The organism is Marinobacter halophilus (assembly GCF_003007685.1).
Taxonomy (GTDB): Bacteria; Pseudomonadota; Gammaproteobacteria; order Pseudomonadales; family Oleiphilaceae; genus Marinobacter; species Marinobacter halophilus.
In genome coordinates this window covers 115344-346029 of record NZ_PXNN01000003.1, presented here as the reverse complement: position 1 = coordinate 346029, position 230686 = coordinate 115344, and the positions used below count along the sequence as shown (strand labels likewise).

Here is a 230686-nt window from a genome sequence, read left to right as displayed (position 1 = left end):
CAGCGGTCGCGGCCAGCGCCTTGATCTCCATAGCGCTGGTGCCCCTCGGCCACCACGTTCTGGCCAGAGGTATGGTGTTTGCCGATCTAGCCATTGCGCAATGGGCAGCACTGGGTATTTTGCTGGCGGGCAATGTGTTTCCCGACGCCGGCCAACTGGCCAGACTGGTGGGCAGCCTGCTTCTGGCACTGACCGCCGTGTCAGCCGTCAGTCTGGTGTTGCGGTCCATGGTCAGGCATCGAGAGGCGATGATTGGCTTGCTCTATGCAGTCGGTGCCAGCGCGGCCACCCTGCTCGTCAGTAATGACCCCCATGGCGCCCAGCGACTGACCACCACTCTGGATGGCGATCTTCTCTGGACCACAGCACTGAACCTTTGGCCCCTGGCCGCATTGGCCGTCAGTATGCTGTGGTGGCAATTTCGGCTGCCTGAACGCTGGGCCGACCGGTTGTTTTTACCGTTATTTGCGGTGGCGATCACCCTGACCGTAGAACTCGCCGGTATCTACGTGGTGTTCACCTCACTGATCGCGGCACCCTTGCTACTCACATACTTGTGTGGCACCGGCGTTGTGTTGGCGATTCTGGTTTGCCTGGCAGGACATGGTCTCGGATTGCTCGCGTCTGCCTGGCAGGATCTGCCAACGGGGCCTACCGTGGTGATAACTACCCTCATCGTCAGCGTCATCCTGGCGATTTTTAGTCAAAGACGGGTTATCCGGGACGCTTGGTTACCGCCATAGTCAGCCGTGAAATGCAGGTCAGTTTACCTTGCTCATTCTCCAAACGGATTTCCCAGACCTGGGTTGTGCCCCCGATATGTTGAGGCCTGGCAGTGGCGTAAACCCAGCCGCCGGTGACCGGACGAATGTGGTTGGCGTTGATGTCGAGCCCAACCGCTACAGTGCCTTTATCTTTCAGGCAGCAATTGGCGGCCATGCTGCCCAGAGTTTCTGCCAGCAACACTGAGGATCCGCCGTGCAGAATGCCGAAAGGCTGAACCGTGCGCGAATCAACTGGCATGCGGCCAGTTACGTAATCGTCACCGATTTCGAGATATTCAATACCCATGTGACTGACAGCGGTGTTCTTGCTGGCTTCAGTCATTTGCTCGAGGTTGGGGCTAACGGTCCAGATCGACATAGTGGAAAATCTCCGGGTTGAACTTTAGTCTGTGGTGACTGTCTGCAAAGAGTCTATACAGGTAGGATGCTCATAACCATGCCTTTATAGAGCATATTGGCAACAGAACCAATCCGACCAAACGAGAGGGACCTGAAATGAATAAAACCGGTTTATTGAGCGCTGCACTGCTGACAGCCGCTTTCGCGATGCCCGCCGCCGCGCAACTGAGCGTCGAAGACCAGATTGAAGCTCGCAAAGCAGCCTATCAGTTCATGTCGTGGAACATGGGCAAGATCAAAGCGCAGGCTGTTGATGGCGGCGTTGAGTTCAATGCGGACCAGATGAAAGCCGCAGCCAATGCCATTGCCGCTGTTGCCAATTCCGGTATGGGTGCGCTCTTCAGCCCGGACTCAACCATGGACAAAGCCGATGACACTCGTCTGAAGCCGGAGTTCTTCCAGCAGCCGGAAAAGGCCAGGGAAGTGGGCATGAACTTTGGCCGTGAGGCCAACAAACTGCAGGAAGTTGCTGCGTCTGGTGACCGGGCCGCGCTGGCACGACAGTTCAGTGCCGTCGGCGAAACCTGCAAGGCTTGCCACGACAGCTTCCGGGCTGACTGATCAGTGCGACGGCCCTACCACCCCAGATCCTGGGGTGCTGGCTCGGGTGCCGGCGGTGGTGAAATCAACTCACCGCTGGCAGCCCAGACTACCACCATCGCCAGTACCAGCGACATCACAAACGCCAGCGCACCGCCACCTTTTGCATCCCCCGCCTGACCTGTCCTCACATGCTTTTTACCGGTGATCATCGGCGTCACCAGCTCGTCTTTTTTGATCAGGATATAGAACAACACTGCCGCCACATGCAAAGCGACCAGGCCGTACAGGTACCATTCGGTCTGTCGATGCCATCCACTCAGAGTACCGCTCAGATCGGATGAAATCAGCGGATACAGCGGGCCATAGAAGGCGACTTCATCGTTGGCAAACAGGCCAGAGACCGCCTGAGCCCCGAACAAACCGATCAGCGCCAGCACCGACAGGGCGCCCAGCGGGTTATGGCCAACCCCCTGCCAGCGCCCTTTGAGGTAGTCAACAATAGCGCCGGGACCGCGCACAAACTGGCTGAATTTTGCGTAGCTGGACCCCAGAAAGCCCCAGACGATGCGAAAAGACAGCAGGCCGATCACCATCAGGCCAAAGCGCTCGTGCCAGGCCATCCAATCCCCGCCAACTTTGATCGTCACGAGGGATCCGGTCACCGCCAGCACCAGTAACCAGTGGAACAGTCTGACCGGCAAATCCCACAATCGAATGGTTGTCATATCAATCCTTTTACCTCACCAACAGACTGGTGCAATGACCATATCAAACTTGCCAAGTTCCTCTGCCAATCCTCACTCAACGCACACTAACGCCTGTTTCTGCCAACCCAATCGCCCGGTTGCAACCAGCTGGCGGCGGATACCCGGTATCGGCTTTACCATAAACAAATCACCGTTACGCCCCACCATGGCCCTGGGCACGCCGGTGGCTTTGGCCAGCTCCCCATGCACCCGCATATGCTCGGCTTCGCCGTGAACCGGAATCGAAATCCTGGGGCGAACCCACTGGTACATGGCCTTCAGTTCGTCCTGCGCCGGGTGCCCCGAGGCATGAATGGGCGCGCCAGCCTGCTCGGCGGTAATCACGATCACCCCGAGGTTACGTAACTGAGCGATCAGCGCATCAATAGACTCTTCGTTGCCGGGTATCGCCCGGGCACTGAAAATCACCGTGTCGCCGGCCTCCAGTTCAAAATCCGGATGGCTGCCCTGGGCCAGTCGGCGCAAGGCCGTTCTGGGCTCGCCCTGGCTGCCGGTGGCCACCGCCAGCACATCGTGGCGCGGCAGATAGCCAAGATGCGAGGGGCTGATCAGTTTGTCCGACCCGGGCCACAGCCCCGCAGCCTTGGCGGCCCCGCTCATATTGACCAGCGAACGGCCGAGCAGGCCCATATAACGGCCGGTCTCCCGGGCGATCATCGCCAGGGTATGCAAGCGGGCTATATTGCTGCCAAAGCAAGTCACCACCACCCGGCCCTTGGCCGAACCGATCAAATCCAGCAACCCTTGGTGCAAAGCGGCTTCCGACAACGAGTGGCCGGGCACGTTGGCGTTGGTGGAATCGCACACCATGGCATCCACACCTTCCTCCGCCAGATCAGTAAAGGTGGAGACCGAGTAACCATGCCCCACCAGAGGCTGGTCATCCAGCTTCCAGTCACCACTGTGAAAGATATGGCCGACCGGGGTGCGAATCATCAAGGCATTGGGGTCAGGAATGGAGTGGGTCAGGGCCAGCCACTGCACATTAAAAGACCCTATCTGCCGGCGCTCGCCGGTGTCTACCTCAATGATCGGCACCCGATGCAGCAGATCAAATTCCGCCAGTTTGCGGCGCAGGATTTCCGCGGTAAACCGGCTGGTATAGATGGGGCATTGCAGCAGCGGCCACAGGTAAGGCACGGCACCGACATGATCTTCATGAGCGTGAGTAATGATCATTCCGGCCAACTGGTCCCGTCGGTCGACAATAAAAGCGGGATCTGCCATCTGGACCGGCGGCTCGCCCCGATGATGCACCGTGCCATCGGCGGAAACCCGGCCCGGCTTTGGGAAGGTAACGCCACAATCCACCATCAACCATTGGCCATCATGGCCATACAGGTTGAGGTTCATCCCGATCTCACCGGTGCCGCCAAGCGGCAAAAACCATAAATCATTGTGTTCCGGGGTCATGTAGCTCGCATCTTATTAGCGGTCATATCAGCTCAAAGCCCTGTTTATTCGAATGGTTAGTCGGATCAGTATAAACATACCCGGCACCCATGACGCTGCACCAGCCGTAACTCCTGTTGAAATATAGCTCGATCGCCACAACATCTTTATATGAAGCGCTAAAAACATTCCCGATTCCCGACAGGAGGATCGACTGATATGAAAATTCTAATGGTACTCACTTCCCACGACCAGATGGGCGATACGGGCCACAAGACCGGCTTCTGGCTGGAGGAATTCACCGCGCCGTTTTTCGTCTTCAAAGATGCTGGTGCCGACATCACCATTGCGTCCCCGAAAGGCGGGCAACCACCGGTCGATCCGAACAGCGAAGTGGACGATGCACTGACCGACTCCACCCGTCGGTTCATGGCAGACGCTCACGCCAAAGAAATGCTGGCCAGCACCAAAAAGCTGGCGGATGTGGATATGAACCAGTTTGACGCCATTTTTTATCCGGGCGGCCACGGGCCACTGTGGGACCTGGTTAACGATGACAAGAGCATTGCACTGATCAAGACCGCCTATGAGCAGGACAAGATCATTGGTGCCGTGTGCCACGCCCCGGCGGTGTTCAAGAACGTGTTCGTCAAGCCAGACCAGAATATCGTTGGCGGTCGCAACGTGACCGGTTTTACCAACACCGAGGAAGAAGCGGTGCAGCTTACCAACATCGTGCCCTTCCTGCTGGAAGACATGCTTAAGGAAAATAACGGCCGCTACAGTTGCGGTGACGACTGGGCTCCGCACATTGTGGTGGATGGCAAGCTGATTACCGGCCAGAACCCGGCGTCTTCCGAGGGCGCGGCCAAAGCCGTGGTGCAGGCCCTGCAGTAAGGCTGATCGGTTGAGTCTGGGCCAGGAAGTTGGGGTCAGATGAAAATTTCATCTGACCCCAAATTTATCGTCTATCTGTGCTAACGTTTTGAGGACTATCTCAAAAGATTGGCCATCGCTATGAGCAACCCCAAACACACGCTTTTCTGGATGACGCTTTTCCTCGGCGTGGTCATTATTGTCGGCGCCCTGATCCACAAACCCCTGATCTCGGCCTTTATGGCCAACTGGGTCTTCAACCTCCTGATTCTCAGTGTTCTGATCATCGGCATTGGCCTGACCTACCGTCAGGTGTTTGTGTTGTTCCCGGAGCTGAAATGGATTGCCCAGTTCCGTACCGGTCATACCGGGCTGTCAGTCGTTCAGGAGCCACGTTTGCTGAAGCCGTTGGCACGGCAACTGGGCGAAGACACCAAGCGCGACCGGTTTACTCTTTCTACATTGTCCTTACGTACCGTGCTCGACGGTATTCACTCCCGAATGGATGAGCAGCGGGAAATCACCCGCTATTTCATCAGTCTGCTGGTTTTTCTCGGGCTATTGGGAACTTTCTGGGGCCTGCTGGGCACCATCAATTCGGTGGGCCAGGTAATTACCGGCCTGGACATGAGCCAGCAAGACTTCGGCACCGTGTTTGCAGAACTGCAGGAAGGCCTGCTCACACCTCTTGAAGGCATGGGCACCGCGTTCAGCTCCTCCCTGCTGGGCCTCGGCGGCTCGCTGATTCTCGGTTTCCTCGACATTCAGGCCGGTCATGCCCAGAACCGCTTCTACGACGGGCTGGAAGAGTGGCTGACCGGCGTGACCAATCTGGTTGACCGGGTTGATGGCGGGAAAGACCTGTCATGATCGGGTCCAGGCGTCGCAGCCGAAGCACCATCAATGTCTGGCCTGGCTATGTCGATGCCCTGTCGGCACTGTTGATGCTGGTTATTTTCATGCTCCTGGTGTACGTCGTGAGCCAGTTGTATCTGTCCCAGACCCTGTCTGACCGCGATAGCCAGCTGGCACGCCTGAACACACAGCTAAATGAGTTGTCGCAATTACTGGGTCTGGAGCAAAGCAAGACGGAGGCCCTGGAGAATAATATGGTCAGCCTCCAGGACGACTACAGCACCAGCCTGAACCAGAACGACGAACTGGTAAACCGGCTTGAAGCCACCCGTGAGCAACTGATGCAGCAAACCGCCACAGCCGAAGCTCGGGCCGAGCGGCTGGCCAGCATGGAACAAACCATCGACGATAACAATGAAATGTCCGCCAGCCAGCAGACCATGATCCTGCAGCTGTCCAACCAGATTGCCTCACTGCGCGAGCAGTTGAGACAGATTGCCTCGGCGCTGGAGCTGCAGGAACAGATGACGTCAGAGAAAGAAGAAGAGTTGGCCAACGTCAGCCAACGGCTGAACACCCTGCTGGCCGAACGAGTCAGCCAACTTCAGCAGTACCAGTCAGAATTCTTTGCCAGGCTCCGGAACATTCTGGCCAGTAACGAAAACATCCGGGTGGTGGGGGACCGTTTTCTGTTGCCCTCGGAGTTGCTGTTTGCATCCGGTTCGGCGCAGCTCGGTGAGGCTGGCCAAGGCGAACTGGATAAGCTCGCCGGCGTGCTGCTGGATGTGGTTGAGCGAATTCCGGACGATATTGACTGGATTCTGCGAATCGATGGCCACACCGACATCATCCCGATCAACACGCCGCAATTTCCGTCAAACTGGGAATTGTCCACCGCCCGGGCGGTGGCCGTGGTCCGCTACCTTGCCGTGCAGGGCGTGCCTGAACGGCGGATGGTGGCGGCCGGTTTTGGTGAGTTCTTCCCGGTGACGGAAGGCACCTCAGCCGAAGCGCTGAGCAGAAACCGGCGGATAGAGCTCAAGCTCACCGACCGCTGATCGGGCGCTACCGGCTCCGGCAGGCCCGACCAGCAACCCTCAGAAGTGAATAACCGTCCTGATGCTTTTGCCTTCATGCATCAGATCAAAGGCTTTGTTGATGTCCTCCAACGGCATTTCGTGGGTAATGAACACATCCAGCGGAATCTCGCCAGTTTTGGCTTTTTCCACGTAGGACGGCAGCTCGGTACGGCCCTTTACGCCGCCAAAGGCGGAACCGCGCCAGACCCGACCGGTCACCAGCTGGAACGGACGGGTGCTGATTTCTTCGCCGGCACCGGCCACGCCAATGATGACGGATTCGCCCCAACCCTTGTGACAGCACTCCAGAGCCGCGCGCATCACCTTGACGTTACCGATGCATTCAAACGAGTAGTCGACGCCGCCATCGGTCATCTCGACAATCACTTCCTGGATCGGTTTGTCGTAATCGTTAGGGTTAACCACATCGGTGGCGCCCAGTTGTCTGGCAATGTCGAACTTGCCCGGATTAATGTCGACGGCAATGATGCGGCTGGCCTTGGCCATGGTCGCGCCAATGATGGCGGCCAGACCAATACCGCCGAGCCCGAAAATAGCCACGGTGGCACCTTCTTCAACCTTTGCCGTATTCAGCACGGCACCGATACCGGTGGTAACGCCACAGCCCAGCAGGCAGACCTTGTCCAACGGAGCTTCCTTGGGGATCTTGGCCAGGGAGATTTCCGGCAGCACGGTGTATTCCGAGAAAGTGGAGCAGCCCATATAGTGGTAAATTGGCTCGCCCTTGTATGAGAACCGGGATGTGCCGTCTGGCATCACGCCCTTGCCCTGAGTAGCGCGCACGGCGCCGCACAGATTGGTCTTGCCGGAAGTGCAGAATTTGCACTTGCCGCATTCAGCGGTATATAGCGGAATCACGTGGTCGCCCACTTCCAGGTCCTTCACACCCGGGCCGACAGCTTCGACAATACCGCCGCCTTCATGGCCCAGGATGGTCGGGAACAGGCCTTCGGGATCGGCACCCGAGAGAGTGTAGGCGTCGGTGTGGCAGACACCGGTGGCAACGATACGCACCAGAACTTCACCGTCTTGTGGCGGGGCAACATCAACTTCAACGATTTCCAGCGGCTTGTTGGCTTCAAATGCCACCGCGGCACGGGATTTAATCACTGGCAGGCTCCTCGGGATCGATTGGTAATCTCGGCTATTGCGGATTCCGGTTGTTTGACGGGATCTAGACGACTGGTCTACTATAGCAAACATGACATCGAACGACACCCGCATTCATATTATTCGCACCGGCGCAGACCTGATCGGCCATAAAGGCTTTGGCGCGACAGGCATTAACGCCGTGCTGACGGCGGCCGGCGTACCCAAAGGGTCGTTCTATCACTACTTTAGCAGCAAGCACGATTTCGGTCTGGCCGTCATTGATACCTTCGCGGAGGAGTACGACGCCAAACTGGATCGGATTCTCAACGACACCAGCCGCCCTTGCGTCGACCGCCTGCGAGCTTACTTCGACACCGGTTTTGAAACCATCACCCGCTGCGAGTACACCAGGGGCTGCCTGATCGGCAACCTGGGCCAAGAGCTGTCGGGACAGAATGAGGCCTTCCGGCAACGCCTGAACACGGTGTTTGCCAGTTGGGAAAAACGTTTCGAGAAGTGCTTTCGTGACGCCCAGCAGGCCGGGGACGTCAGTATTGATATCGACCCGGCGGACGCCGCCAGTTTTCTGCTGTCCGGTTGGGAAGGCGCCATCCTTCGCTCCAAGGTTCTCAAGTCCACAGAGCCCATGGAACGGTTTGTGCGAATCTTTTTCAAACAGTGCCTGGATATCGGCTGAAATTTTTTTGGATCGGCAACTAGTAGACTGGTCTAATTAATTCATTTAATTCTTACTTTAAAAGGATCTCTTATGAGCAACCAGAACGATCCGCTGTTTCAACCCTGCAACCTGGGCAAACTGACCCTGCCCAATCGGGTGCTGATGTCGCCATTGACGCGATCCCGCTCAAGCCAGCCCGGGGATATCCCCAACGATATGAACGTCCGTTACTACCAGCAGCGGGCGAGCGCTGGCCTGATCCTCAGTGAAGCCACTCAGGTGTCGCCGCAGGGCAAGGGCTATGCCTTCACCCCGGGCATTCATTCGCCGGATCAGGTAGCAGGCTGGAAGAAGGTAACCGGTGCGGTGCACATTGCCGGCGGCAGGATTCATATGCAGTTGTGGCACGTGGGCCGAATTTCCCATCCGGAGCTGCAACCGAATGGTGACAAGCCCGTTGCGCCCTCTGCCATCAAGCCCGAAGGCGCCAAGACCTTTATCAGCGCCGATTCCGGCATGGTGGATATTCCGGAGCCCCGGGCCCTGGAAACCGCGGAAATGGCCGATATCGTCGAGCAATACCGCCAGGGCGCACTGAACGCCAAGCAAGCCGGCTTTGACGGCGTTGAAGTTCATGCCGCCAACGGCTATCTGCTGGACCAGTTCATCAAGAGCGGCAGCAACCAGCGCACCGACGAATACGGTGGCTCGGTGGAAAACCGCCTGCGCCTGCCGCTGATGGTAATCGAAGCGGTTATCGCCGTCTGGGGTAAGGACAGGGTCGGCGTCCGCGTCAGCCCCACCGGCAGCTTCAACGCCATGGACGACAACAACCCGATCGAGACCTTCGGCACCTTCGCCCGGCACTTGAACGACCTCGGCATTGGCTACCTCGAGGTGGTGGAGGATTCCTTCCAGGGCAACCACGCCAACGGCCGCCCGGAAGACGTCATCGACGCCATCCGGGCCGGCTTCAAGGGTACCTACATTGCCAACGGTGCCTACACCGCCGACGAGGCACGTCAGCGCATCCGTGAGGGCCGCTGCGACTTGGTAACCTTCGGCCGCCCGTTCATCGCCAACCCGGATCTGCCGGAGCGCTTCCGCCAGAACGCGCCCCTGAACGAGTGGGACGACAGCACTTTCTATGGCGGTGACGAACACGGTTACACCGACTATCCGACGCTGAAAGAACTCGAAAAAAGCGCCTGAACAGCGCTTTCATTGCCAAAGGAGATACACCATGAGCAACACTAACGACCCGATCAATAGCAAAGTCGTGATTATTACCGGCGCCAGCAGTGGTCTCGGTGAAGCCACTGCCCGCCGTCTGGCCAACCGGGGTGCTAAGCTGGTGCTTGCGGCCCGCCGGGAAGATCGTCTGAAAGCTCTGACTGAGGATCTGAAATCCAAAGGCGCTGAGGTAATCTGGCAGGTTACCGACGTGACTGACCGCGCCCAGGTGGAAGCCCTCGCGTCCGCAGCAAAAGACACGTTCGGCCGGATCGATGTCCTGATCAACAACGCCGGCCTGATGCCGCTGGCGCCGCTCGACGCCCTGAAGGTCGATGAGTGGGAACAGATGGTGGACGTCAACATCAAGGGCGTGATGTATGGCATCGCTGCCGTGTTGCCGACCATGCGCGAACAACACAGCGGGCACGTCATCAACTTATCGTCTGTCGCCGGCCACAAAGTCTTTCCAGGCGCCGCCGTTTACTGCGCCACCAAATACGCGGTCAAGGCTCTGTCAGAAGGACTGCGTATGGAAGCCGGTGACGAGATTCGTAGCACCAACATCTCGCCGGGTGCCGTAGCAACTGAGCTCACCAGCACCATCACCGATCCAGACGCCAAGAAGGCAGCGGAGGATCTCTACGAAGTGGCGATTGATGCCGATGCCGTGGCCCGGGCCATTGTCTATGCCATCGAACAGCCTGCGGACGTTGATATCAATGAGATCATTCTGCGGCCCACCGCCCAGGATTTGTAGGACCTCCGTAGTTGCTTCAATCTCCCGCAACGCCGCCTGAACGGGCGACGTTGCGGATCAGGATCAACGGCCAATTTCGTCGATTGCCCCCAGCACGTCACCTGCGCCGTCCTGAATCTCGGCCACGATGCTCTCTACCTCAGCCACCTGCCTCCGACCTTCAACCGCTTTCTCCAGCACCTTACCGATCTGATTCTCAACACCTCCGGACAACCCCAGAATCGCGTGAATAACGTCCGCTATCTCCTGAGTGGCCGCGCCAGTATTCGCCGCCAGCTTCCGAACCTCATCTGCCACCACCGCGAAGCCCCGGCCATGTTCTCCGGCACGAGCGGCCTCGATGGCGGCGTTCAGCGCCAGCAGATTGGTTTGATCAGCGACAGCAGCAATCGTATCCACCATTTTCTCAATGCTCTGAGAACGTTCGTTTAACTCGGCAATGATCGACTTCGCCTTGCCGACACCTTCCTCAATCTGTTCGGAGGTAGATCGGGAGTGCTGGAGAGCCTCGCGCGCGCGCCCGGCAATGGCTACGGTTTGAATTGCCGTCGTCGAGGCAACACCCGCAGCGTCCTGGGTCTGAATCGCTTTTTCCACCCGCGGGGTAATGTCACTGGCAAACTTGATAACCTTTTCAACCCGGCCCTGTTCATCAAAAACCGGGTTGTAGGTGGCCTCCAGCCAAAGATCCGTGCCATTTGATCTCCGGCGCTGGAATTGCCCATTCTTCAACTCGCCCCTGGATAGAGACTCCCAGAAGTCAGGGTATTCCCGGTAAAAGGAATCTTCACAGAAAATTCGGTGGTGCCTGCCCTGAATGTCTTCCAGCCTGTACCCCACGGCATCCAGAAAATTCTGGTTGGCTCTGATAATGGTGCCATCGGGTTTGAATTCGATCGTTGCCATGGAACGATTGATGGCTTCGAACGCAGCCTCATGATCACGCATGCGACCATGCTCTTGGGTCACATCCGTGCCAATTTTCATCACGCGCTCGACTTCGCCCTGACGATTTTTCACTGGAAAATAGGTCGCTTCAAGCCAGATTTTTTCACCCTTTTTACTACGCCGGGGAAAGGTTCCTGAGTGTGTGCGACCACTTCGCAGGACATCCCAGAAGGTTCTGTACTCCGGTGAGTTGGTGTATTCAAGGTCACAGAACAGGCTGTGGTGCTTGCCCACCACCTCATCCCGGTGGTAACCGATCACCTCAAGAAACAGATCATTGGCTTCAAGAATCAGGCCGTCGGGAGTGAACTCGATGGTTGCCATGGCACTTGTGATAGCGTCTTGAATGGCTTCGCACCGATCAGTGCGCTGCTGGCACTCAACCATCTCAGATTTTCTTTTATTGGTCAGGAACATGGACATTCTCTGCAACAGATTTTGTTAGATAGACCACTGACATCCTGTTCTATGGCTACAACTTTTCGAAACGCACTAACCTTCTATCACTTCGCTTAAAAACTTTTCTGGATCTGCAGCGTATGTAACAAGTGAACAAAAGTTCTGGGAGTATTTACGTTGCACACGCTTTACTGGTTTACACGGGATCTTCGCTTGCATGACAACGCAGCCCTGCTGGCCGCGTCGAAATCAGACATGTTGTTATGCGTGTATGTCGTTGACCCCCGCTGGTTTGCCCCGGGGCCGTTGCAGAGCAAGGCCATGGGGGATCATCGCTGGCGGTTCATGTGGCAGAGCCTGATGTCCCTGGAGCGTAGCTTGCGCCCCCTGGGGCAGCGATTGCACATTGCCTTTGGCAAGCCAGAAACGGTGATCCCGCAGCTAGTGCACGCTCATCGTGTTGCCCGGGTTGTTCGTTCCCGTCTGCCGGGAACCCAGGAATCCGGCCAGTGGCAGGCGATCAAGGACAAGCTGCCAAACACCCTTTTTCAGCAGATCGAAACCCTGAGCCTGTTTACCGAAGGCTCCCTGCCCATGGCCCTGGAGGATCTGCCGGACACCTTTTCGCAATTCCGTAAACAAGTCGAAAGGACCGGTGAACGCTGTTCCGAGCGGCTGAGAATTCGCACCCTTACCGCCTTGCCGCCGCCTCCGGGCTTTCCAGAAGACAACCGGGGCGAGTGCCCGCCTATCGTCAAGCCCATGCATCATTTACCCTTTATGGGTGGCGAAGCAGCCGGGCTGGAGCGCCTCAATGAGTTTCTGTATGGCAATCACGGCATTGACCGTTACAAGGATACCCGCAACGCCCTGGACAGCTGGGATGCCTCTTCGAAATTTTCACCCTGGCTGGCCAATGGCTGTCTGTCGGTGCGGGAAGCGGCAGAAACCATCAGCGAATACGAAGCCAGTGAGACCAAAAACGAGTCCACCTACTGGCTCTGGTTCGAGTTACTCTGGCGCGAGTACTTCTACTGGTACGCCCTGAAGCACGGCGCCCACCTGTTCCGACGGGATGGCGTTCAGCGCAAGCACCGTCACAGCACTTTCTACGCGCATCGGTTCAAGGCCTGGTGTCAGGGCAACACCGAATACCCGATTGTGAACGCGGCCATGAACCAGCTGCGGGAAACGGGATATATGAGCAACCGGGGCCGGCAACTGGTGGCCAGCTGCTTCATCAACGAACTGGGCCTGGACTGGCGTTATGGCGCCGCCTGGTTTGAGCAGCAACTGGTGGATTACGACGTCGCCAGCAACTACGGCAACTGGCAGTACCTGGCGGGCGTTGGCGCCGACCCCCGAGGGCTGCGACAATTCAATCTGGACAAGCAGGCGCAACAGTACGACCCTGAAGGTCTCTTTGTACAACGATGGCAGGGCAAGTCCGGGCAGCCGGTTGGCCTGCATACCGTAGACGCAGCAGACTGGCCCATTCTATGACCACACCCATTGACACCCCCGCCAGAGTTCTGGCCCGGATCATTGATACCAGCCAGCCGGCAACCCTGCTCTGTTGCGGCCAGACCGCAAAGCAGGTCGCCGCCGTCTGGCAACAGCAGGCGGGCCAGGGCCAGCAACTGATGACGCTGGATACCACCGATCCGAATGCCCACATGCCGCCGGACCAGGTGCCGGACCTTGTCCTGATCACCGACACCCTGGAACACCTGCCTTTTGGCGAGGGTGCCTTGTTGCTGGGCCAACTGCGCAACTATGGCGCCCGTCAGATCGCCGTGCTCGCGCCGCAAACACCCGCCTGGGGCTTTACGGATTTCCTTGGGTTGGGCTTTCAACGTCACGCAGAGCTTGAAAGCGAGAACGGCGCACTCACGCTGTATACCTATAATCTGGATACTTACAACCACAAACGGGCATGGAATAATCCCGACAACTGGGCCAATCCGCATATGTGGGGGAAAACGTGGTGGTAAAGGAAGCAACCGCAAGAGCACTGAAACCAAGCACCCTTCGAATCGGCACCCGCTACCGGGCTAACCGATTGAAAAGCCCTTACGATGCCATCGTGATCGGCTCCGGCATCGGCGGCCTGACGACGGCCGCCTGCCTGTCCAAAGCCGGCAAGAAGGTGCTGGTGCTGGAGCAGCACTATACCGCTGGTGGCTACACCCACAGTTACGCCCGCAACGGCTACGAATGGGATGTGGGTGTGCACTACATCGGCGACATGGGCGCGCGCCACACCCTCGGCCGTCGACTGTTCGATTACATCACCGACGGCAAGCTTGATTGGGCGCCGATGGATGAAAACTACGACCGTTTCTTCCTCGGCGACAAGGTCGTCAACTTGCGTGCCGGTAAAGAAGGCCTGCGGCATTCCCTGCTGGCCTCGTTCCCCGATGAGGGCGAGGCCATCGACCGTTATCTGGCCCTACTCGGCAAAGTGGCCGGCGGTATGCAGTGGTACACCCTGTCCAAACTGTCTCCGGCGCTGGTCAGCCCATTGATTGGCCGGGGCTTGAAATCGGTGTTGCCCGACTGCTTCAACCGCACCACCCTAGAGGTACTGAGCGAGCTGACGGACAATGAAGAGCTGATCGGCGCCATCACCGGCCAGTGGGGCGATTGTGGTGTCACCCCGAAACACTCCAGCTTTATGGTTCACGCCCTGATCGCCAAACATTACCTTTATGGCGGTTTTTACCCGGTGGGCGGGGCCTCCGAGATTGCCAAGACGATCATTCCGGTCATCCAGTCCGGCGGTGGCGAGGTCTTCACCTACGCCGACGTCACCGGCATCCTGATCGAGAAAGGCAAGGCCGTGGGTGTGCGCATGGCCGACGGCGAGGAAATTCGGGCGCCGAAAGTGATCAGTAATGCCGGGGTGATCAACACCTTCGAGCGATTACTGCCTACGGAAATCACCGATCAGATTGGCTACCCGCAAGAGCGCGAGCACATCCGCCCCTCGATGCCTCACATCGGCCTGTACCTGGGCCTGAAGGGCACCCCGGCTGAACTGGGCCTGCCCCGTACCAATTTCTGGATCTATCCAAGTGCGGACCACGACAACAACGTGGAAACCTTCCTGAAAGACCCGCACAACGCACCGTTCCCGGTGGTCTATATCTCTTTCCCGGCGGCCAAGGATCCGGACTACCAGAACCGCTGGCCCGGCACCTCGACCATTGAGGTTGTCGCACCCACCACCTGGGAGATGTTCGAGCCCTGGCAAGGCACCACCTGGGGCAAGCGCGGGGAGGACTACGAGGCACTGAAGGCCAGGATCACCGACCAGCTGATGGAAGTCGTTTACAGCAAGCTGCCCCAGCTGCGCGGTAAGGTAGACTATGTGGAAACCTCAACACCGCTGTCGACCGCCTGGTTTTGCCGGTATGAGCAGGGTGAACTGTACGGCCTGGACCATACCCCTGAACGTTTCGAGCAGCGCTGGCTGAGGCCGAAAACCGATATTCCTGGCCTGTACCTGACCGGCCAGGACATTCTGACCTGCGGTGTGGTGGGTGCCATGATCGGCGGACTGGTCACCGCCCTGGCTATTCAGGGGCTCAAAGGTGCCGGTCTGGCCAAACGAATTTTTGTTGGTTGAGGCTCTGACATGGCTGATGATCTCACCCCTGAAGACGTGTCCCGTATCATCGAGATGGCTTGGGAAGACCGCACCCCCTTTGAAGCTATCGAAACCGGTTACGGTCTCCGGGAAAAGGACGTGATCAGTCTGATGCGCCGGGAGCTGAAACCTGCCAGCTTCAGGCTCTGGCGCAAACGCGTGACCGGCCGAACCACCAAGCATGCCCGGTTAAGGCCCGAAGGGGTAATTCGGGCGTATTGCCCGACCCAGTACAAACACAGATGACTACGCCACCAAGTTTGATTACCTTCAAGACATCTACACGGCAAGGAATACCTATATGGCCATCTTTTCGGAAAAAGCTGCTGAAACACAACTGAGGCACGAAGCGGAAAACGTCCGCAAAGACGATTTGGAGGATCTACTGGAGCACCAGAAAGCGGTAGAAGCAAAGGTCAAAGGCAGCGGCCATTTACGGCGCTTTACCACAGACATCCGCTTGATGTTTTCTTTAATACGGGACTACTGGCGCGGCGACTACCGCGACATTCCGTGGAAATCCATTGCTGCCGTCGCCGGCGCCTTGCTCTACGTGCTGAACCCAATCGACCTGATCCCTGACTTCATTTTCATGTTCGGTTTTCTGGATGACGCCGGCGTAGTCGCACTCTGTCTGAAACTGGTGGAATCCGACCTGCACCGGTATGCCGCCTGGAAGGAACGTCAGCAAGCCGTCGTAACAATTGAGTCGTGACAATTGATTAAAGAATAATCAGCGGGTATTCTCTCGCACTTTGACTTCAACCCTGAGCAATTACCGGAGTTTTTGTGGATTTTGCCACTCTGATCGGCCTTGTCGGCGCCCTTATGCTCATCGCATCTGCCGTGATTCTGGGCACGTCGCCTGTTGTGTTCCTGAATTCGGCATCACTGCTGATCGTGGTCGGCGGGAGCCTGTTGGTGGTGCTGGCCAAGTTCAGTATCAGCCAATTTCTGGACGCGTTCAAAGTGGCCGCCAGAGCGTTCAAGTTCAAATTGCCCGAAACCCAGGCCAGCATTGAAGAACTGGTCGAAATCGCCCAGGTCGCACGAAAAGAGGGCGTACTGGGGCTGGAAAATCGAGAGCTCAGCTCTCCGTTTCTGGCCAAAGGCATCCAAATGCTGGTGGATGGCCAGACCGCCGACACCATCAAACAACTGCTGTCCAAAGAGCGCCTGATGACTCTGGACCACAACCGCTCCGGCGCCAAGGTATTCAACGCCCTGGCCGATGTCGCACCCGCCATGGGCATGATCGGCACCCTGATCGGCCTGGTACAGATGTTGTCCAACATGGAAGACCCAAAATCCATTGGCCCGGCCATGGCGGTTGCCCTGCTCACCACACTCTATGGCGCCATGATTGCCACCATGATTGCCACGCCGATTGCTGATAAGTTGTCGCTGCGGATGACCGAAGAGGCCCGCATGCAGTCGCTCTACATTGACGCCCTGGTGGCGATACAGGAGGGCACTAATCCGCGAATTATCGAACAACTGCTGTCCAGCTACCTGTCCCCGAAAGAGCGTGCCAAGAACGGAGAAGCGACCGCGGAAGCAGAGGCGGGATAATCATGGACGAGTTACCGGAAGAAGAAACACGTGCAATACCCGCGTGGGTGGTGACCTTCGCCGACCTGATGTCGCTGCTGATGTGCTTCTTCGTACTGCTGTTGTCCTTCTCTGAAATCGATGCCCAGAAGTTCAAGCAGATTGCCGGTGAACTGTCCCAGGCTTTCGGGGTGCAACGGGACGTACCTGCCCTGGAAATTCCCATGGGCACCAGCCCTATCTTTGATCAGTTCTCACCGGCACCGCCGGAGCCAACAGTGGTCAACGAAGTAAAACAAACCACCACAGATCAACAGCCGCAGCTGCAAACCCTGAAAAGCCCCACCGACGTCGCGGTGGAGTCCGCCATTCAGGACGAAATGCAGGAAACTCTCGATCAAATTCTGCAGGTGCTGGAACCGGCCATTGCCGACGGCCGCATCAACGTCAACCAGGACCAGCGGCGCATCGTGATTCGCGTCGAGGAAAAAGGCTCGTTCCCATCGGGCTCTGCCCAGCTGACCTGGGAGTTCGAAGGGCTGCTGCTGGAAATGGCGAAGGTCCTCGCCGAGATTCCGGGCCGGTTGACCGTCGAAGGCCATACCGACAACGTCCCCATCCGCACCGAACGGTTTTACAGCAACTGGGATTTGTCGGCAGCCAGGGCGGCGGCCGTTGCCAATGTTTTGTTGGCTCTCGACCACGTCGAGCCCACCCGGCTTTCGGTGACCGGGCTGGCAGACACTGAACCCCGAGTCCCGAATACCTCATCCGACAACCGGGCTAAAAACCGCCGGGTAGAAATCATCATTGATCTTTCCGAGCCCATGCAGGAGCAGGAAATTCGCCTGCGGGAACTGATTGAAACCCAGTCGGATAGCCAGGAAGCCATTATTGACATTGAGTCCGGCACGCCATCCTCGGGCGAACTCACCTGGTAAATGCACCAGCATTACCCACCACCAAACCTTCCGCTTTGTTTTGGTGCATAGCGCCAGCGCCATCAGCTCACCAGCCCAGCCCATAAACCTCAAAATCGCTGCCATGGCTGACCATGGCAGCTAATCCATCGCCTACATTGGCAGTAATGCCGGCCACGGCCCGTGTTTTGCAGTGACCTTGTTAATTTCGCGCCGTTCTGGACTGCGCGCCTCAAGGAGTTGAACCACAAAATGCTGATTCAGACACCGGCCGAGGGCCTGTATGACGAACTGTTTGATGAGAACAACCGAGTGCGGCCCCAGTGCCGGATGCTGGAGCACTGGCTGGTCAATTCCAACGAGGAGCTGATCGCTGAGAAACGTCGGGAGGCCAACGTGCTGTTCCAGCGGCTGGGCATCACCTTCAACGTCTATGGTGAAGACCAGGGCGCAGACCGGCTGATTCCGTTCGATCTGATTCCCCGGGTGATCTCCGCCAGCGACTGGCACACCCTGCAAACCGGTTTGCGCCAACGGATCCAGGCCCTGAACCGCTTCCTTTACGATATCTACCACGATTACGACATCGTCAAAGCTGGCGTGATCAGTGCCGAACAGGTGTTTGCCAATCCCCAGTACCAGCCGGGCATGCAGAACCTGAAGTTACCCCGCAATCTGTACTGCCATATCGCCGGGATTGACCTGATTCGCCACAGCGACGGCAATTTCTATGTTCTGGAGGACAACCTGCGCTGCCCGAGCGGGGTTTCCTACATGCTGGAAAACCGCCGGATGATGATGCGGCTGTTCCCCGAACTGTTTGCCCACTCCGCCGTGGCGCCGGTGGAACACTACCCCAACCTGCTGGGCGAGACCTTGCGGGCGGCGTCATTAAAACCCGACCCGACGGTGGTGGTACTGACCCCGGGCCGCTTTAACAGCGCCTACTTCGAACACGCCTTCCTGGCCCGGCAGATGGGCATTGAACTGGTCGAAGGTGCGGATCTGTTCGTCGCCCAGAACAAGGTGTACATGAAGACCACCACCGGCCCGCAGCAGGTGGACGTCATATACCGGCGGATTGACGACGACTTCCTCGACCCCCTGGCCGGCAATCCGGATTCCATGCTCGGCGTGGCAGGCCTCTACGCCGCCTACCGCACCGGCAACGTGGTACTGACCAACGCCGTCGGCAACGGCGTGGCCGACGACAAATCTATCTACCCCTATGTACCGGACATGATCCGGTTCTACCTGGATGAAGAACCCATCCTGAAAAACGTCCCGACCTGGCAATGCCGCAACCCCAAAGATCTCCAGTATGTGCTGGAGCATCTGCCGGAGCTGGTGGTCAAAGAGGCCCAGGGCGCCGGCGGCTACGGCATGCTGATTGGCCCCAAAGCCTGCAAGAAGGAACTCGACCTGTTCCGCAGCCTGCTCAAGGCCAGGCCCCAGGACTACATTGCCCAACCCACGCTAAGCCTGTCGACCTGCCCGACCTTTGTCGAGGAAGGCGTCGCGCCCCGACACCTGGATCTCCGGCCTTTTGTGCTGTCTGGCAAAAAAATCCAGATGGTGCCCGGCGGTCTGACCCGGGTCGCCCTCGAAAAAGGCTCGCTGGTGGTCAACTCGTCTCAGGGCGGCGGCACCAAAGACACCTGGGTACTGGAGGACGACCCATGCTAAGCAGCGCCGCGTCAAGTCTGTTCTGGATGGCCCGTTACCTGGAACGGGCCGAAAGCCAGGCCCGGCTCCTGGATGTCAGCCTGACCATGGCCCTGATCGATGTGCCGGAAGATCGCATCGAACAGCTCTCGGTGCCCCTGCTGGTATCCGGAACCCGGGAGATATTCTTCGATTACTACACCGAGATCACGCCCCAGAACCTGATCAATTTCCTGCTGCTGGACAGTCGGCATCCGACCAGTGTGTTCAACATCATCCAAAACGCCAGGGATAATGCCCTGCACGTACGGGGCAACCTGTCATCGGATGTCTGGGAAAGCATCAACCAGGCCTGGCTGGAAATGCGAGAACTGCAGCACCGGGGTGTGACCGAATCCAACGCCAGCTCTGTGTTCGACTGGGTGCGGGAGCGCTCTCACCTGTTCCGAGGGGCGGCTTACGGCACCCTGCTGCGGAACGATGCCTTCCATTTTCTGCGGCTGGGCACCTTTATCGAGCGTGCCGAAACCACCGCCCGGGTACTCGACATTCGCCACGTCATGGCCATGAAAGCCGAGCAGGAGCACGCCACCCAGGTGTTTTTCGAGTGGACCGCCGTACTGCACTCGCTGGCCGCGTTTGAAGCCTACCAGAACACCTACGGCCACAACCTGGACGCCATGAGCGTGGCCGAACTGCTGATTCTGGAGCCCGCGGTTCCGCGCTCGTTGCACGTTTGCCTGGGGGAAATTGCCAGTCTGCTGGAGCAGGTTGAGAGCGGCGAGGCCCAGGAATCACGGCGGCTGGCGTCCAGCCTGTACGCCAACATACGTTTCGGCAACCGTGACTACATTGCCGAGCGTGGCCTTCACATTTATCTGGTGGACTTTCTGGAGCGAATCCAGCACATCGCCGGCCAGATCCAGAAAGACTACATGGGGTGGCAGGGATGAGACTTCATATCCGGCACGAAACGCGTTACAGCTATGAAGCACCGGTCAGCGACAGTATCCAGTACATCCGGCTGACCCCTCGCAACACGCCACAGCAACGCATCCACGACTGGCACCTGCAATCACCCGGTGACACCAGCCAGATGGTCGACGGTTTTGGCAATCTGGTTACCGTGATGACGCTCGATAAAGCGGTGAACGAAATCGTGCTGACCGCCGAGGGCATTGTCGATCTGACCGGCAAGCCCCTGACCAAAGATGACTCACCGTTCCCGCCAGCGGTTTTCCTGCGCCAGACTCAGCTCACCGAAGCAGACAACGCCCTGAAAGCCCTGGCCGTGCAATACTCAGCCAACAAGCGCGGTCTTATCCGGCTGATGAAACACCTGCGTGAGCACGTCGAGTTCATGCCCGGCGCCACCACCGTCACCCACACCGCCAGCGAGGCGTTCAAACTAAAAGCGGGCGTGTGCCAGGATCACACCCATATGTTTTTGGCCTGTTGCCGGCACATCGGCGTGCCTGCCCGCTATGTCAGTGGTTACATACACTCGTCGAACGCCGCCCACGTGGCCACCCACGCCTGGGCTGAAGCCTGGATCGGGCAAAACTGGCAAACCTTCGACGTGGTCAACACCCTGAACGTGGCCGAAAGCCACATCAAACTGGCGGTGGGTCTCGATTACCGGGATGCCGCGCCGGTGCGGGGAGTTCGTGCCGGTGGTGGCATGGAGCAGATGGAAACCCGGGCCTGGGTAACCAATCCCGCCGGTGGCCAGTAACAAAAAGCCGGCAAACGCCACCATAAAGCACTCACACTTCATCGGGGATGTGATTAGACTACGCACGACATCAAAAGCCTTTCAGGAGGGCTTCATGACCTATTGCGTAGCCATGCGACTGGCCGATGGCCTGGTGTTCGCATCAGACTCCAGAACCAATGCCGGCTTTGATCAGATTTCCACGTTCCGCAAGATGCACGTGTTTGAAAAGCCGGGCGAGCGTGAACTGGTGCTGCTGTCGGCCGGCAACCTGGCCACCAGCCAGAGTGTGATCAGCCTCCTGGAGCGCCGGGCCGGCACCGATGTGCACAATGTTCTGAGCAGCGCCTGCATGTTCGAAACCGCGGAAATCGTCGGCCAAACCATGCGCGAAGTGATTAGGCGCGACAACCCGGACGGCAAGGTCGGCCATGTCGACTTCAGTTGTTCGCTGATTCTCGGTGGCCAGATTCGCGGCGAAGAACCCCGACTGTTCAACATCTACCCGGAAGGCAATTTCATTGAGGCTACCCAGGAGACGCCGTATTTTCAAATCGGCGAATCCAAGTACGGCAAACCGATCATGGACCGGGTCGTCCACTACAACACGCCCCTGGACCGTGCCTATCAATGCGCGCTGATCTCTTTCGACTCAACCATGAAAAGCAACCTGTCGGTGGGCATGCCGATCGACGTCGCGATCTACCAGCGGGATGCCCTGAAGCCCTGCTTTACCGAGCAAATTGAGGAAGACAGCCGTTACTTCCATGAGCTTCGGCTGCAGTGGCACGAAGGCATTCAGGTGCTGTTCAATCAACTGCAACCGCCGGTGCTTGGCGACCGCTAATCGCCGTAGCCGGTCAGCTCCATATAGCCGACACCCGAGTGACTGCCCAACACCGACACCGGACTTTCCCAGTAGGGGAACAAACCGTCGTTGGTGTAATCACCCTCCGGGGCCACCAATTCCAGATCCACACCCTGCGCGGGCACCTGCAAGCGCCAGCGTGTAGGCACGCCACCAGAACCGTCGCCCGGCTCCAGGCGTAACTGATCCGGCGCCAGCGCCACGGGCGCTCCAGATCGCGGAATCCAGGTGCCGGACTGGTAATGGCCGCCCTCCTCACGCAGCCGAAACACCATCAGCTTGTCGCCGCTGTCCAGGTGCAGGGCAAACCAATCCCAGCCCTGCTGACCGGCCTTGAGAAACTGACTGCTCCACTCCCGATCGAACCAGGCCTTGCCGTGTACCTTCAGTTGCTCTCCCGCCAGCGTCACTGTTCCGGTTACCTCGAGGTTGACCAGGCTGAAGTACATGGAGCCTTCGCCGCTGCCGGACTTGGCACTGAAGCCGTTGTCGCCGTGGGCCACCGGCTGGCCCTGATTATTCAACGCCAGATCAAAAGCCCAGTGATTGTCCTTGCCGGGCTGGCCCTGACTGACCGCTAGCTGCCAGTGGTCCGGACGATCACTGGCGTTCATCTGCCAGTGATCGAGCCAGACCTTGAACGGCTCTGCGACAGCACCTGCCTGGCCCAAGTCGCCCCGGGCCAGGCGCTCCTGAAACCAGTGTTGGCCCTGATAGCTGACGGCTGCGTGGGCCATCCAGGCGGCCTGCAAGGGCCAGGTTGAGGGCTCCGGCCGTTCTGCATCCAGTGCACGGGGCTCAATCGACTGGCGGAACTGAGTCCACTGCAGGCCCAGTGGCTCTCCCGCCTCGGTTTGCAGATTGGCGGTCAGATACCACCACTCTATGCGGTGTGCCGGGTGCGGGCCGAAGTCGTCCGGAAACACCAACAGGTCGCCCGGCGCCGGTTGTTCAAAGCCGTCCAGGGCCTGTACGTTATCGGCGAGCCCCGCAAATCCGGCCTCGTGTTCAGGCCCGGAGCAGCCTGCCGTCAGCCACACACACAACCACACAGCCAACCAACCCGGCCTCATCGCTCTTCTCCGGTTACGGTACCCGTCACCGATGGCCGAACCGCAGGCCGCCCCAGCTGTCGGCGCATCAACAAAGCTATACAGACCCCGATCACCAGAGCCAGAGCCAGCAATTCCAACCAGAAGCCGGGGTACAGTTCCATCGGCAACGACCAGCCGAACGCCAGGGGGTTAATCCGCTGCACCAGTACCCAGGTCAAGCCGACGCCCACCGGCAGGGCGAGTACCGCCGCCGACAGTGACACCGCCAGCGCCAGCGTCAGTAATCTCAGAAAAATTGCTGCACGCTCCAAGCCCCAGACTTCCAATAACCGGAAATACCAGAGCCGGGTGGCCAGGAACACCCAACCCATCAGCAGCAGGGCAACCGCCGCCAGCGCGAGGGTCAGCAGAGTCATGGCACGGGTGAGCATAAAGGTCTGATCGAACACCCGATTAGCGAGATCCCGGATCGAGCGGTTGTCCCGGAGGGTGAGTGCCGGCTGTTGCCAGATCCCCGCCAGGGCTTCGGTAATCGTCTCGATCCCGACGCTGCCCGGGGAAATCGAGAAACTTTCAAACGCCACTGAAAAATCATCGGGTAAGAGATCACCGGCCATCAGCACTTCGCCCGCTGGCCGGCCGTAATCGGGGTAGATTCCCAGCACCGGCACGCTCATTGACTGACCGGCCAGCTCCAGCTGGATCTGGTCACCGGCGGCCAGACCCTGACGGTAGGCGAGTTGCTCGTTCAGCATCACCCCATGCCCTGCGGCCAGTTGCTGCCAGGGCTGCTCCGTTTGCTCGATCAGGTCCCACTCCGTGACCAACGACCCGACTGGCGCCAACGCGAACACATCGACGGATCGGGATTGGCTGTCCAGCCCGATTCGGCCCTGTCCTCTGAGCACCCGATGCCAGCGGGCGCCGGACGTTGCCGGCAAATTCTGGGTCAGCCAGTGGGCCGCGATCTCGGCATCGGCGCCGGTAGGCACTTCCAGGTAATAGTCCGCCGACAAACGCTGGCCCAGCCAGTGATCAAAGGTGGCTTCAAAGGTGGTCACCAGCGCCTGCACCGCCAGCACCATGGCCAGGGCCAGTTGCAGCGCCACCAACGGCAGCGCCAGCCGGCGGCACAAGACACCAAACTCCGCCCACCACCAGCGCCGCAAGGGTTGATGACTGGCCCGCGACATCCGGGACGACAGCGCCGACAGACACCAGGGCATCAGTAACCCGGCACCGGCCAGCCCCAGCGCCACCGACACAAACAGCCATAACAGGTTGGGCGCCAGCCACACGCCTCCGGTACCCACCACGATAAACAGCAGCGCCAGCAGCCCGGACCGAATGACGAACACAGAGGCCTTGCGCAGTTTGTCTGGTATCAACCAGTCCGCCGCACACACCAGCAGCAACAGCGCCATCATCACCACCGTTGGCACCAGCCAGTTATTGCCTGAGGTGGCAAACTGGCGACTGTCGAACAGGCCCTCCATCACACTGGCAAAGCCACCGGCCAGCCCGTTCGCCAGCAGTTGTCCAAGCAGGATCCCCGGGATCAGAGTGAGCAGCGCCAGGCAGACCAGCTCCGCGACCAGATGCCAGCGCACCCGCCGGACCGGCACCCCAAACCGGTTCAGCAGGGCGAAGCTGTCGCGCCGCTGGGACAGCGATAACAGGTAGACACTGCGCAACAGCAGGCCAGTAATCAGCAGCACCAAAACACTCAGCGCATCCAGATTGAGCAGAAAGCTGTCGCCCAACTGCCCGGTGTCTGGCGCCAGCGAGAACGACGTTATCCGGTAGGCTTCGGGCAACACCCCGGTATTCGGAGCGACAATCAGAAACAACTGCGACTGCCGGGCCGGTAAAGCGGCAGCATCGGCAATGTCCAAAAAGGGGTCACCGCGCAGAGGCTGGCCGTCAAAACTGGCGACATCGCCCTGGCGCTGAAAACACAGGGCAGCCAGCGGATCAACACCGATCACCCGGCGCGACTCGCCCTCCGGCAACACTTCCAGCCAGGGCATCAGGCAAAGGCCCTGGCGCCTCAGACTGACGAAGTCCTCGACGGTCAGAACGGCACCGTCGATCCGCTGCACCTGATGCCGCGCCTCCACTGCGCGCTCGCTTTGCCCGAGGCTGGCACGGGCCTCGCTGGTGAGATGGTGAATGCCGGTCCAGAGCGTAGTTGCCAACAGCATCAGCAGCGCCAGCGCGGCACCCTGCCACGGGTGGCGCCGGTAGTGGCTGAGCAGGGCCGTAAAGGTGGTCATGGCAAGGGCGGACCGGCGTCCCGATCCACTGCCCGGTGCGCGAGATCCAGCGTGCGCTGGCAGCGGGACGCCAGTTCCGGATCATGAGTCGCCAAGATCAGGCCGCAGCCGGTTTCGGCCTGCAGCCGGAACAGGCTGTCAGCGACGTCATCGGCGGTAACCCGGTCCAGGCTGCCGGTGGGTTCGTCCGCCAGGATCAGCGCCGGCGCCATGGCGAACACCATGGCCAGGGCGGCACGCTGGCGCTGGCCACCGGACACCTGATCCGGAAAACGCTGCGCCAGTTCGCCAATGTCGAGAGTGTCCAGCCAGTGCTGCCCCCTGGATTGGGGCTGGCCGGCCAGCGCCGCCCTGAGCCGGACATTATCGAGCAACGACAGGGTGGGCATCAGATTGGCTTCCTGAAACACCACGCCAATGCGTTCACGACGCAACTGCTGCCAGTCTGCCCGTCGGTAATCCTGCCCGAACAGGATCAGCTCGCCGGCCTCCGGCCGCTCCAGGCCACACAGAATGTTCAACAGGGTCGATTTGCCAGAACCGGACCGACCCATCAGCGCCAGTGAGCCGCCGGCGGGCAGCTTAAACGCCAGCTCAGCCAGCACCGGCACGGCGCTTTCATCGGAACCAAAGCTCTTGCGTAAACCGCGGACCGTCAGCAGCATCTCCGTCATCGATTGCCCCCTCGCCTGATCAGCTCTACTGTGATTCCCGGGTTTCGCCCCGGCGCTGGGCCTGCCACTCCCGCAGGTGCTCAAGCCACGACAGCAACGCCGGTATCACCAGCAACACCAAGAACGTCGACAGTCCCAGGCCGAAGGCAATGGAGGTGGCCATCGGAATCAGGAACTGAGCCTGCAGTGAGGTTTCAAACAACAAGGGCAGCAAGCCACCAATGGTGGTAAGTGACGTCAACAGAACCGCCCTGAACCGTTGCACCACCGCCTCGTTCAGCGCATCGGTAATGCCCAGCCCTTTCTGGCGCTGCTGGTTGTAAAACGACACCAGAATAATGGCGTTGTTAACCACAATCCCGGACAGCCCGAACAGTCCGAACAGCGACAGAATGGTCAGCTGCAACCCCATCAACCAGTGTCCGATCAGGCCGCCCACCAGCGCAAACGGAATAATAGCCATGACGATCAGCGGCAGGCTCCAGGAGGCAAACACCCAGGCCAGCACCACGTACATCAGTGCCACCCCGATCATCAGCCCAGCTTTCATGTCATCCATGGTTTCGCGCTGATCGGCCGAGCGGCCTTCAAAACTGTAACGCACGCCGTAGCGACTGGCGATGTCGGGCAAAACTCCGGCCTGCAGGCTCTCCAACACCTGATCGGTGGTGGCTACCCGGGTATTGAGGGCGGAGGTTACCTCTACCGCCAGTTTGCCATCGGCATGGCGCAAGGCCTGGAAACCCTGACGATGATCCAGATTCATGACCTGCGACAGCGGCACAAAACGGCCATCCGGTACCCGCACTGTCATCTGTTCCAGCGTCGAATAGTGTTCGCGCTGATCCCGGGGCAACTGCACCCGTACTTCGATTTCATCACGACCATCCTGGTAGATCTGGGCAATCCGGCCGTCGAAGGCCGCCCGCAGCTGGCGGCCCAGATCCACCGTGGTCAGGCCAAGAGCTTCGCCGTAGGCGCTGACCTGATAGATCAGCTGCTCGCGCCCCCAGGGCATGTCGTCTTCTACGTTCAGGACACCGGGCAGGGTGGTCAGTGCCTGAGCCACCTCATCGGCCGCCCGCTTCAGGTTCTGTGCACTGTCTCCGGTAAGCCGAACGTTAACGTCACGCCCTGGGGGGCCAGCCTGGCGTTCGCTGATGTTCAGCGAATCCAGCCCCGCTGGCAGCGGCAACCGATCTCGCCACTGCCGGATGAATTCCGGATTGCGGACCGAGCGACGATCCGACGGCACCAACTCGACCAGTAGCGAACCCAGCTCATCATCATTGCGCGAGCTGCCCTCGGCGCCCTGCGTGGCACCTTGGGTGGTGACGGCATGCAGGATCAGATCGCCACCCAAAGCCTGCTCGGTCTCGTTCAGGGCACGCTGCAGCTCGCGCATGAAGGTTGCCACCGTGCGCTTGTCGGTGCCCGCCACAAACTGGGCATTGGCGTAGAACACTGACGGCTCCGGCGTTGGGAAAAAGTTGAAGCCCAGGCGCCCACCGGCCAGCAGGCCCACGGTGACAATGGCCAGTGCCAGCGCGCTGGCAACGGTGACACCACGATGCTTCAGACTGTAACCAGACAAGCGCCGGAACGGGCCTTCCCGGAAGCTATCAAAACGCCGCTCAAAGCCGTTGCGCCAGCGGACCACCGGGTTTGGCCGTTTTGGCGGTTGCGGCGATCCCTGGTTTTTCTCCGGCTTGCGCTTGAACGCGTGCCGCAGGTGCGCCGGCAGCACCACAAAACATTCCAGCAGTGAGGCGATCAACACACAGATCATCACCAGAGGAATGTCACCCAGGATGTTGCCGATCACGCCACCCACGACCAACAGCGGCATAAAGGCGGCCACCGTAGTCAGCGACGACGCCAGCACCGGCCACACCATCCGTTTGGCCGCGCCCTCCGAGGCATAGACAGACTCTTCCCCCATGCGGGCATGGGCATCGGCGTCTTCCCCCACCACAATGGCGTCATCAACAATTACCCCCAGGGCCATGATCAGGGCGAACAGAGAAATCATATTGATCGAACCGCCGATCAGCCAGAGCACCGCCAGCGCCGCCAGAAAGGCAGTGGGTATGCCGATGGCCACCCACAAGGCAACTCGGCCCGGCAGGAACAGGTACAACAGCCCTATAACCAGCACCAGACCGCCCAGGCCGTTAGTAACCAACAGCGAGATACGATCCTGCAGCAGTTGCCAGGTTTCGTCGTAGACTTCCATTTTGATGGACGCCGGCAACACCGGGCGGGTCTCATCCAGCCAGCTTTGCAGCACTTCCGCCGCCGCCAGCGAGTTACCGTTCTCCGCCCGTTGCAACTGCAGCTCCACCGCCGGCAAACCCTGGTTTTCCATCACCGTCTGATTGTCCCGGGCTTCCTGGCGAATCACCGCAATGTCGCCCAGCTGCAAGCGCACACGGTCACTGCTCAGTACCGGCAGGGTTTCGAACTCCTGGGGGCTGCGACGCTGTTCTACCGAGCGCAGTTCCCGGGTGGCATCCTGCTGAGCCATCATGCCGGCGGGCAAATCCCGCGACAGCGACGCCACCCGGTCGGCGATCTGCTCCAGCGACATACCCAGGGTTTCCAGTCGCTCCACCGGCACATTGATGCTGACCTGTTGCTCCGGCAAACCGCGAATGGCGATGCGGTCTATACCCCGATCCAGCAACTCATCCTCAAACCGGTACACCAGATTACGCAGCTCGCTGCGATCGACATCGCCGTAGATCAGTAGCCGGGCCACCGGCTCGTATCTTTCGATCCTGGCCACCTGGGGCTCTTCGGCATCGGCCGGCAGATTGTTGAACTCATCCACCTGCTGGCGCACATCGTCCACCGCCTGGATCGGGTCGGTGCCTTCATGAAATTCCAGGGTTATCGACGATATACTCTGGGCCGAAGTGGAGGTCATCCGTTTCAGGCCATCTAGGCTGCGCAAGCGCTGCTCAAGCGGATCGGTGATGCCGCGTTCAACATCTTCGGCGGAGGCACCGCTCCAGACCACCCGCACGCTGACCACGTCCAGGGCAAAAGTGGGGAAAAACTGGATGTTCATCCGGCTCAGCGCCAGCACACCACCCAGTATCATCACCAGCATCACCAGATTACCGGCGACCCGATGGTGAACAAAAAAGCCGATGATGCCCTTTTTGCGCCTCACGATGACGGCTCCGCATCATCGCCCGCCGGATCGACTTTCAGGCCGGTCATGGCGTTGGGCAGGTGGGTGATAATCAGTCGGGCGCCCGGGGGCAGCTCATCCCCGGCAATCAGTAACCGGCGCTCGCCGTTGCCGGCAATTGCCTCACCAATCCGTTCAACCTGAACCCGACGCATGCGCCGGTCATCGGTCATCAGATACACACTATCGGCGCCGTACAGAGCGCTGAACGGAACCTCAACGGCCTGCTCTCTGGCGGGCCGCTCCAGCACCAGGGGCAGCAGAGCGCCGGGGCGCAAACCGGCCGACTCGCCCTGCAACACCAACACCGCCTCCGTACCGGCGGGGTCAGACAACCCGGAAAAACGACGCAATTCAAAGCGGAGCTCACCGGTTCGGGCATGGGCCTGCAAGGTTTCACCGCGCTCCAACGCGACCATCAGTTCGTGCTGAAACACCTGCGGGACTCTGGCCCTGACTTCCAGACCCGTCACCGGATACAGTGACAACAGCGCCTGATTGCGGGACACCTGATCGCCCACCGCTACCTGAACCTGAGCAACCACGCCATCAAAGGGCGCTGTTACCCGGGCCCGGGCACTGTCTCTTTCAGTCGCCGCCAGATTGGCTTCGGCCTGCGACAATCTGGCTTGCAGGCTTTGCAGCCGGGCCGGGTGCTCTTCGATCGCCCGCTCACGGCTACTGACCGTCAATTCGGCGCGGGCACGGGCATCGGTCGCGGTTTCCAGGTTTTCCCGGGACGCCAGGTTGCGGGCCACCAGAGCCTCGATGCGCTCAAACTGTCGGTTGGCGTTGTCGACAATGGCCCGTTCACTGGCCAGCGCCCGCTGATCGTTGCGATGGCGCACCTGCTCGGAACGGATCTGTGCTTGCAGATCGGCAACCTGGGACCGTGCCTGGGCCAGCACCGGCGCAATATCGGCCTCATCCAGCGCCAGCAGCAGATCACCCTGTGCAACCCTGGCACCTTCTGCCGCCGGGCGCTCGGCAATGCGCCCGGCCAGGGTCGCGGTGATGTTCTGCAGATCCGGGGCCACCACTTCGCCATACAAGGGTAACACCGGCACTCGGCTGGCCGGCTCTATGCGCTGTATTTCGACCCGCCAGCTGCGCTCGGTCGCGGTCACTTCCGCCGGCTCCGGGCGAGTAGCTTTCAGGATCATGAAACCGGCGATGCCTGCCGCAATGATGATTAAGGGTATCAGTCGTTTAAACATAGCCAGGTTTCTTACTCAGGGTGACAGGGGCGCGCCAACGCATTAAAACTACTATACAATTTTCAGGGTCGTCCGGATTACTCATGGCCTGCGACAAATTCTCACAGGCAACTCTTTGCCAGCCAGGTTTCCGACGCTCAGGCCCGTGCACAGCCATTGCCTCACACCCATTTGCAGCGGGCCAGGGTGTAATAGAGCAAGGGCACCACGATCACCGTGAACAAGGTTGACATGGCCAGACCAAAAATCAGTGAAATCGCCAGCCCGTTGAAGATCGGATCGCTGAGTATAAAGTAAGCACCCACCACCGCAGATACCGCCGTCAGCGCAATCGGTTTGATCCGCACGGCGCCAGCCAGCACCACCGCTTTCTCCAGCACCATACCTTCATCCAGTAACTGCCGGATGAACACCACCAGCAGAATGGAATTGCGTACGATAATCCCGGCCAGCGCAATCATGCCGATCATGCTGGTGGCGGTGAATTCCTTACCCAGCAACGCATGGCCCGGCATGATGCCGATCAGGGTCAGCGGAATCGGCGCCATGATCACCAGCGGCAGGATATACGACCGGAACTGGGCCACCAGCAACACGAAGATCATGAACACACCGACACTGTAGGCGGCGCCCATATCCCGGAAGGTTTCATAGGTAATCTGCCACTCACCATCCCATTTCAGGGTACCTTTTTCCGGTAAGGGCGGCTGACGAATAAAAAACTGCTCGGGCGCATCGTCCCGCTGGTCAAGCAGGCTGACCATGCGAAACATACCGTACAGGGGCGAGTCGATAGTACCCGCCATATCGGCGGTGACATAGGTCACCGGCAGCAGGTTCTTGTGGTAGATCGCACCCATCCAGTCAGCTTCCCGCACCTCTGCGACACTGGCGAGGGGCACCAGTTCACCACTGCGGCTGCGCACATTGATGGACAGCAGGGCTGAGGGCTGGGCCTTGTCGGCTTCCGCCAGGATGACCCGAATGGGCACCGGGTATTTGGCCTGTTCATCGTGCAAATAACTGACATTCACATCACCCAGAGTGGTCTGCAGGGTAGCCACCACCTGCGCCTGGGATACCCCCAGACGAGCCGCCCGGGCCCGGTCAACCACCACTTCCCACTGGCGGGTCGGGGCTTCCAGGGTGGTGTCGATATCGACCAGGCCTTTTATTCCCGCCATTTCATCGGCAATCAGATTCGCCAGTTCGGCCCGGCGAAAAGCATCAGCGGCATACACTTCAGCCACCAAGGGCGACAACACCGGCGGTCCCGGCGGCACTTCCACCATTTTCACCTTGGCACCGTAGCGCCCGGCAATCTCGGTCAGCGGGTCGCGCATGGCCTGGGCGATATTGTGAGACGGCCGATTGCGCTCCCCAGCGCTGGCCAGATTGACCTGGATATCGCCCTGATAGGGATCGCTGCGCAAGTAATACTGGCGCACCAGGCCGTTGAAGTTGATGGGCGAGGCGGTGCCGGCATAGGCTTGCCAGTTATCAACTTCGTCCACGGTTTCCAGGTAATGACCCATCTCGGTCAGCACCCGCTGGGTTTGTTCCATCGGTGTGCGCTCTGGCATATCGACTACGATCTGCAGTTCCGACTTGTTGTCGAACGGCAGCATTTTCAGGATAACCGCCTGGAACACCGGCAACGATGCTGCAGCAACGGTCAGCAGCACCACAACCAGGGCCAGCAAACGCCGGCGCCAGACATGATCCCCCAGAAACGGGTTCAGGACACCGTTGAACACCTTCATCGACAACGGGCTGACACCGTCAGCGGAACTCCCGGCCTCACCGTTTTCCTCCAGCGCATCGCCTTGCTTGTGCTTGAGCAGACGAAACGCCAGCCAGGGCGCCACCACAAAAGCAACAACCTGAGATATCACCATGCCGGCGGACGCGTTGATCGGGATCGGGCTCATGTAAGGCCCCATCAGCCCGGTCACAAAGGCCATCGGCAGCAGCGCCGCCATGATGGTAAGGCTGGCCATGATGGTCGGCGTGCCCACCTCATCCACCGCCACCGGAATGATGTCCTTGATCGCCCGGCGACTGTTCTGGATGCGGCGATTGATGTTCTCGGTAATAACAATGCCATCGTCCACCAGAATCCCGATGGAAAAGATCAGCGCAAACAGCGAGACCCGGTTGAGCGTAAAGCCCCAGGCCCAGGAGAACACCAGCGTGAGCAACAGGGTGATGAACACCGAAACACCCACAATCAGTGCCTGCCGCCAGCCCATAAACGCCAGTACCAGCAACATGACCCCGAGGGTGGCGGAGATCAGATCTGAAATCAGTTTCTGGGCCTTATCGGAAGCCGTTGCCCCGTAATCCCGGGTCACCAGAACTTCCACATCCGCCGGCAGAGCCCGGTTGCGCAACTGTTCCAGGCGCTGCTCAATAGCGGTGGTAATATCGATGGCGTTTTCACCCGGCTTCTTGGCAATGGCCAGCGTCACCGCCGGATACACATCCCCGGCCTTACCGACCCGGCTCTCAGGATGTGCCGGGCCGAAACCCACCAGCACACTCTGGTCCGGTACCGTGCCACCCCGGCGCACTTCGGCTACATCATTCAGATAGACCGCCGCGCCCTGCTGCATACCCACCACCAGGCGTTTTACATCGGCGAGCGATTCCAGCAGGGTGCCGGCCTGTACCGGGATCGACACGTTATCCCGGGTTACCCGTGCCTCCTGGCTGGAGGTGTTGGCCGACTGCAGGGCACTTTCGATGTCTGCCGTGGTCAGGCCGAATCCCGCCAGCAGGGCGGGGTCAAAAATGATATCCACCCGGTCCGGCACTCCGCCCACGGTGTAAATATCGCGGGTACCCGGCACCCGCTTCAGCGCCACTTCCAGCATATGGGCCAGCCGGGTCAGCTCTTCGCCAGTGTGCGTGCCGCTCGGGTCATAAAGCGTGAGAGTCATCACCGGCACATCGTCGATACCCCGGGGTTTGATCACCGGCTGCGAAGCGCCCAGGTTCTGTGGCAGCCAGTCCTGGTTTGAATACACCTGATTATACAGCCGCACCAGCGCTTCCTGGCGGGCAATGCCCACTTCAAACTGCACGGTGATCACTGCCTGGCCCTGGCGGGAAACAGAATAAACATGTTCCACGCCCAGGATTTCACTCATCACCTGTTCAGCCGGTGTGGCGATGACGCTTTCCACCTCCCGGGTACTGGCGCCGGGTAGCGCAACCAGGATGTCGGCCATGGTGACGTCAATCTGCGGCTCTTCTTCTTTGGGTGTAACCACCACAGACAGAGCACCGAGAATGATGGCCAGAATTGCCAACAGCGGGGTCAGATGATTGTTCTGGAACACTCGTGCGATGGCACCGGAAGGGCCAACCGGAGGCAATTGATCGGTCACGGCAACTACTCCCCTTCAGCCATGGAGCGACGGGTCAGATTCAGGCGCTCGCTACCGACCAGAACGGCGGGGTTCGCCACCACCCGCTCACCCGCCGACAGTCCCGCCAGAATTTCCAGCCGGTCACCCTCGCGACTGCCCTCCCGTATCTGTCGCAAGCGGGGTTGGTCCTGGTCATCCAGCACAAACACAGCTCTCAATTCGCTGCGCTGTATCAACGCTGATTCGGGTACCCACAGTGCCTCCCGACTGGCAACCGGCACGCCTACTTTTACCAGCATGCCCGGGAACAGACTGCCATTGGGTTCATTCAAGCGCAGCCTTAAACGGAAAGTATGGGTTTCGGGGTTGGCATAGGGGTAGAAGGTCAGCTCGCCGGTTTCCAGTACTCGGCCATCCGCCAGGGTAACGGTGGCTTGGCGTTCGTCGCGGGCCAATGCGGCGTATTTCTGAGGCAGATCCACCACCACCCGCAGCTGTTCGAGCGACAAACCACTCAGCAGTGGCTGGCCAGGATTCACCGACTCACCCAGCTCGACATGACGCTCGGTCAGGATACCGCCGTAAGGGGCAATAATGCGGGTGTAGTCCAGTTGTTTCTGCGCTTCGGCCACTGAAGCTTCGGCCCGCTCCACTCGTGCGCTGGCTGCACTGAGATTGTTTCTGGCCTGGTCAAACTCCTGTCGCGACACTAGGCCACGCTCATGGATGGCCTCGATACGCTCGTACTGCTGCCTGGCGTTCTGCAGTCCTGATCGAGCTTCTTCCAGGCCGGCCTCTGCCTGTCGGAGTCTGGATTGCTGTTCGCTGTCTTCCAGACGAACGATCAAATCACCCGCGGTCACTGAGTCGTCCACATCAAACGGCAACTCCATGACCGTGCCGGAAGTCTGCGCCGACACCGTACTTTGCTGAACCGCCTCGATCAGTCCATCAAGATGGATTACTTCGGTTAATGGCGCCCGGGCAACCGTAGAAACGATCAACTCATCGGACTGACCCATGGCAGGAATCATTAGCAAAGAAGCCAGAAACCAGCCCAACCGCATATGCTTGATCATTCACTTATTCCTTTTAGGTCTTACCAGATAACCATAGTCTAGCACTTGAGGATCAAATGTTGATCAGGACTGACCACTCTTTTCCGGTTCTTCTGGCAACTCCATTCCAGCCACATTCGTTTGCCCTCCCGAGTGGCGCAACGGATCCACAAAAAAGCCCCGGGCAGATTCAGTATCTGACCGGGGCATAATGCTACCCGCCGGCTATGAGAAGCGGGCAACCGCCATAATCGTGACTTACCAGCGTGCAGTCAGAGCCGCGCGCACGGTGCGCCCGGGTTCGTTCACTTTGAAGAACTCCTCCCCCAGAGCATCAGCCTTGCTGACATGCGGCGCCCAGGTTTTGTCAAACACGTTGTCCAGAGCCCAAGTGATGCTCAGGTTTGCCATCAGAGGATGAGTACCAGAGAAATTGACCACGCCGTATCCCGGGGACGTACTCGGGTCCAGACCTGACTCTTCATCGATACGATCCTGTCGACGCGCTACTTGCCACTCGGCGGTCAACGTATGTCCCTGATAAGCCCACACCACTGCTTGAATGAATTGAATGGATGGAATGCGAGGAAGGGGCTTGTCGGCATCCAGATTGTCACCGCGCACAGAGGCCAGCCTACTTCTACTGCTCCAGGTGCCGTTGCTCCAGCCCAGCTCACCTTCAACCCCAAGAAGGCGGGCATCGATGTTGGTGTAACGATCCTGCGAGCGCAGCACATAGTCATCCACCTGATCCACCCAAACGGTCGGGCGCCAGTTCCAGTTGCCTTCACGGCCAGACAAACTGACTTCCAGTTTGTGGTGTTTCTCGGTATCCAGCCCCGGGTCACCCACCCAGCCAAGCATCTTGTTGACGTAGCGTTCCGTTACACCCGGGCTTCGAACACTGTGACTGGCGACAACATCCAGACTGCGATTCGGAGCATAGCGCCACTCGCTGCTGACAAACCCACTGAAATTATCATCCGTAACCTCAGTATTTGTGGTGCCGTAAACCTGTTCATACGCTTTGGCAGCGCTCATTGGCACCATGGCTCCATCCATCATTTTGAGCATGTAGGTGTCGTCAGCCTTGGTTGCATCCATTTCCACACGGTCGTATCGCAAACCAGCACCCAGCTGCAGGTCGGGCTGGATCCGGGTGAATTGTTCAAAGAACACACCCACGCGATCGCGCTCAACACCGGGCCACAGATAAGACGCCACAAGCTCTTTATCGACATTGTTAAGAGCCGCATCCCAATCGTTGGTTTCATAATCAATGCCAACGGCCCAATCGGTACGATCACCTGCCCGCTGATCCAGGCTCAGACGAACACCCTGGGTTCGAGTTTCAGAAGCCGTCAGCATTTTCATCGGTGCCGCCTGTTCACGCAGGCTGAAGTTGTCCATCACATGATCAACATCTGCCTGCCAGGTCATCAGATTCCAGGCACCATCGGCCACCGGCGCACCGACTTCCAGGCGGTACAGGTCGGTGTCAGTTTTCGGCGCGTCCATGCCTCGGCCCGGGAATTTCACATCACGTTCTTCCTGCCGACTGGCCATACCTTTGATAAAGAGGCCGTTGTCCGCCGTCCAGGCCGCATCTACCCGGCCTTCGGAGTTTTCATAGGCGCTGCGAACTTCGTTGCCATCACCGTCTTCATAATCGTCGGCTTCGTCGTAGCCGCCCGCCATGCGGATATAGGCGTCTTTGCTACCGACTGCCACGCTGCCATTCACCAGCTTTCCTTCGCCATTATCCGAGCCGCCCAAGGTCAGGTGGCCGGTGGTCAGGTTATCGTCGGCAAATACCGGCGCTGCGGTGGTCGCCACAATCTGGCCACCGGCAATCGGGCCCCAGCGCAGAGTGCGGTTATTTGTGCGCACGTCCAGCACCGGTGCCAGCGATGTGCTCAAACGACTGGTGGGCGGGTCCATGCGGCTCGGGCAGGCACCTTCAACCCGCATACCGTCCAGCAAAACATCAACCCGCTCCTCATTCTGGCCACGGATCACCGGATCCAACCCTCGCCCACCCATGCGCGATAGCGACACGGAGGCACTGGCAGCCAACCGCTCCACCGGTTCAGACTGAACGGCCGCCGCCGACAGCCGGGCCGCTTCTGCCGACTGGCCTTCTGTTACACGAATAAGCACAGCCTCATCTGCTTGCGCGTACACGGCGGGTGTCATGGCGCAACCAGCCAATGCCAGGCTGATACAACGCACCAGAGGTGTTTTTTTCATGGGGGGAGGGTCCTTGTAACTTTTGGATTAGCCTGATGGGTAAACAATAGAGGGAATTGTATGACGGTCCTTTAATGCTGGCCTGAGACACGATGCCGCACCCCCTCGGGAGTATTCCCCAAGTAGCATATTGAACCTATTACAGGGGTCTTACTTGCCAAAGGACGCTCGATTGTGGTGCAATCACTGCCCTTTTTTTGGGCATCCGCATTTTTGTGCGGCTTTCAATACGCGTATTCCGAGGGCTGACCTACCATGACCGTAAAACTCGACGAGAAGCTGGAACCGATCTACCAGGACGTTCTTCACCGCAACCCCGGCGAGAGCGAGTTCCACCAGGCTGTTCACGAAGTTCTGGAAACCCTTGGACCCGTTCTGGTGAAATATCCGGAATTCGCTGACAAGAAAATCATTCAGCGCATTTGTGAGCCTGAGCGCCAGATTATCTTTCGCGTGCCTTGGCAGGATGACAGTGGCGAGATCCACATCAACCGCGCCTTCCGGGTGGAGTTCAACAGCGCACTGGGGCCCTACAAAGGCGGCTTGCGTTTCCACCCCTCCGTTTACCTGGGCATCATCAAGTTCCTGGGCTTCGAGCAGATTTTCAAAAACGCCTTGACCGGCCTGCCCATCGGCGGCGGTAAAGGCGGTAGTGACTTCGACCCGAAGGGCAAGTCTGACGACGAGATCATGCGCTTCTGCCAAAGCATGATGACTGAGCTGTATCGCCATCTGGGTGAGTACACCGACGTTCCGGCCGGTGACATTGGCGTCGGTGGGCGTGAAATCGGTTACATGTTCGGCCAGTACAAGCGCATCACCAATCGTTACGAATCTGGCGTGTTCACCGGCAAAGGCCTCGACTGGGGCGGCAGCCGCGCCCGCACGGAAGCGACCGGCTATGGCACGGTATTCTTCACCCAGGAAATGCTGAAAGCCCGTGGCGACTCTCTGGAAGGCAAGAAGGTGGTGGTTTCCGGCTCTGGTAACGTCGCCATTTACGCTATCGACAAGGCCCACGAACTAGGTGCCAAGGTTGTCGCCTGTTCTGATTCTCAGGGCATGATCGTGCACGAGGCGGGCATTGACCTGCAGACGCTCAAGCGCATCAAGGAAGTGGAGCGTCGCCGCATCAGTGCCTACACTGAATACCATAAAGACGCCAAGTACGTGGAAGACGGCAACATCTGGAGCGTGCCGTGCGACATCGCGCTGCCGTGCGCCACCCAGAACGAACTGAATGGCAAAGACGCCAAGATTCTGGTCGAAAACGGCTGTATCGCGGTCGCCGAAGGCGCCAACATGCCGACCACGCCGGAAGGCATCATCCTGTTCCAGGATGCCAAGATTGCCTACGGCCCAGGTAAAGCCGCCAACGCCGGCGGTGTTGCCACCTCGGCACTGGAAATGCAGCAAAACGCCCGCCGCGACTCCTGGACCTTCGATCACACCCAGAGACGTCTTGAGGAAATCATGATCGATATCCACAAGAACTGTTACGAAACCGCCGCCGAGTTCGGCTCCGAAGGTAACTACGTAGTGGGCGCCAACATCACCGGCTTCCTCCGGGTTGCCCGTGCCATGAACGCCATGGGCGTTATCTGATCCAGCCATGAACGCCGAGGAGCCTCTTCAGTCTGCCGACCGGGTATCCACCGGGCTGAGCGGGCTGGACGAGGTTCTGGATGGTCTTCGAATCGGCGACAACGTAGTCTGGCGGGTGACCGACCTGGACGACTATCGCCGATTCGTCCTTCCTTTTGTTGACGCGGCCTCGGCCACTGGCCGACAGATTATCTATCTTCGTTTTGGCCAACACCCGCCGATCCTCCAGCAACACCCTGCCGTCCGCACCATCGAGATCGACGCCCTTGGCGGCTTCGAGAGTTTCACCAGCCGGGTCTGGCACCTGATCGAACAGCACGGCCGCGGCGCCTTCTACGTGTGCGACAGCCTGAGCGAACTGCTCAATGCCTGGGCCACCGATGCCATGGTGGGCAATTTTTTCCGGGTGGTGTGCCCGTTTCTGTTCGAGCTCGACACCGTGGCCTGGTTTGCCCTGCACCCGGAGCGCCATTCGCGGATGACTCTGGACCGTATCCGCCAGACTACCCAGGTGATGATTGATGTCCAGCGCCACGGCGATGAGGTGCAGATTCAACCCATCAAGGCCTGGCGTCGCCAGTCACCGACCATGTTCCTGCCCCACCGGGAGCAGGACGGACAGTTTCAACCGATCACCGACAGCAGCGACGCCACCCGCCTGCAAGCCAGCCTGGAGCTGGAGCATCCGCACCGCCAGCCACTGCTGGACTACTGGGACCGGCTGTTTCAGGAAGCTGGCCGGGCTTTGTCAGAGCAGGATGACGCCTGCATTGCAGAGCTGCAGGAGCAGGTGCTGCAGGTATTGATCAGTCGCGACCCCCGGATCCTGGAGCTGGCCCGTCGCTACCTGTCACTGGACGATCTGCTCGGCATTCGCAGCCGCCTGGTGGGCAGCGGCTACGTCGGGGGCAAAGCCACCGGGATGCTGATCGCCCGCAACATTCTGCTGAAAGACGCGCCGGATCTGTGGCAGCAGCAGCTGGAGCCCCATGATTCCAGCTATCTGGGCACCGATGCCTACTACGCCTTTCTGGTTCACAACGGGCTCTGGCCGGCCATCATGCGCCAGCGCTCGGAAGCCGGCTATCTGAGTGAAGCACCGGCGCTGCAGGGTCACATACTCGCCGGCGAGTTCCCCTATGAGATCCGCGCCGAGCTTGAGCGCCTGCTGGACCATTATGGTCAGTACCCCATTCTGGTGCGCTCCTCGAGCCTTCAGGAAGACGGTTTTGGCAACGCCTTTGCCGGCAAGTATGAAAGCGTGTTTCTGGTCAACCAGGGCTCACCGGAGCAGCGGCTGGCTGCGCTGGAGGCTGCCGTCCGCCAAGTGTACGCCTCGTCCATGAGCGAAGACGCCCTGGTGTACCGCAAACAACGCGGGCTGGACCAGCGGGAAGAACCCATGGCGCTGCTGATCCAGCGGGTCAACGGCCGCTTTCATGGCCGTTACTATTTGCCCGATGCCGCCGGCGTGGGGGTGTCCCGCAATACCTTTGCCTGGGACAGCAACATGGCCCCGGAAGCGGGCATGGTGCGGCTGGTCATGGGCCTTGGCACCCGGGCCGTAGACCGGATTGAGGGCGATCACGCCTGCGTGATGGCGCTGGACCATCCGATGCGGCAGCCGTTCCGCAATCAGGACGAAAACTACCGGTTTTCCCAGCATCTGGTGGACCTGCTGGATTTACAGGAAGGCAGCCTCGACACCCGCCCCCTGAGCCAGCTGCTGGAAACCACCAAAGATCTGCCGATGGCCCATCTGGCCGAAGTTGATCGCGCCGCCAGCACCCGGGCCGAGCAGATTGGTCTGCAAGGGCCGATCTGGCGACTGACGTTCCGGCCACTGGTGCAACAAAGCCCCTTTATTAACCGGCTGTCTCATCTGCTGAAAACCCTGGAGGCCGGTTATCGGCACCCGGTGGATGTGGAATTTACCCTGCACCTGAATGACCAGGGCGAGCCGTCCTTCAACCTGGTGCAATGCCGGCCGCTGGCCACCATTGGCGAAACCGGGCCGGTCGCGATTCCTGACCCGCTGCCGGAAAACCATCTGCTGTTCCGCACCCAGGGCCACTTCATGGGCGGCAACATCAACCTCGCCATCAAGCGGGTCATTCGCGTGGACGCCTCGGTCTATGCCGACCTCACCACCAGCGAACGCTACGACGTTGCCCGACGGATCGGTGAAGAGGTGCGCTCAACCGACACGCCCACCCTGCTGATCGGGCCTGGCCGCTGGGGCACCAGCAGTCCGGAGCTGGGCGTGCCGGTGCGGTTTTCCGATATTGCCGGGGTCGCGGCCCTGGTGGAAGTGTCGGAGAAGGCCGGCGAGATGGTTCCGGACCTGTCCTATGGCTCCCATTTCTTTCAGGATCTGGTGGAAACCGGCACCGCCTACGCGGCCCTGTTTCCAGAGAACAATCACTGCGACTATTTTCCGAATCGCCTACCCCTCGACACCGCCCCCGCACAGACCAGCGCGCATCCGGCTATCCGGGTTCACCATTTGAAACAACGCCATCTGCAACTGACTGGCGATGTGGTTGGTCAGCAACTGGTGTGTTACTTCACCGATTGATCCCCGGCAGGTAAACGCACGTTTATACCACCAGGCACCCGGCCATGCTGCTAGAATGCCGGCTATGGAATGGCTCACTCACTCTCAGACCGGTTTTCGCCAGGCGGCCCGCTACTTGCTGGGCATGCGGCTGGCCATCATCACCACCCAACTGGTCGCGGTGGCGGTTGCTGAAACCGCCGTCACCCTTGCCCACCGGGCCGAGGCCCTGATCCTCTGCCTGCTGTACGCCGTGCTGGCGACCCTGGGCTGGCTCTGGTTCAGCCGAAAGCCACCCCAAGCCTCAGCACCGGTGAGCCTGTCGCTGGCGACTGACCTGTTGCTGATCGGCTTGTGGCTGTTTTTTACCGGCGGTTACACCAACCCGCTGGTATCCCTGCTGCTGCTGCCGATCGCGGTGGCGATCATTCTGGTGCCCAGCCGCCAGAGCTTCTTGCTGACCCTGACCGGCATTGCCGTATACACTGCGTTGGTACTCTGGCACGCCCCTGTGATGCACGATCACCAGAGTGCCGACCTGGCCCAGCTGCACCTGGTCGGCATGTGGGTAACCTTCGCCCTGACTGCCGCCATTCTGCTGCTGGTGGTCGGCACACTGGCGCGTCGGCTCCGGCTGCAACAAAGCCAACTGTCCGAATTCCGGGAAAACCGGCTGAGGGATGAGCAGATTATTTCGCTGGGCTTGTCGGCAGCCGCGGTGGCCCACCGCCTGGGCACGCCGCTCAATACCATGACGCTGTTGCTGGACGAGATCCGAGCCCACAACGCGGACCACACCAGTCAGGAGCTTGACGAGGATCTGACCTTGATGGGCCAGCAGCTGACTCTGTGCAGCCAGCACCTGCAACAACTGACCAAGGCCGCGGTGGAAGCCAGAACCGCCACACTTGAAGAACTACCCGTGCAGGACTGGCTGGCCCGTCTGCGGGAATCTGCCACCTTGCTATGGCCATCGGGGCTGATCCAGTGGTCAAACACATACCCGAAGGTGGCCATAGCGGTCGACGCCACGCTGGACCAGGCCGTCCTGAACCTGCTGGCCAATGCCCTGACCGCCAGCCCTGACTGGGTCGCCGTCAGCAGTCGACTGACCGGATCCAACCGGATAGAAATCGTGGTGGAAGATCATGGTGATGGACTGGAGCTGGCCATGCAGGGTGCTCCCGGTGGCGACATTGTCGACTCCCGTAACGGCCTGGGTGTTGGCCTGTTCCTGTCCAATGCCACCATTCAGCGCCTGGGCGGCAACCTCAAGGCCAGGGCCAGCGAAACCGGCACCACCATGGTGATTGATCTGCCGGTCATTCAACACAGCCTTCGGAAGGACAACTCTGTATGACAGCACAGGAACACTGGCTGCTGATTGATGATGACCAGGCTTTTCTGCAGGTGCTTGGGCGATCTCTCGCGCGGCAGGGTATTGAAGCGGTTTGCGCCTACGACTATGGCAGTGCCCTTGAGGCCCTGACCACCCACCACTTTGACCGGTGCGTTCTTGACCTGAACCTGGCCGGCGAAAGCGGCCTGCAGCTACTGCCAGAACTGCTTGCCCGCAACCCGGACCTTAATGTGCTGGTACTGACCGGTTACGGCAGCATTGCCACCGTAGTCGAGGCCATGCGCCGGGGCGCTGTGAACTACCTTTGCAAGCCGGTTACCGTCAATCAGCTGGTAAACGGTTTCGAACCGCTGGAAGCACCCCCCTCACTCAGGCCGGAACCGCCGTCAGTTGAGGAAATGGAATGGGAACACATTCAGCGAGTGCTTAATGAAAACGACGGCAATATCTCCGCCACTGCCCGCGCCCTGAACATGCACCGGCGAACTCTGCAACGCAAACTGCAGAAACATTCCCGCTGGCGCGAATGAAAACCTGCTGTTGAAAGCCCGGATATATCGCTTAAAATTGACAATCGTCAATCAGAGCCGCCCTTTGTCCAATGTCACAAAGGATCAGATGCGTTAGCATCTCGCGCTGCCCCGTCATTGCAATAACCGGACACCACCGCCGTCATCACCCTGGAATCTACGCAGATCCGTGGCGACCGTTGACTGTTATGCTTACGCCGCAACCTCACAAGGAGGAGAGGTAAGGTTTCACTCATCGATAACCGGAATACCCGTTACATGCCGAAAGCACCGGAACAGATTCAGCCACCGCTTGGCATAGATCCCAATCGACTGGCGCTGATCGCCACCGCCACTCGCAATATGGTCATGATTCTGGACGCTGCAGGGTGCATTGAATGGGCGAACCTGGCTTTTGAAAACCACACCGGTTATTCGCTCGACACCATCGTCGGCCGGCAGCCGGGCGACTTTCTCCACGGTCCGGACACCGATACCGAGACGGTCCTGCGTATTTGCCAACACCTGCACCGCGGTGAAGTGTTTGAGGAAGACCTGCTTAACTATACGGCAGACGGCACCCCTTATTGGGTGCACACCTATTGCATGCCGATCGGAGCCGATGAAGGCGTAGAGCCGGGTTTTGTCGTTATCCAGACCAACATCTCGGACCGCAAACACAGCGAGCGCGGCCTGCGAATCGCCGCCAGCGTTTTTGATCGTAGCCACGAAGCCATCATCATTACCGACCCCTCCAACCGGATCATTGATGTCAACCCGTCATTCTCCAAAATCACTGGTTACGCTCGTCAGGAAGTTCTCGGTCTGAACCCGTCCATCCTGAGTTCAGGTCGCCATTCCCGCGATTACTACCGCTCCATGTGGACCTCCATCGAAAAAACCGACCACTGGCGCGGCGAAGTCTGGAACCGTCGCAAAAACGGTGAAGAATACGCCGAACTACTCTCGATCAGCCGGGTGCACCTGGACGAGCCTGGCAGTTACTTTCATGTCGCTGCCTTTACCGACATCACCGCCCTGAAAAATCACGCCAAAGAGCTGGACCGGGCCGCCAATTACGATGACCTGACGGGTTTGCCCAACCGGCAATTACTGGAAGAGCGGCTGCGATCAGCCCGGCAACATGCCACTCGCCAGAAAAGGCAGATTTCGATCTGCTATCTCGATCTGGACGGTTTTAAATCGATCAATGACGAACTCGGCCACGAAGTGGGCGATCAGGCCCTGCGTGCAACCGCGGAACGCCTGACCAAAGCTCTTCGCAGCGGCGATACCGTGGCCCGTATTGGTGGTGATGAATTTGTGCTGCTGTTGCAGGGCGATGAATCAGAATCGGTGTATCAACGCATCCTTACGACCGTCAGCGAACCCTTGGATGTTCACGATAAAACCCTCCGAATCACCGCCAGCCTGGGCGTGACCCTATACCCGGAGGACGACACCGATGCCGAAGGTCTGATTCGCCATGCTGACCAGGCCATGTACGCCGCCAAAGAAAAAGGCCGCAACCAGTTCCACATATTTGATCCGGGACTGGACGCCCACCGCAGGCAACGCCGGAATCAATTGGTGGAAATATCCAGGGCACTGGAGAACGAAGAGTTCTCATTGTACTTCCAGCCACAGGTTCGCATGGCCAACAGTGAAGTCGTCGGCTTTGAGGCACTGATTCGCTGGAATCACCCCCAAAAGGGCCTGCTATCACCTGCGGCCTTCCTGCCCGCAGTGGAAAACAGTCACCTGGAAATTCCCCTGGGACAATGGGTTCTGAAAGAAGCCATTCATCAGATGAACCGGTGGCGTGAAGCCGGCGAGGCGATGGCGGTGAGCATCAACATCAGCGCGCCCCATCTGATGGACCGAAGCTTTGCGGACTACCTGGAAAGCTACCTGCACAGCCACCGGGAAGTCAGTCCCAGCCTGATTACCCTGGAGGTACTGGAGTCGACCGCCCTGGAGGACACCAAACGTGCCAGCAATGTTCTGGCTCGCTGTCGGGCTCTGGGGTTACAGGTGGCATTGGACGATTTCGGCACCGGGTTTTCGTCACTGACCTACCTGCGTACACTGCCCGTAGACGTGATCAAGATCGACCAGAGTTTTGTCCGCAATATGCTGACGGACAGCAATGACCAGGCCATTGTCGAGAGCGTGATCTTCCTGGCCCAACGTTTTGACCACCCGGTGCTCGCCGAAGGCGTGGAAACCACTGCACACGCCAATGCTTTGAAAAGCATGGGCTGCAATCTGATCCAGGGTTATGGAATCGCGCGCCCGATGCCAGCCAGTTCGGTCCTGCCCTGGCTGGACAAGTGGCGCGACACAGTGAGTCGCAACAAGAGATTACCGGAGCTTTTGGACACAGCAGAACAAGGTGCTGCTACCTGAATAACCGACTTAACGATAGCGTCGTTGGTCGAGCGTGCTGAGCCGGTCCGGATGGAACACCATCAAGCCGGTCACAAGGGCGCCGTTGACGAAGCCTTCAGGAATCATGAACAGCGGCAGGTAACTCAGATAGTCGTAAACCAGCTCGTCAAAGCTGTAGATGCCATTGGTCCACAACAGCAGGCACATCACCAATCCGGCAATCGCTACCGAAAGGCCGGCGCCAAAAAAACCGCAAAAGAAGATGTAGGCAAAGAAACTCCGGAAGTCGCGCCTTCGCTCCCACAGCATGATGGCGTGAGTGACCAGTGCCGGCACCATCACCGTGACCAAACCATTGGCGGCAAACATGATTAACGGTTCCCGACCAGTGATCACGGTGATCACCAGCGCCAACAGTCCACTGAGCACCGCTAATGCCCAGCCCAGCATCAGCGTGATCACGGTGATACCAAAGATATGGATGGCAAGCCCCGGGGATATGCCTGCCCGGAGCTGCCAGACAAAGCCAAGAACGACCGCGGCCCCGAACACCGAGTGCTGCAGCGACTGATCCTTGCGGAAGGCACGCCAGTCAACCGTTCGCACTGCCGCAAGCAATACCAGCCCGAAGACAACGGCGGTCAACAGCCATTGACTGGTTGAAAGCAGGTTTTCGGTCATTCCCATCAGAGTCACCGGTTGACGATAGCCACAGCCCAAAAGGCAGTTTTTACACATACCCTTGTTCCGGTCAACGGGATCACATTGTCTGGATCACTCCAGCAAGGTTTTTCCGGTCAACGAACGCCAGGCCTCAAAGGTACTCAGGTACACCTCACCGCCAAGATGGTGCAGGAATTCGGTTCCTTTCAGCCGATCCATCACCGGGCCTTTGACTTCCGACAGATGCAATCGTACGCCTGCGTCCTGAAGGCGATCATTGATCGTTTCCAGGCTTTCCAGCGCCGAAGCATCCACCAGGTTCACCGCCGGGCACACCAGCACCAGATCGGTCAGCTCCGGCTCCCGGGTAATCAAATCCATCACCCTTTCTTCGAGAAAACGGGCATTGGCAAAGTACAGGCTCTCGTCCACCCGCAAAAACGTGACTTTCGGGCACAGCTCGACATCGTGCCGCAGCACGTTACGGAAATGCTCGGTGCCCGGCACACGTCCCACCACCGCGCTGTGAGGCCGGCTGGTGCGGTACAGGAACAAACCGATGGACAACAACACGCCGGCGATAATGCCCGCCTCAACACTGTGAATCAGGGTCAACACGATGGTCGCGAGCATGGCGCCGAAATCGGTGCGGGAATAGCGGAAGGTCCGGCCCAGCGCCGGGAAATCAATCAAGGTGGCGACCGCAACGATGATGGTGGCGGCCAGAGTAGCCTGGGGCAGCCAGGCAATGGCCGGCGTCAGGAAAAGCGTGGCCAAGGCAATACCGACCGCTGCGTAGGCACCGGCCGCCGGGGTTTCGGCACCGGCATCAAAATTTACCACCGAGCGTGAAAAGCCACCGGTGACCGGCATGCCGCCAGACAAACCGGAACTGAGGTTGGCAGTACCCAGACCAATCAGCTCCTGGTCCGGGTCAATACGCTGACGGCGCTTGGCGGCCAGGGTCTGACCGACCGACACCGATTCAACAAAGCCCACCACACTGATCAGCAACGCGCTGACCGCCAGCTGCGACCACAGTGACGGTTCCAGGCTGGGCATGGTGAACACTGGCAGACCCGAAGGCACTGCGCCGACCAGGCGCACACCCTGCTCATCCAACCGCAGCAGCCAGGCCAGCAGGGTGGTCAACAGCACGGCCAGAATAGGCGCGGTTTTGGTGAAAATGTCGGCACTGCGCTCCGCCAGTCCCAGTCTTTTCAGCAGCGGCTTGAGAAAACGCCGGGACCACAACAGGAACAACAGCGCGCCCAACCCCACAAACAGCGTCGGCACGTTGGTGCTGGGTAAAGACGTGAGAAACGAAGCCCCGATGTCCAGCAGGTTGTGCCCGGAAGACTGGACCCCGAACAGATGCTTGAGCTGACTGGCCGCGATCACAATGCCCGAGGCGGTAATAAAGCCCGAGATCACCGGGTGGCTGAGAAAGTTGGCCATGAAACCGAGTTTCAGAAGCCCCATGACCGTCAGCATCAGACCCGACATCACCGCAATCAGAATGGCGCCGGCAATATATTCGGCGGTACCTACTTCCGCCAACGGCGCCAGAGCCGCCGCTGTCATCAGGGACACAACCGCCACCGGGCCCACCGAGAGGGTACGGCTGGTGCCAAACACCGCATAGACTACCAACGGCAAGATACTGGCATAGAGCCCCACTTGCGCCGGCAAGCCCGCCAGCAACGCATAGGCCAGCGATTGCGGAATCAGCATCACGGTGACAATCACCGCCGCGATCAGATCACTGGTCACCTGACCGCGATGGTATTGCGGTGCCCACTGAAGAATAGGCAAATAACGTTTCAGGTTCATACCCGGCTCAGAACAGGTCGATCGGAACTTTCAGGTACACCTGGCCGTTATCCTCTGCGGGCGGCATATGGCCGGCGCGCATATTGACCTGAACCGAGGGCAGAATCAGCCGGGGCATATCAAGCGTGGCATCCCGTTCGGTGCGCATCTTGACGAACTCGTCCTCGGAAATGCCTTCATGCACATGCACATTGGCCTCACGCTGCTCGGCTACCGTGGTCATGTGATGATACTCATCCCGGCCCGGTGCCTTGTAGTCGTGGCACAGGAAAATACGGGTGTCTGCGGGCAGCGCCAGCACTTTCTGGATCGAACGGTACAGCACCCGGGCATCGCCACCGGGAAAATCACAGCGAGCGGTGCCGTAATCCGGCATGAACAGGGTGTCGCCGACAAACGCCGCATCATCGATCACGTAAGTCAGGCACGCCGGGGTGTGGCCAGGAGTATGCAGCACCCGGCCCTCCAGGTTGCCGATGGTGAAGGTGTTGCCTTCCTCAAAAAGCTGGTCGAACTGGCTGCCATCCCGGGCAAACTCGGTGCCGGCGTTGAAAGCTTTACCGAAAATCTCCTGGACGTCGGTAATGCGGGCGCCGATGCCGGTTTTGCCGCCCAGTTTTTCATGCAGGTAGGGCGCGGCTGACAAGTGATCCGCATGTACGTGCGTTTCCAGAATCCACTCGACGTTCAGGTTATTATCCTGAACGTACTGAATGATCTCATCAGCCGAACGGACATCGGTGCTGCCGGCAGCGTAATCAAAATCCAGAACCGAATCCAGAATCGCACAGGCCTGACTGTTCGGGTCACGAACAACGTAACTGAACGTGTTGGTGGGTTCGTCGAAGAAATGTTGAACGATGGGCTGGGTCACAGTAATCACCTCTGATGTCGCCAATTCCTTGAATTTAATTCTAAGGATATACTAGATCGTAATATGAGGTGAAATGCTGTTTTCTTATATGCGCGATAACCCCGATGCATAGACGTAAGCCCGGTCAACGTCAAAGAAGTTGCTGATTGAAGAGAGTAGTTCATCGAGACATTCATCAATGGTGCCGAAGGCAAGATTGATGAACTCGGTCGGCAATCGGGCTATCAGCCGCTGGAAGCCGCCCTGAACCTGATCAATGCTAAACGGATAACAGTGGTGCTTTTGGTCTGCACACACCCCGTAGGTACACAGGACGCCGGGCTAGCCAGAGGCCAGTTTATGAAAAAACGAGACAGACAAATCACCCTGGGGCCTGCCATTGAACTTGCTTGCCATAAATGGCGTGTCTCCCTGCTGAAGCGTTCCGCTCTCTTTTTCAAAGTGTAGCTTACCGGGACGGGGACCTCATATATCTTATCAATCGACTTCCAACGATTCCCTGATGCCCGAGATCACATTCGTTACAATACGGTGTTCCACCCTGATGGAGTATTTCCAGGTGTTCCCAAAGCAAAAACTCAAACTTGAGTGGCAGGCATTCTGGTTGTCTGTCGGGTTTCTGACCCGCATTCCGATGCTGGTTCGAATCGATTACTCACAGCGTCTGATGAACCAGAGCAGCCTGTACTTTCCGTTGGTGGGGCTGTTACTTGGCGCTTTTTACGCACTGACCTATGGCCTGCTTGCGCTGGCCTTCAGCTCAGTTGTGGCCATCATTCTGGTGGTTATCCTGCACCTGTTCGTAACCGGCGCATTCCATGAGGACGGTCTCGCCGACAGTATCGATGCGCTTGGGGGTGGTTACACGGTAGAAAAACGGCTAGCCATCATGAAAGACAGCCGTATAGGGACTTACGGGGCAGCGGCCCTGACGATGGCCTTGTTGCTGAAAGTAACCTTACTCGCAGAAGCTGACACCATCTGGCTGGCCCTGCTGGTAGCGCCGTCCATCAGCAGGCTGACGCCACTATTACTGATGGCTACGCTGAACTATGTTACCGACGCTAGTAACAGCAAATCCAAGCCGGTCGCCGATGGTTTTTCACGGCAACGTTTGCTGGTGGCGGTAGGGTTCACTCTGATGGTTGCTGCGGCGATGTCGTTCTGGCACCCACTGTTATTCGCCGGGGCGTTATCTGCAGTCATCCTGACAGCCTTCTGCTGGGGTGCCTACCTGAGACAACAACTGGGCGGCTACACCGGCGATGCTTTGGGCGCCAGCGTGATACTCAGTGAATTGGTTCTGCTACTTTTTCTATGAACCCCGAGTCAGTTATCCACCGTAAATGACACGATGCGGGACAGATGACTGATCGGGAGCCCTGTTTCCCTATGCCAGCAGTTGAAAGCATCCTGGGCCTGATTCAACCCCTTTTTGCTCGCCGGGGAAGCATCCAGAATGCCGGCGCGCGTCAGTGCTGTGGCTACATCGTGCGACATGATGAAGCCATCCCAGCCCATTCGACGGAGAAAATACTGGGCGGAGTTGCCCCCCAGGCGGGCCCCGTTCCGTTTCAGGTACAACAACAGGCCAACCTGCTGCTCTGAAGGCCACTGCGCCAGGAATTTGCCAAAACTCCCGTGATCCTTCGCCACATCCATCAGCATTCTCGCGTTCTCGGGCACTGTCCGGATTTTCTGCATGTTGCGTACAATTCGTACGTCATTGGCGAGCTGCTCCAACACCTCCGGCGGCACCTGCTGCCAATACGCAGGCTCGAAGCCTTCAAAGGCCGCTTCAAATTCCGGCCACTTGTTCTCGATCACCCTCCAGACAAAACCCGCCTTGAAAATGCAGCGCGTCATCTCAGACAAGTAGCGATCATCGCTGATCTCAGCCAAGCGGTGCTTCTCCACCACCGATGGCAGCAGGGACCGCAGAGCCTGCTCACCACCTTTTCGGGATACGGCCTGGTCGTAAAACGCGGAGAACTTCATTTTACCTCCTGAACAAAAAAGCTCTGGATCGGGTCCCGGTGCTCCAAAGACAGCGCGCGTACACCGCACGTTTCAGTCTTCTTTAAAATACCTGTTGAGCGCCTGATGCTCCAACGGCAGGCCCCATCGATTACCGTGCACCAGCTCCGCCAGCGGAAGTCGTGAACGCCATCCTTTGGTCTGCAATTCCGGATGTTCCAGAAATTCGCTGACGTAGCCTAGGCAAAGATACGCCAACGGGTATACGTCGTCGGGCAGTTGCAAGATTTCGGACAGTTGGGTCTGGTCCAGAATACTGACCCACCCTACGCCAATACCTTCGGCCCGTGCCGCCAACCAGAGGTTCTGCACCGCCAGACAGGTGCTGAACAGGTCCATTTCCATCACGGAGTTTCGGCCCAGGACATGGGGACCGCCACGGGATCGGTCACAGGTGATGCAGAGATTGATCGGGCTTTCCAGAATGCCCTGTAATTTCAGATTTCGATATGCTTTCCGACGCTCACCAGTGTAGTTTTCGGAGGCTCTGTTGTTTTCTTCGTTGAAGCTGGCCAACACCTGTTCACGCACCACAGGGCTGTCGATCACGATAAAATCCCACGGCTGCATGAAACCCACTGAAGGCGCGTGATGGGCTGCCTTGAGAATGCGAGCCAGGACATCATTCGGGATGCCGTCCGACAAAAACTGGGAGCGCACGTCACGGCGCTCGAAGATGGCCCGATAAAGGCCTTCACGCTGGGCTTCGGTGAATGGGTCGTTGTGATTGTTCATAGCTGCAACAGCCTCCTTAACCGATCGGTATCCAAGCACTGCTCCACCTGATCGGCCAATCGATCAAGCTGTTGTTGCCGGTGGTTCTGGTAGTTCACTGCCTGCGCTCCCTGCACTCTGAGCCCGGCCCAGGCCAGAAGGGTATCGCAAGCGGCGGGCTCATCGAACAGCCCGTGCACATAAGTACCAGCCATTTGGCCGTCGGCACTGACCGCACCATCCGGACCGACCTCCAGCTCAGCGTAAGGGCGGGCCAGCGCTGGGCCTTCAGTGACGCCGTTATGCATCTCGTACCCTTTCATCACCACAGTTACGCCGGGTCCAGAAACATCGGATGTAAGCGTTCCCTGCACGTATCTGAGCTGTTTACCCGGCACCATGCGCGTACTCATCTCGAGCAGGCCTAGACCCTCGGTATTGCCAGCTTCACCTTCCAACCCCTCCGGGTCATCCACCCTCTGCCCAAGCATCTGGAAGCCGCCGCAGATGCCCAGTAACTTGCCGCCATAACGCAGGTGCTTGCGGATAGCCTCCGGCCAGCCCTGCTGTTTCAGCCACTGCACATCATGCCGGGTGCTTTTGCTACCGGGCAAGATAATCAGGTCTGCCGGTGGAATGGGCTCATCAGGGCCGACAAAGATCAGATCCACGCCCGGGTGCAACCGCAGGGGATCGAAATCATTGTGGTTGCTGATGCGGGGCAACACCGGAACCACCACCCGTAGCGCGCCCAGTTCATGGGTGCCGGTGGTGCCGACACTGTCTTCGGAGTCGATCACCAAACCGTGCAGATAGGGCAGTACGCCATACACCGGTTTGCCAGTATGTTTCGACAGCCAGTCCAGCCCCGGCTCCAGCAGCGCAATGTCGCCCCGGAAGCGATTGATGATAAAGCCCGCGGTTCGCGCCCGCTCACTGTCTGAAATCAACGCCAGGGTGCCGACCAATTGAGCGAAGACCCCGCCCTTGTCGATATCCCCCACCAGCAACACCGGGCAATCAGCGGCTTCGGCAAAGCCCATGTTGGCAATGTCGTTGGCACGAAGGTTGATCTCCGCCGGACTGCCCGCACCTTCGGCAATGATTACACCATAACGGGCACTCAGGGCTCGCCAGCTGGCCATGACCGAGGCCATGGCTTCCGCTTTGTAGGCATGGTAGTCCAGCGCACCCATGTTGCCATGGACCTTCCCCCGCAGGATCACCTGAGCGCCACAGTCACTCTGGGGTTTCAACAATACCGGGTTCATGTCGCTATGGGGTTCCAGGCCGCAGGCCAGTGCCTGCAGGGCGGTGGAGCGGCCAATTTCACCACCATCCACCGTCACCGCACTGTTCAAGGCCATGTTCTGCGGTTTGAATGGCGCTACCGACACACCCTGGCGCGCCAGCCACCGGCACAGGGCCGCCACCACTGTGGTTTTGCCGGCATCAGATGTCGTGCCCTGCACCATCAGTGTCGGCATTTAAAGTTCCACGCCCTTTTGGGCCTTTATGCCCTGATCCTTGAAGGCGTGTTTGATCACGCCCATCTCGGTCACGGTGTCAGCCAGGTCAATCAGCTCCTGGGGGGCACTCCGCCCGGTCACGACGACATGCTGCATTTCCGGGCGGGCTTGCAGGTCGTCCAGCACCCGGTCCAGATCGATGTAGTCGTACTTGAGCGCAATATTGAGTTCGTCCAGCAGGATCAAATCATAGCTGTCGTCTTTCAGCATGGCAGCGGTGATGTCCCAGGCTTTTGTCGCACTTTGTACATCTTGCTCGCGGTTCTGGGTCTCCCAGGTGTAGCCCTGCCCCATTACGTGATAGTCCACATTGGGCAGGTTCCGGAAGAACGCCTCCTCACCGGTACTGAAAGCCCCTTTGATGAACTGGACGATGCCCACCTTCATACCGTGACCCAACGCCCGGGCGACCATGCCAAAGCCGGAACTGCTCTTGCCCTTGCCAGGACCGGTCAGCACCAACAACACACCTTGCTCTTTCTGGGCACGGGCAATACGCTCCTGCATGATCTTATGCTTGGCGGCCATGCGCTTGGCATGGCGTTCAGGGTCTTTGGCGCGTTCACGCATTGTGAGTCTCCTTGGGTTCATGTCTCAGGATTATTCAGGAAAACCGGACTTGCTCTGCGCGAAAAATAGCGGCGACCAGTGCAGGAGCAGAGGGGAAGTAACCGTGAAAATAGCTGGCTACCAGGTTACGGTGATAATAAACCGCCTCACCCTCAGAACCCGCCTGCTTTCGTGCTCTGGCAGCAGGTTGCCAAGGCGTAGCGAGACTGGAGTGATGATATGTGTGGCCCCGAAGGCTACCCAGGCTGGTCTCCAGGCTTTGCAGCCCCAACCCGGACAGACGGTTGGCCATGGTCGCCCGGCCCGGGACCAAGCCCCACAACTGATGCACCTTTCCACTCTTATCCTCCAGCTCCTCCGCACAGGCCATCAACCCCCCACACTCGGCCAGGATGGGCATGCCGGCCTGGTGGCAGGCACGAATCGACGCCAGCAGGGTTCGGTTTTCAGCCAACGTCTGGGCGTGCAATTCGGGGTAACCACCTGGCAGCCAAAGCGCATCAGCCACCGGTACTTCCGAATCCTTCAGTGGCGAGAAGTACACCAGATCCGCTCCCATGGCTGTGAGCAGATCCAGGTTGGCCCGGTAGATAAAACTGAAGGCGGCATCCCGGGCGACAGCAATGCGGTGCCCGACCAAGCACTGCTCTGGTTTGGACGGTGTCTCGAAAGTAAAAGACACAGGCTTGGGCAGGGCGTCCAGACCCGCAGACATCAGAACTTCGGCAGCTTTATTCAGCCGATCACTGAGGTCGTCCATCTCGGCGGCCTGAAACAGCCCAAGATGCCGGTCTGGAATATTCATGGAGTCATTGCGCGGAATGGCACCCAACAGACGGATTCCCTCGGGCAGGCTCTCGCGAAGCAGTTCCCCGTGGTAAGAGCTACCAGTTTTGTTGGCAATCACCTGATGGACCGGAAGTTCGGGGTCAAAGCTCGCCAGACCAAGGGCAACCGCGCCGAAAGTCTGGGCCATGCCCTTGGCATCAATCACGGGCAAAGCCGGAATACCCGCCAGTTTGGCCAAGTCTCCGCTACTGGGGCTGCCATCGAACAGGCCCATGGACCCTTCCACCAGGATAAGGTCGGCGGTTTGGGCGGCCTCGGCCAGTCGCCATCGGCATTCGTATTCTCCGGTCATCCAGGGGTGCAACTGGTATACCGGATTGCCGGAAGCCACCTCCAATACCATGGGGTCCAGGTAATCCGGACCGTGTTTGAACACCCGAACGTTCCGGCCAGCATTCCGGTGCAGGCGGGCCAGGGCAGCAGTAACCATAGATTTGCCCTGGCCGGAGCCGGGGGCGGTGATCATTGCGGCTGGAACATTGGCGATTGGCATGTCTTAATAATCCCTGTCGTCCGAGTTTGGTGCAGAGGGGCTGGGTTAGCCTCGTTTTGGCACAAAGAACGGTGTGCCATCCACCTCTACTGTTTGCAGCTCCTGGTTATACAAACGCTCCAGAGCGCTCGGTACCAGCATCCGCTCTGCCAGGCCCCAGCAGGCTTCGCCATTGGGATACATCAGCAAAATATGATCACACCAGCGGGCGGCCAGGTTCAGATCATGCAGACACATGAAGATGGCGTTACCAGCTTTCGCCCGGCCGGTCAGAAGCTTCATCACCGCCACCTGGTGATGCAGATCGAGGTGATTCGTCGGTTCATCCAACAGCCAGGTGTGGGGAGACTGAGTCATCAGAGTAGCGATAGCCACACGTTGGCGTTCGCCGCCGGACAACGTGCTGACCAGGCGGTCTTTAAGGTGCAGAACATCCAGTGCTTCAAGTGCCCTTTCAGCCATGGCCAGATCGTCCGCGCCTTCCATCTGCCATGGTGACAGCCACGGGTGGCGGCCAATCAGCGCAGTTTCGAGCACCGTTGCCGGAAATCCGTCCTGTCTGTCCTGGAATACCAAGCCCAGCTGTTGGGATAGCACTCGTCGTTTTAACTCGTTCGCAGGTTTGTCATTGAGACAGAGACTGCCCGAACGCGGAGGCCTGAGCCCTGCCAGACTGTGCAACAGAGTGGTTTTACCTGCACCGTTGGGGCCGAGTACGCCCCATATCTGGCCCGATTCAATAGCCAAATTCAGGGGGTAGCCGCTGGCACGACCAGGAATATCGATGACCAGTTCGCGGGTCTTGAGGGTTTGCATAGCGGGGCGCTTAAGGCTTGCCATCAGCGGCTCCGGTACAGCAAGTACAAGAAGGTCGGCACACCCAACAACGCGGTAATCACACCGACCGGGAGCTGCTCCGGGGCAATAACTACCCTCGCCAGGGTATCCGCCAGCACCAGCAGAGTTCCGCCCGCTAAAGCGCAGGCGGGCAGGATCAGACGCTGATCGTTACCAAGCACCATTCGCAACATGTGGGGTATCACCAGGCCCACAAAACCAATGCTGCCGGCCATGGTGACCGCGGTGGCGGTAAGCAGGCTGGCCAAAACGTAAATCATCCATTCCAGCGGCCGTACCGAAATACCCAGTGCAGCTGCCTGCATCGGACCGCGGGCCAGCACATTCAGGCTACGCCCAAGAGGAACCACAATAAAACACACCACCAGCAATAACCCCAGGCCAGGCCACGGGGTTCTTGCGTAGGAGACATCGCCCATCAGCCAATACAACATGCCAGGCAATTCTCTGGCTGGACTGATTGCCAACATCAGCGTGATTACTGCGCCCCAGCCCGCGGCTACCACCACACCGGTAAGTAAAAGACGGGAGGGTGTCCAGCTACCAGTACCATGAGCAAGCCCGAATACCATCAGTGTGGCCAGCATGGCGCCGGCAAAAGCAGAACCGGAAACGACGACACCGCCAAGACCTGCCAACATCGCGAGCAAAGCTCCTACCGCTGCACCACCGGACAGTCCCAGAACATAGGGGTCTGCCAGCGGATTGCGTAGTAATACCTGCATCAGCGCCCCGGCCACAGCCAGCAAACCTCCGGTGGCAAACCCCGAGAGGGTTCTGGGCAGTCGGAGTTCAAGCACCAGGGTGCGCTGAAGGTCGGTGCCCTCTCCCAGAAACACAGACAAGACATCCATAGGATCAATGGCGACGCTACCGACGCCCAGAGAAATCACCGTAGCCAAAACACCAGCCAATGCCAGCAGAGCAAGTGGCAGGGCAATCGGCCGTATCACAGGTGAACTCCATCGGATCGACGGTCACGGGCCACCTCCAATTTGTCGCAAAACAGCCGCGTTCCCACCAGCATTCTGGGGGTTGGCCGTTGCACCAGTGACGGTGGAATAAAAAACAGGTTATCGCGAGCCGTAGCGGTCAGGCTCGGAAAGTTCTGCCAGCGGGCCAGCCAGTGGCGATTCTCTTCGCCCATACCACCCGCCAAAATAGCCTCAGGATCAGCAGCAACCACCGCTTCAGCACTGATTCTCGGCACCAGCCGGTCCAGGTGGCCGAACACATTGGCACCGCCGCAAAGCTGGATCATTTCACCGATCAGATGTTCGCCGTTTACCGTCATCAGGGGCTCATCCCATACCTGATAGAATACCGACACCGGGTCAGCATTTTCGAACTGCGTTCGCAATCCGGCAATGCCTTGACGAAAGTGCTCCGCCTCGGCAAAACCCTCGGTTTCAGTGCCGGCCAGCACTGAGAGACGCTCAATGGTATGAGAAACTGCCTCAAAGCTCCGGGGCTCTATAGAAAAAACCGGGATGCCCACTTTTTTGAGAGTCGCCAGTTGCTCGGAGGGATTACCGGTCACCCAGCCAATCACCAGGTCCGGGCGTAGCTGCAGCAACCTCTCCATATCCATACGAGTATGACTACCAACCGAAGTGACTTCCCGGGCAGCGGGCGGGTAATCGCTGTAGGCCACCACCGCCACAACCTGATCACCCGCACCCGCGGCCCAGGCCAGTTCGGTGGCTCCGGGTGAAAGTGCGGCGATGCGGGTTGCCGGGCGATCCAGGCAGACTTTTTCACCGAGGTCGTCCGTGGCGCAGACCCGAGACGCTGAAGCCGGTGCCACAATCAGCATCCAGCCCAGTATCGCAATCAAGCCCTTCAGCTTTACCACAGGCGCCTCCTCGGCAAGGTTTCGTAGCTGTTATCGGATATCGTAGCGAACCGTCAACATGACCGTGCGGCCGGCCGCTATATAATCCAGATCATTCTGGCTACTGTAGCGAGCCGTGCTGTATTCCTTATCCAGCACGTTAGCCAGCGTGAGCCTGGTTGACCAGTCCGAAGCAAAGCGCCAGCCTGCCCGCAAATCCAGGGTGGCAAAGCCCGGCAGCCGGTCGTTGTTGTTGCGGTCATCGTAACGATAGTCCTCGGCGACCACGGTACCACCGAAGTCCCAGGTGCCCACATGCTTGCTCAAGTCCAGCCGCAGGGTTTTACCACTTCGGCGCTGAAGCCGGTTTTCGGTTTCCCGGTCCTCAGTATCCAGCAGGGTTAGCGCCGCATCACCACGCCAGCCATCCCATTCGAACCCGGCACTCAGTTCCGCACCACGGATTCTGGCCTCGTTCACGTTCATCGGGGTCCAGAGGCCGCTGGGCGTTGGGCTCCAGGCAATCAGATTGTCCACATCAAGCTGGAACAACGCGCCATCCCAAAACCAGCTCTGGTAGTGGCCACTGGCACCGAGCTCAACGGTACCGGACTCCTCTGCCTCGAGGTCCGGGTTGGCGCCGGGGTAGTACAAGTCATTAAACGTGGGAGCACGGAAAGCTGTGCCATAACTGACACGAACCCGGTGTGAACGATCAAGGGCGTGGCCCAACGCGATGCCGCCAGTTTCATTTTTGCCGTAAGCTTCATTATCATCGCCACGCAGGCTCAGTTGCACATCTGTCGGGCCGAAATTCAGGCGGAGCTGACTGTAAAGGGCAGAGTTGGTTCGGCTACTTTCGACGTAATCCGTAGTTCCGCTGACCTCATCGGTCATCAGTTCGGTACCGACCACCAGTTCATGCACATTCCAGGTAAAGGTGTTATCCCAGCGTGCTGCCCGTGAGCGCGTGTTGAAAGTACTGCTGAAGGTAGGTGTAACGTTATCTGTTTCATCGCGCGACTCAGAGAACTGCAGCGAGTGCCGCCAATACTCGCTTACCGGGGTCTCGAGCCCGAAACCGATGGTCCGGATCATGAAATCAATATCGCCACCTTCGTATTCGGTACTGCCCTCGCTTTGCACCACCACAAGGCTGGCTTCTCCCCCGGATTCCAGTTCATGGACCACCCGGCCGATGCCAGCCGTGTTCCGGAACCCTCGGTCTTTGCCATCGGTAATAATTGCCGTGCCGTCTGTTTCCTTATGCAAACCACTCAGGCTGAAACGAGTGTTACCAGAACTGGCCGCGACACCGGCGCTGCTTTTTTGCGTATTAAAGTTGCCGGCACCGACTTCCACCCAGCCCGCAGGCGTCTCTTCCGGGTCCAGCGTGAACGCCTGAACCACGCCACCTACGGCATCGGCCCCATAAAGTGAGCTTCGCGCGCCCCGGACAATTTCAACCCGGTCAATCAGCTCTACCGGAAAATACTGCCACGAGGGACCACCGGAGGTTGCTGAACGCAAGCGCACCCCGTCGACCAACAGCAACGTTGAGTCGTTGGCTGTTCCACGGGTAAAGACACTGGTGGCTTTACCAAACGATCCGTTACCTACGACATTTATCCCCGCTTGACCTCTCAGCAGCTGGCTAAACTCGGAGGGACTCTGTTGCCGAATGGTTTCCTCGTCAATCACGGTCACTGAAGACAGGCTTTCACCAGCCGTCCGCGGGCCTAATGTGGCGGTGACCACTAGGGGCTCAAGCCTGCGATCTTCAGCTTGTTTGTCGGCCGCACCAGCAGGAAACGCCAGAGGCAATAGAATCAGGGCAGGTAGGGCCTTGGAATAGGTCATGTCTTCACTCGCTGTTCACCGCACGCACCCGTACGGTTGATTTTGGTTACTGCGGAGGAAGACTGCTGAAAATGACGGAGGGTGGAGGGGCGTTGTTCAATTGCGAAGGCCAGATTCACCCACCGCCGTTGCCCTCCGCAACGTCTGGTGTGTGGAGCCATTAAGCTCCGTGCATCAGGCCGGTCTCCGGGCTTGCAGGTGGAGCGCGTGCTCCGGAGCAATCACCTTCCCATGCCGTGGGCACAGTGGCGCGTTGGATTGCCTTTGACCTGCTTACCGTTGCGGGGGCAGCGCCGGTTTCTCACCGGCTTCCCGTTTCACTCCCGGTATCCACACGACTATCGCCAGTCAACGCGGACAGGGGAGCACCTGAAAGCGGGAGCAAGGCTATCAACCGGCCCCGGATTGGTCAATGAGATACGACAATTCCTCCAACAGGGTGGTCAGTTTCTGCCAGCCGGCTTCATCCGGTGGCAAACCAAAACGCAGCGCCGGGGGCGAATCAAACTGGCGTACCAGTATGCCGCGCCGGGCAAGACCCTCGTAGATCTCAGAAGCATTCGAGATGCGGACATAACGGAATAGCAGCGTGCCGGAAGGGTCAGGAAAACCAGATGCCTGAAGCAGAGTATTCAGCCTGAGGCTGTCCCCCTGCAGTTTCGCAACCGCGCCGGCCTGCCAGTAAACGTCCGCCAGCGCCCAGGCCATCAGATAACGGGCCGGTCCATTAACCGGCCAAGGGCCAAGCTGCCAGTCCAGCTGTTTGACCAGCGCCGACTCTGCCAGCACGGCGCCGGCCCGCGCACCGGCAAGTCCGAAGAACTTACCCAGTGAACGCAGCACGATCAGGCCGGGCACGCTGGCCCGAAAATCCAGGGCATGGTCGGAGTAGCCCTCGATAAACGCCTGATCCACCACCAGCCAGCCACCGCGCTGCTGCAGGCGCTCCCACCATGCCAGTATATGCTCCGGCGGCAGCAGTTGCCCTGTCGGGTTGTTCGGGTGAATCCAGACCACCACATCGAACCCGTCCAGCCAGGAAACCTCCTGTGCTGCAGCCCGCTCAGGGCTGATACCCAGCACCTCGAAACCGGCCCGAGCCCAAGCATGGCCGTGTTCACGATAGCCCGGAATCGGGACCGCTACCCGGCCTAACCCATGAAGTCGGGCTCGCACCATCGGCAAAGCCATAATCGCAGCCTGACTGCCAGCCACAGGCAGACAACCGGCACCGTCCGGCGCCCCCGCCCAGGCGCGAATAGTCTGTTCCAGCTTACCGTCCGACTCGGGCAGGCGTTGCCACACGTCCGGAGGGATTTCCGGAACTGGCCAGGGGACGGGATTGATGCCGGTGGAAAGATCCAGCCATTGCTCGCGCGGAATGCCCCAGCGCTGAACCGCGGCCTGCAGTCGCCCTCCGTGTTCCGGAGATTCGAGAGAACGGAACGTCATCATCCGGCACCTCCTGGCCAGAGCCCGTTCAAGCCAAGCGCCAGGGTTAGCAGTGCCACCAACCAAAGCATCACCCCACGCTGCACCAACGCAATGGCTTCTTCCACCGTGGTTGCTGTTGCGCCGGGTCCGCTGCCCAACACAGGCCGTTGTTTAATGCCGTTCGTATAAGGCGCCGGCCCACCCAGGGTAACTCCCAGCGCGCCGGCCCCGGCCGCCATCACCGGTCCGGCATTCGGGCTATCCCAGGTTTTTGCCTGCGCACGCCAGCAAGACAGCGCCAGGCGGGTATTGCCCAACAAGGCATAGGTCAGAGCAGTGAGCCGGGCAGGCAGCCAGTTCATGAGGTCATCGACTTTGGCGGCAAACCGCCCAAAATAAAGAAACCGCGCGTTCCTGTAGCCCCACATAGCGTCCAGAGTATTGACCAGGCGGTGCAGAACCACACCCGGCAGCCCCGCAACCAGATACCAGAACAGGCTGGAAAACACCGCATCGGCTCCGTTTTCCAGCATGGATTCCGAGGCGGCCGCAGCCACCCCTTCATCTGTCAGCGACCCGGCATCCCGGCTGACAATTTGCCCCACCGCCAGTCTGGCTTGCTTCCCCTGCCCCGAGTTCAGCGCTGTGGAAACCGCTCGACCATGTTCCGCGAGCCCCCGCAACGAGATTGCGAGCCATACGCCTGCGACTTGAGCGAGCAACCACCACCAGCCACTTAGCCAGAATTGCAGCGCGGTGGCCAACACCATTACCGGTGTAATGACTGCCAGGGTTCCAAATACGCCCAATATCAGGCTTTTTGCAGCGGCTTGCGGCTGGCCATTAACCTTCTCTTCTGTCGCCGAGGCCCACCGGCCGAAGCCCACCAGCGGGTGCCAGCGCTGGGGCTCGCCGAGCAGCCAGTCCAGCACAACCGCAGCGACACAAACCAACACTGCAACCAGAAACGCTTCCAAATCCGGGCTCCCTGAATCGATCGTCGGCAAGTTTAACCGACTGGCAGCTTAACTTGACACCTTTGCGCTCCAGTTAGACCATCCTCGGCTTTATGCCCACAAGGAACTCTAGCCATGGCCCTGCCCAACAGCTGGCTCACACCGCCCCCCAGACCCTCGACTGCACACGCAGCGCTTGCCACAGAACGCCAGAGGGTTCTGACCAAACCGCCCGGCTCTCTGGGGCAGCTGGAGCAGATTGCCATCACTCTGGCCGGCCTGACGGGCACCGACCAGCCCACCGTTGACCCAATTCACATCGTTGTGTTTGCCGGCGATCACGGGGTATGCGCCGAAGGTGTCTCCGCCTTTCCGCAGGAAGTCACCGCCCAGATGATTGCCAACTTTGCTAGCGGCGGCGCGGCTATCAGCGTAATGGCAGAAGAGCTGGGCGCAAGCCTGGAAGTCGTAAACCTGGGCACCGTTGGCGAAATCCCGGAGCTACCGGGAGTCCTCAATCAGATCATTGCCCCCAGCACCGCCAATCTGGCCGAAACACCCGCCATGACCTCAAGCCAGGTGGTCGCCGCGCTAACCAGCGGCGACCAGACAGCCGAGCGCGCTGCCCGAGCCAAATGCCGCCTGTTCATCGGCGGTGATATGGGGATTGGCAACACCACCAGTGCCGCCGCCCTCGCCTGCGCGCTGCTTGATCAAGCTCCGCATACGCTGGTTGGCCCAGGAACCGGCCTCAACACCGAAGGAGTAGCCCGCAAAACCCGGGTGGTTGAAAGAGCCCTGGCCCGGCATGGTAACGATCAAGATGTACTGTCTGTGCTGACTTCACTGGGTGGCTTCGAAATTGCCGCATTGACCGGCGCCATCCTGGGCTGTGCAGCCCGCAAAATCCCTGTTTTGGTCGATGGCTTTATCGTCTCGGTGGCCGCGCTAACTGCGGTTCACCGGCAACCCGGCGTGCGCGACTGGCTGATATTTGCGCACCGATCTGCGGAGCCCGGCCACCATGCGGTTCTGAAAGCACTCGATGCCTCACCCCTTTTGGATCTGGGGATGAGACTGGGCGAGGGCAGCGGTGCCGCCATAGCCTTACCATTGCTGCGCTCGGCCTGCGCCCTGCACAACAGGATGGCGAGCTTTTCCGATGCCGGCGTTAGCGGGAAATCCGAGGATTAGGACCATGACTACCACAGTGATCGACCTGATACGCCATGGCGAACCCGTGGGTGGGCAAATGTTCCGGGGCAGTAAAGACGACCCGCTGAGCATCACGGGATGGCAACAGATGGTAGCCGCCATCAACATGGATGACCGCTGGGATGTTATTGTCAGTTCACCGATGGCACGATGCCGTCGTTTTGCAGAACAGCTGGCAGAACAACGCGAGATTCCGTTGCATGTTGACGACGATCTACGGGAAATCGGCTTTGGCGAATGGGAAGGGTTAACCGCAGAGCAGGTTCAGCAACGCTACGGCGATCATCTCAACCGTTTTTGGCAGGACTCCATAAATTTCACCCCGCCCGGAGGCGAGGCGGTCACCGACTTTTACCAACGAGTAATCCTCGGGTTTGACCGCTGGCAGGATAGGCTTGCCGGCCAGCGTATCCTTGTGATCTGCCACGGAGGCGTCATCCGCATGGTGCTGGCCAATGTGTTGGGTATTGCCCTGGACAAATCCTTCACCGGTTTCGCCGTACCCTACGCCTGCCGAAGTCGGCTTCAAGTAGACCAGTCGGAATTCGGTGTGTTTCGGAGCCTGATCAGCCACCAGCCTTGAGGCTGAGTGGCAAACCCGCCACCGCCATCACCACCTCATCACACCGCTGGGCCAGAGCTTGATTAAGCCAGCCCAACTCATCGGCGAAGCGGCGGGTGAGCGGGTCCATACCGATAGTGCCCAGACCTACCTCGTTAGTGACAATTACCAGAGGCCCGGAATAGGCTTCCACGGCATACAGAAAAGCCTCTCGCTCGGGCTGAAACAACACACTATCGGCAAACAGCAAGTTGCTTAGCCACAGGCTCATACAGTCCACCAGCAACAGTGGCGCCGGACCTTGTAGGCTGCCAAAGTCTGTCAGCACCCGACCAAGACAAATGGGCTCTTCGACCAGCCGCCAATGGCCCGGGCGTTGATGTTGGTGGCGCTGAATGCGCAGCGCCATTTCGTCGTCACCGGCGGTGGCGGTGGCCACGTAGACCACGTCGGTGCCGGCACTCCGCGCTCGCTGTTCAGCCAACCCGGTCTTGCCCGACCGGATACCACCTGTGACCAGTAACTTTTTGACCATAAAACACTCTCTCGGACATGCAGACCGCAGCCAAGGTACACCAACTGAACAGACAACTGCTATAGTTTGGCCAGACTCACGGAAATCCGTTAATCCCGCTGGAGAAACCATGCAGGCCGAGCTGCTCGACATACGAAACCACATCGCCCAATACCCCCCGTTTGATGATCTGCCCGAAGAGCTGCTCGAGCGCATCGTGGCCGGCATCGAAGTGGTCTACTGCCGGGCCGGCACGCCGATTCTGGAGCTGGGCCAGGACAATCACTGGTTGCACTACATTCGCAGCGGTGCGGTAGAGATCTTCCGGCGCTCGGGCGAGCTTTATAACCGGGTCGGTGAAGGTGAAGTCTTCGGTCAGTTCGGCTTGATGATGAACAAAAAAGTTCGTTTTCCTGCCAAGGCCATTGAAGACTGCCTGATCTACAAAATTCCCGACGAAGTCTTCCAATACCTCTGGGAGCAGGACGAGAGCTTCGCCGATTTCGTGGAGATCGAAGACCGCAGCCGCCTGCGTTCAGCGGTGTCGCGCCGGGAGAAATCCAACGAGCTGATGACCGCCAAGGTTACACGCCTGATCTCCCGCGAACCCATCTCCGCGCCCACCACCGTCCGGCTGCAGGAAGCTGCCCGCATCATGACCGATAACGGCGTGTCGGCCCTGCTGTTGATGGATGAGACCGGCGACAAACCCAAGCTCACAGGCATCATTACCGATCGCGATTTGCGCACCCGCGCCGTCACCCATGCGCTGGCCTCTGAAACCCCGATCAGCGAGATCATGACCGAAGGGCTGATCACCATCAGTGCCCGCTCATTTATTTTTGAAGCCATGCTGACCATGTTGCACAACAACGTGCATCATCTGCCAGTAGTCGAAGGCGACGAGGTCCGGGGCGTGGTGGCGCTGTCCGACATCGTCAAATACGAAAGCCAGAGCAGCCTGTTCCTGGTCAGCAACATTTATCAGCAGAAGCACGTCAAAGGCCTGAAAAAGGTCAGCCTGGATGTACGCGACAGCTTTGTGCGCATGGTCAACGAAGACGCCAACTCGCACATGGTCGGCAGTGCCATGGCCGGCATTGGCCGCAGCTTCAGCCAGAAGCTGCTGGAGCTGGGCGAAGAAGAGCTCGGGCCACCGCCCGTGCCCTACTGCTTCATGGCGCTGGGCTCCATGGCCCGGGACGAACAGCTGGTGGTCACCGACCAGGACAACGCCATGATTCTGGACGACAGCTTTATCCCGGAAGAGCACGACGACTACTTCCTGGCGCTGGCCAAGTTCGTCAGCGATGGTCTGGCGGAGTGCGGCTACTCCTACTGCACAGGCGACATCATGGCCACCAACCCGAAATGGCGTCAGCCCCTGAAAGTCTGGAAACAGTACTTCACGCAATGGATCGACAGCCCGAACGCGGAAACCCTGCTGAACAGCAACATCTTCTTCGATCTGGACGGCATTCACGGCCAGACCGAGCTCGCGGAACAGCTGAAAACCCTGATCTCGGAGAAAGCCTCCAACAGCCAGCGCTTTCTGACCCTGCTCGCCCGCAACGCTCTGAATCGAACACCGCCCCTGGGGTTCTTCCGCACCTTCGTGCTGGAGGAAGACGGCAAGCACCAAAAAACTTTCAACCTCAAGCGCCGGGGCACCGCGCCGCTGTCTGACCTGATCCGCGTGCACGCCCTGGCCTGCGGCGCTCGTTCCCAGAACTCCTTCGAGCGCCTGCGCGACATCGCCAAAACCAAACTGCTGATGGAAGACGATGCCAGCAACTTGCGCGATGCGCTGGAGTTCATCTCCATCGTCCGCATTCGCCACCAGGCCCTCGCCATTGAAGAAGGCCGTGAACCCGACAACAACGTGCGCCCCAAAGACCTTTCTCCGTTCGAGCGCAGCCATCTGAAAGATGCTTTCCAGGTGGTCAGCAACGCCCAGAAATTCCTGCGCTTCCGCTACAACGCCGGGGGCGGCCGAAATGTCTAGCAGCATCAAGAGCCGTAACAGCAATCAGAACTGGCCGGAAAACTACCGGGCGCAATCGAAAAAAGCCGTAGACCCCAGAGTTCTCGGCTTCTATCAGGCTGGCTGCCCGAGCCCGGACACGCCCATCCGGGAAGTCCAGCTGCTGGCCCTGGATTTTGAAACCACCGGCCTGGAGGCTGAACAACACTCCATCGTCAGCATTGGCCTGGTGCCCTTCACCCTGGACGGCATTCAGCTTGGCAAAGCATGGCACCAGGTGGTTCGCCCCAAACTGCCCCTGCACCAGACCTCCATCACCATCCACGGCATCACCCACACCGACATCGACCAGGCGCCGGATCTCGAAGACGTGCTCGACCCACTGTTCCGGTACCTCACCGGCCGCATTCCCGTGGTCCACTACCGCAACATCGAGCGTCCGTTTCTCAGCGTCGCCCTGCAATGGCGCCTGAAAGAAGAACTGCGCTTCCCGGTCATCGACACCATGGCCATTGAAGCCCATCTGCACCCCGACCGACGCCCCAGCCGCTGGCAACAACTCATCGGCAAACAGCCCACCTCCATCCGCCTGGCCGACAGCCGAAAACGCTACAACTTACCCCACTACGCCGGCCACAACGCGCTGATCGACGCCATTGCCACCGCCGAACTGCTGCAGGCCCAGATTCTGCACCACTTCAGCCCGGACACCCCCATCGGCGACATCTGGGTATAAGGGCCCATAGCCCCAACCGCCCGCAACCGATAGAATGAGGTCAAATCAATCAAAGAGACTGCAGTGACCGCCCAAATCACCAAGACAAGCCCACTGGACGCCTTCAGACGCGCCCGTAGAATGTGGTTAAAAGGCGAAAAAATCAGCCTGGCCGCCCTTGCCGACGATCTCCACATCGGCCGCGCCACTCTGTTCCGCTGGGTCGGCAACCGCGACCTGCTTATTGGTGAAATCCTCTGGTCCCTGTACGAACCCCTTTACAAAGAAGCCCGTGCCACGACGCCCGGCCACGGGGTCGACTATGTCGTGGGCGTATTCCGCCACATCAACACCACCATCCTGCACTTTGCTCCGCTGCGGCGGTTTCTGCACCAGGACCCGGAATACGCCCTGAAAATGCTCACCTCCTCCCACTCCACTCTGCATGCCCGCACCGTTGAAGTGAACACCCGCTTACTCAAGGATGAAGTTCGCGCCGGCCACCTGAGCCCTCCGATGAACGTCCAGAGCTTGTCCTACTTTATGGTCCGCATCGCCGAATCCTGCCTGTACAGCGACATCATTGGCGGCCGGGAGCCACGAGACGACGAACTGGAAGACGCCTGCACCGCGGTGAGAATCCTGTTGGGTGGCAAGGTCTAGCCCCTGATCCCGATACTCTGGCAAACCCGGTTGTCCGGGACTAAGCTGTACAAAAAGTCCCCATACACAGCCTGTCTCGGCCCGCACCGATAATATCTGAGGGCCGGACCATCAAACGCAAAGGAGCGCGTTATGATTACCCAACCCATCCGAATGTTGTCTCCCGTTACCCTGCTGATCACAGCCCTGATGCTTGCCTGCGTATTGATTGCGCCAAAGGCCTTTGCCCAGAACCTGACTGAGGCCAACGTGCGCGCCTTTCTGGACAGCCTGCAGGCCGCCGAGCCTGTGCTCAGGGAGCATGAAGACGAGCTGGACGAGTTTGAAGATGGTGCAGAAACCACAGACCTTTCCGCCATTTTCTCCTCGGGCCTGGAACAAATGAAAGGCCATGCGATGCTCAAGGACATCGAAAAGGTCACCAAGCGCCACGGCTTTTCGGATATCGAGCAATGGGCCCAGACCGGTGATCAGGTGTTTCAGGCCTGGTTTGCGCTAGAGATGGAAGCGCAGGGCCCGGCCGCCCAGCAGGAAATGCAGCGAGCGCTGGCGGAAATTGACAACAACCCCCACATGACCGAAGAGCAGAAAGCCCAGATGCGCGCCATGATGGGCACCGCCATGAATACCATGAACGCCGCCAAGGACGTGCCAGACGACGCCAAACGCGCTGTTCGACCCTTCATGGACGAATTACGAGCCATGTCTGAAGATGAGGACAGCGGCTGGTAAGGACCTGATCACTTCGGTTAGATCTTTCCGGATTTGAAGCCGACACTCACAAAAAAACCCGGCAACTGTCGCCAGCGCCGGGTTTTTAATGCCTGAAATCAGGCGGGTATCAGCCAATCAGGCTGTAAACAAACACGATCGCGACCGCGACCGGCGTTACATATCGGATCAGGTTGTACCAGAGGGCAAAACTGCCCTCTTGCATGGTCAGATCACTGCGCAACGACTCTTTGGCCACAAACCAGCCCACAAACAGGGCGGTCAGCAAGCCGGACAGCGGCAGCATGATATTGGCGGTAAAGTAATCCAGCAAGTCGAAGATGGTCTTGCCTTCAAACGCCTCGAACATGCCCAGTGGCGCAAAGCCGGACCAAACATTCAGCGACAGGATCGAGGCAATACCCAGCGCCCAGCACAAACCACCCACCAGCACGGCGCTGCCAGTTCGGGCAAATTCGGTTTTTTCTTCAACCCACTCAACCACCGGCTCCAGCAGAGAAATCCCAGAAGTCCAGGCAGCGAACAGCAGCAGGATAAAGAACAACGTGCCGAACAGACCACCCATCGGCATGTTACCGAAGGCCAGCGGCAGGGTCACAAAGATCAGGCCCGGGCCTTCACTGGCCTGCAGGCCGTTGGCGAACACCAGCGGGAAAATCGCCAAGCCCGCCAGCAGCGCCACCACAGTATCCATGATGCCAACGGTAATGGCGGTGCGGCCGATAGACACATCACGGCTCAGGTAGGAGCCATAGGCCATCATAATTGCCATACCGAGGCTCAGGGTGAAGAAAGCGTGGCCCAGGGCAACCAGCACACCCTTCACACTCAGCGCACTGAAGTCTGGCGTGAACAGGAAGCTGACCGCCTCGCCGAAATGACCGGTCGTGGTCGCATAACCCACCAGAATAAGCAGCAGAACCAGCAATGCCGGCATCAGAATAGTCACCGCACGCTCCAGGCCACCTTTCAGGCCGCGAGACACGACAAACACCACCAATGCCATAAATATGGTGTGCCAGATCAGCAATTTGGCCGGGCTTGCCAGCAATCCACCGAAGAGCTCACCTACCGAGTCTGCAGTTCCGCCCGTGAAATCACCCATGGCGGCATGGCCGATATAGGATGCAGCCCAACCGCCGATCACCGAATAGAACGACAGGATGATGAACGCCGCCAGCATGCCGATAATGGCTGAAATCCGCCACGCCGGTGACGCCAGGTTACGCTCGGCCACCAGCTTGAAACTGGTGATCGGGTTGTGGCGGCCATTCCGGCCAATAAACACCTCGGCCATCATGATCGGAATACCGACGATAAAAATGCAGAGCAGATAAACCAGTACGAAAGCGCCGCCACCGTTTTCACCAGTGACGTAGGGGAACTTCCAGATGTTACCGAGACCAACAGCCGAACCGGTAGCTGCCAGAATAAACGCGAACTTGGACGACCAGAGTCCGCGAGCCCCGGTACCGCTGTCTGAAGCGGAGTTGGACTGTGTCATGAGTTTTCTTCCTGTGCTTTTGGCTGAGGAAACTACGGATTGAGAATGCACCGAACAAGTAGCTCGAGCAGTTGGGCGGGGATTCTGCCAGCACTGGCGCGCCGATGCCAGTGCTGGTGGGGTGTTCAGTTGTTGATTAAACCGTCAACCAGGCGCCCATCGGCCGCTAACTAGCCAGATTTACTGGCAAACCGGGCGATCAGGTCTTTCAAACCCCGGGCCATGCCACTGAGCGTGTTGCTGCTGTCTTTGGCCGCTTCCGCCTGCTCATCGCTCTGATCGGCCAGGCCGGCAATGTTGACGATCTGCCGGTTGATTTCATCCGATACCTGGCTCTGCTCCTCAAAGGCCGCAGACATGGTGATAAAGCTGTCAGAAATCGAATCCACAGAACCAACAATGGTGCGCAGCGAGTTCGCCGCACCCTGCACCCGGACCAGCCCCTCGCCCGCAATCTCTTCACCGGCCCGAACAGCCTGAATGGTTGCCTCCACCTGCGCTCGGAAGTCCTTGATCACGTCGTGAATCTTGACCGTGGATTGCCGGGTTCTCTGAGCCAACGATCGCACCTCGTCGGCCACCACCGCAAAGCCTCGACCCTGCTCGCCGGCGCGAGCCGCTTCAATGGCGGCGTTCAGAGCGAGCAAATTGGTCTGATCGGCAATGTCCGAGATCAGGTCTGCGGCCTCGCCAATGGTACGAGTTGACTCGCCCAGCCGGCCTACCGATTCGCCAATGCCGTTAACCCGGTCGACCAGCTGTTCGATGGCGACCAACGCCTCACCGCTGCGCTCACTGCCGTCGTGGGCAAGCCGGTTAGCCTGCTCTGCATCGCGGGCATTGATGGTGACGGCCTCTGCCACTTCCTGAATGGAGGCCGTCATTTCGTTAATGGCGGAAGCAATCTGGTCAGTCTCGGCCCGTTGCCTGGCAATGGCCGTCGCCCCTTCAGAAATATAGCCGTGGGAGGCGCGGGCCTGTTCAGAAAGGTGCTCAGCCTGATCATCAATCCGGGCCAGGGCGGTGCGAATGCGCGCTTCCTCGCTGACCAGCACCAGTGCCAGCCGGGACAACAGACCCCGTTCACTACTGTAGGTGCGAGCCACAATGGGATCCTGAAAAGCATCCGGACGCAATGCCAACAGCTCCTTGAGGCGCTTGGAAATAGAGCCGAACACCAGACTGAAGGCCAGGACATGGCCGGCCAGGATCACGGCAACCGCCAGCGCTGCAGAGTCCAGCTGCAGGGCGCCCAAGCTGAGCAACACCGACAACATAAACGGCCAGCCTGAGCGCAACATGGACGCCGCCCGGTTCCAGAACGATGAGGACTGCTTGCCGGCCGAGATTCCGGCATAGAGTTTTTCTGCGCGGGCAATCTGCTCACGCGTCGCGGCCACGCGAACCGATTCGTAGCCCACCACCTGGTCATTTTCGCGGATCGGCGTTGCGTAGGCGCTCACCCAGTAATGGTCACCGGACTTTGACCGGTTCTTTACGACACCCATCCAGGCTTTACCGGCTTTCAAGTAGTCCCACATGCCCTCGAAAACCGCTGGGGGCATATCCGGATGACGGACCAGGTTGTGCGGCTGGCCGATCAGTTCATCCCGGGAAAAACCGCTGATCGTTACAAAGTCATCATTGCAGTAAGTGATCACGCCTTTAATGCTGGTGGTGCTGATCAGCCGCATACCTTCCGGTACGGTGACTTCGCGCTGGGTAACAGGCAAATTTTTGCGCATGGTCTGTCTGAGTCCGTTAAACCGGGGAAAATAAAGTGGCGACAGGATACTTCTGGACAATTATCAAGGAAATACAGAATCCGTTACGCCATGTCACTCCATTGTAACGGCCATCTGAATGTTTTCTTTAGATCGTAAGCTATCGAGTTTCAGGTCGACAGTTAGCCAGTAGGCGCAAGCACTCTGGCCCGGGGATGGAATCGTGCGTTCAGCCACAGTGAAAATGCAATCACCGCACCACCCATCATCAATCGCAGCAAATCGGCATCGCGGTTCCAGATCAACAGGTTCACCAGTAGCCCGGCCGGCACCAGCGCATTGTTCATCACCGCCAGGGTGCCGGCATCGACCTCACAGGCACCGCGGTTCCAGAGGTACAGTCCCAGTCCAGACGCCGCCAGCCCCAGCCAACCCAGGATGCCCCATTGCAGGGTGGTGCTCGGCAGTTTGTCCGGATCTCCAAACACCAGGAATGACGGCAGTGCAATGATCAGAGCACCGAGGAAGAAGTACCCGAAAGTGCGATAACCCGGCATCGCCAGCGGGTAACGTTGCATCACGTGCTTGTAACCTACCTGACCAGCGGCAAAGGTAAAATTGGCCACCTGCAGCAGGAGGAAGCCGGTAATGAAGTCTTCGCTCAGGCCGTCGTAGCGGATAACGCCCGCGCCCAGGGTGGCAATGGCTGCCGCCAGAAGCGCCACGGGGGAAAACCGGCGTGATAACGCATCGTCTACCAGGGTCACGTACAGGGGTGTAAAGATAGTGAACAGAAGCACTTCCGGCACGGTGAGGTAACTGAAGGAACGGTACAGGCACAGATAGGTAATACCGAATTGCAGCATACCCGTAACCAGGATGCCCAGTTTCAATCCGCCTGGCACCCCGCGCCAGCGGGTAAAAGGCAAAAACACCAGGGCCGCCAGCAATACCCGGGTCAGCACTGCAAAATCGCTGTTCACCTGACCGGCCAGAAACTCGCCAATCAGGCTGAACGAAAACGCCCAAAGCACCGTCACCAGAACCAGTAAAGCCATGTCACCACACCTGAAAAAGTCCGGGGCGCTACTTTACTCGTTTTGCTCGTATTATCCAGTCCAGGAAGGCGTGCAAACCCCTATGAGCCCTGCCCGCGTGAATCGGGTAACATGGCCAATCTCAGCCTTTACCGTTTTACCATCCACAGAGTATTGAAGCCCGAAGCACCATGGACGAAAGCCATCAGCCGTTACCCGAAGTCCGACAGCCATTGGTGCAACGGACCCTGACCGAATGGAAAACCCTCGCTCTTCTCGGCGGCCCGATCCTGATCGCCCAGGTGGCACAGATGGCCAACGGCGTGATCGACACCGTGATGGCGGGCCACGCCAGCGCGGAAGACTTGGCGGCGGTGGGTATTGGCAGCAGTTTGTGGATGCCATTGTTCCTGTTTTTCATGGGCATGCTCGGCGCACTGCAGCCGATCATTTCCGGCTACAACGGCGCCCGCACCACCAGCAAAATCATGCCGGCGACCTGGCAGGGCCTCTACATTGCCGGCGTTGGCTCGGTAATCATGGCGTTGTTGCTGACCAATGTACATCCGGTGCTGTCCATGCTCAAAATGGACGCCGACACCGCCAGCATTACCCAGGGCTATCTGAATGCCTTTGCCTGGGGCATTCCGGCCATGCTGCTGATGAATGCCCTGCGTGGCCTGACCGACGGGCTCGGCCACACCCGGGTGATCATGGTGTTCTCGTTGCTGAGCACCCTGATCAACCTGCCGTTGAATTACATCTTTATTTACGGAAAATTCGGACTGCCTGCCATGGGCGGTGTCGGCTGCGGCTGGGCCACCTCCATCTCCAACGGCACCGCGGCCATCGCCTTGCTGATTTACCTGAACCGAAGCCGCACCTTTCGCCAGTTTCACCTGCTGGCAGACTGGGTCAAACCGAGCTGGCAGGGCATCCGCTACATACTGGGTATCGGCGTACCCATTGGTTTCACCATTTTTGTCGAAGCCAGCATGTTTTCGGTGATCGCACTGTTCCTGGCGCCCATGGGGCCGGTCGTGGTGGCCGGGCACCAAATTGCCCTGAACGTGGTGTCGCTACTGTTTATGCTGCCGCTGAGCATTGGTATGGCGCTCACCCTGAGGGTCAGTTTTCTGATCGGAGCGCGAGCACCGGATACCGCCCGCCTGATTTCCCGCAGCTCCCTGATTCTGGCCTCGGCTGTCGCCCTGGTTTTCGCCACCCTGCTGTTCGTGTTTTCCAGCCAGATTGCCGCCCTGTACACCGGTGATGCAGAGGTGCGGGCGGTGACTGTGCGCCTGCTCGCCTTTGCCGCACTGTTCCAGATTGCTGATGTCATTCAGGTTACCTGCATCAGTGCGCTGCGGGGCTACAAAGACACTCGCATCCCCATGTTCATCATGCTGTTTTCATTCTGGGTACTGGGGCTGCCACTGGGCTATGTGCTGGCATTTACCGACTGGCTGTTGCCCGGGTTGGGCGCGGCTGGATTCTGGGTGGGACTGACGGCGGGGCTGACGTCCGCCAGCCTGTTGCTGGCTTGGCGACTGTTCCGCTACCGACCCAATGACGACGGCAACGGTGAGACGAAAAGTGAACCCGCCACTCAGGCCGGCACCGCCAGCCGTTGATCTGATTCATCGGCAAAGATGATTGTGTCCCGGCCGGATTCTTTGGCCTTATAGAGCGCCTCATCCGCCCGGGACAGCCAGCTGTCAATGCTCTCTCCGTGACGCAACAAGGCCACCCCGAACGACGATGTGACCGGACCACCGGGGTACTTCAGGTGTTTTCGTAAGATCTGCTGCAAGTTGGTCATGACCGTCTGCAGACTGTTGCCATCCACGCCCGGCAACAGCAGCACAAACTCTTCGCCCCCGTAACGAAACAGCTGATCGGATTTGCGAGTGTTGTGCTCGATCAACGCCACCAGATCGGTCAGCACATCGTCGCCCACGCCGTGCCCGTAAACATCGTTGATCTGTTTGAAGTGATCAAGGTCCATCATCACCAGAGCATAGGGCAAACCGGTGCGTTCGGCGTTGGCTGCGGCCAGGTCCAGTTCTTCGTCCATAGAGCGGCGATTCTTCACCCCCGTCAGCGGGTCGATGGTGGCCAGATGCTCCAGCCGCTCGCGCTGATCCTGATTGCGGTAGGCAAACACGTAAGCGCAGGCGCTCACCGTGGCCGCCGTGGCTGCGAACGTCCACATCTGCACCGGCGAGCTGAAGGCGGTTTCAATGGACATCAACGCCAGCACTGAAACGATGTTCAGGCCAGCAGCGATCCGGCTCGACACCAGAAAGAAGGTGGTGACCAGGCAGGGAAACAGCCAGAACAGACCGGCCTCGCCCATGACCGCGCCCACCAGGACGGCACTCGCGCAGATTATAAACGCCAAGAACATACCACTGCGCCTGGTGTCGCCGGTCACCCAGGCGTAGGCCAGGCTGCCGACAATACCGGCGAGAATACCAAGGTCAACAACTCCCGCGACTACATTGCCCTGAATAAAGCGCATGATCGCAAACGGCGTAATACCAAGGATCGCACTGATGCCGAGCAACGTGATAATGGATAAACGAAAATCGTTTTTCAGGCGATGAAACATGCGGCGGTGCGTCCGACAGCGGCTTATTTAGCATTCGAGAATAGCGCAAGCTCATGGTCTGGTCGCCAAGGCGCTACGATTCTTAACAATTCTGCATGAAGGGATACGTTTTTGTGATCCATGTCAAAGAACGGATCAGTTACACTCAAAACATGTAATGCAGATGATTCTCAAAATTCCGCAGTCTGCCGGCGACAAACAAACAGCACATTTCACCAATAACACCGTCAGCATAGGCCGATTTCTCTATGGCACCCACTGCCCCGACCCAGTCCGATCAAGATGCCCTCAATGCCAGGCTTGAGCAGGCCAACCGCCAGTTGATCCAGTCAGAAAAACTGGCCGCGATCGGTCAACTGGCGGCCGGCGTTGCCCATGAGATCAACAATCCGGTCGGTTATGTCTATTCCAACCTACAGAGTCTCGAAGGCTACCTGAACGATCTATTCCGGCTGACTGAGGCAGTGGATTCTGCCAAATCCCTGGAAGATCTACGCCTGATCAAACAGAACATCGATTACGACTACCTTCGCGACGACCTGAAAGACCTGCTGGCAGAATCCCGGGAGGGCATCGAACGGGTCAAAACCATTATTTCAGCAATGAAAGACTTCTCCCATATTGAGGAGGAGTCTTTCAAGCTGGCAGACCTGCACCGCGGTATTGAAACCACCCTGAACGTGGTCAATAACGAACTCAAATACAAAGCCGACGTGGTCCGTGAGTTCGGTGAGTTACCGGACGTCGAATGCATCATCTCCCAGATCAACCAGGTGATCATGAACCTGCTGGTCAACGCCGCCCAGGCCATTGAAGAATTCGGCAGGATTGTCGTGCGCACCCGGCACAGTGGCGATGTTGTGGTCATTGAGGTCGAGGACACCGGCAAGGGCATTTCACAGGACCACCTGCACCGTATTTTCGAACCTTTTTTTACCACCAAACCGGTTGGTAAGGGCACCGGCCTTGGCCTGTCGCTCAGCTTCAACATCATTGAAAAACATAACGGTGATATCACGGCTGTCAGCACTCCAGACCAAGGCACCTGCTTTCGGATCACGTTGCCCATCGTACAACCGCAACAGGCAGATCATGACGGGCGCTGAGTCAAAATCCGCGACGTCTGCGGAACACATTCCGGAAAGCGCGAACGTACTGCTCGTTGATGACGAGGAGAACATCCTGCGCAGTCTGCAGCGGGTGCTGCGCCGCGAACCCTGGCAACTGACCACGGCGACCTCCGGCGAAGAGGCCCTGGCTATCTTGGCCAACGACAAGTTTGACCTGATCATATCCGACGCCCGCATGCCCGGCATGGACGGCCCCACACTGTTGTCGGAAATCCGCAGCAAGTACCCATGGACCATCCGCATATTGCTAACGGGATACGCTGATATTACTTCAACCGTCAAAGCCATCAACGACGGTCAGATCTACCGGTACATCAGCAAACCCTGGGATGATGACGAGCTGCGCCTGACCATTCGCCAGGCGCTGGCGTTCCAGTATTCAGAGCGGCGCCGGCTGGCGCTGGAAAAGCTGACCCGTAAACAGAACAAAGAGCTGCAGCAACTCAACGCCAGCCTGGAAGACAAGGTTCGTGAGCGCACCGAAGAACTGAAAGAAACTGCCGACATGCTGGACCTGGCCTACCAGGAACTACGGCAGAGCTATGTGACCACCACCGAGGTGTTTTCGTCGCTGATCAACAAGCGGCTGCCGGCTAACCGGCAGCCCAACGCCAAGGTCATTACCCTGGTCAAAGCATTTGCCGAGTTTATCAGCCTAGATGATGACCAGAGCCGCAACCTGGCCATGGCGGCCGCCCTTTACAATCTTGGCAAACTCAGTTGGCCGGATGATTTGTTCGTGGCACCCTCGGATTTGCTGATCAAAGACCAGAGGCTGACCTACCTGAAATACCCGGTGAATGGCGAACAGCTGCTGATGGCGCTGGAGCCGTTAAAAGACACCGCAAAGATCATCCGCCACCACCAGGAAAAATGGAACGGTTACGGCGTACCGGACCGACTGGAGGGCAAGCAAATTCCGCTTGAATCCCGCATCCTCAAACTCAGCGTCGACTTTGTGGAGCTGCAGTTTGGCCTGATTCTGGAGCGCAAGGTCAACCGTGAAAACGCCATCAAACTGCTCAAGCGCTATCAGGAACGACTGTACGACCCGGAACTGGCCGACCGATTTATTGAAATGTTGCTGGAGCTGGCGCCGGACGTTGAACACGAAGACCCGTCCATCCTGATTCTCGACACTCTGCGCCTGAAACCCGGCATGGTGCTGGCCAAAAATCTGTACGCGGCCTCAGGCATGCTATTACTCAATGAGGGTAAAGAACTGACCGCTCTGTTGATTGAAAAACTGGCCGCCTTCGAAAAAGGCGAACCCGATGGCCACCGCTACACGTTGTATGTGCACAAACCGGAACAAGACACGGAGACACCGCCATGATCAGAATTCAGCTGGTAGACGACGAACCCAACATTCTGAGCAGTTTGCGGCGGCTACTGAAACCTCAGGACTGGCAAATCGACACCTTTAACAACGTGGAGGACGCCCTTGGCAGCTTGCTGGAGCACGAATACGCGGTGATTGTGTCCGATTATCAGATGCCCACCGCTGACGGCGTCACCTATCTGCAGTTTGCCAAACAGAAGCAACCGAATGCTATCCGGCTGGTACTCAGTGCCTATGGCGATCGGGAATCCATGATCAAGGCTATCAACCAGGCGGAGGTCTATCGTTACCTGTCCAAGCCCTGGGACGACTATGAGCTGGTCGCCGCCATCAAGTCGGCGGTGGATCTGTACCAGTTGCACAAAGAAAACCAGCAGCTGCGGGAAGAAAACGACGCCCAGCGGGCGCTGATCGAAAACTGGCCCAGGTGAGCCCCGATGCCTGATTTCAGCCCTGACGACAACAAACTCGCCCTCAAGGTGGTGTTTTACGGCCCCGCTCTCAGCGGCAAGACCACCAACCTGATGCAGTTGCACACTCTGCTCAACCCTGAGCGCAAAGGCGAACTGATGGTGTTGGAAACCCGGGATGACCGGACCCTGTTCTTTGACATGCTGCCCATTGGCCTGCGCGGAAGCTCCGGCCTGGACCTGCGTCTGAAGCTTTACACGGTACCTGGTCAGGTGCAGCACGACAGTACCCGCAAGGCGGTATTGTCCAGGGCCGATGGCGTGGTGTTTGTGGCTGACTCCCAGCCCTCGCAACAAGACAACAACGCCATCGCCTTTGGCAACCTGGAAGAAAACCTGGAAAAAGTGGGGCTGGATATCGACACCCTGCCCATGGTGGTGCAATTCAACAAACGGGACATTCCCGGCGTGGTGCCGGAACCCGAGTTGCAGGAGCGTTGGGGCGAGACCCCCTGGTCGCCACTGGTGATGGCCTCAGCCCTGAACGGTGATGGCGTGATCGACACGTTTCAGGTACTCCTGAACCGACTGTACAGCGTGGTGGACGACGAATTCCGACTGGCCACCGACCATGGCATCAGCCGGGAACAGTTCGTCGAACGATTAAGTCGCAACAGCAATACAGAGGCCGCCGGTGCGTAACTTCGAAGACGACCCGACCCTCAACGACCTGCTCAGTAATGAGCAGCTGGCGCGCTTGAACCAGTGCCTTTCCGCCCTGTGTTCCGAGCCTGTGGTGCTGGCCCGAACGCGCCCGGGCCCGGACGCCGTGCCCGTCGAATTCAATCTGGAAACGGTCGGCTGGCTCAGCGGCGGCGGCAACGATGATGAGCGGGAAACGGCTGCCGGGCTGGTCGCTTTTCTGATGATGTTCGTCGCCAAATACCGACTGGCCGCCAACCTTCATCACGATGCCACAGAAGCGGGTTACGCCGAGCTGCAACGCCAGAACGAAGCCCTGAAAGCGTCTGAGGCTCGCTATCGGGAGTTGTCTGACCAGTTGCAGCAAAAGGTGGATGAGCAGGTAACGGTCATTAAACAGACCCAGCAGGAACTTTACGAAAGCGCCCGACTGCGTTCTGTAGGCCAGCTCGCCGCCGGCGTGGCCCATGAAATCAATAACCCGATCGGTTTTATCAGCAGCAACCTCAGGGTGGCCCGGGATTACGTGAAAGAACTCGGTGCCACCTTGCCGGAAACCCCGACCAAAAAGGATCTGCTGGCCGATTTTAACGACCTGCTGACCGAATCCATTGATGGTGCCAGCCGCATCGCGGGCATCGTGTCTGACCTGAAAACCTTTTCCAGTATTGATCAGGCCGATTTCACCCGCTGCAACATCACCAGCCTGATCACCAGTGCTATGCACCTGGTGCAGACCGAGTACAACCACGAGTTGCAGATTGTCGAGCGCCTGGCCGAGCTGCCAGACATCTCCGGGCATCCCTCACGGTTAGCCCAGACCTTTTTCAACCTTCTGGCCAACGCGGCTCAGGCTGTTCAGGACGCCCAATCGGACAAAGGACCCGGGCGCATCCTGGTGAAAACCCAGGTTGAAAGTGCCAGCATTCAGATCATCATTCAGGACAACGGCTGCGGCATACCGGAACATAACCAGCCGAAAATCTTCGATGCCTTTTTCACCAGCCGCCCGGTGGGTTCCGGCACCGGTCTTGGGTTGACCGTCGCCCGGGACACCGTGCGCGGCCATGGTGGCCAGCTGCAACTGGATAGCCGTGAAGGCATGGGCACCCGGGTGCGGCTGACATTACCAATTAATTAAGGACGCCGGATGGCCAAACGCTACGCCTCATTGTTCTACGGTAAAGACGCCGACACTGGCCAGACCGACAACGCTGAGCCGAAAAAAGTCCCCTACCGGCTGCTGCTGGTAGACGATGAGCCCAACATTCTGGCTTCGCTCCGGAGGGTGTTTCAGCGTGAGAACTACGAGCTGCTGTTCGCCGGCAACGGTAAAGAAGCCCTGGCGATTATGGAGAAACAACCGGTCGAGCTGATCATGACCGACTTCATGATGCCCGGCATGAACGGCAGTGATCTGTTGGTGGATGTGCGCGAGCGCTGGCCCCAGACCATCCGCATCATGCTCACCGGGCATGCCAACACCGATGCGGTGATGGGCTCGATCCGGGACGGCGCGGTGTACCGGTTCATTCTCAAGCCCTGGAACGATGACGACATCCGCCTGACCATCGCGCTGGCTCTGGAGCAATACGAACTGATCCAGCGCACCCGTACCCTGGAACAACAAACCCAAAAACAGAGCAAAGATCTGGAAACCATCAGCAAGCTGACCGCCACCAATCGCAGTCAGCTCGCGATCATGCTGCACAAGAAAGGGTGGCTGAACGCCCAGCAGATTCAAACCCTGCACCGGGAAATGCAAAGCAAAAAAAGCCCTGTCATCCGCACCCTGCTCAAGCATGACTGGATCGATTTCCACAAAGTGTTTGAGCTCCTGCGGGACGACATGTTGTTTGAAGAGGTGGATCTGCGCGAGTTTCAGCCAGATCCCAGCCTGCTTTCCCTGGTGCCCCAGAAAATCTGTACCCGCCAACTGGTGCTGCCTCTGAGAGCACAAGGCCAGCGACTGCGGCTGGCGATGGTCGACCCGATGGACGTCAACCTGATCGACGAGCTCGGGTTTATGACCGGCTACACCATCCATCCACTGCTCTGCGAAACCTCACAGATGCAGACGAAACTGGCGGAAATTTTTGGTGAGACCAGCGACCTGGACGACATGGCCACCCGGATTGGCACCGATGACCCCTACGAGGGCATCGAGATTGTGCTCGACGATGAAAGCGATCAGGAGTCGCTGGAGCAGCTACTGGGCAGCTCTGAAGAACCCCCGGCGATCCGGCTGGTGAATGCCATCATTCTGGAAGCTCTGCGCCTGGGCGCCAGTGACATACACGTGCATCCCCGCACCAAATCCCTGGTAGTACGCTACCGGATCGACGGCGTGCTGCAAGACAAGATCCAGATTCCCACCAACCTGTTGATGTCGGTGGTGTCCCGCATCAAGGTGATGGCGGAGCTGGACATCACCGAGCGTCGCCGGCCGCAAGATGGCCGCATTACCGTGAAAACCCCGATGCGGATTGTCGATTTGCGCATCTCCACTCTGCCCACCATCAACGGCGAAAAGGTGGTGATGCGGGTGCTGGAGCGGCAATCCTCGGCGCAGTCGCTGTCCGATCTCGGCTTGTCCGAACACAACCTGAACCGGCTGATGCACGTGGTGGCCAAACCCCAGGGCATCATCCTGGCCACCGGCCCCACCGGCAGCGGCAAGACCACCACCCTGTATGCCTTGCTGCAACACAATGCGTCGTCGGAGCGCAATTACGTCACGATTGAAGACCCGGTTGAATTTCACGTCGACATGGCCGGACAGGTGCCGGTGAAAGACCGAATCGGCCTGGATTTCGCCAGTGTACTGCGGGCTATTTTGCGGCAAGACCCGGACGTGATACTGCTCGGTGAAATCCGGGATGAGGAAACCGCCGATGTCGCTTTCCACGCCGCCATGACCGGTCACCTGGTGTATTCGACCCTGCACACCAGTTCGGCCTCCGCCACCGTGGCCCGGCTGCTGGATCTGGACCTGAAACCTTATGTAGTAGCCTCAGCGCTGGAAGCCATCATCGCCCAGCGTCTGGTGCGCCGCATCTGCAACCACTGCCGGGAACAGGTAACGCCACCGGTCGATACCCTGAAGCAACTAGGGCCGCAATTTCTCGACCCTGAGCTCACCTTCTACCGGGGCCGGGGCTGCGACAAATGTCACAAGGGCTATAAAGGCCGGCTCGCCATCCATGAAGTGCTGACCGTAGACGAGTCGATCCGTGCCGCCATCACCGAAGGCGCCAGCGCCACCCAGATCGAAAGCATGGCCCGGGAGCAGGGCATGCGGGTATTGCTGGACGACGGCCTGGAAAAACTCAAGAACGGGGTGACCACACCCGAGGAGATCCTGCGGTTGCTCGGGCCCCAGGTGTTGCATGGTTAACTCCCGCAACTTCACCATCTTCTGGCTGTGCGCCGTTCTGGCCCTGGCGATCGCGTTTGGGTCTATTGGTTCCGGCATCCTGTATGACGCCCTTACCGCCGGCGGTGCGCCGGGACGACTGAGCCTGAAACCCGGCGGCGGGCTGCTGGCAATCGTACTCAGTATCGGTTTTCTGGCCGTGGTGTGCAGAAAGCGATGGCTGGCCACCGGGTTGTCCATCACGGTGCTGGTGCTGGCGCTGGCCTTTGCCTCGCTGGCGACCTTGCCAGAGGCGCATGCCATCCGGGTGTTGGCCATCAATCCCTTGCTACTGCTGATCACCACACTGATCGCGGTGAGCGTACTAACCGCCATCTGGTGGCACCGGGGCTGGCGAATCGGCATGGCCTCAGCCGCAGTCAGTTTGACGATTGGCCTGCTATCCCTGTTATCGCAATGGTACCCGGCATTAGCCGGATTCAGCCTGGGCAGCATTGCCGAATCGACGGTAGTGATCAGCCCGCTGGTGATCCTATGCAGTTTTACCCTGCCGTTTCTGCATCAGGTTTTCCATCGCCAGGCCGACGTTGCCTATAGAGGCTTGCTAGTGGTCGGCGCCATTGGCATTGTCATCACCACCCTGAGCTGGCACTTTTTGCGACTCCAGCACAGCCAGCAGGTGCTGGAGCGCGCACAAGCGCTGGCCGACCAACTCGAGGCGTCCGGCACATCGGCCCACGCTGTCAACCTGGCGCTTATTCGTCGCCTGGCCGAGCGTTGGGAACTGCTCGAAGGATTGCCACCTCCCGCTTTTCTGGACCTCGAGATCGACAGTTATCTCAGAGACTTTCCGGAATTACGGCTTTTGACCGTACTGGATCCCAAGCAGCGCCCGGTGATGACCGAGGCTCGGGGCCTTGAGTACCGGTTCTGGCTGCATGAATTTCTGCAGCAACCGGAGTTTCCGGACTGGCTTGAACACGCCATTGAATCCCGGGCTCCGCACCTGAGCCGCGCTCAACAGCCCGAGAATGGCCGCGCCTATGCCGCCATCGCCATGCCCATCACGCCATTGCCGGGGCTGTCGTGGGCCATGATTGCGGTGGTTGATCTGACCCATGTTTTCGAAGGCCTGACCCAGCACCTGAACGACAACCTCAGTGTACGGGTGACCACAGACGGGCTGACTCTCTACGACCAGGCCGGACCGGAACAATCGCAGATTCTATTGCTGTCCCGTACCGTGAATGTCCACCACGACAACGAATGGACACTGCACATCAGTATGCCCCGAGGTACTTTGCCACCCGACGAACTGTACCTGCCGCCCCTGGTCCTGTTCAGTGGGCTGGTGCTCAGCTTTTTGTTGATGCTCAGCCATTTGTTCTGGCGCGAGTCAGTGCGACGCTCAGAGTCTTTACAACTGCTCAACAACACACTGAACTACCACCTGGATCAGGAACGGGCATTGCGTTCCACCAACGAGCGAATTCTGGAATTCTCCAAAGACATCCTATGTTCGATCAGTCGCGAGGGTATCTTTCTGCAGATCAGCCCGGCCTGCGAAGACATACTCGGCTTCACGCCGGAAGAACTGCAAGGGCAGCATTACGACCTGATCCTGGCGCAGGAAGATCGAGCCGCCACCGAACAAGAAGTCCGCCTGCTGGTTTCCGGTGATCACGACAAGGCGCAAGGATTCCGGACACGATTACGCCACCGGGATGGCAGCATTGTCACCATTTCCTGGACTGCCGAGTGGTCAAAAGCTGACAACGCCCTGTTCTGCGTCGGGCGCGACATCAGCGACGAGCTGATGGCTGAAACCCTGACCCGGGAGCGGGATCAGTTTTTCTCCCTGTCGCCGGACATGTTCTGCATTGTGGATCTCAACAGCTATTTCTTTGAAGTGAACAACACCTTTGTGAATACTCTTGGCTACTCACGGGAAGAGCTGCTGGGCACGTCCTACCTGCAGCTAATCCATAAAGAGGACCATGACGCCGTGGTGGCTGCCGTGAGTTCACTAACCGAGGGTTACGATGTCTCGGACCTACACATCCGCGCTCAGGACAATCATGGCAACGAACACTGGCTGAACATCAACGCCATTCTCAGCGCCGACGACCTGATCTACGTGGTGGCCCGGGATACTACCGAACAGCGCCGGATCGAGCAGAAACTTCGGGAAAACGAAGCACTGCTGAAAATGGCAGAGCGGGTGGCCATGATCGGCGGCTGGGTGGTGGATCTGGAAACCGGGCAATCGACCTGGTCGGATGCGGTCTGCGCCATTCACGATGTGCCTCCGGGGCAAGTACCGAATGTTGACGACGCCCTGCTGTACTACCTTCCGGAACACCGGCAACGAATCGCCAACGCCGTTCAGACCTGCATCGACACCGGCATCCCGTTTGATGAACAGCTGCAGATCAAAACCGCCAAGGGCCGGTTGCGCTGGGTCAGGGCCATCGGTCACGCGGTCAAGGGTAGCGACGGATCGATTGTCCGATTGCAGGGCGCGTTTCAGGACGTCACCGCGTCTCATCAGGCCATGGAGCAGATTCGGCGCTTTGCCGAACGCCAGGCCACCGTCTTTGAGAGCATCACCGACGCCTTTTTTACCGTCGATCGGAACTGGTGCTTTACCTACGTTAACCGTCGTTCAGAGGAATTGTTGCACAAATCCCGAGACGAATTGCTGGGGCACCGCCTGTGGGACATGTTCCCTGGGGCCATTGGTAGCGAGTTCGATGAAAATTACCGACATGCCATGGCAACTGGCGAATCGGTCTCTTTCGAGGGCTATTACGAGCCCCTAGATAACTGGCTGGAAATAAGCGCGTATCCGTCCGAAGAAGGCTTGGCGGTGTACTACCGCAGCATTCGCGAACGCAAGGAAGCGCAGTGGCAGCTGGAAGCCACCATGCAGGAACTCGAACGCAGCAACCGTGAACTTCAGGACTTCGCCTTCGTTGCCTCCCACGACCTGCAGGAGCCACTACGCAAGATTCAGGCATTTTCAGACCGGCTGATTTCACGTTCTGACACACTCAATGATCAGGACAAAGATTACCTACGGCGCATGCAGTCTGCTGCCGGACGCATGCAGAACCTGATCAATGATCTACTCAGTTATTCCCGGGTGACCACTCGGGCCGAGCCCATGGTGTCCTGCGATACCCGCGCTATTCTTGATGAAGTCATGCAGGATATGGAAACCAGTATCAGCCAGGAACAGGCCCGGATCGATATTGGGGAGTTACCCGCAACCTGGGGTGATGCCACCCAGTTGCGTCAGGTTCTGCAAAACCTGCTCAGCAACGCCGTCAAATTCCACGCTCCGGGCCAGGCTCCGGAGATTACGCTGACGGCGGAGGACCTGACCGAAAGCCACTGGACCCTGGTCGTCAGCGACAAGGGCATCGGCTTTGATGAACGCTACGCGGAGAAACTGTTTCACCCGTTCCAGCGTCTTCATCAGAAAGAGGGTTATACCGGCACCGGCATTGGCATGGCCATTGTCAAAAAGATTCTTGATCGACACGAGGCAACCGTCATCGCGAACAGCAATCCGGGCGAAGGCACCACCTTCAGAATCCGGTTCAAACGGAACTAACGAGGCCAGAGTATGAAGACGGACACTCGCAATCCGGTCATTCTGATTGCCGATGATGACCCTGATGATCAGCTACTGATTCAAGAAGCTTTCGCCGAGCGATGTGCCAATTGCCAACTGTGTTTTGTCGCTAATGGTGTCGAGCTGATGGGTTATCTGAGAGGTGCCGCGCCTGAGTCCGAGCTGTCGACGGACTGTCCGCTACCGGATCTGCTCCTGCTGGACCTCAACATGCCCCTGAAAGACGGCCGACAGGCGTTGCTGGAGATTCGCGCTGATCCGGCGCTCAGAGAGCTGCCAACCATCGTGCTGACAACTTCCGGAAACGATGAAGACAAAGCGTTTTGTCTGGCTCAGGGCGCCAATGACTATATCGTGAAACCATCCCGATACACGGAGTTACTGACCATCGTGACATCGCTGAAAATTTACTGTAATACCTCCGCCATGCAACAACCGGATAGTGATAACAATGCTTGACCCGATGCTCCGCGTCCTGCTGATTGAGGACGATGAAGACGATTACCTGATCACCCGGGATCTGCTGAACGAAGTCAGCCCGGTCAATACCCGGCTGATCTGGCGGGACGGCCTGGCCGATGGCCTGGCAACTCTGCATGAGAATGACGTGGATGTGGCCCTGGTGGATTTGCGGCTAGGGCCGGACTCTGGCCTGGACCTGATCAGGCAGGCCAAAGCCGAAGGCATCACCACCCCGTTTATCCTGCTTACTGGCCAGGGTGACGATGAACTGGACGCCCGGGCGGTGGAGCTGGGCGCGGCCGACTACCTGGTCAAATGCCGCCTTGATGGTCACACCCTGCTGCGCAGCATCCGCTACGCCATTGACCGGGCGGCGGCCACCGAGAACCTGGCCAGCAGCGAAGCCCAGTATCGCCTGTTGTTTGAAAACAACCCGACTCCCATGTGCCTGATGCGACCTGGCGGAACCCACATCAGTGCCCTGAACGCGGCCGCCAGAAACCTCTACGGATTTGCCCGACAGGACACGGGCGGCCTGAGTATGGCCGACGTTCGCGCACCGAACGGCCCGGCTGCGCCAGACGCTGAAGGCGTTGTGCTACAACCGGGTGCGCGGCTTGAGCAGCACCGGACCAGAGACGGCCAGCCGCTGATGGTGGAAGTCATGTCCGAGAACATTACCATTAACCAGGATCAGCTGGTTCTGATGACTTTCAACGACAAAACCGTCCAGATTGCCAACAACCGGCAACTGAAGTTGTTGCAACGCTGCATTGAATCCAGCTCCAACGGCATTGTTGTGGTAGACGCTGTAAACCAGGACATGCCCCTGGTGTATGTCAACCCCACCTTTGAACGCATCACCGGTTACCGAGCTGACGAAGCCCTTGGCCAAAACTGCCGTTTCTTACAGGGCGACGATTTTGATCTCAGTAACGAGCAGGCGCTGACCGAAATTCGTAAGGCCATTGCCAAAGGTACGGATGTATCGGTGGTGTTGAGAAACTATCGCAAAGACGGAACTGCTTTCTGGAATGATCTGTATCTGTCACCGATCCGCAACGATCGGGGCGAAATGACCCACTTTGTCGGCATTCAGAACGACATCTCAGAGCGCAAATCCATCGAGAATCAGCTGGCCTACAATACAAGCCACGACGTTCTGACAAAATTGCCCAACCGGGCTTTGCTGGAAGACCGGCTGGTGCAGGCCTGCCAGTTCGCCTGCCGATACAACCGCCATGTCGGTTTGTTGTTTATTGACCTGGACGGTTTCAAACTGATCAACGACTCACTGGGCCACCGCATCGGCGACCAGATTCTGATCGAGGTCGCCCGGCGCCTGAAAGAGCTGGTGCGCTCAGGTGACACCGTAGCACGGGTCAGCGGAGATGAGTTTGTGGTGACCCTGCCCGACCTCGCCGACAGCAGCGATGCCCAGCTGGTGGTCGAGCAGGTAATCAAGGCACTGGCCGTGCCCTACCGGATCGGTGATCAAACTCTGCACCTGACTGCCAGCATTGGCATCACCACGAGCGACGGCAGCATCCGGGAACCGTCGCAACTGATTCAGCAGGCTGACCTGGCCATGTATCAGGCGAAACAGCTGGGCCGTAACACCTGGCAGTGGTTCGCCCAGGAAATGAACACCCAGGCCAGTTACCGGGTAAATCTGCGTAATCAACTTCAGGATGCCATTGATAACGAGGCCCTGACCGTGTTTTACCAGCCGGTGATTGATTCCCGAACCGGACAGGCCCGCTCTGTGGAGGCCCTGGTTCGCTGGAAACACCCCGAGCAGGGGTTGGTGTCACCGGTCGACTTTATTCCCCTGGCCGAGGAGACCGGGCAAATAGTCGCGCTGGGCAAGTGGGTTCTTGGTCAGGCCTGCCGGGATATGGTGCGGCTGCACGCCGCCGGCTTCCGCGATTGCAGCATGGCGGTGAACGTGTCGCCGGTGCAGATTCGCAAAGCAGATTTTGTCGACGTGGTGAAACAGGCGCTGCAAGCCTCGGGCCTGGCCCCGGCATCATTGGAACTGGAGGTGGTTGAATCCGCAGTGCTGTACGACACTGACCTGGTGATCAGAACACTGCATGAACTGCGCGATCTGGGCGTGCGCATTGCCATTGACGACTTTGGCACCGGCTTTTCCAGCCTCAGTTACATCAAACTGATGCCCGCCAACAAAATCAAGATTGACCGTTCGTTCATCAAGGATGTGATCCAGAACCGCAGTGACGCAGCCATTACCCAGGGCGTTATCTCCATGGCTCATCACCTGTCGCTAGAAGTGGTGGCTGAAGGTGTGGAAACCGAGGCCCACGCCGCGTTTCTGCGCCGCAATCATTGCGATCTGTTGCAAGGCTTTGCTTTCGCCCGGCCCATGCCCTACGCCGACCTGATCAACTACATGAACGAGCACGGCAGCCGCCGCGGCCATTCAGCCCAAACCAATGAAAATACGCAAAAGACCTTACTGTTGCTGGACGACGAGGCCAACATCCTCAAAGCCCTGACTCGCACCCTGAGACGCGATGGCTATCATATCCTGTCCACCACCAGCATCAGTGAAGCCTTCTCACTGCTGGCAAAGAACGAGGTACAGGTGATCATCTCCGACCAACGCATGCCGGAAATGTCTGGCACCGAGTTTTTGAGCCAGGTTAAAGCGATCCATCCAGATACGGTGCGGATTGTGCTGTCCGGGTACACCGACCTGAAATCGGTCACCGACGCCATCAATCAGGGTGCCATCTACAAGTTCCTGACCAAGCCCTGGGATGACAACCAGATTCGTGAGCACATCCAGCAAGCCTTTCATTATCATGCAGCTATGCAGCAATAACTGGGCGTGTGGTGGCAATGACGACAGGTTCAGAGTTAGACTTCCAGGCCAAATCAGTATGCAGGAAACGGGATTTTGTCTGATCTGATACGCATCGCCCCCGGGGCACTGACCATTGGCCGACCGCTACCGTGGGACGTTTTCGACGCCGACGGCAACGTACTGCTGCGCCAGGGCTATGTGATTCAAACCAACACCCAGCTTGAGCAATTGTTCGAGCGGGGGCGGTTTCAGCCCCGGAAAATCGAGCGGCCTAAAGAAGAAGTGTTCGAGGACCTGCGCCCGCGCAATCCCTTTGCCGACTATGCCGACCTGCTGACGGCGCTGGAAGCCACTCTTAAAGCCATCACCTCAGCAGACCCATCCGCGCAAAAGCGGTTGCTGGGCCTGAGCCGGATGCTGGAGAAAACCTGCCAGGCCTCGCCCGATGCCAGCCTGGCGCTGGTTCACCTTTACTCTATCGGCCCAACCATTCATGAGCAGATTCTGTTCTACGCCATTTTGTGCCATTTCACCGCTCGCCAGTTCGGCCTGGATGACAAGCGCATCAGCGTACTGACCTCCGCCGCCCTTACCGCCAACCTGGCGCTGGTGCCGGTCGCCGACCAGCTCAATGCCTCCAACCGGGTGCTCACCGATGACCAGCGCGCAGTGATTCGCAAGCATCCCGAGCGCAGCATCCAGGCTCTGACATCGGCGGGCATCACCCACAAGTTGCTGCTGAAAATTATCGCCCAACATCACGAGCAGGGCGATGGTTCCGGTTACCCCGGTGGCTTGAGTGGTACCGACATTCTACCGGAGGCCGAAATACTGGCGCTATCGGAGCGCTACGTGGCCATGATCACCAAGCGCGCCTATCGGAACCGGATGAACATCAGTGAGGCCCGCAAACTGATTGCCACCCTGGGCGATGGCAAATTCCGGCCGGCTATTCCACGATCGTTACTGCAGGTGCTCGGGGATTACCCGCCCGGCATGCTGGTCAGGCTGGACAACAACGAAGTAGGCGTTGTCACTGGCAGGCCAGTCCGGGCCAGAGGGCCCTTTGTGAAAGCCATCTTTGGCCCCCGGGGCAATCGCTATAACGGCACCTTCGAGCGCGACACCAGCTTGCTGGAGTACAACATCCGGGGGCCGGAAGAGCCCGAAGAAATGCCATCCATGGACTTCAGCATGCTCTGGGGATTTCGCGCCTGAGCTCTCGGGCCTGAGCCTTGCCAGCCGGCCCTCAGGCCAGCCCCAGTGCCCGTGCATGATGGTTCAGATGATCGTCAATAAACGAGGCGATAAAGAAGTAGCTGTGATCATAACCCCGGTGCATGCGCAGAGTGATGTGGTGATGGAACTTCTCACAGACATCGGCCAACGCCTCCGGGTTCAACTGACTCTCCAGAAAATCATCCGCTGTGCCTTGGTCCACCAGCAGGGGTAAGCGCTCTTGCGCGGTGGGTATCAGTTGGGTGGCATCCCATTGTTGCCAGGCGCGCTCATCCTCTCCCAGGTATCCGGTGAATGCTTTCTGGCCCCAGGGGCAGGCCATCGGGTTAGCAATCGGCGCAAAGGCCGAAACCGACTTGTATAACCCGGGATTCTTCAAGGCGCAGATCAGTGCGCCATGGCCGCCCATGGAATGACCACTGATGGACCGTTCTCCGGTCAGTGGCAATTCACTTTCAACCAGTTGAGGCAGCTCCCTGGTCACGTAATCGTACATGCGGTAGTGGGGCGCCCAGGGCTGTTCGGTGGCATTCACGTAAAAGCCCGCACCAGTGCCGAAATCATAGCTGTCGTCTTCGCCGGGTAAATTGACGCCACGGGGGCTGGTGTCCGGGCAGACAATCGCCAACCCCAGTGTTGCTGCCAGCTTTTGAGCACCCGCTTTTTGCATGAAGTTTTGGTCAGTGCAGGTCAGGCCTGACAACCAGTACAGTACAGGAACCGATTTACCGTTTTCACCCAGCGCAACGGGCGGCAGGAAAACCGCAAACTCCATACCGCATTGCAAAGTGGCAGAGGTGTGGCGATACCGGCGATGTTCACCGTCGAAACAGACATTGGTGGCTAACAGTTCCATAGGGTTCCTGTCGATTGTGAGTGGGCGAATCAGTCCTCAGCGTTGGCAAATCGTTGCTTTTCAATGGTGTTACCGGCTTTTGCCAACTGGGACAGAATAGCAGTACGGGTCACAATACCCACCAGTTTTCCGTGGTCAACCACCGGGTACACTTTCGGCTTGCCCGCACCCAGGTTCTGCGCCAGATCGATCACCGACATGTCTGGAGTTACCGTTAACGGTTTGTGGAACATCACGTCGTCCACGATCGGCTCGCCTTCGCTGTGGTAATTGCTGACCAATAACGAGTGAATGCAATCCTGTTCAGACACAAACCCCAGCACCTGACGACGATCATCCACCACTGGCAGACCCGTCACGTGATTGTCCAGCAGAGCTTTCACCACTTTGGTCAGTGGCGTGCCGCAGCGGATTGGTTCGATATGATTCCACATCACTTCTGAGATTTTCAGTGAACGCATAGATCGGTCTCTTGCTCAAAGATGAAACGTGCCGAAAATGGCACCCTGAATACCCTAAACATAGGCAATGACGAACAAAATTGGAAACCGGAACCGACGAAACGGTTTACACGGAGCAATAGTCGACTAAACTCAACGAGTTATGCCCTATCGGGCTCACAAAAATCGACTCATCCGTGGTACACAGTGGGAGACCCCATGGAAGCCATTTCAAATTTTATTAGTCAAATCAACGGACTGGTGTGGGGCCCACCCATGCTGGTGATGATTCTCGGCGTCGGGCTTTTCTTGAGCATTGGCCTGAAATTGATGCCGATCATGAAACTGGGTGCCGGATTCCGCCTGATGTGGAGTGGTCGCGCCCGTGGTGACGACGATGACGGCGATATTCCACCGTTCCAGGCTTTGATGACCGCGCTGTCAGCCACGGTGGGTACCGGTAACATTGCCGGTGTGGCAACGGCGGTGTTCCTGGGCGGCCCGGGCGCCCTGTTCTGGATGTGGTTGACCGCCCTAGTCGGCATGGCCACCAAGTACGCAGAAGCGGTTCTGGCGGTGAAGTTCCGGGAGGTGGACGAGCGAGGTGCCCATGTTGGTGGCCCCATGTATTACATCCGCAATGGTCTGGGTAAAAAATGGGCCTGGCTGGGCGGTTTGTTCGCCGTATTCGCTTCCATTGCCGCCTTTGGCATCGGTAACACGGTGCAGGCCAACTCCGTGGCCGATGTGCTGGCGTCGAGCTTCGCCATGCCACACTGGCTGACCGGGGTGATTCTGATGGTGCTGGTGGGCCTGGTGCTGATCGGTGGAATCAAACGAATCGGTCAGGTAGCCAGTGCTCTGGTGCCGTTTATGGCGGTGTCTTATGTCTTGGTGGGCCTGATCGTGCTGGCCATCAACGCCAATGAAATCCCATCGGCGGTCAGCATGGTGTTCAGCTACGCCTTCAGCCCCGCCGCTGCAGAAGGTGGCTTTGCCGGTGCCGCAGTCTGGGCAGCCATCCGCTTTGGTGTGGCTCGTGGTATCTTCTCTAACGAGGCGGGCCTGGGCTCTGCGCCGATCGCCCATGCTGCCGCCCAGACGAAAAACCCGGTCAAACAGGGCATGGTGGCCATGCTGGGCACGTTCATTGATACCATTATTGTGTGCAGCATCACCGGCCTGGTCATCATAACCTCCGGAGCCTGGACTTCGGGCGAGACCGGTGCCGCGCTGACCTCGCTGGCCTTCGAAACCGGCCTGCCCGGTATTGGCAACTATGTGGTCGCCATCGCCCTCGCCATCTTCGCGTTTACCACCATCATTGGCTGGTCGTTTTACGGGGAGCGCTGTATCGAGTTCCTGTTCGGCGTGAAAGCGATTGCTCCCTACCGGGTGTTATGGATCATCGCCATTCCCATTGGCGCCACGGTAAACCTGGGCTTTATCTGGCTGCTGGCCGATACCCTGAATGCAATGATGGCGCTGCCAAACCTGATTGCACTACTGTTGCTCAGCCCGGTGGTATTCCGGCTCACCAAGGAGTATTTTGAGAATCAGAAGGCAGTCGGTATCAAGTAACTTGGCAACAACTACGTTAAAGGAGAGGGATTATGAGTTTACGTCTAGGAGACACCGCACCGGATTTCGAACAGGACTCCAGCGAGGGCACCATCCGTTTTTATGACTGGCTGGGCAACGGCTGGGGTGTGCTGTTCTCGCACCCGGCGGACTTTACGCCGGTTTGTACCACCGAGCTGGGCCTGACGGCCAGGCTGAAAGACGAGTTTGCCAAGCGCGGCGTCAAGGCCATCGCCCTGAGTGTTGATCCGGTTGAGTCCCACAAAGACTGGATCAGGGACATCAACGAGACCCAGGGTTGCACCGTCAACTTCCCGATCATTGCAGATCACGACAGCAAAGTTGCCAAGCTTTACGACATGATCCATCCGAACGCCGACAGCACCCTGACCGTGCGTTCGCTGTTCATCATTGATCCGAACAAGAAGGTGCGCCTGATCATCACCTACCCGGCCTCCACCGGCCGGAACTTCAACGAAGTGTTGCGGGTGATCGACTCCCTGCAACTGACCGATGAACACAAGGTGGCGACCCCGGGCAACTGGGAACGTGGCGACGATGTAGTTATCGTGCCGTCCCTGCAGGACGAGGACGAGATCAAACAGCGTTTCCCGAAGGGCTACAAGGCAGTGAAGTCCTATCTGCGGATGACGCCGGATCCCAAAGCCAACTGGAGTGGCGACTGATTACCCCAGCGGCTTCAGTCTGAACCACCAAAAAAAACCGGGCAGCTGCCCGGTTTTTTTTGGTCGAAGGCCGGCCGGAACCCTGATCCGGCCATGCTCGGGTACCGGAATCAGAACGCCGGAACTACCGCACCCTCGTATTTTTCTTTAATGAATTCGCGTACTTCGTCGGATTTCAGCGCGTTCGCCAGTTTCTGCATAGCGTCGCTGTCTTTGTTGTCCGGGCGGGCGACCAGAATGTTCACGTAGGGCGACTCGGCACCTTCGATCACCATGGCATCTTCGGTCGGGTTCAGGCCCGCTTCCAGTGCATAGTTGGTGTTGATCAGCGCCATGTCGACCTGGTTCAGGATGCGTGGCAAGGTTGCCGCTTCCAGCTCGCGGAAGCTCAGGTTCTTCGGGTTATCGGCAATATCACGGGGTGTCGCGGTGATTTTGCTTTCGTCCTTCAGGGTAATAAGGCCCGCATTCTGCAGCAGCAGCAACGCACGGCCACCGTTGGTAGGGTCGTTCGGAATAGCCACCACCGCACCGTTTTTCAGCTCGTCCAGGGAGCTGATCTTGCTGGAGTAGGCGCCAAACGGTTCAACGTGGATGCCGGCAACGGTCACCAGGGTGGTGCCACGACCGCTGTTGAACTCATCCAGGTACGGCTGGTGCTGAAAGAAGTTGGCGTCCATGCGCTTCTGGTCGACCTGAATATTTGGCTGAACGTAGTCGGTGAAGACTTTCACATCCAGTTCCACACCTTGCTCAGCCAGTGCCGGCTTCACAAATTCCAGCAATTCAGCATGGGGCACAGGGGTTGCGGCAATCGACAGTTTTTCTGCGACAGCAGCGGAAGAGAAGGTTGCTACGGCGGCGATGGCCACCAGTGTTTTTTTCAGATTCATTCTTTCGTTCTCCTGTGAAGCATAATGCTTGGATTTGGTGTACGGCTCTCTGTTGGGCTTTGTGTTGGCTTCCCGGCTTTATGGCAACAATTATTTTCTGCTGAAATAAAGCACCAGACGGTCGCCGACCATCTGCAGTACCTGTACGAAGATCACCAGCAAGGCGACGGTAATCACCATCACATCGGTCTGGAAACGCTGGTAGCCGAAACGGATGGCCAGGTCGCCCAGGCCGCCGCCACCGATGACGCCAGACATGGCCGCATAGGACACCAGGGTAATGGCGGTCACGGTAATACCAGCGATGATGCCCGGAAGCGCTTCCGGCAGCAAGGCACCGAGAATGATCTGGCGCACGTTGGCGCCCATGGCCTGGGTGGCTTCGATGATGCCACGGTCCACTTCCCGCAGAGAGGTTTCCACCAGCCGGGCAAAGAACGGCGCACCGCCGGCGACCAGTGGCGGGATGGCGCCGGCCACGCCCAGTGAGGTACCGATCAGCAAGACGGTGAACGGGATCATCACGATCAGCAGGATGATGAACGGCACCGAGCGCAGCACGTTTACCACGAACGACAGCACCGCATAAGCCACCGGCTGCTCCAGCAGCTGGCGCTTGCCGAACAGGAACAGCAGCACGCCCACGGGCAGGCCGATCAGGACACTGAACAGCAACGACAGGCCCACCATCACCAGGGTATCCCAACTGGCCCAGCCGATTTCCAGCCAGTCGACATTGCCCATCAGGTTTTCCATCAAGACTTCCATCAGCGCACAACCTCCACGTGAACGTCGGCGGCTTGCAGCGCCTGCATGGCAATGTCCAGATCACCGCCCACCAGAGACAGGGTGAGCTGACCGTAGGGAGTGTCCTTTATATGATCGATCCGCCCAGACAAGATGCTGAAATCAACACCGGACTCCCGGGCAACGCCGCCCAACAGCGGTTTGTAGGTGGCATCGCCCTTGAAGGTCAGGCGCAAGATACGGCCTTCGGCCTTCTGCAGATCTTGCTGGAGATCATCGCGGTCGACATTTTCGCTTTCAAACACGAAATCCCGGGTAGTGGGGTGCTGGGGGTGCAGGAACACGTCACTCACTGAGCCCATTTCCACTACCCGGCCAGCATCCATTACCGCCACCCGGTCACAGACCCGGCGCACCACGTCCATCTCGTGGGTGATCAGAACGATGGTCAGGCCCAATTCTTTGTTGATGTCTCCCAGCAACCGCAGCACCGATTGGGTGGTTTGCGGGTCCAGGGCACTGGTAGCTTCATCACACAACAGAATGGTCGGCCGGCAGGCGAGGGCGCGGGCAATGCCAACTCGCTGTTTCTGGCCGCCAGACAATTGCGACGGGTACTTGTTGGCGTGATCGCTCAGGCTGACCCGCGCCAGCAGTTCCTCAACCCGGCTGCGGATGTCGGCTTTGGAATAGATGCCGGCCAGCCTCATCGGAAACGCGACGTTGTCAGCCACGGTTTTCGAGGACAGCAGGTTGAAGTGCTGAAAGATCATGCCCACTTTGCGGCGAAAGGCGCGAAGCTCAGCTGCGCTGTAGCGGGTGATGTCTTCGTCATCAATCAGGATGCGACCACCGGTGGCAGGCTCCAGCAGGTTGATCAACCTGACCAGGGTGGATTTGCCTGCGCCCGAATGACCGACGATGCCGAACACCTCGCCGGTTTCTATGGTCATACTGGTGGGGTGCAGCGCGGGGATCGCCCGGCCGGCTACCTGGTAAGACTTCTGTACCTGGTCAAATACAATCACGGTCAATGCCTTGGTCAGTGCCTTGAGAGTGTCTGGAAAATGCTTGGAGAATGCCTGGATAGTGCTGCGTAAAACCGGCGATTATAGCCTATTCAGTGTCCAAACCCGAATTGCATCGGTGTGTAGTTGCCCTTACACCAAAAGGTACCTGACAGCGTCGCCCTGCCTCAGCTAAACTGCCATTCAAGAAGAACATTAATAATTTTCCAGCCATCCGAGGCGCGCCCGACCCGTGACCACATCGTCCGATAATACGCCTTCAAGGATGAACTCGACCCAGGCATGGGTTTCCTACCTGAGCAAAATAGAGTTGCCGGTACTGGCCAACACGCTTCGGCAAATCAATGAACTGACAGACAGCAGTAACAGCACAGTGAACGAGCTGGCCAATGTAATTCTGAACGATGCCCAGCTGACCTCCCAGGTGCTCAGACTGTCCAATACGGTGTTCTATAACCAGACCCGTACCCAGGTCAGCACCGTCAGCCGGGCAATTACCCTGATCGGCTTTGATTCTGTCAAATCCATGGCCATCTCATCGCTGATTGTCGACACCCTGCTCAAGCGCAACGACCGTCCGCACCTGCTGCGCTGCCTGGCCCGGGCCATTCACGCGGCGGTACAGGCCCGCTGCCTGATGCCAAAACGCACCGAGCATGCGCTGGAAGAAGTCTTTATTGGCGCCTTGCTGATGACCATCGGTGAACTGGCGTTCTGGTCCTGCGAAACCGATCAGGCCTCCGAGCTGGAAGATCGGCTCAGGCTGGACGAACCGCCAGTAGAGGCACAGAAGGCCGTGCTGCACACCACCTTTACCGAAATCACCCGAGGCCTGGTAGATGCCTGGTCGCTGGGGCCATTTATTCGTGAGGTGGTTGCACCCGGCAAAGCCAATTCCACGGCCAGTAGCCTGGTTCGCAACACCGTGGAAATGGCGACCCTGTCAGAAAAAGGCTGGCGCGGCGCCGAGATGGACAAGGTTCTGGAACATCTTGGCAAGGACACAGGCCAAACGCCCGCCGCGGTGCGGGATCAGCTCAAGGTGAATGCCCAGGAAGCGGCAAAGGTCGCGGTTTCCCTCGGCATTCCCCAAGTCACGGCGCTGATGCCAGGCAGCCAGAACGGGGCGGGAGGTCAGTCAGAGAGCGCACCGGATATAGACCCAAGCCTGCAGTTACAGATCCTGCGTGACATCACCGTCAGCCTCACCGAAAAGCCGGACCTGAACGAAGTGTGCCAACTGGTGATCGAAGGCATTCACCGCGCCGTCGGCATGCAGCGGGTGGCCTTACTGATGGGAGACAGAACCGGCCACAACCTGATTCCCCGCAAAGTCGGCGGCCGGGGCACGGAAACCTGGCGGGAGGACTTTATCCTCGCCAAGGACGGCACCGGCCCGCTGGGACGTCTGTTGCCCCACGCCAGCTGCGGTGTCTATCAGCCCCGGCCGACGGCAGAGGGCGTGCCTTACGACCGCTGGCTCGGCAAGGTACCGGCGTTGATCGGACCACTGACCGCCAAAGGGCGGCTGGTGGGCCTGTTCTACGCGGACAATGCAGCAGGAGATTACGTGCCCTCTGAGGAGCAACTGACGGCGTTCGGCCACTTTGTGCAGAACGCCCAGTTGTGCATCTCGCTGCTGGCGTCCAACTGACGCCCGCCTGGCTTACAGCTCGTAAAGCTTGGTGACGTGCAGAATCGGACCGGTCGGCGCCCCGGTGGGCGAGCCGCCCCGGGGCTCCAGGCTGATGGCCAGGGTGCGGCTCTGGCTCAGGGTTTCACGGGCTTCGTCCGTAAGCTTTACCTGATACACATCCCCGACCGGTATCACGCCCAGCGACAGCGGGTTGCCGTTATCCGGCACGATCCACAGTTCATAGTCCTTGCCCGCCTGGGCCGAGGTGGCCGCTACAGATCGCAATCGCAGGCGACTGTCGCGACTGGACTCGCTGACCAGCCATAACGGATCACTGACATCGGCCTGGACAATGGCACCCGAGAGCCGCAAGTCCGGCTCCAGCGTGGGCTGCTGGATCAGCATCGCCGCCAGCACCAAAGCGGCCGCCGTTGCAATCATGCTCCAGGCCGGCCATAGCCGCGTGGACCTCGGGTTCGCCTGCGCCCGCTCTTGCGGCCAGAGGCGTCGCTCAATGCCACGCCAGACCGACTCTGGCGGCTCCCGCCCGGGCACCCGCTCGCTTAGTTGACCCAGCTTCTCTTCCCAGTACCAGACTTCCTGACGTACCCGGCCCGACTCCATCATCCAGCGCTCAAAGCGGCGTCTTGCCTTGCCTTTCAGGGAGCCAAGCACGTATTCGGCAGCCAGACTTTCAATTCTTTCCGGCGTTTTTTTCATCGTTCCAGACACCTCTTTAACGCCATGAGCCCGCGACGAATCCAGCTCTTGACGGTTCCGACCGGGGAACTCAACGCCTGCGCCAGCTCGTCGTGAGTAAACCCCCGATAATAAGAAAGCAGGATACTGTCCCGTTGCACATCACTGAGCTCGTCAAGACAGCCGGTCAGCTGCCTGGCACCTGCGCTACGTAGCGACGCATCCAGTGGCCCGCCGCGCTGATCTTCCAGATGTTCCAGATGCTCGTCGCCACTGGTGCGGCGAACCGCCCTCGACCGCATCAGATCGAGTGTGCGGTAACGGGCAATAGTCAACATCCAGCTCAGGGGCGTACCCCGGTCACTGTGATATTCGCCAGCGTGATGCCAGATCTGGACGAACGCATCCTGCAGCGCTTCTTCGGCCAGCTCCTGCTGGCCCGCCAACTTGAAGCACAACCCGAACATCCGGGCGGAAATCATTTTGTACAGCAGCTGAAAGGCCTGTCGATCACTTCTGGCAACAGACACGAGCAGCGCCATCAGCTCCTCCTGGTCCGGGTCACGGGTTGTCATTGTTAACTCCGTTTTCTGCTTGTAATTCATCTGATAACACTACGTCCGGAGGATTAATCAGGATGCACGGACATGGTGAAACCGACAGTAAACTTTTTATTTTGAATCCTGCATCTTTTTGTAAAGTCGTACCGTTTCTCCAGAGGCAACACCAACAATAGATAAGGAAAACGGAATGAACACAGTGATAAAAAGCTCCAGTCTCGCGCTCGCGATTGCCGGCGTCTGTTTGACAGCAGGCGCAGCTTACGCCTCCAGCCACCGGGAGGCTCCGTTCATAACCGAAGCTCCCAAGGTTGATGGCACCGACTTCTACATGTTCCGCAGCTACGAAAGCGGCAGAGCTGATTTCGTTACTTTGGTCGCCAATTACTTGCCGCTTCAGGATGCGTACGGCGGTCCGAATTATTTCGACCTGGACGAAGACGCCGTCTATGAGATTCACATCGACAACTCCGGCAACGCCCGTGAAGACATCACTTTTCAGTTTGAGATGCAGGACATTTTCAAAGACATCCAACTGAATATCGGAGGCAAGATGGTCTCTGTGCCGCTCAAGAACATAGGCGATGCCAGCGACAACGCCAATGTCCAGATGCGTCAGGAGTACAGGGTGACGGTAATCCGCGGTGACCGCCGCACCGGCAGCCGCCAGACCGCCACCAACGTTACGACCGGCACAGACACCTTCGCCAAGCCGTTGGACAATATTGGCGCCAAATCATTCACCGATTATGGAGCTTATGCCAACCAGCACATCTTCGGTATCGCCATTCCGGGTTGCTCCACCGAAGGCCGGGTATTCGTGGGTCAACGCAAGGAAGCCTTTGCGGTGAACCTGGGTGAAATTTTTGACCTGGTCAACACCAACCCACTCGGGCCCCGAGATGGCGAGGGTGCCGGGGATCTCGCCGACAAGAACGTCACCTCCTTCGCGCTCGAAGTACCGACCACCTGTCTGACCGGCAGTGCCGAGACCACCTCCGGCGATCCGGTCATTGGTGGCTGGACCACTGCTAGCCTGCGCCAAGCGCGCGTACTGAACCCGGCACCTTCAGCCGCTGGTAAAGGCGCGAGCGTTGAAGGCGGCGCCTACACCCAGGTTTCGCGACTGGGTATGCCGCTGGTCAACGAAGTGGTTATCGGCCTGAAAGACAAGGATCGCTTCAACGCCAGCGAACCAAAAGACGATGGCCAGTTTGCTACTTATGTGACCAATCCGACCCTGCCGGCCCTGCTGGAAATTCTGTTCCCCGGTGTTGCGGTAGCACCAGCAACACCCAGAAACGATCTGGTGACCGCTTTCCTGACGGGCGTACCGGATTTAAACAGTCCAGTAGGCGTCACGGGTTCCGAGATGCTCAGACTCAACCCTAACATCCCGGCCACCATGGCGGGCGCCCAGAACGATCTGGGTGTACTGGGGGGTGACAACGCCGGCTTCCCCAACGGTCGCCGTCCGGTCGATGACACGATCGATATTGCCCTCAGAGTTGTCATGGGCGCCCTGACGAACGATGCCCCTAACAAGGATGCACCGCTGACCGACGGCGTCCAACTGGATCCGACGGAACTGCAGGTCGTTTTCCCTTACCTTGCGACACCTGTCGCCGGTTCACCCAACAGCTAAATAGGGAGGAGAACCATGACATTTCGCATAGGTATCACTCTGGTTACCGCACTGGTGTTGGTGGGCTGTTCCGACAACTCCAACCGCGGTGGGGTGCAAGAACTTAACCCGCGTATATCCGTTGATTTCACCACGTTTGTGAAAAACGAAATCAAGCAAACTGCGGATAACCGCGAGGCGGTCAACATTAACCGACTGGAGTTCAGCTTCAATGACCAGGACAACGAACAGGCGTTCAACAACCTGTTTTAAATCCTGCGGGCTCCGCCCTGCGCTTCAGCGCAGGGTTTTTTCTATTGCCGCACTGATGATCGCGCTGGCGATGGAAACCGCACTGGCTGCCCCCGCTGCGATTGAAACAGAATTTACCGACCAAGAAATACTGATCTCCCTACCGACTGAGGCATTGACACCCAGCACCCCACCAATGAACGCCACCGCTGCCGCAAACCGGATACAGGCCCACCTGACCCAGGCTCGCTCCCAGGGCGACCCCCGGTATCTGGGCTATGCCCAGGCAGTATTGGATGGCTGGCCCGAGGACCGGATGACTGATCGCCTGCACATCCTCAGCGCCACATTAAACCAAAGTCTTCACCGCTTTGACCCTGCCCGCCAGCAACTGAGGCAAGTTATCAGGCAGTCGTCCAATCAGGCTCAGATAACCCAAGCCCGACTGACGCTGGCGAACCTAGAGTTGGTGCAGGGCCGGTACATTCCAGCTCAGGAGCAATGCGAGCAGTTGGCGAACGTGCTTCCCGGCTTAATCGCCGTCAGCTGCCTGGCCCAGGTCGAAGCGCGTACCGGCAATCCGCAAACCGCCTACCAATCACTGCGGGCACAGGCAAAGCGCTCCGCCCGTGACACCACCAGTTTGATCTGGGCCGAAGGCACCCTCGCCGACATCGCGGCGCAGCTCGGCAAGCCCGAGGCTGAAATACACTGGCGCCGGGTCCTCACGCTTGCGCCAGACGAACTCTACACGAGAACTCAGCTCGCTGACTGGCTATTGGAGCAGGGTGATACCGAAGCCGTAATCGGATTGACCGATCAGTACGAAGCGGTGGATTCCCTCGCGGTTATTCGCGCCATCGCCATGAAACGGTTGGGCCATGGCGATGCCGACCGTCTCGCTGCCAGACTGGAAGAACGTTTCCGTGAGGCCCGTTGGCGCGGAGACCTGTTGCACCAGCGAGATTTCGCCCGTTATGCCCTGGATATCAGGGGCGATACCGATACTGCGCTCGACAACGCCAGGACCAACTGGCGAGACCAGCGGGAGCCGTTGGACACACGACTACTCCTGCGTGCCGCAAAAGCGGCGGGTGACGAGTCGGTGGTGACCGAGGTCCGAGCCTGGCTGGACAGCCATAACCAGAACGATGCCCGTTATCCGGAGGTTCGCTCATGATGCTGCTAACCCGTCGCCCTATAGGCGCCTGCCTCGGCCTGCTTATGCTCTTGGTGCTGCCCCTGGCGGCCTGGGCCCATAAAGCCAGTGACAGCTTTATCTATGTCGACCAGAGCCAGTCACAGGTACGCATCGATCTGGCTTTAAGGGACCTGGCGCTGGTGCTGCCTTTGGATAGCAATGGCGATCATCAGCTCAGCGGGGCCGAGGTGCGCCATGGCCGGAGCGCCATCACTGAGCTGGTGGGTCAGGGCCTTACCCTCAGCAACGCCCGCGGCCGCTGCCAACTGATCGGCCAGCAATGGGGGGTATCCCGCCACAGCGACGGTCTCTATGCAGCCGGGCGTTACCAGGTCGCCTGCCCGGACGACCAGCCTCCGGCTTCTCTGGAGTACAATCTGCTGTTCCAGCAGGACCCGCTGCATCGCAGCCTGGTGAGCATTACCGACAGCCACGGCGAACGCCTGGATGTGCTGGCACCGGGCGATCGGACCTTGGCGCTGGGCGACAGCGACAGCGCCTTCAGCAACACTCTGCAACTGTTTGGCACCTTTCTCTACGAAGGCGTCATTCACCTGCTGATCGGGCTTGATCACATCCTGTTCTTGCTGGTGCTTATATTGCCGGCGACGCTGCCACTGACACCCCGCCAGTCCCCGAACCAGGCCGGTCCGGGCAGTGATTTGCACAAACGTTTGCTGGAACTGGTCGGCATCGTCTCGGCGTTTACCATAGCGCATTCCATTACCCTGGCATTGGCAGCACTAAATGTCGTGACGCTGCCCATCGCCTGGGTGGAAACCGTCATTGCCCTGTCCATTGCCGTTGCCGCGCTAAACGTATACTGGCCTGTCCTGGGCCGCAAGACCTGGAAGCTGGCCTTCGGGTTCGGGCTGATTCACGGCTTCGGTTTCGCCAGCGTACTGGGCGACCTGACCTCCGGCGTGTCGCAACTGGCCATCGCTCTGGCGGGCTTCAACCTGGGAGTGGAGCTGGGGCAACTGGCTTTACTGGTGGTGCTGTTCCCGTTGCTGTATCGATGCGGCCGTTACCGGGTCTACGAACGCGCCGCCGTACCCGCCATACTGCTGATGGTGGGCGCCCTGAGCTTGTATTGGGTGGCGGAGCGGGCAGCCGACATCTAATAAGGCGCACAAAAAAGCCCGGGGCATCACCACCGGGCTTTTTTTTGTATCGCTCTTGTTCAGCTGAGATCAGTGCAAAAAGCGCATCTCACGCGGATACAGGGCGGCACTGACCTCCGGTTCTTCCAGTAAGTCGGCCAGTTCTCTGTCGATGTCGGTCTCTTCCCCTTCATCTGGCAGCGGTTCAAACAGGGTGCTTAACCAGGCCGCCACCGACGGTGCGCTGTCTCGGTCGTAATCGGTCGACAGTGCCTTGATCCGGCGAAAACCGATGATCCGCTGATGTTTGGGATCGCGAATCTGCTCGAAACCCCGCCAATAGATACGGTCCCGAGTGTGCAGCTGCACAAACAGGGTGTCGATGGGGCCACTGTCGTCGTGTTCACTGTCTTCGTCATCTGCCTGCGCCTGGGGCTCATCGGCGCCTGTTGATTTACGGCGGATGGTGGTCCACGCCGGATAGAGCACCGCCACGGCGTCCGCTTCCACATGTTCGCGGGCCGCACGCAAAATCAGACCCCAGCGGGCCTTGTCGGCATCGGTTTCCAGAGAGTTGATCGGCAGGTCGTAGCTCTGTTCACTGGACAGAACTATCGCCATCATCGGGGCGTCCAGCTCCCCCATAGCTTCGGCCTGTGCTACGGATACCAAATCGTCAATTGCCATCGATTGGTTCATAATATGCTCGCCTCCTCGATGCCATCAGGGTATTCAGGGAAACTGTCCCTGCTTTACAGCATAGCCTGTTCCGCCCGCAAAGATAAACGTGGAGTTTGCAGTTGCGGATCACAAGCCGCGCGGCTATCGCAAAAAGAATGTCAGAACGCATTCTCCAGGCGCTCGTAATTGGCGAACCACGGGCTGGCCTCCTCAAGCTGGGCCGCCAGCTGCAGCAGGCGGTCTTCACCGCCATGGGCGGCTCCGAACTGAACCCCCACCGGCAATCCGTCGCGGGTCCAGTAAAGAGGAACGGACATGGCCGGGGTGCCAGTCAGGTTGGCCAGCTGGGTGAACGGTGTTCGCGCCAGACTTTCAAGCGCCATCTGATCCACCTGGCCGCTGCGATGTAGCAACTTACCTGCCTTGAGAGTCAGCATCAGTTTGGCGACCAACTTAAGATGGGCCGGGGTCTCCATTGCCCCGATTTTAGCAGGCATTTGGCCGGTGGTCGGGCACAGGTACACATCGAAACACCCGAAAAATGCCCCCAGTGCCCGGGCAAAATCATTCCACTGCTGGCGGCGGCGAACGTAATCAGGCAAGGGCATGGTGCGGCCCAGCATGCCGAGCAGGCGGGTTTCCAGTTCAAAATCTTTATCGCTGGCACCGAACTGTTCGCGCGCCCTGTCCATCAACGATGACACTTCACCGAAATACAACGCCAGATAGCACCGGGCCAGCGCAATACCGTCGAATTCCGGGCGGGCGTACTCAACGTGGTGCCCAAGGCTTTCCAGCATTCGGGCAGTTTCTTCCACAGCGGCCACACATTCCGGTGCTACCTCGGTATCGTACGGGGAGGCGGTGAAGACACCGATTCGCAGCCGGCCCGGCGACTGCTGCATCAGGTCCAGCCAGGAAGCTTCAGCCCCGGGAATCCGGAACGGATCGCCGCTGGCGGCTCCGGCCAGCACATCCAGCATACCGGCACTGTCACGCACCGTACGGGTGACGACATGATCGGTCGACGCGCCAGTCCAGGCTTCGCCCAGGTGCGGCCCTGCGGAAATCCGGCCCCGGGACGGCTTCAGGCCGAACAGACCATTGTAAGCCGCCGGGATGCGAATCGAGCCACCACCATCGTTGGCACCGGCCATAGGCACAATACCGGCGGCCACTGCCGCGCCGGAGCCGCCACTGGAGCCACCCGGGGTCAGCTCGGTGTTCCAGGGATTTCGGCTGGGGCCCCACAACACCGATTCGGTGACCGCTTTCAGGCCAAATTCCGGCGTTGCCGTTCGCCCCAGGAAAACCAGACCGCCCTGGCGGGCGCACTCGACGAATTCTGAGTCCCGGCTCGGGATATTCCGGCGCAAGGCGCGACTGCCAAACGTGCAGGGTTGTCCGGCCTGTTCCTGAGCCAGATCTTTCAGCAGCAACGGCACACCGGCGAACGGCGCATCCGAAGGAACGACCTGGCTCACAGCCTCGGAGAACTGGGGCTGGCAAATGGCATTCAGCGAGCTGCTAACCTGGTTGGCGCGTTCAATCGCCGCATCCACGACTTGCCGCTGACTGACATCGCCCCGGCGGATCAGATCAGCCAGCGCAGTGGCGTCGTATCTCAAGTATTCGGACTGTTTCATCGGCAAACCTGTTTGTTGTTTTATGTCCAAACACCCCTGGACATTTGAGGTATAAACCGGAAACTCAATAGCTTACGCCAATCCCAAAGTGAGTTCCATGGACCTGATCCTGTTTCCAGATGCCCTCAGCCCGACCGTTGCGATTTTCCTGCTGCTGGCCTCTGCGGCCACTTCGATGTTGACCGCCATTCTCGGCGTCGGCGGTGGCGTTTTATTATTGGTGCTGATGGCCACCTGGATACCGCCAGCAGCGATCATACCAGTACATGGAATGATCCAGCTGGGTTCGAATACCGGGCGCGCGACACTGACCCGACATCACATTGACTGGAGGGTAATCGTCACTTTTGCTCCCGGGGTCATCGTCGGAGCTGGCTTAGGTGCCTGGTTATTGGTGGACCTGCCGGCACACCTCTGGCAGCTGTCGATCGCGCTGTTTGTGCTCTATCTGTGCTGGGGCCCAACGCTACCCAAAGCCTCATTCGGCCCAGTGGGTATCTTTGTGGCATCTGCCATCACCAGTTTTATCAGCCTGTTTGTAGGCGCAACCGGCCCGCTGGTGGCCGCCTTTATCAAGCAGATTCACCAGGATCGTTTCAGAACCGTCGCCACCTTTGCTGCCGCCATGACACTGCAGCACGCGCCCAAGGCTTTGGTGTTTGGCTTCGCCGGCTTTATGTTCTCGGACTGGCTACTGTTCATTCTGGCCATGATTACCTGTGGCTTTGCCGGTACCTGGTTTGGGCTGCACGTGCTGAAATCCATGACTAACCGCTGGTTCGGTAAGGCCTTCAATGTGGTGCTGACAATGCTGGCTTTGCGCCTTCTATGGCAGGCCGCGGCATCGGCGGGCTGGATGGGTTAGGTCTTGTCGCTGTCGGGAGTGGCCGGCGACAGGCAGTCAGTTGCTTCAGTGATCCCAATGGCAGCAAACCCTTTCAGCAACGTCAGATCCTGACTTGTAATCTCAGTGATAATCGTTATTATTTAGTTCTACTTTTATTCGCTGAGTAACTTTGCATGACCTCCACCACCGCCGTTTTCCCAGCCCTCACTGACCATGGCCCGCTCACTCAACTGGTTGATATGGGTGGCTCTGTAATGATTGTGCTGATTGTCATCGCGCTGATCGGGGTGGTGACCTTTATTTACCTGATGCTGTTCGGAACGTTTTATGCGCCCCGGTATACCCGGCCGCTGCAACAGCTTGTACAGCAATGGCAGCGCTCGCCGGCTGATGCTCCGGTTAAACAAATGCAAAACAACGCCGGGCTACTCCAGCGCAACAACCCCCTCATGCACTTGCTGACCAACACCATGTCGGCCTGCCAATCCAACCCCAACATCGCGGCTGCGCGTGAAACCGCGGTACGCGACGCACAAAGTTCACTGGAACCTTTTGAAGCGCCCCTGAAAATCATTGAAGTGATTGCTGCCCTGGCCCCGCTTCTGGGTCTTCTCGGCACCGTTATGGGCATGATGGAAGCCTTCAGCGCTATGGCTGCCACGGAAGGCCGAGCTAACGCCAGCCAGCTCAGTGGCGGCATCTATGAAGCCTTGACCACCACCGCAGCCGGCCTTGTTGTTGCCATTCCATTTGCCGCACTGGCGGCTTGGATCGAGTTCCGCCTGCGTCGGATTCACAAGACGATCAACAGCACCCTGGTCAGCGTGTTCAACGTCATGCCATTGTCAGAACCAGAACCCGCCATGGTGACCGACAGCGCGGAACGCCAAACGCCTGGTTCGTCTCGGGCAACGCATGACTTCGCCGTTGACGACAACCCGCGTTTTGCCCATGCAGCTGGTTGACCCCCGGCCCAATCGGCCCATGCCTATCCGGATCACCCCGCTCATAGACGTGGTGTTCATTCTGCTGGTGTTCTTTATGCTAACAACCCGACTGTTACCGGTGGATTATCTCGAGTTGGGCAATGACACCCGCGAACGACGCAGTACCACCGGTGAGCCATTACCCGCGCTTCAGGTCACGGCCAACGGCATTATCCATTGGCAGGACAACCGGTATTCGCTCGATGAGTTATTACCTGCGCTCGAGGCCGCCGGTGTGCACGCGGCCAATCTCACGACAACACCGAACACCAGCCTGGCCGACTTCACCCGTACGCTGAGCAGGCTCGATGGCGCCGGCATCAAGCCCCACTGGCAGCGCAACGCGCCCACCGGGTTATGACAGCGCTGGTCCCACCACCGCCCACCTCTGGCAAAGGCCTGCTGGAGCGCGTTGAAGATGCGCTGCTGCCGCTGATCAATCTGGTGTTCCTGTTGCTGATGTTCTTTATCGTGGCCGGACAACTGACCGAGCAGCCTTTGCCAGAGTTGCCCGGCAGTGCGAGACTGCAACAGGAACGTTCGACGGAAGCCGATCTGATGGTGCCAGCCAACGGCCAGTGGCAGGTTGCCGGGAACACCGTTGATGCCGGCGAATTGCTGGCCGCGCTGCCACGGCCGGATGAGCACCAGCCCCTGAAAATCGCCGCCGACCAGGCCCTGACCATGGCGGATCTGGACAGTCTGCTGCGGTTGCTGGAAGAGGGCGGTTATACCGACGTACTGTTGCTGACGGAGCCCGGAGCGTGAACCCGTCACGGAACGGCCCCAAAGCCGTGTTTCTGGTCATCGCCGTCTGCGCTACCGCAATCACTTTGGCGCTGGCGGCCCCGGACAAACCCTTGGAGCTACCCACATTCGGTGACAGTACCGTCAACTCGGCCCCGGCCATCAAGGTTAGCCTGGCCGGCCGCAAAGCCCCCGAACCGGTAGCACAGCCGGAACCCCCAGCCGAAGCGAAGCCACCGCCACCGCCAACACCCGAGCCAGAGCCAGAGCCAGAGCCAGAGCCAGAGCCAGAGCCAGAGCCAGAGCCAGAGCCAGAGCCAGAGCCAGAGCCAGAGCCAATAGCAGAGCCCGAACCTGAGCCCGTGCCAACCCCGGTTGAGCAACCGCGGTCGCAGCCCACTGAGCAGATCGTGGCCGAAGCGGTTGAGCCAACCGGTGACGAAGCCGACGCCCAGGAAAACCAGAATGCGGTGCCCCTGCAGACGGCCGGTGATTCCGCTGATGTGGACAACTACCTGAGCAAACTCAGCCGCCACCTGGCCCGCTTCTATGATTATCCGCGCCGGGCCCGGCGGCTGGGTCAGGAAGGTACACCGGTGATCGTGTTCGAGTTTGCCCGTGACGGCTCCTTGGTCCACCACACACTGCGGAACAGCTCGGGCCATCCGCTGCTCGATGACGCCGCCCGGCAGATGCTGGCACAAGCCGCGCCGCTGCCGGAAGTGCCCGACACCATGCGTGGCCAAACCTTTACTTACGCCTTGCCCGTCCGGTTCAAGCTGCGCTGACCCCCGCACCATACCAGCGCAAATCGCACCGGGTCGGTGCGGGCAATCGGTTCGACCGCAACTCCCTTAGATCGCCTCACCACATATTAGCCATTGAATAAAAACGTTTTTTTCCTAACAACTTCAAGACTGGCACGGCACCTGCTCTTATCTTTTAAGCAGATTGAATTTTCTGCCCACACTCAAGTTTTTCAGACGACGGCGTCTGCTCACACCTACCCATCAACGGTAGCCGGTGAGCGATGCCGTCTTTTTTTGGTCTGTCGGAAAGACAGCCAGGGAATGCTCAGGGGATCACGCTATGTCTTACATCATGCCTTCGGAGTTCGTCACCAAGATGGTGGACGCCGGTGAATCAAAAATCTACATGGCCACTCGGGATGTGCTCATTCGGTCCTTTATGGCCGGCGCCATCCTGTCGCTGGCGGCGGTGTTCGCGATTACCGTGGCGGTGCAGACCGGCAGCCCGCTGGTCGGTGCCATGCTGTTTCCAGTGGGCTTCTGCATGCTCTACCTGATGGGCTTTGACCTGCTCACCGGCGTGTTCATGCTCACGCCTCTCGCCCTGCTCGACAAACGGCCGGGGGTGGACACTCGCGGCATTTTGCGCAACTGGGGTTGGGTGTTCCTGGGCAACTTCGCCGGCGCCCTGACCGTGGCCCTGATCATGGCGTTTGTCTTCACCTACGGCTTCAACATCGAACCCGGCGCGGTCGGTGACCGCATTGCCGACATTGGCAAGGAGCGCACCCTGGGTTACGCCGAGCATGGCGCCGCCGGCTGGTTCACCATCTTTCTGCGCGGGGTGCTGTGCAACTGGATGGTGTCCATGGGGGTAGTGGGAGCAATGATTTCCACCACCGTGCCAGGCAAGGTACTGGCGATGTGGATGCCGATCATGTTGTTCTTCTACATGGGCTTTGAGCATTCCATCGTTAACATGTTCCTGTTTCCGTTTGCCCTGCTGATGGGCGGCGAGTTCGGAATCCTCGACTACTTCGTCTGGAACGAGATCCCGACGGTGCTGGGCAACCTGGTGGGCGGCCTGTCCTTTACCGGGCTTACCCTGTACGCCACGCACCTGCGCACAGCGCCCAAGCGCACCCTGCCAAACACCTATCACGATGGTGAACTGGCCCGTTCCAACTAAACGACTGCAGCAGGCACAGAGCCCGGTGGCCGCACCCATCGGGCTATGTGTCGTTGTCTGAGGCAAACCAATCCATGACCACCCAGCTTTCGGTAACCACGGGCCAGCACTCCGACAAGGGCCGCAAACCGGTTAACCAGGACTTTCATGGCCTGATGATTCCAGACAATCATCAGCTCCGGTCCAAGGGCATCGCCGTGGCCATCGCCGACGGCATCAGTTCCAGCAACGTCAGCCAGATTGCCAGCGAGTCTGCGGTGGCGGGGTTTTTGAGTGACTATTATTCGACGCCAGACAGCTGGTCGGTCAAACAATCCGCCCAGCGGGTGCTCCGGGCCAGCAACGCCTGGCTGCACGCCCAGACCCGGCAAAGCCAGTACCGGTACGATCAGGATCGTGGCTATGTCTGCACCTTCAGTGTGCTGATTCTAAAATCCGCCACCGCTCATCTATTTCATGTGGGCGACGCCCGGATCTACCGGATGCAGGGTAATGCTCTGGAGCAACTGACCACCGATCACCGGGTCTGGTTGTCCCGGGATGACAGCTGCCTGAACCGGGCCATGGGCCTGAGCCAGCAACTGGACATTGATTACCTGACCGTTCCGGTGTGGCCGGGGGACACCTTTGTACTGGTAACCGACGGCGTCTACGAACACCTGATGGCACGGGACATGGCCAGCATCATTCAGGATTCCGGCGACGATCTGGATGCCGCCGCCAGGCAGCTGATCGCCAGCGCACTCGCCGCGGGCAGCGACGACAACCTGAGCGCCCAGATTGTCCGGATCGACTCGGTGCCCGCCCGCAAAAGCAATGAGGAAGTCATCCGGGACGCACACCAGCTGCCGTTCGCGCCGGAGCTGGTGCCGGGGCAACGGCTGGACGGCTACCGGATTCTCCGGCCGATTCATGCCAGTAGTCGCAGCCATGTCTATCTGGCGGTCGACGAAGCCAGTAATCGTCAGATCGCCCTGAAAGTACCAGCCATGGAACTGCAGCAAGATCCCCAAGCGCTTGCACAGTTCAGCACCGAACACTGGGTGGCCCAGCGCCTCGACAGCCCTCACGTGGTGCCGTCCTTCGCCCCGGAACGACAACACAGCTGCCTGTACCTGGCCACCGAGTATGTGCCGGGCATCAGCCTTAAGCAGTGGTTGCTGGACAATCCCGGGCCGGACCTGGAAACCGTGCGCCAGCTGGCAGAACAGATTGCCCGCGGGCTTCGGGCCTTTCACCGGCTGGAAATGGTGCATCAGGATCTGAAACCGGAGAACATCCTGATCGACCGACAGGGCACGGTGGTGTTGATTGATTTCGGCGCCACCCGGATTGCCGGGCTACAGGAGCTGCGGGAGCACGATGAACCCAGCTGGCCCCGGGGCGCCGCGCTCTTCAGCGCTCCGGAAACCTTTCTGGGGGAACCCGCAGGCTGGCAGGCTGACCAGTTTTCGCTTGCCGTGATCATCTATCAGCTGCTGACCGGCCAACTTCCTTACGGCACCCGGATACCCGGCCTGCGCAACCGGAGCCAGTTACGCCGGCTGAACTATCAACCGGCCCGCCTGCACCGGGACGATCTGCCCGGTTGGGTCGACCTGGCGCTCGCCCGGGCGCTACACCCGGAGCCCCACAAACGCTATCCGGCATTGTCTGAATTTCTGTTCGATCTGCGTCAGCCCGGTCACAACTGGCAGCAACAGCACCGGCCGCCGCTGATCGAGCGTCACCCGGTGGGGTTCTGGCAGGGACTGTCCGCGCTGTTGCTGTTGGCCCTGATGCTGTCGTTCGCCTACCGGCCCTGATCCGGGCAAGTTATTGCCCGGCCAGCAAAAGCTCGCCCGTCCGGCAAGCAAGGCTTTGCTCACCGTTCTCTAGTCACCCTCGGAGAAATCTTTATTTCATTGTTTTTATTGTAGTTTTATTAGTTGGCACAGCCTTTGTAATAGGTGAAGGCGTCCAGGGAACAGCCCGGGGACGAACATTCACTCACGTCATGGAGCAGACTATGCCAACTCCTTGTTATATCAGCATCGAAGGTAAAACTCAGGGTAACATCACCGCAGGCGCATTCACGTCCGATTCCGTAGGCAACATCTACGTTGAAGGCCACGAAGACGAAGTGCTGGTTCAGGAATTCAGCCACGTTGTCACCGTACCGACGGATCCCCAGTCCGGCCAGCCTTCCGGCCAGCGCGTGCACAAGCCGTTCAAGTTCACTTCAGCCCTGAACAAAGCCACCCCGCTGATGTACAACGCCCTGGCTTCCGGCGAAATGCTGCCGAAGGTAGAGCTCAAGTGGTACCGCACTTCCGTTGAAGGTAAGCAGGAGCACTTCTTCTCTACCATCCTGGAAGATGCCACCATCATCGACATCAACTGCAACATGCCTCACTGCCAGGACGCCGCCAGCGCTGACTTCACTCAGCTGGTCACCGTGTCCCTGTCCTACCGCAAGGTAACCTGGGAGCATGCCGTTGCCGGCACTTCCGGTGCTGACGACTGGCGCACTCCGATCGAGGCGTAATCACCTAAAAAGGGCTCCTGCGGGGGCCCTTTTGCTTTTTCAAGGATGAAAATATGGATAGTCAATTGTCAGCGGAAGATATTGATAAAATCAGAGCCATCATGAAGGCGTTCTATGGCCAGTCCGTTGCTTCGGGGTTTACTGAGAGCAGCGTAACCGAAGAGACTGTGCGCGCTATCGCCCATATGCTCGTGGAAACGGTTGATTGCAGTAGATGGGTTGATGCAGTTCCCTCTCCGCAGGACCTGCTCAGGCCAACGCGCAGGATCACGGAATGGGCTTTACGCCTGATTCGCGAGGCAGGGAAGCCTTTTCTACAGAACGAAGTGACGGTAAACTGGCTGTGTCGGACTGTCCGTTCTGGCCAGTTCAGATCCTCTATCGAAACGACATTGAGATGAGACTCCCACCATGCCAAGGATAGGTCTAGCTTTAGCATTTGTACTTCTGCTCTCGGGCTGTGCATCCCATTCTTCACTGATCATTCAACCATACAGCGAATTATCTATAGAAGTGCCAAATGAGATGTTCTCCTCTGTTAAGGTGAGGGATGCAGAACTTCTTTTTCTGAGAAACGATCGGATCATAGGTTTCGTCAAATCAGATGAAATCCCGAGTACAGTAAGCACGGGCTCAGCAATCGACACATCAAGCACCCTCTTTGAAAGCGCCGAGCAGGGTTCTAACAAACCAGTTTGGATAGAGCGCATTCCTGAAGCTCGGGTTTTTGGGGTAGTTCAGGGAGAATTTAGAACCTTATTTATCGTACCCGACAACCACGCCCAGTCTCTCATTACCTTCCAGGGGCCAACTGAAAGCTCAACGTCGATCCGAATTAATGGTGAAAAGATTTCTTATTAGAAAAGCGGGCTGACGCAACTCTTACGTCAATTCCAATCGAACAATCCCAATAGCAGGCAGCGAAACGATTAGGCGCAGTAACATTAGCGTAGCTGATGAACTGTTCGACGATACACTCGTGGCTTCCCACGACTTCCATGATGGCGTTTGGATGTTATTCGATACCGTTTCGGGTGAACTCAAGCAACCCACTTCCGACTAAGAACAGGATTTGGAGCTGCGCCCCCGAGGATCGGGCGAACCCAGAGTCAGACAAACTGTCACCACTTATTGATATCTGGTGACAGATTGTCTGGTTACAATTGATGGTTCAAGTGGCAGCCTCGGCGGACCATAGTAATTTGTAAATTCTGTGGTTACCCTTGTCGGCTATGTTTCGTAATGAGCCTTCAAACATTTCGCCCAATTCGCGTGAAACCCATGCCCATCCCCAAGCAAACCACTCATAAACTCGGTGGCCTCATGTGCCAGGCCACCCGAAATGTCCTCTGGGACCCGGCGCAGGATTGGGTGCGTCAGCAGAACAGCAGTGCCAGTCTGGCGTTGCGGGTGGGCGCCGGGCAGGCCACCTATCATCGGTACGATCCGCGCCGGAAGCAGCATCTGATCAATTACGGGGCCCGGATGATTGCCGCCAAGCATCAACCGGAGACGGCTCAGGGCTGGCTATCCACGCGGGAAATTCGGGGCCGGGGCTATTTTGGCGGTGAGCTGAGCGTGCTGAATTTGCTGGCCCATACCTGCTGCCATGAATTTGCTCATCTGCTGCAGCACAGCGCCGGGCAGCGCCATTACGGCTCGGTGCACAACCGGCATTTCTATGAGGCACTGGATGAGTTGCACGGCAGCGGTGCGGCTGACGCTACCCGGCATTACCTGAGTGAGCAGGCCGACAGCGCGGGAATTGAGCTGCCCGGCACCGTTTTCGAGCTCCCCAATCCGGCCCACCAGCTCCGGCAATGGCAGGTCGGAGACCCGGTGTGCTTTGGTGAAGGCACTCACCAGAAGCAGGGCAAGGTGATCCGGGTCAACCGGAAAACCTGCACCGTTGCCGTCACCCGGCAGGCCCGGAATCTGCGTTACCGGGTGCCGTTAACACTGTTACGACACAGCGGCTAACCTTCTAACACCCCTGACAGCGCCACCAGAGCCCGCGCCACGTCTGGCAGGCGCTTGCCCTGGTCCATGGCCAGCTTACGCAACAATCGGTGGGCTTCGTCGTTGTCGATGTCCCGGTGTTTCATCAGCATCAGCACGGCTTTTTCCTGCGTTTTCCGGTCTTCCAGCGCCTCTTTGGCACTGCGCAGCTCGTCCGACATCTGCTGCAGACGATGGGTCTGCTCCTGCAGCAGGTCAAACACCGAGCGTCCAGACTGCTGGCTGATGCCACCGGCTTCCCAACCGGTGTTTGGATCGCTTACCTCGCCACTGTCACACAGAACCAGGCGCGGACTACCCGAACGAAGCTGAGCCAGCGAATCCATCAGCGTTTCCTGGTGAACCAGCGCATGGCGGGCCTCGGCGTATCGCGCCACGCAACAGGCATGAAAGGCCTGCTCCACCAGATCCTCAATCTGCTTGAGCTCATCCATTCGCTCCGTCAGCAAACCAAACCACTGATCCGCCAGCGACGGGTCCAGTTGCTTGTACCGGCCCACCGAGCTGGCCAACTGCCGTAGCTGCTCTATCTGCGCTTCCCGAGGGTGCACTCTGAGTTTCTGCCAACGGGCCACGCTATCGTCATTAGCAAAGGCCAGATACACCTCAAAACATCGTTCCTGTGCTTCAACCAGGTGCATCATGCGCCGTGACAGGGCGGTGTCGAAGTGGCCACTGGAAAACCCGGCTGACCCTGCAGCCCGCTCCTGACCGCAGTATTCCTTGCCGTTCATCAGGTGCACCATGGCCACCAGCAGCCCCGCAATAGAAGGATCCGCCACGGTGTCGGCGGCCTCGAACACCACGGTGATCAATTGGTGGATCAGTTCACTGAACGCCTCGGTCGCGTCAACAACCGGAATCCGCTGGTTGACGACAGCCTCTCTGAGCGCCGCCAGCCCGGCCAGACCGTGCAACGCGCTGGCAATGTGGTTGAGCAGCGGGCTGCTGACCGGATGATGGGTGAGATCGCCCCGGATATCCGCCAGCGACTGACTGAACTCCACCCTGTGTTCGTCAACGGCCCGCTTCATGGCGTCTCGTTCAACGGCAAACCGGGCTCCGCCCGAGCCCAGGAACACATTGGACGCGCCCCGTTCCCGCTGCAGTCCGTGCACCAGATTGCCAATACTCTGAACCAGCTTGCCCATCTGCAGAAAGTACTCCAGATGCCGTAATTCACACTGGCGTGAGGCAATCAGAAACTCGGTGGCGGTCGGCACTTCGGGGGTTTCACGTTTTCGGCTGACACTCATGTTCGCTCCCGGCACATCATTGTGCCCTGATAGTGCAATTGATCCTGTGCTATGCGCTGGCCGGCGCTCACGGTTCACCCTAACACTAGCAATTAGCGGGCCACCCTCAGGAAGCCTCAAGATCGGGCGCATTGCCCCACGAAAGTGCACAAAACCGTGAAATCCCCCTTCACGAACCAGCCAAAAACCCTCAACCCACTGATATAAATAGACTTACAAAACTGGCACGAAAGTCGCTTTAATTAAACCAAGGATGACTTTCCCGGCCAGGGAAGTGTGTTGAACTGCACACGCAGGCCGGACCATCAGATCATTGTTGTTGGCATTGGCGCCGGACCATCTGTTCTCCACGGGGAGCATGATGCTCCGGTTTTTTTCGTTGGAGAGAGGCAGCACCCATGAGTAAACAAACCCTGATCGTGATCGGCAACGGCATGGTAGGCCATCACTTCCTGGAGCAGTTCACCCAGACCGCAGCTGCCGAGACCTTCCGGATCATTGTCTTCGGTGAAGAAACCCAGCTGGCCTACGACCGGGTGCATCTGTCCGAGTATTTTACCGGCTCGACCCATGCCGATCTGGCCATGGGCACCGTCGACTGGTATGCCGAACAGAACATTGACCTGCACCTGAACGAGCCGGTGACCGCCATTGACCGGGATAACCGTGTCGTCACCACCCCGGATGGCGCTTACCCTTACGATCAGCTGGTGCTGGCCACCGGCTCTTACCCGTTCGTGCCACCCATTGCCGGCAAGGATCAGGATGGCTGTTTTGTTTACCGAACGCTGGCGGATCTGGATGCGATTCAGGCCAGCGCCAACGACGCCAGGACCGGCGTGGTGGTTGGCGGCGGTCTGCTCGGGCTGGAAGCCGCCAACGCCCTGAAAAGCCTGGGCTTGCAGGCCCATGTGGTGGAATTCGCCCCGCGCCTGATGCCGGTACAGCTGGATGACCAGGGCGGCGCGCTGTTGCGGCAGAAGATTGAGGAGCTGGGCGTGCAGGTGCACACCGAAAAGGCCACCACGGCCATCGTGCCCGGTCGCGAGGCCCGGCTGCGGATGAACTTCTCGGATGACAGACATCTGGAAACCGACCTGATTGTGTTCTCCGCCGGCATCCGGCCCCAGGACACCCTGGCCCGGGCCTGTGGCCTGGACGTGGGCGAGCGTGGTGGCATCGTCATCGACAACCACTGCACCACGTCTGACCCCCACATCCATGCCATTGGCGAATGCGCGTTGTGGAGTAACCGCATCTTCGGCCTGGTGGCCCCGGGCTACACCATGGCCCGCACGCTTTCGGCGGCGCTTAATGGCGAGACCGACGCCAGCTTCACCGGCGCCGATATGAGCACCAAGCTCAAATTGCTGGGGGTCGACGTCGGCTCTATTGGCGATGCCCACGCCCAGACTCCCGGTGCCCGCAATATCCGCTTTCACGATGAGCAGGCCGGCCATTACCGGCGCATGGTGGTGAGCCAGGATGGCAAAACCTTGCTCGGCGCCATTCTGGTGGGCGATAACAGCCATTACGACACGCTGCTGCAATACGCCCTCAACGGCATCACCCTGCCCAGCAATCCGGAGGCGCTGATTCTGCCGGAAAGCCAGGGCGGTGCACCGACCCTGGGCGCCGATGCCCTGCCCGACACCGCCTCCATCTGTTCCTGCCACAACGTCAGCAAGGGCGACATCTGCTGCGCCATTGATGCCGGCTGCAGTGACCTGGGCGGCGTGAAAGCACAGACCAAAGCCAGCACCGGCTGTGGTGGCTGCACCGCGCTGCTCAAGAAGGTGGTGGACAGCGAACTGGAGAAGCGCGGCGTGGAGGTGTGTACCGATTTGTGCGAGCACTTTCCCTACACCCGTCAGGAGCTGTTCCATCTGGTGAAGGTGAACGACATCCGCACCTTCCGGGGGCTGCTGAAGCAATACGGTACGGGCCAGGGCTGCGACATCTGCAAGCCCACGGTGGGCTCGATCCTGGCCACCTGCTGGAACGAGCACATTCTGGCCACGGATCACGTACCGCTGCAGGACACCAACGACACCTTCATGGCCAACATGCAGAAGAACGGTACCTACTCCATTGTGCCGCGCATTCCCGGGGGCGAGATTACCCCGGACAAGCTGATTGTGCTCGGCCAGGTGGCCAAGGACTACAACCTGTACACCAAGATCACCGGTGGCCAGCGGGTTGATCTGTTCGGCGCCACCCTGAGCCAGCTGCCGGAGATCTGGGAACGACTGATCGCCGCCGGCTTCGAGACCGGTCATGCCTACGGCAAGTCGCTGCGCACGGTGAAGTCCTGTGTCGGCAGCACCTGGTGCCGCTATGGCGTGCAGGACAGTGTGGGCATGGCGATCACGCTGGAGAATCGTTACAAGGGCCTGCGCGCGCCGCACAAGGTGAAGATGGGCGTGTCTGGCTGTACCCGGGAGTGCGCGGAGGCCCAGAGCAAGGACTTTGGTGTGATTGCCACCGACAAGGGCTGGAATCTGTATGTCTGCGGCAACGGCGGTATGCGTCCGCGCCATGCCGATTTGTTTGCCACCGATCTGTCGGATGAGGAGCTGATCCGGACCATTGATCGGGTGGTGATGTTTTATGTGCGCACGGCGGACCGGTTGCAGCGTACCAGTGTCTGGATGGAGAACCTGGAGGGTGGTCTGGACTATCTGAAGCAGGTGGTGCTGGAGGACAGTCTGGGCATCGGCGCGGAGCTGGAGCAGCACATGGAGGATCTGGTGGCCAGCTATCAGTGCGAGTGGAAGACGGCGGTGGAGGATCCGGAGAAGCGCAAGCGGTTCCGGGAGTTTGTGAATTCTCCGGAGCAGAAAGATCCGGTGCAGCGTTGGACCGTTGAGCGGGGGCAGCGCAGACCGGCACTGGAGTCTGCGTAGCCTTCAGGTTCGGGGGCGGAGCCAGGCGGCATGGGGGTGCTTTCCTTTCGGAAAAAACAACTCGCTTCGCTCAGACATCTTTTTTCCTGCAGGAAAGCACCCCCATACCACCTTGCTCTTTGGGCTCGGTGGGATCGTGGTTCGAAACTGACTGGATAACTGGAGAATCTATTATGAAAGCTCGTACTCGTTGGGATGTGGTTTGTACTGTTGAGGATCTGGTGGCGGATTCCGGGGTTGCGGTCTGGACCGAGGACGGGCCGGTGGCGGTGTTTTATCTGCCGCATCGGCTGCCGGCGTTGTTTGCGGTCAGTCACACCGATCCGTTTACCGGCACCAATGTGCTGGCCCGGGGCATTACCGGAGATCTGGACGGTGAGCCGGTGGTGGCGTCGCCGTTGTACAAGCAGCATTTCAGTTTGCGCAGCGGGCAGTGCCTGGAAGACGACGGGGCTCGGGTGAAGGTGTATCCGGTGTTGCTGGACGGCAACCGGATCCGGCTGGAGATACCGGTGACTCAGGCGGCGTCCGTGGCCGCCTGAGGTCGCAGGATGGCGGTGGTCAGCTCAGGAACTGGACGTTTTCGGCCATCGGCGCTCGCGGCGAGGTGAGCTGGTTGACCGGGCTGTCGGGGTTGGCGTGGCCGATGGCCATGCCGGCGAAGACTTTGCGGCCGTCAGGCAAGTTCAGGAACTCGCTGATGGTGTTCGGGTACAGGGCCCAGGATTCCTGGGCGCAGCTGTCGAGGCCCTCGCTGCGCAGCAGGAGCATGAGGGTTTGCAACACCATGCCCAGGTCGGACCACTGGGGCGGGCCCATGTTTTCATCCACCGTGCAGAACAGGCCGACCGGGGCGCCGAAGAATTCGAAGTTACGCTGGAACCATTTGAAACGGGCGGCTTTGTCTTCCCGGGCAATGCCGAGCTGGCGGTACATCAACTCGCCGATCTCGTACCGGCGCTCCCGGTACGGCGACTGCAGCTTGGGCGGGTAGATTTCGTATTCGGGCAATTCGTTGAAGCCTTTGCTGACTTTTTCCCGCATCAGGGTTTTCAGCCGGTCCAGCGCATCGCCGGTGACCACGTGCAGGTGCCAGGGTTGCAGGTTGCCGCCGGAGGGCGAGCGCAGGGCGGTTTCGATTACCTTACGCAGGGTGGCCTCGGGCACCGGGGTATCCAGAAAATCCCGCACGGAACGCCGGGTGGTTACGGCGGTTGTTATGTCCATCATTCTGATCTCCTGAATATCACCTGACGAACCGGCTTGATGGTTCGGAAAGTCAATAAAGTACCACGCAAAATACGTTAGTATCAGCTCAGAAACCAATAACAAGGAAGGCGCCGTGAAACCTCTGAGCCCCACCGATCAACTGTTTCTCTGGCTGGAAAAGCGCCAGCAACCCATGCACGTAGGCGGCCTGCAGCTGTTCTCGTTTCCGGAAGGCGCGCCAGACGATTATGTCGCCCAGCTCGCCGATCAGCTGAGAACGCAGCACGGCGTGACCAGGCCCTTCGATCAGCGACTGAGTTACAAGCTGGGGCAACCGATGTGGGTGGAAGACGAGCACCTGGACCTGGAACATCATTTCCGCTTCGAAGCGCTGCCGACGCCAGGCCGGATCCGCGAATTGCTGTCGTTTGTCTCAGCCGAGCATTCGCACCTGATGGACCGGGAGCGGCCGATGTGGGAGGTGCACCTGATTGAGGGCCTGAAAGACCGGCAGTTTGCTCTGTACACCAAAATCCACCATTCCCTGATGGATGGCGTGACGGGCATGCGCATGGTCACCCGGATGCTGAGTGAAGACCCCAACGAAATGGGTCTGCCACCAATCTGGGCCTTGCCACACAGGCAGCGGACCGGCAGAGACGAGAACGCACCCTCGCTCTGGCGCAGCGTTGCGCATTTGCTGGGCAGCTCCGGCAAACAGCTGGGTACCGTTCCCACCGTGGCCAAAGAGTTGCTGAAAACCATCAACCAGGCCCGCAAAGACCCGGCTTACGATTCGATTTTCCACGCACCGCGCAGCGTGCTGAACCAGAAAATCACCGGCTCCCGGCGTTTTGCCGCCCAGTCTTACTGCCTGACCCGAATCAAGGCCGTGTGTCAGGCCTACGGCACCACCGTGAACGATGTGGTCACCGCCATGTGTGCCACGGCCCTGCGCACTTACCTGATGAATCAGGATGCCTTACCGGAAAAACCCCTGATCGCGTTCGTACCCGTGTCGCTGCACCGGGATGGCAGCGCCGAAGGCAACCAGGTGGGCGTGATCCTGGCCAACCTGCACACCGATGAAAACGACCCCAGCCAACGCCTGATGAACATCCACCACGGTATGCAGGAAGCGAAAGACCGCTACAACCACATGTCGCCGGAAGAAATCCTCAACTACACCGCGCTGACCCTGGCCCCGGCCGCCTTCCACTTGCTGACCGGCATGGCGCCCAACTGGCAAACTTTCAACGTGGTGATCTCCAACGTGCCGGGGCCATCATCCCCCCGCTACTGGAACGGCGCAAAACTGGAAGGCATGTACCCGGTGTCTATCGTCCTCGACCGACTGGCCCTGAACATGACCCTGACCAGCTACAACGGCCAGGTAGAGTTCGGCCTAGTCGGCTGCCGCCGAACCTTGCCCAGCCTGCAGCGAATGCTGGACTACCTGGAAGACGCCCTGACCGAGCTGGAAGCCGCAGCCGGGCTGTAATCAACCCAGCTGGTCGGCCTGATTGCGCTCAGACACCTGGCTATTGAGGGTCCAGAAGTCGTACAGCACGCCAAACAGGAACAGGCCACCGGTGAGCAGGTAGATGACCCCGGTTATCCACTTGCCCATGTACATCCGGTGCACGCCGAACACGCCCAGGAAGGTGAGTAAAATCCAGCTGATGTTGTAGCTGATGTTGCCACCCCGAAAGCGTTTGTCGGCCTGCCGGTCCATGGACGGGATCAGAAACAGGTCGATGATCCAGCCGATCAGGAACAGCCCGAAGGTGAAGAACCAGATGGTGCCGGTGATCGGTTTGCCGTAGTAAAACCGGTGCGAACCGAGGAATCCGAAGATCCAGAGCAGGTAACCGATGATTTTGCTGTGGGTGTCTGGTTGTCCGTTCATGTTTGTTCAGATCCTGAGATGAGTTCAACTCTGACCCCAAACTGAAAGTGAGGGTGCCTGGCCGGGGGGTTGGAGTATTTTTCCCTTGGGAAAAACAACTCGCTGCGCTCAGACATCTTTTTCCTGGCGGGAAAAATACTCCAACCCCCCGTCCGTCATACTATCGGGGCAGAGTCTACTAAAGACAACTACAGGATTTCCGCATGGAAATTGGTACGCCAATTCCGCAGTCAGCAGGGCGTGGGGTGGTACCAGAATTTTTTCTCTGAAAAAGATGTCTGAGCGCAGCGAGTTGTTTTTCAGAGAAAAAATTCTGGTACCACCTTACGACCACGCTCCCAAACAAAAGGCGCAACAAACAAACTATCAAGGCCCCACCTCAGGCGCCGGATCCGGCCCACCCTCGCGAAATTCAGAAGCGGACTTGCCGGTCCATTTGCGAAATGCCCGACTGAAATTGGACAGATCGGCATAACCCAGCTCATAGGCAATCTCGCTGATCGACTGGGTGGTGTAACGCAGCAACTGGATGGCCCGGTCCTTCAGGACCGCCTCCACGATTTCCCGGTAGTTGGTGTCTTTGTCCGCCAGCCGGCGCTTGAGCGTTCGGGACGACACGCAGAAACGCTCGGCCATGGCCTCCAGCGACGGCAACGGGCCAGGGGTCATTCTCAGCATGTTGCGGATTGCCAGCACGATGTCGCCCTGATCTTTCAGAGCTTTCTGCAATTCAAACTCGCACTGCTCCCGCGCCATCCGTGACGCATCGGCGTCCGCCAGGCGCATGCGGACGTCCAGCAGCTCGCGCGGGAAGATCAGCATTTCCTCCGGCTGATCGTAATCGAAACGCACCGGCAGCTGGCTGGCAAAGCGCTGGTAATAAGCCGGCTCCGGAGTGGTCAGGCGCACCGAGACGCCCGGCAGCTTGCCGTCTTCCAGGGCAAAGCCCCTGGCCTCGGCGTCCGCCCGGTCAAGTAACTGTTCGGTGAGCAGAATCAGGGTGGCGCTGACCGTTTCCGCCAGAAACTCATACAGCCCCGGCGCTTCGAATTCGGTGCAGAGCTGCACCAGTACCTGCTCGCTGGCCAGAGACTGCTTCATGCTCAGAAACGGCGCCCGTAGCTGCAGGTAACGGCGAACCGAGTCCAGCGCCCCGCCGAAGGTCGGGCTGGTCAGGGCGGCAAAGCCCAGGGTGCCGTGGATGGTTACCCGCAGCTCTTTCGCCAGCATAAAACTCAAGCCATCACGACCGGCAAGCTGCAGGGCGCGCTGGGCCATCAGACCGGCATCGGTGACGAAAACGCGACTGTCGTTGGCTTTCAGATCCTCGGCAGTAAAGTCCAGGCCTTCATACAGCAGCCGGTCATTGTGGCCAAGCTGACGGACGGTGTCGCTCAGTACCCGCAAGTAAACACCTGGCACCAGAAACAGCCCCAACGTTTGCCGTTCATTGTCCGCACCGGTTGCTGCCATAGATTGTCCATGATTGATGATTATTGTAGTTCTGACTCTATCAGAAGCACCTGCTGACCACAGTGGGGCTGCTCGCCCTGATTCGACTGTCGCCCGGGCCAATTGTCCCATTGGGGACGATGGCCGTCCCATTCGCGCATTCAGTAATACCGTTGACTCCCACACACTGGCCTCATGACATCAGCCATAGCGTTCAGTCGCAAAGGAGTACAACCATGCTGGTAACATCACAAACCGACAAGCAGACCAAAGCCTCCCATACCCCGGACAACGTGTCCATCAAGGCCCAGCGCATGGGTTTCGAGTTTGGCGAGGCGGTTCCTCAGTACTGGCTCGACAACAGTTATCTGATCAGCCACACCATGAACGCGCTGTCGGTGCTGTTTCCCGAAGGCGAGCAGTTTTTCGTCGATTCGGTACGGGCCTTCCGGGACCAGATCAAAGACCCGAAGCTGAAAGAAGACGTGCGCGGATTTATTGGCCAGGAAGCCATGCATTCCCTGGAACACATCGCGATGAATCAACATGTGCGCGATCAGGGCATGCCGGTGGAGGAGATGGAAAAAGATCTGAAAGTCATTCTGGAGCTGACCCGCAAGCTTCCCAAACGGCACCAGTTGGCGATCACCTGCGCGCTGGAGCACATCACGGCGATGATGGCCGATATGCTGCTGGAACGGGACGACGTGCGCGAAGACATGCACGAATCCATGCGCCCACTTTGGGTATGGCACGCCATTGAGGAAACCGAGCACAAGGCGGTGGCCTATGATGTATTCCAGAGCGTTGGCGGCACCTACGCCGAGCGGGCGTTCTATCAGTTGTTTGCCACGAGCGCGTTGGGCGTGGTGGCGACCTGGTATACCGGCCGTATGATGATGAATGATCGTAAGAACTTTTCAGTGAAGGGTGCGGCCAAGGACGTGTGGCGCATGTGGGGCAAGAACGGCACATTCTCGAGCCTGATTCCGGCCTGGGCGGAGTACTTCAAGCCTGGATACCACCCTTGGGACAAGGACAACAGCGAGCTGATTGCTCGGTTCAAGAGCCAGATCGAGCAGTACATTGCTCCGCAGTATCAGAAAGGTAATCGTCGGACTCTTCAGTAACTCCTTCAGTTTGGAGTTACGCTGGCGAGCGGGTGGGGAGGCCTTTCTTCCGGGAAAAATAACTCGCTTCGCTCAGACATTTTTTTCCCTGCAGAAAGGCCTCCCCACTCACTTGCTTGTTCTAGCATTGTTTAACTGCCCGCTTTTGCAATTCCGGACTGGACAACCTCTCCTTTTTTCCATAACCGCCATTCTCCGGGCTGGTAGATGTCCCATTTTTCATCGGTAGTCAGCGGCTCGGTCACGATCACGCTGACGATGTCGTTGGGGGTGGTTTCGGCTTCGAAGTCCACGGTGACGTCGGTGTCTTTCAGCCTCGCCGGGCCGAAAGGGGCGCGGCGGGTGATGCTGGCCATTTTGGTGGTGCAGTAGGTGAACAGCCAGTCGCCGTTGCTTAATAACAGGTTGAACACGCCTTCGCGGGCGTAGGCCGTGGACAGGTTGACCAGGCGTTCGACGATCTGTTCGGTGGGGTGGTCGCGCTGGCAGTGGCTGCGCAGGTGATTGAGCAGGTCGCAGAACAGGGCTTCGCTGTCGGTGCTGCCAACCGGCTCGTAAAAACCGCCCGCAGCCCGGAACCCGGACAGCTGGCCGTTGTGAGCAAACACCCAGTAGCGGCCCCAGAGTTCGCGGATAAAGGGGTGGGTGTTGGCCAGGCAGATCTCGCCGACATTGGCCTGGCGAATATGGCAGATGGCCACTTCGCTTTTGATGGGGTGGGTTTGCACTACCTGAGCAAGGCGGGAGTTGGCGCTGGCGTCGGAATCGTGAAAACTGCGAACGCCTTTGCCTTCGTAGAAGGCGACACCCCAGCCATCTTTATGGGGCCCGGTTTCGCCACCCCGCCTGGTCAGGCCGGTGAAGCTGAAACACAGGTCCGTGGGGGTATTGGCGCTCATGGCCAGCAGTTCGCACATGGTCAGTTCGGTCCTTGGCGGTGGATTCTGTCAGCCTAAGGATACCCGATTCAGCCCGTACCTCCAGCCAGCCTTTCCACAGTCGCCTCGCCCTGAAGCTGGCCCGCCGGCAAAACCCGGTTGCGGCCGGCCCGTTTGCCGCTGTATAGGCAACGATCCGCCACGCAGAACAGGGTCTCTGCGGAGCGGCCGTGTTCCGGCCATTGAGCAATGCCGAAAGAGGCGGTTACCCGAATACCGGCTTCACCGTAACGCAACTCACGACCGGCAATGCGCCCCCGCAACTCGTCCATCAGCTCAAACGCATCGGCCGGCTTTACATTCCTCAGAATCAGTCCGAATTCTTCTCCTCCCAGACGGCCGACAAAATCCGAGGCGCGCAGGCGTTCAGTCAGGCTCTTGCCAATGTCATGCAGAACATGGTCACCGGCATCGTGACCGAGGGTGTCGTTGACCAGTTTGAAATGGTCAACGTCCATTATCACCAGGGCGAAGCCATCACCGCTGCGCTCGCATTCGGCAATGGTTCGGGCCAGGGTGCTCTGAAAAGTGGCACGATTGGCCAGGCCGGTGAGGGCATCAGTCTGGGCCATATCAACCAACCGTTGCTCGGCTTCTTCCCTGCGAGCTTCATACAGGTGCATGAAGATCTGCATCAGCACACCACAAAGCAACATATTCAGCAGATCGATCATGCTACCGGCCGTTCCCACTTCTTCGAGGAAGAAGTAATACGCTACGTAGCCCAGCACCATGAACGGGACACTCAAAATCATGCCTTCGTGCTTGCCCAGCAGCAGGTACGCCAGCACGGGCATCATCAATACCCAGACAAAGGCGGCGATCGAGGCTTCCGGTAACAGCATGATGACAATGAAAAACGAGAAGACAGCAACCAGGTAGGCGTAAATCCATTGCTGCAGGTGGGGCGTCGTTTTCAGCCGGATCGCACCATAAAACAGAAGGCCGCTGGCCATGAATTCCGCGAGGGTCACCCACGGGAAGCCGTTGATGAACTGAAGCACACCAAACACTACCAGGGCAGAACCGGTAGCGTGAAATAACAATCTGGCGAGAGAACGGCGGTGGTTATCCCGCAAACCTGAGCGACTTTGTTCCAGCGCCGTACCCAGATCAAGATGTTTTGAAGTATTCATGCTGACTCTTCCATGGATCAGCTTAGGAGTATAGTCCTTATACACTGGCTGTAAACCAGACAGCCAGTGTATAAGAAATAACCAGGTCTGGGTCAGCTATACAGATTCTTCCGTGAAAAGCGCTCAACCAGCGGTTGATAGGCCGATCCCAGCAGACGGTTGATGGCATCGATGCCCCAGGCGTCCGGGCCCACCAGAATCCGGGATTCGTTTTTCAGGATGCCTTTGACGATGATTTCAGCAGCTTTTTCCGGCGTGGTCATGGCCAGTTTGTCGAAGCCCTTGCGCTGAGCCACGGCATTTTCTGACTTACCCATGCGGGCAGAGTTGGCGATGTTGGTGCGGATGCCACCGGGGTGGACGCAGCTGATCTGCACCGGCTGGTTCTCCAGCTTCATTTCCTGACGCAGGGCCTCGGTAAAGCCGCGCACGGCGAACTTGGCGGCGTTGTAAGCGCTCTGCTTGGGCACGCCAATCAGGCCAAACACGCTGGAAATATTCACCACGTGGCCATCACCGGAGGCAATCAGGTGGGGCAGGAAGGCACGGGTACCGTGGGCAACGCCCCAGAAGTCGATGTCCATGACCCATTTGAAATCGTCATCGGTCATTTCGCGTACGGTTGCCGACAGCGCCACACCGGCATTGTTGATCACCAGATTGACAGCACCAAAGTCTGCCAGGACCTGCTCGGCATGGGCGTAGATCGCATCACGATCAGAAACGTCAAGCTTATAGGCTCGCACTTCAGTACCACCGCAGTCCGCAACCGTTTCTGCCAGCCCGGCTTCATTGACATCCGACAAGGCCAGGCGGCAACCTTTGGCGGCAAGCACACCGGCAAGGGCTCGGCCAATGCCGGAACCGGCACCGGTAATCACCGCCACTTTGTTGTTAAGATCTTTCATGATTGCTGAACCTCAGTGTTGTTGTTGCCATTAAAGCAGGTACGTTATTGATCTGATACTGTAACAGGTCGCCCGTTGTGCAAAATGGCATCAACCGCGTTCCGGGCCGGTCGCCCCGGTCAGTTCTGACCATACCGGACCAAACATACGCCAGTCAGTCAGCGACGCCGCCCAGCACATTGGTTACACTCCCGACTCATCTGCATTCATGCCTGAACTAACGGAGCTGACTATGGAATGGAGTCTTACCCACTTGTGGCTGATCCTGGCCCTGCTTCTGGGCCTGGCCGAGCTGACCTCCGGAGCACTGCTTATGCTGGCGCTCGGACTGGCGGCGGCGCTGACCGCACTGGCGGCAGTCCTGGGAGCATCCTTCGAGTGGCAGCTGGTGACCATGGGGGTGATGTCTGGCCTGCTGGTACCCGCTGCCATCTGGTGGATCCGGCCCCGGTTTTCACCCAAAGGCGTCGCTTACGGTACCACCGGCACCGGCGTCGAGCGCGGCAAACTCTATCAAACCCGGCTGCGTGACTTTGACGAGGCCACCGGTATTAAGGTCAACGGTGACTTTTACCGTCTGAAATTCGAGGATGGCAGCAGTCCGGCCCTGCCGGAGGGCACTCCGGTCGTTTTTGAAAAATTTGATGGCACTACCGCCATCGTGCATTTAGCACATCCCAACAAGGAGCAATAGGCATGGAATCACTGGTATCTCCGGGACTGGTCATCAGTCTTATCATTGTCGCCGTTGGCGTTTTCGTTATTGCCAAGGGGCTGGTAATCATTCGCCAATCCGAAGTAATGGTGATCGAGCGTCTGGGCTCGTTCAACCGCGTGCTGGAGAGCGGCATCAACATCATCATTCCGTTCATCGAGCGGCCACGCCCGATCAGCATGATCCGTTACATGCGCATGGGAGAGGAATATCACCCGGTCAGCACCGACGAGATCCGTATCGACCGCCGCGAAACCGTGATGGACTTTCCCGGTCAGCCGGTGGTCACCACCGACAACGTAACGGTTAATATCAACGGTGCGCTCTACTACCAGATCATCGACCCACGACGGGCCGTGTACGAAGTCGCCAACATGAGCCAGGCAGTCGAGGTGCTGGCCAAAACCACCCTGCGCTCGGTGGTGGGCAAGATGGAACTCGACAAATTGTTTGAATCCCGTGCTGAGGTCAACAGCGCCATCCAGGCCGAGATGGAAGAAGCCGCCTCGAAATGGGGCGTCAAACTGACCCGGGTGGAAGTGCAAGACATCAGCATGCCCGAAGAAGTAGAAGAGGCCATGCGCCTGCAGATGGCCGCCGAACGTAAGCGCCGGGCCACCGTCACCGAGGCCGAGGGTGAGAAGTCAGCCGCCATTGCCATGGCCCAGGGTCAGCGCGAATCCTCCATCCTGAACGCCCAGGGTGACAAGGAATCCGCCATTCTGCGTGCCCAGGGTGAACAGGAGTCGATCCGCCTGGTACTGAACGCCATTGGTGACTCAGAAGAGAACAAGCGCACGGTTGTCGGCTACCTGCTCGGCCAAAGCTACATCAAGGCCCTGCCCACCATGGCGAAAGATGGTGAACGAGTCTTCGTTCCTTATGAGTCATCCGCACTGCTGGGATCCATGGGTATGTTCCGGGAACTCGCCGGCAGCCCCGAAGACGCTGTCCGGGACGCTCTGAGCCGGGACGGCCTACGCGGCGGCATGGTTGCCTCCGCCGGCAACAGCTGAATCTGGTCATTTCCAGTTAATGGCGGCCGCTAGCCCAGCAAGTGATCCAGCGGCCGCTCGTAACTGGGCGCAAACACCTCAAGGAAGTACAGCACTTCTGGAAGGCTCTGTTCTTGCAAGCGGTGGAGAATCTGCTCCGCCGCCGGCTCGAATTCCTTGTTACCGGTCTGCATCTCGGCCCGGCACTTCAGTAACGCCGATAACCGGTCTGCCGCCTTGATCAGTTCTTTCTCTTCCTGCCGCCACTGCGATTCCCGCACATAGGGGTCGAAATCCGCCCTCAGATCATCCGGCAGCAACGCCAGCAATTCACCTTCGGCCTTGTGTTCGATATCAGCGAAGGCTTCCCGCATTACTTTTGAATGGTATTTCACAGGTGTCGGCATATCGCCCGTAATCACCTCAATGGCGTCGTGGTATAAGGCTGCAGCCGCAATACGGTCGGCATTGACCTGGCCGTTAAAGTGCCGGTTGCGAATCAGTGCCAGGGCGTGGGCAATGGTCGCCACTTCCCACGAGTGAGTCGCCACATTTTCTTCGATGGCGTTACGCATCAGCCCCCAGCGCTTGATCCAGCGCAAGCGCGACACATAGGCAAAGAAATGACTGGCAGTGCGCTGTTTCAGACTGACCATTGGGTTTCCTGTTGCGGCTTGATTAACGTATGTCGAGCGTGAACTTTACGGTGACATCGCCCCGCTCGTCGACACCGGCCTGCCGGGTCGGCTCCAGGGTATACAGCTGGTCGGCATCCACCCCGTGGGTATCCTGCAACAGCCGGCGAAGGGCCTGGCCCCGTTCGCTGGCCAACTGGCCCAGCTGCTCCGGCGGCAGCTGCCGTTCACCGTCTCGCCAGGCCTGCTCTGCCTGCGCCCAGGCGTCACCGGTGACCTCCTCACCCCGAGCCTCCATTCGGGCTTTTAACAACGCCAGGCCATCTGCTTCCGGGGAAACGCCGCCGCGGATGTTGAGCAGCAACTCGGGGCGCTCATTCATCGCCTTGGCCAACGCGGTAAGTTTGTCGGCTTCACTATCCGCCAACGAAACACTGCCGGGCGCAAAGCTAACCTGGCCCAGCTCCTCACTGCTAAAGCCCGCCAGATCCGCCAAGGACCCCAGCATACTGAAAGGTGAAGTGGCCGCGCCTACCAACAGGTTCACAAAGGCTCGCATCACAATCTGGCCAACCCGAAATTCAGGATCAGCGATGTCGCCCTGAATCGGTAAATCCACTTCGATAACCCCCCGGCGGTCGGTCAGTAATGCCAGGCCAAGTTTGACCGGTGCACCGGTCGCCTGCTCACTGGCCACGGCCTGGCCCAGAGACATCCTGTCCAGAACCACCTGATTGGAGGCTTTTATTCGAGTACCCGTAAACTCATAATCCAGATTCAGTGCCAGCTTGCCACTGTCGACGGTGTAACCAAGGTAGCGACCGAAGTAAGGCGACAGGGCCGGCAGCGCCAGATCGTCCATCGACAGTTTCAGATCACTGGTCTGATCGGTACCCAGAGCTCCCAGGGTGCCCTCTACAGTCACCGGGGCGCCGCCCGCCAGCTGGCCACGCAAACTGACCCGGCCTTGCTGGGGCGACACATTACTGATGCCGGTGATCGAGCCGTTCAGCACATCAAAGCGGGTGCTGAATGAAGGTTCCAGAGTACGATCGGCGTAGGCAATGGCACCACCCTCAACCTGCAGTTCGCCTATACGGAAGACAAAACCCGCCTCGGTCGGCTCAGAGGCATCCCCGGTCACTTCTGCCGCACTACCACGATCATCCGCGCCGGAATCGGAGCGAGCAATTTTCTCAACATTGTGCAGACCATCTGCCGCCCGCACCACAGTAAATGAGGGCTGCGACAGGATCACGGTGCCAATTTCCAGCCTGGGCGGGTACACATTGAATTCAATCGGCGCCAGGCGCAGGGTTTGCCAGCCCAGCATGGACGCCTCACTGCCTGGCAACTTCAGGTCCAGATCTGCAATTTCGGCGGTGCCACTGAAAGTACCGGTCATTGGGTCGTCCTGGCTGTCCAGGTCCAGGTTGCCGTCAAACCCCAGTCGGCCCTTGGTCACTGCCAGGTTAGCACCCTGTTGCAGATAGGGCTCGATCACCGCCAGCGCAATGTCTGAACCTGACAAGGACGACTCAAGGGTGAACGGGGCCGGTGTCAGCTGACCATTGGCCGAGACTCGCCCACCACTGGCCAACACGATGCCAAGACCGTAGCTGACCGGATCATCGAGCCGGTCAGACAACCGCCCGAGAGTAACGTCCAGATCGGTCAGTTCAATCTCGGCCGGAGTCTCGGGCACCTGATCGCGCCAGCGCAAACGACCTGCCACCACTTCAACTCCCTGCACCGACCACCGGAACGCCGGCGCATCCGGTGCCGGCGGCTCGCTTTGATCCTGTTCCGGGTCAGCCGGCGGCAGAGAAGCCAGCCAGTCGATTTCACCCTGACTGTTCCGGGTCGCAGCCACAAAGGGTTGATCAAGGCGGACATCCTCGACCCGTGCTTCCCCGGCGGTCAGATCAAAACCGATGCCGTCTACTTCAATGCGCTCAGCCGCCAGGGCAGGTTCCTCGTCCGATGCCGCTAATGCGAGCGCAAGATCCTGAATCGTCAGCTTGCCCTCAGAGGTAATCAACTCAAACGGTTCGCTACCGCCAAGCTGATAGCGGGATTCAAAAGTCACAAGGCCATTCCGCAACTGCCATGGCAGATGAGGCGCCAAAAAGTGCGCGAGTGTGTCATGGCGAAGATCAGAAATTTTCAGGCGGCCTTCGGAATACAGCGGCGTGACGCTCAGCGCACCATCCCATTCGATGGTCTGCTCGCCTAACGCAGCTATTATTGAGTAGTGACTACCATCCGCCTCTCGGGGCCAGGTGGCCAATTGATTGATGGACAGATCCAGCGGCGTAATACGGAATTGCGCGGGCTCGGGCTGGCTGAAATCCCTGAACAGCAGTTCGCCGCCATCAATAGCCAGTTGCTGAAACAGCAACCTGGGAGGCTTTCCAGTGTCGGCATCCTCGGCCGGAACATCCGTCTTGGGCTCATCTAGCTGGGCCAGCCGCCAGTCACGAGCAAAATTAACGCTGCCATCATCCAGCAGGTCAAACCGGACATAGGGCTCTTGCAGGCGGATTTCCTGAAAGCTGACGATACCTCTGAACAATGAAAAGAAACCCAGATTAACGAACAGCCGGTCGAAACCGACCACTTTCTCGCCGGCACCGTCATCAGCCGACAGCTCTGTTACTTCAATCGTCAAAGAGAAAGGATTAACGCGTAGCGTGGCTAAATCGGACTGCCAGCCCATTTGCGCCTCCAGTTGCTCCGGCACGGCTTGTTTGAGCCACCAGGGCAGCACCAAAAAGCCAGCAAGGGCATAGAACAGCAGCAGAATCAGGACCGCGACGGCCAGATTTCTCGGTAAACGACTGCGTTGACGGCGTTGAGCCACACAAACTCTCCTCGGTGAACGGCGAGAAATTGGGGCTGAATCAGCCCCTTGCCTGTCACAAGGATAGTCGGCCCGGTGTCTGTTTGTCAGCCTGCGGTGTGATGACCCGGCAAAATCGGATCAGAATTGACCGCCAACTTGTCGAAACGTCCAATCTGACCCAGATCCATCGGTATCATTGCCGCCAACAGCAATTTACGGCTGGAATTGCCGGTGGCGGGGAAAACCGACTGGCCGGCACGCCAGGTGACCGACTTGGCCGGCGTAGGAATACGCTCATCCAGCTCCCGCAAACGCTTGTACATGAAGCTGTACGAAAGGTCGGCATAATCCGGAACCATCAGGAAAAACGTGCTAGCTGAGTAACGGGCAAGATAAACCGATTCTGGCGCCAAATCGCGGATCGCTTTCGCGATGTTCTGGATAACCCTGTTCATGGCCGCCGGATCAAGCCCGGCCGACAGTTCCCGATAGTTAGCGATGTCCAGATAAATCAGAGCAAACGGGTGTTCACGAGCGTCTTCGAGTGCCAGGGTATTCAACAACCGCTGCTCCAGGGCCGAGCGATTTGGCAACCCGGTCATGGAATCGACAAAGGCCAGGCGCGCAACCCGAGCGTCTTCCTCAGCTTTTTCAGCGGCGAGCCGGCGCTGCAGGCGAATATCGAAGGCCGCTACAAACACCGTTACCGCCAATAACGCAGCGCAGAAGACCGCCAGTGGTATGCCCATCCAGTCGCCACGCAGGCCATTGCCGGCAGCCGGCACAGCGCCCTCAGGGAATGTCATGGCCAGCATGCCGGTGTAATGCATGCCACATATTGCCGTCGCCATGGCCAGCGCAGCCCCCAAGCGTGCAGCGGACGCACCAACGCCCCGCATGCTCCGGATGCTGCGGGACACCGCCAGGGCAGCGGCCGATGCCGCAACGGCAATGGCAACCGAAATGGTCAGCCACAGGGCATCGTATACCGGCGGCGCAGACATCTTCATCGCAAACATGCCCAGGTAATGCATGACCACGATACCGCCTGACATCATGAGTGTCGCGGCGGCAAACAAGGCCACTCCGGATTTCTCGCGACCGATGATGTGCAACGCTATGGCAGAGGAGATCACCGCAGCCAGCCAGGAAATGAAGGTCATACCGGTGTCGAATGTCATGGTCATATCCATCGGCATCGCCAACATGCCAACAAAGTGCATGGTCCAGACGCCAGTGCCCATGGCCAGCCCCCCGGTTACCAACCATGCCAGGCGATTGCCTTTGCGAACAGAACCCAGCCGAGCTCCGAAGAACAGCGCCGTGTAAGCCGCCAGGACGGCAACAATAAAAGAAGCTGTGACCAAGGGAAGATCATAATGGGACATCATTGTCATTACCCTGTGTTTGTTTCGGGTTTGGTGCAAATTGTAGGTTCGGAGATTTACGCTGATCCGAAGCAACGGTTCTGATTACTCTGTTGCGATATGTAACCGTCAATCACAGGTTTTCACTCGTCATGATCGCTGACACATGAAGGTGAACCCGCTATGCTCGGCAACCGTACCTGAACACAGCATTGCTACGAGATGAGGAGAGAGGAATGGACATCGGCGATATGCGTCGGGATTTTGAAAGCGAAGGGCTGGATCTCGAACACCTGAACGACGATCCGGTCTTCCAGTTTCAGAGCTGGTTTGAGGATGCCCGCACGGCCGGCATTCTGGAGCCGAATGCGATGTCTCTTGCTACCGCAGGCGCGGACCAGATGCCAGACCTGCGCACCGTGCTGCTGAAATACTTCGATAACGGCGGCTTTGTGTTCTACACCAACTACGGCAGTCGCAAAGCCCGGGAACTGGATGAAAACCCCAGAGCCGCTCTACTGTTCCCCTGGATTGATCTGAACCGGCAGGTGCGCATTCAGGGCAAAGTCGAGAAAGTCAGCAAAACCGAGTCCTTAAAATATTTTGCCTCCAGGCCCCGGGGCAGCCAGATTGGTGCCTGGGTGTCCGAACAGAGCAAAGTCATCACCTCTCGTGGTTTGCTGGAACAGAAAGTGGCGGAGATGAAACAGAAATTCAGTTCCGGTGAAATTCCGCTGCCCGGTTTCTGGGGCGGCTACCGGGTGGTGCCGGAACGGATCGAGTTTTGGCAAGGGCGGCCAAGCCGACTTCATGATCGCTTTGAATACGTGAGGGAAGCCAATGGCTGGACCATTCAACGACTCCAGCCCTGATCGGCCGGCCATCTGGCTCTGTCATCAAATCAATCGCGACGTGCCTGCAGCGCCGCCCTGGATGACGGAGTATGAAGCCCAGACCCTGGCACACCTGAACAACCCGAGGCGCGGCGAGTTTCTCACCAGCCGCTGGCTAATCCGGCAAAGCCTGGCCAACGCCAGTGGCGAGGCTCCAGAGCGCTGTCAGCCGGTTGATGGTCGACCTGTCACCTCGTCAACGCCGCCAGGATGGCACTTGTCACTGAGCCACAGCAAAGGCCTGACTGCCGTTGCCGCTGGCACTCAGCCGTTAGGCATCGATATTGAGCCCAGCCAACGTAAGCCGGACTGGACCGGTTTGGCTAAACGCTGGTTTTCGGCGGTTGAACAGGAATGGCTGTTCCGGGCCAACGATCCGTTCAGCTTCCTTAAGGTGTGGACTCTGAAAGAAGCCTGGCTCAAGGCCACCGGCCGAGGCATTGCCGGCAACTTGCAAACCCTGGAAGTGCGTAAGGATTTCGAGCTTTACGGTGATCAGCCCGAGCAGACCTGGTTGGCCAGTTGCTTTTACGTGGAGGGTTTTCTGGTAACGTTGGTGTATCAGGGCACGGAAGACGCCTCAGGCAGTTTGCCCGGCATCACCTTGCTGGAGCCACCTCCGGATGATTATGGTCTGATCCACGCCGGCAATCTTGACGCCAGCTGGGAGCCCATGTTCCACCGCACCATCCGGGCCAAACGCTAACTGGAACCGACCGCCATGACTCAATACCCTGAACGATGCAACTGGTGTGGCACCGACCCACTGTACGTGCATTACCACGACACCGTCTGGGGCCGCCCCGAGTACGACGACCTGGCATTGTTCGAGAAACTGTGCCTGGACGGCCAGCAGGCCGGGCTGAGCTGGATCACCATCCTGCGTAAGCAGCAAAATTATCGCGACGCCTACGCCGGTTTTGACCCCGAGAAGATTGCCCGCTTTACCGAACAGGACCAAACCCGTCTGCTGCAAGACCCGGGCATCGTCCGGAACAAGCTCAAAGTACAATCGGTGATTCACAACGCCCGCGGTTATCTGGCCCTGCAGGAGCGGGGCACCCCTCTGTCAACGTTTCTTTGGCAGTTTATGGACCACCAGCCCCGGCAGAATCACTGGCGCACCATGGCCGAGGTACCGGTCGTCACTCCTGAGTCTGAAGCCATGGCCAAAGCCCTGAAAAAGGCGGGCTTCACCTTTGTCGGCCCCACCATCGTTTACGCTTTCATGCAGGCCACCGGCATGGTCAACGATCACCTGGTGAACTGCCCGGCGTATCAGGCCTGCTTAAAGCTCTCACAATGATCTTACCCGTGTGCTTGCACGTAAGATCTCTGGTAACACCAACCTGGGAGCTTTACCGTGCGCATCACCCTCAAAGAACTCAAAGTTCATCAGCAGCCTGTTATCGAGTTGCTCGAGATCATTTCCCTGGAAGGCCAGCATTACATGGCCCGACTTCATGGGCCGGAAGGCCTCAAGCTGTTATCGGACAACGCCGGTAAAACCCTCTTGTTCCGGAGTGCCTGGGAGGTGCAAGACACCCTCAGTGAATTTGACGTTCGGGAAACCCAGATTGTGCATCCGTCTGCCTACCATGAAATGGTCGGCATGGCGCCGTCCGACATAGAACCCATGCGGATTCGGGTTCAGAGGCAACGGTCGTGATTGTAGTGGCTCGTCTTGCAATTCTGGTGGGTATTGCCGGGCTGATTCCGTTTATTGCCGGAACCGCAGGTTTGTTTGTAATGCCCGCTCGCAGCGTCACCATTCTGAGCTGGTTCTACCTGTACAGTGCCGGCATTCTGGCTTTTATGGGCGGCATCTACTGGACCATCGCGCTGCAACTGGAGAATCGCTCCTACCCCCAGTCGCCTTTGGTCTCGATGTTGCTGAGTCAGTTGTTTTTTCTCGCAGCGGGCCTGGGCCTGTTACTCCACACCCCCCACAAGATCCTGCTGTACACGATCGCCTTTCTGGCGCTGTACATCGTTGATGCTCGCTGGATGCGTCATTATTGGCCGGCCTGGTATCTGAAATTGCGCCTGGTACTCACCTTGGTGGTTCTCACTTGCCAGATTACGGTTGGTGTCTGGTTCTACCTGTTGCACGGTACCTGAAAATCAGGCACCGCTCGATTCAGTGGCAAAGCGCTGTTGCAATTTCTTCAGCGCCAGCTTCTCGATCTGACGCACCCGCTCCCGACTAATGCCCAACTGATCGGAAATGGTCTGCAGCGTTTCCGGCTCGGCCACGCCCAGGCCGTACCGGCGGGTCAGGATTTCCCGCTCCCGGTCCGAGAGTTCGCCCATCATGTTGTGCAAGGTGATGATCCGGTCCCGTTGACGCAACGGATGATCCGGAGTCATCGCATCGCTGCCATGAAGACTGTCGCCCAAGGTAATTGAGCCATCTTCAACCAGCGGCACATCGGTCGAGATTTCTCTGGAGGCCAGTGCCCGCAACTCTCCGATCCGTGACGGTGAGGCCTCCATCGCCGTCGCAAGTTCAGACTGGGACGGCGTCCGGCCTAAAGACTGATTCAGGCGCATGGACGTCTTCTGCAGCTGTCGGATCTCATCCACCACGTTTTCTGGCGTATGTACTACACCCACGCCCCGCTGCAGACAACGCCTGACCTCTTCACTGATCCACCAATAGGCGTAGGTCGAGAAGCGAAAGCCCTTGCCTGGGTCAAACCGCTCCGCGGCCTTGATCAGCCCAACGTTGGCGTCCTGAATCAGGTCTGTCATGGGTATGCCGTGGTGGCCATAGCGGCGGGCAATGTGCACTGCCAGTCGCAGATTGGACTGAATCAGTTTGCGACGACAAGCCATGGCCAGGTGATAGGCACGGCGACAGCGTTGGGAAAATGCACAGGCATCTCCCAGACTGCCGATCACCTCACGCAGGGTCTGTGGCGTATCGTCGGGCAGGCTCAGCTCTTTGCTGATCACCCGAAGACTGAGTATCAGTTGGCGGGCCAGACGGCGTTCGTCACTATCACTGAGAAGTTGATGCCGGGACGCATCCCTGAAATACAACCCTACCAGGGAATCCCTTTCGCCAGAGTTGGGAAGAGTCGGAGACGGACCCAGCCGATCCTGTGTTTGCATGGCTAAGGTACCTGTTGAAACTTTACCTAGGATACGATCAAACGAAAGGCTCGGATTGCAGAGAGGGCAACAGGAAGGGGGAGAAGGCCCACCAGTGAAACGGTCAGTTGCACTGGTGGGTAATGCTTCAGGTCGTAGACGCCGCCACAATGGCGTATTCGTGGTTGTGCGGCTCAATCAGCGCACCGTGCAGGGCCACGATGGCCTGGTCGTACAAATCCTCATCAATCACGAACTGGATATCCACTTGGCGCATGCACTGGTGGATGGCCAGCACGCTGATGTCTTTGTCAGCCAGTGATTTGACCGAACGAGCCAGAATGCCCGGCACTTTCATATCACTGCCAATTGCAGACACCAAAGCCACCTTGCGGGTGCTGATCTCGCCGTTAGGGAAGGCTTCCTCCAGTCCTTTCACCACACGTTTGATATGCTTGAGCGTGGTATCGACATAGTGAGTGATGGTGTTGGCGTTGGTGTCTTTGGCCATGAACCGAACTTTAAAGCGACTCAATACTTCCAGAATTTTGCGATCAGATCCCGGCTCACCCTGCATGTCCTGGTCGAATACCTCGATGGCGAATACTCCTCGGGCACCGGCCACAATTTCCACTTGAGGCTTCTCACTGACGTAATCGCTGGTGATCAGCGTACCGGTGTGTTCCGGCTCAAAGGTGTTCATCACCCGCAGCGGAATCTCATTCTGGCGTAAGCCTTTACCGGCACGAGGATGGATAGCTTCCATGCCCAGATTGGCCAGCTGATCGGCTACGTCATAATTGGTGCGCCCCAGAGGCACGACTTTTTCTGCGCCGACAATATTGGGATCGGCGGAGCTCAGATGGTATTCCTTGTGAATGATCGCTTCGCGAGCTTCGGTAATCACCGCCACCCGGCTGAAGGTCATCTCACTGTAGCCCCGGTCAAAGGTTCGCATCAGGCCTTCTTTGCACTGGGCATAACCGGTCACGATGGGCAGCTCACGGGACAGGTCAATGCTGTCAAACGCCTGCTTGAGCTTTTGGTCTAGCGGCAGCAACTCGCTGTCACGCCAGCCGGTCAGATCGACAAAGCGGGCATTGATGCCTTCCTGCTGCAGTTTGAGTGCGGTATTGAAGGCACTGTGAGCCTCACCGATACCGGCCAGCATTTCGCGCACCGTCAACAGATGTTCTTCCAGCTGGAACTGGCCGTAAGAGCACAGCCGCTGCAGATCAATCAAACAGCCACGCACCCCTTCGATACGATCGGTGATGAACTGGTCCGCCTGTTGTTTGAGCATAGGATCCAGAAACAGCTCACCGTTGATGTCGGTCAGAAACTTGATCAGCTTGGTGAGATCGTCGCCCCACGCCCAGTCCGATTCCGCATCGGCAAACAGCGCGTAAACACCCGGCTCGCCGGTTTTCTTGTGTTCCAGCAGCTCGTTGGTCACGCCAGCGTAGGCCGACACCACGAAAATCCGTTGATAAAGGTCGCTCTTTTCGCGCTTGCCAATAATGATATTGTCGCGAACGGCCTCGTAGTTACTCATTGATGTACCGCCAATCTTTTCGACGGTATGTTGTGCCGTAGTCATATCTTTGCCTTCGCTATCCTGAGGAATGAATATTCCGGGTGGAGGGCGTCTCAGGACGCCTCGCTGACACCTTCCTGCATGATTTCGTCAACACTTTCAGCCAGTAACCTGGCACCCAGGCGCAGGTCATCTTCGCTGGTGGTCAGCGGCATCAGGCACTTGATAACCTCATCGTTGGGGCCACTGGTCTCGATGATCAGACCCTTCTCAAACGCCCGCTGGGTAATCGCACCGGTCAAGTCAGCATGAGTGGCCTCGATACCGCGCATCAAGCCCCGGCCCTTGACCTTGAACTCACCCTTGTACTTGTCACAAATGCTCTGCAAGGCATCGCCCAGGACCTTGGACTTGGCTTTCACCTCATTGGCGAATGCATTGTCTTTCCAGTAGGTTTCAACCGCCAAACGGGCGGTAATAAAGGCCATGTTGTTGCCACGGAAGGTACCGTTGTGCTCGCCCGGATCCCAAACGTCAAGTTCCGGCTTGAACAATACCAGCGCCATGGGCAGGCCGTAACCACTCAGTGACTTGGAGACCGTCACGATATCCGGCTTGATGCCGGCAAATTCGAAACTGAAAAACTCTCCGGTACGGCCGTTACCGGCCTGGATGTCATCCAGAATCAACAGGATATCGTGCTTCTTGCACAGGTCAGAAAGCCCCTTCAACCACTCGGCACGAGCGGCGTTCAGACCACCTTCACCCTGAACGGCTTCAACAATCACGGCGGCGGGCAGTTCCACGCCAGACGAGCTGTCAGACAGCACTTTGTCCATGATCATCAAGGTGTCGACATCCTCACCCAGGTAGCCGTCATAGAACAGGAAGTCGACATTGCCCAACGGTGTGCCGACACCACCCCGATGATGCTTGTTACCGGTAGCCGCCACCGCACCGGTAGTGACACCGTGGAAGCCATTGGTGAAGGAAATAATGCCGGTACGGCCTTTCACCTTGCGGGCCAGCTTCATGGCCGCTTCCACACAGTTGGTGCCGGTCGGGCCGGTGAACTGCATTTTATAATCCAGGCCACGGGGGTCAAGAACGTACTTTTTATACGCCTCGATAAAATCATGCTTGGCGGTGGTAAACAGGTCCAGGCCCTGGCTGACACCATCGGCCTCGATGTACTCAAGCAGGCCTTTTTTTAGAATGTCGTTGTTATGACCGTAGTTCAGGGACCCTGCGCCGGCCAGAAAATCCAGATACTGCTTGCCGTCCTCGGTGTAAAGGTGCGCGTTCTTGGCACGGTTGAAAATCACCGGAAAGGCACGGGAATAAACACGTACTTCAGATTCAGTGGACTTGAAAAGTTCCATGGTCTTGCCTCTTAGCATATCAGGTTCGAGGTTAATGCTCAGGGGGCCTGTCAGTAATAAAGTACAGTCGCAACAGGCCCGCCGTGCGTTGGTTTCAGCCGTCGGGCAGACCCACCTCGTGTGGCCTGCCGGCTACTCCAAATCACAATTTGAGGTTCACGATCAAGAGTCGTGAGTCAGAATTCTCAGACAGGTTTCGTGAAAGGCCCGATGCGCAGCAGGAACTCGGGGTCGTGGTTGCCGCCAAAATGGGTCTCTTTCTCGAAGTGCTCGTGATAGGTGAGCTCTGCGCCCAGGTCACGGGCAAACGAACGGAACAGCGCCCAGGACGCCTCATTGTCCTCGGTAATCGTGGTTTCCAGGTGCGTGACGTGTTTGCACGCGTCTCGGCCAACGATTTCCTTCAGCATTCGCTTGGCGAGGCCCTGTCCACGACCTTTCTCGTGAACCGCCACTTGCCAGACAAACACGGTCTCGGGCTGCTGGGGAGGGATGTATCCGGAGATAAAGCCGACCAGATCGCCTTCCTTCTCCGCGGCCACGCCGGTTTCGGCAAAGTGGCTGCACTGCAACAGGTTGCAGTAAATCGAGTTGGGGTCCAGCGGCGGGCATTGCGCAACCAGCTGGTGGAGCCTGTAGCCATCATCTTTATTGGGTGCACGAAGACTGATGGCGGTGATATTCGATCCTTCTGATGTCATAACGTGATCAATTCGCTTCAAAAAGTTAGGGTTGAATTATATAGACCACAAAATATATTTCAAGTGAAGCTATGGCAGCGAGCACCACAGAGCCTTGCCTGTCCTTATCAGAATAGACCCAATTGAAGCATTCGCCAGTGACAGATTGGTTAAACTTCGGGGAAAAAACTGACCTGATCCGCGGCCAGGGAGGTACCGCCCAGAATGCGGGCTCGATAGGAAACGGCGGCATCGGACCCTGCCGGCCAAAGCGCATCAAAACGAGCCATCCAGGCAGCAAAATCGAATCTGACGGGCAGCAGAGAAACGTTGAGGCCGGCGCCACTGATGCCTGCAATCGGCACATGTGCCGGGCTTGAGCGCGCAACCCGGGTAATCAAGCCACAACGATCCCCCGTGAGGTTAGCCATACCGGCCGAACCGTTGTTGGCCACCACTCGAGAGCGGCCACCCACCGTGCCCGACCAAAGTACCGGAAGGCAGGTGTGGGTAGAAACAATCACATCCGCACCAGTGCGCTCAAACCAGCGGACAAGTCCGGAATCCTTTTTTGCGCCAAACGATTCGTGGGCCAGCCCCCACCCGGCCAACGACTCGGGATCCCCATGCAACACAAGAATCTTTAGGCCACCAAACATCAGGCATCGATACTTAGGCAACAGCGACAACCGCCGGCAAAGATCAGGGTGATTTTCTGCAACACTCTGAAGCCGAGTCATAATCCGGTTGGACCGTGCCACCACATGCTGGTCAACGAACGACGGATAGCCACAACCACACCCGGCGCCGTCACTCGGATTTGCCAATTCGTATTCCACATTGCCCAGGCTGACCGTGTGATCCAGCACCCGGCTGTTAATCTCACGAAACAATTCATCGCTGGCATTGAACCAGTTGAAATCACCGTTAAAGACCAGGCGCACCCGGTGGCCGTGCCGCTCTTCCACCAGCGCCATCTGTTCTATCTCGTCCAGCGCGTAAGGATTGCCGTACAGCCCACCAACGATGTAGAGCACGTCCTCGTTAACAGCCCTGGCGTCTTCGCAAAGGCGTTCCGGTTGATAGCGATACGCCAGCGGGCAACTGCGACCTTCTTCACTCACCGCGCGCCCCTCATGCTTCGCCCGCCGCCAGTGACCGGCCAGCAAGCCGGCGCAGCAGCAATGGCAGGAAGAAACCAGTGGTACAGATCAGAAAACCATAGGCGTTGACCCCCAGCAACAGGGCGTAAGCGCCGTCACCAATGGCCCAGCTGGCCGGAATCAGGCCCACGGCCAGCAACACGCCGAGGCTCAGACCGGTCCAGAAACTCAGGTGAAAACTCCAGGGCGACCAGCGGGTAAAACCATAAAACAGAAACACCGGCGCCAGGCCCATCACCATGGTGCCGGAGATGGTGGTGGCCTTGAGAATGTCGGTGCCGGCAAACATCGGCAGGTTGCCCAGCAAGGCAAACACAATCATCACCACCGCACCCAGCTGCATGCTCGGCAGCTTGTCTGTCGCCCGGCGGGCCAGCTTCGGCAGATCCACCGCCAGCGACTTCGCCAATGAACTGAATGTGGAGTCCAGCGTCGAGCCCGCCGAGGTCATCATGATCACACTCATAAAGAACAACGCCGCCAGCCCCAGTGACTGGCCGACCGCTGCCGGCGCATTACCCATGGCGTCAATACCGTTCAGGCGGGCATGCACACCCACCAGGCTGAAGATAAACACCGCGACAAAGCCCAGCAGCCCGGCCACCACGAAGCTCTTGAGCATGGTCTTTTCCTTGTTCACAAAGCCCCGGTCGGTCAGCACCGGATCGTGGAACGGGTAACTGAACAATTGCAGCAAGGCCACCAGCAGCAAGTCAACGCCGGCATCAAGCCGGAACTCGCCATTGCTCAGCAGGGCACTGGCGTCGTTGACGGGAATAATCAGAAACAGCACCGCACCCACGAAGAACACGAACACAAAGGTCTGGATGACATCGGTAAAAATCGACGACCGCAGCCCACCTTTCAGGCTGTAGGCCAGGGTAAACGCGGTAAACAGCATCGCCGCAGTGTAGTACTGCCAGTCACCGGGCAGCCCGAAATAACCACCGACCACCGCCGTGTTACTCCAGACCTCGTTATACAACCGAATCAGAATCGCCGCCGCAAACGCCAGACTGGCCAGCCGGCCAAAGCGGGACGTCAGAAACTCCTGCAAGCTACGAGCACCAGTCTGGGTGCGGATCAGGTAGATCACATACCCGGCCACCGGAATCGACAACCAGTAACTGGCATAGGCCAGGCCGCCCACCACACCGTAAGCCGCGCCAAGATTGGCGGCATTGGTGACCGATTTGGCGAAAATCCAGCTGATGAAGATACTGGCGGTCAGCGACCACTGCCCCACCGGATTGCCCTGATCGTCCGCGCCTTTGTAAAACGAATTCGCATTCTTGCTCTTCGGTGACAGCACGTACATGACCACGCCGTACACCAGCAGAAAACCCCAGAACAGGGAGGCCTCCGTCACGTTCATTCTTTGTTCCTGTTTTTTGGTTCCGGGGCTTACCCCGGGGTTTGCTGTTCGGGGGTGTAGGGGCTGGCCGGTAGGGGGTTCAAAAAAACGCCCGTGAATACATCCCTGTAGGGCTCGGTCGCGCCATCCCTGGCGCTCCACGTTTTTTGAGCCCCCTACCGACCATCCCCTTGTTCAATTTCAATCGTAGCCTCCCCGACGAAGAGACTGACTGCCAAAGAAACAGCATGGTCTTCGTAAGTACTCTTTTTGTTCTCTGTTCTCTTTCAACGAACAGCAAAGCAGCATCCGCGGTCCGGGGGGTGATGTTTTTTCCCGCCAGGAAAAAGATGTCTGAGCGAAGCGAGTTGTTTTTCCCAAGGGAAAAAACGTCACCCCCCAGGCCGCCAATTCCCAACCCGCAGTCTTGAAAGAATCCAACTCCCATAAATCAACCAGGCGCCGAACAACTCGCCCCAAACCGATAACAGGAAAAGCACCGGTGATGCCGCAACATGATGCGCTCCTCCATGCTCTCCGCCAGCGAACCGCCCAGGTCATATTGCGGATCGTCATCCACCAGCGTGCAGGCATACACCCGAACCTGATCGCCCTTCTTCACCAGCATCCGCGTATAGGTACACATAAAGTGCGACCGGGCCTCCTTGGTCGGATACTTCTCCATGCAGGTTTCGGTAATCTCCGGACTGCCGTCTTCCGACCCCGGCGTACCCAGGTCCGGAAACGCCGTAAACGCCAGGTTTTCCGGAATGCTCCGGTCCCGGAAAATGGTACGGAACGCCGCTTCCACGTCCGCCGGGATTTCATCAAGGTCGGTCTGGCGGGCAATGGACACCTTGAAACCCTGCTCGATGAGCCAGTGAATGCCCTCAAGCGCCTGCTCAAAACTGCCCTCGCCACGATCCTTGTCGTGCCGGGCACGGTCCGGAAAGTCCAGGCTGACCCGGAAGTGAATCGGGTAAGGATTGTCCAGCAACGGCAACACCTGGTGCCGGCGCTTCAGCAACGGCTCGGTGGCGTTGGTGAGCACAAAACAGGGCCGGTGCTGGCTGGCGTAATCCAGGATGTTGACGAAATCGCGGATCACAAACGGCTCACCACCGGTGAAAGAGAACTGCGCCACGCCCATATCGATGGCTTCGTGGATAAACGGCTTTACATCACTGAGTTTCATGCCCGGAATCCGGCCGTCACCGGGGTGTGACCCCTCCAGACAGAACGGGCAGGCCAGGTTGCAGGCGGTGCCGGTGTGGATCCACAGTTCTTTGAGCTGGTCCGCGTCGATGTAACCCCGGGGGTCACCGTTGCGAGTGTGGGTCCAGCTGTCGAAGGCTCTGGGCTCGAGGACGTCCACGGCCGCAATGCGTTTGCTGCGGGCCGGTCGGGTTTCAGTCAGGGGCATAACTGCTCCTTGGTGCTTTTGTATTTTTGCCGCGGCGCCAGCCGTGCAACTTCTCTAACAATTTCAGAGCGCCCTCGGGCGCATGGGCACGCTTCCATTCACCTGCCGCATACTTGGCAGACTCATTCCAGGTCGGGTACGGATGAATGGTACCCAGAATCTTGTTCAGGCCCAGACCATGCTTCATCGCCAGGGTGAATTCCGCCAGGATTTCAGCGGCGTGGGCGCTGACCACCACCACACCCAGTATCTTGTCCTTGCCCGGCGGTGTCAGGATCTTGATGAATCCGTAGTCTTCGCTGTCGGCAATGGCGCGATCCAGATCGTCCAGGCCGTAACGGGTGATTTCATAAGCGATACCCTGCGCTTTGGCCTCGGCCTCACTGAGGCCAACACGGGCCACCTCCGGCGAGGTAAAGGTGACCCAGGGCATTACCCGGTAATCCACCTTGAAGCGTTTGAACTGGCCAAACAGCCCGTTCACGGCCGCGTACCAGGCTTGATGCGCCGCCGCGTGGGTAAACTGATAAGGCCCGGCGACATCCCCGCAGGCAAAAACATTGGGGTAACGCAGGCTCATATCCTCCTCCACCGGCACCGTGCCATTGGGCAGCGTCTCGACGCCAATCCTGTCGAGGTTCAGGCCGGAGGTGTTGGCTGCGCGACCCACGGCCACCAGCACCTCGTCAAAGGGTATACGCACCCGCTCGCCATCGTGCTCACAGTAGGCAACCTTGTCACCGTCCTCGGTACGGAACTCCACGGCAGAATGTTGCAGGCGCACATCAATGCCGTCGGCCTGAAACTGCTTGAGCACTACGGCCGCCACATCGACATCTTCCTTCGAAAGCAGACGCTCACCACGCTCAACCTGTGTCACTTTGGTGCCGAGGCGCGCAAAGGCGTGGGCCAGTTCAGAGCCGATGGGGCCGCCGCCCAGCACCAGCAGGCGCTCTGGCTGCTCCTGCAGCGCCCACAAATTGTCCGAATTCAACGGCTCCATGTCTGCCAGACCCGGAATCGGCGGCATGGCCGGCTTGCCGCCGGTGGCAACAACGATACTGCGAGCGGTCAGGCGCTCGGTGCGGCCATCATTATGCTTTACCTCCAGCTCCCAAGGCGATACGAAGCTTGCCTCGCCGAAGAGGCAGTCGACACCCAGTTTGCGGTAACGCTCGGGGGAATCGTGGGGCTCCACCTTGGCGATCACCTCTTTAACGCGGTTCATGATGTTTTTGAACGAACCCTTCACCGGCACTGACTCAAGACCGTAGCGATTGGCGTGGCGCAAGGTGTCGGCTGCCTTGGCACTGCGGATAAGGGCCTTTGAAGGCACGCAGCCGGTATTCAGGCAGTCGCCGCCCAATTTATGCTTTTCGATCAATGCCACCTTGGCCTTCACGGCAGCGGCAATATAAGCCGACACCAGCCCGGCAGAGCCGCCGCCAATCACCAGCAGGTTGTAATCAAAGTGTGCCGGTTTCTGCCAGCCGGCATAGACCTTGCGACGGCGGATAAAGCCCACCACAAACTTGGCGATCAGCGGGAAAATACCCAGCAAGGCAAAAGACAACAGCAGTTCAGGTGAGACGATATCGCCAGTGGACTGGATCTGCCCGATTTGGGTGCCGGCATTCACATAAACAAAAGTGCCCGGCAACATGGCGATCCAGCTCACTAATGCGTAGGTGCGCAGCTTCATCGCGGTCAGGCCCATGGCCAGATTGATCAGGAAGAACGGAAATACCGGCACCAGGCGCAGGGTGGCGAGATAGAAGGCGCCGTCTTTCTTGATGCCCCGGTCCATCTTCGCCACCGTTTCGGCGTAGCGCTTACGCAAGGTATCCCGCATCAGAAACCGGGCCACCAGAAACGCCAGGCAAGCGCCCACCGTTGAAGCAATGGACACGGCAGCCAAGCCATAAATATTGCCGAAGAAGGCGCCACCGGCCAGCGTCATGATGGTGGCCCCCGGCAATGACAGTGCCGTCACCACCACATAAATGGCGGCATAGCCGACCACCGCCAGTAACAGGTTTTGCTCAATCCACTGCGCCATCGCAACCTGATTGGACTGCAAATTCTCCAGCGTGAGTAGCGTGTGCCCGTCAAACCCGAGAAACAAACCGATGACCGCGGCGATAATCAGAATAAGTAGTAACTTGCTTCGATTCATATCCATGCCTGTTGAAAGTGTATAAACCAATACGCTGTTGTCGCTAAGACACGATCACCAACTGGATGTTACATCGTTCCTGAACTATTTTTTTGAGTAATCGCTACAGAATTTCGGAACTTTTATTGGTTTCGAAACACTATACCGAGACAAATAGCCAACCAAGACTGACAAGGGACGGAAACCCATGGACAAAGCGGTGCACACGGAATCTGAAGCCGCACTGATCGACGACCTCAAGAGAGGCGATTCACTCGCCTACCGCAAGGCAGTGCGCGATTACTCCCCGGCCATGCTGAGCGTTGCCCGTTTCTACCTGGACCACTCCAGCGCCGAAGAAATTGTTCAGGATTGCTGGGTGACCGTGATTGACGCTATCCAGAAATTCGAAGGTCGATCCGGACTGAAAACCTGGCTACACCGCATTGTTGCCAACCGCTGCAAGAACACACTTCGCTCCAGCAACCGGGAAGTGGCTACCGACTTCTCCGAAAGCCTGGAACCAGAGCTGGCCAACCGTTTCAATTCCACCGGCCGCTGGGACCTGCCACCCAAGCTGAAGTTCCACGAATCCGCAGACACCCTGATGGAAAAAGGCGCCCTCAGTGACTGTTTGGACAAACATCTGTCCGCATTACCGGAAAGCCAACGCTCTGCCTTGATGCTATACGAAGCCCATCAGCACAAATCCGAGGATGTCTGTAATATTCTGGATATCAGTGCCTCTAATCTTCGTGTACTTTTACACCGGGCGAGGCAGAGAATTTTTTTGATGGTGGAAACCTTTCAGGAATCGGGCGAATGCTGATGTGCAGGGGTCTGGCCGAGATTGCCAGTGATTATATTGATGGCGAACTGAACGGCCGGCAGAACCTGTCCGTTAAGTTGCATCTGATGATGTGCCGGCATTGCCGAACGTTTGTTGGCAATCTCCGCACCAGCATTCATCTGATGAAAGCACACTCCTCAGCCCACCCCGACGCCGACGTTCTGCGTCGCATTGATGCGCGGGTCACGGAAGCACTGAGTGCCAAAAAATCCGGCAAGAGCAATGATGAATGACACTCAGACTCGCCATAATTGCGGTGGTCCTCATCGCTCTGGCTGCCTCTTGGTGGTTGTTACAAACACTTGGCATGCCCTCCGAGCTGTCACCCGACGCTCTGGCCGGTTGGTTACAAAGCCAGGGTGCGGCTGGACCACTCTTGCTGATGCTGCTGATGGTGATTGCCGTGGTGGTTGGCCCAATTCCTACGCTGCCGGTGAGTGCCACGGCCGGGCTGGCGTTCGGCGTTATCGGGGGCACCGCCATCGCGGCGACCGGGGCGCTGACTGGGGCTCTGATGGCCTTCTGGATTGCCCGTGGTCTCGGGCGCGAGGCGATCTGTAGGCGTTTCCCGGACAACCCGGTACTGGCCCGGAATGGCTCCCAGCGCTTCCTGACCCTGGCCATTCTGATCACCCGCCTGATACCGGTGTTCTCATTCGCGCTGATCAGTTACGCCGCGGGCGTTACCGCCATCCACACCTGGCGCTTTGCCGTGGCCACCCTGGTCGGCATGCTGCCGATGACCGTGGTTTTTGCCGGCCTCGGCACTACGTTCACACTCAACCCGGTCCTGACGGTGATTGCCGGCCTGGCCATTCTCGCGGTGATGGCATGGTTGCCCTGGTCACTCAGCCGCCACCCCGATTCCAGGCTGGCACGGTGGTTAAGGATTCGCTGAAACAGAAACCGCCAGGTGCAAAATTTATCACACGGCCTGGCGATTCTGGCACTGATCAAATCACTGAAAAACCAACGGCGTGGGGATCAGCGGCGCCCACGCAATTTGCTCAGCACACCCTGGACCCAATCCCTGGCATCATCCAGCGTCTGATTGTCTTCGAGAAGACCTCGAAGCGCCTGGAACTGCTGCTCGAACAATCCCGGCCTGCTCAGCTCCTCGGGCTTCTCACCCGGGCCAAGCGGCAGAATGTGTTCGAAGTAGGTGCCACCAAGAATGCGGCGCAGCAAGCCCTCGCCCAGAAACGCTTCGTCGCTGTTCAGGGTGCGGGTTGCCCGCAGCAATCGGCGGATATCGTACTGGCCCGGGTAGATATCCGGCACCTGTTTGTGGATTCCCAGCAGGCTGTAGACACCGATCCGGGCCGTGCGCACTGAGCTTTCAAGGGTAAACACCACATCGTTGTGGGTCTCCACAAACTGCCCCATCAAGGCCAGGTTGGTGCAGCCTTCCGGGACCGCCCAGGGCCGGTCTCCTTTGGCGCGGGGCATGAATTGCGCGGTGATGTAGGGCATCAAGGCAACGCGGGTTTTGGTGGCGGCAATCACCTCATCGATTTGATCAATCAGGCCCAGGTGATAACACATTTCCGTCAGCACTTCTCTGCCGGTACATTCGGGCATGGTTTTTTTCACGTAGTCACCGGGCTTATCCATCAACAATGCGTAGGTCCACAGCACAAGCACGTCATCAGGCTGGTCCGGGAAGTGGGGCTGCCGGTTACACGTGAAGCTCATCAGCCAGGCGGAATCGGTAAAAGTGATGATCCCACCCGTTGCCGTGAAACCGGAATACGGGTCGTTAACTGACAGCTCCTTGAGCTTATCCATCAGCGGGGAGGGCTTGCAGGTCAGGGTGACAGATTCCCAGGTTGACCCGGGTATGTTGCCGCAAAACTTCTCGGGCCGGCCAAACACCTCGGATTGTTGCGCCAGGTTTTTCCACAACTGCCAGCCTGAACCGAAGCCGGCCTGATCTTTTTCTTTCAGTTGCGGCGCCGTGTTGTCATCGCCGTAGGCGGTGTCTTCGGTCATCGAGCCGGTGGTGACGAACACCAGATCGCGGTCGCCGACGTTAAAAGTTTTGTCACCCTCGCTGCCATGGCACTGGATCGCCGTGACCGTTCTGGTGTTATCAGAGGTTTCCATTTCCAGGTTCTCGACAATGGTGTCGTACTGGATGTTAACGCCCTGGTCCTTTAGCCAACTCATCAGCGGGCGCACAAAACCATCGTATTGATTGTATCTCGGGAAAACGAGCGAGGTCATATCGTTTAACCCATCCATCAGGTGCAGGAAACGATGCATATAGAGCTTCATTTCAAGCACGGAATGCCAGTTCTGGAAGGCAAACATGGTGCGCCAGAAGGTGTAGAAATTGGTGTTCAGAAAACCTTCACTGAACCATTCCTCTACCGTAATGTCGTCCAGATCCTCCTTGCGCGCGAGCAGGAGCCGGACCAACTCCAGCTGCTGCCGTTTGCTCAGCTCCATCGTCGAAAAATCCTTGATCTGGCCCTGCTTCTCCAACAGCCGTGCTTTCGACCAGTTCTTGTCGGCGTCATTGACGATCCGGTATTCATCCAGCACGGTGAAGGGCTTGGGCATCTCCAGAGCCGGTATCTCCGAGAACACATCCCAGAAATTCTGGTAGGTCATTTCCATTTCCCGGCCACCCCGCACGATGTAGCCGTCTTCGGCGCTACCGGCGCCATCCAAGGAGCCACCCTCAATGCTCTGCTCTTCCAAAAAGGTGATATTGCCGGCCGGCATATGGCCGTCGCGAATCAGAAAAAACGCGGCGGACAGGCCGGCAATACCACTGCCGACAATCCAGGCATGGCGATCGGCAATGCCTTCAGTGGGAAGCGGGCGATTGTTGACATAGGCACCGTGCAGGTCCGCCGGTGGCAGTGGCGTATCGATGCCGTTGTGCAAATGCCGGGAGGAAGCGTCCGGGGTGACACCAACGCCCTGCGCTGCCAGCGCATCGATATGGGCTTGCAGTTTTGACGGTGCTGTTTTGGAACTTTTTGGATGAGCCATTCAGGGATCTCCTTTCCTGAGAGAGGGGGTATATCATTTTCAGTATGGCCCGATAAGACAAGGTTATGGGTGACATACGTCAAGTTGGGCGGCAAGAGACCGTATCCAGAGAAGCGCTTCAGCGCTCCAGCGTTTTCTTGAGCTGCTCCAGCAACGCGAGCCTGTCACCAGTTTGAATAGAGCGCCTTTCTGATCAGAGTGGCTGCTTGGTCGGCCGGATAATAATCTCGTTGACGTCGACATCCGCCGGCTGCTCGATGGCGTAGGTAATCGCCCGCGCAATCGCATCGGCGTCAATGGCCATCTCGTACATCTCATCCACACCCTTGGCGGTCTCAGGGTCACTGATTTTACTGGTCAGCTCAGTCGCTACAGCCCCCGGTGAGATATTGGTGGAGCGGATTTCCCCGTCTCCTTCCTGACGAATGCCTTCTGACAGCGCTTTCACGGCATACTTGGTTGCGGAATAGACGGCGGACGCAGGAAAGACCTTATGCCCGGCGACCGACGACAGATTGATGATGTGGCCGACATGCTGTTCGCGCATGGTCGGCAACACTGCGGCGATGCCGTAAAGCACACCCCGGATGTTAACGTCGATCATCTTGTCCCACTCATCAATCTTGAGTTCATCCAGCGGCGACAGCGGCATCAGGCCTGCGTTGTTAACCAGCACGTCGATGCGGCCATAGGCCTCTTTTGCTGCCTTGGCCAGCGACTCGACCTGATCTCTGTCAGTAACGTCGGTGACCTGGTAGATAGCTTCACCGCCCTGCTCCTTGATGGCGTCACGCAACTCCACAAGCCGTTCCTCGCGGCGGGCAGCAAGCACCAACTTGGCGCCACCCTTGGCCAGGCGGTGGGCGGTGGCTTTACCGAGACCACTGCTGGCGCCGGTAATGATAACGACCTTGCCATTGATCTCTGACATGGGTTCTACTCCTGGTTTGTGTGAGAGGTAGTTGAAGGATGGCGCGTGGTCACGGCAGGAAAATCGACTTTACGTTGACGAATTCCTTCATGCCAAAGCCGCCGTGCTCACGTCCGTATCCAGAATCCTTGACCCCGCCAAAGGGCATATTCGGATCAGCGGCCCCGAACGAGTTGATGCGGATCATCCCCGTGTCAAAGTGATCGCGGGCCAGCTTCACGGCACGTTCCTCATCTTTTGAAAAGATCCCTCCGCCCAGTCCATAGCGGCTTTCATTCGCCAGCCGCATGGCGTCCTCGTCATCCCTGGCGCGGATAATCGACGCCACCGGCCCGAAGATTTCATCGTCATAGGCGGGCATTCCGGGCGCAAGGTCTGCCAGCACCGTCGCCGGATAATAGGCACCCGTGCGGTCGGGTACTTCTCCGCCGCAGAGGATTTTTGCACCCTTGGCGACGCTGGCATCCACCTGTTTTTTGACCGTGTCAAACTGGTCCTGGCTTGAAAGCGGGCCAAGTTGGCTGTCCTTATTCGTGGGATCGCCCATAACGATGTCTTTCATTTGAGCCACGAAAGCCTCGACAAAAGCGTCATAGACCTTATCGGTCACGATAAAGCGCTTTGCGGAAACGCAGGTCTGTCCATTGTTGTACAGCCGCCCGATGACTGAAAACTTTACCGCCGTTTCAATATCGGCGTCTTCCAGTACCAGGTAGGCGTCGTTCGACCCCAGTTCCAGCACGGTCTTCTTCAACGCCTTGGCAGCTGTAGCTCCAACATGCCTACCGGCTCCATCACTGCCGGTCAGCGTGACACCACGAACCTTGGGATGGGCGATCAGCCTGTCACTGGTGTCGTGGTCGATCACGATGACCTGAAACAGGTCTTCGGGCAGGCCCGCTTCAATGCATAATTCGCGCAGCCGCAGGCCAGACCCGGTGCAGATGCTGGCGTGCTTCAGAACACAGCCGTTGCCTGCCATCAGATTTGCCGCCAGCACGCGCACCGGCTGGTAGATAGGGAAGTTCCAGGGCTGAATCGAATAGATGACACCAACGGGCTGATAGCTGACAACGCCGCGCTTGCCGTTGAGACCCTGCTTACGTTCTTCATCTGCCAACGCGTCGGGTCCGTTTTCGGCGGCGTAATCAAAGAGCGCCGCGCAGAGCTCGACCTCAACATGCCCGTCTTTTAATAGCTTGCCAGTTTCGTTGGTCATCAAGGCGGCCAGCTCATCGGCATTATCGCGCAATTTTTGACCGATCTTTTTTAGATAGGGGGCCCGATCCTGATGGCTTAGTTCTCGCCATTGTAGAAACGCCGCATGACAGGCTTCAAGCCGATCCGTCGCCTGCGCTTCAGTCATGATGTCATAGCTCTGAATTGCTTTTTCGGTCGCGGGATTAACGGTGGTGATTGTCGACATGATTACTCCTTCCAGATTTGATAGGGGAACGCCATTCAGCGCTGACCTTGATGGATCTTCGTGCCATTGGCGGGGGATGTCTGTTCGATAACGAACGCTTATGCCGCGCTGGGGCAATGGCTGAGCAACGACCGTCCGTTTGTTGTATTTGCCGTTTCAGGGCTACAGTTGGCACCAGACATGCGTTTTTGCATCTCGACTTCTGTACCCGACCTTTAAGGATTTCCAATGACCAGCAACCTTTCCAGCGACAGAAAACCCGCAATAATTGCAGCCCTCGCCGGTGGCTGGGTCGCAGACGCGGCCAGCCTGGGGCTGCACTGGCTGTATGACAGCCCGCGCATTCTGGAAGTAGGTGGCCAGTCACCGGAGTTCCTGATTCCGAAAGCCGAGTATTACCAAGGTGGCTTCGGGTACTTTGCGCACGAAGGCAAACAGCCGGGTGATATCAGCCACTACGGCGCAGCCACTGGCGTGCTGACCGACAGCCTGCTGGCCAGTGAAGGCACCCTGGATATCCGCGATTACCAACGCCGCTTTCGTGCTTTCTTTGGCCCTGGTGGTCATTGGCGGGGTTACATCGACAATCCCACCCGGGTGACCCTGAACAACCTCAGCACCATCGAACAGCAAGCCATTGAACAGGCGCAATCGACGACAACTGCCGAACTGACCGATAAACAGAAACGAATACTGGTGCAGAAGGTCTTGCCCTACACCCGGCGCCTGAGTGGCGACCAGCTGGCCCAGCCGGTCCGCAAGGCAATCAGCCTTACCTACCAGGAACCGGAGATACAGGAAGCAGGCGTTCACCTTGCTGAAACCATTGACCAAAACCTGCAGCCCGAAAGCGGTGCCAACGACATGCAGCTGCCGGCGGTTTCCAAGTTGCCACCATTAGTGGCCTGCTATTGCGGCAGCGACAAACTGATGGAAATCACAGAAGCCGCTGTCCGGGTAACCAATCACCATGACGAAGCGGTGGCCTGGGCAAAATGCGCTGCGCGACTGCTGGATCAGCTTTTCCGGGGCGAGCCCATCTCCATGGCTCTGGACGCAGCAACCCCCGAAGCGCCAGATTCGGAAAACCTCAACAAAGCTCGCTCCGGCTCCGCTCTGGAGGCCGCGAGCGCGGGCGACACCTTTGGCCGCACCTGCTATCTGCACGAAGCCATGCCGGTGATCTTTCATATCCTGAGCCATGCCAACAGCTATACCGAAGCCGTTCGCGCCAATATCGAATGCGGGGGTGATTCTTGCGGCAGGGCCTGGATCATCGGGCCGGCCATGGCCGCCATTCACGGCGTGGGTGGTGAACGCGGCATTCCCTTGAGCTGGCTGGCACGAGTCGTTGATGCTCCGGTTATTCTCAGAGACATTGAAGCGCTGGTTCGCCAAACCCGGACCGCGTAGGAACAAGATAATGAGCAATCCGGTTGCCCGGCGTATTGAAAACGCGCTATGGGGCGCTTTTATCACACAAGCGTCATTCTGAATGGTTGTTCAAAAGTCCCACAAAATGACACCTCAGGGTGAAACAACTGTGTTCGCGATGCCGTCGAGGGCTCCAGCAATATTCTTAACGACCTTGCAGTCAGCCACATCATGCCGGTCTGCCAGGTATTGAGGATCGTTGTAACTGAGCCATACCTGGCCCTCGGCATCTTCCCACACCAGCGCTTTCAGTGGCAGGTCGATGCCAACCGTCTGGGCGCATTGCATAAATGCGGTGCCGCCTTTCGGGTTGCCAAAAATTAGCAGTTCGGTCGGCCTCAGCGATGCGCCGACCTTACTCGCGCCGTCGGCGTGGTCGATACGGGCAAAGACCTTAAACCCCTTTTCCTTAACAATGACAGCCAGTTTATCCATAGTTGCCACAGCCGAGTGCGGGCTCTGTAAAGAGATCAGACCTTCTGCAGCACTGGCCATCAAGCTCATGACCATGAGGCAAAAGAAAACGCCAATTCGAGAGATCATAGGGGCTCCGTTTCAGATGTCCTGGTCTGTATTACGGTAGTTCACCCCTGGCCCGTTCTCCAGTAGTCACCGATGGGTTATCTGGCGGAACCGCCAAATTGCTCCAGAAAGGCAGCGGGCAGAGCGTCGATAACAGGCCGGGCATCGCCAGACAATTCGGGACTCGGCACCTCCGGCTCACAACTGAGGGTGACCGGCGATTCCGACCAGTGCAGCAACTCCAGACGTCCATCCGTCTGTTCAACCAGCGCCGTGCAATGCTCTACCCAGTCACCATCGTTGCAATACAGGCCGTCTTCGCTGCGCAGAAACCCGGCGGAGTGGATATGGCCGCAGATGAAACCATCATAATGACCTTTTTCCGCGGCTGTCAGCGCCGCCAGTTCAAACCGACGGATAAACGTCCGCGCTTTTCCTATCCGGCTCTTGACCCAGGCGGCGAGCGACCAATAAGGCTTTCCTTGCAGGCGGCGAACGGAATTGAACCAGCGGTTGAGGCGTAATAGAAAACCATGGGCACGATCGCCCACCAAGAGCATGAGCGGACTGCAGCGAACAACCTGATCAAACTGATCACCATGACAAACCATGAAACGTCGACCATCGGCGGTGGTATGTACCGCCTTGTGAAGCAATTCCACACCGTGGATGGTTTGGCCGCAGAACCGGCGAAAGAAGTCATCGTGATTTCCCGGCACGTAGACCACGCGCGTGCTACCCGCGGCAAGCTCAAGGAGTTTCTGTATGACCGCCTGGTGAGAAGCCGGGAAGCAGACACGCCTCTGCATGGCAATCAGGTCAACAATGTCTCCGACCAGATAGAGGGTTTCGCAGCGAACATTATTGAGAAAATCCAGCAGATAGTCTGCCTGGCAGTCCGCCGTACCCAAATGCACATCGGATATGAATACACTCCGGTAGTTCCGCATGTCGTCTCCCGCCATTTCGCTACTCCGGTTTGGTACACCGTCGCAAAGTGCGGTGACCGGAAGGTGACAGGCAGGAGACAGTTCTATGACCATGGATTAACCGTGGCCACCGACTCGCGAATTCGGCTTCTGCAGCTCAAGACCTGAGATTGGGATTGAGCGTGTAGATGCCGGTTACCCGCGCACTGGCCAGCACGTGCCCTGCCATCGCCTCGCGCACATCGTTGCCATCAAACTCGCCCTGCAAATCCAGGCTCTCTACATCCAGTGCATGCACCTCAAAGTGATAGTGATGCATGATTTCATCGTTCCAGGGCGGGCATGGGCCATCGTAGCCTGCGTAGGTACCGGCCATATCGGGATTGCCGGCCAGGAACTGAGTGTAGTTGTTCACGCCCCGGACACCGAGCGCAGCGGGGCCATAATCCTTACCCTTGGGGATAACACCATCGCTGTCTTCGCCTTCCGGAACGCGGCTGATGTTGGCGGGAATGTCCACCAGTAACCAGTGAAAGAAGTCCACCCGCGGCAGCTCTTTGGAGACCGTTTTGCCTTCCTGGTTCACATCGTCGGCAACACTGGGTACGTCAGGGTCAAACATCATCACCACAAAGCTTTTGGTGCCTTCCGGCACATCGTCCCAAACCATTTCAGGATTGCGGTTTGGACCAAAGCTCATGTGGTCCTGCTCACTGAACACACCAAACGCAAACTTATCGGGAATCGGCTGGCCTTCTTCTACACCTCGAACGTCTAGTTTCACGGTACTTTCTCCTGCTGAACGTTACTGTGGTCAAAGCATGCGCTTTGCGTCATACGCTGTCAGTTGTTTCTCCGGTTGTATCAATCACCTTAGGTATTTGTCCAGATTAGCAAACCCAGAAGTGTTTGAGGATATAATTGAACAACTCTTCAATTTTACTGATACCGGGATTTTACAATGGCCAGGCACCCCCAATACGATCGCGACACTGCCCTGAGCAAAGCCGTCGGCCTGTTCTGGAAAAAAGGCTACCACGGCAGCTCTATGAAGCAGATTGAACAAGCACTCGATATGCGCCCGGGCAGCATTTACGCCACCTTCGGCAGTAAAGACGGCCTGTTCTCCGAGGCCCTGGCCAAGTACGCACAACAAGGCGGTGCCGACCTGTCGGAGCACATGGCCGGTTATGACAGCATAATAGAAGGGCTGCAGGCGTATCTCAGGCAAATTGCCAGCGATTGCACCGACTGCGCCCCGGCCAGGGCCTGTCTGATCGTAAAAACTCTGCTGGGAGCCAGCAACACCAATCCGGCACTGCATTCCCTGGCCCAGAGTGCGCTGGCAGACATTGAAACCTCGTTTGCGGAACTGCTGGAAAGCGCCAGGAACCGGGGAGAAATTGCCGCGCAGACCGACTGCCAGCGACTGGCACGACTTCTGCAGAGCCAGATCATGGGGCTGCGCGCCATGGCCGAACGCAATCTGCCTGCCTCCGAGCTTGAACAGCTCGGCAACGACATGGCTGCAATTCTGGAAGTTTGTAAAGACACGGAATTAAACACTCACCATAAAGCAGTGGCTCAAATCATTGGGCCGGAATGAATTGCCATAGACATAAAGTATCTATTTTTGTTATTGAGATATTCTTCAGAACAAAACATTTGGGCGCCCGGAAACAAAGCTTACTGTAACGAGTTGTTTACGTTGAAAACCCATGAGTTCGGCGAAGAAACTCTCAAGGAAGTTGCAGCGATATAATTCAATGGGCGTTGAATATGTCATTTCAAAACCCTTCGACCCGATGGCTTTGGCCGACAAAACACGAGTAATCTGGGATGGGTTCACACTTGATCAAGGTGATTAAATGAAAAAACCCACAATCCCGGATAATGAAGCACAGCGCCAACAGGCACTCGATGACACAGACTTGTTGACCGGGAGTGCCGAAGAACGCTTTGATCGCATTACCCGTCTTGCTTGCCATACCTTTTCTGTGCCCATTGCTCTGGTGTCCTTGATCGACCGGGATCGGCAATGGTTCAAATCCCGGCAGGGGCTCGACGCAACGGAAACACCACGAAATATTTCTTTCTGCGGCCATGCCATTCTTCAAAGCGAGCCCCTGATCGTTGAGGATACGCTTGAGGACGAGCGTTTCTTTGACAACCCTCTGGTGACCAGTGACCCCAACATACGTTTCTACGCTGGCGCCCCCCTGCATACCGAGAGCGGCTATTGTCTTGGAACCTTGTGCCTGATCGACCGCAAGCCTCGCTCTTTTAATAGCGATCAGGTTTCTATGCTGAAGGAACTGGCGGGCATGGTCGAGGATCTGGTCCAGGCTGATGCCCGCCAACGCAGACAGGCCACCGAAATGGAGAAGCAACTGCGCGCAAGCCGGGATGAAATGGCGTCACTGCTCAACAATATGCCTGGTGTGACCTACCGCTGCTTGCCCGATGATAACTGGACAATGCTCTACATGAGCAGACAGGTTGACAACGTTAGCGGCTATTCAGCAGAAGACCTGATTAATAACAAAAACGTCAGCTATGCCGAACTCATTCACATCGACGACGCACCAACGTGTGACGAAGCCGTCAAAAAGGCGGTGGCGGAAGACCGAGAATGGCATATTGAGTACAGGATTCGGCACCGAACCAAAGGATGGCGCTGGGTGGAGGAGCGGGGCAGGTGCATGCGAGATGACTTACAACACCCGGTTGTACTTGAGGGTTTTATCGTTGATGTCACACACAAGCATGATGCCTTGCATCAATTGGAACAGCACCACACAGCACTCATGTTGCTCAACGATATTGCCTTTTCCAAACATGGCTCACTGGACGAAAAAATTGTCCACGCGCTCCAGTTGGCCAGAAACTATCTCAGGGCGGAGCTCGCCATCCTCAGCCAGATTGAAGGAGATGTTTATACCGTTGCCTGGGTTGATGCCCGGGAGAACATTCCGATTACTGCCGGTCAGCAGTTTGCGCTTGGCGACACCTGGTGCGACTTGCTGATATTCAACAAGGACAGTCCGGTCGACCATGAATGCCTGATCCAAGATGCCAACCAGGCTGAGTATAGCAATCACCCCTGTTACCGAACCAACCCCCTGGGCAGCTATGCGGGCATAGTTGTGGAAGTAGATGGCCATCCCTGGGGAACCCTGAACTTTTCCTCCTCCTACGTCCGACATGAGGACTACGGCCAAAGCGAAAAGCTATTCCTCCGTTTGCTGGCCAATTGGTTGTCTGAGGTATTGACCAACAGCCTCAGTCACGACCGCCTCACCAAGCTTATGGCACAGCTGCCAGGTGTCGTTTATCAGTTTCGCCGGTTCCCGGATGGGAAAATGATTTTTCCCTTCAGCTCTCCCCAGATTCAGGATTTATATGGAATAACCCCGGCGCAGGCCGCAGAGGACGCAACGCCGGCTTTTGCGCGCATTCATCCTGACGAACTGGAGGCCGTTGCCGCATCTATCGATCACTCGGCCCAGACCCTTGAAAACTGGGGGGCCACTTATCGCGTGCAATACCCGGGTGAAGGCTATCGGTGGGCCTCAGGTCACGCCAAGCCTGAGCGTCTTCCTGACGGTAGCATTATGTGGCATGGGTTTCTGCAGGATATTCATGAACAACAACAAGCACGACTTGCGCTTGAACAGAATGAAATGCGACTGCGCGGCTTGTTCGAATTCTCTCCCATTGGCATCGCCCTGAATGATTTTGAGACCGGTAAGTTCATTGACCTGAACCCTGCCCTGGTTGCTCCTACTGGATATACCGGAGAGGAATTTGTCCAACTGAGCTACTGGGAGGTCACACCCAAAAAGTACTTGCCGGAAGAAGAACAGGCACTGTCTGAACTCAAAGAAGCGGGTCGCTATGGCCCTTTTGAAAAAGAGTACATCAGAAAAGACGGCAGCCGTTACCCCGTTCGCCTGCAGGGCATGCTCAGCAAAGAACTGGACGGCCGACAGGTCATCTGGTCGCTCGTCGAAGATATCAGCGAGCGCAAAAAACTCGATAGAATGAAAGACCAGTTTATTGCGACCATCAGTCACGAACTTCGAACACCGCTGACATCCATTAAAGGTAGCCTGGGTCTCCTAATCGGCGGTGCAGTCGGTGAGTTTCCGGAGAAGGCACAGAAACTGTTAGCCACTGCCGAGCGCAATACCAGTCGTCTTATGCTTTTGATAAACGACCTGCTGGACATGGAAAAGCTGGTGGCGGGAAAAATGCCCATGGACCCGCAGCGGCAAGCTTTGGCGCCTATTCTGAATGACGCGATTGAGGCCGTTAGAGAATACCGCCATTCCTACGGTGTTGAGATTGAAACATCCGAAGAGTGGCCGGCTATTGAGGTCAGTGTTGATGCTTCACGTCTGATTCAGGCCCTGACGAACCTGCTATCCAACGCCATGAAGTTTTCACCGGAAGATCAGCCCGTGGACGTCACGGTCACCCAGCAAGGCGAAACCACTGAAATTCGTATTCGGGATTACGGCCCTGGGGTGTCGCCAGAGTTCCGGGATCGACTGTTTCAGCGATTCAGCCAGGCCGACGCAACCGATAGCCGCAAACTCCCGGGCACGGGGCTTGGTCTGGCCATCACCCGAGAGATCTGTCATCAGCTTGGCGGTCAGGTTGGCTATCGCGATGCAGAGGGTGGCGGTGCGGAGTTCTACATTCAGCTACAGGTAGCCAAAGCATGACCTTTTTAGCGAAAGCCTTAGCCACACTGGGCTTGGCCCTCCTCGCCGTTACCGGCAATATAATCAATCTGCCGCTGTTCTTTGGTGTGCATTTTATTTTTGGCTCTGTCGCCGTAATGTTGGCCGTAAGATTACTCGGCCTTTGGCCCGCGGCCTTGGTGGCGCTGGCAGGTGGCGCTTATACCTGGATCCTTTGGGGCCACCCCTATGCCATGCTGACATTCACGCTCGAGGCCATCGTTGTCAGCCTGTTGTATCAACGCGGCACGCGAAATCTGGTGCTGGCGGATCTCGCTTTCTGGCTTGTGGCAGGGGTCACTCTGCTCCCGATGTTTTATATGGGTGTGCTCGGCATGGATCTGTCGGCCGCCAGCATGATCGCACTGAAGCAGTCGCTGAACGGTCTGTTCAATACCTTGATGGCGGGGCTTCTCATTAAAGTCATGGTCTGGCGGTTCCAGAACGGCTCGGTCAGCTGGCTGCCAACCCACATCCGGCTGAACGAGCTACTCTTTCATATTCTCCTGACTCTGGCGCTGATTGCCGGCAGCGCCCCGATAATTATCGGCAGCTATGCCGCCAAGCTTGAGCGGGAAAAGGGGTTGGCCACTGCGTTGAATCGCGTGTTAAGTGCGACGGAAGAACGTCTTCAGGAGCAACCCTACGCCTCTCAAGTTCTTGAGACAGAGCTATTGCGTTATGCAAGCACCGATGGCATTGCTGGCATCGCACTGCTGAATACCCAGGGGCAACCTATCGCCCAGGCCGGCAAAGTAACCACGTCTTCAACGGAAAGTATCAACTCACTGACTAGCGTGAATAACCTGAAAATCTGGTTACCGGATTCCGGTGGGAGCCTGGTGAATCGCTGGAAAGCCGGACTTTATCAATACCGTCTACCCGTCACTGGCCTGCAGGATGGCGTCGAACTGATTGCGGACAAACCTGCAGCATCCCTGATTCAGGCCGTAGAAGAGCAACGGAACCAGAGCTTTGCTTTTTTGGCGGGGATGACATTATTGAGCATTCTCGTCAGCTTTTCGCTGAGTCGCGTGCTGACACGACCGTTGGCACAACTCGATAAAGCCAGCAAACACCTGCCTGAGAGAATTCGTCTTCAGAAGCGGCCAGAATTACCCGGGAGCCGAGTCCGTGAATATGACATTCTGTCTGCTTCACTCCAGACCATGGGTAACACGCTGGCCCATACGTTCGCCGAGCTGGACAAGGTTCAGACCAACCTGGAACGAGATGTCCTGGCCCGTACCCGGGAACTAGCCAACACATCCGCAATGCTGAGCAATGTTCTGGAAGCATCCACGGAATTAGCCATTATCGCAACCGATCCCGGTGGCACTATCACCCTGTTCAATATTGGTGCTGAAAACCTCCTCGGATATGACTCGAACGAAGTGGTTGGCACGCACAGTCCGGCATTATTTCACCTTTCCTCCGAGATTGAAGAACGATCCCAGGAGCTCTCTGAGGAAGTCGGTGAGTCTGTTTCGGGCTTTGATATATTCGTGAAACATTCTTTGTGTCGAGGCTCGGAGACCCGGGAGTGGACTTACGTCACCAAACTCGGAGCCACCACTCCGGTTGTATTGACGGTGACGCCTATCCGGGATGATTCTGGAAGGCTTACTGGCTTTCTGGGGATTGCTCAGGACGTCACCGAGCGCAAGCGCATTGAGCAAATAAAAAACGAATTCATTTCTACCGTCAGCCATGAGTTGCGAACGCCGCTTACCTCGGTAAGTGGCGCCCTCGGTCTGGTGCTGGCCGGGAAGCTGGGAAATATCCCCGAGAAGGCCCAAAAATTATTGGATACCGCTCATCGCAACAGTAAGCGACTGGCACATCTGATTAACGATCTACTGGACATCGAAAAGATTGCCGAGGGCAAGCTACATTTTAACATGCAGATCCAGCCGCTTCTGCCGATACTTGAGCAGGCAGTGGAAGACAACAGGACTTACGGCACTGAGCGGAATATCAAACTGGAACTAACCAGCGATCTTGCCGAGGGCAAAGTCAGGGTTGATGAACAGCGGCTGAAACAGGTGCTGGCTAACCTGCTCTCCAACGCCGTCAAGTATTCTCCCGACGGCGGTTCAGTCACTGTGGCAGCGGCCAGAACCGATACCGATATTACCGTCAGCGTGACAGACCAGGGCTCTGGTATTCCGGAGGATTTCCAGCACAAAATTTTTCAGAGATTTGCCCAGGCGGACAGCTCTGACACGCGAAAAAGGGGGGGCACAGGTCTGGGACTGGCGATAACCCAAGAGCTCATTACACGCATGGGTGGAACCATTCATTTCGAAACAACCGAAGGGAAAGGGACCCGTTTTTACTTCAAGCTTCCGGCGATAGACCCTGGCAAAACAGCACCCTCTGCCCCTCAATCTGACGCAGACGATTCGGTAATAAAATCACCCAAGATACTGGTCGTGGAGGATGACCCGGACGTTGCCAGACTTCTGAAAATCATGCTGGAAGATGCCGGGTATCGAGTGGTTGTCTGCCACACCGGCTCAGAGGCTCTTGAATCCGCAAAAACGGGGGAATACAACCTGATTAGTCTGGATCTGATGCTGCCTGATATCAGTGGGCTCGACATTATCCGGCGACTGAAAAAACAGACCGATACTGAAAACATACCCATCGTGGTCGTATCTGCCAAAGTGACCCAGGGTGAGCTTGAGCTGAATGGCGAAGTGGACAATATTGCATGGCTGGCAAAACCTATTGATTACCAGAAACTGATTGACTTGGTCCAACATCAGCTATCGGACGGTAGCCGCCCGAAGATATTACACATTGAGGATGATGTGGATTTGCACAACATTCTTTCCGCTATGGTCAGTGATCAGTTAATTCTGGAACCGGCAGGGACGATTGCCGACGCCAAGGCTTTGTTGAAGCAACACACATATGATGCAGTGTTGCTTGATATTGGCCTGCCTGACGGCTCAGGGTGGGACCTGATTCCGGATATTGAACATGAGCAGCCCGGTGTGGCAATCGTCATACTGTCGGGCGAAGATGTCAGCAAAGAAAGACATGCAACTGTTGAGGGTGTGCTACTGAAAAACCGCCTGACATCAGAGCAACTCGTCAGTGTGATCCGGGATCGCATTCATGGAATGCCAGCCACCCGCTTCAATTTGCTCTGACAACATCGGGCGGGCACTCAGAAAACCCTGATACTGATCGCAACCGAGCTCTTGCAGGAAGGCCAGCTCTTCCTTGCGTTCAACACCCTCGGCGATCACTGTCATCTTCATGCTTTGACCCAACTGCACCATGGTGCGCAACAAGCGGGCATCACCCGTTTGCGACCAGTGCTCTATAAAACTACGGTCAATTTTGAGCTTGTCGGCGTTGATGCGCTGGAGATAACTCAATGAACTATAGCCGGTGCCAAAATCATCCAATGCCAACTCAGCTCCAAGCGCCCTGAGCGCCTCTAGTACCTGGAAAGCTTTTAGCCAGTCTGCCAGCAGCAGGCTTTCGGTAATCTCCAGTACGATTTTTCCCGGTTGCACCTGGTATTTATGAATCAGTAACGCCAGGTTATCGATGAACAAAGGTTTCTGGATATCCCACGCTGAAAGATTCAGCGACATGAACAAATCAGGATGCAGAACCTGCCAATCGGCGAGCTTGGGTACAACACAGCTAATTATTTGGTCGGTTAAGCGGGATATCAGTCCTCGCTCTTCCATCAGCGGAATAAATTCACCGGGCCCCAGCAGGCCGCGCTCTGGATGCTGCCAGCGAGCCAATGCCTCGAACCCGACAATGCGCCCCTCCTTAACGGAAAATATCGGCTGGTAAGCCGCAACAAACTGCTTTTCATCCAAGCCCTGGATGATTGATTGTTCTAAATTAAACCTGTATCTCTGTTCACTCTTAAGACCTTCATCGAAGTAAATCAGTTCGGCGCCGCTAGCCGCTCTCGCTTTGAACAACGCCATATCTGCCTGATCTATAAGCTCATCCGCACTGATATTGTTTTCTTTGGCGATCGCAACCCCAACATCCGCAGAAAGTCCAACGGCACCCTGTTCGGAGGCCGGGTCCGTTTTATTCACCACCTGAATCAAACTCCTCACGTACTCATTTAGCGCTTCCGGGGAAGAATGATCTTTGGTGAAAATCAGAAATTCATCACCTGATTCCCGGCTCAGCACGCCATTGCTTCCGACATGCTGTCCCAACTCCCAAGCAACCCGTTGCAGCACCTGGTCACCGAAGAACTGGCCGTGGAGGTTATTGATGGTGTGAAAATCCCGAAGGTCCATTTTTATAACCGCCAGAATGCCCTGAATCGGTTGCTGTAAAACACTATTGATCGCACGCCGGATCCCTTCCAGCTTCGGCAACGCAGTCAACGGGTCTTGAGCGGCGTCTAACTCAGGCGCCATCAATGCTCTATCCAGGCTTCGCAATTGACGCCCCTTGACCACACGGGACTTCACCATCATCAACAATCGCCAAGGCTCTATAGGCTTGTTAATGAATTCGTCATTCGCCAATCGTGCGCAAGCCAACTTGATGTCCGTGTTAGCAGCAGCCGACATGAATAACAGGGGTATGGTAGAGAACTCTTCATGCTGGCGAATGATACGGCCCAGTTCAATTCCATTGCAGCCAGGCATGTTGACATCAATCAGCACCAGCTCAGGGTGAGATTGGTCTAAAAGAGCCAGTGCGTCCTGTGCATTCGTTGCCATTGTGACCGAATAGCCGGCACCACCGAGAATCGAATCGTACAAATCCAGCAAGTCTTTATCATCGTCAACAATCATGACCCGGTAGGGCTCAACTGGCGCCAGATTAAGTTCCGCGCGCAGCAGGGCTATTAACCGGGGAATATCCAATGGTTTGTGAAGAAAATGGTTACCTCCGGCTCTGACCGATGCCAGGCGGAGCTCAAAGGAATCATGCCGGGAAATGAAAATAACAGGGAGGGGCGCGCCATCCTTCTGGCGCCAAAGGCTGACCTGATTTGCGCCAGCGAAGCGGTGGCCAAAAAAATCCATATCGACTATCAACGCAAGCGGTTCGTAGTCGGTAACAGCCCGCTCTAAATGAGCAGCATCCTGTTCAACGTGTGCAATGTAACCATAAGATTCAAGGGTATCAACGAGCTTGAACGCAAAATTCTCATCATCGTCCACAAGCAGAATATTAACGCTATCCGGAAGATGATTTTGTTCTAGTTCAGCGCTTTCAGAACGACTGAAACCTGCCTTGTTCGCTCCATCATCCGAAGCCTGGCTCAATGCTACCAACAATGCATCAAGGGGACAGGCCACTGCCGATGCTCTCTCCTGAACCGACAGCGACTTTGTTTGTTCAAGTGCTTGCTCGAATTCTATTGCGACTTGCGACAGTTCCCTGAACCCATAGGCCTGACCCGAGCCGGCCAACCGATGGGCAATTGACTGAATTTCTGAAAACTTCCTCGAATCATAGATTGCAGCCGACCAAAGCGTTTCAAGTTGATGTCTGTAATCAGTCAGGTTGGCTCTGTATTTGGCGCGCAAGCCATCCAGTTTCCGGGAGCTGGTCGGGCACATACTCTCAATCCTTTGAAAACGGTTTTGCTTAAAGCGTAGTCTAATGAAATATAGTCATTCAAAGCCGTGCAATCCAGTATAAACAACCAACAAGGCGCGGGAGAACTGGCTGGGAAACGGACTCGTCGCTGCATGGTGATTAAGTCGACAACGCCGCAAACCAGATAGAACATCTGGCAGTGAATGTTGTTAAGAAAATCGAGTAAATAGCCGGGTTGGCCACCGGCCCGGGACCGCGAACCTTTCCCTTGGCCAGCAGGCCGTCGCTATCCTCACTTTCAGGTATGGCCCGAAGCACTTGTCAGGCAGCACTTCTGTCCAATTGTCATCCCGGACCTCCGACGTTAGTATATTGGGCGTTAGCAGCCTACCTTTTGTGTTAACGGGTCAGACTAATCAGAGCAGACAGCCAAGCGTTTTCCCGCGAGAGCGCTTGGCTCTCATCTTCTAAGGTCTGACTGTTATGGAAAACCTGCATCACATTGTTGTGGTCGGCGGCGGTGCCGGCGGTCTTGAGCTGGTTACCAGCCTGGGCAACAAACTCGGCAAGAAACACACAGCCAGGGTCTCGCTGGTGGATGCCAGCCTGACCCATGTCTGGAAGCCGCTGCTGCACGAAGTTGCCTCTGGCTCGCTGGACGCCAGCGCCAACGAAATCAATTATCGAGCCCACGCCCGCAAACATCATTACGAATTTCAGCTCGGCCGCATGAGCGATCTCGACCGCAGCAACAAAGAAATCGTGATTGCGCCATTCCTGGATGAGGATGGTCGGGAGGTCGTGCCCGAACGCCGCCTTCAATACGACACCCTGGTGATTGCCGTTGGCAGTACCGCCAATGACTTCGGAACGCCTGGCGCGCAGGTGCATTGCCTGTTTCTGGACAGTCTCAGGCAGGCCCGGCGTTTCCATAACCTGATGCTTAATGCCTTTTTACGCAAGAATCACGAGGCACACCAAGGCCTGGCCCATTCTCTGAACATCAGCATTATCGGCGCCGGCGCCACTGGCGTGGAGCTGGCGGCAGAGTTACGACTGGCCTCGCGGGAATTGCCGGTTTACGGCATGAATCACCTGCAATCGTCTGACGTCACCATCAGCGTGATTGAGGCCGCCGATCGCATATTGCCGGCCTTGCCGGGTCGACTCTCGGCCGCCGCCACCCGGGAACTGGAGCGGCACAAGGTCAAGGTGTTCACCGGCCAGCCGGTGAGCGAAGTGCGCCATGACAGTTTGGTGATGAAGGATGGCACCGAACTGCCTTCAGAAATGACGATCTGGGCCGCAGGCATCAAAGCGCCGCCGTTTCTGGCCGGACTGGCCGGCCTTGAGACCAACGGCAGCAACCAGCTGGTGGTGGAACAAACCCTCCAGACCACCCAGGACCCGGATATTTTTGCCTTTGGCGACTGCGCGGCTTGTCCGCAGCCTAGCTCAGATCGCCCGGTGCCACCTCGGGCCCAGGCCGCACACCAACAGGCGGACGCTCTGTTCAAAACCTTGTGTAACCGTCTGGATGGCAAAGAACCGGTCGCCTTTGTTTACAACGATCACGGCTCACTGATCAACTTCAGCCGCTATACCACGGTGGGCAATCTGATGGGCAACCTGTCCGGTCGCAGCATGTTCATAGAAGGGAAGGTCGCACGCCTGTTCTACCTGTCTTTGTACCGGATGCATCAGGTCGCCCTGCACGGCTTTCTGCGTACCGGGGTAATCTGGCTGATGGATAAAATCAGTCGCGCCATGCAGCCGCGCCTCAAGCTGCATTGATCGGCAAAACTTTGTCCTGAAAGGCTGGAGCGGGCGATGGGAATCGAACCCACGTCATCAGGTTGGGAACCTGAAGCTCTACCATTGAGCTACGCCCGCCTGCATAATGATGGCCACAGCAATATAAGCCCGGGGCCGTGTTCGGGCAAGTCCCTTTGGTCTGGAGTCTGATGGATCCCACCTTTACCCTGATTGGCGCCCTGATGCTGGTCTTCAGCATTGTTCTGAGCCCGCTATCCAGCCGTATCGGCATGCCGGTGCTGCTGATCTTTCTTGCCGTCGGCATGATGATGGGTGAGGACGGGCCAGGCGGCATCCAGTTCGACAACTTCGAGCTGGCCTTTTTGATCGCGAATCTGTCGCTGGCCGTCATCTTGCTGGACGGCGGCATGCGCACCCGGGTGGAAACCTTCCGGGTGGGTCTGCGACCGGCGTTGGTCTTGGCTACGGTGGGTGTGGCATTAACCGCGGGCGGCGCTGCCATCGTCGCCTGGTGGGTATTTGATCTGCACTGGATGATGGCACTGCTGATCGGGGCCATTATCTCCTCCACCGATGCCGCGGCGGTTTTTTCCTTACTTCAGGGCCGCGGCCTACACCTGAACGAGCGAGTCAGCGCGACTCTGGAGATCGAGTCGGGCAGTAACGACCCGATGGCGATCTTTCTCACCCTGATGCTGGTCACCCTGATCGGTCAACAGGACCAGGGATCTTTGTGGTCCGGACTGGTGATGCTGGTTCAGCAGTTTGGCATCGGGGCCGCTGCCGGTGTGCTGGGCGGTTTTGCCACGGTCGAGTTGGCCAACCGGATGCGGCTGACACCAGCGTTGTACCCCATTCTGGTCGGCGCCGCCGGGATCGCGGTTTTTTCTGCCACCAATGCTGTTGGTGGTAGCGGCTTCCTCGCGATCTATCTCAGTGGCGTTATCATCGGTAACCGTCATGTCCGGATGATGCCGATGATCCTTCAGGTTCATGACGGCCTGGCCTGGCTGGCCCAGCTTTGTTTGTTCCTGATGCTTGGTTTGCTGGTGAGCCCTTCTGACCTGATTCCTCTTGCCGGAGCCGGCCTCATCCTAGCGCTTGCGCTGATCTTTGTGATCCGTCCGTTAACCGTGCTGGCCACCCTCTGGCCCTTCGGCTTCAATCGGCGAGAGTTGGGTTTCATCAGCTGGGTCGGGTTGCGCGGCGCGGTGCCGATCGTGCTGGCGCTGTTCCCGATCATGGCCGGTTTGCCGGATGCCCAACTGGTGTTCCATGCGGCCTTCTTTATTGTTCTGGTATCGCTGATCGTTCAGGGCACCACCATGGCACCCCTGGCCCGCAAACTTCATCTTGAGGTTCCGGCCGGTGAAGACCCCTACCGACGCCTGCCACTGGACGCCCCGGCAGCCGGTGACCATGAACTGATGCTGTTTCCCCTGCGAGGCAAGAACTGGGACACTCCAAAGCCTCTTGGTCAGCTGCGACTGCCGGATAACACGGCCGTCGCCGGTGTGTTCCGGAATCGCCTATGCCTGCAACCCACCAAAGAACTCGAAGTGTCTTCGGGGGATATGGTGGCCATGTTTGCCACCCCGGCCCTGCTGCCAGACCTCGGCAAGGCTTTGAGCGGTCGGCAGGCACCCAAGCACCTGGCAGAACGCGCCTTCTTCGGGGATTTTGTACTTAATGGCGACGCCTTGTTAGGTGACGTGGAGCAGGTGTACGGTATCGAATTCGACGAATTACCCCCCGAGCTGTCTTTGGCGGAATGCTTTGCCAAGCGCACCAAAGGCCACCCGGTGGTTGGTGACAAGGTTATCCTGGGCCCGGTTACCTTGGTGGCCAGGGCCACTGAGGCCGACCGGGTGACCAAAGTTGGCCTGAAGATGGATGCGTGACACCCTCCCGATTGGTACAAAGAAATCCAACAACCGTAACAAAACCCCTTACCAATCCCCACGCCGGCTATGTTATAACCACTGTGAACAAAGTTTAACCATCGAATCTAAAGCGCTGGCACCATGATCCTGAAACTGTTTTTATCGTTTTTACTGACCGCTCTGCCGGCCCTGGCCCAAAGCACGGAGCTTTTGGCGCGGGCGGATACCCAAATGGTTATGCCATCAGCTGAACCAACCCTGGCTGAGCACCTGGAAATAACAAAGGTGCTGGTTCACAAGGGTGAGCGCCGGTTGTATCTGCTCAGTGGCGATAAAAAAGTACGGAGTTACCGGATTTCTCTGGGTGATAATCCGGTTGGGCACAAATTGTACGAAGGCGACAAACGCACGCCCGAAGGGGATTACCTGCTGGACTGGCGCAATGCCAACAGCGACTTCTACAAATCCATCCATATCTCTTATCCAAGCCCCAGCGACCGCGAGCAAGCTGAAGCCTGGGGGCTGAGCCCGGGTGGCAGCATCATGATTCATGGCCTGCCTAACGATGCTGGCGACCTGGCCTTTGCCTTCGCCGGGCTGGACTGGACTGAAGGCTGTATTGCCGTCACTAACGAAGAGATGGACGAAATCTGGGCGTTGGTCGACAACGGCACCCCCATTCGCATTCTTCCCTGACAGCCCGAACTTCCAACCGCATTAATTCCATGACCACAGAATTAAGTTGTTGTCATAAGCTAAGAAATTTTACGTATCCTTAGTTAACATTATGTCTCAGAGTGTTTTACACTGTTTGACGACTCCGGTAGTCAATGCCTATCGGGCTAGTTGACAGGAAGTCGTCTATACTGACTTTCGGATCACAGGAAATAAAACGACTAATAAGGGGAATGATAATGCGTAAACTGACGATCGCCGGGTTTGCAATGGCAGCTGTACTGACTGCTGGTTGTGCAACGACTGATCAAGGATCTGTTGACGAAGCGAATGCAACTGCAAGCTCCGCCGAGCAGACCGCTAACAACGCACTGAATACTGCCAACAGCGCTGCCAGCTCTGCACGTACTGCCCAGCAGACTGCAGAAGAAGCGCTGGCTGCCGCTCGCTCAGCTCAGAAGTCCGCTGACGAAGCGAACGAGCGTGCACGTCGCATGCTGGAGCGCTCCAGCCAGAAGTAAGGGCTGACGCTTAGCAGAAAAGGCCGGTTGAACCGGCCTTTTTTGTGGGCGTCTGAAAACCCCATCGTTACTGATCGAGCTTGTCTGGCTTCCTGGTTACCTGGCCATCCATAAAGGATTTGATCATGTCGACCGGCAACGGGAACACGATGGTGGAGCTATTGCTATTACTCATATCTGCCAGCGTCTGAAGGTACCGTAACTGCATGGCACCGGAGTTGGCCGACATCACTTGGGCCGCTTCCACCAGCTTTTTCGACGCCTGCAATTCACCCTCTGCATGAATAACCTTGGCACGACGTTCACGCTCGGCTTCCGCCTGACGGGCGATGGCACGAATCATATTTTCATTCAGATCCACGTGTTTGATTTCCACGTTGGCCACCTTGATACCCCAGTCCTCTGTCTGGGAATCAATGATTTCCTGGATGTCGGAATTCAACTTGTCGCGTTCTGACAACATTTCATCCAGGTCGTGCTTGCCCAGTACCGACCGCAGCGTGGTCTGTGCCAGTTGACTGGTGGCCACACCGAAGTCTTCCACCCGGATGATCGCTTTCTCGGGATCGACCACCCGAAAGTACAAAACTGCATTGACCCGAACCGTGACGTTGTCCTTGGAGATAACGTCCTGGCTGGGCACATCCAAAGTGATCACTCGCAGATCAACACGCACAATCTGCTGGATACCTGGAATAACAATGATCAGGCCCGGGCCTTTCACACCCTGAAACCGGCCCAGGAAGAACACCACGCCGCGCTCGTATTCCGGCAAAATCTTGATCGCGGAACCGAGTATCAGCAGTAACACCACAAGCGGTGCGATATAGGGGAGAATGTTGCCCAGGTTCATACGGCCTCCTTGATTTGCCGTTGGTTAATCCGAATGGATCATTAATGGGCCGATCCGGCCCCTGGTTTGACCTCAACCATCAGGGTTAGCCCGTCCATGGCTGTAACACAGACCTTGCTGCCCTTGGTTACCGCCTCCTGACTTCGGGCATTCCAGCGTTCCCCGCTGACCTGTACATGGCCACGGTAATCCTCGTACGCAGGTTCGAAATCGTCCAGCGCCACGCCTACTTCGTGCGTCATGTGCTCGCTGCCACTGACCGGCGGTTTTCGCCTGAGGCCAATAAAGCGCGTGACCGTCCACAGAATAAAACCGCCGGCAACTACCGCCGTGCCGCCGATCGTGGGCAAAGAAATGTCGCGATGACTGCCGTCCATCAGAATCACCGACCCGGTGACAAAAGCGACGATCCCCCCAACCCCGAGCATGCCGAAGCTGGGCATCAGCGCTTCCCCGACAATGAACGCCAGGCCCAGAAGAATCAAGGCCAGCCCGGCGTAATTGACCGACAATACCTGGAAGGCAAACAGCGCCAGAATCAGGCTGATAGCCCCAATTACTCCAGGCACCATGGCCCCAGGGTTGGACAGCTCAAAGATAATGCCGTAGAAACCGATGATCATCAGGAAGTAGGCCACGTTCGGATCAGTAATCACCGACAGCAGCCGGGTTCGCCAGTCCGGCTCCAAGCGCTCAAGTTCCAGCCCGGCAGTATCCAGCTCGATCTCGCCAGTGGCCATCTGCACGGAGCGGCCGTGAATGGCTTCCAGCAAAGCCCTCAGGTCCGGTGCCACCACGTCAATCACGTTCAATTCCAGGGCTTCTGTGGCCCCCAGGTTGACCGCCTCACGTACCGCCTCTTCGGCCCAGTCGGCGTTGCGACCATGGCGTTCAGCGAGGCCACGGATGTAGCTGACGGCATCTTCCAGCACTTTACGCTCCATCGCGGTATCGCCGCGGCGCTTTTCCGGTTCGACAGCCTCACGATCAGACCCATCGGCATCATTGCTTTGTTGAGGTTCCTGTTCGGGTTCGGGTGAGCCCGGCAGGCCGCCCATCTGCACCGGTGTCGCCGAGCCCAGGTTGGTGGCCGGCGCCATGGCCGCGATATGACTGCCGTACAGAATGTAGGTGCCGGCACTGGCAGCCCTGGCACCTTGGGGGGAAACATAAGTGGCAACAGGGATTTCGGAGGCAAGAATGGTTTTGATGATCTCCCGCATGGACTCCATCAAACCGCCCGGGGTGTCCATTTCCAGGATTACCAGGCTGGCATTTTCCTGTTCTGCCCGGCGGATGCCGCGGGTCACGTAATCCATGGTGGCCGGGCCTATGGCCCCGTCAACGGTAAGCACCAGCGCCTTACGGGGAGAATCCTGCTCGGCAATGACCTGCCAGGAAAGGCCGATCAGGCCCAACAGCGCGCCAGCCAGAAAGATCAGTGACCAGACGTTCAGCCGATTGCACTGGCGCTGGCGGTGGAGCGGGTATGACTTCATAGCGACCTCCCGAACAGGATGATCAGAACAGTTTTGCCAGAATGCTCTCCGGCAAACGCCTCAGAATAAATCCGATGGGCGTCCAGGGCCAGGCCGGCACAAAACGTTCGGCCTTGCCCGACTCAATCGCACGCACCATGGCCCGACACCCTCTCTGGGCATCCACAATGAACGGTGTATGCTTTACCTTCTCATTTATCTCGGTCCGAATATACCCGGGATAAAGCGTGGTTACGCGGATCGGCGAGCGGCGCTTTTTCAGTTCGATCCGCAAGCCTTCGCAAAGTGCTGCCAATGCAGCTTTTGTGGCCGCATAGGTGGTGATATTTCCCGGCATCCCGCGGATTGCTGTCACAGAAGATACGGCAACCAGGTGGCCATGGTTCTGCGCCCGGAAAATCGCCATGGCAGCTTCTATCTGGGCGAGGGCAGCCACAAAGTTGGTTTCTGCGGTCTGGCGGTTCGCATCAAAGCGACCGGTACCCAAGGGCTGGCCTTTGCCGATACCGGCATTGACGATGATGCGATCAAGCTGACCGAACTCCTCCCGGAACGCCTGAAAGACGTCAAACACCTGCTGATGGTCGTTCACATCGAGAGCGCGCACACTGATGGTAACGCCTGAATACTCCGCCTCCAGCTCCGACTTGAGCTGGTCAAGGCGCTCGGTGCGGCGGGCACAAAGTGCCAGGTGATTGCCCCTGGCGGCAAATTCCCGGGCCATGCCTTCGCCCAGTCCTGAACTGGCGCCAGTTATCAAAATGGTGCGACTCATAAACACTCCTGCTCTGCGGTTATTGTTGGTTATGCCAGAACCGTCAGACGTCAGCAGCCCAAATCCAACAACCAGAGCTCAGCAAACCTGCGAACCAGGGTCAAAAGTACAGTGTTTGCTCCGATTCCGCTGGCTTTTTCGGGTCACGATCATCACCGGTTTTATCCGCCGCCATTTGGGTCAGACGTTCTCCGATCATGGTTGGTATGCCGTCCGCCTGATCCACCGCCAATTCAATGGAATGCCGCTGCACTTCCACGTCCGGATGCTGCTGTCGGAATGTTTCCAGGCGGTCGAGCACCGCCCGCCAGAGCCGATCCCGGTCCTGGTTTGAATAATCTTCGTGGGGGCGGTGCACTTCCAGCCAGACTTCTCCGCCAGACAGGCCTATTTTCACCGGCTCACGGATCACCTGCACAGAGGTGCCTTTCTGCACCTGGTAAGCGAAGCGGGAGATATCGTCGTTATACATACGGAAGCAACCCGCGCTGACCGGCATACCGACGCCAAAGCGCTTGTTGGTGCCGTGGATCAGATAACCTTTTTCACTCAGCATCAGCGCATGGGTGCCCAGAGGATTGTCCGGGCCCGGAGGAATCATTCTGGGCAGGTATTCGCCAGAGGCTTCATAGGATGCGCGAATGCTGGCCGGCGGATACCAGGCCGGGGATTCCAGAGCCATGGTGACTTCGGCATCGGTCACTGGTGACGGGTTTTCCTCGCGGCCGACACCCACCGGATACACCTGAACACCCCCATCGGTGTAATAGTACAGACGGTACTCGGCAAGATTGATCACAATCCCTTCCCGGCGCGCGTCTGGCAGAACGTACATCCGGGGCAGTGTAATCACGCTGCCATCGCCCGGAAGCCAGGGATCCACGCCCGGATTGGCTTTAACCAACTCGAGATAGCCCAGGGCCAGATCGTTGCCCAAGCCCGCGAAAGTGTCTTCATAACGGGTGGTGTGCACCTGCAGCTCACCGGCAATATCCCCTTTGAGTGCAAACGTCGGCACCCGGGGCGTCCGGTCATTTTCCGCCGCCAACAAGGTTGGTGTCATTGCCACCACCGAACACATCAGAATGGCCGCACAGCCTTTTAACCACATATCAATTTGATCCCATCATCATTCTTCCCGAGCCTGCATGTCTCTCAGAGACCGCTTTGCGGCTCAGGAGTTCACCAGGGTGGTCCAGATCGTCACTACCGCCAACGCCCCGAACAACACACTGGCGGCGATCCTGGCGGTGGCCAGCGGCATTCTTTCCATCAACCAGCGGCCCGCCATGATAACCGGGATGTTGGCCAGCAACATCCCCACTGTCGTACCGATGATAACCCATAACGTTTCGGTATACCTTGCCGCCAGCACCACCGTGGCCACCTGGGTTTTGTCACCTATTTCGGCCAGAAAAAACATCACCGTCGTCGCGCCAAACGCGCCCATTCCCAAAAACCGGGATTCGCTGCTGTCATCCTTATCCGGGATCAATAGCCACAGCGCAATGGCGACAAAACTGACCGCAAGAATCCAGGGCAACCAGTTTTGCGGAATCCAGCTGGCCACCCAGGCACCCAGCCATGCCGAAAGTGCATGATTGAGCACGGTAGCAACAAGAATACCGAGAATGATTGGAGTACGCTGCGCGTAACGGGCGACCAGAAAAAGCGATAGTAGCTGGGTTTTATCGCCAATTTCAGCAATGGCTACCGCCAGGGTTGAAGCAAAAAAAGCATCCATCAAAAAGACCTTAAACTCTCATTTTCCAGACAGGCACCGCCGCAAGCGCCACAAAGACAGCCACCAGCCACCAGGCAGAGGCAAACGCGCCAAAGGTTGGCACGCCGGCCTGATGCTCACCGAATTCGATGGTCAAGGCCACCAGATTCACGCCCAGAGCCCCACCCAACTGGCGGGCAAAGCTGATGGTACTGGAACCAGCCCCGAGTTGTTCGGGGGCCAGCGGGTTAAGTGCTCCGGTAGACAATGCCGGCAACATAAAGCCGATACCAATCCGGCCCAGAACTGCCCACAACGCCAGCCACGCGAAACCGGCATACGCCCCCGTCATTGCGAACAGCGCCGCCGACAACGCAAACATCAGGATGCCGAACAGTACCAGGCTACGGGCACTGCGTTTGTCCGCCAGCCGGCCGGCAAGCGGGAAAACGATGCCGAGCACCACCCCGGCAGGCAGCATCAACAAGCCGGCTTCGGTGGCCGAAAAGCCGAGCGCTGTCTGCACGAACAATGGGATCAGGTAGGTCGATCCGAACAAGGCCAACCCCAACGCCATGGCGCCAAGGGTGGCACACAAAAAAACCGGTTGCCGCAACAGGTGAATATTCACCAGAGGATGCCTGGCTGAACGTTCGCGCAGCACAAACCCCACAAAAAAAACCAGGGCCAGCAAGCCCTGCAACAGAATACGTCCTTCCTGGCCGGCCCAGGACTGCATTCGGGTCAGTGTTTCCAGCGTCAGCGCGATGGTGGCCCCGAGCAGGAGCAAGCCGGTCAGGTCAAGCGGATAACGCGCCGGGCGCGAGCGCGGTAGCGGCAAGAACCGCCACGCCATCCATACGCCCAGCAGGGTGACAGGCGCGGGCGCATACATCACGTAACGCCAGTTGAACTGGTCCACCAGAAAACCGCCAAGCACCGGCCCTAGAGCGGGTGCCAGAATCACCCCCATGCCGTAAATGCCCATCACCTGGCCGCGACGATCCACCGGGAAGATCCGGAACACCAGATACATGCCCATCGGCTGCATCAGGCCCGCCATGGCCCCCTGGCCTATTCGCGCCGCGATCAGTTGTTCCGGGGTATTGGCAAAACCGCCAACAATGGAAATTACGGTAAACGCGGCCATGGCGACGCCCAGCGTCAGGCGCACGCCAAACCGGTCAAGCAACCAGGCAGACGCCAGCATGGTGGTGGTCATGGCTGCAATAAAACCGGTCGCCAACCAATGTACCTGGCCCTGACGAATACCGAATTCCAGCATAATGTCATGCAGGGCGACGTTGACCACTGTGGCACTCAGCACCGTTGCCATGGTGCCGAGCACAACAGTGATGACCGCTAGCCAGCGCCAACGCTCACCGTAACGGGCGGTCAGCCCCTCAATGGAATTATTGTGCAATCGTTACTTCTGCTTTTCAGCGTTATCCAGAATCTTGTGAAACACTTTAAGCGCGCTCTCGATTTCCTTGTCGGAAACGCCCTCAAGCATTTCTTCACGCAAGGTCGCGGCCCGTTCCGACAGCTCATCCATAAATGCGGCACCGGGCTTGGTCAGATGCAAACGGCGGGCACGACGATCGTTCGGGCAGGCACGACGCTCAATCAGGCCTTGCTGTTCCAGGCTGTCCAGCAGGCGCACCAGCGTAGGATTCTCAATCGCCATCAGGCTGGCCAGCTCTCTTTGAGTAAGCCCCTCGCCACCTTGCTGCAGATACACCATGGTGCTCCAACGGGCTTGGGTGACGCCCAGATCTTTCAGGCGCTCATCGAGCATCTTACGCCAGCGGCGCGTGACCCGGGCAACGGCAAACGGGAATTGATCTCTCATGGCTAAACACTCCTGATGGTGATCCGGCATGGGACAAGCAAACGCCAACCCGAAAACCGACAAAACACTTACCGTATTGGAAATTCACCAATAGTAAGCTAACCATTGTAATAAAAACAGATTTAAAGATGAAATTATAATTGGGGAAAACCGAGAGATGCGTCAGCCCACCTGACGCATCTCCTCCTGCATCTCGTTCACTTCTGGTGATTGATGGAACTCGGTGTTGCGCGGGTCCATCTCGGTCAGCACAGACGAGGTTTCCGGCATGGCCGGGACAAAGTGCTCCTGGTCGGCCACGGCCACATCGTCGGTATGACTGATCCGGTAGCTGGTGATTGCCGCCAAGACCAGCAAAAAACTGGCATTACCGTAGAACAGACCCGATGGGCCGAGACGGTTGATCAGTTCTGCCATGGTGATCGGACCAATCACACTGCCGATACCATAACTCAGCAACAACGTGGCGCTGGCTGCGACTATGCGATTACTTTCCATGCGGTCGTTGGTGATTGCCACCGCAATCGGGTAGATCGTAGCCGACAAGCCGGTAAACAACCCGACCAACACGGTCAGCAGCGCCAGGTTGGCGGCACCGGTAACGGCCACGGCACCGGCGGCACTGGCTCCGAACACGGCAACCCAGAACATCACCCGGCGGCGATCAAAACGGTCGCACAACCGGCCTAAAGGCCAGGCCAGCAACATGGCTGCGACGATCGCGCTCGCCATGAAGGTGGAAGTGCGGGCCACATCCAACCCCACCATGGTGGCGTATACCGGGCCAAGCGCGTAGAAGCCCCCGATGAGCACTCCGCAAATCAGTGCGCCCGCCACCCCGGTAAAGGATTCTCTGCCCAGCGTGAAAAAAGACATGCGCGGTGACTGCTCAATCACCGGCGCTTCCATGCGGGTCAGGGCCAGGGGAATCAAAGCAATGGTGAGCAGGATTGCTGCCAGTGAGAACGGCAGGAAGTTAGCCGGGTCCCCCACGTTCACAATCAACTGGCCACCTGCCGCCGACAGGTAAAAAACAATTTGGTAGATCGCAAACAGAGTACCCCGGTTAGCATTGGTCGCCCGGCTCGAAAACCAGCTTTCAATGACCACCAGAACACCGGCAATGCAGAACCCGGACAACACCCGCAAGATTGCCCAGAAGACCATCGACACGGCCATCGGGTACATCAGGGACACCACCGCCGCCATAGCCGCAAACGCCGCAAACGCACGAATATGGCCAACCCGACCAATAATCTTGTGAACGTAAAGTGTACCGAACACAAAACCAATGGAATAGCACACCAGAACCCAGCCAATCACGTTCGGTGAAACTTCCTCCATACTCAGGCGAATGCCTAACAGAGTCATTAAAAAGGCGTTGCCGCTAACCAATAAAACAATGCTCAGAATAAGCGCCGAAAAGGAAGCGACCATTCGGGTCATGAATGACTCCGTAAGCTGGGTAACACCAGGGTGACGTAAAAGGAAAGACAGCAACGTTATCAGTTGCCTGCTGGCGGCCATTAAAACAGGCCTGGTCAGGCGACACCACTAGGGAGTTGCCGAGACTTTGACGTCTGTTGTGGCACTCCGTTTAACAATGTTTTACATTATTAATGTGTCGTAACAGTACACGAGGGTTGTAGCGGGTAACATGAACATCAAGCTATTTATCAGATCGTGAGCGCCTGGTTATGAAGAAAACGGACTGGCCCATTCGCTGGGATTTATTGCTTCGCTATCGCCTGATCGAAATCGTCGCACTGTGGGAAGGACGCCTCACCACTAACCACATTTGCCACAGTTTCGGGATTGGTCGTCAGCAGGCATCCAAGGACATCAACACCTACCTGCGGGAACTCGCGCCGGACAATCTCGTATATGACCGACACCTTAAGGGCTATGTGCCCGCAGCCGGGTTCAAACCGGTAGTTACTCGCGGTCAGGTCGGCGAGTATCAGGAACTGCTCTCTCGTCAGCAAAATCTCAGTGAAACCTTTGCCGATCTTGAACTGGGACTGCCCGGCAATACGGTGATACCGGAACCGGCCCGGTGCATTGCCCCGCAGACCATGCGAGCCGTTGTCACCGCTACCCGTTATCACCGTCAGCTAAGAGCCAGCTACGTTTCACTGAGCAGGCCAGAGGCCGCTGACAGCATACTGGAGCCCCATTCTCTGGTGTGTGCTGGCAACAGCTGGCACATTCGCGCCTGGTGCAGTGCTAACCGGGAGTTCCGGGATTTTGCCCTGAGCCGTTTTCAGGGCCAGCCGGAAGCCCTGCGCCAGAAAGCCCGGCATTCCGCGCAGCAGGATGAGGACTGGCAACGGATAGTCACCCTCGAGATTGCACCTGACCAGCGGCTGAGCGAAGCTCAGCAAACGATCATTGCCAATGACTACGGCATGGAGCAGGGCAGCCTCAACGTCGAGACCCGCGCCGCGCTGGCACCCTATGTCTTGTCCAGGCTCGGCATAACCTTTGACAACCATCACCCGGACCCGCTGGTGCAGCAACTTGAGCTGGCCAACCCGGATCAACTTGGTTTCGGCAGCAAGCGTGAACGAGCACTCAAAGCGGTCGCCGGTCTCTGCTAGACTGGATCGGTGACCAAGCCTTCTTTTTATACCCTGCCTGCCATTCTCAGCCTGCTGCTTGCTGTCGGGGTACCCGCGCAGGCAGCGGCTGAGGCTTGTGGTGCGCCAGCCACGGCCATGCATCAGGTCCAGGGCAGCGGCTCATCGTCGCCGCTGGCCGGGCAGACTGTCACGGTCGAAGGCGTGCTGACACAGGACAGCCGAGACCGCGATGGCTTCAACGGGTTCTATCTGCAGCAGGCCGATGCCGAAACCGACCAGAATCCTGCCACCTCCGAAGCCTTGTTTATTTATACCCACCAGAGCACAGGCAAGCCCGGCCAGCGCCTTCGGCTCACCGGTACCGTCAAGGAGTTTCACGGGCTCACCGAGCTGGTCAACGTCCGCGAACTGACCGTATGCGGCAATGCAGCCCTGCCGCACCCAATCAACGTATCGATACCCTGGACGCAACCACCCGAAAGCCTCGAAAACATGCGGGTACGGTTTACCGATCCGCTGACGGTCATCGACCATTACAATTTGACGGAGTACGGTGAACTGACCCTGGCCGCCAACGATCAGGTAACGCCCACCGAATACCTGGCCCCAGGCTCGAAAGCTCTGCGCCAGTCTCAACGAAATAATCAACACCGGGTACTGCTGGACGATGGCCAGTCAGTGCGCAACCCCGATCCTATACCCTGGCCACCCGATGGCCTTGAGCATCCCCAAACGCTACGCGCGGGAGACACTATTACCGGGATCGAAGGTGTTCTGGATTACCGCTTTGGCCAGTGGCGCATCCAGCCAGATCGTCCGCCCCGGTTCAAACGCCTTAATGCACGGCCCGAAGCGCCCGCCAGACCCTCAAAGGACAGCCAACGGCTGATGACCCTGAACCTGGAAAACTTCTTCAATGGCGACGGTAAGGGCGGCGGGTTCCCTACCGCCCGAGGCGCACAACACCCAAACGCGTTTCGGCGACAGAGCCAACGACTGGTGGCGGCTATCCTGCAGTCAGACCCGGACATTCTGGCGGTTACCGAAATGGAGAATGACGGTTATGGCCCTGATAGCGCGCTGGCAGAGTTGGCACGGCAGCTCGGCGCTGACTGGTCCTTCATCGCCACACCCGGACAGGATGGCCGCGATGCTATTCGAAATGCGCTGCTTTACCGTTCAGACCGGGTCACCCCGATCGGTGCCGCAATGCGGCCAGACACCGGTCGTTTTAGTGCACTGGACAGACCTCCAGTCGCCCAGATTTTCCGTTTCCCGGGCAGCGTCCAAACCGTGCGGGTGGTGGTGCCTCACCTGAAATCCAAATCCTGCCGCAACGCCCGGTCGGTCAACTCGGATCAGCAAGACGGCCAGGGTTGTTTCAACCATCGCCGGGTTCAGGCCGCCAACGCCATACTTGAATGGCTGGCCACCCTGCCACAACCCCAGACTCTGGCTGGCACTCTGATTGCCGGCGACCTCAACAGCTATGCCCAGGAAGATCCCATGCAGATCTTCTATACCGACGGCTACATCAGCCTGGCGCACCATTTCCAGTCCTGCGACGCAAATCATTGCGACCATCACAGCTATCGCTACCAGGGTGAGAAAGGATCTCTCGACTACATTCTCGCCTCCGGCACGCTGCTGCCTTATGTCGTCAATGCGCAAAGCTGGAATATCAACGCTGATGAGCCCAGAGCGTTGGGCTATGGCCATTCGGCCGGACGGTCCGTGACCGGCCCGTGGCGCGCCTCTGATCACAACCCGCTAATCACCGACCTGAAACTTCCCTCGCGCTAATCCCGGTTGCCGCTCCGACGTCAACTTCAGGCAGTCCGGCAATAGCGTTCAGCACCAGCCCCGCTAAACTTGACGCCAGATCCACTGTTTCGAGGTCATTGTATCCATGAAAGTGTCCACGCCCAATTTCTGGCCTGCTGCTCGCACCGGACAACGCTGGTTGCTCCGCGCCCGCCGGCAACAGGCACTTGTCGACGGCCATCGCATGGTCTTTCTGGAACGGGGCAAACCGGCACCCGGCCGGCCTACTCTGGTATTGATTCACGGCTTTGCCGCGATGAAAGAAAACTGGGCGTTCTGGATGCAGAAGCTGCCGGCCGACTGGCACCTTCTGGTGCCGGATGTTCCCGGCCTGGGTGAAAGCCAGTACCATCCTGAGGCCTGCTATCGCTACGAAAGCCAGGCCCAGCGACTAAGCGACTGGCTGTCCGGATACCCCACCGACAATCTGCACATCGCAGGCAGCTCTATGGGTGGCGCAATCGCGGCACTACTGGCGCACAAACTGGAACAATCACCACGCACGGTCACCCTGCTCAACAGTGCAGGCATTCCCGAGCATGCGGACGTCGATATTGACGCACCGTTCGAGTCTGATCGTGACGCCATTCTGATTCCCCATGACTGGGCTGGGGTATATCGCATGTTCAACAGCGTCGGCACTGGCAAACCCACGCTGCCAGGGCTTGCCATGACCGGATTGCTGGGCCCGGATCTGTTGCAGCGCCGCGATTCCCTGCGGCACATCTTCAATGACATGCTGGCCGATGCCCTGGCACCCGCACGATACCTGAGCCCGAATTCACCACCGCTGCAGGTGCAGTGGGGGGATCGCGATGTGATCACGCCAACCCGGTGTGTCGACTGGTTCAAAACCGCCACGCCCGGCGCCGAGGTGCACGTGTTCCGTGGCGTTGGTCACCTGCCGATGCTGGAAAATCCGGGCCACTCCGCCAAAGTGCTGGAAGCCTTTATCCGCCGTCATAACCACTGAAAACACCCACCATAGAATCTCAATTGGCCTCTCTGGCCCATTGACCCGTCAATCAAGTCATGGGGATCAAGTGACCGAAGGGGCATAATCAGTATTATTGAGTGCCCTTACATAACAACAACTGTCGCTGACGAGGAAACCCATGCGCGCCTCAGTGTCTACCGCACAGGATCTGGGCATGCCGGCCATCTACCTGCATACCCTGGCCGAATTGCTGCACACCATCGGTATCGACGAACGGGATCTGATTCGCCGGGTCGGCCTCGACCCATCCCGTCTCAACTCCACGGAACTGCGGGTAAGCCAGGCTCAGGCCAGTGAGTTTGTCACCCGGGCCATCATCGAAAGCGGTGAACCCGGCCTGGGCATCATGCTCGCCCGGGAGCTGAAACTCCCGCTCCACGGGGCTCTGGGCACCGCCGTGATGAGTAGCCGGACACTGGAGGAGGCATTGCAGCTAATGACCCGGTACCTGACACTGCGAGCACCTCACTTGCAGGTGCACAAGCGTATCTCGGGACAGAATGCCTGGTATGACGTCACTTGCGATGTCGAGCTTGGCCCCCTGCAAGGCTTCGTTCTGGATGCGGTGTTGTTCGGCTGCGTCACCATGGGCGTACAGTTAACCGGAACTCTGGCCGCCGGTATGCACATTCTCAGACGCGGGCCAGAACCCAATCATTTTCACCGCTTTCGCAACCGGATCGGAGTGCCGGTAGAGTACGGTGCCGTCGAAAACGCACTGGTCATTCCGGTCAGCCAGCTTGGCCTGCCCGTGCGCTTCACCAACGATCAGCTTGCCAACAGCTCCCGGGCTCAATGTGAGGAAGCGCTGAAACAGTTGCGGGAAGACGCCGGCTTTGCCTGTCGGGTTCGCCGGGTGATCGAAACCAGTCACCCGTTTCCGCCGAAACTGGCCCGGGTTGCCGCTACCTTGTTTGTCTCCGAACGCACGCTGAAACGGCGACTGCAGGAAGAAAACGCCAGCTTTCAGCATCTGGTGGACCAGGTCCGGCTTGAACGAGCCCGGGAGTTGCTGGAAAACACCGGTATGAACCTGAGCCAGATTGCGGATGCGCTGGGGTACGCCGATGCCGCCAATTTTACCCGCGCCTTCAAGCGCTGGACCGGCCTCAGCCCAAGTCACTTCCGCAGCAAAGAAGCTGCCCTGCGCGAGACCGCCTGATTCAATCGATGCCGAGGATCTTGTGCATCTGCAGAGTCAGTCGCCATTGCGGATGCGCCAGACAATAATCGGTAGCTTTACGGGTGTTGCTCCGTTTAACCGGATCATCTCCCTGTTCCGGCACCGACGGTGACGCCATCGGTGACAAAAAATAATGCCGGGCACGAATGCCCAGAAATTGCTCAGGCGGGGCCAGGGGCTGCGGATACACCAGTTTCAGTTCATCACACTCGGTGATTACCACCTCGGCATCGGCTTTCGGACTCACGCACAGCCAGTCGATACCGTCCGGGGCGGCCAAGGTACCGTTGGTTTCCACACCGATTTCAAAACCGGCCCCATGGAAAGCATCAATCAACAACTTATCCAGTTGCAACAAGGGCTCACCACCGGTGCAGACAACATAGGGCGTGCCCGGGGCAGCCGGCCACAGGTTGTGGATATGCGTCGCCAATGCCTCAGGAGTCTCAAAACGCCCGCCATTCTGGCCATCGGTGCCGACAAAGTCGGTGTCGCAAAAGTCACAGACTGCACCGGCACGGTCTTTTTCCCGCCCGGTCCACAGATTGCATTTGCTGAACCGGCAGAACACCGCAGCACGACCGGCCTGAGCCCCCTCTCCCTGAAGAGTGTAAAACGCCTCTTTTACTCGATACATCAGGCGTCATCCTCATTACGTTCAGGTGCCTCATAAGATAGCGGATCCTCAAGACCATGAACCGCAAACGCTTCGAGCCGCTCAACGCAGGAACCACAAACGCCGCAGGCCTGCTCGCGACCGTTGTAGCAAGTCCAGGTCTGGCTGTAATCAAGGCCAAGCTTAAGACCCTCAGCAAGAATCTCGCCTTTGTCGAGATCCATGAACGGCGCTTCGATTCCGACCGGTTCGTAGTTGGCGATCCGGCACACAGCATCCATCTTCTCAACAAATTCCGGGCGGCAATCCGGATAGATCGCATGATCACCGCCGTGGGCGCCGTACCAGACCGATTGCGCGCCGACGGTCACCGCATAACCTGTGGCCAGGGACAACAGAATCATGTTGCGGTTGGGCACCACGGTCGATTTCATGCTGTCTTCCTGGTAATGCCCCTCGGGAATGTTGATATCCGAGGTCAGCGATGAGCCAGCCATGACCTCGTTCATCGCCCGGATATCGATCACCTTGTGGGGAATGCGCTCGGCCTGGCAAACGCTTCTGGCTGCTTCAAGCTCACGGACATGACGTTGCCCGTAGTTGAATGACAGTGCGTGGACATTGCGGCCTTGCGCCCGAGCCAGGTTAAGCAAGGTAAAAGAATCCATGCCTCCGGAGTAAATCACGACAACAGTGTCAGTCATGGGGCGATCACCAGGATAGAAGAGGATGTGTCATCAGGTTTTTACAAACCATGGCTACATTGTAACAGCGCAACAACCTCTTGGGTTCGCGTCTCGGCAAGATCGGGGGTAAACTCGAGGGAAAACGACAAAGACCCAAATGTTGATTCAATGACACGCGATAGCAGCCCGGCATTCATCGATTTTGAAGCATCCAGTCTCGATTTGATCGCAAGTTACCCGATCGAAGTCGGGGTTTGCATGCCCGATGGTGCCCTGCACAGCTGGTTGATTTGCCCTCATGTACTTTGGCGAGACTGGTCCGAAAGCGCCGAAACCATCCATGGCATATCCCGCGCCCGGCTTGAGCAGGAGGGCATGTCGGTGAGCGAGGTGGCAAAACAACTGAATGACCTGCGACTTGACCAGGTGTTTTGTGACGCCTGGACCTTCGACAGCTTCTGGCTGCACCGTCTGTTCCGGGCCGCCGGTGAAACCCCGGGGTTCCAACTTGAATCGGTATCCATGCTGCTGAATCCGGCACAGGTGCGGCTGTGGTCCGGCACCCGGCAACAGGTGATCGCCGATCTTGGCCTGCCCGTTCACCGAGCCGCCAACGACGCCCTGATTCTGCACAAGACCTGGGAAAGAGTGATTCTCCACGGCGAAGCCGCCCTGCCATAACGTTGAGATCCCCAACAAAAAAACGCAGCCTATTGGCTGCGTCGAAAGGAGAGATCCATGCGCTACCTGATTTACAAGTACCGTGGATTGCACAACGTAAAAACACGTGACAGACGAAAGTATGCCGACAGCCGTCCAAAGCGTCTGTACGGGTTTGCCGAAGCGCGCAGGCTATTGCAAACCGGCCAATTGCCTATACACTGATGTTTGAACTGAATTCAAAGAGCCGACATGACCAGAATGATGCCCAAGCACACCGTTTACTCAGCCGCCGGTTGCCAGAAAGGCCCATCCGTGCGCGCCATGGTGAAAGACATCTAGCGGCTTTCGGTCAGTCCCGGGAGCCATGACGGCGACCGGGGCAGCTTCTCTGCCAGACCCCGGTTGCCTCAGGCACCGGGGTTTTTTGTTTTTGCAGCAGCGAAACGACAAGGAGAAGACCATGAGAAAACATCCGACACCACGTGCCGCTAATCAACCCGCCAACAACCGGCTGGCTCCGGTCAAGCGTCCGGAAAAATTGCCGCTGCTGGATGCTATTTGCAAGAAATTAAATCAGCGCGTCAACTTGGATGATGAACCGCGGGTTCTGGGGCTGTACGAGCGGGGCTGGATCTTCAAGGGCGTATTGAGCAACCTGAACGAATCCGAGGCACGCTATGTGCGGGCGCTGGCCACCCGCCACAATTCCTGGATTGCTCGCCAGGTCGCATGATTCGCACTCGCAAACGTCGGACCGGTCAGTGGCGCCGGTTCAGCGTTTGTATCATCGCCATGTCACCACCGTGCACCATGGCATAGTTATTCACTACATCGTGAATTTTTTCCTGGGAGTAGGGCTTGACCACATAGCCGTTGGCACCAGCACTGATGGCGCGCTGAATGCTGTCGATAGAATCGTCCGCAGTCACCAGCACAATGTGCTGATGCTCCCGAACCTGCTTGAAACGGGTCATCAACTCATGGCCATCGCCATCCGGCAAACCAAGGTCCAGCAGGATTATCTGGTATTCACTGGCCTCAAACGCCGCCCGCGCAGACGCCGCATCGCCACATTCTGACACCCGAGTTGCCCCGGCGTTGTAGAGCATCTCTACCAGGCGCGCTCGCATCACCGGTTCATCTTCCACAACCAGTACTCTCAGATCCGTCATCGCTGTCCTCCCGTCTCATTCGGTCCGCTCAGTAGGCGTCATGGCCTTTTCTACGTGGCAAATCCAGAGGCGCTGCCCTGGGCTGAACGCTGTCGGCGCCCTGTGCTACAGGGCTTTTATACGATTCACCCGCTCCAGGCCGGGTGTTGCCCGTCTGCACCAGGATATTGGCGATACTGACCGCTGTGGTGTAGAGCGAAATAGCAACAATCAGCAGCATTGGCTGAACAAAGGCCACGAATCCCGGAATCTCGGCATCGCCGGTCATGCTCAGAATCAATATGATGGCGGGGCCCAGCACCACAAACAACGTCAGCGCGATAAAGAACACAATTCGCTCTTTGTAACGCCCCAGATCACGATTGGTCACCAAGCCGAGCACAAACTTACCGATGGCCAGTCCGGCCAGAATCGCCGCGGCAATGCTGAGATCCGGGCGCATCAGAATCTGGTAGAGGTTACCATCCCACAACCGCTGCATGGCGATCACCAGAAACGGAAAAAGCACAAACAGTATATCGGCGTAAGTACCATACATCATGCTGAGAGAATAGTGTTCCTGCTGCTGTCGGTTGTCACTCATTGGTCTGTTCCTGTGTCGTTTCCCGTTCACCAGGCGCCCCATGCAGGGCACGATCGATCATTGCTTCAAGCGTGTGCCATTCATGGTCGATGGCTGGCCAGTCTGGCGGGCTCTCTTTCAGCCTCGCTTCGAGGGCGCCCGCCTGGCGTGTCATCTGCGGGTAGCCCATAGCACCAGCCGTGCCTTTGATCTGATGGCTTTCTGACCTCAACACCGTAAGGTCCCGGTTCTTGGTTGCCTGATGCATTCGTTCGCGCCGGTGCCCCAGACCCTCAAGAAAACGGGGGGTCAGATGAGCAATGCCCTCATCGGAGTCGCCAATCTCGACACCCACAGTCAGATAACGCGCCAACATCGCCTGCAAGTGGTCTTGGTCAATCGGTTTGTTAAGCACACCGTCACAACCTGCCGCAAGCATGGCATCGTTTTCGGACTGATCACCGGCGGTAACGGCAATGATCGGCCGACGAAAGCCAGCCTGACGCAGCAACCGGGTGGCCGCCACACCGTCCATTTCCGGCATGTGGCGATCCATCAGCACCAGATGCACGGTATCCGCCAGAGCGCAGCGCACCGCTTGATCACCGCTGGCCGCCGGCACCGGCTCCACGCCATACCGCCTCAGCATGCGCTCAACCAGCGCCCGATTGTCGTCGTTATCTCCCGCGATCAAAACCTTACCGCTATAACGATGGCCACGATCGCCGTTGCCTTCCTGGCACACCGTCAGATAACGGGCCAGGACCTCATAGAAACGTTGCTTGTCGATGGGCTTGGCCAAATGCTCATTGCAACCCGCCAACCGGTAATCGGCAATGTCTTCGGTCATAACGTTGGCGGTCAGGGCAATGATGGGGGTGTTAACACCGGCCTCCCGCAAAGCGGCGGTGGCATCCCGGCCATTCATCACTGGCATCTGGATATCCATCAGGATCAAATCGAAGCGCTCCCGACTGGCACATTCAAGCGCTTCGGCGCCATTGCTGACGTGCACCAGTTCAGCGCCGGTACGACCAACCATCAGCGACACCAGGCGGCGATTCACATCGTTGTCTTCGGCGCACAGAATCCGCCCCCTGAGCGTTGGCGCCATCACCATCGGAATGCTCCGGCGGCGCTGGTGCAGTTCGGAGGCATCACGTAGAAAGCGGACCTCGTCGAGACCTCCGGTGCGGATCGAAACCTCGAACTCGCTGCCTTCACCGTAGGTACTCGCCACCCGGATGCTACCCCCGAGCAGCTCCGCCAAACGCCTTGAAATGCTCAGGCCCAATCCCGTGCCACCATACTGACGGGAGATGGCAGCACTGGCCTGGGCGAAGGGATCGAACAGCCGCTCCAGTTGCTCCGGCTTAATCCCGATGCCGGTATCCACCACTCGGGCATACAGGGTTTCAGAGTCACGATCACAGCGCAGTATCAGTGAAATTGAGCCTTTTTCCGTAAATTTCAGGGCGTTTCCGCAAAGATTGATGATGATCTGGCGAAATCGGGTCGGATCCGTCAGGATCTGTTCGGGCAAAGGAAAGTCGCAGATAATACTGAAATCCAGCCCCTTCTCGCGGGCACGAGGTTCAAAAAAGCCACGAATCTCATCCAGCAGGTCGGGCAACCGGACCGGCGTGACCTCGACATCCAGCTTGTTGGCATCGATTTTCGAGTGGTCCAGTATATCGTTCACCAGTTCCAGCAGATGGCGCCCGCTGCGGACCACGGTCTCGGCGCTGCGGTGTTTATCCCGATCACTCAGGTCCGGGTCCAGCAGGGTTTCGCCATAACCAATAATGGCGGCCAGAGGGGTCCGGATTTCATGGCTCATGTTCGCCAGAAACTGGCTTTTGGCCTGCGCCGAGCTTTTCGCCAGCTCTTTCTCCAGCCGTTCCTGTTCCCGCTCTCGCTCGATACGCTGGCGCTGATGGCTTTCTGTGGCGTCGATACAGGTGCCCTCAAGATGGGTGGGCACTCCGCCAACGTCGTAAACAGTGTGCAAGGAAATGGTCGCCCAACGCTCGATACCTCGACGGGTTAAGTAGCGGGCCTCAATACCCTTGACCACACCCCGAGCTTCCAGCTGTTGCACCACCAGGCGGCGCAGCCGTGCATCGGCAATGCAGGTGTCCAGAACATCCGGGCTGTCTTGCAACAATTCCCGACTACTGCTGTAGCCCAGCAGTTCGGCCATGGCCGGGTTGGCTGTCACAAACCGCCGATCCGGCGACATCTGGAAAATCCCTTCAATGGCGTTATCAAACAGGGATTGATAACGCTGAAGGTTGGCCAGCGCGCGCTGGTTCCAGGCCAGAGCTTCACCCTGTACCTGTTTGATGCGGTCGGCCAGGGCAAACGAAAACAGAATAATCTGGGCGGTCAGGCCAAACTGCGGTGAATAGGTGGTGAAAGTATTCAGTGGCAAATACCCCATTACGGTCAGCGCGTAGATGCCAAACCCGATCATCGCCAGTGTCCAGGCGAAAAAGTAAGACCGTGCCGCCGGGTTGTAGTAGCGCCAGGACAGATAGCTGACCACGATCAGGATGATGCTCAGCAGGATGGAGCCAATCACAATCCATTCCATCGCCACCGAATAAGGCACAAAGAATGACAGTGCAAAGGTGGCAACCACCGAGTAAAGACACAGCCGGATGACGTAATCCAGGTCCGGTGAGCGCTCACGGGTTTCCAGTAACGACCGTGCCATCAGTAACCCGAAGAACCAGGTCAGGATGATCTGGAAGTGCAGATAGGCCTTATCCAGAATGGCCGGGCGGTTTTCCAGCAGCTGCACACCGTGAACCTGCTCGGTGGAGATAAAAATAGCCGCACAGACAAGATACAGCACGTAGTAGATGTTGCTGCGTTCCCGAACCGACACCGCCACAAACAGGTTGTAAGCCAGAATGGCAAGAATGGCGCCCAGGAGAATGCCGCGAACAGCTTCGTCAATAGACACTTTTTCAATGTAACTGTCGGGGTGCCACAGCGTGACCGGCAACCGGAAGGCGTTGGTATTGGTGATTCGCAGAAACACCGTGGTAGTAGCCTGTGGCGTCAGTTGCAAACGAAAGGTCGGGTTGGGCACCGCCAGATCCCGGTCGTCCCAGTTATCCAGATAGCCGGCCTGGCGCTGTTCCACCAGCCGACCATTACGCACCAGATAGAGCCGGATCTCATCCACCAGCGGCAGGGCCAGTTCCAGTATCCAGTCGGTGCCGGTGCGGATGGCCTGGGTGTCGAGATCGAATCGGGTCCAGTAGGCGGACCCGGTATAGCCGAAATTCAACACCCCACTCTGATGGAGACGAAACGGTTGTTCCGGCAGCGCGAGCACGTCACCAATCGACAACTGCTGACTGGTATCCTCCAGGTACCAGAGGCAGCCATCAAGATTACGGACACTGGTCGTATTGTTATCAAGCACGACCACCCCATTAGCGCAGGCATTTTTGGCCAGCGCCAGGGACGGCAGGGTAACAATAACCAACACCAGAAGGACCGTGGCCACCCGGACCAGAGTTTCGGCAAACCGTTGCTGCAAAATGTGATCTCCGCGCGGGTAGCTACGTGCTTTATCGTTTATTGTCAGCACAGGTCACTTTAGCCGTTCACCCGCTTTTTCGCACCCCGGGGCCATCTTAAATGAGACATTCCTGCCTTTTTGTTGCCGTTTCTCTGACACTGATATCACTCAGTGGATGCCGTATGGAGAGCACCGGCTCGTCCGCGTTCAACCCGGCAACCAATGTTGACCTGACCTTCTCCAGTTTTGATCTGAGCAACACCGATCAGGCGCCAACCGCCCTGAGTTACACCCGGTTCAGCGATTTTTATACCGGCATCCAGCCGATTGCGAGCGAGAGTAACGAAACGGCCAAGCACCTGGCCACCGTGAAAGAAATCCGCCAGCACATCGACCGGTTTATTGGCACGCAATCCGCCGAGAAAGGCAACGGCAATAGCTACACCAAGATCCGCAATCCACTGGACCTGATCAATCAGGTCATCAGCGTCGGCCGGATCAACAACTTTGATGAAGGCCGGCGCTATATCCGCGACCGTATCTCGGCGAACCAGGCCGGCAACTACAATACCCGCAGTGCCGGGGCCCGTATCCGCTTTACCGATCAGGCGGCGGCCATCAGCCAGCGACCGCTAAACGACACCGAATGGAATTACCAGACCCTGGATTGGCGCTACCTGCCGGAAGGGCCAGAGGGCAGTGATCTGACTCAAAAGGTCTATCGGACGATCCAGTACGTGGCCCGGACCGTGAGTGACGATCGGCAAGAAGAACAGCCTGAACTGATCAGCCTGCTCGCCGGCGCCCGTTTTGCCGCCGGCGAATTTGTGGATGACGGCTACAATCGGCCAGAATACGCCACTGCGGACTTCGTCAGCCGTAGTTTTGGTGGCATTGAGCTGCGCCAGGAGTTTATCGGCGACGTGCAAAAAGACACTCTGTACATCAAGAGCCCAGACCGGCAAATTCTCGACCTCAGCCGATATGGCGAAGGCGAAGGCGAGTCCAAGACCTCTCCCGATTGCCTGCGGGTGGAAATCAATTACGCCATGGACCAGGTCAGACTGTATGCTTCCGATGGCGAGCCTGCTCGAGTTCCTGACACACCGGATGAAGCCGACTCGTCTACTTCGGACAATCCTGCCAACTGCATTAACCAGAGTGAAGACCAGGCTATCGCAGCCTGGAATGTCGAGTATTCCGAGGTCAGAAAATTCTGATTACAGATCCCAGTTCTGCAAAAAGCCCTTTTTTCGGCTGATCATCCGTTCATAGGTCGAAATCATGATCGCCGCATGCGGGGCCTTGGTAAGTCGCAGGGTTTCAATACGGCGTTCCAGACGCTGAACTTCATCGCAAACCTGTTGCTGCACGTGAGTACGCACGCTGTCGTGATGATCCAGCTTTACGCGTCGCAGATAGGGGGGGGATAATTCCGGTCGGTCCATGATGCCTCATCCTTTGAGTCTGGAGAAAATCCATTTCACAGTAATCGATTTTGCAGAACTGTCTGACAAAGTGCAATTACAATGAACTAGGTTTCACTTTTCTTGACGAAATCCCCGGCAGACCGCGCCTGCGGATGGGTCGGGGATTTCGCTAATCCGTCAGGCAGCTACCAGCCGCCGCTTGTTTTCCGGTAGTACCGGAAATTGCCGGCACACCGTGTAGACAAACCTGGCCAGCGCGGGCAGGTGATGCCCGACAATCGGAAAGCCGGTGTTGAGCAAACTGACCGAAATATCTCTGGCCGGGTCGGCCCAGCACAATTTGTTGATCAAGCCAACGTGGCCAAACGCATAGCGGCTTTGCTGACCCCAAAGCCCAACGGGATTACCCCCCAACATCATGCCGGCGCTGAAGCGCATCGGAATCATCATGGTGCGATCAACCTGCAGCGATCCAAATTGCTGGATCGCTCGGCGAACGGTGAGCTCGCTGCATATACGCTGACCATTCCAGACCCCGCCGTTGAGCAGCATCTGGAAGAAACGACTCATCTCCTCGGCGGTGCCACACAGATTGCCAGCCGGAATCACCGCCTCCTGAAAACGGGGGTCATTGGTCACCTTTTCAACCGTACGAATATCTCCACCCAAGGCCCGATTGACTATCCAGGACAGCGGAAATACCGGGGTCGGACCGGTTGCGTAATTAGTCGCCAATTCATGCAAATGCTCCGGCGCAATGCCATAGGTAAACCATTTCATACCCATGGGGATACGCAGATATCGATCCAGGAAATTCTCGATGCTGTCGCCGGTGACCTTTTCCAGTATTCGCTGTAACACGAAACCGCCAGTGATAGCGTGATAAGCGACCTTGGCACCGTCCACCTCCACCGGTCGGGCGTCACACAACAGTCGCCAGATTTCATCTCGTTCCCAAAGCACATCAATTGGCGTTTCTCTGGGAATGGCAGGAATACCACCCCGATGAGACAGTATCTGGTGCACCGTGATTGTGCGCTTGCCGTTCTTCCGGAACTCCGGGCAGTAATACGAGACCGGATCCATCAAATTGACCAGACCTTTCTCTGCCAGCATGTGTATTAATAATGCGGTGACTGCTTTGGATGCCGAGAAGTAGCAAATTGGAGTATCCGTGGTCATCGGTAGCCTCGGCAGTGCCGACGGATCCCGGGGGCCGTTGCCACGGGTGTGACCAATGGCCCCATGCAAGACCTGCTCGCCGCCAAAACGCAGAGAAAGCTGAATGCCCGGGTGCACGCCGGTGCGATACAGCCCCTCCACACTGCGCCAAACCGACTCTACAGCGTGCTCAGACACGCCCACCCGGTCCGGGTGTTCTGTTTCACGGTTGCGGAACGTGACCGAAGCAAGATCCGCAGGAACTTCACAAGCGTGCAGTGCACGACGGGCGAGTGAATGCATAACGAACGCCTTTTATCATTGTTGGTTGCTAGCCCGCTTAGGGCGACTGTCCGGGCAATCAAGCCTGACAATCATCAACTCTCATTATGTACCGGCTGAACAGGCTGCGCCATGACCACGCAGTTGCGGCCCTGCATTTTGGCCTGATACATCGCCTTGTCCGCAGTTCCGCACAGCGTGTCGAGGCTGTGGCCGTGAACTGGAAACACCGCCACACCAAGACTAATGGTCAGAGGGATTGAATGACCCGATTCAAGCATGATCGGTTTGTGGCTCACTCTCTGGCGCAAGCGCTCCGCCGTATCCCGCGCTTCGTCGATATCCATCTCCGGCAACACAATGACGAACTCCTCACCACCGAAGCGACCGATGGCATCTACACTGCGAACACTGTCCTCCAGGGTTCGGCTGACCGAGCAGAGCACGGCATCACCCGCAGCATGGCCCCAGCTATCGTTAACTTCTTTGAAATGGTCAAAGTCGATCCACACCAGAGCCATCGGGCGCTCGTATCGCCTGGCCCGCTCCAACTCTTCCTCAAGCACCCGGGAAAATTCCCGGCGGTTAAGCAAGCCGGTCAACGGATCAAGCGTTGCCAGTTCTTCCAGTTCGGTTTCCAGCGCTTTGCGATCAGTAATATCCAATAAAATCCCTTCCAGGCAAGCGGCACCGTCGTCCTGCTCAACACCACAACCGCGTTCCCACACCCAGACCTGCCGGCCATCCTTACGGGTCATGGCATACTCCACGGAAAAAGGCTCGCCTCTGCGCACCGCAATGCCTACATCTTCGGCAATTTGCTTTGCGGTGTCCGCATCCATCAAGTCGACAAAACTGACGATCTTGTTGTTAATCAACTCGTCAGGCGTATAGCCGGTCAGGCGCTCACAACCTCCTGACACAAACACCATGGTCCACTGGTCATCATACAAGCAACGATAGGCCATGCCGGGCAGGTTATCCATCAGCACCGTCAGCTGCTTCTCTCGCTGGCGCAATGCCCGGCGCTGATTCACCTGCAGCGACAGTAGCAGTCGATCTTTGGTAAGCAAACGCAGAATAGCCACAAACAACACCAGGCCGGTTGATACCACAAATAGAAAACCTTTCCAGGTCTGCATGGCGGAGAGGGTGCGAGGGTCAGGAAACCAGACTTCGACAATCCGGTCAGAAAAAGTAATCCAGATCAACCCTGCCACCAGATACACCAGAGTCGCCGACAGGGCTCGGCGCAGAGGGCTCTGGCTTTCATTCAAACTGGTTGATCTGTCGTCCTCGGGACGATCAGGCTGCATAGTCTTCCCTTATATCGTGGTGCTTTCCTATACAAAAAGTAGACAGTATCACCTCTGGCGTCGAGGCAGGGCCGGTTTTTCGGTCAGTAACCCTCGAGGCCGGCACTCCAACATGGATGACCTTCGGACGGGGCCATGCTTTAATTTCGGCAAATCGCGTTCGTAACAGGAGTATGCATGACGCCCGGAATTCTGGCTGCAAAAAAAGCCAAGGTAAGTTTTACCGTTCATGAGTATGAACACGACTCCACAGCGGAAAGCTATGGCAATGAAGCCGCAGAAAAAATGGGCGTCGACCCGAACCGGGTGTTCAAAACACTGGTGGTCAGTATCGATGGCAAAGAGCTGGCAGTGGCTGTGCTGCCAGTCACCCACTTGCTCAGTCTGAAATTGATCGCCAGGGCCGCCGGTGCCAAAAAGGCCGCCATGGCCGATAAACAGGACGTGCAGCGCAGCACCGGTTACGTACTTGGTGGGGTCAGTCCTCTGGGCCAGAAAAAACGCCTGAATACCTTTATTGATGGCTCCGCAGAACAGTTCGACACCGTTTTCGTCAGCGCGGGCAAACGTGGCCTTGAGATCGAACTGGCACCGGCGGACCTGGCGCGACTGACCAATGGCCAGTTCGCACCACTACAACAGGATTGACCGAGCAACCCGATACAAAAAACCCGGAGAGCCCATAAGGCCGACCGGGTTTTTAAAATGAGGACCGGAACAGACCCGGCCCCGCAACACTGGCTTCAGCTCACAGAGGCTTGTGCGTCGGCCAGGATCTTGTTGAGGGTCGGGCTTGGCTGCATCACCTCACAGACTCTCTCAGTCGGCGCGTGGTAATAACCGCCGATATCGGCCGGCTGTCCCTGCACTTTCGTCATTTCTTCCAGGATCTTGTCTTTGTTCTCTTCAAACTGCTTGGACAGCTTGGCGAAGAACGCTTTCAGGTCCTGATCTTCATCCTGACGGGACAGCTCTTCCGCCCAGTAACGGGCCAGATGGAAGTGGGAGCCGCGGTTGTCCAGCTCACCGGTCACCCGAGACGGTGACTGATTGCTCTCCAGCAGCCGTTCGGTGGCCTTATCGAGAGTCTGGCCCAACAGGCGAGCACGATTGTTGCCTTGCTTCTCGCCCAGCTCATCCAGAGACACCGCCGTGGCCAGGAACTCACCCAGAGAATCCCAGCGCAAGTGGTTTTCCTGCACCAGCTGCTGCACGTGCTTGGGCGCAGAGCCACCAGCACCGGTCTCGTAAAGGCCGCCGCCGTTAAGCAGCGGGACGATGGACAGCATCTTGGCGCTGGTGCCCAGTTCCAGGATCGGGAACAGGTCAGTCAGATAGTCACGCAGCACGTTGCCGGTCACCGAGATGGTGTCCAGACCGCGAATCAGGCGCTCCATGGTCCAGCGAATGGCACGAACCGGCGACTTGATGTAGATCTCCAGGCCTTCGGTATCGTGCTCTTTCAGGTAAGTTTCGACCTTTTTGATCAGCTCCGCGTCATGAGCGCGCTCGTCATCCAGCCAGAACACCGCCGGGGTGCCACTGGAACGGGCACGATTGACGGCCAGCTTGACCCAGTCACGGATCGGCAGATCTTTGGTCTGGCAGGCGCGCCAGATGTCGCCTTGCTCAACCTGGTGCTCGGTCAGCACGGTGCCGTCTTCGGCAATCACGCGCACAATGCCTTCTTCTTTAATCTCAAAGGTCTTGTCGTGGGAGCCGTATTCTTCGGCTTTCTGAGCCATCAGACCAACGTTGGGTACGGTACCCATGGTGGTCGGATCAAAGGCGCCGTGGGTCTTACAGAAGTTGATCACTTCCTGATAAATGGTGGCGTAGGTAGACTCCGGCATAACCGCCTTGGTGTCTTTGAGCTTGTTGTCCCGGGCCCACATCTTGCCTGAGTTACGGATCATGGCCGGCATGGAGGCATCAACAATCACGTCGCTCGGCACGTGCAGGTTGGTGATGCCTTTAACCGAATCCACCATGGCAATTTCCGGACGGTGCTCGTAGCAGGCGTGCAGAACTTCCTGGATTTCTTCTTGCTTGGATTCCGGCAGCTGCTTGATCTTTTCAATGACGCTGGACAGGCCGTTGTTCGGGTTAACACCAATTTCGTCGAACAGATCACCGTACTGGTCGAACAGATCCTTGTAGAAAACCCTCACCGCGTGACCAAACACGATCGGATGGGAGATTTTCATCATGGTGGCTTTCACGTGCAGCGAGAACATCACGCCGGTTTTTTCGCAATCCGCGATGGTGTCTTCGAAGAACTTCACCAGCGCTTTCTTGCTCATGAACATGCCGTCGAGCACCTCGCCCTCGAGCAGAGGCAGCTCTGGCTTCAGTACAGTCTGCTGACCTTTTTTGTTCTCAAACACGATGCGGGTATTGGTGGCCTTGTCCAGCGTGACCGACTGTTCGCTGGAGTAGAAGTCGCCACCGCACATGTGGGCAACGTGGGTGCGGGAAGCCGGGCTCCACTCGCCCATGCTGTGCGGGAATTTGCGGGCGAAGGCTTTGACGGCCGCCGGGGCGCGACGGTCGGAGTTGCCTTCACGCAGTACCGGGTTCACGGCGCTGCCCAGGACCTTGTTGTAACGGGTCTGGGCTTCTTTTTCTTCGTCGGTTTCCGGGTTTTCTTTGTACTCGGGAACCTTATAACCCTGTTCGTTCAGCTCTTTGATGGCTGCCCGCAGCTGGGGGATTGACGCGGAGACGTTTGGAAGCTTGATGATGTTAGCGTCCGGGTCCTTGGTGTACTCACCCAATTCGGCCAGGGCGTCTGGAACACGCTGGTTTTCTTCAAGGTAGTCCGGGAAACCTGCCAGGATACGAGCCGCGAGGGAGATGTCGCTGGTTTCGAAGTCGACGCCGGCCGGCTTGGCAAAGGTTTCAAGGATAGGAAGCAGTGACCGGGTAGCCAGGGCAGGAGCCTCGTCGGTCAGTGTGTAGACAATTTTGGATTTGGATGTTGTCATTTTCGTCCTCAGGCTAATGGGTGGGTTCAGGACGGTCAAAGCGGAGTCAGGCGTCTTGTGAACGTCCGACCGGGGCAGTGACTGATTCGGAACTTTTGATAGACTTACTAAGATAGCATTTTTTCGGGATATTTGGTTACGATCTTAGTATAACAACGGACTAAAAATGCCTGATCTTCGGTTACAGGATGATGAAAAGGCAGGAATTTACGAAACTTTCTAACATTCGTCAGGTGTGGTGCAAGCGTGCCAGGGGGAGGGCTTTCCAAAACACGCTGTGAATACATCCCTGTACGCTCTGCTACGCCATCCATGGCTCCGCAAGGTTTTGGAAAGCCCTCCCCCTGCCACGTTCAAACCCTGTTGAAGGCGTCCGCCTGCATCATTTCAACAAGCGCGAATGCGGGTCATTTTGTCGACAAAACAACCTCAATCCACACCTCTCAACGTTCACTTCCAAGCGCCATCAATCGGGCAACAATCCCGCCGCCGCCAATCGATCCCGAATCTGGTCCAGCGCTTCCGGGTTGCCGAGGGCGTCCCGGTTGTCGGCTTTTTGGGAGCCATTGATCAGCCGGGCGACCGCCAGTTCCACTTTTTTACCGCTGCGGGTGTAGGGGATGTCGGGCACTTCGACGATGTGCTTGGGCACGTGCCGGGGGCTGGCGCCTTCGCGGATTCGGGTTTTCAGAGTTTTGCTCAGGTCGTCGGTAACGCTCTGGCCGTCGGCCGGGACGATGAACAGCACGACTTCGACGTCACCGTCGATCTGGCGGCCGACCACGAGGCTGTCTTTGACCTCGGCGATGGTTTCGACCTGGCGGTAGATTTCGGCAGTGCCGATGCGGACGCCGCCGGGGTTGAGGGTGGCGTCGGAGCGGCCGTAGATGATGGCGCCGCCGTGTTCGGTGAATTCGATGAAATCGCCGTGGGCCCAGATGCCGGGGAAGCTGTTGAAGTAGGCGTCCTGGTAGCGTTCATTGTCCGGGTCTTGCCAGAAGCTGACCGGCATGGACGGCAGAGGTTGGCGGCAGACCAGTTCACCGCGACCGTGTTTGACCGGCTCGCCGTCGTCGCCGCAGGCGGCGGCATCTACGCCCAGGAAGCGGCACTGGATTTCGCCCCGTCGTACCGGCAGCAGCGGGGTGGAACCGACAAAGCAGCCGCAGATGTCGGTGCCGCCGGCGATGGAGCCGAGCAGGGCGTCAGGGGCGCCGTCGCTGTAGATCCAGTCGTAGTCTTCCGGCAACAGGGGTGAGCCGGTGGAAAAGACCACCCGCAGGTGGCCCTGGTCCAGGGTTTTGGCTGGCTGCAGTTCGGCTTTGCGGCAACCGGCGATAAAGCGGGCGCTGGTGCCGAAATGGGTGACTTTTTCCTGTGCCACGGTGTCCCAGAGAAAGTTCAGGCTGGGGTAGCCGGGCGAGCCGTCGACGGTGATCACGGCGGCGCCGGTGAGCAGTGCGGAGGCCTGCCAGTTCCACATCATCCAGCCGCAGGTGGTGAAGTACATAAACCGGTCTTCAGGGCCAACGTCGCCGTGCAGCATCAGTTCTTTGGCGTGGTTAACCAGCAGGCCGACGGTGCCGTGGACGATGCACTTGGGTTTGCCGGTGGTGCCGGAGGAATAGAGGATGTACACCGGATGGTCCGGATTCATCGGGGTAAACGACGGTGCCTGGCCTTCACCGGCAGCAAGGGCCTGCTCCCAGGTGGTCACCAGAGCTCCGGGGATGGGGGCTTCGTCCGGCAGCTGTGGGATGCTGACCACCACCTTCAAGGACGGCAAACCGGCGATCAGTTCGGCAAAGTCGTGCTGACGGGCGAACACCTTGCCGCCATAGCCATAGCCGTTCACCACAATCAGCGCGGACGGCTCAATCTGGCTGAAGCGGTCATTGATCGCGCCGATGCCGAAATCCGGTGACGCAGAGCTCCAGATGGCCCCCATGCTGGTGGTGGCGAGCATGCCGACCAGGGCTTCATAGCCATTGGTGACGACCCCGGCTACCCGGTCGCCCTGCTGGATGCCGTTGCTGCGCATAAAGGCTTCCAGCGCACCGGCATCGGCTTTCAGTTCACTGTAGGTCTTGCGCAGCACCGGCCGGGTTTCGCAATAGGCCACCACGGCTTCCTGGTCAGCACGGTCGCCGTCCGCCAGCCGCAACAGGTTGGCGGCGAAGTTCAGTTTCATGCCGGGGAACCACTCGGCGCCCGGCATCTCGCGCTTGCCCAGCACCCGTTTGGCCGGGGTAGCGCATACCAGTCCGCAGTATTCCCAGACCTTCTGCCAGAAGGTATCGAGTTCGGTGATCGACCACCGGTGCAGGGCGTGGTAATCGGCGAAAGGCCCGAAGCCCTGTTGTTCCAGCCAGGTCTTGAACTGGCCCATGCGGGACTGGCTCAGGGTGGTTTCTGTGGGAGTCCAGACCACCGGTGCTTGTTCTGTGTTGCTCATCCGTCTCTCCAGGTGATTACTGCATATGCCAGCCATGACTGACCACGATGGACTGGCCAGTCAGGGCGGCCGACGGGAAGGCGGCCAGGTGCACGGCCAGTTCCGACACGTCTTCCAGGGTGGTGAACTTTCCATCCACGGTGTTCTTGAGCATGATCTTGCTGATCACTTCTTCCTCGGAAATACCCAGCTCTTTGGCCTGCTCCGGGATCTGCTTGTCCACCAGCGGTGTGCGCACGAAGCCCGGGCAGATGATGTTGCTGCGCACGCCGTGTTCGGCGCCCTCTTTCGCCACCGCCCGGCACAGGCCCAGCATGCCATGTTTGGCCGCCACATAGGGCGCCTTCAACGGCGAGGCTTCCAGGGAATGGACAGAACCCATGTAAATCATGGTGCCACCACCGCTTGCATACATCTGGTTGAGCGCGGCACGAGTGACAAGAAAGGCGCCGTCCAAGTGCACCCGCATTACCTTGCTCCAGTCGGAAAATGCCAGCTTATGCACAGGATCGATGTGCTGTATGCCCGCATTAGCCACGGCAATATCAAGCCCGCCCCATTTCTCCACAATAGCGGCCACGCCACGGTCAACCGCGTTCTCATCAGTAACATCCATGGCCAGGGCCATGGCGGTGCCTCCGGCCTTCTCGATAGCATCCACGGTGTCACGGGAGCTTTCCAGTGTCAGGTCGGCTACCGCAACACGGGCGCCTTCACGGCCATAGTGTTCAGCAATAGCACGGCCAATGCCCCGCCCGGCCCCGGTGATCAGGGCTATTTGGTTTTCAAGACGCATGAGGGTTCTCTCCTTAATCGTAAGCCGCACCAGGCAGCCAGGTTGCAATTTCAGGCACCAGGAATACGATCGACAGTCCGATCAACTGAATGATGATGAAGGGAATAACGCCCTTGTAGATGTCCATCACGGTGATTTCTGGCGGCGCCACTCCCTTGATGTAAAACAGTGCAAAGCCGACTGGCGGGGTCAGGAACGAGGTCTGCAGGCACATGGCAAACAGGATAGTGAACCACACCAGGTCGAATCCGAGAACCTGGACAACCGGTGCCACCAGCGGAAGGATAATCAGGGTGATCTCAACCCAGTCCAGGAAGAAGCCGAGCAGGAATACCGCAAACAGAATGGTCAGTACCACGCCATAAGGCCCGAATGGCAGGCCCAGCAGCGCATCTTCGATCACCCGGTCGCCACCCAGACCCCGCAGTACCACCGAGAACGCCGTCGCCCCCAGAAAAATGGCAAAGATGAAGGCAGAGGTGCGGGTGGTTTGCTGCATCGAAGAGTTGAGTACTTTCAGGTTCAGACGACCTGCCATCAGTGCCAGTATCAGGGCACCCAAAGCGCCAACACCGGATGCCTCCGTCGGCGTGGCAATCCCCGCAAAAATGGAACCCAGCACACCCAGAATCAACGCGGCCGTGGGCACCACGGCCTTGGTCACTTCCCAGACAATGCTCCAGGACACTTTCTCGGTACCCTCTGGCACCGGCGCAATATGCGGCTGCAGCATAGGACGGATAATGGCATAGGCCACGTACATGGCGCCCAGCATTAAACCGGGAAAGAACGCGCCCATAAACAGATCACCCACCGACGCCTCGGGAACGGCCAGCCGGTCGGCCATCAGCACCAGCATTATGGATGGCGGAATCAGGATGCCCAGGGTACCGGTGGCACAGGCTGTGCCCACGGCAAATCCCTTGTCGTACTTGTTTTCCATCATCACGGGCAGAGACAGCATGCCCAGAAGCACCACGGACGCTCCGATGATACCGGTGGTGGCGGCCAGCAGTACGCCGATAACAATCACGGTGACCGCGTAGCCACCGCGAACTGCGCCAAACAGCTTTACCATGCTGTTCATCAACCGCTCAGCGACACCAGACTGATCCAGCATGATGCCCATGAAGATAAACATGGGCAGAGCCACAAGGGTCTCGCTGTTTATCACGTCCCATACTCGCTCGGGCACAAGCCCCATGGAGGAGGAATAGTCGAACCACAGATTGGCCCCGAAATTTTCAACGGCCACCACACCAACGACGGTCCAGATGACCGCGGTGCCACCCAGCACCCAGGCAACCGGAAAACCGGTCATCAACAACGCCCCGAACGTCAGGAACATGCCGATTACAAACAGGGTTTCAAGTTCCATCAGGACACATCCTCTTTCTTGTTATTTCCGGATTCGACCCGGACTGGCTTCGGAAAGCCAAAAAGCAGTGCGGTTACTTTCAGCAAGCGCGATAGCGCTGCCAGAATCAGAAGAACAAACGACAAGGCCAGAATGCCCTTGAGAACCCAGCGGTGCGAAAGTCCGGCAGGTGCTGCACTGGTTTCGCCCTGCTGCCAGGAGCTATAGGCGTAGGGGATCATTTCGTAGACCGCCAGTCCAAGAAACGGCAACAGTAAAAAAAGCAGGCCAAACAGTTCAATCCAGGCCTGGCCTCGGAGGGACAGGCGTTCATGGATGACATCCACCCTTACATGGTCATCCGTCACCAGGGTGTATCCCAGCCCCAATAACCAGCCGGCACCCGCCAGGTGCCACTGGACTTCTTCCAGCATCACTGAACCAGAGCCAAAGGCATAGCGCCCGACCACTGCGTAGATGATGACGCCGGTGATCACAACCCAGAGCCAGGAAGCACTTTTGCCAATGACGGAAATCACACCGTCCATAACCTGACTGAGCCAGGTTGTTGGAAACTCCGTGTGATGATGAATAAATTGACCGGCGTCGGACGCCGATGCCCGCACATCCTGCGGTGAGCCTTTACCAGACACTGTCATACCACAGTTCCTCGCTCAGGAAGCTGATTTTTAAACACGGACGGCCCCGAAGGGCCATCCAGACTTGATCAGAGAACACCGGCATCTAACCGGTATTCGGGGTCAGCTCCGGACCTTAGAGGTCGGACGGAACATAGGCGCGGGTATCCCATATTTTGTAGGTTTCCAGGAACTCATTCTGGCTTTCGTAGACACGCTTGAAGTCAGCGTCCTTGGCGGCTTCCTCTGCCATCACTTCATTGGTGACCTCTCTCAGCTCTCGCAGAACCTCATGGGGGATCTGATCCGCCTGAACGCCTCTTTCCTGGAATTCGGCCAGAATCTTACCGTTCTTGTACTCGCCCTCGGCCAGGCCACGGGTAGTAGCAGCAGTACAGGAGGCCTCAACCAGTGCCTTCTGGGCTTTGGTGGTTTTGTTCCACTCGTCCCTGTTGATCAGCATGTACTGGGCGGTAAATTGCTGGTGCCAGCCCGGGAACAGGTTGTACTTGACGACCTGGTCAAAGCCGAGAATCTGGTCGATGGCCGGCATGGAGAATTCAGTGGCATCAATGGTGCCTTTTTCCAGTGCCTGGTAGAGCTCACCACCCGGCATCATGGTGACAGAGGCTCCCAGTTTTTCCAGAACCTTGCCTCCCAGCCCGGCGAAGCGGATCTTCAGGCCTTTGTAGTCTTCCAGTGATTCGATGGGTTCCGCATACCAGCCCGCCGTTTCAGGCCCGATAATGCCGCACAACTGAGCGTATACGTCAAAACCCTTGTTGGCATAGACTTCCTGCAGCATTTCATGGCCGCCACCGAAGTAATACCAGCCGGTGTAGGCCCAGGGCTTCATACCGAAAGGTACAGCCGCAAACAAGGGAATTGCAGCCACTTTGCCCTGGTCGTAACCGATCCAGGTGTAACCTGCTTCAACCTTGCCATCGGAAACTGACTGCAGGATATCGAATGGGGGTACCAGCTTGCCGGGCTCATAGACACGAACCTGGAGGCTGCCATCGGAAGCCGTGGTGAGATTTTCGGCAACCCAGGCGCCAGGGGCACCGAGGCCCGGCAGATTGGTGGCGAAGGCAACCGGCATTTTCCAGCGCAAGTCTTCTGCAAAAGCAGAACCCGTGGTAATAGCGATCGCACCGGCGACACCGGTGAGAGTTTTGAGAAGCTTCATTGGCAAATCTCCGAGCATTGTTGTTGTATTCGGCCACACAGGACGTTTCCCGACAGGCCTGACCTGATCAAAGTGTAGTCAGATATCGCAGGAAATGAGACGGACAAAGAAGTTTTTTTGGGTCCAACGACATACGTCAGTCTTGTTTTCTCCGTTGTTCTGACGTCCTGAAAGCTGGAATAAGCAGGCAGCATGCCAAAAGCATTTTATTTATTAATTTCAATATGTTGAGAATTAACAAAAAACAAAGGCAGGGATAATGTGTCCGACATTCAGGACACAGTTAGACATCAGTCGTAGGTAATTGTACGGATTTCAGGACAACCGTCCGGACTTCAGGACAGTCTGCCGAGTTTTTCGTAAAGTACTGATCGGGAAATACCCAGCAGCTTTGCCGCCCGGGTCCGGTTCCCGCGACTGGCCACGAGAGCTTTCTCAATCGCTTGGGCCTCGGCCTCGGCGAGGGTCCGGGATAATAACTGGACCGGTTGAGCCATCAGGGATGACGCCGGACGGTTACCACTACTGCGGGGCAACACCTTGAAAATGGCATCTGCATCCAGCACGCTGCCATCCTCGCCCATGGTCAGGGCCCGCTCCAGCACGTTGCGCAATTCCCGGATATTACCGGGCCAGTCGTAACCGCCAAGTGCCGAGACGCCAGCATCAGTAATTTCACCCCGCAATTCCAGCCCATCGCGAATGTCTTCCAGCAGAGCCTCGCATAACACCCCGAGATCCGCCAGCCGATCGCGCAGAGGCGGAATCGGAATCTCCAGCACGTTCAGCCGGTAATAGAGATCAGACCTGAACTCTCCTTCAGCAATCATCACTTCCAGATTTCGGCTGGTGGCGGCAATCACCCGCACATCCACTGAGACCACCGTGTTGGAGCCCAATGGTTCAATCTCCCCTTCCTGTAACGCCCGTAGCAATTTGGCCTGCAGTGGCAACGGCATATCACCCACTTCGTCGAGAAACAGCGTGCCGCCGTTGGCCAGCTGGAACTTGCCTTCCCGGATGCGGCGGTCGGCCCCGGTGTATGCCCCTGGTGCCACTCCAAAAAATTCAGCTTCCAGAAGGTTCTCTGGCACTGCCGCCACGTTAACCCCGACAAACGGTTTGTCGACCCGGGCAGACGCCGAATGGATGGCCTGCGCCAGAACTTCTTTGCCGGTGCCGGTTTCACCCAGAAGCAACACCGGCATCTCCCTTCCGGCGGCCAGCCGCGCCCGCCGTTTTACCTCCAGCGCAGCCGGGCTGGCACCGACAAAATCGCCCAGACTGTAGCGGGTGCCGCGCGCTTTTCGGGCCAGGGCTTTACGTGCTGCTGCCAGGTCCTGATGCAAGCGCCGGTATTTCGATACCAGCGGGGTCAGGGGCTGAAGGTCGTCGTACAACACAAACGCCACGGCCCCCTCGATCTCGCCCTGCTCGCTGTAAAAAGGCAGCCGGGTAACCACCAACTGCTGGTCATTGTGCTCCATGATGTCGAGCAATAGAGGTTTGCCGGTTTCGACCACTTCCGGCATTCGGGTTTGGGGGATTACCTGGCGGACCGGCTTGCCAATCACGGTCGCCGGATCACCAATGCCCAACAGGTGCGAATAACTGACGTTGATCCAGGTAATGTGAGCCTGACGATCGACCGCAATGGCACCGGCGCTGGCTGCCTCAAACATCGGAAACAGCGCTTCGATGAGATCTCGAGTCAGACCTTTTTTATTTTTGTCACTGAACAACTTTGTCATGTGCCGCATGCTCGCCGGTCGTAACTGATTAATGGGGCAACCTCAGGCGTCCGGATTTCCGGACGCTGCCAGGGGAGTATAGAAAGCCCCCGGACCGGTAGCAAACGAAGATGCGGAGCAAGCCATTGTCCAGGCCTCGGGCATGCTCGGGCATGCTCGGGTATGAAAGTAACGCAACATCCAGCACCGACAATCACTCGTAGATATTTTGGATTTTGGGTCAAACAGGAGTGTCCGGTGAATACACGCTTTATGATCATCCTTGCCGCGCTGATCCCGGGTACATTGGCATGGCTATCCGGCTGCGCCAGCCACCATCCGGCAGTCACCCAACCGATTGATCGGCCGGAAACCGAGTTCACAGTTCACTCGGCCATCGCGTTTTCACCAGAGCAATGGCCACAGAAACTTTACGCTGACCTGTATGTGCCTGCGGTATCTGGCGCTGCCCCAGTGGTGTTGATGGTCCACGGCGGTGGCTGGGAGCGGCGGTCCCGAAGTGACATGACCTGGGTGGCAGAAACGCTGGCCAGCCAGGGCTTTGCGGTATTCAATGTCGATTACCGGTTCGCACCCGAATTCACCTTTCCTGCGCAACTTCACGATCTGCAGGTGGCCCGACAGTGGATCAATCAGAATGCCGGAGAGTATGGACTGGATGCGTTCAGAGTCAGTGGTTTCGGGTTTTCCTCCGGCGCTCATCTGGTCGCGTTGCTAGCTACCGTTGCCCGCACAAACGACGACCTGAACACACCTTTCGGAGGACCGGAAACCGCACTCAATGCCGTGGTGGCCGGTGGACTGCCCTCGGACCTGCCGGCCTTCGGCTCCGGCAAGCTGCTTCGCCAATTTCTGGGCGGCGATCCCGAGCATCTGTCCGAACGTTACCAGCAGGCGTCGCCGATATCTCACGTGAATGCTGTTACTCCACCGTTCTTTCTCTTCCACGGAACTCTCGACATGCTCGTTCCGTTTAGCCAGACAAAACGGTTCGCGCAGGAGCTGAAAGAAAATGAGGTCTATCATGAAGTCTACAAAATGCACCTGCGCGGGCACATCACCAGCTTCCTCACTGCCGGCACCGCGGTAGACAGTGCTGCCCATTTTCTGATCCGGCATCAGAGCAATTGATCAGCCCAGCCGGATAAAGGGCAGCACGCTCAGCCCTATGATCACCAGGATGGCAACACAGGCCGCCAACGTTCTGACCGGCTGGCGCCGGATCATCGACCAGATGCCTCCGACTTCGCCACGAGCGACGTGTTCTTCATAAGCCCTGCGCTGGGTTTCGAAACGTTGTTGCTGGTACGACTTCAGGATGGCTTTGGCGCGGGCCGCCTCGTCGTTGTCATGCACCCAGAACCCGCCCATGCTGATGCCCCAGCGGCTCGGGGGCGTTTCGTAATAGCGCACGTCATGCTCTTCGAACAGGGCGCGGATGTCATCGGCCTCGTCATCTGGCACATTTCGGAGGTTCATCAGGTGGTGGGGCATAAGGCTTCCCGGCTGGCTTCATGGGCGTTATTGGCTATATCCTAGCAGGAAAGCAAATCCGACCGAATTCATCAGGACACTGCATGAGCCACAACCCCCTTCGTCTGCTGCTGGATTTTGATGACCGTATCCAGCGGGACAGGGACCAGGCCCCCGCTTTTCTCCATCGCCGGGACCGGCGCTTTGCCCTGGACTGCCAGGAGCAGGGTGCTAACCCGGACGCCGCCGGCTGGCTGCAGCATATGGACCGGCTCAGCGGCCCTGGCGGCACCCGTCAGACCGGGCGTTACATTCAACGCCGCTGGCGCCGCATTACTGGCGGCTTTGCCCTGGCCGGGGCGATGCTGGGCAGCCTTACCATGGCTGGCCTGCTGTTTTACGACGGCGGCCAGCGCATCAACATCACCGTATTGCTGGGCTTTGTGCTGTTGCAGTTGCTGCTGGCTCTGGCCACGACCGTACAATCAATCGTCGGCTGGCAACCCTGGACCTGGCTGCAACGATGGCTTGAGCGACGGCTGCAACTGCAATCACCCGGACCAACCCTGGCGCAACTGCAACCGGTGCTGATGGCGCGTGCCGCTCACACCGGCGGCAGCCTGTTTGCCCTGACCGGGCTGATGACTCTGTTGGTCATGCTGGTGGTTCAGGATCTGGCCTTTGGCTGGAGTACCACTCTGGACACCGCCGCCCAAGGCTATCATGGGCTGATCCGGGCCATCGCCATACCCTGGACCTGGTTATGGCCGGCTGCAGTGCCCTCTCAGGAACTCATCGAGGCGACCCGCTTTTTCCGCGCTGCGCCCTTTGGCGCTGGCACGGCACCACAACAATGGGGGCAATGGTGGCCCTTTGTCAGCATGCTGTGGCTGACCTGGGTGCTGTTGCCCCGGCTTGTGTTACTGGCGTTCAGCCAATGGCTCATCGGCTATAAAGCAACCCGATTGCTGCAGCGCCATCCGGGCAGGAAGGCGTTGCTGTACCGTATGGAAACGCCGACACTGGACACCGGCAACCAGCATAACGATGCCGGGGATCTGCCCGACACCCATACCCGGGCCAGCCCCGGCGAGTTAACCGATGCTGGTCATATTATCTGCTGGGCCGGTGCCGGCGAGCCAGAACTGCCACTACAGCTGTTGGCAACCGAGACCCGGGTATTCAAGGCCGGAGGGCGGATCGCCCTGAGCGAAGACGATCAGCTGGTCGCCACGCTCGCCAAAGCACTTGCCGGCGCAGCGTCCCCGGTGGTAACCCTCGTCACCCGCAGCTGGGAGCCACCCACCGGCGAATTGCATGACTTTCTAGAACAGGCCAGGAGTCAATGGCCACGCAATAGCCGGGTGATGATTCTGCCGCTGGCCACTGATGCCAATCAACCACCGGCCATACACCTGATCCAACCCTGGCTGCGCTTCACCGAGCGCTTGCCTGAAGGCTTTGCGACGGTGGTGCTGCTGCCATCGTTTATCGACAACCCCTATCAGACCGGGACACCACAGCCATGACTCAGCCCCCGGTCTTCGCCGTGGTCGGCCATCCCAACAAGGGCAAATCCAGTGTTGTGGCGACCCTGTCCCAGAACGATGCCATCGCCATCGCACTGGAACCCGGCACCACGCGAGCCCGACAGGCCTACCCGCTGACCGTGGATGGCCGCGAACTCTATATTCTGGTGGATACCCCCGGCTTTCAGCGACCCCGGCGGGTGCTGCAATGGCTTGAGGCCCACAGCCTGTCGGCGTCCGATCATCCGGACACGGTGCGGGCATTTGTGCGGCAGCATCAGGGCGATGACCGCTTTGTCGACGAGTGCGAGCTGCTGACACCGGTCCTGGATGGCGCCGGCATCATCTACGTAGTGGACGGCTCCGTGCCCTATAGCGCCGAACACGAGGCCGAGATGACCATTCTGCGCTGGACCGGTCGCCCCAGCCTGGCCCTGATCAACAGCATCGGTGACGACGATTACAGCGATAGCTGGCAGTCAGCGCTTGGCCAATTTTTTCAGATTGTCCGCAAATTCGACGCGGTTCGTGCTCCGTTCGAGCAACATCTGAGCCTGCTGAGGGCCTTCGGCCAACTTGAACCGGATTGGGAGCACGCCCTGGAGCAGGCCACACAGCATCTGTCCGAACAGCGCCAGCAACGCCGGCATCAAGCCGCCGGCCTGATTGTTAAAGCCCTGGTAAAGATGATGTCCTACCAGGAAAAGCGCACGCTGACGCTCAACCAGGTGGCCGAAACCAGTGACACCAGCCTGGCAGACACACTCCGGGATCGTTGGTACCGTCATCAACGCCAGCGTGAACAAAGCCTCCGTGTCGACATCGAGCACCTGTACCAGCATCAAGGTATTCAGCGCCAGGAAGCGGAACTGCAATGGGCCAACCAGCACGACCTGTTTTCCGAGGACACCCGTAAACACTGGGCGGTCAGCAAAAAATATCTGGCCACCGCCGGTTTTGGCGCGGGCGCGATGGGCGGTGCCAGCATCGATGCAATGACCCTGGGCTCTTCCCTCGGAGCCGGCGCGCTGATGGGCGGATTGATTGGCGCCGCCGGCAGTTATTTTTACGGCGACCGACTGATGCTGCCGGCTCTTAACATAGGCCCGCTGCGAGATGGCCTGAAAACCGCCAGCTTCGGACCTGTACAGGACAGCCAGTTCGGCTATGTTGTATTGGGGCGGGCGGTCGATCACTGGTGGCATATCAGCCACCGGAATCACGCCGGACGCGCCTTGCTTGAGCTCGAACCGGCCGATCACCACTGGCTGGAACAGCTCGAAAAAACCAATCGGCGGGAGATCCAGCGAGCCTTCGACCGATGCCGAAAACAAAAACCATTGAGCCATCAGCAACAGCAAAACTTTACCGCAGCCGTCGAACAGGCAATGGCGGTTTATGACGACTGGCGGTTGAACCGCCGGTGACCCACGTGTTTATACTGTATGGCTATTCCATCACAAAATGAGGAATGCGAATGAAAATTGTACGTGTGCAAGACATCATGGGTACCGAACGTGAAGTAACCGGTCCGGGTTGGACCAGCCGCCGCATGCTGCTGAAAAAAGACGGCATGGGTTTTTCCTTTCACGAAACCATTATCCCTGCCGGCGCGGAGCTGAACCTCTGGTACAAGCACCATCTGGAAGCGGTGTACTGTGTTGCCGGTAATGGCACCATCACCGACAAGGCCACCGGCGAGACTCACGACATCTCCGATGGCACCCTCTACGCCCTCGACAAGCACGACCAGCACACCCTGCGCGGTGGCACCGAGGACATGCGCCTGATCTGTGCCTTCAACCCGCCGGTCACCGGTCGCGAAGTCCATGACGAAGACGGCGCCTACCTGCCGGACACCAGCGAAGACTGATTAAACTGAGCATGGCAGACCATCCGGCCGCCACCACACCGCCACCGCCAGCGAAACTGCTGCCGGTGGCGGTGTTGCTTTGGCTGGCCGGCGTTTATCTGAGAATACCGGTACTGGTGGCGCCGCCGCTGGCGCCCTTTATCAGTGACGAGCTCGGCCTGACCCAGGCCCTGACCGGCGCCTTGACCACCCTCCCGATTCTGATGCTGGCCGTTGGCGCCATGCCTGGCTCGCTAGCGATTTCCCGCATTGGCCCCAGAAACACGCTGGCTCTGGCCATGGTGATCATGGTGATCGGCTCCGCCGGCCGCGGGCTGGTGCCCGATACCCTCACGCTGATGGTAGCCAGCGCCGTGATGGGCTTCGGCGTGGCCATGATGCAACCGGCCTTGCCCGCGCTGTTGCCACGATGGCTGGCACCCCACCATCTGGCACTGGGTTCGGCCATTTATATGAACGGCATGCTGATGGGCGAGTTCATCGGCGCCGGGATTACCTTGCCGGTACTGATGCCACTGCTGGACAACAGCTGGCGGGCGACACTGCTGGCGTGGTCTCTGCCCGCGCTGCTGGTGGTGGCGGCGCTGTTTCTTCCGAAACGAGACCTGGCCCGGCCGGTGCGCCGAGCGGCCTGGCTGCCTGACTGGAAAAACCCGCTCACACTGCGCATCGGCTTACTGCTGGGCCTGTCCGGTTCCATGTTTTTTGGCCTGAACGCCTACATGGGTAATCTTCTGGAGCAGCAAGGGCATTTTGAGAAGTTGGCCGACGCACTTTTCTGGTATAACTTCGCTCAGGTAGGCGCCTCCCTGGTGATGCTGAAAATGGCGCGGGTATGGGTGGGCCGACGCGGCATTATTGTGCTGATGGCCGGGCTGAGCATTCTGGGTACCGCCGGCACCCTGGTCCTGGAAGGTTGGCCAGCGATTGTCAGCGCGAGCCTTATGAGCTTTGTAGCGGGCATCCTGCTGATTTTACTGGTTGCCTTGCCGCCGCTGCTGGTGCGCTCGGAAGAAACCGGTCGGCTGTCTGCCGGCACCTTTCTGGTTGGCTATACCTTGGCGTTTTCGGTGCCCATGCTCGGCGGCCTGCTTGCCGACTGGACCGGCGATATCCGCCATGCGGTGATGGTCATGGTCGGTTACAGCCTGCTGGTGTTACCGGTTGCGCTGACCCTGGATTTACGCCGCCGCCCGGACTGAATGCTCATCTACCGGCACTGAACCATCGTAAGCAGACTTTTGGCACCCATTCTCAAGCAAGGATCCTGTGTTGAAACTCGCCACCCTGATTAACCAGCTTGCTGACGAAGACACCAGCGCTCTGAAAACCCTGAGCCTGGTGGTCGACTGGATTCGCCCGCAACGGAGCGAAACCGTGCATAACGCCGTCGACCGGATGAAGCAGCTGGAAAACGCGCTGACCGACAACCTGGATGTGCATCTGGCGGTGGCCGGTCGCCTGCAGGAATGGCTGGATCAGGCTCAGTTTTTCCAATTGTTGTCCGGGCTTGGCCTATATTCCCGTCGTGGCTTTCTGAAAGAAATCGGTGAACGCCTGTACGAACGCATCAACCCGGCGCCAAAAGACCGCAACAACGTCAAAAGCGTGCTGTTTGTGGTGTTTCATCGTAAGGACGATGCCGACTGGATTCATCAGATTCCAGACGAGGCACTGCTGCGACTGCTGACTTCCCTCTGGCACTTTTCGCCACCCGCGCTCGACCGTACCCGAAACCGGATTTACAGCCAAATGCTCAACGCCCTGGAGATGCTGTCGATCTGGGTAGCGGCGGAGGAGCTGGAGCCCAACATTCTCAGGCTGAATCCGAAAATCATTGACCGGGAATCGGCCTTCGTGGCCCTGCAGCGGGAAATCGCTGCGCTGGTACAGTCCTGGAACCACGCCCTGCAACAACAACAGGATGTTGAGCTGGACGACGCCCACGCCCGGGTACTGATCGAGCAATGCCGTGAAGAAATTGACCGGCTCCAGCGCAGATCGGTCACCGCCGGCTCCACCATGGCCCTGACCCACCTGCTGGAGCGCCTGCACCAGACCCTGGACCGCATTGAGCATCTGCTCGACATCATGGACCCGCCAGACCCGGCCAAAGGCCTAACGCGCTCGGTGGAACTGTTCAAGAGCCTGGTGCAGGCCAGTGCTGAGCGCCATGGTGTTCGCTCCCTGTGGCGCGCCAACCTCCGACTGATGTCCCGTAGTGTCACGGAAAACGCCAGCGACCATGGCGAACACTACATCGCCGGCAGCCGCAAAGAATACCTGACCATGCTGGCCTCCGGCGCCGGTGGCGGCTTTATCATCGCCCTCATGGCCCTGATCAAGATCCAGATCCTGCAGCTGGACCTGAGCCGCGGCTGGGAAACCCTGTGGGTCAGCCTCAATTACGGCATCGGCTTTATGGTTATCCACATGCTGCACTGCACTGTGGCCACCAAACAGCCCGCCATGACCGCTGCCAGCATTGCGGAAAAGGTCGAACAGGGCGAGCAGGGCCGGGCCAACGCCCGCAAACTGGCAGAACTGCTGGTCAGAGTGGGTCGCACCCAGTTTGTCGCCATCATGGGCAACGTCGCCGTGGCGCTCTCGGTAGCTTTCGGCATCGGCTGGCTGTACACCCTCATTCAGGGCGCCCCCCTGATCAGCACCGAACGTTACGACTATATGTTGGCCGGCATTCATCCCGGCCAAAGCCTGGCGCTGATGTACGCCGCTATTGCCGGGGTGTGGTTGTTCGTGTCCGGACTGGTCGCCGGCTACTTCGATAACCGGGCCGCCTACCTGAACCTGGCCGAACGGCTCGAGCAACACCCCATGCTAAGGCCCCTGATGCCCCCGGAAACCCGCGCCCGCTTTGGCGCTTACGTGGCCGAACACTACGGCGCCCTGGCCAGCAATTTCGTCTTTGGCATACTGCTCGGCGTCACCGGCTACATCGGCCACCTGCTCGGCCTGCCCATCGACATCCGCCACGTCGCCTTCTCCTCCGCCGACGTCGGCTACGCCATGTCCATGTTCATCCCCGGCGCTCAGGAATTCGCCCTGTTCACCCTGTTCGCCCTGCTGATCGGCGGCGTCAACCTGATGGTCAGCTTCACCCTGGCCCTGAACGTCGCGCTCAGAGCCCGAAACACCCGGATCTCCAGCTTCCCGAAACTGATCAAAGCCTGGTTCATGGTGGTCAAAGAAAACCCCATGGCCCTGATCTACCCGCCAAGAGATCCAGCCCCAGCGCCAACCGAAGAGGTCGGCCCGGAGCCGACACCAGAGCAAACCCGACAAGCCAAAGCAGACAACAAAGAACGCCGACAAAAAGCCCTGGAAAAATAATAAAAAAAGGGCCGCCAAAGCGCCCCAGATACAAATCAACTCAACTCAACTCAAACAAAACCGAATCCCACCCCATAGCCAGCAGGCCGTGGGGTGAGGTGGTTTTTCGGCCGGGAAAAAAATGTCTGAGCGCAGCGAGTTATTTTTCCCAGAGGAAAAACCACCTCGCCCCGCGGCCTAACGCCCAGGAAGGGCACGGCCTAACGCTCAGATGTAGTAATCCTTAAGCGGCGGAAACCCATTAAACTCAACCGCACTGTAAGTGGTGGTATAAGCCCCGGTAGACAGCCAGTACATCCGGTCGCCAATCGCCAGATTCAATGGCAGGGAATACTTGTGATGCTCGTACATGATATCAGCACTGTCACAGGTCGGCCCTGCGATCACACAATCCTCACCCTCGCCAACCTTCTCGGTCCAGATCGGAAACTTGATCGCCTCATCCAGGGTTTCGATCAGGCCCGAAAACTTACCAACATCGGTAAACACCCAGCGGTGCAGGGCCGTGCGGGACTTGCGCGAGATTAGCACCACCTCACTGACCAGCACACCGGCGTTGGAAATCAGTGACCGGCCCGGCTCAATGATGATCTCCGGCAGGTCATCGCCAAAATCCTCACGCAAAAACCGGGCAATCTCCTGCGCATAAACCGCCAGGTCGTTGGTACGGGTGATGTAGTTGGCCGGGAAGCCTCCACCCATATTGATCATCTTCAGCTCAATGCCGTCTTCTTCCTTCAGACGCTCGAAAATCACCTTCACCTTGCCCAGAGCCGCATCCCAGGCACCGATTTCACGCTGCTGAGAACCCACGTGAAATGACACGCCGTGGGGCACCAGGCCCAGGTCTCGCGCCAGAATCAGCAGATCCATGGCCATATCGGTCTGGCAACCAAACTTGCGCGACAGCGGCCAGTCCGCAGTGAGCGTACCTTCGGTCAGAATCCGTACGTACACCTTCGAGCCCGGTGCCGCCTTGGCAATGTTGCGCAAATCGGCTTCGGAGTCCGTGGCAAACATACGCACGCCCTTCTCGTAGAAGGTGCGGATATCTCTCGCCTTCTTAATAGTGTTGCCGTAGCTGATACGGTCACCGGTTACGCCCAGAGCCATCACCTTGTCGAGTTCATACACCGACGCAATATCAAAGCTGGCACCTTTATCCCTGAGCATGGTCAGAACCTCAGGAGCCGGGTTTGCCTTCACCGCGTAGTAGACCTTCGCGTAAGGAAAGCCTTCCGCTAGTTCATCGTACTGGCGGTTGATGGTAGCGGTATCTATCACCACAAACGGCGTTTCACGGGTTTCGGAAAACTCCTTGATGCGCTTGAAGGTGTCGGCGTCGTAGTAATCAGCAATGTTTGCGTTGGTGGCTTCGGTCATGGGTGGTGTGTCCCTCCACAGGGCATACGAGCATAAAAAAAGGCGCCACAGCAAGGCTGCAGCACCCATAGGATTTACGCGATCATCAGGCTTTTTTCTGATCGCCGCAAATGCGCATATATACCCACTAAAGCGGGCGTTAAAACCAAATCAACGGCACGAGAGTTTCCACCGGCTTCAGACCGCGATCGGCCATAATGGTGTTGGTTCAGTCGGGCCGTCAGGATCCTGCGGGCAGCTCTGCCGTTGCAGATACTCAAGAATCGCATCTTTCAGATCACTGCCCTGATCGAGGCCCTGATTACCGAACAGGCGGTTGAATTCCAGCACGAAAGGGTAGCCATCCACCAAAGCGATATCGAAGCCGGCGTGGTCCACGCCCAGCTCCCGGGCCAACCGTAACGCCAGCTCGGTGGCCACTGCCGGCACCGGGCTGGTATCGACCTGACCGCCCCGGGCGACGTTGTTGTAGAAGCCCTGTTCCGCCTGAGTGCGCCAGTAGGCGGTCAGCACCCGATCACCTACCACCACCACGCGTACGTCACGATCAATCGGCAGATACTCCTGGGCGTAGAGCACGCTGGTCCGCTCACAGTAACGACGCCAATCGTCCCGGCTTTCAATCAGCCAAACACCCTCACCCATACTGGCTTTGGCAAGCTTGGCAACAAACGGCAGGGCCATGGCGTCCCAAATCAGGTCCCGCTCCTGCGGACCATTGGCCTCAATCATCGTCCACGGCGTGTGCTCCGGCGCCACGGTCTGAAAGGCCCGGGTCATCTCCACCTTGTCGTGGCCGATGCGGTAGCTGGCTTCGCTCGGAAACACCCGGCAGTTGAGCCCGTAAACCAGAGCATTCAGCTGCCAATACTCCGGAAACAGCACCCAGTCAGCCTCACTCAGCAATTCTTTATGGCCTAGCAATTGCTCCGGCTTGAGCACAGTAGTGTCGGGAAATCCGAGGGTACGAAAAATATCAAAAGAAACCAGATGCATGGTGTCGGCGACACTCGAGAGGAATTGCTCGCATTTTATACAGAAGCGGATTTCAGGCAAGCATTCTTGAAAATTGATTTAGGGCATGGAAACCGTTAACATTAACGATAATAATTCGCATTACATCAATAAGGGAGCTCAAGTTATGAAACAACTCATCGCAGCCACACTGACCGCCACCGCTTTTGCCTTCTCATCGCCCCTGTTCGCCAGTGACGTTGAACATTTCAAAGGCAAATCCTCTGAAACCATGAGCCAGGCAGTCGCCAACTTCTCGGAATACAACAACAAACTGGAGCAAGTCCTGTCTGGTGAAATGACGCCGGAAGCGATGAACGAAGTGCACGAACTGACGTATACCCTCGAAAATGCTTTGGCCAAAATAAACGAAGAACTCCGGGAACTGGCCGACACCCTTGAAGAGGTACACATCGCCTCTGAACATGCCGATGGCAACGCCGTAAGAAAGCATGGCAAGAACTACCTCAAGGTCAGCCGTGACGTGATCAAATAACCGAATTCGGTCAAACACCCTGATCAGAGGTCGGGTCAGCGAGCCGGGCGTTTTTTTGTACCTTGCTGAGGCTGGGCAGTAAAGGGATTCTCCGGCCAGGGGTGTTTGGGGTAACGGCCACGGGTGTCTTTGCGGACATCCGGATAGGCGTTCTTCCAAAAACTGGCGAGATCTGCGGTGACCGCCAGCGGCCGTTGGGCCGGAGACAACAAGTGAATCACCACCGGCACCCGACCGCCGGCCACCCTGGGTGTTTCGGTCCAGCCAAACAGGGCTTGCAGTTTGGCGGCCAGCACCGGGCCATTGTCGGCGGTGTAGTCCAGAGTGACGTTCTGGCCAGTAGGGATGGTGAGCGCGCTCGGCGCCAGTTCGCCCAACCGCTGTTGTTGCGGATAGTCCAGTAATGCATTCAGGGCCTGAATCAAATTGATGCCGGCCAGATCTGACCAGCGCTTCTTGCCGGCCAGAAACGGCGCCAGCCAGGTTTCGAGCGTGGCCAGCAAGCCATTGTCGCTGACGTCCGGCCAGTTCCCGGGAAAGTTCCGGCCCAGCAATTGCACCCGGGCCCGCCACTGGCGGGCGCCCGGCGTCCAGGGCAGGCTGTCCAGCCCTTTCCGACGCACGGCGTCCAGCAGGCCTTGCTGCAACAGCTCCGGGCTCACCTGGGCCAGGGCCTTCTCCGCCAGCATCAGGGCGCCCAGCTTGCGCACTTGGCGTGCCACCACCGTACCCCGTTTGTCATCCCAGACCGCTTCGTCGCGCTCGTCGATATGCGCGGCCAGATCCTGCTCCAAGTCCGCCAGATCCACCGGGGCGGCCAGATAGATTGTTGCCTCCCGGGCCTTGCCGTCCAGCTCGGCCGCCACCAGCCAGTCCTGTCGAGCCAGGGCATCGTCCTCCCGTAATAACGCGCCTTTGCCGTTACTGAGCTGGTAGCGCGGCGTTGGCCCCGGTCGACGTCGGGCAATACGGTCCGGATAGGCCTGGGCCAATACCCGGCCGACGTCGGTTGCTGTCGGTACATCCTGTGAAGTTTGATCCCGGCACAGGCGCTTTGCCGCCTGCCGGACCGCCTTCAACCGAGCCGGATCCAGGCCCCGATGGCCGCGCTCGCCTCGCAGCACTCGAATGCGATCATGCAGATCGGCACCTGAGCCCGGCCCCAGCAAATCCCGCTCTTCCAACAAAGCCGCCAGCTCCGCCACCAGCTGGCCAAACCCCAGAACCCGACCCTTGAGCACCATGTGCGCCAGGCGCGGATGCAGGCCCAGGTCCCGCGCAGCCTTGCCGTGATCGGTAATGGCACCGTCAGCATCCAGCAACTCCAGCCATTGCAACAGCGCCACCGCCTGCTGCCAATGCGCCTTGGGCGGCAGATCAATCCACACCAGCTGGTCCGGTGAGCGCGCGCCCCACTGCGCCAGCTCCAATACCAGTGGCGCCAGATCCGCCTGCTGAATCTCCGGCGGGGTAAAATCCGCCAGCCCGAATTGCTCGGACTCACTCCACAGCCGGTAACACACCCCCGGCTCAATCCGGCCGGCCCGGCCTTTGCGTTGTTCTGCAGAGGCTTTCGAGACTCGGCCGGTGACCAGGCGGGTCATGCCACTGTTTGGATCAAACACCGCCCGGCGCTGCTGGCCGGCATCAATCACCACCCGCACGCCCTCAATGGTCAGACTGGTCTCGGCAATCGCGGTGGCCAGCACGATCTTGCGGATTCCGTCTGGTGCCGGCGCAATCGCCCGGTCCTGCTCCTCCGATTTCAGGTTGCCGTACAGCGGCGCCAGCAACACATTGCCCGGCAACGGCCCCTGCAGCTGCTGCGCCACCCGCCGGATCTCCCCGGCACCAGGCAAAAACACCAGCATGGAACCGGTCTGATCCCGCAGCGCTTCCTGCACCACCGCCACCACCTGATCCACCACGCGGCTAGTGCGGGCAACGGGGCGGTACAGCACCGCCACCGCAAACGCCCGGCCTGCACTGCTGATCACCGGCACATCCCCAAGCACGCGGGCAATGGGCGCGGTATCCAGAGTGGCCGACATCACCAGCACCCGAAGGTCCTCCCGCAACGCCTGCTGGGTTTCCCGCACCAGCGCCAGGCCCAGATCCGCTTGCAGGGAGCGCTCATGAAATTCATCAAAGAGCACCGCCGCGTAGTCTTCCAGCATCGGGTCGCTCTGGATCATCCGGGTCAGAATGCCTTCGGTGACCACCTCGATTATCGTGCTGCCGGACACCTTGGTATCCAGTCGCGTCCGATACCCCACCGTCTGGCCCGGCTGCTCACCCAGCTGCTTCGCCATAAACCGGGCCGCCGACCGGGCCGCCAGCCGCCGCGGTTCCAGCATCAGGATCTTGCGGTTATCCCGCCACGGGGCATCCAGCAACGCCAGCGGCACCCGCGTGGTTTTACCGGCACCCGGTGGCGCCTGTAACAGGGCGGTGGTGGTTTGTTCCAGAGTCTGTTTGAGCTCTGGGAGGATGGTTTCAATCGGGAGCATGGGTTTTGGTTGGGTTTAGCCTGCTGGTTTGGGGGTCAGGCGCGGGGAGTGTGTTGATTTTCTGGCCGAAAAGGAACTCGCTGCGCTCAGACACCTTTGTTCGACCAGAAAATCAACACCCCCCCCACACCCTGCGTCACTGCAAGATATATTTAGAGCCTACCATGGTCTGACTTGGGTTAATTCTTTCCAAGCGCAACCACCATTGTCAGCTAGAGCGGGGTGGTGGGGTATTTTTTCCGCCGGAAATGAATGTCTGAGCGCAGCGAGTTACATTTCCAAGGGAACAATACCCCACCACCCCGATCAATCCCCCACCACCCAAAGTCTGGGAGCCCAAATTAGACGCAAACTCAGCGGCTGGAATGCCACACCTCAGGGCGAGGCACCAAGAACGTAAACACCAAGCCAAACACCAGAGCCGCCACCCCGATGCCGAACGCCGACACCAGCGTACCGCCGGCATCCAGCCACTGCTTGGTCAGCCAGGGCCCCGCCATCTGGGTAAAACCATACAAAGCCACCATCGCCGCCGACAGTCGCGGCCCCTGATGCGGATGCAGCGCCCGGCCAATGCGTTGAGTCAACAGTACCGTGCCCACGAACGTACTGCCCACCAGTGCAGCACAAAGCACCAGCCCGATAGGCCCGGGCCAAAGCACCGCCGCCAGTACACCCAATAGCTGAATCATGAAATTCAACCGCAGCGCCGGCAGGTCGCCCATCAGGGCACCCAGCTTATTCCAGAGCCAGGGCGAAGGAATGGTCACCAGCGCGACAATCACCCAGGTGCCGTCCAGTAACCTGTGGCCTGGCGGCAACTCCATTTTGGCCAGTAGGGGTAGAAAGGTCATCGGCAGGATGTAACCCAAACCGGCACCGGCGTAGGCCAGAAACAGCGGAATACTGGCGCGGTCCATCAGCGGGGTATTGATTACCGCTTTCCCGGAGTCATCGTGCTGGCGCACCGGCACGTCCAGTTTGCGCAGCTGCATCACCCCCCACCAGGCCAGCGGTATCGACAACAAGGCCGCAGGCCACCAGCGTTCGGCGCCTTCCAGCAAGGTTGCCGAGCCTGTCACCAGGCCACTGGACACCAACAGACCCAGGCCGACACCTATATACACCAGTCCGCTCAGGGAGGCGCGGTTACGCAGCACCAGCCATTCCAGGATCAGTGCCGGTGCCTGCACGAACACCACGCCGTTCGCCACACCGTTGAGCCAGCGACTGGTGGAAATAACAGTCAGGTGGTCGGTTTGTGTGATGATCAGGAGAGTCACCACATGAATGGTCATAAACAATGGCAGCATGAAGCGGATCTGGTCTATGCGATGCCAGCGGATCGCCAGCATCGCGCCCATCAGGTAGCCCAGATAGTTCCAGGTGGCCACGGCTGCGCCATCTGGCGCGCTGAACTGGTCATCCGCCACCAGATAAGGCAACAGAGGGGTGTAGATAAAGCGGCCCAGGCCATGCACCACCAGTAACACCAATGCGCCTGCGGTCAGCACGGTGAACAGTTGTCTTGTAGAAGTAGTTTGAAAAGAGGTCATATCCCGCCCGGCGCTCGCTTCATCAATGGCTGAGACCGGGCAGTGTATGCGACCACCTGAGCAATGTCAGTGTGACCTTGGCCTTAATTGTTCAACAGCCCACTCAGCAAACCATCCCGGGATTCAGGCGCCCGGCTGTCGGGTGAGCGACCATTGATAGATACGCTGAAACGCCTGCGCCAGCTCCTGTGGCTTGTGCGGGGGTTGAATCAGGGCCTGGAGCTGGCCATCCGGATTCAACAAGGCAAAGTGGCCGCTGTGATCCACCAGCAACTGACCATCCACTTCCCGGTGCACAAACACTGCACTGAGACTCTGGGCAAGCTGGCGAAGGGTGTCCAGGTCGCCGGTCAGGCCGTGAAAGTTCTCACCGTAAAAGCCGGTATAGGCTTTCAGCTGTTCCGGGGTGTCGTGCTCTGGGTCCGCGGTCACCAACAGGTAGTCTGGTTGCGGCACTTCGGCGGATAGCAATTGATCGGTCTGGCGCAGGTTGGCCATGGCTACCGGGCAGATGTCCGGGCAGTTGGTGTAACCAACAAAGACAAAGGTCCACCGGCCCTTGAGGTCTTCCCGAGTCACTGTTTCGCCTTGCTCGTTGGTCAGGATAAATTCCGCCAACTGCCTGGGCTGATCATAAACATAGGCGTTGTATTGGCTCAGATTGGGTGCGGGGGCAGGCGCGCTGGTGTCACTCCAGAACACCTGCCTGCCAACGGTCAATCCGAACACCAGCATCACTGCCATCAACAAAACCAGCAGCGTAATTTTTAACGACCGCCCCATAGGGCCTCCAGGTTCAATGAGCTCAAGAACCAGTTGTCAAAAGTAGACAAAATGGTCCACCAACAACACCACAAACAGCACCATCAGATAGGTGATGGAGTATTTGAAAGTGTTCAGGGCAACACGCCGGTCGTCGCCTTTGAGCAGGCGAATAGCGTATTGCAGGAAGCGCAAGCCTAGTACCAGAGCACCAACCAGGTAAATACCCCCAGACATGCCTGTGACAAAAGGTAGCAGGCTGACCGCCAGCAACATTAGCGTGTACAGCAGAATGTGCAGCTCGGTGTACTTGTTGCCATGGGTGACGGGTAGCATGGGAATACCGGCCTTGGCGTATTCCTCTTTGCGATGGATCGCCAGTGCCCAGAAATGCGGTGGTGTCCAGGCGAAGATGATCAGCACCAGCAGCAGCGCGTGGCCATCGATCTGACCGGTAACGGCCGTCCAGCCCAGCAGCGGCGGCATGGCCCCGGCCAAGCCGCCAATGACAATGTTCTGCGGTGTAGCACGCTTGAGAAACAGGGTATAGACACCGGCGTAGCCTACCAGCGAAGCCAACGTCAGCCAGGCAGTCAATTCATTGACCTGCCAGATCAGCACAAACATACCAATCGCCGCCAGCAAGGTAGCGAACAGCATGGCATCGAGGGTTGCAATACGACCGGTGGCAACGGGCCGCTTGCGAGTGCGCGCCATTATCGTGTCGATCTTCTGATCCACCACATGATTGACGACCGCTGCGGCACCCGCCAGCAACGCAATGCCCAGGTTGCCATACAGAAGGACACTCCAGCCCGGTACACCCGGCGCAGCCAACAGCATGCCGATCACCGAGGTCAGGATCATCAATGCAACTACCTTAGGCTTGGTCAGTTCCAGGTAATCGCGCCATGAAATCGTTTTGATCGTGGAGCTCGCACGCTCCTCAGCCGGCAGCGCTTCAACTTGCTCGCTCATGCCGTAACCTCCCGGTTTATGGTTGTTGTATGTGTGGCGGGGGATGTTTCAGTGTATGGCAACTGATGATGTCGCCAGATCAGGTGAACCATGGACAGCAGAAGGCCGGCGCCCATGGCGTTGTGAGCAACGGCAATCGACAACGGGATATGCAGCCAGACATTCGCCAGGCCCAGGGCAATCTGCAAGGCCAGAGCTGCTGCGACCAGTATGATACTCCTGTCAAGATGATTGGTGCCGCGATGACGCCAGAGCAATCCCAGCAGGACCAGAAAGTACCCGAGCACGATGACCGCACCGAGACGATGAGTCACATGAATGGCGACGCGGCCGTCTGCCGTCAGCTGACCACCCAGATAGTTGGGGCCAACCTGCTGGGTGATATCAAAGCCGTGCTGGAAATCCATACCCTCAGGCCACCACTGGTCCTGACAGGTGGGCAAATCGGTACAGGCGACCGCGGCGTAGTTGGCCGCCGTCCAGGCGCCCAGAGCTATCTGCAGAATGATCAGCAACAAACCACCGTAAAGCCAGGGACGGAATCGGCCCAGGCTGGCAGACGGCGTTTGTACCCGGTCAGATCCGGCTTGGGCTCCTTTGCGCAAGCGTAAGGTAAGCAATAGCAGCAGGCTCAGGGTGGTGAAACCACCCAGCAGATGCAGCGCCACCACTTGTGGCCAGAGTTTGAGGGTGACGGTCCAGGCGCCAAAAGCACCCTGCAAAAGAATAAACGCGGCGATGAACAGCGGCAATTTGAAAGGAACGCCAACACGGCGATGGCGCACTGCCGTCGCCGCCAGCGCGAACACCACCAGGCCCAGAATCCCGGCGGCATAGCGGTGAATCATTTCCGGCCAGCCTTTGGAGACATCCACCGGGGTCTCCGGGAATCGGGCATTAGCAATGGCAATGCTGGTTTCGCTCTGAGGCACGGTCAGGAAACCGTAGCACCCTGGCCAGTCCGGGCAACCCAGTCCGGCATCCACCAGGCGAGTCCAGGCACCCAGCATGATGACTACAATCGCCAGCACACACGCATAAGCAGACCAACGGGCCAGTCTCTTCGTGATGTCGGCAGGCTGTGCCGGGGTCACTTTCTCGGTCACGCTCTGTTCCCCTTGCTCAGCCAATTTGGGAGATCTTAAGCAGCTGTTTGAGATCCTTGAGCAACTGCTTTCCGCTGTGCTCCACGCCATAATGCATCATGATATTCCCAAGCGGGTCCACCAGCAGAATCCTCGGCTCGGCGTCGGGAGAAACTCCCGTGGGCCAGGCTGAGTTGGTTCCCTCAGCGGGCTGCAGCCGCTCCATTGAGCTGTACTCGTCGTTCCAGCGTTGCTCCAGGCCGGAGGGCACCGCACCCAGTGCTGCGGCCCGGCTGACCCGGGGGGCGTACTTTCCGAGGGCGATATTGACCTGACGGGAAAGGTAAAGCAGTTGCTCGCAGTCATCGCTGCAAGGGCCAGACACCACCAGCATAAGCCAATTCGGGTCGACCTTGTCGACCCCGAAACGCTGTGCCAGAGGCTCGCCCCCAGAGGTTTCAAGGTTCAGCGCCTGCACCGGCACGGGCGGCATAATCAGCACACCTTCATTGGTGTGACCCATCGGGTTCAGCCAACCGGTATAAAACATGATGGTGGCCAGAACCATCGGCCCGAATCCCACTGCAAATAGCAGCAAGGCGGTACGCCGGCCACGACGAACCTGTTCCGGGTTAGGGGATTCCTGCCCGGACACGGAGTCAGCCGTTGTCGTTGTCATTATCGGCTCCTGTCTTTCTATTACTCGCTGTTTTTTTTGTACTCGCCACTACAGTCAATATAGTCAGTGCTACCGCAAGCGCAAACCACTGGGCAGCATAACCGTAGTGGGTCTGAGGGCCCATCATATCGGGCGTGTGATCCGCACGGTAGGCGCCCGGTTGCTGACGGTCTGCCAGTTTAAGCACCATTACCACCGGATTGTCCACCTGTTCCTGTACCCGCGCCCGGGGTAAGGTTTGAACCCGCTGAGGCCAGCTGCTGCTTTCAGCACCGGAGTCATCCGCCAGAACCGGTGGTACCGGATAGTTATCCAGGCGACCTTCCAGGGTGACCAGAACTTCAGGCGTTTCGATAGCTGGCAACTGATCCCGCGTCCTCGGCGCTCTGACCCAGCCACGATTAACCACCACCGGCGGTCCCTCAATCGGCATGAACAGTGTCAATACCTCGTATCCGGGAAACCCATCCCGGGTGCGGTTGTCCAACAGCCAGCTGTAGTCTGTGTACCAACCGGTCAGGGTTACCGGCTGCCCCACTCGCAGCCCGGTCGCCACCATCTCCGGCCAACTGGCATCAACTGCGTGCTGCTGCCAGGATGCCAGCAATACCTGTTTTTCGTCGGCACGGTCCAGCTGCCATACTCCCAGGCTGATCAACACCGGCAACAACAGCCCGCTGAAAACCAGTAATCGCCAGTCAAAATGCCATCGGCGATTCATCAACCGCACCTACCCATGCTTTGCTATAGTGATATCGGGGCCCGGCACACGGCCGGAATACCTGTCAGTACAATAACTCAAGGCCAGGGAAACCCAATGCTGAAATTTCTGATAGTGGTGCTGCTGTTAGCCGTTATGGTCAGCCTGTTCAGCGGGCTGTTCTTTTTGATCCGGGATGGCGGTAAAACCTACCGGGTGGTTAACTCGCTGGCGCTTCGTGTCGCGCTCAGCGTGTTGTTGCTGGCGTTGGTTCTGATCTCTCTGTGGACCGGGGATTTGACGCTGAACCCAACGCCGTGATCCCCAACAGTTCTGGTCAGATAACGTAAACAAACACAAACAACCCCAACCAGACCACATCCACAAAGTGCCAATACCAGGCAGCCGCTTCAAAACCGAAATGGTTATCGGCAGTGAAATGACCCTTGCGGACCCGTAACAACATGATAAACAGCATCAGCGTACCCAGGAACACGTGAGCGCCATGGAAGCCCGTCAACATAAAGAAAGTGCTGCCATAGATACCGGAATTCAACGTCAGATCAAGATCCCGGTAGGCGTGCAGGTATTCATAGGACTGCACGAACATAAAAACTACCGCCAGCGCGACAGTAGCGCCCAGCCACAGCTTTACCTTTGCCCGATCTCCGGCCTTCATGGCATGGTGGGCAATGGTGACGGTAAAGGAGGAAGTTACCAGCAAAAGGGTATTGATCAGTGGCAAGCCCCACGGACCAATCGTGTTGGTCGGGCCAGGATAGGCTTGCGGATCCGGGTTACTGACCAGCGGCCAACTGGCCTGGAAACCTTCCCAAAGCATATTACTGCTGCCCCTGTCGCCCTCACCACCGAGCCAGGGCACCGCAAACACCCGAACATAGAACAGCGCCCCGAAGAACGCGGCAAAAAACATCACTTCCGAGAAAATAAACCAGCTCATGCCCCACCGGAACGAGCGGTCCATCTGAGGGCTGTACAGGCCAGCCCGGCTCTCCCGGATAACGGCGCCAAACCAGCCAAACAGCATGTAAGCCATGATCAGGGAGCCGATCAGAAACATGACCCAGGCACCGGTGGTGCTTTCACCCTGTTTGCCATTGACCATGATCGACGCCACCCCGTAAAGGGTAACCCCCAGGCCGACAGTGGCAACAATGGGCCATTTGCTTTGGTCGGGAACGTAATAGGTCTGGGTCTGGTTGTCCGCCATAACTGTCTCCGATGGCTTAGCCGTTATTGTTTGTTGTTGTTTGTGTCTGGGCCGACCGGGATACTTCCGCCTGCTTGCCTTGGTCATACAGCGTGTAGGACAGGGTCAGTTTGGTAATGTGCTCCGGCAAATCCCGGTCGACAATGAAGATCAGTGGCATCTCGACACTTTCACCCGCTTCCAGTGGTTGCTGGTTGAAGCAAAAACACTCGGTTTTGTGGAAGAACTGGGTGCCTTCGGAAGGAGACAGGCTCGGGACCGCCTGGCCCACCATCGCCTGGTCCGTGCCATTAGCCGCGTAGAAATTGACGGATATCACCTCACCGGGATGCACATCGACACTGCGCACCACCGGCCGGAACTCCCAGGTCATTCCCGGTCCATTACTGGCCAGAAACTGCACTCTGACGGTACGATTATCATCCACTTGCTGGGTGACGCCAGCTTCATAGCGACCTCCGGTTTTGCCATTAATGCCGGTGATCTCGCAAAACACCTCGTAAAGGGGGACCAAGGCAAAACCAAAGGCAAACATGCCAACCACTCCCGACAGGCACCAGCCAATCACTCTGGTATTGCTGCGGCGCGCAGGCTGATTTTTCGTCGTTTCATTAGCCATGGTCATACCTCCCGGGTTATTTCACTTCCGGTGGAGTTGAAAAAGTGTGGTAAGGGGCCGGCGAAGGCACCGTCCACTCGAGACCTTCGGCACCGTCCCAGGGCTTGGCCGCCGCTTTCTCGCCGCCTCTCGCACACTTAACCACGATGAACAGGAACAGCAGCTGGGTAACCCCGAACATAAAGGCGCCGATGCTGGAGATCATATTGAAGTCGGTGAACTGCAGAGCGTAATCCGGTATCCGCCGGGGCATGCCCGCAAGGCCCAGAAAATGCATCGGAAAGAAGGCCAGATTCATACCGACAAACGACAACCAGAAGTGGGTCTTGGCCAGGGTTTCGTCATACATGTGACCTGTCCACTTGGGGAGCCAGAAGTACGCAGAAGCAAAAATGCCGAAGATGGCGCCCGGCACCAGCACATAGTGGAAATGTGCCACTACAAAGTAGGTGTCGTGATACTGGAAGTCGGCCGGCGCAATCGCCAGCATCAGGCCGGAGAAGCCGCCAATGGTGAACAGGATGATAAAGGCTACGGCAAACAGCATGGGCGCTTCGAAGCTTAGTGAGCCCCGGAACATCGTCGTCACCCAGTTAAAAACCTTCACCCCAGTGGGCACTGCAATCAACAGGGTGGCGTACATAAAGAACAGCTGACCCGCTATGGGCATACCCACAGTAAACATGTGGTGCGCCCAAACCAGGAAGGATAGCACCGCAATGGCGCCCACCGCATAGACCATCGAGGCATAGCCAAACAGCGGCTTTCGGGAAAACGCTGCGACAATGTGAGAGATCGCCCCGAATGCCGGCAGGATCATGATGTAAACCTCGGGGTGCCCGAAGAACCAGAACACATGCTGGAACAATACCGGGTCACCACCACCGGACGCATCGAAGAAGCTGG

The 230686-nt window shown here is 58.1% G+C and carries 200 protein-coding genes, 1 tRNA gene, 2 pseudogenes and 1 riboswitch (2 of these 204 only partly in view); of the genes and pseudogenes, 99 read left to right on the top strand and 104 right to left on the bottom strand.

Annotation, left to right across the window (positions count from 1 at the left end):
* A protein-coding gene (locus C7H08_RS01555) for a metal ABC transporter permease (protein WP_106670002.1) crosses the window boundary here: on the top strand, positions 1-743 show its 3' portion. It extends 28 nt beyond the left edge of the window; 743 of the gene's 771 nt are visible here — the last part of the coding sequence; the start codon falls outside the window, past its left edge; the stop codon is at positions 741-743.
* On the opposite strand, the gene C7H08_RS01550 is transcribed toward C7H08_RS01555, so the two are convergent.
* Positions 715-1143 (bottom strand): hotdog fold thioesterase, encoded by a 429-nt coding sequence (locus C7H08_RS01550; protein ID WP_106670001.1) that lies wholly within the window; start codon positions 1141-1143, stop codon positions 715-717. The genes C7H08_RS01555 and C7H08_RS01550 overlap by 29 nt on opposite strands.
* 137 nt (positions 1144-1280) lie before the next feature.
* Between C7H08_RS01550 and C7H08_RS01545 the strand changes: the two genes are divergently transcribed.
* Entirely contained in the window at positions 1281-1745 is a 465-nt protein-coding gene (locus tag C7H08_RS01545; RefSeq protein WP_106670000.1) for a c-type cytochrome, read from the top strand.
* Positions 1746-1759: 14 nt separating this feature from the next.
* On the opposite strand, the gene C7H08_RS01540 is transcribed toward C7H08_RS01545, so the two are convergent.
* Both C7H08_RS01540 and C7H08_RS01535 read right to left on the bottom strand, forming a co-directional pair.
* Positions 1760-2452 carry a cytochrome b/b6 domain-containing protein gene (locus tag C7H08_RS01540; protein ID WP_106669999.1) on the bottom strand — a complete coding sequence of 231 codons (693 nt, stop codon included), beginning with the start codon at positions 2450-2452 and terminating at the stop codon, positions 1760-1762.
* Positions 2453-2524: 72 nt separating this feature from the next.
* Entirely contained in the window at positions 2525-3907 is a 1383-nt protein-coding gene (locus C7H08_RS01535) for a ribonuclease J (RefSeq protein ID WP_106669998.1), read from the bottom strand.
* A 198-nt stretch (positions 3908-4105) separates the two neighbouring features.
* Between C7H08_RS01535 and C7H08_RS01530 the strand changes: the two genes are divergently transcribed.
* From C7H08_RS01530 to C7H08_RS01520, 3 genes are all read left to right on the top strand, one after another.
* Complete coding sequence (locus C7H08_RS01530; RefSeq protein ID WP_106669997.1) at positions 4106-4783, top strand: type 1 glutamine amidotransferase domain-containing protein; 678 nt, start codon at positions 4106-4108, stop codon at positions 4781-4783.
* A 120-nt stretch (positions 4784-4903) separates the two neighbouring features.
* Positions 4904-5632: a MotA/TolQ/ExbB proton channel family protein gene (locus C7H08_RS01525; protein WP_106669996.1), complete on the top strand. Its 729-nt coding sequence runs from the start codon at positions 4904-4906 to the stop codon at positions 5630-5632.
* Positions 5629-6675, top strand: a complete 1047-nt coding sequence (locus C7H08_RS01520) for a peptidoglycan -binding protein (protein ID WP_106669995.1) — start codon at positions 5629-5631, stop codon at positions 6673-6675. Before C7H08_RS01525 ends, C7H08_RS01520 begins: the two co-directional genes overlap by 4 nt.
* Positions 6676-6714: 39 nt before the next feature.
* On the opposite strand, the gene C7H08_RS01515 is transcribed toward C7H08_RS01520, so the two are convergent.
* A complete protein-coding gene (locus tag C7H08_RS01515) occupies positions 6715-7827 on the bottom strand; it encodes an S-(hydroxymethyl)glutathione dehydrogenase/class III alcohol dehydrogenase (protein ID WP_106669994.1) in 1113 nt (370 codons plus the stop codon).
* Positions 7828-7918: 91 nt separating this feature from the next.
* On the opposite strand from C7H08_RS01515, the gene C7H08_RS01510 reads away from it, so the two are divergent.
* The 3 genes from C7H08_RS01510 to C7H08_RS01500 all read left to right on the top strand — a co-directional run bounded on the left by C7H08_RS01510 (position 7919) and on the right by C7H08_RS01500 (position 10481).
* A complete protein-coding gene (locus C7H08_RS01510) occupies positions 7919-8506 on the top strand; it encodes a TetR/AcrR family transcriptional regulator (RefSeq protein ID WP_106669993.1) in 588 nt (195 codons plus the stop codon).
* 72 nt (positions 8507-8578) lie between these two features.
* Positions 8579-9700 carry an alkene reductase gene (locus C7H08_RS01505; protein ID WP_106669992.1) on the top strand — a complete coding sequence of 374 codons (1122 nt, stop codon included), beginning with the start codon at positions 8579-8581 and terminating at the stop codon, positions 9698-9700.
* 31 nt (positions 9701-9731) lie between these two features.
* The gene (locus C7H08_RS01500) at positions 9732-10481 is read left to right on the top strand and encodes an SDR family oxidoreductase (protein ID WP_106669991.1); all 750 of its coding nucleotides are present in this window, start codon (positions 9732-9734) and stop codon (positions 10479-10481) included.
* A gap of 63 nt (positions 10482-10544) precedes the next feature.
* Here C7H08_RS01500 and C7H08_RS18515 read toward each other — a convergent pair.
* Both C7H08_RS18515 and C7H08_RS18510 read right to left on the bottom strand, forming a co-directional pair.
* Positions 10545-10922 (bottom strand): annotated as a pseudogene (locus C7H08_RS18515) (methyl-accepting chemotaxis protein); the annotation flags it as partial.
* A 162-nt stretch (positions 10923-11084) separates the two neighbouring features.
* A pseudogene (locus C7H08_RS18510) lies at positions 11085-11816 on the bottom strand (PAS domain-containing protein); the annotation flags it as partial.
* 189 nt (positions 11817-12005) lie between these two features.
* Here C7H08_RS18510 and C7H08_RS01490 point away from each other — a divergent pair.
* The 11 genes from C7H08_RS01490 to C7H08_RS01440 all read left to right on the top strand — a co-directional run bounded on the left by C7H08_RS01490 (position 12006) and on the right by C7H08_RS01440 (position 22177).
* Positions 12006-13331: a DASH family cryptochrome gene (locus C7H08_RS01490; protein WP_106669989.1), complete on the top strand. Its 1326-nt coding sequence runs from the start codon at positions 12006-12008 to the stop codon at positions 13329-13331.
* Positions 13328-13822, top strand: coding sequence for a DUF6231 family protein (locus C7H08_RS01485; protein WP_106669988.1), 495 nt, complete (start codon positions 13328-13330; stop codon positions 13820-13822). Before C7H08_RS01490 ends, C7H08_RS01485 begins: the two co-directional genes overlap by 4 nt.
* Complete coding sequence (locus C7H08_RS01480; RefSeq protein ID WP_227663210.1) at positions 13816-15459, top strand: phytoene desaturase family protein; 1644 nt, start codon at positions 13816-13818, stop codon at positions 15457-15459. The genes C7H08_RS01485 and C7H08_RS01480 overlap by 7 nt, the downstream gene beginning before the upstream one ends.
* Positions 15460-15468: 9 nt before the next feature.
* Positions 15469-15726 carry a TIGR03643 family protein gene (locus C7H08_RS01475; RefSeq protein ID WP_106669986.1) on the top strand — a complete coding sequence of 86 codons (258 nt, stop codon included), beginning with the start codon at positions 15469-15471 and terminating at the stop codon, positions 15724-15726.
* A gap of 55 nt (positions 15727-15781) precedes the next feature.
* Positions 15782-16195, top strand: a complete 414-nt coding sequence (locus C7H08_RS01470) for a YkvA family protein (RefSeq protein ID WP_106669985.1) — start codon at positions 15782-15784, stop codon at positions 16193-16195.
* Positions 16196-16269: 74 nt separating this feature from the next.
* A complete protein-coding gene (gene pomA / locus C7H08_RS01465) occupies positions 16270-17052 on the top strand; it encodes a flagellar motor protein PomA (protein WP_106669984.1) in 783 nt (260 codons plus the stop codon).
* A gap of 2 nt (positions 17053-17054) precedes the next feature.
* A complete protein-coding gene (locus tag C7H08_RS01460) occupies positions 17055-17972 on the top strand; it encodes a flagellar motor protein MotB (RefSeq protein WP_106669983.1) in 918 nt (305 codons plus the stop codon).
* Positions 17973-18203: 231 nt separating this feature from the next.
* Positions 18204-19637, top strand: coding sequence for a circularly permuted type 2 ATP-grasp protein (locus C7H08_RS01455; RefSeq protein WP_106669982.1), 1434 nt, complete (start codon positions 18204-18206; stop codon positions 19635-19637).
* Positions 19631-20569 carry an alpha-E domain-containing protein gene (locus C7H08_RS01450; protein ID WP_106669981.1) on the top strand — a complete coding sequence of 313 codons (939 nt, stop codon included), beginning with the start codon at positions 19631-19633 and terminating at the stop codon, positions 20567-20569. The genes C7H08_RS01455 and C7H08_RS01450 overlap by 7 nt, the downstream gene beginning before the upstream one ends.
* On the top strand, positions 20566-21351 hold the full coding sequence (locus C7H08_RS01445; RefSeq protein WP_106669980.1) for a transglutaminase family protein: 786 nt from the start codon (positions 20566-20568) through the stop codon (positions 21349-21351). The genes C7H08_RS01450 and C7H08_RS01445 overlap by 4 nt, the downstream gene beginning before the upstream one ends.
* A 94-nt stretch (positions 21352-21445) precedes the next feature.
* Entirely contained in the window at positions 21446-22177 is a 732-nt protein-coding gene (locus C7H08_RS01440) for a proteasome-type protease (RefSeq protein WP_106669979.1), read from the top strand.
* On the opposite strand, the gene C7H08_RS01435 is transcribed toward C7H08_RS01440, so the two are convergent.
* The 8 genes from C7H08_RS01435 to C7H08_RS01400 form a co-directional block, all read right to left on the bottom strand.
* Positions 22174-23271, bottom strand: a complete 1098-nt coding sequence (locus C7H08_RS01435) for a lipocalin-like domain-containing protein (RefSeq protein ID WP_106669978.1) — start codon at positions 23269-23271, stop codon at positions 22174-22176. The genes C7H08_RS01440 and C7H08_RS01435 overlap by 4 nt on opposite strands.
* Positions 23268-25529: an FtsX-like permease family protein gene (locus C7H08_RS01430; protein WP_106669977.1), complete on the bottom strand. Its 2262-nt coding sequence runs from the start codon at positions 25527-25529 to the stop codon at positions 23268-23270. Before C7H08_RS01430 ends, C7H08_RS01435 begins: the two co-directional genes overlap by 4 nt.
* Positions 25526-26203: an ABC transporter ATP-binding protein gene (locus tag C7H08_RS01425; RefSeq protein ID WP_106669976.1), complete on the bottom strand. Its 678-nt coding sequence runs from the start codon at positions 26201-26203 to the stop codon at positions 25526-25528. The genes C7H08_RS01430 and C7H08_RS01425 overlap by 4 nt, the downstream gene beginning before the upstream one ends.
* Before the next feature lie 25 nt (positions 26204-26228).
* Positions 26229-29381 (bottom strand): efflux RND transporter permease subunit, encoded by a 3153-nt coding sequence (locus C7H08_RS01420; RefSeq protein WP_106669975.1) that lies wholly within the window; start codon positions 29379-29381, stop codon positions 26229-26231.
* Entirely contained in the window at positions 29378-30619 is a 1242-nt protein-coding gene (locus C7H08_RS01415; protein WP_106669974.1) for an efflux RND transporter periplasmic adaptor subunit, read from the bottom strand. Before C7H08_RS01415 ends, C7H08_RS01420 begins: the two co-directional genes overlap by 4 nt.
* Positions 30620-30780: 161 nt before the next feature.
* Positions 30781-34011, bottom strand: coding sequence for an efflux RND transporter permease subunit (locus tag C7H08_RS01410; protein WP_106669973.1), 3231 nt, complete (start codon positions 34009-34011; stop codon positions 30781-30783).
* Between the two features lie 5 nt (positions 34012-34016).
* Positions 34017-35072, bottom strand: coding sequence for an efflux RND transporter periplasmic adaptor subunit (locus C7H08_RS01405; RefSeq protein WP_106669972.1), 1056 nt, complete (start codon positions 35070-35072; stop codon positions 34017-34019).
* A 237-nt stretch (positions 35073-35309) separates the two neighbouring features.
* The gene (locus C7H08_RS01400) at positions 35310-37301 is read right to left on the bottom strand and encodes a TonB-dependent receptor domain-containing protein (protein ID WP_188445210.1); all 1992 of its coding nucleotides are present in this window, start codon (positions 37299-37301) and stop codon (positions 35310-35312) included.
* Between the two features lie 255 nt (positions 37302-37556).
* Between C7H08_RS01400 and gdhA the strand changes: the two genes are divergently transcribed.
* The 5 genes from gdhA to C7H08_RS01375 all read left to right on the top strand — a co-directional run bounded on the left by gdhA (position 37557) and on the right by C7H08_RS01375 (position 45741).
* Positions 37557-38906 carry an NADP-specific glutamate dehydrogenase gene (gene gdhA, locus C7H08_RS01395; RefSeq protein WP_106669971.1) on the top strand — a complete coding sequence of 450 codons (1350 nt, stop codon included), beginning with the start codon at positions 37557-37559 and terminating at the stop codon, positions 38904-38906.
* Between the two features lie 7 nt (positions 38907-38913).
* Positions 38914-41484 (top strand): PEP/pyruvate-binding domain-containing protein, encoded by a 2571-nt coding sequence (locus C7H08_RS01390; protein ID WP_106669970.1) that lies wholly within the window; start codon positions 38914-38916, stop codon positions 41482-41484.
* Between the two features lie 64 nt (positions 41485-41548).
* On the top strand, positions 41549-42823 hold the full coding sequence (locus C7H08_RS01385) for a sensor histidine kinase (protein WP_106669969.1): 1275 nt from the start codon (positions 41549-41551) through the stop codon (positions 42821-42823).
* A complete protein-coding gene (locus tag C7H08_RS01380) occupies positions 42820-43353 on the top strand; it encodes a response regulator transcription factor (RefSeq protein WP_106669968.1) in 534 nt (177 codons plus the stop codon). The genes C7H08_RS01385 and C7H08_RS01380 overlap by 4 nt, the downstream gene beginning before the upstream one ends.
* A gap of 258 nt (positions 43354-43611) precedes the next feature.
* Positions 43612-45741 (top strand): putative bifunctional diguanylate cyclase/phosphodiesterase, encoded by a 2130-nt coding sequence (locus C7H08_RS01375; RefSeq protein WP_106669967.1) that lies wholly within the window; start codon positions 43612-43614, stop codon positions 45739-45741.
* A 9-nt stretch (positions 45742-45750) separates the two neighbouring features.
* On the opposite strand, the gene C7H08_RS01370 is transcribed toward C7H08_RS01375, so the two are convergent.
* The 3 genes from C7H08_RS01370 to C7H08_RS01360 all read right to left on the bottom strand — a co-directional run bounded on the left by C7H08_RS01370 (position 45751) and on the right by C7H08_RS01360 (position 49093).
* Positions 45751-46410 carry an energy-coupling factor ABC transporter permease gene (locus C7H08_RS01370; protein ID WP_106670234.1) on the bottom strand — a complete coding sequence of 220 codons (660 nt, stop codon included), beginning with the start codon at positions 46408-46410 and terminating at the stop codon, positions 45751-45753.
* Positions 46411-46497: 87 nt separating this feature from the next.
* Positions 46498-48219, bottom strand: a complete 1722-nt coding sequence (locus C7H08_RS01365) for a SulP family inorganic anion transporter (RefSeq protein ID WP_106669966.1) — start codon at positions 48217-48219, stop codon at positions 46498-46500.
* A gap of 7 nt (positions 48220-48226) precedes the next feature.
* Complete coding sequence (locus tag C7H08_RS01360; RefSeq protein WP_106670233.1) at positions 48227-49093, bottom strand: MBL fold metallo-hydrolase; 867 nt, start codon at positions 49091-49093, stop codon at positions 48227-48229.
* 544 nt (positions 49094-49637) lie between these two features.
* Between C7H08_RS01360 and cobS the strand changes: the two genes are divergently transcribed.
* Positions 49638-50414 carry an adenosylcobinamide-GDP ribazoletransferase gene (gene cobS / locus C7H08_RS01350; RefSeq protein WP_106669964.1) on the top strand — a complete coding sequence of 259 codons (777 nt, stop codon included), beginning with the start codon at positions 49638-49640 and terminating at the stop codon, positions 50412-50414.
* A gap of 8 nt (positions 50415-50422) precedes the next feature.
* On the opposite strand, the gene C7H08_RS01345 is transcribed toward cobS, so the two are convergent.
* From C7H08_RS01345 to cbiB, 11 genes are all read right to left on the bottom strand, one after another.
* Positions 50423-51091: a DNA-3-methyladenine glycosylase I gene (locus tag C7H08_RS01345; RefSeq protein ID WP_106669963.1), complete on the bottom strand. Its 669-nt coding sequence runs from the start codon at positions 51089-51091 to the stop codon at positions 50423-50425.
* Positions 51092-51163: 72 nt separating this feature from the next.
* Positions 51164-51865, bottom strand: coding sequence for a 5,6-dimethylbenzimidazole synthase (gene bluB / locus C7H08_RS01340; protein WP_106669962.1), 702 nt, complete (start codon positions 51863-51865; stop codon positions 51164-51166).
* Positions 51862-53331: a cobyric acid synthase gene (locus C7H08_RS01335; protein ID WP_106669961.1), complete on the bottom strand. Its 1470-nt coding sequence runs from the start codon at positions 53329-53331 to the stop codon at positions 51862-51864. The genes bluB and C7H08_RS01335 overlap by 4 nt, the downstream gene beginning before the upstream one ends.
* Positions 53332-53943 (bottom strand): cob(I)yrinic acid a,c-diamide adenosyltransferase, encoded by a 612-nt coding sequence (gene cobO / locus C7H08_RS01330; RefSeq protein WP_106669960.1) that lies wholly within the window; start codon positions 53941-53943, stop codon positions 53332-53334.
* 34 nt (positions 53944-53977) lie between these two features.
* Complete coding sequence (locus C7H08_RS01325; RefSeq protein ID WP_106669959.1) at positions 53978-55285, bottom strand: cobyrinic acid a,c-diamide synthase CobB; 1308 nt, start codon at positions 55283-55285, stop codon at positions 53978-53980.
* A gap of 45 nt (positions 55286-55330) precedes the next feature.
* Positions 55331-56101 (bottom strand): ABC transporter ATP-binding protein, encoded by a 771-nt coding sequence (locus tag C7H08_RS01320; protein WP_106670232.1) that lies wholly within the window; start codon positions 56099-56101, stop codon positions 55331-55333.
* 23 nt (positions 56102-56124) lie between these two features.
* Positions 56125-57096, bottom strand: a complete 972-nt coding sequence (locus C7H08_RS01315) for a FecCD family ABC transporter permease (protein ID WP_106669958.1) — start codon at positions 57094-57096, stop codon at positions 56125-56127.
* The gene (locus C7H08_RS01310; protein ID WP_188445241.1) at positions 57093-57959 is read right to left on the bottom strand and encodes a cobalamin-binding protein; all 867 of its coding nucleotides are present in this window, start codon (positions 57957-57959) and stop codon (positions 57093-57095) included. The genes C7H08_RS01315 and C7H08_RS01310 overlap by 4 nt, the downstream gene beginning before the upstream one ends.
* A gap of 69 nt (positions 57960-58028) precedes the next feature.
* Positions 58029-59837, bottom strand: a complete 1809-nt coding sequence (locus C7H08_RS01305; RefSeq protein ID WP_106669956.1) for a TonB-dependent receptor domain-containing protein — start codon at positions 59835-59837, stop codon at positions 58029-58031.
* Between the two features lie 174 nt (positions 59838-60011).
* Positions 60012-60210, bottom strand: a riboswitch (cobalamin riboswitch).
* A 17-nt stretch (positions 60211-60227) separates the two neighbouring features.
* Positions 60228-61292 carry a threonine-phosphate decarboxylase CobD gene (gene cobD, locus C7H08_RS01300; RefSeq protein WP_106669955.1) on the bottom strand — a complete coding sequence of 355 codons (1065 nt, stop codon included), beginning with the start codon at positions 61290-61292 and terminating at the stop codon, positions 60228-60230.
* The gene (gene cbiB / locus C7H08_RS01295) at positions 61289-62248 is read right to left on the bottom strand and encodes an adenosylcobinamide-phosphate synthase CbiB (RefSeq protein WP_106669954.1); all 960 of its coding nucleotides are present in this window, start codon (positions 62246-62248) and stop codon (positions 61289-61291) included. The genes cobD and cbiB overlap by 4 nt, the downstream gene beginning before the upstream one ends.
* A 120-nt stretch (positions 62249-62368) precedes the next feature.
* Between cbiB and cobT the strand changes: the two genes are divergently transcribed.
* Positions 62369-63421 (top strand): nicotinate-nucleotide--dimethylbenzimidazole phosphoribosyltransferase, encoded by a 1053-nt coding sequence (gene cobT, locus C7H08_RS01290; RefSeq protein ID WP_373284909.1) that lies wholly within the window; start codon positions 62369-62371, stop codon positions 63419-63421.
* A gap of 4 nt (positions 63422-63425) precedes the next feature.
* The gene (locus C7H08_RS01285; protein ID WP_106669952.1) at positions 63426-64025 is read left to right on the top strand and encodes a histidine phosphatase family protein; all 600 of its coding nucleotides are present in this window, start codon (positions 63426-63428) and stop codon (positions 64023-64025) included.
* On the opposite strand, the gene cobU is transcribed toward C7H08_RS01285, so the two are convergent.
* The gene (cobU, locus tag C7H08_RS01280) at positions 64009-64539 is read right to left on the bottom strand and encodes a bifunctional adenosylcobinamide kinase/adenosylcobinamide-phosphate guanylyltransferase (protein WP_106669951.1); all 531 of its coding nucleotides are present in this window, start codon (positions 64537-64539) and stop codon (positions 64009-64011) included. The genes C7H08_RS01285 and cobU overlap by 17 nt on opposite strands.
* 109 nt (positions 64540-64648) lie before the next feature.
* Here cobU and C7H08_RS01275 point away from each other — a divergent pair, with 109 nt between their 5' ends.
* The 4 genes from C7H08_RS01275 (at position 64649) to C7H08_RS01260 (ending at position 68612) form a co-directional block, all read left to right on the top strand.
* A complete protein-coding gene (locus C7H08_RS01275) occupies positions 64649-66523 on the top strand; it encodes a putative nucleotidyltransferase substrate binding domain-containing protein (RefSeq protein ID WP_106669950.1) in 1875 nt (624 codons plus the stop codon).
* Entirely contained in the window at positions 66516-67238 is a 723-nt protein-coding gene (locus C7H08_RS01270; protein ID WP_106669949.1) for a 3'-5' exonuclease, read from the top strand. Before C7H08_RS01275 ends, C7H08_RS01270 begins: the two co-directional genes overlap by 8 nt.
* A 63-nt stretch (positions 67239-67301) precedes the next feature.
* Positions 67302-67880 (top strand): QsdR family transcriptional regulator, encoded by a 579-nt coding sequence (locus C7H08_RS01265; RefSeq protein ID WP_227663208.1) that lies wholly within the window; start codon positions 67302-67304, stop codon positions 67878-67880.
* A gap of 132 nt (positions 67881-68012) precedes the next feature.
* Entirely contained in the window at positions 68013-68612 is a 600-nt protein-coding gene (locus C7H08_RS01260; RefSeq protein WP_106669948.1) for a hypothetical protein, read from the top strand.
* A 109-nt stretch (positions 68613-68721) separates the two neighbouring features.
* Here C7H08_RS01260 and C7H08_RS01255 read toward each other — a convergent pair whose 3' ends face one another.
* The 3 genes from C7H08_RS01255 to C7H08_RS01245 form a co-directional block, all read right to left on the bottom strand.
* On the bottom strand, positions 68722-70116 hold the full coding sequence (locus C7H08_RS01255) for a sodium-dependent transporter (protein WP_106669947.1): 1395 nt from the start codon (positions 70114-70116) through the stop codon (positions 68722-68724).
* Between the two features lie 170 nt (positions 70117-70286).
* Positions 70287-71861, bottom strand: a complete 1575-nt coding sequence (locus C7H08_RS01250) for a methyl-accepting chemotaxis protein (protein WP_106669946.1) — start codon at positions 71859-71861, stop codon at positions 70287-70289.
* Between the two features lie 161 nt (positions 71862-72022).
* Complete coding sequence (locus tag C7H08_RS01245) at positions 72023-72898, bottom strand: carboxylate/amino acid/amine transporter (RefSeq protein WP_106669945.1); 876 nt, start codon at positions 72896-72898, stop codon at positions 72023-72025.
* Between the two features lie 170 nt (positions 72899-73068).
* Here C7H08_RS01245 and C7H08_RS01240 point away from each other — a divergent pair, with 170 nt between their 5' ends.
* Positions 73069-74511, top strand: a complete 1443-nt coding sequence (locus C7H08_RS01240) for an MATE family efflux transporter (protein ID WP_106669944.1) — start codon at positions 73069-73071, stop codon at positions 74509-74511.
* Here C7H08_RS01240 and C7H08_RS01235 read toward each other — a convergent pair.
* Complete coding sequence (locus tag C7H08_RS01235) at positions 74487-75491, bottom strand: GGDEF domain-containing protein (protein ID WP_106669943.1); 1005 nt, start codon at positions 75489-75491, stop codon at positions 74487-74489. The two genes, C7H08_RS01240 and C7H08_RS01235, sit on opposite strands and share 25 nt — an antisense overlap.
* A 248-nt stretch (positions 75492-75739) precedes the next feature.
* Between C7H08_RS01235 and C7H08_RS01230 the strand changes: the two genes are divergently transcribed.
* From C7H08_RS01230 to C7H08_RS01185, 10 genes are all read left to right on the top strand, one after another.
* On the top strand, positions 75740-76597 hold the full coding sequence (locus C7H08_RS01230) for an ATP-binding protein (protein WP_106669942.1): 858 nt from the start codon (positions 75740-75742) through the stop codon (positions 76595-76597).
* On the top strand, positions 76584-77957 hold the full coding sequence (gene nosR, locus C7H08_RS01225; protein WP_106669941.1) for a response regulator c-di-GMP phosphodiesterase, NosR family: 1374 nt from the start codon (positions 76584-76586) through the stop codon (positions 77955-77957). Before C7H08_RS01230 ends, nosR begins: the two co-directional genes overlap by 14 nt.
* A complete protein-coding gene (locus C7H08_RS01220; RefSeq protein WP_106669940.1) occupies positions 77954-78394 on the top strand; it encodes a response regulator in 441 nt (146 codons plus the stop codon). Before nosR ends, C7H08_RS01220 begins: the two co-directional genes overlap by 4 nt.
* Positions 78395-78400: 6 nt before the next feature.
* A complete protein-coding gene (locus C7H08_RS01215) occupies positions 78401-79075 on the top strand; it encodes a GTP-binding protein (protein ID WP_106669939.1) in 675 nt (224 codons plus the stop codon).
* Complete coding sequence (locus C7H08_RS01210) at positions 79068-80216, top strand: sensor histidine kinase (RefSeq protein ID WP_106669938.1); 1149 nt, start codon at positions 79068-79070, stop codon at positions 80214-80216. Before C7H08_RS01215 ends, C7H08_RS01210 begins: the two co-directional genes overlap by 8 nt.
* Before the next feature lie 9 nt (positions 80217-80225).
* Complete coding sequence (locus C7H08_RS01205) at positions 80226-82472, top strand: ATPase, T2SS/T4P/T4SS family (protein ID WP_106669937.1); 2247 nt, start codon at positions 80226-80228, stop codon at positions 82470-82472.
* Positions 82465-86070, top strand: coding sequence for a PAS domain S-box protein (locus C7H08_RS01200; protein ID WP_106669936.1), 3606 nt, complete (start codon positions 82465-82467; stop codon positions 86068-86070). The genes C7H08_RS01205 and C7H08_RS01200 overlap by 8 nt, the downstream gene beginning before the upstream one ends.
* A 12-nt stretch (positions 86071-86082) precedes the next feature.
* Complete coding sequence (locus C7H08_RS01195; RefSeq protein ID WP_106669935.1) at positions 86083-86550, top strand: response regulator; 468 nt, start codon at positions 86083-86085, stop codon at positions 86548-86550.
* Positions 86543-89401 (top strand): EAL domain-containing protein, encoded by a 2859-nt coding sequence (locus tag C7H08_RS01190; RefSeq protein ID WP_106669934.1) that lies wholly within the window; start codon positions 86543-86545, stop codon positions 89399-89401. Before C7H08_RS01195 ends, C7H08_RS01190 begins: the two co-directional genes overlap by 8 nt.
* A 75-nt stretch (positions 89402-89476) precedes the next feature.
* Entirely contained in the window at positions 89477-90601 is a 1125-nt protein-coding gene (locus tag C7H08_RS01185; RefSeq protein ID WP_106669933.1) for an HD-GYP domain-containing protein, read from the top strand.
* A 31-nt stretch (positions 90602-90632) separates the two neighbouring features.
* Here C7H08_RS01185 and fghA read toward each other — a convergent pair whose 3' ends face one another.
* Together fghA and C7H08_RS01175 are read right to left on the bottom strand one after the other, a co-directional pair.
* Positions 90633-91478: an S-formylglutathione hydrolase gene (fghA, locus tag C7H08_RS01180; RefSeq protein ID WP_106669932.1), complete on the bottom strand. Its 846-nt coding sequence runs from the start codon at positions 91476-91478 to the stop codon at positions 90633-90635.
* A 29-nt stretch (positions 91479-91507) separates the two neighbouring features.
* On the bottom strand, positions 91508-91939 hold the full coding sequence (locus C7H08_RS01175) for a CBS domain-containing protein (RefSeq protein WP_106669931.1): 432 nt from the start codon (positions 91937-91939) through the stop codon (positions 91508-91510).
* A gap of 198 nt (positions 91940-92137) precedes the next feature.
* Between C7H08_RS01175 and C7H08_RS01170 the strand changes: the two genes are divergently transcribed.
* Positions 92138-93499 (top strand): alanine/glycine:cation symporter family protein, encoded by a 1362-nt coding sequence (locus tag C7H08_RS01170; RefSeq protein WP_106669930.1) that lies wholly within the window; start codon positions 92138-92140, stop codon positions 93497-93499.
* Between the two features lie 32 nt (positions 93500-93531).
* Positions 93532-94185: a peroxiredoxin gene (locus C7H08_RS01165; protein ID WP_106669929.1), complete on the top strand. Its 654-nt coding sequence runs from the start codon at positions 93532-93534 to the stop codon at positions 94183-94185.
* A 110-nt stretch (positions 94186-94295) separates the two neighbouring features.
* Here the strand turns inward: C7H08_RS01165 and C7H08_RS01160 are convergent, their stop codons facing one another.
* The 3 genes from C7H08_RS01160 to C7H08_RS01150 form a co-directional block, all read right to left on the bottom strand.
* A complete protein-coding gene (locus C7H08_RS01160; RefSeq protein WP_106669928.1) occupies positions 94296-95078 on the bottom strand; it encodes a MetQ/NlpA family ABC transporter substrate-binding protein in 783 nt (260 codons plus the stop codon).
* 90 nt (positions 95079-95168) lie between these two features.
* Complete coding sequence (locus C7H08_RS01155) at positions 95169-95846, bottom strand: methionine ABC transporter permease (protein ID WP_106669927.1); 678 nt, start codon at positions 95844-95846, stop codon at positions 95169-95171.
* Complete coding sequence (locus tag C7H08_RS01150) at positions 95846-96853, bottom strand: methionine ABC transporter ATP-binding protein (RefSeq protein WP_106669926.1); 1008 nt, start codon at positions 96851-96853, stop codon at positions 95846-95848. The genes C7H08_RS01155 and C7H08_RS01150 overlap by 1 nt, the downstream gene beginning before the upstream one ends.
* Before the next feature lie 232 nt (positions 96854-97085).
* Here C7H08_RS01150 and C7H08_RS01145 point away from each other — a divergent pair, with 232 nt between their 5' ends.
* Positions 97086-98507 carry an HDOD domain-containing protein gene (locus tag C7H08_RS01145; RefSeq protein ID WP_227663207.1) on the top strand — a complete coding sequence of 474 codons (1422 nt, stop codon included), beginning with the start codon at positions 97086-97088 and terminating at the stop codon, positions 98505-98507.
* Between the two features lie 12 nt (positions 98508-98519).
* Here the strand turns inward: C7H08_RS01145 and C7H08_RS01140 are convergent, their stop codons facing one another.
* Positions 98520-99209 (bottom strand): anti-sigma factor, encoded by a 690-nt coding sequence (locus tag C7H08_RS01140; RefSeq protein WP_106669924.1) that lies wholly within the window; start codon positions 99207-99209, stop codon positions 98520-98522.
* Positions 99206-99763, bottom strand: a complete 558-nt coding sequence (locus tag C7H08_RS01135; RefSeq protein ID WP_106669923.1) for a sigma-70 family RNA polymerase sigma factor — start codon at positions 99761-99763, stop codon at positions 99206-99208. The genes C7H08_RS01140 and C7H08_RS01135 overlap by 4 nt, the downstream gene beginning before the upstream one ends.
* A 175-nt stretch (positions 99764-99938) precedes the next feature.
* Between C7H08_RS01135 and C7H08_RS01130 the strand changes: the two genes are divergently transcribed.
* Genes C7H08_RS01130 through C7H08_RS01115 form a run of 4 tightly spaced genes read left to right on the top strand, consistent with a single transcriptional unit; the run spans position 99939 to position 103949 of the window.
* The gene (locus C7H08_RS01130; protein ID WP_106669922.1) at positions 99939-101393 is read left to right on the top strand and encodes a DUF4331 domain-containing protein; all 1455 of its coding nucleotides are present in this window, start codon (positions 99939-99941) and stop codon (positions 101391-101393) included.
* Positions 101394-101408: 15 nt separating this feature from the next.
* Entirely contained in the window at positions 101409-101645 is a 237-nt protein-coding gene (locus C7H08_RS01125; protein WP_106669921.1) for a hypothetical protein, read from the top strand.
* 55 nt (positions 101646-101700) lie between these two features.
* Entirely contained in the window at positions 101701-102804 is a 1104-nt protein-coding gene (locus C7H08_RS01120) for a tetratricopeptide repeat protein (protein WP_106669920.1), read from the top strand.
* Positions 102801-103949, top strand: a complete 1149-nt coding sequence (locus C7H08_RS01115) for a HupE/UreJ family protein (RefSeq protein WP_227663206.1) — start codon at positions 102801-102803, stop codon at positions 103947-103949. Before C7H08_RS01120 ends, C7H08_RS01115 begins: the two co-directional genes overlap by 4 nt.
* 69 nt (positions 103950-104018) lie before the next feature.
* On the opposite strand, the gene C7H08_RS01110 is transcribed toward C7H08_RS01115, so the two are convergent.
* Together C7H08_RS01110 and C7H08_RS01105 are read right to left on the bottom strand one after the other, a co-directional pair.
* Positions 104019-104627, bottom strand: a complete 609-nt coding sequence (locus C7H08_RS01110) for a hypothetical protein (RefSeq protein WP_106669919.1) — start codon at positions 104625-104627, stop codon at positions 104019-104021.
* Positions 104628-104767: 140 nt separating this feature from the next.
* Positions 104768-106255 carry an amidase gene (locus tag C7H08_RS01105; RefSeq protein WP_106669918.1) on the bottom strand — a complete coding sequence of 496 codons (1488 nt, stop codon included), beginning with the start codon at positions 106253-106255 and terminating at the stop codon, positions 104768-104770.
* Positions 106256-106352: 97 nt separating this feature from the next.
* On the opposite strand from C7H08_RS01105, the gene C7H08_RS01100 reads away from it, so the two are divergent.
* The 11 genes from C7H08_RS01100 to C7H08_RS01050 all read left to right on the top strand — a co-directional run bounded on the left by C7H08_RS01100 (position 106353) and on the right by C7H08_RS01050 (position 115280).
* The gene (locus C7H08_RS01100; RefSeq protein WP_106669917.1) at positions 106353-107120 is read left to right on the top strand and encodes a sulfite exporter TauE/SafE family protein; all 768 of its coding nucleotides are present in this window, start codon (positions 106353-106355) and stop codon (positions 107118-107120) included.
* Positions 107121-107275: 155 nt separating this feature from the next.
* The gene (locus C7H08_RS01095) at positions 107276-108067 is read left to right on the top strand and encodes a MotA/TolQ/ExbB proton channel family protein (protein ID WP_106669916.1); all 792 of its coding nucleotides are present in this window, start codon (positions 107276-107278) and stop codon (positions 108065-108067) included.
* Positions 108054-108449, top strand: coding sequence for an ExbD/TolR family protein (locus C7H08_RS01090; RefSeq protein WP_106669915.1), 396 nt, complete (start codon positions 108054-108056; stop codon positions 108447-108449). Before C7H08_RS01095 ends, C7H08_RS01090 begins: the two co-directional genes overlap by 14 nt.
* A complete protein-coding gene (locus C7H08_RS01085) occupies positions 108446-108856 on the top strand; it encodes an ExbD/TolR family protein (protein ID WP_106669914.1) in 411 nt (136 codons plus the stop codon). Before C7H08_RS01090 ends, C7H08_RS01085 begins: the two co-directional genes overlap by 4 nt.
* Positions 108853-109623 (top strand): energy transducer TonB, encoded by a 771-nt coding sequence (locus tag C7H08_RS01080; RefSeq protein WP_106669913.1) that lies wholly within the window; start codon positions 108853-108855, stop codon positions 109621-109623. The genes C7H08_RS01085 and C7H08_RS01080 overlap by 4 nt, the downstream gene beginning before the upstream one ends.
* 301 nt (positions 109624-109924) lie before the next feature.
* Positions 109925-110773 carry a formate/nitrite transporter family protein gene (locus C7H08_RS01075; RefSeq protein ID WP_106669912.1) on the top strand — a complete coding sequence of 283 codons (849 nt, stop codon included), beginning with the start codon at positions 109925-109927 and terminating at the stop codon, positions 110771-110773.
* 74 nt (positions 110774-110847) lie between these two features.
* Positions 110848-112578 carry a bifunctional protein-serine/threonine kinase/phosphatase gene (locus C7H08_RS01070; RefSeq protein WP_106669911.1) on the top strand — a complete coding sequence of 577 codons (1731 nt, stop codon included), beginning with the start codon at positions 110848-110850 and terminating at the stop codon, positions 112576-112578.
* Between the two features lie 203 nt (positions 112579-112781).
* Positions 112782-113300: an Hcp family type VI secretion system effector gene (locus tag C7H08_RS01065; protein WP_106669910.1), complete on the top strand. Its 519-nt coding sequence runs from the start codon at positions 112782-112784 to the stop codon at positions 113298-113300.
* Positions 113301-113353: 53 nt separating this feature from the next.
* Positions 113354-113701 carry a hypothetical protein gene (locus C7H08_RS01060; protein WP_106669909.1) on the top strand — a complete coding sequence of 116 codons (348 nt, stop codon included), beginning with the start codon at positions 113354-113356 and terminating at the stop codon, positions 113699-113701.
* A 10-nt stretch (positions 113702-113711) separates the two neighbouring features.
* On the top strand, positions 113712-114161 hold the full coding sequence (locus C7H08_RS01055) for a hypothetical protein (protein ID WP_133169813.1): 450 nt from the start codon (positions 113712-113714) through the stop codon (positions 114159-114161).
* Between the two features lie 420 nt (positions 114162-114581).
* Positions 114582-115280 (top strand): hypothetical protein, encoded by a 699-nt coding sequence (locus C7H08_RS01050; RefSeq protein ID WP_227663205.1) that lies wholly within the window; start codon positions 114582-114584, stop codon positions 115278-115280.
* Here the strand turns inward: C7H08_RS01050 and C7H08_RS01045 are convergent.
* Positions 115277-116575, bottom strand: coding sequence for a nitrate- and nitrite sensing domain-containing protein (locus C7H08_RS01045; RefSeq protein ID WP_106669907.1), 1299 nt, complete (start codon positions 116573-116575; stop codon positions 115277-115279). The two genes, C7H08_RS01050 and C7H08_RS01045, sit on opposite strands and share 4 nt — an antisense overlap.
* A 398-nt stretch (positions 116576-116973) precedes the next feature.
* On the opposite strand from C7H08_RS01045, the gene nirB reads away from it, so the two are divergent.
* Together nirB and nirD are read left to right on the top strand one after the other, a co-directional pair.
* Entirely contained in the window at positions 116974-119481 is a 2508-nt protein-coding gene (nirB, locus tag C7H08_RS01040) for a nitrite reductase large subunit NirB (RefSeq protein WP_106669906.1), read from the top strand.
* Between the two features lie 173 nt (positions 119482-119654).
* A complete protein-coding gene (gene nirD, locus C7H08_RS01035) occupies positions 119655-120023 on the top strand; it encodes a nitrite reductase small subunit NirD (protein WP_106669905.1) in 369 nt (122 codons plus the stop codon).
* A gap of 19 nt (positions 120024-120042) precedes the next feature.
* Here nirD and C7H08_RS01030 read toward each other — a convergent pair whose 3' ends face one another.
* On the bottom strand, positions 120043-120711 hold the full coding sequence (locus tag C7H08_RS01030; RefSeq protein ID WP_227663204.1) for a nitroreductase: 669 nt from the start codon (positions 120709-120711) through the stop codon (positions 120043-120045).
* Positions 120712-120823: 112 nt separating this feature from the next.
* On the opposite strand from C7H08_RS01030, the gene C7H08_RS01025 reads away from it, so the two are divergent.
* On the top strand, positions 120824-122191 hold the full coding sequence (locus tag C7H08_RS01025; protein ID WP_106669904.1) for a WS/DGAT/MGAT family O-acyltransferase: 1368 nt from the start codon (positions 120824-120826) through the stop codon (positions 122189-122191).
* On the opposite strand, the gene C7H08_RS01020 is transcribed toward C7H08_RS01025, so the two are convergent.
* Together C7H08_RS01020 and C7H08_RS01015 are read right to left on the bottom strand one after the other, a co-directional pair.
* Positions 122192-122599, bottom strand: a complete 408-nt coding sequence (locus C7H08_RS01020; RefSeq protein ID WP_106669903.1) for an NINE protein — start codon at positions 122597-122599, stop codon at positions 122192-122194.
* Positions 122600-122965: 366 nt separating this feature from the next.
* Positions 122966-124072, bottom strand: a complete 1107-nt coding sequence (locus C7H08_RS01015) for an AraC family transcriptional regulator (protein ID WP_106669902.1) — start codon at positions 124070-124072, stop codon at positions 122966-122968.
* Between the two features lie 215 nt (positions 124073-124287).
* Here C7H08_RS01015 and C7H08_RS01010 point away from each other — a divergent pair, with 215 nt between their 5' ends.
* The gene (locus tag C7H08_RS01010) at positions 124288-125181 is read left to right on the top strand and encodes a metal-dependent hydrolase (RefSeq protein WP_106669901.1); all 894 of its coding nucleotides are present in this window, start codon (positions 124288-124290) and stop codon (positions 125179-125181) included.
* A 131-nt stretch (positions 125182-125312) separates the two neighbouring features.
* Here C7H08_RS01010 and C7H08_RS01005 read toward each other — a convergent pair whose 3' ends face one another.
* The 3 genes from C7H08_RS01005 to C7H08_RS00995 all read right to left on the bottom strand — a co-directional run bounded on the left by C7H08_RS01005 (position 125313) and on the right by C7H08_RS00995 (position 128163).
* Complete coding sequence (locus C7H08_RS01005; RefSeq protein ID WP_106669900.1) at positions 125313-126098, bottom strand: class II glutamine amidotransferase; 786 nt, start codon at positions 126096-126098, stop codon at positions 125313-125315.
* Positions 126099-126148: 50 nt separating this feature from the next.
* Entirely contained in the window at positions 126149-127255 is a 1107-nt protein-coding gene (locus tag C7H08_RS01000; RefSeq protein ID WP_106669899.1) for a GGDEF domain-containing protein, read from the bottom strand.
* Positions 127256-127347: 92 nt separating this feature from the next.
* Entirely contained in the window at positions 127348-128163 is an 816-nt protein-coding gene (locus C7H08_RS00995) for an SDR family NAD(P)-dependent oxidoreductase (protein ID WP_106669898.1), read from the bottom strand.
* A 232-nt stretch (positions 128164-128395) separates the two neighbouring features.
* Between C7H08_RS00995 and C7H08_RS00990 the strand changes: the two genes are divergently transcribed.
* On the top strand, positions 128396-128857 hold the full coding sequence (locus C7H08_RS00990; RefSeq protein ID WP_106669897.1) for an NfeD family protein: 462 nt from the start codon (positions 128396-128398) through the stop codon (positions 128855-128857).
* Positions 128858-128859: 2 nt separating this feature from the next.
* Positions 128860-129894 carry an SPFH domain-containing protein gene (locus C7H08_RS00985; RefSeq protein WP_106669896.1) on the top strand — a complete coding sequence of 345 codons (1035 nt, stop codon included), beginning with the start codon at positions 128860-128862 and terminating at the stop codon, positions 129892-129894.
* Between the two features lie 29 nt (positions 129895-129923).
* On the opposite strand, the gene yfbR is transcribed toward C7H08_RS00985, so the two are convergent.
* From yfbR to C7H08_RS00970, 3 genes are all read right to left on the bottom strand, one after another.
* Positions 129924-130529 (bottom strand): 5'-deoxynucleotidase, encoded by a 606-nt coding sequence (gene yfbR, locus C7H08_RS00980; protein WP_106669895.1) that lies wholly within the window; start codon positions 130527-130529, stop codon positions 129924-129926.
* A gap of 22 nt (positions 130530-130551) precedes the next feature.
* Positions 130552-133371: a DUF748 domain-containing protein gene (locus C7H08_RS00975; protein WP_106669894.1), complete on the bottom strand. Its 2820-nt coding sequence runs from the start codon at positions 133369-133371 to the stop codon at positions 130552-130554.
* Positions 133372-133457: 86 nt separating this feature from the next.
* Positions 133458-134744, bottom strand: a complete 1287-nt coding sequence (locus tag C7H08_RS00970) for an MHYT domain-containing protein (RefSeq protein ID WP_106669893.1) — start codon at positions 134742-134744, stop codon at positions 133458-133460.
* A 212-nt stretch (positions 134745-134956) separates the two neighbouring features.
* Here C7H08_RS00970 and pdxH point away from each other — a divergent pair, with 212 nt between their 5' ends.
* From pdxH to C7H08_RS00945, 5 genes are read left to right on the top strand one after another with little or no spacing between them, the layout of a single operon-like run.
* Entirely contained in the window at positions 134957-135592 is a 636-nt protein-coding gene (gene pdxH, locus C7H08_RS00965) for a pyridoxamine 5'-phosphate oxidase (RefSeq protein WP_106669892.1), read from the top strand.
* Positions 135561-136319, top strand: a complete 759-nt coding sequence (locus C7H08_RS00960; RefSeq protein WP_106669891.1) for a 4'-phosphopantetheinyl transferase family protein — start codon at positions 135561-135563, stop codon at positions 136317-136319. The genes pdxH and C7H08_RS00960 overlap by 32 nt, the downstream gene beginning before the upstream one ends.
* A gap of 15 nt (positions 136320-136334) precedes the next feature.
* Entirely contained in the window at positions 136335-136919 is a 585-nt protein-coding gene (locus C7H08_RS00955) for a DNA-3-methyladenine glycosylase I (RefSeq protein ID WP_106669890.1), read from the top strand.
* A gap of 57 nt (positions 136920-136976) precedes the next feature.
* Positions 136977-137282: a DUF6482 family protein gene (locus C7H08_RS00950; protein ID WP_106669889.1), complete on the top strand. Its 306-nt coding sequence runs from the start codon at positions 136977-136979 to the stop codon at positions 137280-137282.
* The gene (locus C7H08_RS00945) at positions 137279-137734 is read left to right on the top strand and encodes a DUF3429 domain-containing protein (RefSeq protein WP_106669888.1); all 456 of its coding nucleotides are present in this window, start codon (positions 137279-137281) and stop codon (positions 137732-137734) included. Before C7H08_RS00950 ends, C7H08_RS00945 begins: the two co-directional genes overlap by 4 nt.
* Positions 137735-137737: 3 nt before the next feature.
* On the opposite strand, the gene C7H08_RS00940 is transcribed toward C7H08_RS00945, so the two are convergent.
* From C7H08_RS00940 to C7H08_RS00900, 8 genes are all read right to left on the bottom strand, one after another.
* A complete protein-coding gene (locus C7H08_RS00940) occupies positions 137738-138730 on the bottom strand; it encodes a sigma-70 family RNA polymerase sigma factor (protein ID WP_106669887.1) in 993 nt (330 codons plus the stop codon).
* A gap of 127 nt (positions 138731-138857) precedes the next feature.
* Positions 138858-140309 (bottom strand): aspartate kinase, encoded by a 1452-nt coding sequence (locus C7H08_RS00935; protein WP_106669886.1) that lies wholly within the window; start codon positions 140307-140309, stop codon positions 138858-138860.
* A gap of 50 nt (positions 140310-140359) precedes the next feature.
* Positions 140360-141628 carry a diaminobutyrate--2-oxoglutarate transaminase gene (gene ectB / locus C7H08_RS00930; protein ID WP_106669885.1) on the bottom strand — a complete coding sequence of 423 codons (1269 nt, stop codon included), beginning with the start codon at positions 141626-141628 and terminating at the stop codon, positions 140360-140362.
* Positions 141629-141813: 185 nt separating this feature from the next.
* On the bottom strand, positions 141814-142329 hold the full coding sequence (gene ectA / locus C7H08_RS00925) for a diaminobutyrate acetyltransferase (protein ID WP_106669884.1): 516 nt from the start codon (positions 142327-142329) through the stop codon (positions 141814-141816).
* Between the two features lie 149 nt (positions 142330-142478).
* On the bottom strand, positions 142479-143432 hold the full coding sequence (locus tag C7H08_RS00920) for a hypothetical protein (RefSeq protein ID WP_106669883.1): 954 nt from the start codon (positions 143430-143432) through the stop codon (positions 142479-142481).
* A 10-nt stretch (positions 143433-143442) separates the two neighbouring features.
* Positions 143443-144846 (bottom strand): sodium:solute symporter family transporter, encoded by a 1404-nt coding sequence (locus C7H08_RS00915; RefSeq protein WP_106669882.1) that lies wholly within the window; start codon positions 144844-144846, stop codon positions 143443-143445.
* 430 nt (positions 144847-145276) lie between these two features.
* Entirely contained in the window at positions 145277-146248 is a 972-nt protein-coding gene (locus C7H08_RS00905) for a radical SAM protein (RefSeq protein ID WP_106670227.1), read from the bottom strand.
* On the bottom strand, positions 146235-148424 hold the full coding sequence (locus tag C7H08_RS00900) for an FAD-dependent oxidoreductase (RefSeq protein WP_106669880.1): 2190 nt from the start codon (positions 148422-148424) through the stop codon (positions 146235-146237). Before C7H08_RS00900 ends, C7H08_RS00905 begins: the two co-directional genes overlap by 14 nt.
* 187 nt (positions 148425-148611) lie before the next feature.
* On the opposite strand from C7H08_RS00900, the gene C7H08_RS00895 reads away from it, so the two are divergent.
* Genes C7H08_RS00895 through C7H08_RS00885 form a run of 3 tightly spaced genes read left to right on the top strand, consistent with a single transcriptional unit; the run spans position 148612 to position 150151 of the window.
* Positions 148612-149232 carry an RNA polymerase sigma factor gene (locus C7H08_RS00895; protein WP_106669879.1) on the top strand — a complete coding sequence of 207 codons (621 nt, stop codon included), beginning with the start codon at positions 148612-148614 and terminating at the stop codon, positions 149230-149232.
* Positions 149226-149486, top strand: coding sequence for a zf-HC2 domain-containing protein (locus C7H08_RS00890; protein ID WP_106669878.1), 261 nt, complete (start codon positions 149226-149228; stop codon positions 149484-149486). The genes C7H08_RS00895 and C7H08_RS00890 overlap by 7 nt, the downstream gene beginning before the upstream one ends.
* Positions 149483-150151, top strand: a complete 669-nt coding sequence (locus tag C7H08_RS00885) for a TVP38/TMEM64 family protein (RefSeq protein WP_106669877.1) — start codon at positions 149483-149485, stop codon at positions 150149-150151. The genes C7H08_RS00890 and C7H08_RS00885 overlap by 4 nt, the downstream gene beginning before the upstream one ends.
* An 86-nt stretch (positions 150152-150237) precedes the next feature.
* On the opposite strand, the gene C7H08_RS00880 is transcribed toward C7H08_RS00885, so the two are convergent.
* The 3 genes from C7H08_RS00880 to C7H08_RS00870 all read right to left on the bottom strand — a co-directional run bounded on the left by C7H08_RS00880 (position 150238) and on the right by C7H08_RS00870 (position 154613).
* Positions 150238-152256, bottom strand: coding sequence for an oleate hydratase (locus C7H08_RS00880; protein WP_106669876.1), 2019 nt, complete (start codon positions 152254-152256; stop codon positions 150238-150240).
* 193 nt (positions 152257-152449) lie between these two features.
* A complete protein-coding gene (locus tag C7H08_RS00875; protein ID WP_106669875.1) occupies positions 152450-153187 on the bottom strand; it encodes an SDR family oxidoreductase in 738 nt (245 codons plus the stop codon).
* A gap of 49 nt (positions 153188-153236) precedes the next feature.
* On the bottom strand, positions 153237-154613 hold the full coding sequence (locus C7H08_RS00870) for an NAD-dependent succinate-semialdehyde dehydrogenase (RefSeq protein ID WP_106669874.1): 1377 nt from the start codon (positions 154611-154613) through the stop codon (positions 153237-153239).
* A gap of 228 nt (positions 154614-154841) precedes the next feature.
* Between C7H08_RS00870 and C7H08_RS00865 the strand changes: the two genes are divergently transcribed.
* Positions 154842-156026 (top strand): ADP-ribosylglycohydrolase family protein, encoded by a 1185-nt coding sequence (locus tag C7H08_RS00865; RefSeq protein ID WP_106669873.1) that lies wholly within the window; start codon positions 154842-154844, stop codon positions 156024-156026.
* Between the two features lie 114 nt (positions 156027-156140).
* Here the strand turns inward: C7H08_RS00865 and C7H08_RS00860 are convergent, their stop codons facing one another.
* From C7H08_RS00860 to C7H08_RS00850, 3 genes are all read right to left on the bottom strand, one after another.
* A complete protein-coding gene (locus C7H08_RS00860; RefSeq protein WP_106669872.1) occupies positions 156141-156590 on the bottom strand; it encodes a DUF302 domain-containing protein in 450 nt (149 codons plus the stop codon).
* Between the two features lie 77 nt (positions 156591-156667).
* Positions 156668-157519: a UDP-2,3-diacylglucosamine diphosphatase gene (locus C7H08_RS00855; protein ID WP_106670226.1), complete on the bottom strand. Its 852-nt coding sequence runs from the start codon at positions 157517-157519 to the stop codon at positions 156668-156670.
* A gap of 136 nt (positions 157520-157655) precedes the next feature.
* Positions 157656-158282: a YbhB/YbcL family Raf kinase inhibitor-like protein gene (locus C7H08_RS00850; RefSeq protein WP_106669871.1), complete on the bottom strand. Its 627-nt coding sequence runs from the start codon at positions 158280-158282 to the stop codon at positions 157656-157658.
* Between the two features lie 177 nt (positions 158283-158459).
* Here C7H08_RS00850 and C7H08_RS00845 point away from each other — a divergent pair, with 177 nt between their 5' ends.
* The 3 genes from C7H08_RS00845 (at position 158460) to C7H08_RS00835 (ending at position 165407) form a co-directional block, all read left to right on the top strand.
* A complete protein-coding gene (locus tag C7H08_RS00845; RefSeq protein WP_106669870.1) occupies positions 158460-159104 on the top strand; it encodes a TetR/AcrR family transcriptional regulator in 645 nt (214 codons plus the stop codon).
* Positions 159105-159366: 262 nt separating this feature from the next.
* Positions 159367-162228: a PAS domain-containing protein gene (locus C7H08_RS00840; RefSeq protein ID WP_106669869.1), complete on the top strand. Its 2862-nt coding sequence runs from the start codon at positions 159367-159369 to the stop codon at positions 162226-162228.
* Positions 162225-165407 carry an ATP-binding protein gene (locus C7H08_RS00835; RefSeq protein ID WP_106669868.1) on the top strand — a complete coding sequence of 1061 codons (3183 nt, stop codon included), beginning with the start codon at positions 162225-162227 and terminating at the stop codon, positions 165405-165407. Before C7H08_RS00840 ends, C7H08_RS00835 begins: the two co-directional genes overlap by 4 nt.
* Here the strand turns inward: C7H08_RS00835 and C7H08_RS00830 are convergent.
* A complete protein-coding gene (locus C7H08_RS00830) occupies positions 165336-167819 on the bottom strand; it encodes an EAL domain-containing protein (RefSeq protein ID WP_106669867.1) in 2484 nt (827 codons plus the stop codon). The two genes, C7H08_RS00835 and C7H08_RS00830, sit on opposite strands and share 72 nt — an antisense overlap.
* A 463-nt stretch (positions 167820-168282) precedes the next feature.
* Between C7H08_RS00830 and C7H08_RS00820 the strand changes: the two genes are divergently transcribed.
* Positions 168283-169593 (top strand): NAD(P)/FAD-dependent oxidoreductase, encoded by a 1311-nt coding sequence (locus tag C7H08_RS00820; protein WP_106669866.1) that lies wholly within the window; start codon positions 168283-168285, stop codon positions 169591-169593.
* A gap of 25 nt (positions 169594-169618) precedes the next feature.
* Here C7H08_RS00820 and C7H08_RS00815 read toward each other — a convergent pair.
* A tRNA-Gly gene (locus C7H08_RS00815) sits at positions 169619-169692 on the bottom strand.
* A gap of 71 nt (positions 169693-169763) precedes the next feature.
* Here C7H08_RS00815 and C7H08_RS00810 point away from each other — a divergent pair.
* From C7H08_RS00810 to C7H08_RS00800, 3 genes are all read left to right on the top strand, one after another.
* The gene (locus tag C7H08_RS00810) at positions 169764-171476 is read left to right on the top strand and encodes a potassium/proton antiporter (protein ID WP_106669865.1); all 1713 of its coding nucleotides are present in this window, start codon (positions 169764-169766) and stop codon (positions 171474-171476) included.
* 123 nt (positions 171477-171599) lie between these two features.
* Positions 171600-172154, top strand: a complete 555-nt coding sequence (locus C7H08_RS00805) for a L,D-transpeptidase family protein (RefSeq protein WP_106669864.1) — start codon at positions 171600-171602, stop codon at positions 172152-172154.
* A 218-nt stretch (positions 172155-172372) separates the two neighbouring features.
* Complete coding sequence (locus C7H08_RS00800) at positions 172373-172654, top strand: Lpp/OprI family alanine-zipper lipoprotein (protein ID WP_106669863.1); 282 nt, start codon at positions 172373-172375, stop codon at positions 172652-172654.
* 67 nt (positions 172655-172721) lie between these two features.
* Here C7H08_RS00800 and C7H08_RS00795 read toward each other — a convergent pair whose 3' ends face one another.
* The 8 genes from C7H08_RS00795 to C7H08_RS00760 form a co-directional block, all read right to left on the bottom strand.
* The gene (locus C7H08_RS00795; RefSeq protein ID WP_106669862.1) at positions 172722-173507 is read right to left on the bottom strand and encodes a slipin family protein; all 786 of its coding nucleotides are present in this window, start codon (positions 173505-173507) and stop codon (positions 172722-172724) included.
* A gap of 41 nt (positions 173508-173548) precedes the next feature.
* A complete protein-coding gene (locus C7H08_RS00790) occupies positions 173549-175006 on the bottom strand; it encodes an NfeD family protein (protein ID WP_106669861.1) in 1458 nt (485 codons plus the stop codon).
* 22 nt (positions 175007-175028) lie between these two features.
* A complete protein-coding gene (locus C7H08_RS00785) occupies positions 175029-175781 on the bottom strand; it encodes an SDR family oxidoreductase (RefSeq protein ID WP_188445206.1) in 753 nt (250 codons plus the stop codon).
* A gap of 100 nt (positions 175782-175881) precedes the next feature.
* Positions 175882-176862: a L,D-transpeptidase family protein gene (locus C7H08_RS00780; protein WP_373284908.1), complete on the bottom strand. Its 981-nt coding sequence runs from the start codon at positions 176860-176862 to the stop codon at positions 175882-175884.
* A 93-nt stretch (positions 176863-176955) separates the two neighbouring features.
* Positions 176956-177525 carry a TMEM165/GDT1 family protein gene (locus C7H08_RS00775; RefSeq protein ID WP_106669858.1) on the bottom strand — a complete coding sequence of 190 codons (570 nt, stop codon included), beginning with the start codon at positions 177523-177525 and terminating at the stop codon, positions 176956-176958.
* Between the two features lie 10 nt (positions 177526-177535).
* Positions 177536-178927 (bottom strand): DHA2 family efflux MFS transporter permease subunit, encoded by a 1392-nt coding sequence (locus C7H08_RS00770; RefSeq protein WP_106669857.1) that lies wholly within the window; start codon positions 178925-178927, stop codon positions 177536-177538.
* A 3-nt stretch (positions 178928-178930) separates the two neighbouring features.
* Positions 178931-179356: a MarR family transcriptional regulator gene (locus C7H08_RS00765; protein ID WP_106669856.1), complete on the bottom strand. Its 426-nt coding sequence runs from the start codon at positions 179354-179356 to the stop codon at positions 178931-178933.
* A gap of 162 nt (positions 179357-179518) precedes the next feature.
* The gene (locus C7H08_RS00760; RefSeq protein WP_106669855.1) at positions 179519-180802 is read right to left on the bottom strand and encodes an MFS transporter; all 1284 of its coding nucleotides are present in this window, start codon (positions 180800-180802) and stop codon (positions 179519-179521) included.
* Positions 180803-181053: 251 nt separating this feature from the next.
* Between C7H08_RS00760 and C7H08_RS00755 the strand changes: the two genes are divergently transcribed.
* From C7H08_RS00755 to C7H08_RS00740, 4 genes are all read left to right on the top strand, one after another.
* Complete coding sequence (locus tag C7H08_RS00755) at positions 181054-181956, top strand: helix-turn-helix transcriptional regulator (RefSeq protein WP_106669854.1); 903 nt, start codon at positions 181054-181056, stop codon at positions 181954-181956.
* Between the two features lie 9 nt (positions 181957-181965).
* Positions 181966-183741, top strand: a complete 1776-nt coding sequence (locus C7H08_RS00750) for an ExeM/NucH family extracellular endonuclease (RefSeq protein ID WP_227663200.1) — start codon at positions 181966-181968, stop codon at positions 183739-183741.
* A 106-nt stretch (positions 183742-183847) separates the two neighbouring features.
* Positions 183848-184735 (top strand): alpha/beta fold hydrolase, encoded by an 888-nt coding sequence (locus C7H08_RS00745; protein ID WP_106669853.1) that lies wholly within the window; start codon positions 183848-183850, stop codon positions 184733-184735.
* Positions 184736-184877: 142 nt separating this feature from the next.
* Positions 184878-185921, top strand: coding sequence for an AraC family transcriptional regulator (locus tag C7H08_RS00740; protein WP_106669852.1), 1044 nt, complete (start codon positions 184878-184880; stop codon positions 185919-185921).
* Between the two features lies 1 nt (position 185922).
* On the opposite strand, the gene queE is transcribed toward C7H08_RS00740, so the two are convergent.
* Both queE and queC read right to left on the bottom strand, forming a co-directional pair.
* Entirely contained in the window at positions 185923-186579 is a 657-nt protein-coding gene (gene queE, locus C7H08_RS00735) for a 7-carboxy-7-deazaguanine synthase (RefSeq protein WP_106669851.1), read from the bottom strand.
* Entirely contained in the window at positions 186579-187262 is a 684-nt protein-coding gene (gene queC / locus C7H08_RS00730) for a 7-cyano-7-deazaguanine synthase QueC (protein ID WP_106669850.1), read from the bottom strand. Before queC ends, queE begins: the two co-directional genes overlap by 1 nt.
* Positions 187263-187412: 150 nt before the next feature.
* Here queC and C7H08_RS00725 point away from each other — a divergent pair, with 150 nt between their 5' ends.
* The 3 genes from C7H08_RS00725 (at position 187413) to C7H08_RS00720 (ending at position 188640) form a co-directional block, all read left to right on the top strand.
* Positions 187413-187925 carry a 3'-5' exonuclease gene (locus C7H08_RS00725; RefSeq protein ID WP_106669849.1) on the top strand — a complete coding sequence of 171 codons (513 nt, stop codon included), beginning with the start codon at positions 187413-187415 and terminating at the stop codon, positions 187923-187925.
* Positions 187926-187982: 57 nt separating this feature from the next.
* Positions 187983-188129: a hypothetical protein gene (locus C7H08_RS18120; protein ID WP_165793915.1), complete on the top strand. Its 147-nt coding sequence runs from the start codon at positions 187983-187985 to the stop codon at positions 188127-188129.
* 238 nt (positions 188130-188367) lie between these two features.
* Complete coding sequence (locus C7H08_RS00720; protein WP_106669848.1) at positions 188368-188640, top strand: hypothetical protein; 273 nt, start codon at positions 188368-188370, stop codon at positions 188638-188640.
* A gap of 25 nt (positions 188641-188665) precedes the next feature.
* Here the strand turns inward: C7H08_RS00720 and C7H08_RS00715 are convergent, their stop codons facing one another.
* From C7H08_RS00715 to C7H08_RS00705, 3 genes are read right to left on the bottom strand one after another with little or no spacing between them, the layout of a single operon-like run.
* Positions 188666-189079 (bottom strand): response regulator, encoded by a 414-nt coding sequence (locus tag C7H08_RS00715; protein WP_106669847.1) that lies wholly within the window; start codon positions 189077-189079, stop codon positions 188666-188668.
* Positions 189080-189107: 28 nt separating this feature from the next.
* Entirely contained in the window at positions 189108-189662 is a 555-nt protein-coding gene (locus tag C7H08_RS00710) for a hypothetical protein (RefSeq protein ID WP_106669846.1), read from the bottom strand.
* Positions 189655-193197 (bottom strand): 7TM diverse intracellular signaling domain-containing protein, encoded by a 3543-nt coding sequence (locus C7H08_RS00705; RefSeq protein WP_227663198.1) that lies wholly within the window; start codon positions 193195-193197, stop codon positions 189655-189657. The genes C7H08_RS00710 and C7H08_RS00705 overlap by 8 nt, the downstream gene beginning before the upstream one ends.
* Positions 193198-193361: 164 nt before the next feature.
* On the opposite strand from C7H08_RS00705, the gene C7H08_RS00700 reads away from it, so the two are divergent.
* On the top strand, positions 193362-194399 hold the full coding sequence (locus C7H08_RS00700; protein ID WP_227663196.1) for a hypothetical protein: 1038 nt from the start codon (positions 193362-193364) through the stop codon (positions 194397-194399).
* Here the strand turns inward: C7H08_RS00700 and C7H08_RS00695 are convergent, their stop codons facing one another.
* From C7H08_RS00695 to C7H08_RS00685, 3 genes are all read right to left on the bottom strand, one after another.
* Positions 194400-194627 carry a hypothetical protein gene (locus C7H08_RS00695; RefSeq protein WP_106669843.1) on the bottom strand — a complete coding sequence of 76 codons (228 nt, stop codon included), beginning with the start codon at positions 194625-194627 and terminating at the stop codon, positions 194400-194402.
* Between the two features lie 159 nt (positions 194628-194786).
* Positions 194787-196073: a serine hydrolase domain-containing protein gene (locus C7H08_RS00690; protein WP_106669842.1), complete on the bottom strand. Its 1287-nt coding sequence runs from the start codon at positions 196071-196073 to the stop codon at positions 194787-194789.
* 74 nt (positions 196074-196147) lie between these two features.
* Positions 196148-197368, bottom strand: a complete 1221-nt coding sequence (locus C7H08_RS00685; protein ID WP_106669841.1) for a sensor domain-containing diguanylate cyclase — start codon at positions 197366-197368, stop codon at positions 196148-196150.
* Between the two features lie 177 nt (positions 197369-197545).
* On the opposite strand from C7H08_RS00685, the gene ybaK reads away from it, so the two are divergent.
* Positions 197546-198016 (top strand): Cys-tRNA(Pro) deacylase, encoded by a 471-nt coding sequence (ybaK, locus tag C7H08_RS00680; protein WP_106669840.1) that lies wholly within the window; start codon positions 197546-197548, stop codon positions 198014-198016.
* A gap of 95 nt (positions 198017-198111) precedes the next feature.
* On the opposite strand, the gene C7H08_RS00675 is transcribed toward ybaK, so the two are convergent.
* From C7H08_RS00675 to C7H08_RS00645, 7 genes are all read right to left on the bottom strand, one after another.
* Positions 198112-200355 (bottom strand): NADP-dependent isocitrate dehydrogenase, encoded by a 2244-nt coding sequence (locus C7H08_RS00675; protein ID WP_106669839.1) that lies wholly within the window; start codon positions 200353-200355, stop codon positions 198112-198114.
* Between the two features lie 466 nt (positions 200356-200821).
* The gene (locus tag C7H08_RS00670) at positions 200822-202810 is read right to left on the bottom strand and encodes an acetoacetate--CoA ligase (protein WP_106669838.1); all 1989 of its coding nucleotides are present in this window, start codon (positions 202808-202810) and stop codon (positions 200822-200824) included.
* 16 nt (positions 202811-202826) lie between these two features.
* Positions 202827-203606 carry a 3-hydroxybutyrate dehydrogenase gene (locus C7H08_RS00665; RefSeq protein WP_106669837.1) on the bottom strand — a complete coding sequence of 260 codons (780 nt, stop codon included), beginning with the start codon at positions 203604-203606 and terminating at the stop codon, positions 202827-202829.
* 13 nt (positions 203607-203619) lie between these two features.
* Positions 203620-204984, bottom strand: coding sequence for a TRAP transporter large permease (locus tag C7H08_RS00660; protein ID WP_106669836.1), 1365 nt, complete (start codon positions 204982-204984; stop codon positions 203620-203622).
* Positions 204984-205622, bottom strand: a complete 639-nt coding sequence (locus tag C7H08_RS00655; protein WP_106669835.1) for a TRAP transporter small permease subunit — start codon at positions 205620-205622, stop codon at positions 204984-204986. The genes C7H08_RS00660 and C7H08_RS00655 overlap by 1 nt, the downstream gene beginning before the upstream one ends.
* 115 nt (positions 205623-205737) lie before the next feature.
* Positions 205738-206790 carry a TRAP transporter substrate-binding protein gene (locus tag C7H08_RS00650; protein ID WP_106669834.1) on the bottom strand — a complete coding sequence of 351 codons (1053 nt, stop codon included), beginning with the start codon at positions 206788-206790 and terminating at the stop codon, positions 205738-205740.
* Between the two features lie 335 nt (positions 206791-207125).
* Positions 207126-208541, bottom strand: coding sequence for a sigma-54 interaction domain-containing protein (locus C7H08_RS00645; RefSeq protein ID WP_106669833.1), 1416 nt, complete (start codon positions 208539-208541; stop codon positions 207126-207128).
* Positions 208542-208778: 237 nt separating this feature from the next.
* On the opposite strand from C7H08_RS00645, the gene C7H08_RS00640 reads away from it, so the two are divergent.
* Entirely contained in the window at positions 208779-209672 is an 894-nt protein-coding gene (locus C7H08_RS00640) for an alpha/beta hydrolase (protein ID WP_227663195.1), read from the top strand.
* On the opposite strand, the gene C7H08_RS00635 is transcribed toward C7H08_RS00640, so the two are convergent.
* Positions 209673-210035: a DUF6164 family protein gene (locus C7H08_RS00635; RefSeq protein WP_106669831.1), complete on the bottom strand. Its 363-nt coding sequence runs from the start codon at positions 210033-210035 to the stop codon at positions 209673-209675. It lies immediately after the preceding gene.
* Positions 210036-210118: 83 nt separating this feature from the next.
* Here C7H08_RS00635 and C7H08_RS00630 point away from each other — a divergent pair, with 83 nt between their 5' ends.
* The 5 genes from C7H08_RS00630 to C7H08_RS00610 all read left to right on the top strand — a co-directional run bounded on the left by C7H08_RS00630 (position 210119) and on the right by C7H08_RS00610 (position 216767).
* Complete coding sequence (locus C7H08_RS00630; protein ID WP_106669830.1) at positions 210119-211543, top strand: DUF2868 domain-containing protein; 1425 nt, start codon at positions 210119-210121, stop codon at positions 211541-211543.
* A complete protein-coding gene (locus tag C7H08_RS00625; protein WP_106669829.1) occupies positions 211540-212970 on the top strand; it encodes a GTPase/DUF3482 domain-containing protein in 1431 nt (476 codons plus the stop codon). Before C7H08_RS00630 ends, C7H08_RS00625 begins: the two co-directional genes overlap by 4 nt.
* A gap of 50 nt (positions 212971-213020) precedes the next feature.
* Positions 213021-213416 carry an ectoine synthase gene (locus tag C7H08_RS00620; protein WP_106669828.1) on the top strand — a complete coding sequence of 132 codons (396 nt, stop codon included), beginning with the start codon at positions 213021-213023 and terminating at the stop codon, positions 213414-213416.
* 11 nt (positions 213417-213427) lie between these two features.
* Positions 213428-214618, top strand: a complete 1191-nt coding sequence (locus C7H08_RS00615) for an MFS transporter (protein ID WP_106669827.1) — start codon at positions 213428-213430, stop codon at positions 214616-214618.
* A 70-nt stretch (positions 214619-214688) separates the two neighbouring features.
* Positions 214689-216767, top strand: coding sequence for a site-specific recombinase (locus tag C7H08_RS00610; RefSeq protein WP_106669826.1), 2079 nt, complete (start codon positions 214689-214691; stop codon positions 216765-216767).
* 207 nt (positions 216768-216974) lie between these two features.
* Here C7H08_RS00610 and C7H08_RS00605 read toward each other — a convergent pair whose 3' ends face one another.
* Both C7H08_RS00605 and C7H08_RS00600 read right to left on the bottom strand, forming a co-directional pair.
* A complete protein-coding gene (locus C7H08_RS00605; RefSeq protein ID WP_106669825.1) occupies positions 216975-218150 on the bottom strand; it encodes a type III PLP-dependent enzyme in 1176 nt (391 codons plus the stop codon).
* Between the two features lie 177 nt (positions 218151-218327).
* Positions 218328-219146 (bottom strand): ATP-grasp domain-containing protein, encoded by an 819-nt coding sequence (locus tag C7H08_RS00600; protein WP_106669824.1) that lies wholly within the window; start codon positions 219144-219146, stop codon positions 218328-218330.
* 145 nt (positions 219147-219291) lie between these two features.
* Between C7H08_RS00600 and C7H08_RS00595 the strand changes: the two genes are divergently transcribed.
* The gene (locus C7H08_RS00595; protein WP_106670224.1) at positions 219292-219660 is read left to right on the top strand and encodes a DUF6746 family protein; all 369 of its coding nucleotides are present in this window, start codon (positions 219292-219294) and stop codon (positions 219658-219660) included.
* A 35-nt stretch (positions 219661-219695) separates the two neighbouring features.
* Here C7H08_RS00595 and hrpB read toward each other — a convergent pair whose 3' ends face one another.
* The 7 genes from hrpB to C7H08_RS00560 form a co-directional block, all read right to left on the bottom strand.
* Positions 219696-222170: an ATP-dependent helicase HrpB gene (gene hrpB / locus C7H08_RS00590; RefSeq protein WP_106669823.1), complete on the bottom strand. Its 2475-nt coding sequence runs from the start codon at positions 222168-222170 to the stop codon at positions 219696-219698.
* Positions 222171-222523: 353 nt separating this feature from the next.
* The gene (locus tag C7H08_RS00585) at positions 222524-223726 is read right to left on the bottom strand and encodes a YbfB/YjiJ family MFS transporter (protein ID WP_106669822.1); all 1203 of its coding nucleotides are present in this window, start codon (positions 223724-223726) and stop codon (positions 222524-222526) included.
* 123 nt (positions 223727-223849) lie between these two features.
* Positions 223850-224509 (bottom strand): SCO family protein, encoded by a 660-nt coding sequence (locus tag C7H08_RS00580; RefSeq protein ID WP_106669821.1) that lies wholly within the window; start codon positions 224507-224509, stop codon positions 223850-223852.
* Positions 224510-224545: 36 nt separating this feature from the next.
* Entirely contained in the window at positions 224546-225466 is a 921-nt protein-coding gene (gene cyoE / locus C7H08_RS00575; protein WP_106669820.1) for a heme o synthase, read from the bottom strand.
* On the bottom strand, positions 225463-226536 hold the full coding sequence (locus tag C7H08_RS00570; RefSeq protein WP_265013610.1) for a COX15/CtaA family protein: 1074 nt from the start codon (positions 226534-226536) through the stop codon (positions 225463-225465). The genes cyoE and C7H08_RS00570 overlap by 4 nt, the downstream gene beginning before the upstream one ends.
* Positions 226537-226588: 52 nt before the next feature.
* Positions 226589-227230 carry a hypothetical protein gene (locus C7H08_RS00565; protein WP_106669818.1) on the bottom strand — a complete coding sequence of 214 codons (642 nt, stop codon included), beginning with the start codon at positions 227228-227230 and terminating at the stop codon, positions 226589-226591.
* Positions 227211-227951: an SURF1 family protein gene (locus C7H08_RS00560; RefSeq protein WP_106669817.1), complete on the bottom strand. Its 741-nt coding sequence runs from the start codon at positions 227949-227951 to the stop codon at positions 227211-227213. The genes C7H08_RS00565 and C7H08_RS00560 overlap by 20 nt, the downstream gene beginning before the upstream one ends.
* A gap of 96 nt (positions 227952-228047) precedes the next feature.
* On the opposite strand from C7H08_RS00560, the gene C7H08_RS00555 reads away from it, so the two are divergent.
* A complete protein-coding gene (locus C7H08_RS00555) occupies positions 228048-228251 on the top strand; it encodes a twin transmembrane helix small protein (protein WP_106669816.1) in 204 nt (67 codons plus the stop codon).
* 16 nt (positions 228252-228267) lie between these two features.
* Here the strand turns inward: C7H08_RS00555 and C7H08_RS00550 are convergent, their stop codons facing one another.
* The 3 genes in view from C7H08_RS00550 to ctaD are tightly spaced (at most 16 nt apart) and all read right to left on the bottom strand, a layout consistent with a single transcriptional unit that may run on beyond the window.
* Positions 228268-229161: a cytochrome c oxidase subunit 3 gene (locus tag C7H08_RS00550; RefSeq protein ID WP_106669815.1), complete on the bottom strand. Its 894-nt coding sequence runs from the start codon at positions 229159-229161 to the stop codon at positions 228268-228270.
* A 16-nt stretch (positions 229162-229177) separates the two neighbouring features.
* Complete coding sequence (locus C7H08_RS00545) at positions 229178-229780, bottom strand: cytochrome c oxidase assembly protein (protein ID WP_106670223.1); 603 nt, start codon at positions 229778-229780, stop codon at positions 229178-229180.
* A 16-nt stretch (positions 229781-229796) separates the two neighbouring features.
* A protein-coding gene (gene ctaD, locus C7H08_RS00540; RefSeq protein WP_106669814.1) for a cytochrome c oxidase subunit I crosses the window boundary here: on the bottom strand, positions 229797-230686 show its 3' portion. The gene runs 694 nt beyond the window's last position; the window shows 890 of its 1584 coding nt (coding positions 695-1584); its start codon lies beyond the right edge, outside the window — the gene reads right to left on this strand; its stop codon occupies positions 229797-229799.

Coding starts and splice junctions, on each gene's coding strand:
- C7H08_RS00845 (WP_106669870.1), top strand. CDS start 158,460: ATGGCCAGGCACCCCCAATACGATCGCGACACTGCCCTGAGCAAAGCC.
- C7H08_RS01045 (WP_106669907.1), bottom strand. CDS start 116,575: ATGAGTGTCAGCCGAAAACGTGAAACCCCCGAAGTGCCGACCGCCACC.
- C7H08_RS01460 (WP_106669983.1), top strand. CDS start 17,055: ATGGACGAGTTACCGGAAGAAGAAACACGTGCAATACCCGCGTGGGTG.
- C7H08_RS01250 (WP_106669946.1), bottom strand. CDS start 71,861: ATGCGCAAAAATTTGCCTGTTACCCAGCGCGAAGTCACCGTACCGGAA.
- C7H08_RS01055 (WP_133169813.1), top strand. CDS start 113,712: ATGCCAAGGATAGGTCTAGCTTTAGCATTTGTACTTCTGCTCTCGGGC.
- C7H08_RS01405 (WP_106669972.1), bottom strand. CDS start 35,072: ATGATCAAGCATATGCGGTTGGGCTGGTTTCTGGCTTCTTTGCTAATG.
- pdxH (WP_106669892.1), top strand. CDS start 134,957: ATGGACATCGGCGATATGCGTCGGGATTTTGAAAGCGAAGGGCTGGAT.
- C7H08_RS01140 (WP_106669924.1), bottom strand. CDS start 99,209: ATGAAAAAAACGCCGGAAAGAATTGAAAGTCTGGCTGCCGAATACGTG.
- C7H08_RS00710 (WP_106669846.1), bottom strand. CDS start 189,662: ATGAGTGACAACCGACAGCAGCAGGAACACTATTCTCTCAGCATGATG.
- C7H08_RS00585 (WP_106669822.1), bottom strand. CDS start 223,726: ATGACCTCTTTTCAAACTACTTCTACAAGACAACTGTTCACCGTGCTG.
- C7H08_RS00935 (WP_106669886.1), bottom strand. CDS start 140,309: ATGACTACGGCACAACATACCGTCGAAAAGATTGGCGGTACATCAATG.
- C7H08_RS01130 (WP_106669922.1), top strand. CDS start 99,939: ATGAACACAGTGATAAAAAGCTCCAGTCTCGCGCTCGCGATTGCCGGC.
- C7H08_RS00800 (WP_106669863.1), top strand. CDS start 172,373: ATGCGTAAACTGACGATCGCCGGGTTTGCAATGGCAGCTGTACTGACT.
- queC (WP_106669850.1), bottom strand. CDS start 187,262: ATGACTGACACTGTTGTCGTGATTTACTCCGGAGGCATGGATTCTTTT.
- C7H08_RS01195 (WP_106669935.1), top strand. CDS start 86,083: ATGAAGACGGACACTCGCAATCCGGTCATTCTGATTGCCGATGATGAC.
- queE (WP_106669851.1), bottom strand. CDS start 186,579: ATGTATCGAGTAAAAGAGGCGTTTTACACTCTTCAGGGAGAGGGGGCT.
- gdhA (WP_106669971.1), top strand. CDS start 37,557: ATGACCGTAAAACTCGACGAGAAGCTGGAACCGATCTACCAGGACGTT.
- C7H08_RS01500 (WP_106669991.1), top strand. CDS start 9,732: ATGAGCAACACTAACGACCCGATCAATAGCAAAGTCGTGATTATTACC.
- C7H08_RS01520 (WP_106669995.1), top strand. CDS start 5,629: ATGATCGGGTCCAGGCGTCGCAGCCGAAGCACCATCAATGTCTGGCCT.
- C7H08_RS00685 (WP_106669841.1), bottom strand. CDS start 197,368: ATGCAGCCTGATCGTCCCGAGGACGACAGATCAACCAGTTTGAATGAA.
- C7H08_RS01525 (WP_106669996.1), top strand. CDS start 4,904: ATGAGCAACCCCAAACACACGCTTTTCTGGATGACGCTTTTCCTCGGC.
- C7H08_RS01485 (WP_106669988.1), top strand. CDS start 13,328: ATGACCACACCCATTGACACCCCCGCCAGAGTTCTGGCCCGGATCATT.
- C7H08_RS00760 (WP_106669855.1), bottom strand. CDS start 180,802: ATGACCCGAATGGTCGCTTCCTTTTCGGCGCTTATTCTGAGCATTGTT.
- C7H08_RS01020 (WP_106669903.1), bottom strand. CDS start 122,599: ATGAACGGACAACCAGACACCCACAGCAAAATCATCGGTTACCTGCTC.
- C7H08_RS01415 (WP_106669974.1), bottom strand. CDS start 30,619: ATGTTTAAACGACTGATACCCTTAATCATCATTGCGGCAGGCATCGCC.
- C7H08_RS01430 (WP_106669977.1), bottom strand. CDS start 25,529: ATGACCACCTTTACGGCCCTGCTCAGCCACTACCGGCGCCACCCGTGG.
- C7H08_RS00915 (WP_106669882.1), bottom strand. CDS start 144,846: ATGAACGTGACGGAGGCCTCCCTGTTCTGGGGTTTTCTGCTGGTGTAC.
- C7H08_RS00885 (WP_106669877.1), top strand. CDS start 149,483: ATGACACTCAGACTCGCCATAATTGCGGTGGTCCTCATCGCTCTGGCT.
- C7H08_RS00765 (WP_106669856.1), bottom strand. CDS start 179,356: ATGAGAGATCAATTCCCGTTTGCCGTTGCCCGGGTCACGCGCCGCTGG.
- C7H08_RS01245 (WP_106669945.1), bottom strand. CDS start 72,898: ATGGCTTTACTGGTTCTGGTGACGGTGCTTTGGGCGTTTTCGTTCAGC.
- C7H08_RS00780 (WP_373284908.1), bottom strand. CDS start 176,862: ATGTGTTCGGTGGTGGCAATGACACCAACCTTGTTGGCGGCGGAAAAT.
- C7H08_RS00985 (WP_106669896.1), top strand. CDS start 128,860: ATGGAATCACTGGTATCTCCGGGACTGGTCATCAGTCTTATCATTGTC.
- C7H08_RS01305 (WP_106669956.1), bottom strand. CDS start 59,837: ATGACCTATTCCAAGGCCCTACCTGCCCTGATTCTATTGCCTCTGGCG.
- ybaK (WP_106669840.1), top strand. CDS start 197,546: ATGACGCCCGGAATTCTGGCTGCAAAAAAAGCCAAGGTAAGTTTTACC.
- C7H08_RS01365 (WP_106669966.1), bottom strand. CDS start 48,219: ATGAACCTGAAACGTTATTTGCCTATTCTTCAGTGGGCACCGCAATAC.
- cobO (WP_106669960.1), bottom strand. CDS start 53,943: ATGCGTGAACGCGCCAAAGACCCTGAACGCCATGCCAAGCGCATGGCC.
- C7H08_RS01545 (WP_106670000.1), top strand. CDS start 1,281: ATGAATAAAACCGGTTTATTGAGCGCTGCACTGCTGACAGCCGCTTTC.
- C7H08_RS01550 (WP_106670001.1), bottom strand. CDS start 1,143: ATGTCGATCTGGACCGTTAGCCCCAACCTCGAGCAAATGACTGAAGCC.
- cobD (WP_106669955.1), bottom strand. CDS start 61,292: ATGATGACGTTCCGTTCTCTCGAATCTCCGGAACACGGAGGGCGACTG.
- C7H08_RS01425 (WP_106669976.1), bottom strand. CDS start 26,203: ATGACGGAGATGCTGCTGACGGTCCGCGGTTTACGCAAGAGCTTTGGT.
- C7H08_RS00795 (WP_106669862.1), bottom strand. CDS start 173,507: ATGAACCTGGGCAACATTCTCCCCTATATCGCACCGCTTGTGGTGTTA.
- C7H08_RS01010 (WP_106669901.1), top strand. CDS start 124,288: ATGCTGGTAACATCACAAACCGACAAGCAGACCAAAGCCTCCCATACC.
- C7H08_RS00810 (WP_106669865.1), top strand. CDS start 169,764: ATGGATCCCACCTTTACCCTGATTGGCGCCCTGATGCTGGTCTTCAGC.
- C7H08_RS01345 (WP_106669963.1), bottom strand. CDS start 51,091: ATGAAGTTCTCCGCGTTTTACGACCAGGCCGTATCCCGAAAAGGTGGT.
- C7H08_RS01165 (WP_106669929.1), top strand. CDS start 93,532: ATGAGTTTACGTCTAGGAGACACCGCACCGGATTTCGAACAGGACTCC.
- C7H08_RS00905 (WP_106670227.1), bottom strand. CDS start 146,248: ATGCCCCTGACTGAAACCCGACCGGCCCGCAGCAAACGCATTGCGGCC.
- C7H08_RS00830 (WP_106669867.1), bottom strand. CDS start 167,819: ATGTGCCCGACCAGCTCCCGGAAACTGGATGGCTTGCGCGCCAAATAC.
- C7H08_RS00625 (WP_106669829.1), top strand. CDS start 211,540: ATGACTCAGCCCCCGGTCTTCGCCGTGGTCGGCCATCCCAACAAGGGC.
- cobS (WP_106669964.1), top strand. CDS start 49,638: ATGGAGTATTTCCAGGTGTTCCCAAAGCAAAAACTCAAACTTGAGTGG.
- C7H08_RS01125 (WP_106669921.1), top strand. CDS start 101,409: ATGACATTTCGCATAGGTATCACTCTGGTTACCGCACTGGTGTTGGTG.
- C7H08_RS00545 (WP_106670223.1), bottom strand. CDS start 229,780: ATGGCTAATGAAACGACGAAAAATCAGCCTGCGCGCCGCAGCAATACC.
- C7H08_RS01110 (WP_106669919.1), bottom strand. CDS start 104,627: ATGAACCAATCGATGGCAATTGACGATTTGGTATCCGTAGCACAGGCC.
- C7H08_RS00865 (WP_106669873.1), top strand. CDS start 154,842: ATGACCAGCAACCTTTCCAGCGACAGAAAACCCGCAATAATTGCAGCC.
- yfbR (WP_106669895.1), bottom strand. CDS start 130,529: ATGGTCAGTCTGAAACAGCGCACTGCCAGTCATTTCTTTGCCTATGTG.
- C7H08_RS01510 (WP_106669993.1), top strand. CDS start 7,919: ATGACATCGAACGACACCCGCATTCATATTATTCGCACCGGCGCAGAC.
- C7H08_RS01015 (WP_106669902.1), bottom strand. CDS start 124,072: ATGGCAGCAACCGGTGCGGACAATGAACGGCAAACGTTGGGGCTGTTT.
- cyoE (WP_106669820.1), bottom strand. CDS start 225,466: ATGAGCGAGCAAGTTGAAGCGCTGCCGGCTGAGGAGCGTGCGAGCTCC.
- C7H08_RS00690 (WP_106669842.1), bottom strand. CDS start 196,073: ATGCATTCACTCGCCCGTCGTGCACTGCACGCTTGTGAAGTTCCTGCG.
- C7H08_RS01320 (WP_106670232.1), bottom strand. CDS start 56,101: ATGCAAACCCTCAAGACCCGCGAACTGGTCATCGATATTCCTGGTCGT.
- C7H08_RS00960 (WP_106669891.1), top strand. CDS start 135,561: ATGGCTGGACCATTCAACGACTCCAGCCCTGATCGGCCGGCCATCTGG.
- C7H08_RS00720 (WP_106669848.1), top strand. CDS start 188,368: ATGAGAAAACATCCGACACCACGTGCCGCTAATCAACCCGCCAACAAC.
- C7H08_RS00650 (WP_106669834.1), bottom strand. CDS start 206,790: ATGAAGCTTCTCAAAACTCTCACCGGTGTCGCCGGTGCGATCGCTATT.
- C7H08_RS01535 (WP_106669998.1), bottom strand. CDS start 3,907: ATGACCCCGGAACACAATGATTTATGGTTTTTGCCGCTTGGCGGCACC.
- C7H08_RS01115 (WP_227663206.1), top strand. CDS start 102,801: ATGATGCTGCTAACCCGTCGCCCTATAGGCGCCTGCCTCGGCCTGCTT.
- C7H08_RS00725 (WP_106669849.1), top strand. CDS start 187,413: ATGACACGCGATAGCAGCCCGGCATTCATCGATTTTGAAGCATCCAGT.
- C7H08_RS01205 (WP_106669937.1), top strand. CDS start 80,226: ATGGCCAAACGCTACGCCTCATTGTTCTACGGTAAAGACGCCGACACT.
- C7H08_RS00990 (WP_106669897.1), top strand. CDS start 128,396: ATGGAATGGAGTCTTACCCACTTGTGGCTGATCCTGGCCCTGCTTCTG.
- C7H08_RS01220 (WP_106669940.1), top strand. CDS start 77,954: ATGATCAGAATTCAGCTGGTAGACGACGAACCCAACATTCTGAGCAGT.
- C7H08_RS00940 (WP_106669887.1), bottom strand. CDS start 138,730: ATGCAAACACAGGATCGGCTGGGTCCGTCTCCGACTCTTCCCAACTCT.
- C7H08_RS00615 (WP_106669827.1), top strand. CDS start 213,428: ATGGCAGACCATCCGGCCGCCACCACACCGCCACCGCCAGCGAAACTG.
- nirD (WP_106669905.1), top strand. CDS start 119,655: ATGAAAGCTCGTACTCGTTGGGATGTGGTTTGTACTGTTGAGGATCTG.
- C7H08_RS01325 (WP_106669959.1), bottom strand. CDS start 55,285: ATGCCAATCGCCAATGTTCCAGCCGCAATGATCACCGCCCCCGGCTCC.
- C7H08_RS00665 (WP_106669837.1), bottom strand. CDS start 203,606: ATGCGTCTTGAAAACCAAATAGCCCTGATCACCGGGGCCGGGCGGGGC.
- C7H08_RS00630 (WP_106669830.1), top strand. CDS start 210,119: ATGAGCCACAACCCCCTTCGTCTGCTGCTGGATTTTGATGACCGTATC.
- nosR (WP_106669941.1), top strand. CDS start 76,584: ATGACGGGCGCTGAGTCAAAATCCGCGACGTCTGCGGAACACATTCCG.
- C7H08_RS01505 (WP_106669992.1), top strand. CDS start 8,579: ATGAGCAACCAGAACGATCCGCTGTTTCAACCCTGCAACCTGGGCAAA.
- C7H08_RS01235 (WP_106669943.1), bottom strand. CDS start 75,491: ATGTTTCATCGCCTGAAAAACGATTTTCGTTTATCCATTATCACGTTG.
- C7H08_RS01070 (WP_106669911.1), top strand. CDS start 110,848: ATGACCACCCAGCTTTCGGTAACCACGGGCCAGCACTCCGACAAGGGC.
- C7H08_RS00745 (WP_106669853.1), top strand. CDS start 183,848: ATGAAAGTGTCCACGCCCAATTTCTGGCCTGCTGCTCGCACCGGACAA.
- C7H08_RS01175 (WP_106669931.1), bottom strand. CDS start 91,939: ATGCGTTCACTGAAAATCTCAGAAGTGATGTGGAATCATATCGAACCA.
- C7H08_RS00600 (WP_106669824.1), bottom strand. CDS start 219,146: ATGCATCTGGTTTCTTTTGATATTTTTCGTACCCTCGGATTTCCCGAC.
- ectB (WP_106669885.1), bottom strand. CDS start 141,628: ATGGAACTTTTCAAGTCCACTGAATCTGAAGTACGTGTTTATTCCCGT.
- C7H08_RS01475 (WP_106669986.1), top strand. CDS start 15,469: ATGGCTGATGATCTCACCCCTGAAGACGTGTCCCGTATCATCGAGATG.
- C7H08_RS01030 (WP_227663204.1), bottom strand. CDS start 120,711: ATGATGGACATAACAACCGCCGTAACCACCCGGCGTTCCGTGCGGGAT.
- C7H08_RS00870 (WP_106669874.1), bottom strand. CDS start 154,613: ATGTCGACAATCACCACCGTTAATCCCGCGACCGAAAAAGCAATTCAG.
- C7H08_RS01200 (WP_106669936.1), top strand. CDS start 82,465: ATGGTTAACTCCCGCAACTTCACCATCTTCTGGCTGTGCGCCGTTCTG.
- cobU (WP_106669951.1), bottom strand. CDS start 64,539: ATGGTCAAAAAGTTACTGGTCACAGGTGGTATCCGGTCGGGCAAGACC.
- C7H08_RS01285 (WP_106669952.1), top strand. CDS start 63,426: ATGACTACCACAGTGATCGACCTGATACGCCATGGCGAACCCGTGGGT.
- C7H08_RS00955 (WP_106669890.1), top strand. CDS start 136,335: ATGACTCAATACCCTGAACGATGCAACTGGTGTGGCACCGACCCACTG.
- C7H08_RS01370 (WP_106670234.1), bottom strand. CDS start 46,410: ATGGGAATGACCGAAAACCTGCTTTCAACCAGTCAATGGCTGTTGACC.
- C7H08_RS01255 (WP_106669947.1), bottom strand. CDS start 70,116: ATGACACAGTCCAACTCCGCTTCAGACAGCGGTACCGGGGCTCGCGGA.
- C7H08_RS00995 (WP_106669898.1), bottom strand. CDS start 128,163: ATGAAAGATCTTAACAACAAAGTGGCGGTGATTACCGGTGCCGGTTCC.
- C7H08_RS01135 (WP_106669923.1), bottom strand. CDS start 99,763: ATGACAACCCGTGACCCGGACCAGGAGGAGCTGATGGCGCTGCTCGTG.
- C7H08_RS00740 (WP_106669852.1), top strand. CDS start 184,878: ATGCGCGCCTCAGTGTCTACCGCACAGGATCTGGGCATGCCGGCCATC.
- C7H08_RS01005 (WP_106669900.1), bottom strand. CDS start 126,098: ATGTGCGAACTGCTGGCCATGAGCGCCAATACCCCCACGGACCTGTGT.
- C7H08_RS01215 (WP_106669939.1), top strand. CDS start 78,401: ATGCCTGATTTCAGCCCTGACGACAACAAACTCGCCCTCAAGGTGGTG.
- C7H08_RS00855 (WP_106670226.1), bottom strand. CDS start 157,519: ATGCGGAACTACCGGAGTGTATTCATATCCGATGTGCATTTGGGTACG.
- C7H08_RS01445 (WP_106669980.1), top strand. CDS start 20,566: ATGAGACTTCATATCCGGCACGAAACGCGTTACAGCTATGAAGCACCG.
- C7H08_RS01105 (WP_106669918.1), bottom strand. CDS start 106,255: ATGAAACAGTCCGAATACTTGAGATACGACGCCACTGCGCTGGCTGAT.
- C7H08_RS01230 (WP_106669942.1), top strand. CDS start 75,740: ATGGCACCCACTGCCCCGACCCAGTCCGATCAAGATGCCCTCAATGCC.
- C7H08_RS00555 (WP_106669816.1), top strand. CDS start 228,048: ATGCTGAAATTTCTGATAGTGGTGCTGCTGTTAGCCGTTATGGTCAGC.
- C7H08_RS00700 (WP_227663196.1), top strand. CDS start 193,362: ATGGAGAGCACCGGCTCGTCCGCGTTCAACCCGGCAACCAATGTTGAC.
- C7H08_RS00835 (WP_106669868.1), top strand. CDS start 162,225: ATGACCTTTTTAGCGAAAGCCTTAGCCACACTGGGCTTGGCCCTCCTC.
- C7H08_RS01240 (WP_106669944.1), top strand. CDS start 73,069: ATGGACGAAAGCCATCAGCCGTTACCCGAAGTCCGACAGCCATTGGTG.
- C7H08_RS00695 (WP_106669843.1), bottom strand. CDS start 194,627: ATGGACCGACCGGAATTATCCCCCCCCTATCTGCGACGCGTAAAGCTG.
- C7H08_RS01540 (WP_106669999.1), bottom strand. CDS start 2,452: ATGACAACCATTCGATTGTGGGATTTGCCGGTCAGACTGTTCCACTGG.
- C7H08_RS01160 (WP_106669928.1), bottom strand. CDS start 95,078: ATGAATCTGAAAAAAACACTGGTGGCCATCGCCGCCGTAGCAACCTTC.
- C7H08_RS00715 (WP_106669847.1), bottom strand. CDS start 189,079: ATGACGGATCTGAGAGTACTGGTTGTGGAAGATGAACCGGTGATGCGA.
- C7H08_RS00805 (WP_106669864.1), top strand. CDS start 171,600: ATGATCCTGAAACTGTTTTTATCGTTTTTACTGACCGCTCTGCCGGCC.
- C7H08_RS01375 (WP_106669967.1), top strand. CDS start 43,612: ATGCCGAAAGCACCGGAACAGATTCAGCCACCGCTTGGCATAGATCCC.
- bluB (WP_106669962.1), bottom strand. CDS start 51,865: ATGAACAATCACAACGACCCATTCACCGAAGCCCAGCGTGAAGGCCTT.
- C7H08_RS00595 (WP_106670224.1), top strand. CDS start 219,292: ATGAAACAACTCATCGCAGCCACACTGACCGCCACCGCTTTTGCCTTC.
- ectA (WP_106669884.1), bottom strand. CDS start 142,329: ATGACATCAGAAGGATCGAATATCACCGCCATCAGTCTTCGTGCACCC.
- C7H08_RS01380 (WP_106669968.1), top strand. CDS start 42,820: ATGACAGCACAGGAACACTGGCTGCTGATTGATGATGACCAGGCTTTT.
- C7H08_RS01530 (WP_106669997.1), top strand. CDS start 4,106: ATGAAAATTCTAATGGTACTCACTTCCCACGACCAGATGGGCGATACG.
- C7H08_RS18120 (WP_165793915.1), top strand. CDS start 187,983: ATGCGCTACCTGATTTACAAGTACCGTGGATTGCACAACGTAAAAACA.
- C7H08_RS00560 (WP_106669817.1), bottom strand. CDS start 227,951: ATGAATCGCCGATGGCATTTTGACTGGCGATTACTGGTTTTCAGCGGG.
- C7H08_RS00840 (WP_106669869.1), top strand. CDS start 159,367: ATGAAAAAACCCACAATCCCGGATAATGAAGCACAGCGCCAACAGGCA.
- C7H08_RS00670 (WP_106669838.1), bottom strand. CDS start 202,810: ATGAGCAACACAGAACAAGCACCGGTGGTCTGGACTCCCACAGAAACC.
- C7H08_RS00565 (WP_106669818.1), bottom strand. CDS start 227,230: ATGACAACGACAACGGCTGACTCCGTGTCCGGGCAGGAATCCCCTAAC.
- C7H08_RS00605 (WP_106669825.1), bottom strand. CDS start 218,150: ATGACCGAAGCCACCAACGCAAACATTGCTGATTACTACGACGCCGAC.
- C7H08_RS00635 (WP_106669831.1), bottom strand. CDS start 210,035: ATGCCCCACCACCTGATGAACCTCCGAAATGTGCCAGATGACGAGGCC.
- fghA (WP_106669932.1), bottom strand. CDS start 91,478: ATGGAACTGTTAGCCACCAATGTCTGTTTCGACGGTGAACATCGCCGG.
- C7H08_RS00880 (WP_106669876.1), bottom strand. CDS start 152,256: ATGGCTCATCCAAAAAGTTCCAAAACAGCACCGTCAAAACTGCAAGCC.
- C7H08_RS01075 (WP_106669912.1), top strand. CDS start 109,925: ATGTCTTACATCATGCCTTCGGAGTTCGTCACCAAGATGGTGGACGCC.
- C7H08_RS00890 (WP_106669878.1), top strand. CDS start 149,226: ATGCTGATGTGCAGGGGTCTGGCCGAGATTGCCAGTGATTATATTGAT.
- C7H08_RS00550 (WP_106669815.1), bottom strand. CDS start 229,161: ATGGCGGACAACCAGACCCAGACCTATTACGTTCCCGACCAAAGCAAA.
- C7H08_RS01270 (WP_106669949.1), top strand. CDS start 66,516: ATGTCTAGCAGCATCAAGAGCCGTAACAGCAATCAGAACTGGCCGGAA.
- C7H08_RS01440 (WP_106669979.1), top strand. CDS start 21,446: ATGACCTATTGCGTAGCCATGCGACTGGCCGATGGCCTGGTGTTCGCA.
- C7H08_RS00875 (WP_106669875.1), bottom strand. CDS start 153,187: ATGTCAGAGATCAATGGCAAGGTCGTTATCATTACCGGCGCCAGCAGT.
- C7H08_RS01455 (WP_106669982.1), top strand. CDS start 18,204: ATGCTGATTCAGACACCGGCCGAGGGCCTGTATGACGAACTGTTTGAT.
- C7H08_RS00900 (WP_106669880.1), bottom strand. CDS start 148,424: ATGAATCGAAGCAAGTTACTACTTATTCTGATTATCGCCGCGGTCATC.
- C7H08_RS00645 (WP_106669833.1), bottom strand. CDS start 208,541: ATGACAAAGTTGTTCAGTGACAAAAATAAAAAAGGTCTGACTCGAGAT.
- C7H08_RS01155 (WP_106669927.1), bottom strand. CDS start 95,846: ATGGAAGTCTTGATGGAAAACCTGATGGGCAATGTCGACTGGCTGGAA.
- C7H08_RS00820 (WP_106669866.1), top strand. CDS start 168,283: ATGGAAAACCTGCATCACATTGTTGTGGTCGGCGGCGGTGCCGGCGGT.
- C7H08_RS00970 (WP_106669893.1), bottom strand. CDS start 134,744: ATGATGTCCCATTATGATCTTCCCTTGGTCACAGCTTCTTTTATTGTT.
- C7H08_RS00785 (WP_188445206.1), bottom strand. CDS start 175,781: ATGAGTCGCACCATTTTGATAACTGGCGCCAGTTCAGGACTGGGCGAA.
- C7H08_RS01100 (WP_106669917.1), top strand. CDS start 106,353: ATGGACCTGATCCTGTTTCCAGATGCCCTCAGCCCGACCGTTGCGATT.
- C7H08_RS01065 (WP_106669910.1), top strand. CDS start 112,782: ATGCCAACTCCTTGTTATATCAGCATCGAAGGTAAAACTCAGGGTAAC.
- C7H08_RS01310 (WP_188445241.1), bottom strand. CDS start 57,959: ATGCTGATTGTGGCACCGGCTTCAGCGTCTCGGGTCTGCGCCACGGAC.
- C7H08_RS01335 (WP_106669961.1), bottom strand. CDS start 53,331: ATGCCGACACTGATGGTGCAGGGCACGACATCTGATGCCGGCAAAACC.
- C7H08_RS01260 (WP_106669948.1), top strand. CDS start 68,013: ATGATTACCCAACCCATCCGAATGTTGTCTCCCGTTACCCTGCTGATC.
- hrpB (WP_106669823.1), bottom strand. CDS start 222,170: ATGCTCCCGATTGAAACCATCCTCCCAGAGCTCAAACAGACTCTGGAA.
- C7H08_RS00895 (WP_106669879.1), top strand. CDS start 148,612: ATGGACAAAGCGGTGCACACGGAATCTGAAGCCGCACTGATCGACGAC.
- C7H08_RS01085 (WP_106669914.1), top strand. CDS start 108,446: ATGACAGCGCTGGTCCCACCACCGCCCACCTCTGGCAAAGGCCTGCTG.
- C7H08_RS01470 (WP_106669985.1), top strand. CDS start 15,782: ATGGCCATCTTTTCGGAAAAAGCTGCTGAAACACAACTGAGGCACGAA.
- C7H08_RS01275 (WP_106669950.1), top strand. CDS start 64,649: ATGCAGGCCGAGCTGCTCGACATACGAAACCACATCGCCCAATACCCC.
- C7H08_RS00660 (WP_106669836.1), bottom strand. CDS start 204,984: ATGGAACTTGAAACCCTGTTTGTAATCGGCATGTTCCTGACGTTCGGG.
- C7H08_RS01190 (WP_106669934.1), top strand. CDS start 86,543: ATGCTTGACCCGATGCTCCGCGTCCTGCTGATTGAGGACGATGAAGAC.
- C7H08_RS01000 (WP_106669899.1), bottom strand. CDS start 127,255: ATGAATACTTCAAAACATCTTGATCTGGGTACGGCGCTGGAACAAAGT.
- C7H08_RS01090 (WP_106669915.1), top strand. CDS start 108,054: ATGCAGCTGGTTGACCCCCGGCCCAATCGGCCCATGCCTATCCGGATC.
- C7H08_RS00620 (WP_106669828.1), top strand. CDS start 213,021: ATGAAAATTGTACGTGTGCAAGACATCATGGGTACCGAACGTGAAGTA.
- C7H08_RS00755 (WP_106669854.1), top strand. CDS start 181,054: ATGAAGAAAACGGACTGGCCCATTCGCTGGGATTTATTGCTTCGCTAT.
- C7H08_RS01450 (WP_106669981.1), top strand. CDS start 19,631: ATGCTAAGCAGCGCCGCGTCAAGTCTGTTCTGGATGGCCCGTTACCTG.
- C7H08_RS00775 (WP_106669858.1), bottom strand. CDS start 177,525: ATGGATGCTTTTTTTGCTTCAACCCTGGCGGTAGCCATTGCTGAAATT.
- C7H08_RS00790 (WP_106669861.1), bottom strand. CDS start 175,006: ATGAAGTCATACCCGCTCCACCGCCAGCGCCAGTGCAATCGGCTGAAC.
- C7H08_RS00655 (WP_106669835.1), bottom strand. CDS start 205,622: ATGACAGTGTCTGGTAAAGGCTCACCGCAGGATGTGCGGGCATCGGCG.
- C7H08_RS00860 (WP_106669872.1), bottom strand. CDS start 156,590: ATGATCTCTCGAATTGGCGTTTTCTTTTGCCTCATGGTCATGAGCTTG.
- C7H08_RS01435 (WP_106669978.1), bottom strand. CDS start 23,271: ATGAGGCCGGGTTGGTTGGCTGTGTGGTTGTGTGTGTGGCTGACGGCA.
- C7H08_RS01400 (WP_188445210.1), bottom strand. CDS start 37,301: ATGAAAAAAACACCTCTGGTGCGTTGTATCAGCCTGGCATTGGCTGGT.
- C7H08_RS01095 (WP_106669916.1), top strand. CDS start 107,276: ATGACCTCCACCACCGCCGTTTTCCCAGCCCTCACTGACCATGGCCCG.
- C7H08_RS01060 (WP_106669909.1), top strand. CDS start 113,354: ATGGATAGTCAATTGTCAGCGGAAGATATTGATAAAATCAGAGCCATC.
- C7H08_RS01050 (WP_227663205.1), top strand. CDS start 114,582: ATGCCCATCCCCAAGCAAACCACTCATAAACTCGGTGGCCTCATGTGC.
- C7H08_RS01170 (WP_106669930.1), top strand. CDS start 92,138: ATGGAAGCCATTTCAAATTTTATTAGTCAAATCAACGGACTGGTGTGG.
- C7H08_RS01120 (WP_106669920.1), top strand. CDS start 101,701: ATGATCGCGCTGGCGATGGAAACCGCACTGGCTGCCCCCGCTGCGATT.
- C7H08_RS01385 (WP_106669969.1), top strand. CDS start 41,549: ATGGAATGGCTCACTCACTCTCAGACCGGTTTTCGCCAGGCGGCCCGC.
- C7H08_RS00675 (WP_106669839.1), bottom strand. CDS start 200,355: ATGACAACATCCAAATCCAAAATTGTCTACACACTGACCGACGAGGCT.
- nirB (WP_106669906.1), top strand. CDS start 116,974: ATGAGTAAACAAACCCTGATCGTGATCGGCAACGGCATGGTAGGCCAT.
- C7H08_RS00580 (WP_106669821.1), bottom strand. CDS start 224,509: ATGGGGCGGTCGTTAAAAATTACGCTGCTGGTTTTGTTGATGGCAGTG.
- C7H08_RS01390 (WP_106669970.1), top strand. CDS start 38,914: ATGAACGCCGAGGAGCCTCTTCAGTCTGCCGACCGGGTATCCACCGGG.